This is a genomic window from Streptosporangium sp. LJ11, from assembly GCF_051918945.1.
GTDB lineage: Bacteria > Actinomycetota > Actinomycetes > Streptosporangiales > Streptosporangiaceae > Streptosporangium.
Window position 1 is genome coordinate 1 of record NZ_JBPXMB010000026.1, and the last position, 163,151, is coordinate 163,151.

Annotated in this window: 147 protein-coding genes, 1 pseudogene and 2 riboswitches; of the genes and pseudogenes, 70 read left to right on the plus strand and 78 right to left on the minus strand. The window is 71.7% G+C overall.

The genetic code is table 11. The features are described from left to right. Nucleotides 1–145: 145 nt before the first annotated feature. The gene (locus ACTOQ3_RS32600) at nucleotides 146–778 is read right to left on the minus strand and encodes a TetR/AcrR family transcriptional regulator (protein WP_440087287.1); all 633 of its coding nucleotides are present in this window, start codon (nucleotides 776–778) and stop codon (nucleotides 146–148) included. A gap of 84 nt (nucleotides 779–862) precedes the next feature. On the opposite strand from ACTOQ3_RS32600, the gene ACTOQ3_RS32605 reads away from it, so the two are divergent. Next, nucleotides 863–1,504 (plus strand): NAD(P)-dependent oxidoreductase, encoded by a 642-nt coding sequence (locus ACTOQ3_RS32605; protein ID WP_440087288.1) that lies wholly within the window; start codon nucleotides 863–865, stop codon nucleotides 1,502–1,504. 165 nt (nucleotides 1,505–1,669) lie between these two features. Here the strand turns inward: ACTOQ3_RS32605 and ACTOQ3_RS32610 are convergent, their stop codons facing one another. From ACTOQ3_RS32610 to ACTOQ3_RS32625, 4 genes are all read right to left on the minus strand, one after another. Next, nucleotides 1,670–2,545, minus strand: coding sequence for a TIGR02452 family protein (locus ACTOQ3_RS32610; protein WP_440087289.1), 876 nt, complete (start codon nucleotides 2,543–2,545; stop codon nucleotides 1,670–1,672). A gap of 859 nt (nucleotides 2,546–3,404) precedes the next feature. Continuing rightward, a complete protein-coding gene (locus ACTOQ3_RS32615) occupies nucleotides 3,405–4,232 on the minus strand; it encodes a class I SAM-dependent methyltransferase (RefSeq protein WP_440087290.1) in 828 nt (275 codons plus the stop codon). A 403-nt stretch (nucleotides 4,233–4,635) separates the two neighbouring features. Beyond that, the gene (locus ACTOQ3_RS32620; protein WP_440087291.1) at nucleotides 4,636–5,742 is read right to left on the minus strand and encodes an RNA-guided endonuclease InsQ/TnpB family protein; all 1,107 of its coding nucleotides are present in this window, start codon (nucleotides 5,740–5,742) and stop codon (nucleotides 4,636–4,638) included. Nucleotides 5,743–5,940: 198 nt separating this feature from the next. Continuing rightward, the gene (locus ACTOQ3_RS32625) at nucleotides 5,941–6,834 is read right to left on the minus strand and encodes a hypothetical protein (RefSeq protein WP_440087292.1); all 894 of its coding nucleotides are present in this window, start codon (nucleotides 6,832–6,834) and stop codon (nucleotides 5,941–5,943) included. Between the two features lie 90 nt (nucleotides 6,835–6,924). On the opposite strand from ACTOQ3_RS32625, the gene ACTOQ3_RS32630 reads away from it, so the two are divergent. After that, nucleotides 6,925–7,344, plus strand: a complete 420-nt coding sequence (locus tag ACTOQ3_RS32630) for a hypothetical protein (protein ID WP_440087293.1) — start codon at nucleotides 6,925–6,927, stop codon at nucleotides 7,342–7,344. A gap of 205 nt (nucleotides 7,345–7,549) precedes the next feature. Here ACTOQ3_RS32630 and ACTOQ3_RS32635 read toward each other — a convergent pair whose 3' ends face one another. Continuing rightward, a complete protein-coding gene (locus ACTOQ3_RS32635) occupies nucleotides 7,550–8,722 on the minus strand; it encodes a UDP-N-acetylglucosamine--N-acetylmuramyl-(pentapeptide) pyrophosphoryl-undecaprenol N-acetylglucosamine transferase (protein ID WP_440087294.1) in 1,173 nt (390 codons plus the stop codon). A 225-nt stretch (nucleotides 8,723–8,947) separates the two neighbouring features. Here ACTOQ3_RS32635 and ACTOQ3_RS32640 point away from each other — a divergent pair, with 225 nt between their 5' ends. Continuing rightward, complete coding sequence (locus ACTOQ3_RS32640; protein WP_440087296.1) at nucleotides 8,948–10,174, plus strand: leucine-rich repeat domain-containing protein; 1,227 nt, start codon at nucleotides 8,948–8,950, stop codon at nucleotides 10,172–10,174. 57 nt (nucleotides 10,175–10,231) lie between these two features. Here ACTOQ3_RS32640 and ACTOQ3_RS32645 read toward each other — a convergent pair whose 3' ends face one another. Beyond that, a complete protein-coding gene (locus ACTOQ3_RS32645; RefSeq protein ID WP_440087297.1) occupies nucleotides 10,232–11,233 on the minus strand; it encodes a carbohydrate-binding protein in 1,002 nt (333 codons plus the stop codon). Between the two features lie 220 nt (nucleotides 11,234–11,453). Between ACTOQ3_RS32645 and ACTOQ3_RS32650 the strand changes: the two are divergent. From ACTOQ3_RS32650 to ACTOQ3_RS32670, 5 genes and pseudogenes are all read left to right on the plus strand, one after another. After that, a pseudogene (locus tag ACTOQ3_RS32650) lies at nucleotides 11,454–11,819 on the plus strand (cellulose binding domain-containing protein); the annotation flags it as partial. A gap of 51 nt (nucleotides 11,820–11,870) precedes the next feature. After that, complete coding sequence (locus tag ACTOQ3_RS32655) at nucleotides 11,871–13,073, plus strand: cellulase family glycosylhydrolase (protein ID WP_440087424.1); 1,203 nt, start codon at nucleotides 11,871–11,873, stop codon at nucleotides 13,071–13,073. 307 nt (nucleotides 13,074–13,380) lie between these two features. Further along, the gene (locus ACTOQ3_RS32660; RefSeq protein ID WP_440087298.1) at nucleotides 13,381–16,398 is read left to right on the plus strand and encodes a CHAT domain-containing protein; all 3,018 of its coding nucleotides are present in this window, start codon (nucleotides 13,381–13,383) and stop codon (nucleotides 16,396–16,398) included. Nucleotides 16,399–16,661: 263 nt separating this feature from the next. Further along, complete coding sequence (locus ACTOQ3_RS32665; protein WP_440087299.1) at nucleotides 16,662–17,072, plus strand: hypothetical protein; 411 nt, start codon at nucleotides 16,662–16,664, stop codon at nucleotides 17,070–17,072. Then, nucleotides 17,072–17,971, plus strand: a complete 900-nt coding sequence (locus ACTOQ3_RS32670) for a hypothetical protein (protein WP_440087300.1) — start codon at nucleotides 17,072–17,074, stop codon at nucleotides 17,969–17,971. The genes ACTOQ3_RS32665 and ACTOQ3_RS32670 overlap by 1 nt, the downstream gene beginning before the upstream one ends. Before the next feature lie 81 nt (nucleotides 17,972–18,052). On the opposite strand, the gene ACTOQ3_RS32675 is transcribed toward ACTOQ3_RS32670, so the two are convergent. Continuing rightward, nucleotides 18,053–19,768, minus strand: coding sequence for an FAD-dependent monooxygenase (locus ACTOQ3_RS32675; protein WP_440087301.1), 1,716 nt, complete (start codon nucleotides 19,766–19,768; stop codon nucleotides 18,053–18,055). Nucleotides 19,769–20,071: 303 nt separating this feature from the next. Here ACTOQ3_RS32675 and ACTOQ3_RS32680 point away from each other — a divergent pair, with 303 nt between their 5' ends. Together ACTOQ3_RS32680 and ACTOQ3_RS32685 are read left to right on the plus strand one after the other, a co-directional pair. Next, on the plus strand, nucleotides 20,072–20,443 hold the full coding sequence (locus ACTOQ3_RS32680; protein ID WP_440087302.1) for a VOC family protein: 372 nt from the start codon (nucleotides 20,072–20,074) through the stop codon (nucleotides 20,441–20,443). A gap of 36 nt (nucleotides 20,444–20,479) precedes the next feature. Further along, on the plus strand, nucleotides 20,480–21,070 hold the full coding sequence (locus ACTOQ3_RS32685; protein WP_440087303.1) for a DUF4865 family protein: 591 nt from the start codon (nucleotides 20,480–20,482) through the stop codon (nucleotides 21,068–21,070). Between the two features lie 15 nt (nucleotides 21,071–21,085). On the opposite strand, the gene ACTOQ3_RS32690 is transcribed toward ACTOQ3_RS32685, so the two are convergent. The 4 genes from ACTOQ3_RS32690 to ACTOQ3_RS32705 all read right to left on the minus strand — a co-directional run bounded on the left by ACTOQ3_RS32690 (nucleotide 21,086) and on the right by ACTOQ3_RS32705 (nucleotide 24,205). Further along, nucleotides 21,086–21,730, minus strand: coding sequence for a LysE family translocator (locus ACTOQ3_RS32690; RefSeq protein ID WP_440087304.1), 645 nt, complete (start codon nucleotides 21,728–21,730; stop codon nucleotides 21,086–21,088). A gap of 129 nt (nucleotides 21,731–21,859) precedes the next feature. Beyond that, nucleotides 21,860–22,003, minus strand: coding sequence for a hypothetical protein (locus tag ACTOQ3_RS32695; RefSeq protein ID WP_440087305.1), 144 nt, complete (start codon nucleotides 22,001–22,003; stop codon nucleotides 21,860–21,862). Between the two features lie 13 nt (nucleotides 22,004–22,016). Beyond that, the gene (locus tag ACTOQ3_RS32700; RefSeq protein WP_440087306.1) at nucleotides 22,017–23,243 is read right to left on the minus strand and encodes a macrolide family glycosyltransferase; all 1,227 of its coding nucleotides are present in this window, start codon (nucleotides 23,241–23,243) and stop codon (nucleotides 22,017–22,019) included. Next, entirely contained in the window at nucleotides 23,240–24,205 is a 966-nt protein-coding gene (locus tag ACTOQ3_RS32705; protein ID WP_440087307.1) for a patatin-like phospholipase family protein, read from the minus strand. Before ACTOQ3_RS32705 ends, ACTOQ3_RS32700 begins: the two co-directional genes overlap by 4 nt. A gap of 713 nt (nucleotides 24,206–24,918) precedes the next feature. Here ACTOQ3_RS32705 and ACTOQ3_RS32710 point away from each other — a divergent pair. Further along, on the plus strand, nucleotides 24,919–25,740 hold the full coding sequence (locus ACTOQ3_RS32710; RefSeq protein ID WP_440087308.1) for an alpha/beta fold hydrolase: 822 nt from the start codon (nucleotides 24,919–24,921) through the stop codon (nucleotides 25,738–25,740). Then, on the plus strand, nucleotides 25,733–26,299 hold the full coding sequence (locus ACTOQ3_RS32715; protein ID WP_440087309.1) for a TetR/AcrR family transcriptional regulator: 567 nt from the start codon (nucleotides 25,733–25,735) through the stop codon (nucleotides 26,297–26,299). The genes ACTOQ3_RS32710 and ACTOQ3_RS32715 overlap by 8 nt, the downstream gene beginning before the upstream one ends. A 52-nt stretch (nucleotides 26,300–26,351) precedes the next feature. Here the strand turns inward: ACTOQ3_RS32715 and ACTOQ3_RS32720 are convergent, their stop codons facing one another. Both ACTOQ3_RS32720 and ACTOQ3_RS32725 read right to left on the minus strand, forming a co-directional pair. Continuing rightward, complete coding sequence (locus ACTOQ3_RS32720) at nucleotides 26,352–27,464, minus strand: winged helix DNA-binding domain-containing protein (RefSeq protein ID WP_440087310.1); 1,113 nt, start codon at nucleotides 27,462–27,464, stop codon at nucleotides 26,352–26,354. 123 nt (nucleotides 27,465–27,587) lie between these two features. After that, on the minus strand, nucleotides 27,588–28,385 hold the full coding sequence (locus tag ACTOQ3_RS32725; protein ID WP_440087311.1) for a GNAT family N-acetyltransferase: 798 nt from the start codon (nucleotides 28,383–28,385) through the stop codon (nucleotides 27,588–27,590). A gap of 390 nt (nucleotides 28,386–28,775) precedes the next feature. Between ACTOQ3_RS32725 and ACTOQ3_RS32730 the strand changes: the two genes are divergently transcribed. The 3 genes from ACTOQ3_RS32730 to ACTOQ3_RS32740 all read left to right on the plus strand — a co-directional run bounded on the left by ACTOQ3_RS32730 (nucleotide 28,776) and on the right by ACTOQ3_RS32740 (nucleotide 31,458). Next, nucleotides 28,776–29,246, plus strand: coding sequence for a hypothetical protein (locus ACTOQ3_RS32730; protein WP_440087312.1), 471 nt, complete (start codon nucleotides 28,776–28,778; stop codon nucleotides 29,244–29,246). Between the two features lie 56 nt (nucleotides 29,247–29,302). After that, complete coding sequence (locus tag ACTOQ3_RS32735) at nucleotides 29,303–29,722, plus strand: GNAT family N-acetyltransferase (protein ID WP_440087313.1); 420 nt, start codon at nucleotides 29,303–29,305, stop codon at nucleotides 29,720–29,722. A 455-nt stretch (nucleotides 29,723–30,177) separates the two neighbouring features. Further along, the gene (locus ACTOQ3_RS32740) at nucleotides 30,178–31,458 is read left to right on the plus strand and encodes an Nramp family divalent metal transporter (RefSeq protein ID WP_440087314.1); all 1,281 of its coding nucleotides are present in this window, start codon (nucleotides 30,178–30,180) and stop codon (nucleotides 31,456–31,458) included. A gap of 65 nt (nucleotides 31,459–31,523) precedes the next feature. Here the strand turns inward: ACTOQ3_RS32740 and ACTOQ3_RS32745 are convergent, their stop codons facing one another. From ACTOQ3_RS32745 to ACTOQ3_RS32760, 4 genes are read right to left on the minus strand one after another with little or no spacing between them, the layout of a single operon-like run. Next, nucleotides 31,524–31,646, minus strand: a complete 123-nt coding sequence (locus ACTOQ3_RS32745) for a hypothetical protein (protein WP_440087315.1) — start codon at nucleotides 31,644–31,646, stop codon at nucleotides 31,524–31,526. Nucleotide 31,647: 1 nt separating this feature from the next. Beyond that, a complete protein-coding gene (locus tag ACTOQ3_RS32750; protein WP_440087316.1) occupies nucleotides 31,648–32,715 on the minus strand; it encodes an ABC transporter permease in 1,068 nt (355 codons plus the stop codon). Continuing rightward, nucleotides 32,705–33,727, minus strand: coding sequence for an ABC transporter permease (locus ACTOQ3_RS32755; RefSeq protein WP_440087317.1), 1,023 nt, complete (start codon nucleotides 33,725–33,727; stop codon nucleotides 32,705–32,707). The genes ACTOQ3_RS32750 and ACTOQ3_RS32755 overlap by 11 nt, the downstream gene beginning before the upstream one ends. A gap of 40 nt (nucleotides 33,728–33,767) precedes the next feature. Then, nucleotides 33,768–35,231, minus strand: coding sequence for a sugar ABC transporter ATP-binding protein (locus tag ACTOQ3_RS32760; RefSeq protein ID WP_440087425.1), 1,464 nt, complete (start codon nucleotides 35,229–35,231; stop codon nucleotides 33,768–33,770). A gap of 974 nt (nucleotides 35,232–36,205) precedes the next feature. On the opposite strand from ACTOQ3_RS32760, the gene ACTOQ3_RS32765 reads away from it, so the two are divergent. The 3 genes from ACTOQ3_RS32765 (at nucleotide 36,206) to ACTOQ3_RS32775 (ending at nucleotide 39,677) form a co-directional block, all read left to right on the plus strand. Beyond that, complete coding sequence (locus tag ACTOQ3_RS32765) at nucleotides 36,206–36,856, plus strand: lysophospholipid acyltransferase family protein (RefSeq protein ID WP_440087318.1); 651 nt, start codon at nucleotides 36,206–36,208, stop codon at nucleotides 36,854–36,856. Between the two features lie 50 nt (nucleotides 36,857–36,906). Further along, nucleotides 36,907–38,559, plus strand: a complete 1,653-nt coding sequence (locus ACTOQ3_RS32770; protein ID WP_440087319.1) for a penicillin-binding transpeptidase domain-containing protein — start codon at nucleotides 36,907–36,909, stop codon at nucleotides 38,557–38,559. A 296-nt stretch (nucleotides 38,560–38,855) separates the two neighbouring features. Then, nucleotides 38,856–39,677: a F0F1 ATP synthase subunit A gene (locus ACTOQ3_RS32775; protein WP_440087320.1), complete on the plus strand. Its 822-nt coding sequence runs from the start codon at nucleotides 38,856–38,858 to the stop codon at nucleotides 39,675–39,677. A 148-nt stretch (nucleotides 39,678–39,825) separates the two neighbouring features. Here the strand turns inward: ACTOQ3_RS32775 and ACTOQ3_RS32780 are convergent, their stop codons facing one another. The 4 genes from ACTOQ3_RS32780 to ACTOQ3_RS32795 all read right to left on the minus strand — a co-directional run bounded on the left by ACTOQ3_RS32780 (nucleotide 39,826) and on the right by ACTOQ3_RS32795 (nucleotide 42,528). Further along, nucleotides 39,826–40,113, minus strand: coding sequence for a DUF3040 domain-containing protein (locus ACTOQ3_RS32780; protein ID WP_440087321.1), 288 nt, complete (start codon nucleotides 40,111–40,113; stop codon nucleotides 39,826–39,828). Nucleotides 40,114–40,397: 284 nt separating this feature from the next. Continuing rightward, on the minus strand, nucleotides 40,398–41,849 hold the full coding sequence (locus ACTOQ3_RS32785; RefSeq protein WP_440087322.1) for an acyltransferase family protein: 1,452 nt from the start codon (nucleotides 41,847–41,849) through the stop codon (nucleotides 40,398–40,400). 69 nt (nucleotides 41,850–41,918) lie between these two features. Continuing rightward, nucleotides 41,919–42,287: a cytochrome P450 gene (locus ACTOQ3_RS32790; RefSeq protein WP_440087323.1), complete on the minus strand. Its 369-nt coding sequence runs from the start codon at nucleotides 42,285–42,287 to the stop codon at nucleotides 41,919–41,921. Continuing rightward, entirely contained in the window at nucleotides 42,217–42,528 is a 312-nt protein-coding gene (locus ACTOQ3_RS32795; protein ID WP_440087324.1) for a hypothetical protein, read from the minus strand. The genes ACTOQ3_RS32790 and ACTOQ3_RS32795 overlap by 71 nt, the downstream gene beginning before the upstream one ends. 167 nt (nucleotides 42,529–42,695) lie before the next feature. Between ACTOQ3_RS32795 and ACTOQ3_RS32800 the strand changes: the two genes are divergently transcribed. Together ACTOQ3_RS32800 and ACTOQ3_RS32805 are read left to right on the plus strand one after the other, a co-directional pair. After that, nucleotides 42,696–42,890 (plus strand): hypothetical protein, encoded by a 195-nt coding sequence (locus ACTOQ3_RS32800; protein WP_440087325.1) that lies wholly within the window; start codon nucleotides 42,696–42,698, stop codon nucleotides 42,888–42,890. A gap of 55 nt (nucleotides 42,891–42,945) precedes the next feature. Then, entirely contained in the window at nucleotides 42,946–46,209 is a 3,264-nt protein-coding gene (locus ACTOQ3_RS32805; RefSeq protein ID WP_440087326.1) for a S41 family peptidase, read from the plus strand. Between the two features lie 146 nt (nucleotides 46,210–46,355). Here ACTOQ3_RS32805 and ACTOQ3_RS32810 read toward each other — a convergent pair whose 3' ends face one another. Then, nucleotides 46,356–47,501, minus strand: a complete 1,146-nt coding sequence (locus ACTOQ3_RS32810) for a protein kinase family protein (protein ID WP_440087327.1) — start codon at nucleotides 47,499–47,501, stop codon at nucleotides 46,356–46,358. 295 nt (nucleotides 47,502–47,796) lie between these two features. On the opposite strand from ACTOQ3_RS32810, the gene ACTOQ3_RS32815 reads away from it, so the two are divergent. Next, on the plus strand, nucleotides 47,797–49,647 hold the full coding sequence (locus ACTOQ3_RS32815) for an ABC transporter ATP-binding protein (protein ID WP_440087328.1): 1,851 nt from the start codon (nucleotides 47,797–47,799) through the stop codon (nucleotides 49,645–49,647). Further along, nucleotides 49,644–51,518 carry an ABC transporter ATP-binding protein gene (locus tag ACTOQ3_RS32820; protein ID WP_440087329.1) on the plus strand — a complete coding sequence of 625 codons (1,875 nt, stop codon included), beginning with the start codon at nucleotides 49,644–49,646 and terminating at the stop codon, nucleotides 51,516–51,518. The genes ACTOQ3_RS32815 and ACTOQ3_RS32820 overlap by 4 nt, the downstream gene beginning before the upstream one ends. A 246-nt stretch (nucleotides 51,519–51,764) precedes the next feature. Here the strand turns inward: ACTOQ3_RS32820 and ACTOQ3_RS32825 are convergent, their stop codons facing one another. Further along, on the minus strand, nucleotides 51,765–52,511 hold the full coding sequence (locus tag ACTOQ3_RS32825) for a hypothetical protein (RefSeq protein ID WP_440087331.1): 747 nt from the start codon (nucleotides 52,509–52,511) through the stop codon (nucleotides 51,765–51,767). A gap of 119 nt (nucleotides 52,512–52,630) precedes the next feature. Here ACTOQ3_RS32825 and ACTOQ3_RS32830 point away from each other — a divergent pair, with 119 nt between their 5' ends. After that, nucleotides 52,631–52,921 carry a DUF1905 domain-containing protein gene (locus tag ACTOQ3_RS32830; RefSeq protein WP_440087332.1) on the plus strand — a complete coding sequence of 97 codons (291 nt, stop codon included), beginning with the start codon at nucleotides 52,631–52,633 and terminating at the stop codon, nucleotides 52,919–52,921. Between the two features lie 51 nt (nucleotides 52,922–52,972). Here the strand turns inward: ACTOQ3_RS32830 and ACTOQ3_RS32835 are convergent, their stop codons facing one another. Then, a complete protein-coding gene (locus tag ACTOQ3_RS32835) occupies nucleotides 52,973–54,175 on the minus strand; it encodes a sigma-70 family RNA polymerase sigma factor (protein WP_440087333.1) in 1,203 nt (400 codons plus the stop codon). 80 nt (nucleotides 54,176–54,255) lie between these two features. Between ACTOQ3_RS32835 and ACTOQ3_RS32840 the strand changes: the two genes are divergently transcribed. Further along, entirely contained in the window at nucleotides 54,256–55,113 is an 858-nt protein-coding gene (locus ACTOQ3_RS32840) for an alpha/beta fold hydrolase (protein WP_440087334.1), read from the plus strand. 125 nt (nucleotides 55,114–55,238) lie between these two features. On the opposite strand, the gene ACTOQ3_RS32845 is transcribed toward ACTOQ3_RS32840, so the two are convergent. Next, nucleotides 55,239–55,634 carry a VOC family protein gene (locus ACTOQ3_RS32845; RefSeq protein WP_440087335.1) on the minus strand — a complete coding sequence of 132 codons (396 nt, stop codon included), beginning with the start codon at nucleotides 55,632–55,634 and terminating at the stop codon, nucleotides 55,239–55,241. 168 nt (nucleotides 55,635–55,802) lie between these two features. On the opposite strand from ACTOQ3_RS32845, the gene ACTOQ3_RS32850 reads away from it, so the two are divergent. Continuing rightward, nucleotides 55,803–56,300, plus strand: coding sequence for a hypothetical protein (locus ACTOQ3_RS32850; protein ID WP_440087336.1), 498 nt, complete (start codon nucleotides 55,803–55,805; stop codon nucleotides 56,298–56,300). 171 nt (nucleotides 56,301–56,471) lie between these two features. Here the strand turns inward: ACTOQ3_RS32850 and ACTOQ3_RS32855 are convergent, their stop codons facing one another. Continuing rightward, the gene (locus ACTOQ3_RS32855; RefSeq protein WP_440087337.1) at nucleotides 56,472–56,708 is read right to left on the minus strand and encodes an inositol monophosphatase family protein; all 237 of its coding nucleotides are present in this window, start codon (nucleotides 56,706–56,708) and stop codon (nucleotides 56,472–56,474) included. Between the two features lie 193 nt (nucleotides 56,709–56,901). Beyond that, a complete protein-coding gene (locus ACTOQ3_RS32860) occupies nucleotides 56,902–57,861 on the minus strand; it encodes a helix-turn-helix transcriptional regulator (RefSeq protein ID WP_440087338.1) in 960 nt (319 codons plus the stop codon). A gap of 80 nt (nucleotides 57,862–57,941) precedes the next feature. Here ACTOQ3_RS32860 and ACTOQ3_RS32865 point away from each other — a divergent pair, with 80 nt between their 5' ends. The 5 genes from ACTOQ3_RS32865 to ACTOQ3_RS32885 all read left to right on the plus strand — a co-directional run bounded on the left by ACTOQ3_RS32865 (nucleotide 57,942) and on the right by ACTOQ3_RS32885 (nucleotide 62,351). Beyond that, nucleotides 57,942–58,688: an alpha/beta hydrolase gene (locus ACTOQ3_RS32865; protein WP_440087339.1), complete on the plus strand. Its 747-nt coding sequence runs from the start codon at nucleotides 57,942–57,944 to the stop codon at nucleotides 58,686–58,688. Nucleotides 58,689–58,788: 100 nt separating this feature from the next. Continuing rightward, entirely contained in the window at nucleotides 58,789–59,787 is a 999-nt protein-coding gene (locus ACTOQ3_RS32870; RefSeq protein WP_440087340.1) for an ABC transporter ATP-binding protein, read from the plus strand. Continuing rightward, entirely contained in the window at nucleotides 59,787–60,512 is a 726-nt protein-coding gene (locus ACTOQ3_RS32875) for an ABC transporter permease (RefSeq protein WP_440087341.1), read from the plus strand. The genes ACTOQ3_RS32870 and ACTOQ3_RS32875 overlap by 1 nt, the downstream gene beginning before the upstream one ends. Before the next feature lie 118 nt (nucleotides 60,513–60,630). Beyond that, entirely contained in the window at nucleotides 60,631–61,728 is a 1,098-nt protein-coding gene (locus tag ACTOQ3_RS32880; RefSeq protein WP_440087343.1) for a sensor histidine kinase, read from the plus strand. A 17-nt stretch (nucleotides 61,729–61,745) separates the two neighbouring features. Further along, nucleotides 61,746–62,351: a response regulator gene (locus ACTOQ3_RS32885; protein WP_440087426.1), complete on the plus strand. Its 606-nt coding sequence runs from the start codon at nucleotides 61,746–61,748 to the stop codon at nucleotides 62,349–62,351. 94 nt (nucleotides 62,352–62,445) lie between these two features. Here ACTOQ3_RS32885 and ACTOQ3_RS32890 read toward each other — a convergent pair whose 3' ends face one another. Next, nucleotides 62,446–62,694, minus strand: a complete 249-nt coding sequence (locus ACTOQ3_RS32890) for a hypothetical protein (protein WP_440087344.1) — start codon at nucleotides 62,692–62,694, stop codon at nucleotides 62,446–62,448. 389 nt (nucleotides 62,695–63,083) lie between these two features. Here ACTOQ3_RS32890 and ACTOQ3_RS32895 point away from each other — a divergent pair, with 389 nt between their 5' ends. The 3 genes from ACTOQ3_RS32895 (at nucleotide 63,084) to ACTOQ3_RS32905 (ending at nucleotide 65,617) form a co-directional block, all read left to right on the plus strand. Continuing rightward, nucleotides 63,084–63,734, plus strand: coding sequence for a hypothetical protein (locus ACTOQ3_RS32895; RefSeq protein ID WP_440087345.1), 651 nt, complete (start codon nucleotides 63,084–63,086; stop codon nucleotides 63,732–63,734). Between the two features lie 297 nt (nucleotides 63,735–64,031). After that, nucleotides 64,032–64,436, plus strand: coding sequence for a hypothetical protein (locus ACTOQ3_RS32900; protein WP_440087346.1), 405 nt, complete (start codon nucleotides 64,032–64,034; stop codon nucleotides 64,434–64,436). Continuing rightward, on the plus strand, nucleotides 64,433–65,617 hold the full coding sequence (locus tag ACTOQ3_RS32905; protein ID WP_440087347.1) for a zinc-dependent alcohol dehydrogenase: 1,185 nt from the start codon (nucleotides 64,433–64,435) through the stop codon (nucleotides 65,615–65,617). Before ACTOQ3_RS32900 ends, ACTOQ3_RS32905 begins: the two co-directional genes overlap by 4 nt. 154 nt (nucleotides 65,618–65,771) lie before the next feature. Here ACTOQ3_RS32905 and ACTOQ3_RS32910 read toward each other — a convergent pair whose 3' ends face one another. Beyond that, complete coding sequence (locus tag ACTOQ3_RS32910) at nucleotides 65,772–66,644, minus strand: SGNH/GDSL hydrolase family protein (protein ID WP_440087348.1); 873 nt, start codon at nucleotides 66,642–66,644, stop codon at nucleotides 65,772–65,774. A gap of 179 nt (nucleotides 66,645–66,823) precedes the next feature. On the opposite strand from ACTOQ3_RS32910, the gene ACTOQ3_RS32915 reads away from it, so the two are divergent. Together ACTOQ3_RS32915 and ACTOQ3_RS32920 are read left to right on the plus strand one after the other, a co-directional pair. After that, nucleotides 66,824–68,053 carry an isochorismate synthase gene (locus ACTOQ3_RS32915; protein WP_440087349.1) on the plus strand — a complete coding sequence of 410 codons (1,230 nt, stop codon included), beginning with the start codon at nucleotides 66,824–66,826 and terminating at the stop codon, nucleotides 68,051–68,053. Between the two features lie 181 nt (nucleotides 68,054–68,234). Beyond that, nucleotides 68,235–68,789 (plus strand): GNAT family N-acetyltransferase, encoded by a 555-nt coding sequence (locus ACTOQ3_RS32920; RefSeq protein WP_440087350.1) that lies wholly within the window; start codon nucleotides 68,235–68,237, stop codon nucleotides 68,787–68,789. Nucleotides 68,790–68,836: 47 nt separating this feature from the next. On the opposite strand, the gene ACTOQ3_RS32925 is transcribed toward ACTOQ3_RS32920, so the two are convergent. Further along, the gene (locus tag ACTOQ3_RS32925) at nucleotides 68,837–69,409 is read right to left on the minus strand and encodes an NUDIX domain-containing protein (protein ID WP_440087351.1); all 573 of its coding nucleotides are present in this window, start codon (nucleotides 69,407–69,409) and stop codon (nucleotides 68,837–68,839) included. A gap of 235 nt (nucleotides 69,410–69,644) precedes the next feature. Beyond that, a complete protein-coding gene (locus tag ACTOQ3_RS32930; RefSeq protein WP_440087352.1) occupies nucleotides 69,645–70,016 on the minus strand; it encodes a ClpX C4-type zinc finger protein in 372 nt (123 codons plus the stop codon). Nucleotides 70,017–70,482: 466 nt separating this feature from the next. Between ACTOQ3_RS32930 and ACTOQ3_RS32935 the strand changes: the two genes are divergently transcribed. After that, nucleotides 70,483–71,175 carry a M15 family metallopeptidase gene (locus tag ACTOQ3_RS32935; protein WP_440087353.1) on the plus strand — a complete coding sequence of 231 codons (693 nt, stop codon included), beginning with the start codon at nucleotides 70,483–70,485 and terminating at the stop codon, nucleotides 71,173–71,175. A 283-nt stretch (nucleotides 71,176–71,458) separates the two neighbouring features. Then, nucleotides 71,459–72,118, plus strand: a complete 660-nt coding sequence (locus ACTOQ3_RS32940) for a L,D-transpeptidase family protein (protein WP_440087355.1) — start codon at nucleotides 71,459–71,461, stop codon at nucleotides 72,116–72,118. Between the two features lie 220 nt (nucleotides 72,119–72,338). Here the strand turns inward: ACTOQ3_RS32940 and ACTOQ3_RS32945 are convergent, their stop codons facing one another. The 3 genes from ACTOQ3_RS32945 to ACTOQ3_RS32955 form a co-directional block, all read right to left on the minus strand. Further along, complete coding sequence (locus ACTOQ3_RS32945; protein WP_440087356.1) at nucleotides 72,339–72,983, minus strand: response regulator transcription factor; 645 nt, start codon at nucleotides 72,981–72,983, stop codon at nucleotides 72,339–72,341. Further along, nucleotides 72,974–74,206, minus strand: a complete 1,233-nt coding sequence (locus ACTOQ3_RS32950) for a sensor histidine kinase (RefSeq protein WP_440087357.1) — start codon at nucleotides 74,204–74,206, stop codon at nucleotides 72,974–72,976. The genes ACTOQ3_RS32945 and ACTOQ3_RS32950 overlap by 10 nt, the downstream gene beginning before the upstream one ends. A 112-nt stretch (nucleotides 74,207–74,318) precedes the next feature. Then, nucleotides 74,319–75,011, minus strand: a complete 693-nt coding sequence (locus ACTOQ3_RS32955) for a MerR family transcriptional regulator (RefSeq protein ID WP_440087358.1) — start codon at nucleotides 75,009–75,011, stop codon at nucleotides 74,319–74,321. Between the two features lie 87 nt (nucleotides 75,012–75,098). Between ACTOQ3_RS32955 and ACTOQ3_RS32960 the strand changes: the two genes are divergently transcribed. Then, the gene (locus ACTOQ3_RS32960; protein WP_440087359.1) at nucleotides 75,099–75,575 is read left to right on the plus strand and encodes a DUF6194 family protein; all 477 of its coding nucleotides are present in this window, start codon (nucleotides 75,099–75,101) and stop codon (nucleotides 75,573–75,575) included. 53 nt (nucleotides 75,576–75,628) lie between these two features. Here the strand turns inward: ACTOQ3_RS32960 and ACTOQ3_RS32965 are convergent, their stop codons facing one another. From ACTOQ3_RS32965 to ACTOQ3_RS32980, 4 genes are all read right to left on the minus strand, one after another. Then, nucleotides 75,629–76,750, minus strand: a complete 1,122-nt coding sequence (locus ACTOQ3_RS32965) for an SGNH/GDSL hydrolase family protein (protein WP_440087360.1) — start codon at nucleotides 76,748–76,750, stop codon at nucleotides 75,629–75,631. A gap of 273 nt (nucleotides 76,751–77,023) precedes the next feature. Then, the gene (locus ACTOQ3_RS32970; RefSeq protein WP_440087361.1) at nucleotides 77,024–77,587 is read right to left on the minus strand and encodes a TetR/AcrR family transcriptional regulator; all 564 of its coding nucleotides are present in this window, start codon (nucleotides 77,585–77,587) and stop codon (nucleotides 77,024–77,026) included. 321 nt (nucleotides 77,588–77,908) lie between these two features. Continuing rightward, nucleotides 77,909–79,267: an FAD-binding protein gene (locus ACTOQ3_RS32975; protein ID WP_440087362.1), complete on the minus strand. Its 1,359-nt coding sequence runs from the start codon at nucleotides 79,265–79,267 to the stop codon at nucleotides 77,909–77,911. 309 nt (nucleotides 79,268–79,576) lie between these two features. Further along, complete coding sequence (locus ACTOQ3_RS32980; protein ID WP_440087363.1) at nucleotides 79,577–80,029, minus strand: MarR family winged helix-turn-helix transcriptional regulator; 453 nt, start codon at nucleotides 80,027–80,029, stop codon at nucleotides 79,577–79,579. 62 nt (nucleotides 80,030–80,091) lie between these two features. On the opposite strand from ACTOQ3_RS32980, the gene ACTOQ3_RS32985 reads away from it, so the two are divergent. Next, a complete protein-coding gene (locus ACTOQ3_RS32985) occupies nucleotides 80,092–80,379 on the plus strand; it encodes an antibiotic biosynthesis monooxygenase family protein (protein WP_440087364.1) in 288 nt (95 codons plus the stop codon). After that, nucleotides 80,376–81,212, plus strand: coding sequence for an SDR family oxidoreductase (locus tag ACTOQ3_RS32990; RefSeq protein WP_440087365.1), 837 nt, complete (start codon nucleotides 80,376–80,378; stop codon nucleotides 81,210–81,212). Before ACTOQ3_RS32985 ends, ACTOQ3_RS32990 begins: the two co-directional genes overlap by 4 nt. A gap of 140 nt (nucleotides 81,213–81,352) precedes the next feature. On the opposite strand, the gene ACTOQ3_RS32995 is transcribed toward ACTOQ3_RS32990, so the two are convergent. From ACTOQ3_RS32995 to ACTOQ3_RS33005, 3 genes are all read right to left on the minus strand, one after another. Continuing rightward, nucleotides 81,353–81,988: a DedA family protein gene (locus tag ACTOQ3_RS32995; protein WP_440087366.1), complete on the minus strand. Its 636-nt coding sequence runs from the start codon at nucleotides 81,986–81,988 to the stop codon at nucleotides 81,353–81,355. 423 nt (nucleotides 81,989–82,411) lie between these two features. Further along, nucleotides 82,412–83,041: a YigZ family protein gene (locus ACTOQ3_RS33000; protein ID WP_440087367.1), complete on the minus strand. Its 630-nt coding sequence runs from the start codon at nucleotides 83,039–83,041 to the stop codon at nucleotides 82,412–82,414. 43 nt (nucleotides 83,042–83,084) lie between these two features. Further along, nucleotides 83,085–84,989, minus strand: coding sequence for a sigma-70 family RNA polymerase sigma factor (locus ACTOQ3_RS33005; RefSeq protein WP_440087368.1), 1,905 nt, complete (start codon nucleotides 84,987–84,989; stop codon nucleotides 83,085–83,087). A gap of 240 nt (nucleotides 84,990–85,229) precedes the next feature. On the opposite strand from ACTOQ3_RS33005, the gene ACTOQ3_RS33010 reads away from it, so the two are divergent. From ACTOQ3_RS33010 to ACTOQ3_RS33020, 3 genes are all read left to right on the plus strand, one after another. After that, entirely contained in the window at nucleotides 85,230–85,547 is a 318-nt protein-coding gene (locus ACTOQ3_RS33010) for a hypothetical protein (RefSeq protein WP_440087369.1), read from the plus strand. A gap of 109 nt (nucleotides 85,548–85,656) precedes the next feature. After that, nucleotides 85,657–86,256 carry a DUF305 domain-containing protein gene (locus tag ACTOQ3_RS33015; protein WP_440087370.1) on the plus strand — a complete coding sequence of 200 codons (600 nt, stop codon included), beginning with the start codon at nucleotides 85,657–85,659 and terminating at the stop codon, nucleotides 86,254–86,256. Further along, entirely contained in the window at nucleotides 86,253–87,650 is a 1,398-nt protein-coding gene (locus ACTOQ3_RS33020) for a ferredoxin reductase family protein (protein WP_440087371.1), read from the plus strand. The genes ACTOQ3_RS33015 and ACTOQ3_RS33020 overlap by 4 nt, the downstream gene beginning before the upstream one ends. 70 nt (nucleotides 87,651–87,720) lie before the next feature. Here the strand turns inward: ACTOQ3_RS33020 and ACTOQ3_RS33025 are convergent, their stop codons facing one another. From ACTOQ3_RS33025 to ACTOQ3_RS33035, 3 genes are all read right to left on the minus strand, one after another. Next, a complete protein-coding gene (locus ACTOQ3_RS33025) occupies nucleotides 87,721–88,569 on the minus strand; it encodes an ATP-binding cassette domain-containing protein (protein WP_440087427.1) in 849 nt (282 codons plus the stop codon). A gap of 68 nt (nucleotides 88,570–88,637) precedes the next feature. After that, nucleotides 88,638–89,666 carry an ABC transporter permease gene (locus ACTOQ3_RS33030; protein ID WP_440071463.1) on the minus strand — a complete coding sequence of 343 codons (1,029 nt, stop codon included), beginning with the start codon at nucleotides 89,664–89,666 and terminating at the stop codon, nucleotides 88,638–88,640. Further along, complete coding sequence (locus tag ACTOQ3_RS33035) at nucleotides 89,663–90,658, minus strand: sugar ABC transporter substrate-binding protein (RefSeq protein WP_440087372.1); 996 nt, start codon at nucleotides 90,656–90,658, stop codon at nucleotides 89,663–89,665. The genes ACTOQ3_RS33030 and ACTOQ3_RS33035 overlap by 4 nt, the downstream gene beginning before the upstream one ends. Before the next feature lie 666 nt (nucleotides 90,659–91,324). Between ACTOQ3_RS33035 and ACTOQ3_RS33040 the strand changes: the two genes are divergently transcribed. Further along, nucleotides 91,325–92,311, plus strand: coding sequence for a sulfotransferase family protein (locus ACTOQ3_RS33040; RefSeq protein WP_440087373.1), 987 nt, complete (start codon nucleotides 91,325–91,327; stop codon nucleotides 92,309–92,311). Nucleotides 92,312–92,453: 142 nt separating this feature from the next. Here the strand turns inward: ACTOQ3_RS33040 and ACTOQ3_RS33045 are convergent, their stop codons facing one another. The 3 genes from ACTOQ3_RS33045 to ACTOQ3_RS33055 all read right to left on the minus strand — a co-directional run bounded on the left by ACTOQ3_RS33045 (nucleotide 92,454) and on the right by ACTOQ3_RS33055 (nucleotide 95,906). Next, complete coding sequence (locus ACTOQ3_RS33045; protein WP_440087374.1) at nucleotides 92,454–93,344, minus strand: hypothetical protein; 891 nt, start codon at nucleotides 93,342–93,344, stop codon at nucleotides 92,454–92,456. A 291-nt stretch (nucleotides 93,345–93,635) separates the two neighbouring features. Continuing rightward, nucleotides 93,636–94,958 carry a lanthionine synthetase LanC family protein gene (locus tag ACTOQ3_RS33050; RefSeq protein WP_440087375.1) on the minus strand — a complete coding sequence of 441 codons (1,323 nt, stop codon included), beginning with the start codon at nucleotides 94,956–94,958 and terminating at the stop codon, nucleotides 93,636–93,638. Nucleotides 94,959–95,102: 144 nt separating this feature from the next. Continuing rightward, the gene (locus ACTOQ3_RS33055; protein ID WP_440087376.1) at nucleotides 95,103–95,906 is read right to left on the minus strand and encodes an inositol monophosphatase family protein; all 804 of its coding nucleotides are present in this window, start codon (nucleotides 95,904–95,906) and stop codon (nucleotides 95,103–95,105) included. 264 nt (nucleotides 95,907–96,170) lie between these two features. On the opposite strand from ACTOQ3_RS33055, the gene ACTOQ3_RS33060 reads away from it, so the two are divergent. Both ACTOQ3_RS33060 and ACTOQ3_RS33065 read left to right on the plus strand, forming a co-directional pair. Beyond that, nucleotides 96,171–96,911: a GntR family transcriptional regulator gene (locus tag ACTOQ3_RS33060; RefSeq protein ID WP_440087377.1), complete on the plus strand. Its 741-nt coding sequence runs from the start codon at nucleotides 96,171–96,173 to the stop codon at nucleotides 96,909–96,911. A gap of 212 nt (nucleotides 96,912–97,123) precedes the next feature. Then, nucleotides 97,124–99,436, plus strand: coding sequence for an AAA family ATPase (locus ACTOQ3_RS33065; RefSeq protein ID WP_440087378.1), 2,313 nt, complete (start codon nucleotides 97,124–97,126; stop codon nucleotides 99,434–99,436). A gap of 27 nt (nucleotides 99,437–99,463) precedes the next feature. Here ACTOQ3_RS33065 and ACTOQ3_RS33070 read toward each other — a convergent pair whose 3' ends face one another. Next, on the minus strand, nucleotides 99,464–99,784 hold the full coding sequence (locus ACTOQ3_RS33070) for a Crp/Fnr family transcriptional regulator (protein WP_440087379.1): 321 nt from the start codon (nucleotides 99,782–99,784) through the stop codon (nucleotides 99,464–99,466). A gap of 155 nt (nucleotides 99,785–99,939) precedes the next feature. Here ACTOQ3_RS33070 and tnpA point away from each other — a divergent pair, with 155 nt between their 5' ends. Both tnpA and ACTOQ3_RS33080 read left to right on the plus strand, forming a co-directional pair. Continuing rightward, nucleotides 99,940–100,362 (plus strand): IS200/IS605 family transposase, encoded by a 423-nt coding sequence (tnpA, locus tag ACTOQ3_RS33075; RefSeq protein WP_440087380.1) that lies wholly within the window; start codon nucleotides 99,940–99,942, stop codon nucleotides 100,360–100,362. Further along, nucleotides 100,355–101,539: an RNA-guided endonuclease InsQ/TnpB family protein gene (locus ACTOQ3_RS33080; RefSeq protein ID WP_440087381.1), complete on the plus strand. Its 1,185-nt coding sequence runs from the start codon at nucleotides 100,355–100,357 to the stop codon at nucleotides 101,537–101,539. The genes tnpA and ACTOQ3_RS33080 overlap by 8 nt, the downstream gene beginning before the upstream one ends. 169 nt (nucleotides 101,540–101,708) lie before the next feature. On the opposite strand, the gene clpB is transcribed toward ACTOQ3_RS33080, so the two are convergent. From clpB to ACTOQ3_RS33120, 8 genes are all read right to left on the minus strand, one after another. Continuing rightward, on the minus strand, nucleotides 101,709–104,309 hold the full coding sequence (gene clpB / locus ACTOQ3_RS33085) for an ATP-dependent chaperone ClpB (RefSeq protein WP_440087382.1): 2,601 nt from the start codon (nucleotides 104,307–104,309) through the stop codon (nucleotides 101,709–101,711). Next, nucleotides 104,306–104,803, minus strand: a complete 498-nt coding sequence (locus ACTOQ3_RS33090) for a chaperone modulator CbpM (protein WP_440087384.1) — start codon at nucleotides 104,801–104,803, stop codon at nucleotides 104,306–104,308. The genes clpB and ACTOQ3_RS33090 overlap by 4 nt, the downstream gene beginning before the upstream one ends. Next, complete coding sequence (locus tag ACTOQ3_RS33095) at nucleotides 104,800–105,747, minus strand: DnaJ C-terminal domain-containing protein (protein WP_440087385.1); 948 nt, start codon at nucleotides 105,745–105,747, stop codon at nucleotides 104,800–104,802. Before ACTOQ3_RS33095 ends, ACTOQ3_RS33090 begins: the two co-directional genes overlap by 4 nt. Then, entirely contained in the window at nucleotides 105,744–106,535 is a 792-nt protein-coding gene (gene grpE, locus ACTOQ3_RS33100; RefSeq protein WP_440087386.1) for a nucleotide exchange factor GrpE, read from the minus strand. The genes ACTOQ3_RS33095 and grpE overlap by 4 nt, the downstream gene beginning before the upstream one ends. After that, nucleotides 106,528–108,417: a molecular chaperone DnaK gene (dnaK, locus tag ACTOQ3_RS33105; protein ID WP_440087387.1), complete on the minus strand. Its 1,890-nt coding sequence runs from the start codon at nucleotides 108,415–108,417 to the stop codon at nucleotides 106,528–106,530. The genes grpE and dnaK overlap by 8 nt, the downstream gene beginning before the upstream one ends. A gap of 159 nt (nucleotides 108,418–108,576) precedes the next feature. Continuing rightward, nucleotides 108,577–109,059, minus strand: coding sequence for a general stress protein (locus tag ACTOQ3_RS33110; protein WP_440087388.1), 483 nt, complete (start codon nucleotides 109,057–109,059; stop codon nucleotides 108,577–108,579). Between the two features lie 141 nt (nucleotides 109,060–109,200). Continuing rightward, nucleotides 109,201–110,016: a response regulator gene (locus ACTOQ3_RS33115; protein WP_440087389.1), complete on the minus strand. Its 816-nt coding sequence runs from the start codon at nucleotides 110,014–110,016 to the stop codon at nucleotides 109,201–109,203. Next, on the minus strand, nucleotides 110,013–111,113 hold the full coding sequence (locus tag ACTOQ3_RS33120; RefSeq protein WP_440087390.1) for a sensor histidine kinase: 1,101 nt from the start codon (nucleotides 111,111–111,113) through the stop codon (nucleotides 110,013–110,015). Before ACTOQ3_RS33120 ends, ACTOQ3_RS33115 begins: the two co-directional genes overlap by 4 nt. A 156-nt stretch (nucleotides 111,114–111,269) precedes the next feature. Between ACTOQ3_RS33120 and ACTOQ3_RS33125 the strand changes: the two genes are divergently transcribed. Together ACTOQ3_RS33125 and ACTOQ3_RS33130 are read left to right on the plus strand one after the other, a co-directional pair. Further along, on the plus strand, nucleotides 111,270–111,956 hold the full coding sequence (locus ACTOQ3_RS33125) for an ABC transporter ATP-binding protein (RefSeq protein WP_440087391.1): 687 nt from the start codon (nucleotides 111,270–111,272) through the stop codon (nucleotides 111,954–111,956). Then, nucleotides 111,953–112,687 (plus strand): ABC transporter permease, encoded by a 735-nt coding sequence (locus ACTOQ3_RS33130; RefSeq protein WP_440087392.1) that lies wholly within the window; start codon nucleotides 111,953–111,955, stop codon nucleotides 112,685–112,687. The genes ACTOQ3_RS33125 and ACTOQ3_RS33130 overlap by 4 nt, the downstream gene beginning before the upstream one ends. A gap of 116 nt (nucleotides 112,688–112,803) precedes the next feature. Here the strand turns inward: ACTOQ3_RS33130 and menD are convergent, their stop codons facing one another. Together menD and menB are read right to left on the minus strand one after the other, a co-directional pair. Further along, on the minus strand, nucleotides 112,804–114,462 hold the full coding sequence (gene menD / locus ACTOQ3_RS33135) for a 2-succinyl-5-enolpyruvyl-6-hydroxy-3-cyclohexene-1-carboxylic-acid synthase (protein WP_440087393.1): 1,659 nt from the start codon (nucleotides 114,460–114,462) through the stop codon (nucleotides 112,804–112,806). 197 nt (nucleotides 114,463–114,659) lie between these two features. After that, on the minus strand, nucleotides 114,660–115,511 hold the full coding sequence (gene menB, locus ACTOQ3_RS33140; protein WP_440087428.1) for a 1,4-dihydroxy-2-naphthoyl-CoA synthase: 852 nt from the start codon (nucleotides 115,509–115,511) through the stop codon (nucleotides 114,660–114,662). 151 nt (nucleotides 115,512–115,662) lie between these two features. On the opposite strand from menB, the gene ACTOQ3_RS33145 reads away from it, so the two are divergent. The 3 genes from ACTOQ3_RS33145 to ACTOQ3_RS33155 all read left to right on the plus strand — a co-directional run bounded on the left by ACTOQ3_RS33145 (nucleotide 115,663) and on the right by ACTOQ3_RS33155 (nucleotide 118,856). Next, nucleotides 115,663–116,823, plus strand: coding sequence for an AMP-binding protein (locus ACTOQ3_RS33145; RefSeq protein WP_440087394.1), 1,161 nt, complete (start codon nucleotides 115,663–115,665; stop codon nucleotides 116,821–116,823). A gap of 50 nt (nucleotides 116,824–116,873) precedes the next feature. After that, nucleotides 116,874–117,248 (plus strand): hypothetical protein, encoded by a 375-nt coding sequence (locus tag ACTOQ3_RS33150; RefSeq protein WP_440087395.1) that lies wholly within the window; start codon nucleotides 116,874–116,876, stop codon nucleotides 117,246–117,248. A 195-nt stretch (nucleotides 117,249–117,443) separates the two neighbouring features. Beyond that, nucleotides 117,444–118,856: an RNA polymerase sigma factor gene (locus tag ACTOQ3_RS33155; RefSeq protein WP_440087396.1), complete on the plus strand. Its 1,413-nt coding sequence runs from the start codon at nucleotides 117,444–117,446 to the stop codon at nucleotides 118,854–118,856. Nucleotides 118,857–119,096: 240 nt separating this feature from the next. On the opposite strand, the gene ACTOQ3_RS33160 is transcribed toward ACTOQ3_RS33155, so the two are convergent. Further along, entirely contained in the window at nucleotides 119,097–119,306 is a 210-nt protein-coding gene (locus ACTOQ3_RS33160; RefSeq protein WP_440087397.1) for an MbtH family protein, read from the minus strand. A 568-nt stretch (nucleotides 119,307–119,874) separates the two neighbouring features. Then, nucleotides 119,875–120,276: a hypothetical protein gene (locus tag ACTOQ3_RS33165; RefSeq protein WP_362695838.1), complete on the minus strand. Its 402-nt coding sequence runs from the start codon at nucleotides 120,274–120,276 to the stop codon at nucleotides 119,875–119,877. A 216-nt stretch (nucleotides 120,277–120,492) separates the two neighbouring features. On the opposite strand from ACTOQ3_RS33165, the gene ACTOQ3_RS33170 reads away from it, so the two are divergent. Both ACTOQ3_RS33170 and ACTOQ3_RS33175 read left to right on the plus strand, forming a co-directional pair. Beyond that, nucleotides 120,493–121,080: a TetR/AcrR family transcriptional regulator C-terminal domain-containing protein gene (locus ACTOQ3_RS33170; RefSeq protein ID WP_440087398.1), complete on the plus strand. Its 588-nt coding sequence runs from the start codon at nucleotides 120,493–120,495 to the stop codon at nucleotides 121,078–121,080. A gap of 425 nt (nucleotides 121,081–121,505) precedes the next feature. After that, a complete protein-coding gene (locus ACTOQ3_RS33175) occupies nucleotides 121,506–121,697 on the plus strand; it encodes a DUF5999 family protein (protein ID WP_329094021.1) in 192 nt (63 codons plus the stop codon). A 6-nt stretch (nucleotides 121,698–121,703) separates the two neighbouring features. Here the strand turns inward: ACTOQ3_RS33175 and ACTOQ3_RS33180 are convergent, their stop codons facing one another. Next, nucleotides 121,704–122,336, minus strand: coding sequence for an alpha/beta hydrolase family protein (locus ACTOQ3_RS33180; RefSeq protein WP_440087429.1), 633 nt, complete (start codon nucleotides 122,334–122,336; stop codon nucleotides 121,704–121,706). 133 nt (nucleotides 122,337–122,469) lie between these two features. Between ACTOQ3_RS33180 and ACTOQ3_RS33185 the strand changes: the two genes are divergently transcribed. Next, nucleotides 122,470–122,820 carry a hypothetical protein gene (locus tag ACTOQ3_RS33185; protein ID WP_440071437.1) on the plus strand — a complete coding sequence of 117 codons (351 nt, stop codon included), beginning with the start codon at nucleotides 122,470–122,472 and terminating at the stop codon, nucleotides 122,818–122,820. A 177-nt stretch (nucleotides 122,821–122,997) separates the two neighbouring features. On the opposite strand, the gene ACTOQ3_RS33190 is transcribed toward ACTOQ3_RS33185, so the two are convergent. From ACTOQ3_RS33190 to ACTOQ3_RS33225, 8 genes are all read right to left on the minus strand, one after another. After that, the gene (locus ACTOQ3_RS33190; RefSeq protein WP_440087399.1) at nucleotides 122,998–123,780 is read right to left on the minus strand and encodes a hypothetical protein; all 783 of its coding nucleotides are present in this window, start codon (nucleotides 123,778–123,780) and stop codon (nucleotides 122,998–123,000) included. 126 nt (nucleotides 123,781–123,906) lie between these two features. After that, nucleotides 123,907–126,762, minus strand: coding sequence for an aminomethyl-transferring glycine dehydrogenase (gcvP, locus tag ACTOQ3_RS33195; protein ID WP_440087400.1), 2,856 nt, complete (start codon nucleotides 126,760–126,762; stop codon nucleotides 123,907–123,909). A gap of 182 nt (nucleotides 126,763–126,944) precedes the next feature. Continuing rightward, nucleotides 126,945–127,037, minus strand: a riboswitch (glycine riboswitch). Between the two features lie 15 nt (nucleotides 127,038–127,052). Continuing rightward, a complete protein-coding gene (locus tag ACTOQ3_RS33200; RefSeq protein ID WP_440087401.1) occupies nucleotides 127,053–127,673 on the minus strand; it encodes a MerR family transcriptional regulator in 621 nt (206 codons plus the stop codon). A 144-nt stretch (nucleotides 127,674–127,817) separates the two neighbouring features. Then, a complete protein-coding gene (locus ACTOQ3_RS33205) occupies nucleotides 127,818–128,288 on the minus strand; it encodes a bifunctional nuclease family protein (RefSeq protein ID WP_326639501.1) in 471 nt (156 codons plus the stop codon). A 79-nt stretch (nucleotides 128,289–128,367) separates the two neighbouring features. Continuing rightward, complete coding sequence (ftsR, locus tag ACTOQ3_RS33210; protein ID WP_440087402.1) at nucleotides 128,368–129,018, minus strand: transcriptional regulator FtsR; 651 nt, start codon at nucleotides 129,016–129,018, stop codon at nucleotides 128,368–128,370. A 26-nt stretch (nucleotides 129,019–129,044) separates the two neighbouring features. Then, entirely contained in the window at nucleotides 129,045–129,557 is a 513-nt protein-coding gene (locus ACTOQ3_RS33215; RefSeq protein WP_329079681.1) for an FHA domain-containing protein, read from the minus strand. 290 nt (nucleotides 129,558–129,847) lie between these two features. Then, nucleotides 129,848–132,349, minus strand: coding sequence for a sugar phosphate nucleotidyltransferase (locus ACTOQ3_RS33220; protein ID WP_440087403.1), 2,502 nt, complete (start codon nucleotides 132,347–132,349; stop codon nucleotides 129,848–129,850). Between the two features lie 3 nt (nucleotides 132,350–132,352). Beyond that, nucleotides 132,353–132,949: a CDP-alcohol phosphatidyltransferase family protein gene (locus tag ACTOQ3_RS33225; RefSeq protein WP_440071431.1), complete on the minus strand. Its 597-nt coding sequence runs from the start codon at nucleotides 132,947–132,949 to the stop codon at nucleotides 132,353–132,355. A gap of 94 nt (nucleotides 132,950–133,043) precedes the next feature. Continuing rightward, a riboswitch (TPP riboswitch) is annotated at nucleotides 133,044–133,156 on the plus strand. Here ACTOQ3_RS33225 and thiC point away from each other — a divergent pair. The 4 genes from thiC (at nucleotide 133,149) to ACTOQ3_RS33245 (ending at nucleotide 137,316) form a co-directional block, all read left to right on the plus strand. Continuing rightward, nucleotides 133,149–134,882: a phosphomethylpyrimidine synthase ThiC gene (gene thiC, locus ACTOQ3_RS33230; RefSeq protein WP_440087404.1), complete on the plus strand. Its 1,734-nt coding sequence runs from the start codon at nucleotides 133,149–133,151 to the stop codon at nucleotides 134,880–134,882. (Overlaps the previous riboswitch by 8 nt.) Before the next feature lie 61 nt (nucleotides 134,883–134,943). After that, nucleotides 134,944–135,552: a class I SAM-dependent methyltransferase gene (locus ACTOQ3_RS33235; RefSeq protein ID WP_440087405.1), complete on the plus strand. Its 609-nt coding sequence runs from the start codon at nucleotides 134,944–134,946 to the stop codon at nucleotides 135,550–135,552. 85 nt (nucleotides 135,553–135,637) lie between these two features. Continuing rightward, the gene (locus ACTOQ3_RS33240; RefSeq protein WP_440087406.1) at nucleotides 135,638–136,819 is read left to right on the plus strand and encodes an acyl-CoA dehydrogenase family protein; all 1,182 of its coding nucleotides are present in this window, start codon (nucleotides 135,638–135,640) and stop codon (nucleotides 136,817–136,819) included. An 80-nt stretch (nucleotides 136,820–136,899) separates the two neighbouring features. Then, nucleotides 136,900–137,316, plus strand: a complete 417-nt coding sequence (locus ACTOQ3_RS33245) for an SRPBCC family protein (RefSeq protein WP_440087407.1) — start codon at nucleotides 136,900–136,902, stop codon at nucleotides 137,314–137,316. Nucleotides 137,317–137,449: 133 nt separating this feature from the next. On the opposite strand, the gene ACTOQ3_RS33250 is transcribed toward ACTOQ3_RS33245, so the two are convergent. Beyond that, nucleotides 137,450–138,364 (minus strand): alpha/beta hydrolase, encoded by a 915-nt coding sequence (locus ACTOQ3_RS33250; protein ID WP_440087408.1) that lies wholly within the window; start codon nucleotides 138,362–138,364, stop codon nucleotides 137,450–137,452. 225 nt (nucleotides 138,365–138,589) lie between these two features. Continuing rightward, a complete protein-coding gene (locus tag ACTOQ3_RS33255) occupies nucleotides 138,590–139,276 on the minus strand; it encodes a gamma-glutamyl-gamma-aminobutyrate hydrolase family protein (RefSeq protein ID WP_440087409.1) in 687 nt (228 codons plus the stop codon). 489 nt (nucleotides 139,277–139,765) lie between these two features. On the opposite strand from ACTOQ3_RS33255, the gene ACTOQ3_RS33260 reads away from it, so the two are divergent. Both ACTOQ3_RS33260 and ACTOQ3_RS33265 read left to right on the plus strand, forming a co-directional pair. After that, nucleotides 139,766–140,881 (plus strand): globin domain-containing protein, encoded by a 1,116-nt coding sequence (locus ACTOQ3_RS33260; RefSeq protein ID WP_440087410.1) that lies wholly within the window; start codon nucleotides 139,766–139,768, stop codon nucleotides 140,879–140,881. Between the two features lie 347 nt (nucleotides 140,882–141,228). Beyond that, on the plus strand, nucleotides 141,229–141,558 hold the full coding sequence (locus tag ACTOQ3_RS33265) for a hypothetical protein (protein ID WP_350977370.1): 330 nt from the start codon (nucleotides 141,229–141,231) through the stop codon (nucleotides 141,556–141,558). A 104-nt stretch (nucleotides 141,559–141,662) separates the two neighbouring features. Here the strand turns inward: ACTOQ3_RS33265 and thyX are convergent, their stop codons facing one another. The 3 genes from thyX to ACTOQ3_RS33280 all read right to left on the minus strand — a co-directional run bounded on the left by thyX (nucleotide 141,663) and on the right by ACTOQ3_RS33280 (nucleotide 146,226). Next, entirely contained in the window at nucleotides 141,663–142,355 is a 693-nt protein-coding gene (gene thyX, locus ACTOQ3_RS33270; protein ID WP_440087411.1) for an FAD-dependent thymidylate synthase, read from the minus strand. A gap of 112 nt (nucleotides 142,356–142,467) precedes the next feature. Further along, entirely contained in the window at nucleotides 142,468–143,961 is a 1,494-nt protein-coding gene (locus tag ACTOQ3_RS33275) for an amidohydrolase (protein ID WP_440087412.1), read from the minus strand. 123 nt (nucleotides 143,962–144,084) lie between these two features. Beyond that, nucleotides 144,085–146,226, minus strand: coding sequence for an anthranilate synthase component I (locus ACTOQ3_RS33280; RefSeq protein WP_440087413.1), 2,142 nt, complete (start codon nucleotides 146,224–146,226; stop codon nucleotides 144,085–144,087). A 355-nt stretch (nucleotides 146,227–146,581) separates the two neighbouring features. Here ACTOQ3_RS33280 and ACTOQ3_RS33285 point away from each other — a divergent pair, with 355 nt between their 5' ends. Then, the gene (locus ACTOQ3_RS33285; RefSeq protein WP_440087414.1) at nucleotides 146,582–148,267 is read left to right on the plus strand and encodes a CocE/NonD family hydrolase; all 1,686 of its coding nucleotides are present in this window, start codon (nucleotides 146,582–146,584) and stop codon (nucleotides 148,265–148,267) included. Nucleotides 148,268–148,406: 139 nt separating this feature from the next. Continuing rightward, entirely contained in the window at nucleotides 148,407–149,594 is a 1,188-nt protein-coding gene (locus tag ACTOQ3_RS33290; protein WP_440087415.1) for a helix-turn-helix transcriptional regulator, read from the plus strand. A 76-nt stretch (nucleotides 149,595–149,670) separates the two neighbouring features. On the opposite strand, the gene ACTOQ3_RS33295 is transcribed toward ACTOQ3_RS33290, so the two are convergent. After that, nucleotides 149,671–150,585 (minus strand): SDR family oxidoreductase, encoded by a 915-nt coding sequence (locus ACTOQ3_RS33295; RefSeq protein ID WP_440087416.1) that lies wholly within the window; start codon nucleotides 150,583–150,585, stop codon nucleotides 149,671–149,673. A gap of 347 nt (nucleotides 150,586–150,932) precedes the next feature. Here ACTOQ3_RS33295 and ACTOQ3_RS33300 point away from each other — a divergent pair, with 347 nt between their 5' ends. The 5 genes from ACTOQ3_RS33300 (at nucleotide 150,933) to mctP (ending at nucleotide 156,097) form a co-directional block, all read left to right on the plus strand. Continuing rightward, nucleotides 150,933–152,123: a cytochrome P450 gene (locus ACTOQ3_RS33300; protein WP_440087417.1), complete on the plus strand. Its 1,191-nt coding sequence runs from the start codon at nucleotides 150,933–150,935 to the stop codon at nucleotides 152,121–152,123. A 156-nt stretch (nucleotides 152,124–152,279) separates the two neighbouring features. Then, nucleotides 152,280–153,101: an MBL fold metallo-hydrolase gene (locus tag ACTOQ3_RS33305; protein WP_440087418.1), complete on the plus strand. Its 822-nt coding sequence runs from the start codon at nucleotides 152,280–152,282 to the stop codon at nucleotides 153,099–153,101. Nucleotides 153,102–153,202: 101 nt separating this feature from the next. Beyond that, nucleotides 153,203–153,757: a VOC family protein gene (locus tag ACTOQ3_RS33310; RefSeq protein ID WP_440087419.1), complete on the plus strand. Its 555-nt coding sequence runs from the start codon at nucleotides 153,203–153,205 to the stop codon at nucleotides 153,755–153,757. A gap of 527 nt (nucleotides 153,758–154,284) precedes the next feature. Further along, nucleotides 154,285–154,497, plus strand: a complete 213-nt coding sequence (locus tag ACTOQ3_RS33315; RefSeq protein ID WP_440071415.1) for a DUF3311 domain-containing protein — start codon at nucleotides 154,285–154,287, stop codon at nucleotides 154,495–154,497. Nucleotides 154,498–154,501: 4 nt separating this feature from the next. After that, nucleotides 154,502–156,097, plus strand: coding sequence for a monocarboxylate uptake permease MctP (gene mctP, locus ACTOQ3_RS33320; protein ID WP_440087420.1), 1,596 nt, complete (start codon nucleotides 154,502–154,504; stop codon nucleotides 156,095–156,097). A 138-nt stretch (nucleotides 156,098–156,235) separates the two neighbouring features. Here mctP and ACTOQ3_RS33325 read toward each other — a convergent pair whose 3' ends face one another. After that, nucleotides 156,236–159,562, minus strand: coding sequence for a PQQ-dependent sugar dehydrogenase (locus ACTOQ3_RS33325; RefSeq protein WP_440087421.1), 3,327 nt, complete (start codon nucleotides 159,560–159,562; stop codon nucleotides 156,236–156,238). Between the two features lie 167 nt (nucleotides 159,563–159,729). After that, on the minus strand, nucleotides 159,730–160,917 hold the full coding sequence (locus ACTOQ3_RS33330) for a sugar phosphate isomerase/epimerase family protein (RefSeq protein ID WP_440087422.1): 1,188 nt from the start codon (nucleotides 160,915–160,917) through the stop codon (nucleotides 159,730–159,732). Nucleotides 160,918–161,726: 809 nt separating this feature from the next. Between ACTOQ3_RS33330 and ACTOQ3_RS33335 the strand changes: the two genes are divergently transcribed. Further along, nucleotides 161,727–162,890 carry a serine hydrolase domain-containing protein gene (locus tag ACTOQ3_RS33335; RefSeq protein ID WP_440087423.1) on the plus strand — a complete coding sequence of 388 codons (1,164 nt, stop codon included), beginning with the start codon at nucleotides 161,727–161,729 and terminating at the stop codon, nucleotides 162,888–162,890. Nucleotides 162,891–163,151: the final 261 nt, after the last annotated feature.

Sequence of the window (163,151 nt, forward strand, 5' to 3'; positions counted from 1 at the left end):
CGAGGCCGTCATCGCCGAGAAGCCCGAGAAGGCCGGAGCCGCCCCCGCCATGCCCGGCGGCGGCGACATGGACTTCTAGCCTCACCGCCCGGCCTGCGCGTCGCTCACCGCCGGCCCGTACGTCGCGAACGCGGGCCGGCGGCGATCACGGCCGGGCGGCGGGCGGCCCCGGCTCCCCGACGCCGTCCAGGAGGGTCCTGGCCAGCGCGGTGGCGAACTCGCCGATCGGCCGGGCGGCCGGGCCCGACGGCGGGCGCTCCCCGCTGAAGGCCTGCAGGAAGGCACGCTGGAAACAGGCCCCGAGGAACAGGGCCGCCGCCGCCTCGGGGTCGGCGTCGGCGCGGACGCGCCCGGCGGCACGCTGCTCGCGCAGGTAGGCGGCCAGGGAGTCGAGCGGCCTGTGCGGGCCCATGTCGAGCCTGTCCATCTCCTCGCCGTGCCGTCGCAGCAGTGCCGGATCGGAGAACAGGGAGGCGGCGATCGGGAAGGTCGACGCGTAGAACGCCACGGCGTGCCGGGCGATCTCGGCCAGGGTCTCCTCGACGTCGCGCCCGTCCGCCTCCCCGCTCTCCAACTCGGCGAGGAGCGGGGCGAACCGGGGCAGCCGTTCCTTCAGGACGAACGTGAACAGCTCCTCCTTGCTGTCGAAGTGCTTGTAGAGCGCGGCCTCCGAGCATCCCGCGGCGCGGGCGATCTCCTTGGTGGTGGTGCGGGCCAGCCCGATGGTCCGCATCAGCTGGTCGGCCGCGTCCAGGATCCGGACCCGCGTCGGCTTCATGCTGGGCGCTCCCCGCGGTTGACGAATGGGTGGGTGAGCACTCACTCTAGTGGTTAGTGAGCACTTACCCACCAGGAGGGCGCCATGAAGCTGACCGTTTGCGGAGCCACGGGCGGTACGGGCCGGGAGGTCGTACGACAGGCGCTGGAGGCGGGGCACGAGGTGACGGCGGTGGTGCGCGATCCCGCGCGGTTGCCCGGCGACCTCACCGGCGTGCGGGTGGTGACGGCCGACGTGACCGACCCGCGGTCGTTGCGTCCCGCGATGGAGGGACGGGACGCCGTGATCTCGGGTCTGGGCCCGCGCAGCAGGAAGCTCGCCCGGGACGGCGTCGTCGCGCCGGCGACGCGGGGGATCCTGTCCGCCATGGAGATCTGCGGGGTGCGCCGCTTCGTCGCGGTGAGCGCGGCCCCGGTCGGCCCGTCGCCGCAGGGCGACCCCTTCCTCGACCGCAGGATCATGACCCCGCTGATCCAGAGATTCCTGCGGGACGTCTACACCGATCTGAGGGCGATGGAGGAGGCCGTCCGCGCCGGCGACACCGACTGGACGGTCATGCGGCCGCCCCGCCTGCTGGACAAGCCTCTCACCGGGACCTACCGGCTGGCCGTCGGCGGCAACGTCCCCGGCGGACGCACGATCGCCCGCTCCGACCTGGCCCACGCGATCCTCGCCCTGCTGGACGACCCGGCGACCGTGAGGCAGGTGGTCGGCATCGCGTACTGAACTCCTCGAACCTCCGACGCCCCGTTCCTGCGCGACACGGGCACGGGGAGCGCCGCCGGCCCGGACGTTCCCGGCGGTCACCCGGATCCGACAGGCCTCGGCAGGACCCGGTGGAACTCCGCGGGACCCGGCACGGGGCATCCCGGGGACACCGGGACCGGCGCCTTACCCTGGCTCGCCGGTGAACGCCCGGGCGAACGCGTCGTGGACGGGCGTTCCGGGGGCGTCGTCGAGCACGGCGAAGACCACCCGCTCGAAGCGCCCGTGGAAGGCGCCCGAGGGGCCGAGGTGCGTGGCGAAGCAGGCCGCCACGAGCGCGGGCGAGTTGCGGAACACCCCGCACCCCCACGCGCCCAGCACGAGCCGGCGCAGCCCCGAGGTGGCGAAGAGGCTCAGCGCTCTCCCCGAGCGCTCGAACAGCACCTCCGGCAGGCGGGCGCGCCGCTCGTCGTTCTCGTCCATGGCCCCGGCGTTCGGCGCGGCCACGGTGAGGAACGAGACGGGGTACGGGCGGGCGAGGAGGCCGCCCCGGTCGTCCCTGAAGACCGGGACGGCGGGCGAGAAGATCGCGCGGTCACTGTAGAGCGGGTCGCCCCGTTTCCGGTGGAGGGCATAGAAGTCCGGCGCCTCGAGCAGGCAGCGGTAGAGCCCCGACGCGTACGCCAGGCTCTCCTCCTGCGCCTGGGTCCCCCGCAGGAAACCACCCCCGGGATTCTTCGCCGAGGCGAAGTTCAGGCAGCCGACGGCACCGTCACCGTCATCGTCGGTCCCGCCGGCCTCGACCATCCGGCGGGCGGCCGACAGGGAGGTCTCGTTGACGACCTCCACCGAGGTCGCGACGGCCGGGGACATCTCCGGGGACATCACCGGGGACACGGCGAGCGGCCCGACCGGCTCGTCGGGCTCCCACAGCCGGGTGCCCGCGACGGCACCGGCGAGCTCTTTCGCGATGGACACCCGCCCCCGCGAGGGGTGGTCGTACCAGCCGCGCTCCAGGATCGCCACGGTCTCCGCGGCGAGCGCCCGTCGTGCTTGCGTCATCATTCCTCCCGCTTCCTCCCGGGCACAAGTTATCCTCATACTGAGAAATTCTCAATAGGAGAAAAACGTGGGAGAGGGGCTTCCCGGCGCGGATGGCCGGGGAGAGCCGACCAGTGCGGAGTTCCGTGGCCGCCTGATTCGTCTCCAGCGCCTCCTCATCACCTGCGAGCGCGCTCGGTCACCACCGAAAGTGAGCAGAGCCGAAAACCGTACGGTCCCGCCGTCAATGCCGGAGCCACATCACATGCCAGGAGAGGTCGTGCCGTCCGAGCCGTCTCGTGACGATGACGCGGGCAGCGCCTCCACCAGGCCGTTGTCTGACGAGTCGGCGCACGGGGCGCTGACGAATTCTCCTTGCGGGTGTGCCGGTGAGTTCCATGTCCGCCCGTGAGCGGGGGGAGGCGATCGTAGAAGTGCAAGGCTCGGTGCGTCAGACGAAGGCAGGCCGTAGCGAGCTGGGCCACTCGTTCGGCAAAGTGATCACGGTGCTGCGGAAGTACCAGTTCACCCGAGGACGAAGGGCCAATGTAGACCGCCGCGGTGCGCCGCGACAGCACGGAGACCGGATGGCTTGAAATCTTTTGCGAACGAGCCTTTCAGCCACTCCGTGAGCCATTCGGCAAGGGTCATGTTCTGTTCCAACAGTGCCTGATGATCTATGTTTTCTCTTCCTCTGAACTTATCTGTTCTGGCTGGCGGTAAGGGCTCATTGGGTCCCATATCCACATCGGCCACGAAGGGTCACGGCAATCCACTAATGACCGGATCGCATTTCCCACGAAACAGAACGATCCCACCCGGCCGGAATGATCGGGTGGGATCGCGTTTCCTTGTTCGGATCCCCGAGGGCCACGAACTCTCAGCGGCGGACCGCGGTGAACAGGGCGTAGCTGATCTGCGGGATCTCCCCGAAGCGCCGGTATATCTCCGTGCAGACGGCGAGCTGCTCGCCGATCTCGCCGCCCAGCCGGATGGCGGAGGCAGGGAGGATGTCGCCCACGAGCTGGAAGGACCGGCTGATGTTTGGCCATATGTCGTGAAATATCTCGATCTTCAGTCCGGCGCGGTCCATCGCCTCGTAGAACTCCTCGACGGTGGGCAGGAAGTGCACGTTGAAACTCCGGGAGAAGTGCTCCAGGTCCGCGGCGTCGTCGGCGGCGAGAGGACCGAGCAGGTACCACTCCCCCACCACGAACCGCCCGCCGGGACGCAGCACCCGGGCGATCTCGGCGAGGACCGCCGCCGGGTTCTCCATGTGGACGAGTGACTCGATGGCGTACGCGGCGTCGAAGGAGGCGTCGTCGAAGGGGAGCCACATCGCGTCGGCGAGCTGGAAGTCGGCGTGCCCCTGGCCCTGGCCCGCCTCGGGGCGGCCCTCGGCCAGCCGCACCTGGTACTCGCTCAGGGTGACCCCGGTGACGTGGACGTCGCGCGCGGTGGCGATGCGTACGGCGGGCCTGCCGGTGCCCGAGCCGACGTCCAGGACGCGCTCCCCGGGAACGACCTCCAGGCGCTCGGCCACCAGGTCGGTGAGATGGTCCGTCGCCTGCGCGACGGGCGCCTCGTCGTAGTCGTCCGTCCAGTAGCCGACGTGGAGGTTGCCGCCGAACGCGTCGGCGCAGGAATCGGTGAGCTGGTTGTACATCTCGCCGATCACCTCGGGCGAGAGCTTTTCCTGACGGGCCATAACCAACCTGCCTCTCAGCGGCGGTCCGCGTGAAACCCCGTGGCGGGACGGCTCCATGAAAGACGCGCCTGCCAGGGAGCGTGCGGCCGTGTGAGACCGCACGCTCACCCACCCGCGGCATCTCCTGGAAATCCCGGGACGAACGCTCGCGGTGCGGCATTCTCGGCGTTCTCGGAGTTCTCGGCGTCACCGCACTTCACTTCGTGCGGTCGCCAGATTACTCAGGCCGCCCCCCGGCAGGTGCCGGGCCTGCGCCGCCTGTTCGGTAAACCTTCGTCCTTGACATCCTCCCCCTTGCAAACGAGGGGGATTCCCACGGTCACCCGTGAGGGTTCCTGTTTCATCACCAGTTGCCCGCCCGAGAGGACTCTCGTTGAGGTCTTACCCCGGCTCCACAGGCGTTTTACCTCTCCGCCAGCCCGGCGGCGAGGATGTTCTTCGCGGCGTTGACGTCTCGGTCATGGGCGGCGCCGCAGGCACACACCCACTCTCGGACGCCCAGCGGCATAGACTGCTGGATGGTTCCGCACGCCGAGCACAGCTTGGAGGAGGGGAACCAGCGGTCCACGACCAGCAACTCCCGCCCGTACCAAGCGGCCTTGTACTCCAGCATGGACCGCATTTCCCGCCACGAGGCGTCGGAGATGGCGCGGGCCAAGCTGTGGTTCTTCACCATGTTGCGGACGGTGAGGTCTTCGATCACGACCGTTTGGTTCTCACGGACGAGACGAGTGGCGACCTTGTGCAGGTGATCACGGCGACGGTCGGTGATGCGGGCATGAACCCGCGCCACCTTGAGCTTCGCCTTGGCCCGGTTCGCCGAACCCTTCTCCTTGCGGGCGAGGGTCCGCTGAGCCTTGGCGAGCTTCTTACGGTCAGCACGCTCGTGCTTGGGGTTGGCGATTTTCTCCCCGGTGGAGAGCGTCGCCAGTGCGGTGATGCCCGCGTCCACGCCGACCACGGTGGAGGTCGGGGGCAGTGGGGGGATGCGGTCCTCACACAAGAGGGACACGAACCAGCGACCCGCCGCATCCTTCGACACGGTTACCGTGGACGGCTGCGCACCCTCAGGCAGGGGACGCGACCACACGACGTTCAAAGGCGCGTTCATCTTCGCGAGGGTGAGGCTCCCGTCCTTCCACCGGAAGGCGCTGCGGGTATATTCAGCGCTCGCCCGCGACTTCTTACGGGACTTGAACGTCGGGTATTTTGCCCGCTTGGCGAAGAAGTTCGCGAACGCCGCCTGCAAGTGGCGCAGCGCCTGCTGGAGAGGGACGGACGACACCTCGTTCAGGAACGCGAGGTCGCCGGTTTTCTTCCACTCCGTCAGCACTGCCGACGACTCCACGTAGGAGACCTTCCGGCTTTCGATGGTGTAGGCGCGGCTGCGGTGTTCGAGGGCTTTGTTGTACACGAGGCGGGTGCAGCCGAACGTGCGAGACAGCTCCGCTGCCTGCTCGTTCGTCGGGTAGAAGCGGAACTTGTAGGCTCGCTTCACGATCTGCGCCATACCTCACATAGTATCACGCGATCAGTTAAGAATCGTGCGTGTGTTCGATACGGCGGTCCGCCTGGCGGCAAATCGCCTTCCCCTTCCCTGCTCCGCAGGATTCCGATTCCTCCCCCGCCTAAAGGCGGGGGTTTCCTCGGAGGTTTCCGATGAGACACCGCCCCCGCGCGGCCACCGGGAGGGCTTCCGCGGGGTGCCTCATCCGGTTCGCGTGCCCGGCAGCAGCTCCACCCGCCGGTCCTCACGCTCGACGATCACGAACGTGCGCCCGTTCCCCTTCCTCCAGTCCGCCACCGTGATCAAAGGGATCAGGTAGTAACGATCCCCGCGCGTCATCAGCAGGCGCAGACCCTCGTAGCGGAACGGGTAGGTCTTGTCCGCCAGCGTGACGCGGATGACTCCCGGAGCGTTGAGCGCGAGTGTCTTCCCGCTGTAGATGGCGACCGAGGTGTGGTGCGGCAGGGAGGCCACGAGCTGCTCCGCCGTGGCCTCTCCCTTGCGGTACGCGTGCAGGGACGCCGCCCACAACAGGCAGAAGACCGAGGTCACCACGGCGGCGGAGAACGCCGTGCGGCCGATCGCGAGCCCGCGCGTCGGCCAGGTGAGCAGCAGCGGGCCGATGACGCTCAGGGCCAGCACGACGAAGGTGTCGACCTGCCATCCGGCCAGCGCGGCGAACGCCAGAGCGGCCCCGCAGACCGTCACGACGGCTCCGCCGAATCTCGGGTCCGCCGCGATCCGTACCTGCCTCCTCGCGGCCAGCGCCGCGCCCGCCGCGCGGACCCGTTGCGGAAGCGCGGCGGTCAGCGACGACCGGTACGCCGTACCCGCCAGGAGAACGGCCGTACCGCCGACCATGAAGGGCAGGAAGGCCGGGGAGAAGATGTTCAGGCCCCGCAGGGCGTACTCGTCCACCCCGAAGCCCATGTCCGTCGCCTTCAGCTGGAACGACCCCAGATAGCCGTCCAGGTAGGCCCATCCCATGTAGATGAGCACCGCGCCGCTTACGGTCAGCAGAAGGGTGATCAGCCCTATCACGTCGATCGGCCTGGACTGTTCGGGGTGCTCCTGGCCGGCCTGTGGCACGCTCACCCCGTCTGGAGGGGAGAGGGCGGGTCCGGGGAGGGGATCGGGTCGGGAGAGGGCGACGATGCGGGCGGTTCGTGTGTCGGTTGCCGAGCGGTGAGACTGGGCGACGGCACCCTGCCGTCGATGCTCGGACAGGGACCCTCGACGGGATCCCCGCCACCGGTCGGGCACGCCTTCCCCGGCGGAGGGATCGGAGCGGTAGCGGGCCGCTTCCGCGACGGTTCCGGCTCCGGCGTGTTCGCAGGGCTCGTCGGCGCGAGGGTCGCCTCCGTCTCCGACGGCTCCGAGGAGCCCGAAGTCACCGTCACGGTGATCACCGGAGGTTCGGCACCGCCGCCGCAACCGGCGAGCACGAGCAGGCCGACGACCGCCAGGGCCGCCCGGCACAGGAGAGCCGCCGTCCCGGTGCCGTACGGCTCGGTCATGGTCGGCAGGCTCCTGGGGACGCGAGGGACATGGTCTCCTCATGTGCATCCCCCCGCCGTGGCCCGCCGTTACCCGACCGGCGTTTAGGTGCCTGGCTTTCCCTTTCAATGGGACGTCCGGAAAACGGGACCACGTGTCCCCAGGTCAGGTGACGAGCGGCCGGAGGCGACCTTCCCGCCGATCCGGGCGGCGAAGACGTCCGCGGACGACCGGAGAGGCGAAGAAGGCCCCGCCGGGAAGGTCACGCTCCCGTCCGATCGGCCTCCCGGGCACCGGACACCCGGCACCGGGCTCAGCCGGCCTTGCCGTTCACCCCCGCCGCCTCCAGGAGCACCAGGGCCAGGCTGTCGGCGGCGTCGACGCGGCCGAGGGCGCCGGCGGCGCCGGCCATGGCGGCACGGGCGTGCGGGTCCCGCAGGAGGGCGTCGAGCTCGGCCAGGAGATGGTCGGCGGTGGGGCCGTCCTCCAGGAGCGCGCGGGCCGCGCCCGCCTCGGCGAGGTAGCGGGCGTTCTGGCGCTGCTCGTCGGCGGCGGAGGGCACCAGGGGGATGAGGACGGACGGCTTGCCCACCGCGGTCAGCTCGGCGACCGTGCCCGCCCCGCTGCGGGAGACCACGACGTCCGCGGCGGCGAACACGTCGGCCAGCTCGGCGCCGACGTACGGCACCGGACGGTAGCGGTCGCGCACCGCCACGGGGAGCCCGGCGGCGGTACGGGTGAACTGGGCGATCCAGCCGGGACCGCACTGGTGGATCACCTGGGCCCGGGAGAGCAGCGCGGGCAGGATCGCCTCGACCATGGTGTTGATCTGGCGGCTCCCCTGGGCGCCGCCGGTCACGTAGACCAGGGGCAGGTCGGACGAGAGCCCGAAGTGGCGCCGTCCCGCGTCGACGTTGCCGCGCAGCAGGTGGGGACGCACCGGGTTGCCGGTGATGACGGCCCGGTCGCGCACCCCCGCGGGCAGGTGCTCGACCGAGGAGGGATGGGTCAGCGCGATCCGCCGGGCGAAGCGCGACAGGATGCGGTTGGCCAGCCCGAGAGAGGTGATCTGCTCGTGCATCACCAGCGGCCGGCCCAGCAACCGGGAGGCGACGCCCAGCGGCACGCACACGTACCCGCCGGTCGACAGCACCACGTCGGGCCGGTAGCGGGCGGCGATGCCGAAGGCCTGGAACACGCCGACCGGGATCCGGAACAGGTCCGCGAGGTTGGTGGCCAGCTCTCGTGGGTTGGGCGAGCGCCTGAGCTTCCCCGCAGTGATGGCGCGGAACGGGATGCCGTGCTCCGCCGCGACGCGGGCCTCCAGACCGGCCGCCGTACCGACCCAGAGCACGTCCAGGTCGAGCCCCCGCGCGGCGGCGTGGTCGCGCAGGGCCGCGACGGTGGTCAGCGCGGGGTAGGTGTGACCACCGGTCCCGCCTCCGGTGACGAGCAACCGCAGGGTCCGGCGATTTCCAGCCTCCATGTGTGTCCATCCTTCCAATGTCACCGTGGCCCGCGCCCGGTCCGCGTTCGCGGGCCGCGCCGGAGTGCTCAGGGGCCTCGGGCACGGTACCCGACGTCCCGGCGAAGATCCACTTTGCCCTTCGTCGCCGCGTGGTCGCATCCGGTGGTCCTCCGACACGCCCACCATCCGGGAGCGTCCTTCGAACGGCTTTCGGATTTCGCGGCGATGAGTACGGTATGTGACATGGATCTGACCGATGAGCATTTCTCCGGGGCGTCGGAGCGTCTCGATGACGCGTTGGCGGTGCTCCGGCGGCAGGCCGGGGCCGGCGCGGCGGCGCTGGACTATTTCGGCGACATCGCGGAGGAGTTGCACCCGATCGGATCCTGGCTGCGGCGACCGGCCCAGGCCGGCGAGTGGCCGCATCACATCATGCCTCCCGTCTACGGTCTGCTGTTCGCGCAGGCGTGGTCGCTGGCGTTTCCCGGCGAGACGCCCTCGGTCTTTCCCGACGGTGCGGAGCGGACGGAGTCGGGGTGGATCGTGCACCGGGCCACGATCTGGTTCGGCGACACGTACGTTCCCGGCTGGCTCGACGTGAAGGCGCCGCTGATCGTGATCGGCGGGCTGGTGGTGGAGGGGCTCCTCGACGACGGCGACGCCTCGGAGAGCTACCTCGCGGTCACCGGTGACCTGCGGGCCCGCGCGATCCACAGCGCGGCCGACCATCTCGTGCTCGGCAGCGTCGCCGCGGGGGTGATCTTCTGTTCGGGCAACGACGGGGTCCTCGTCGCGGGCGGGGACATCGTGGCGGACCTGTTCGTGCCCGCCGAGCACGCGTACGAGCACTACGGCCGGCTGCTGGCCGGGGTCGTCGGCGCCGGTGACCGCGACGACATCGTGGCCGAGCGGGTGGCGCCGTGGCTGCCGTCGGGCTACGTCCGGCTCGGCGGGTACGGGGCGCCGGTGGACAGGTGGCGCGTCCTGCAGGAGGCCGCCGCGGGACGGTCACCGGTGCTCGCTCAGCCCCGGCCGGTGATACTCCCGCCCCCGGCGCTCCTGCTCTCGGCCCTGGCCGCGCCCTCCGGGGTGGAGGAGCTCGACCTGTCCGGCAGCCGCCTGCACCGCATCCCGGAGGACATCTCGGCCCTCACCTCGCTGACCCGGCTGGATCTGGAGCAGACGCCGCTGACCGGCCTGGACGGCATCGAGGGCCTGCGCACCCTGGAGCACCTGTCGATCAGGAACACGCCCGTGCGGTCGCTGGCCCCGCTCCAGGTCCTGAAGGACCTCCGCCACCTCGACGTCTCCTACTGCGACGACGTCCAGGACTGGGCCGTCCTCCTCGACCTGCCCGCGCTCGACACGCTCGTCGCGCACGGCTGCGCCCTTCCGGCGCACGTACGCGCGCAGCTCGTCGCCAGGTTCGGAGACCGGATCATCGGGCAGGGCGCGGGCCCGGCCGGCTGACCGGCCGGGCCCGGGCGCACGGGCCCGGACGTACAGGCCGACCTCGGCGCGCACGGCTCAGAGGCGCTGCCAGAGGGCGGGGGTGGTGGACGGCTCCCAGCCGGCCTGGGCGGTGTGCGCCTGCAGGCAGCGGTAGCTCACGCCGGAGTAGGTGACCTGGGCGCCGACGGCGTAGGCGGTGCCGGCCCTCCAGGACGTGGTGCCCGTCTGGGTGGGCGTGGGGGTCGGCGTCCGGGTGGGGGTGGGCGTCGGGGTCGGCGTGGGGGTGGGCGGGGTGGTCCCGCCCTCCAGCTGGTAGCCGCGCATGTCGCGAAGAAGCAGGTAGGTGTTCTGCAGCGAACCCGAGGTGTCGCCGAGGGAGCGGTAGATGCCCCACTTGGGACGGACGCGGTCGGCCAGGAAGGTGTCGACGCCGGTCCTCGTGGCGTCGATCACCGTGGTCCCGCCGCTGCGCAGGACCCAGCGCACCGACCCGGCGGTGCCGTTCCCGATCTTGATCTCGTACTCGACGTCGACCCACTTGTCCTGCAGCGGTTCGAGGTCGGTCCGGCCCACCAGGACGTTCTCGGCGAAGATCTTGTGCTCGATGGTCTGCTTGCCGGCGACCCTGCGCAGCGAGGTCACGGTGATGGGAGAGGTGCCGTTGCCTGGCTGCTTGGTCTGCATGATGTGGGTGAAGGTGGTGGTGGCCTTCAGCGTGCTCGGGATGTACATCGAGTAGGTGACCCGCCAGGTCTCGCCGAGCCGCCACTGCAGGTACGACCCGCCGTTGCGCATCCCGGTGACCTCGTGGCGCTGCCGGTCCGTGGCGGTGTCGCGGTCGGCCGTGTGCATGTCGAAGCGGAAGGCGCCGCCCGACACCTTGATGTGCGGGGCGGCGGACGGGTGGGAGCCGGCCCGGTCGTCCTCGATGGTCTCGAAGGCGGACAGGCCCGTCTGCGCGGCGTCCGGCGACCAGCGGAGCTGCCAGGCGGCGGCTCCGGCCGCGGAGGCGGGCAGGGCGGAGGTCGGGAGCAGCAGGGTCGCGAGGACCAGCAGAGCCGTGCGTGAACGTTTCATGGCGGCCACCTCTGAGTCGCGGCGTATCGGGGGGTGAACGCCATCCTGCCCCGGCCTAAACCGTTAGGAAAGCTTCCTAACGATTAAATTTTCTTAAGCGGGCAAGGGGATCTGGGTCTTGCATGACAGGCCCGCGCCACCTAACGTCACGTGTCACGTTAGGAAAGTTTCCTAATAAAGCGCCATGACGTGTCCACCACCCCCCACGCAAGGAGCGATGATGCGGCGCACCACCCCAGCCCTGGTGCTGACCGGGCTGCTGACGTTACTGTTCACCCTGCTCGTCCCGTCCGCCGCCCACGCGGACACCGCGACGTTCACCAAGGCGCAGGATTGGGGCAGCGGCTACAGCGGCCAGTACACGGTCAAGAACACCGGGACCGCCACGCTGAACGGCTGGACGGTCTCCTTCGACCTCCCGTCGGGCACGAGCCTCGGAACGTACTGGGACTCCCTGATGACCAGCAGCGGCAGCCGGTACACCTTCAGGAACCGGGAGTACAACGGCACCCTGGCCCCCGGGGCGAGCACCACCTTCGGCTTCACCGCCTCCGGCTCGGGCTCGCCGGTCAACTGCACGCTCAACGGCGCTCCCTGCGGCGGCGGGCAGAACCCCGGCGACACCACGCCGCCGAGCGTGCCGTCCTCCCCGCGCAGCACCGGCACGACGTCCTCCTCCATCAGCCTGGCCTGGAACGCCTCGACCGACAACAGCGGCACGGTCAAGGACTACCGGGTCTACGAGGGCTCCGCCGTGGTCGCCACCGTGACCGGCACGACCGCCACGGTCTCGGGGCTGGCCGCCTCGACGACCCACACCTACACCGTCACCGCCCGCGACGCCGCGAACAACGAGTCCGCGAGGAGCGCGTCCGTCACGGCGACGACCCAGGCGGGCAGCGGCGGCGGCACGCCGGTCGCGGCCAACGGACAGCTGCGGGTCTGCGGCACCAAGCTGTGCAACCAGAACGGCAAGCAGATCCAGCTGCGCGGCATGAGCACCCACGGCCTGCAGTGGTACCGGCAGTGCGTCACGACCGGCTCGCTGAACGCGCTGGCGACCGACTGGAAGGCCGACGTGGTGCGCCTGTCCACGTACGTCCAGGAGGGCGGCTACGAGACGAACCCGCGGGCGTTCACCGACCTCGCGCACACGCTCATCGAGCAGGTCAGCGCGCAGGGCATGTACGTCATCGTGGACTGGCACATGCTCACCCCCGGCGACCCCAACTACAACCTCACCCGGGCCAGGACCTTCTTCACCGAGATCGCCCAGCGGCACGCCGCCAGGCCGAACATCCTCTACGAGGTCGCCAACGAGCCGAACGGCGTGAGCTGGAGCACCATCAAGGGCTACGCCGAACAGATCATCCCGGTGATCCGGGCGCAGGACCCCGACGGGATCGTCCTGGTCGGCACCCGCGCCTGGTCCTCGCTCGGGGTGTCGGACGGCGCCACGGAGACCGAGGTGACGGGCAACCCGGTCAACGCCTCGAACATCATGTACACCTTCCACTTCTACGCGGCCTCGCACGGCACCGAGTACCTCAACGCGCTGTCCCGCGCGGCCGACCGCATCCCGATGTTCGTCACCGAGTTCGGCACGCAGAACTACGCCGGGGAGGACGCCAACGACTTCGCCATGTCCCAGCGCTACCTCGACCTGATGGCGAGCAAGAAGATCAGCTGGGTGAACTGGAACTTCTCCGACGACCACCGCTCCGGCGCGGTCTTCAAGACCGGCACCTGCGACGCCGGCGGCCCCTGGACCGGCACCTCGTCGCTGAAGGAGGCCGGCGTCTGGATCCGTGACCGGATCCGCACCGCCGACGACTTCTGACCGGTTCCCACCGGCGAGCCGGAAAGAACCGTGACGACCAGGAGGGAGACCGGCGCGAAAGCCGGTCTCCCTCCTCCCGCGCGGAGCGGCCGGCTCCTCCCCCGGCGGAGCGGCCGAGGCGGGCGTCGGCACCGAGAGCCCGGAGCGGCGGGCCGGCCGGTCGCCTGGTCACCGTTCGAGTGGCTTCGTCGAGCCCGGCCCAGAAGATATCGGCCGGATCCTCGGCGGGCCATTACATGGAGAGTTAACCTCACCATTGGTAACGGAACGCGCCGAACAGGTGCACAAGCGGTGGTTGGATGAGCCGATGAGCGAACCGGACCAGGGGCCGACGGACGATGACGCCATGGTGACGCTGGCGCCCTTCCTCGCTCGAGCGCTCGACGAACTCGACCCAGATGCCCTGCACGCAGTACTGCTACTGGGCTGGCTGCACTGGAGCCGCTACCAGGGGCTGCCGGAAGAACAGTCCGAGCAGGAGTTGAACGCCGCGATCAGCATGCTCACCCCTTGCTTCGTCCTGGGCGTCGGCGAGCTGCCGGAACCGCTGCTTCCACTCCTGGCCGACGAGGCGGGCGCCACCGCCGTGGCATTGCTCAACGAGAGCATCAGCTCCTCCGACCAGAGGCTGCTGTCGGCGACGACACAGCTCTGTCACCGCATCCTTGCCGCCACACCAGCCGATCACCCCAACCGCTTCGGGCGCTTGTCGAACCTGGGGACCGCACTGCAGACCCGGTATTTACGCGGTGGGGTGCCGGATGACCTGGACAACGCCATCGACGCCCTCCGCGAGGCGGTAGACGCCGCCCCCGCCGACAACCACCACGCCCGCCCTGGCGTCCTGTCGAACCTGGGGGGCGCGCTGCAGACCCGGTTCCTGCGCAGCGGTGTGCTGGACGATCTGGATAGCGCCATCGAAGCCGGCCGCCAGGCGATCGCCGCCACCCCTGCCGACGATCCCGTTCGCGCGGGTTTCCTGTCGAACCTGGGGAGGGCACTGCGCTTCCGGTTCGAGCACAGGGGAGCACTGGCCGACCTGGATGCCGCCGTCAAGATCAGCCTGCAGGCGGTGGACGCCGCCCCCGCCGACCACCCCGAGCGCACCCTGTATCTGTCGAACCTGGGGAACGCGCTGGTGTCCCGATACCAGCGCAACGGGAACGTGGCCGATCTGGAGACCGCCGTCAACACTCTCCGTGAGGCGGCGGCCGCCACCCCCGCCGACCATCCAGATCACGCCAGTCGCCTGTCGGACCTGGCGATCGCGCTGCATGCCCGGTTTCGAGACAGCGGGGTGACGGCGGACCTGGACAGTGCCCTCGACGTCGGACGGGAGGCTTTGGACGCCACCCCCGCCGACCACCCCAACCGCCCCGCGATGCTGTCGAACCTGGGGAACGCGCTGATGTCCCGATACGAGCGCGACAGGAACATGGCCGATCTGGAGACCGCCGTCAACAGCTTTCGCGAGGCGGCCAACGCCGCACCCGCCGACGACCCCAACCTCATCAAGCACCTGTTCAATCTGGGGTCCGCGCTGATGGGCCGGTTCGAGCGCAGCACGGCGCAGGCGGACTGGGATGCCGCGTTGCAGGCGCACGCACAAGCTGCCTCCGTTACGACAGCGGCGCCGTCGGCCCGTATCTGGGCCGGCCGGGCGGCCGCTCCGCTCGCCGCGGGGGCGCAGCAGCTTGGCCTGGCGGCCGACCTGGCCGAGGAGGCGGTGAGGCTGCTTCCCGAAGTCGCTCCACGGCATCTGGAGCCAGGTGACCAGCGGTACGCGATCGGCACGTTCGCCGGATTGGCCAGTGAAGCCGCCTCGATAATCCTGGAGGACCAGGCCGCGTCTGCCGGGGAGCGAGCGGTCCGCGCATTGCGGCTGCTGGAGATCGGCAGGGGAGTGCTGCTGAGCCAGGCCCTGCACACTCGCAACGACCTCACAGATCTCCGCGAACGGCATCCGCACTTGGCCACTCGATTCGTGGACCTGCGTGACCTGCTGGACCAGCCACCGGAAGCCTTCACACCGGATCCGGCGAGCACACCGCTCGACGATCCCGCCGATGCGCTCCGCCGGACGATCCAGGACCGACGCCACCTGGCCGGAGCGTTCACCGACCTGCTGGCCGAGATCCGCGGCCTGGAAGGCTTCGGCTCCTTCGCTCTGCCACCCGCGACCGAGCAACTGCTCGCCCAGGCCGTCGACGGGCCGGTGGTGGTGTTCAACATCAGTGTCATCCGCAGCGATGCTCTGCTGCTGACCGTCGGCGGAGTCACCTCCCTGAGGCTGCCCGGCCTGGACGAGGACACCGTGATCGACATGATCGACGCCTTCCGGCAAGCCCTGCGCGCCACCGGCGCCCCCGGTCCGCGAGCGGCCCGGATCCTTGCCCAGACGACGATCCGGCAGATCCTTGAATGGCTCTGGGAAAATGCCACCGGACCAGTTCTGGACGCGCTCGGCTATCACCGGCCGCCTCCGCCGGGACGGCCGTGGCCGCGCGTGTGGTGGGTGCCCGGCGGGCTCCTGGGACAGCTCCCGATCCACGCCGCCGGCCACCACACCCGGCCGGCCGACCCACGGCACCGGACCGTAATGGACCGGGTCGTGTCCTCCTACACTCCCACCATCGGGGCCCTGGCACACGCCCGCGCCCAAGCCACCACTCCGCTCACCGCCGCCGCCCGGTCGTTGATCGTCGCGATGCCCACCACTCCCGGCCTGCCCGGTGACGGCCTGCTGCCCCAGGTGCCCGCCGAAGCCGCCATGCTGCGCACCCGGCTGCCCAACCCCATGCTGCTCACCGAACCAGCCACCCCCGGAGACGCGCCCGCCGACCTGCCGACAAAGAACAACGTCCTCGCCCACCTGCTCGACTGCGCCATCGTCCACTTCGCCTGCCACGGTTACACCGATCCCTCCGACCCCTCCGCCAGCCGCCTGCTGCTCCATGACCACCACAACGATCCTCTTACCGTCGCCGGACTCGCCCCCGTCGCGCTCGACCACGCGCACCTCGCCTACCTGTCGGCCTGTAGTACTGCCGTCACCGCCGCCGCCGATCTGCTGGATGAGGCCATCCATCTGTCCTCAGCCTTCCAGCTCGCCGGGTTCCCCCACGTCATCGGCACCCTCTGGCAGATTGACGACGAAGTCGCCGTCACCGTCGCCGACGCCTTCTACGCCACCCTCGCCACCGCACCCGGCGTCCTCGAGACCCGTCAGGCCGCCCACGCCCTGCACCACGCCATCCGGACCATCCGCGACCGCTACCCCATCACCCCCTCCCTGTGGGCCTCTCACATCCACGCCGGCGCCTGAGACATGAGCATCATGCGGCCCGCCTCTGGGATTTCCCTGTCCTGAAAGCCGAGGCGTACCACGAGGTGGGGTCATCGGCCTGCGAGAGCGCCTCACCGTACTGATCGGCCTTGAACCGAAGACGGTCCGCACTCCTTCGGCGCGCGCCCTGGCGAGGATTCGCCCCGGTGCGATCCCGGCCTCTTCGATGTCCGCGGCCGCCTTCGGGCTCTCCCGCTGGATGTCTCCTGCGGTGTAGGGTCGCGACCGTAGGGAGGTCACCGATGCCAGCCTTGGCCGGTCCGGGTGACGAAGCCGACCTGTGGCCGCGCATCGCGGCAGGGCTCGCCTACGTCTGCCACGAACTCGCCCTGTTACGTGCCGAACTCGGCGATAACCCGGCACTCCGGGCACTGCCGGCCGCGGCCCGCTCCGCCGAGACCACGCCGAAGGAACTCGTGCAGCTGCTGGACGTCGTGCACGAGGCCGTGATCCGAGCCACCGGCGACAGCTGGGGCATCTACGGCAACCTGAATCGTCACCCCGGCGAGCTGCCGGGCGTGGAGAGCCTGGAGATCGTCTACCGCTGCCCGCTGGGCCGCTGCGCCGGCCGGCTGCGCGAAGAGGTCCGGACCTTCCCGCCCACCTGCGACCTCGCCGACGGGCGACGGCTCGACCGGGAACGTCTGGCCTGATGAGTGACATGGTCACCGAGCTGACCAAGAAACTCGCAGAACGCTGGCTGTCTCTGTTGGTCCTGCCCGGCGCGCTCTATCTCGCCGTCGTGGCCGTCGCGGTCACACTGGGACACGGACACGGCCTCGACGTCGCCGAACTCACCCGCCACATCACCGAGGTCGCCAAGGACCTGACCGGCCTCGGCAGCCAGATCGTCCTCCTGGCCGCCATCCTCGGCGCCGCCGCGACCGCGGGCCTGCTCGCCCAGGGTCTCGGCTCCGTGATCGAGACCATGGTGCTGGCGGGCGACTGGCGAAGCTGGCCGCCTCTCGCCTGGCGTGCCGCCGCATGGTGGGTCGGGCGCCGCCAGACCCGTTGGGACACGGCGGATCGCGACCACCGGGCAGAACTCCGCAAGGCTCTGCATCCCGACCCCGCCCGGCGCCCGAACCCCGCCGCCCGTCACCGGGCCGCCCGGATCCGCGGCCGGATCAGCCTGCTTCGGCCGGAACGCCCCACGTGGAGTGGTGATCGCATCCACGCCATCGCCCTGCGGCTGGACGCCTTCCATCTCGACCTGGCACCCCTGTGGCCGCATCTGTGGACCGTGCTGCCCGAACCCGTCCGCGCCGACGTCACCACCGCCCGCGCCAACCTGTCGCGTGCCTTCGTTCTCGGGGCGTGGGCGGTGCTGTACGCGCCGCTGGCGTGGTGGTGGTGGCCGGCGGCGCCCATCGCCTTGGTGCTCGGCCTCACCGCGTGGCGCCGGGTGCGTGCGTCCGCCGATTCCTACGCGGGGCTGGTCGAGGCTGCGGCCCGCGTACACGCGGTGGCTCTGGCGGTCGCTTTGGGAATGGCGGAGCGGGGACCACTCGATCCCGAGCTCGGAGAGGCACTCACGCGTCATCTCGGATGAGAGCCGGGCCGTCGCCCACGGCTCGGTGGCGAACATTCGGAGCCGGCCTTCTTCCGAGCCGATGGGTTCGAAACCGACGGCTCACGCGGGGGCGCCGAACCAGGTGGACAGCGCCTCGCGGAGACCGTGGTCCGCCGGGACGCCCGTCCCCTCGTCCGGGGCCGTCCAGGCGACGTAGCCGTCAGGGCGGACCAGGAGCCCGGCGGGGACCCGCCGGTCGGGAACGGCGGTGACGGCGGTGACGAGGTCCACCCGGTCCTTCCAGCCCGCCGCCGTCTCGGCCAGCGCGTTCCCGCCACCGAGGTCGAGCAGGAGCGGGCGGGCGCCGTGGGTCAGGTCGGCGAGCCGCGTGGTGCCCGCGTCCGTGGCGAGGGACAGCTCCGGTGCCAGGCCTCCGAGAAGGGCGTGCGGCGCCGGACCGGTACCGGCCGCGCCAGGGCGAACGCCGCTGCCGGCCGTGCCGAGGCCGCCCGTGCCGAGGCCGCCCGTGCCGAGGCCGCCCGTGCCGGGGTGGCCCGTGTCAGGGCGGACGTCCCCGCCGGCCGTGCCGGAGGGCGTCCCGACGCCGGCCATGTCGTAGCGGATGTCGTAGCGGATGTCGGAGCCGGCGATGAGCTCGGCGACGCGCCGCCGGTTCTCGTCGTGGTCGAGCAGCTCGGCGAAGAGCGTGCGCAGCGCGGTGACCTCTCCCCCGGGCGCGAGCAGGGCGGACTGCGCCTGGGTGTGCATGACGACCCGCTCGCCGACGGGGTGCCGCTCGTCGTGGTAGGTGTCGAGCAGTCCCGGCGGCGCCCAGCCGTGAACCTCGGCGGCGAGTTTCCAGCCGAGGTTCACGACATCCTGCAGGCCGAGGTTGAGCCCGGGACCACCGGCCGCCGAGTGGACGTGCGCGGCGTCCCCGGCCACCAGCACGCGTCCGGCGCGGTAGCGGTCGGCCAGGCGGGTGTTGCCGCCGGTGAGACGGCGGAGCACGTGGGGGCCGCGCCCGCCGGGCGGGCTCATCGGCAGGTCGGCCCCGAGCACCCTGCGCACGCTGTCGCGCAGCTCTTCCAGGGTCATCGGCACCCGCTCGTCGACCTGCTCCCGCCCCCACTCCATGGTGGTGATGAGATGGACGCCGGGCTCGAACGACGCGAGGGCGAACACGCCGTGCGCGGTGCGATGGATCATGAACGGCCTCCAGCGTTCCCCGGCCAGCAGCAGCTCGCCGGTCGCGGGGTCGAGCAGGGAGGCGGGCAGGGCGGCGTGGGCGCTGCGGGACACGACGTCCTCGGTGGTGACCCCGGGGAAGCCGATGCCCGCCTTCTTGCGTACGAGGCTGTGGGCGCCGTCGCAGCCGACCAGGTAGCGGGCGCGCAGCTCGTAGTCGCCGTCGGGGGCGTGGACGTCGACGGTGACGCCGTCCTCGTCCTGCGACATGTCGACCAGCTCGTGACCGCGCCGGATCTCCACCCCGAGCTCGAGCGCCCGCTCCTGCAGCAGCTGCTCCAGGCGGCGCTGCGGGATCGGAAGGGTGTGCAACGGGCCGGGATCCAGCGCGCTCAGATCCAGGAGCATGCCGCCGAACATGAAGAACGGCACCGGCGCCGGGGGTTCCGAGGCGCCGGTGAAGCGCCGGTACAGGCCCCGGCCGTCGAGAACCCTGACCACCTCCCCGACCAGGCCGTTGGCCCTGGGCTCGTCACCCGGTTCCGGCAGCCGCTCCAGCAGCACCGGGCGGACACCGGCCAGGCTCAGCTCGCAGGCCAGCATCAGCCCGTTCGGGCCGCCACCGGCGATCACGACGTCAACGGACATCGGGCACCTCCTTGGTCGCACTTGGTCGCACTTGGTCGAATGAGGGAAACGGGCGCGGTGACACGTCGCCCGCCGGGAGCCGGGGCGGCCGGAAGCGGGTGCGAAGCCCGTATCCGACCAGCCGGCGGGGCCCGCTCCGGGCCCGCGCACCTCCCGCTGCTGTCAATATAAGTTGACGAAATGCTCGCGTCAACCACAGTTGACACAAAGTCGGGAGCCCCCCATGAGAAGGGCGTCCGGGCGCGGCCGTGACACCGGGATGCCGGATTTCCCCGGGGTGGGGGTTCCTGCCAGGATTGGGACATGGCGAGGATCGGGCAGGTGGTGCTGGGCGTCACCGACATGGGACGCGCCGTCGGGTTCTGGACGCGGGCACTGGACTACGCACCCCGCGAGGGGCAGGCCGGGGACGGCTGGACCGTGATCGGGCCCGTGGAGGGGAACGGCGTCCCGCTGGCGCTCGGCATGACGCGGACGCCGGTCCAGGAGCACCCCCGAATGCACCTCGACCTGTTCGCCTCCGACGCCGCGGAGCAGGCGGCCGAGGTCGAGCGGCTGGTGTCACTGGGCGCCGAACAGGTCGCCTGGGACCTCTACCCGGACGACCCCGACTTCGTGGTCCTCGCCGACCCCGAGGGCAACCTCTTCTGCGTCATCGACCTCAGCCACGGCTGAGGACCCGTTCCGGACCCCACCAGGAGGTCTCCTTCCATGCACGCCATGCAGTACGAGATCGGGCTGCCCGCCGACTACGACATGGGGATCATCCGTGAGCGGGTGGCGACCAGGGGGCACGCACTCGACGGCTACGCCGGGCTGGGACTCAAGGCGTACCTGATCAGGGAGCGGGGCGTGGACGGCTCCGCGGTCAACCAGTACGCGCCGTTCTACCTGTGGAGCTCGCCGGCCGGGATGAACGCCTTCCTGTGGGGCGGAGGCGGCTTCCAGAACATCGTGCGCGACTTCGGCAGGCCCGTGGTCCGGCACTGGACCGGCGCCGGCTACGAGCGGGGACCGTCGTCGGCGGCGGTCCCCCGCGCGGCCTCGCTCCGTACCGACCCGATCCCCGCCGACACCGACCCCGCGGCCGTGGTCGAGCGGGCCCTGTCCGGGCTGCGGCGGCACGCCGGCACGGCGGGCGTGCACTCCGCGGCCCTCGCCGTCGACCCCCGGCACTGGGAGCTGGTGCGCTTCACGCTGTGGGAGCACGAGGTTCCCGGGGAGGGGGACGGGACCGCCTACCGGGTGCTGCACCTGTCGACACCGCATCTGGACGACATCGCGACGGGCCGCCACTGGTGACCGGGACGAATGCCCCTACGCGGCCACGGCGGGCGAGCGGTCGGTGGCGATGCGGAGGGCGAGCCCGCCGAGCACGGCGCCCATCAGATAGCGCTGCACGCGCATCCAGGTGGGCCGCCCGCCGAGGAAGGCCGCGACCGAGCCCGCGGTCAGCACGATCAGCGCGTTGACCGACAGGGCGATGACGATCTGGGTGGCGCCCAGCAGCAGGCTCTGCGTGCCGACGTCACCACGTGCGGGATCGACGAACTGCGGCAGCAGCGACACGTACAGGATGGCGATCTTGGGGTTGAGCAGGTTGGTGACCAGCCCCATGGAGAACAGCCGCCGCGGGCGGTCCGCGGGAAGGACGCCCGGCGCGAAGACCGGCCGGGCGCCGGGCCGGATCGTCTGCCAGGCCAGCCACAGCAGGTACGCGGCGCCCGCGAGCTTGATCGCGACGTAGAGGGCGGGCACCATCGCGAAGATCACGGCGATTCCGGCCACCGCCGCCAGCAGGTAGACCAGGAAGCCCGCCGCGACGCCCGCCAGCGAGATCATGCCGGCCAGGCGTCCCTGCGTCACCGACCGCGACACCAGGTAGATCATGTTGGGACCGGGTGTGAGCACCAGGCCGAGGGCGACCGCGGCGATGCCCGCGAGGGCGCTGACTGAGATCATGAGCACATCATCGAGCAGCTCCCGCACCGAAAGAACGGCCAATTCCCGAGATTGGCCCGGAACCGGACCGCTGCCCCGGCGCCCGCCGTCCGCACCTCCCGCGCTCTGGCCGGCTCCCCTGGCGACGGATCATCTGTTGTGGTGGGCGTCGTAGTGGGCGCGGATGAGCGCGATCACGGTGTCGGCGGTGCGCTCGAGGTGGCTGCGGCCATCGGGTAACCGCGCCTCGCGGCTGATGTAGCTGCCCCGCCCCACGTGCGTGGCCGGATCCAACGGGTGACATCGCTCAACGCTCCTGCGGCGAATCCTCCGAAGCAGCCGATCGGCCGCCCCCTCCGCCCCGGTGCAGGTAGTCCTCGAGCTCGTCGGCGGCGCGCAGATAGCCGCCGGCCTCGCGCTGGGCGACCCGCAAGGTGGCCGCCGCGGCCCGGAAGCCCGGCTCTTCGAGCAGGCGCCGGGCGAGGGCGTTCACGGATTCCACGGCGACGTCCTGGGTACGGATCGACAGGCCGGCGCCGAGCTCGACCACCCGCCGGGCCACCAGCGGCTGATCCGCCCCCTGGGGGACCACCAGCATCGGAACCCCCGCGTACATGGCCTCGTTGACGCTGTTCATCCCGCCGTGGGTGACGAACAGCGCGGCGCGGGCCAGCACCTCCGGTTGCGGTACGAAGCGGCGGGCGAGCACGTTGGCCGGCAGCGGATCCAGCGCGGCCGGATCGGTCCCTCCGGTGGAGACGATCACGGTGCCGCCCAGCGGTGCGAGCGCGGTGGCGAAGTCGCGCAGCAGTCGCGGGCCGGCGTCGAACACCGTGCCCAGCGAGGCGTACAGCACCGGGTCCCGCAGGCCGTCGGCCGGGAACGACGGGTCGGGCGGACGGGCGCCGAGGCTTGGGCCGACGAACCGGTAGGACCGGTCGAAGGCGTCGACGCCGGGCTGGAACGCGCGCGAGGTGAAGACCAGGTTGAGCGGCTGGCGTATGTTCGCCAGGTCGAACAGGGGCAGCTCACGGGTGTCGTAGCGGCGGTGCAACTCCCACCGCGACCGCAGGTAGCCCTGGGCGTGGCGGGGCCACCTCGCCGCCGAGGCCAGCAACTCCCACGAGGCGCGGGTGGGGCTGGGCACATGCCGGTTGAACGCGAACGTGGTGAACAACGCCGCCGCCGGCACCTCGAGTTCGCGGGCGGCGACCGCGCCCCAGGGACAGGCCGCGCCGTGGACGACGAGGTCAGGACGGACGTCACGCAGGTCGGAGAGCACGGCGGGCAGCAGGGCGGCGGCGGCGCGCGCGAGCCCGTCCAGCAGCGTGAGCGGCATCGGCGGATCGGGGAGCGGTTGGTCACCCCCGGGGTAGAGGCACACGGCCGCACCGGTGGCCTCGATCTCCTTCGAGAACGCGGGCGAGGTGTGACAGATGACGGAGTGGCCACGGCGGACGAGCTCGGCGACGACCGGCAGCGTCGGGTTGACGTGCCCGTGCATGGCGATGTTGAGGAACGCGACGGTGCTCACCGGCCGGCCTCCCAGACGTCGGTCCATGTCCCGGCCGGGCCGGCCGATGTCGCCGCGGGACCGTCGACCCGGTACAGGCCGGGCCCGCTGATGCGCAGCCCGTCGAAGAAGCGGCCCGCCGCCAGGGAGGCGGTGCTGATCAGCCGCCGGGAATGGCCGAAGTCCCACGGGGCGGGCCAGGTCTCGATGCCGGTCGGCACCACGACGGTCGGAATCCGTTCGGACACCTCGCGCAGGTCGCGCTCGATCTGATGCTCCAGCAGCAGCTGCCCCGCCCTGGCCGCGACCGCGCCGGCCCGCCGGGGCGGGCCGTTCGGGGGCAGCGGCCGGCTCTTCTGCCCGGTCGACAGCACCACCACGCTGGCCGCCCCCGCCTGCAGGGCCACCCGTACCGGGACAAAGGCGATCACTCCGCCGTCGACGAGCGTCAGGCCTTCCCGATCCACCGGGGGCAGGATCCCCGGGATGGCCGTGCTGGCCAGTAGCGCGGACTCGAGATCTCCGTGGTCGAGCAGCGCCTGGGCGCCGGTGACCAGATCCATGGCCACCGCGGTGAAGGGGATTGCCAGCTGTTCGATCCGCCGCGGCAGTGCGGCTTGGGCGATCAACCTGCGCAGGCCGCGATCGGCGAAGACGCTGGCCCGCGAGGACAGGTAGCCGAACGGAAACACCTCACGGCGCCGCGCGCGGGTCCACACGAGATCCAGCCATGGTGCGGCATTGCCGGGGTGGGCGGCCGCGATCGCTCCGTTGAGGGCGCCCACCGAGGTTCCGACGATCAGATCAGGGACGAATCCCCGCTGCTCCAACGCGTACCCGACACCGACCTGCGCGGCCCCGAACACTCCCCCGCCCCCTACCACCGCCGCCACGGGGCGGGGAAGGGCACGCAGGCCCACCGGCTCCCGGCCCGCGTCCGGGCGGCTCGACGCCGAGGAGCGCGTCCCCTCGTCGCCCTTCATGGCCTGACGCTGCTCGTCGCCCCGCCGTGACCACCCGGCCGGTCGCCCTCGCTGACGCCGTGGAGAGCCGAGGAGGCCGATCTCCGGCGATATGCAACGTTCATGGTCCGTCCTCCCTCACCACGGCGCCTGATCGGATGCGTGCCCCGGCTGGGACCGGGCGGTCGCCACATCGCTGACTTCGTCGGCCGGCGTGTTCGCTCACGTCGTCACCATGATCGATGACGACGGTCTCCGGCCGGGTGGATGCCACAGGGCCCGGTGGCAGGCTGGTGGTTCCGTTTGGAAACCGATGTGCTCGAAACCCAGCGTACAGGGCCCTTTTTCATGGAAGGGCAACGATGCGGTCCGCAGGATGAAGCGAGGCCCGCGGCGTCGCCGGAGGTCCCGGCCCCGGGCCGGGGAACCACCGCGTACCGGACGTCGAAGCCGGCGTGTCCATCGTCGCCGCGTGAGAGGTTCGCGGTGGCGGCCGCTCCGGGTGGCCACGCCGGCTCGGGAACCGTTCCGTCCGGAAGGAGCCCGCCGTGCCGTCAGGTGAGGTCGGCGAGGCCTCCCCGGCGAGGGTGACCGACCGGGCGGCCGGGTTCTCCTCCGGGAGAACCACGGAACCGGCCCCCGGACGAATTCCAGCACGGTGACGGGGTCGACGCTTGACGACAGAAGCTACTGGCCTTAGCTTTAAAGCTATGAATAATAGCCAAGGAGTGCGCGTGACGGGTACGGAGTTCCTGGACGTGGCCGGCGGGCGGCTGGCGTACGAGGTCATCGGGCCGCAGGACGGACCCCTGATGGTGTGCGCGCACGGCATGGGCGACACCCGCAGGGTGTTCCGGTTCCTGGCGCCGCGACTGGCGGAGGCGGGCTACCGGGTCGCCACGGTCGACGTGCGCGGCCACGGGGAGTCCAGCACGGGCTGGCCCGACCACGGCCCCCGGTCGATCGGTGCCGACCTGCTGGCCCTGGTCCGCCACCTGGGCGGCCCCGCCGTCCTCGTCGGCAGCTCCTCCAGCGCCGGGGCGGTGGCGTGGACCACGGCGACCGCCACCGAGGGCGAGGTGCGCGCCGTGGTCATGCTGGCGCCCTTCGTCGGGCAGCCGCAGCTCAGCCTGATGCTGCGGCTGGTGAAGGACGTCGTCCTGGCCAGCCCGCTCCTGTGGGGGATGTACTACCGCTCGCTCTATCCCACGGCCAGGCCCGCCGACTTCCCCGGCTACCTGCGCGAGCTGAAGGCCACGCTGCGCGAGCCCGGCAGGATGGCCGCCGTCTCCGCGGTGGTCGCCCCCGCCGAGGGCCACTGGACCGACTGCGCCCCCCGGATGACCTGCCCCGCGCTGATCGTCATGGGGTCGAAGGACCCCGACTTCCCCGACCCCGCCGCGGAGGCCCGCCTGGCCGAGGAGGTGCTGAGGCCGTACGCCGCCACGGCCGAGGTCGCGATGATCGAGGGTGCCGGCCACTACCCGCACGCCGAGCTGCCCGGGGCCACCTTCGCCGCCATGGAGGGCTTCCTGGCCGGAGCGGTCCGTGCCTAGGGCGGGCCTGACCTCCGGCGCGGTGGTGGACGCGGCGCTGGCCCTGATCGACGAGGAGGGGCCGGGCGCGCTGACGCTGGCCGCGGTGGCCGCTCGCACCGGGGTGGCCGCCCCCTCGCTCTACAAGCACGTGCGCGGCCTGCCCGAACTGCGCAAGCTCGTCGGCCTGCGCGTGATGGACGACATGGCGGTGCGGCTCGGCACGGCGGCGATGGGAAAGAGCCGTGACGAGGCGACGGCGGCCCTGATGCGTGCCTGGCGGAGCTACGTGGTCGACTTCCCGCACCGCTACGCGGTCTTCCCCGACAACCCGCTGCTCGATCCCGACCTGGTCGGCACGGCGACCCGCCTGCTGGAGGTGATCCTCGCCGTGCTGCGCGGCTACGGGCTGGAGGGGGCTCAGGCGCTCCACGCCACCCGCTGCGTCCGCGCGGCCGTGCACGGTTTCGCCTCCCTGGAGGCGGCCGGCGGGTTCGGCCTGGACGAGGACCTGAACACCAGCTACGAGATGCTGATCGCCATGGTCGTCTCGGGCCTGCCCCGGGCGCCCGCGTTCTGAAGGGGCGGGCGGGAGGCCGGCCGGACGGCGCGCTCGGGCCTCCCGGAACCCCTCAGGCCTCCCGGAAGCGGATGTCGCGGGACGTCGCCGCCGGGGCGACGAAGTCGAGCATGCGCGCCCCCTCCACCTCCAGATCCGCCCGCTCCCCCTCGCTCACCGGCGCGAAGAGCTCGACCTCCAGGACCGCCTCGCCCCGTTTCACCGTCACCTTCCACATGCCCCGTACGAAGCCGTCGACCAGCACCGTCGCCTTGATGATGCCGTTGACGGTGAAGATCCGCCCCCGGTACTCCTCCTCCGCGATCCGGGTCCTGGTCCGCTGGGCGAACGACAGCAGCATGTTGTCGAACTCCGACAGGTAGCGCACCGGGGCGGGAGTCCCGGGGGCGGGGCGCGACGCCTCCGGCAGATCGAACAGCTCCGCGCCGTCCTCGGTCACGAAGACCCGCAGGCCCATCTCGCGGACGATCTCCCCCAGGCGGGTCATGCCCGACCACTGCTGGACGTCCATCACCGTGGCGGGACCGTAGGCGGCGAGGTAGCGGCGGATCGCCTCCTCGGCCAGGACGCTGCCGGGCCGCTGGTCCTGGGAACGGCCCAGCCATGCCTCCGCGGTGGTGTGGGCGGCCTGCCCGCCCACACCCCAGATCCCCCTCGGCGGGACCTGGACCAGCGCCAGCGTGTTGCGCACCCCGGCGACCAGGTCGGTGGCCGGAGCCTCCGGCCACCGCTCACGCAGCAGCGCGCCGAGCTCGCGGAAGGTCAGGGGGCGCTCCTCCACCAGCTTCCGCCCCACGGCGGCGAGCTCGTCCAGGTCCACGTCCGCCAGGCCCTTGCCGTGCGCCGTCCCCCGCAGGCCCCGTGCCAGCATCGGCCCCAGCAGCGGGCGCAGCGCCAGGCAGTCGTCGGCGGTGACCAGGTGGATGGTGGAGCGCATCAGCGACAGCCGCACCACCAGGCGCTCGTTGATCAGCCGGGCGAGATCGTCGGCGGCGAACCCGGACAGGCGGGTCCACAGCCCGATGTAGGGAGGGTTCGGCGCCTGGGCCTGCATGCCGTACAGGTGGCGGACCGCCTCCAGCGCCGGCAGGTCCGCACGGGCCAGCAGCAGCTGCCGTTCGAGGGTGGCCCGGTTGAGCGCGCGTCTGCTGAGCACCTCGGGCATGCGTGTCCTCTCGTGGGCGAGCCACGACGGCGCGGCATGGCCGCGCGACATGGCCTGGCCGGCGACACCGTGATGCCGCTTCCGGGTCCGCGCCAGAATAGCGGCGCCCCCGCGTGATCGGAATCAGAGAGTCGGCGGCACCCACACGTACGGCGTCGTCGTGGTGACCGCCTCCAGGCCCAGCCTGGCGAGGATCGGGCGGCTGGCGTCGGAGGCGTCCACCTGCACCAGGCGGAAACCCCTCGCCACCGCCAGCTCCGCCCGGTACGACACCATCGCCCGGTAGACGCCCCTGCCCCGCCACTCCTTCAGGGTCGAGCCGCCCCACAGCGAGGCGAAGTCGGTGCCCTCGTGGAAGCGCGCCCACGCCGCGCACACCACCTGCCCGTCCGCCTCGGCGATCACCACCGCGCACGGGTCCCCGGGACCGGCGAGGTCGCGCTCCAGCATGCCGGGCAGCCAGCCGTGGTCCGCGTCCCAGACCGTCTCCTCCAGCTCGCGGATGCGCTCCAGGTCGTCCCGCCCCGCCGCCTCGCGCAGCCGCACCCCGGCGGGCGCCGCCTTGGCACCGGCCAGCTCACCGGCCTCGCCGACGAACACCGTCTCCCGCTCCCGCGGCTCGAACCCGGCCGCCACGAGCCGCTCGGGCAGGTCGGCGGGCAGGTCGTAGCCGTGGTACTTCCACTCGACCTCGCGCCCGACCCGGGTGAAGAAGTCCCGCTGGCGCGCGATGAAGGCATCCAGCTCGGCGCCCTCCAGACCACCCAGGTCTCGATATGTCAGGAAACCCTGGCCGTGGCCGTTCGACACGGTCCTCAGCAGCGGCCCGATCCGCTCGGCCGTACGGCCCGGCATCGGCCTGGCCCGGAGCTGCTCGTCATATGCCGCGAGGTAGGCGGAAGCCCGCGATGAGATGTCCATTGCGAACAGCCAATCACACACTCATCGCCTCCGACATGGCGTTATGGACCTAGACACGCCTCGGAGCCTCTCATCCCGCCCCGTCTCCTTTACAACGTAGATTCACTGGCGGCCGGCGGGGTCCGCGCGGTGCGCGCGCCGGTCGTCCCCGCCTCACCCGCCTCACCCACCCTGGCCGGGTCCGCGGGAGACCCCACCGGCCCCGTCCCGGCCCCCGGCACGCCGTGGAGTCCCGCCGCTCCGGTAGGCGCCCGTCGCGCTCGTTCGTCCCGGGCGGCGGGTCCGCCCGGCACCATGACGGGGATCTGATTCCGACACGTTCCACCGGGCGCGCCGTAACTGTCGGTGGCGACCCCTACTATGAGCCACCTCGAGGAGGGATAGCCGCTCATGGTTGACGCGCTGAGGGTTTCGCTGCTGGTCACGACCGATCTGCCGCCCGACACCGACCTGAAGGAGTTCGGGCGGTTGCTGGTCGACTCCGTGCTCACGCTCCAGCGGGGCGAGGTGACGTATCCCGCGCTCCTGCGCGGCGGGGTGTTCTGGCTGGACCGGCCGCTGCCGCCGTCCGACGACGGGCTTCCCCGCGCGGCGGCCGAGGAGCTGCGGTTCGCGGCGCTGCTGGGCCACCTGTCGGCCGCTCGCCCGCCGGGCTCGGCGAAGGAGACGGTCGCCGACGCGGGCCGGGCGATCACCGCCGCCGTCGCCGCCCGGTACGGCGACCTGGGCAGCCCGCCCGCCGTGATGGCGATCCGCGGCGAGGACGTGCGGGAGCGCACCCCCCGGTCGGCCATCGCTGTGGGATCGGAGACGGCGGAGCCGCTGCCCGAGGCGGTGCCGCCCCTGGGCGCACCCGCCTGAACGCCCGGGACGGGGTCCTTCCCGCCCCACCCCGGCGGGCTGGTAGCTTCCCGTCCGTGGACGTGAACATCCGGTACGGGCGGATCGAGGATGTCGAGGCGCTGCTGGCCTTCTGGCTGGTGGCCGCCGAGGGAACCGACAGGCACGACGATCCGGCCAAGGTGGTCGCGCTGATCGAACGGGACCCCGAGGCCGTCCTCATCGCCGAGGTCGGCGGGAAGACGGCCGGCACGCTGCTCGCGGGCTGGGACGGCTGGCGAGCTCATCTCTACCGGCTGGCCGTGGATCCCGCTCTCCGGAGGCGGGGAGTGGCGACCGCGCTGATCCGGGCGGCCGAGGAGCGCTTCGCGGCGTTCGGCGCGTTCCGGGTCGACGCGATGGTGCTGCACGACAACGAGCAGGCCCATCACGCCTGGGGCGCCGCGGGCTACGCGCCGCAGCCCCAGTGGTCCCGCTGGGTCAAGCCGCTGGGGTGATTCCCGGGGGACGGGTCCGCGACCACGGGTTCGGCGGCCCGGCGAGCGAGCGGGACGGGCCCTCTGGACCGCTCCCGCCGGCCGGGCGCCCTCCTCCCGAACCACCGGCTCCGGCCGCTCCGGCCGCTCCAGGCGGAGGGTGACGCATCCCCTCTCGCAACCATCGCCATTTATGCGACTTGTCGCCTTTTGAGAATATAAGAGGCGGATTCTCGAGGCATGCTATTTGTTTGCCCCGGCCAGACCTCACCTGCTTGTCTTCATTCTTTCGCTGAGTGATCCTTGATTTGCGCCACCGAGGCTGCCATATATCGCCAATTCGTATTTTCCGGTGATTCATTCATGAGCACGGGAGGTCGCACGGTTTCGCACTGCCGAGGCGGAGCTCGATGCCCGGTCGCCGGTGAACGCCCGCCGGACAGGTGACGGCAGGCACGACGCGCCGGGAGGCACGGATGAACGACGACGACACCCTGACGCTGCCCCCGCCCACCTCGACGTCCCGGCCTCCCGCACGACCGCGCGGCTCACGGGCGGCTCCGATCCTGGGGCCGGCGTTCGTCGCGGCGATCGCCTACGTGGACCCCGGCAACGTGGCCACCAACCTGACCGCCGGGGCGACGTCGGGCTACCTGCTCGTGTGGGTCGTCGTGCTGGCCAGTCTCGTCGCGCTCCTCGTCCAGTTCCAGGCGGCGAAGCTCGGCATGGCGACCGGCAAGAGCCTGCCCCGGCTGTGCCGCGAGCGTTTCTCCCGCCGCGGCAGCCTCCTGCTGTGGCTGCAGGCCGAGGTGGTCGTGCTGGCCACGGACCTGGCCGAGTTCGTCGGCGCGGCCATCGGGATGCAGCTGCTCTTCGGGATGCCGCCCGCGATGTCGGCGGTGGTCACCGCCGTGGTGGCGCTGCTCATGCTCCAGCTGCGGCGGCACGGCCGCACGCGGCGGTTCGAGCTCGTCAGCGCCGCGAGCCTCCTGCTCGTCGGGGCGGGGGTCGTCTACGACGTCTTCGCGGTGGGCCGGCAGTCCGTCACCGAGCTGGCCGGCGGGCTGATACCCCGCCTGGACGGCGGCGGCTCGCTGATCCTCGCCATGGGAATCGTCGGCGCCACCGTCATGCCCCACGCCATCTACCTGCACTCCGCGCTGGTGCAGGGCCGCGGATGGCCGGCCGGCGCGGCGTGGCGGCAGCCAGGGCCCGTCCGGCGGGCCCTGCGGATCGACTGCCTGCTCGGGCTCGGCACCGCCACGATCGTCAACGTGTCGATGATCGCCCTCGGCGCCGGGCTCGGAGCGGCCGCGGGCGGGGCCTGGACCGGCGACCTGTTCGCCGCCCACGAGGAGTTGCTGAACCGGGTCGGCGGCGCCGCCGCCCTCGCGTTCGCCGTCATGCTCCTGTCGTCGGGGGTCTCCTCCTGCGGGGTCGGCACCCTGGCGGGAGACGTGGTGATGCGGGGCTTCCTGAACCTCCGGGTGCCGATCCAGCTGCGGCGCGTCGTGACGATGACACCGGCCGTCCTCGCCCTGGTGCTCGGCGTGCCGCTGACCAGCCTGCTGATCGTGAGCCAGGTGGTCATCTCGCTCGGCGTGCCCGTCGCGCTGTTCCTGCTCGTCCACTTCTGCCGTGACCGGTCGGTGATGGGCCCCCTGGTCAACGATCCGCTGACCACGCGGATCGCGGCCTGCGCGGGCGCCGCGGTCGCCCTGCTCGGGTGCTGCCTGCCGCTGACCTTCCTGTTCTGAAGTTCTCCTCCATGGCCCGCGCGCGGATCGAGAAGGGCGGCTGGACGCCCGTCCCCGCCCGCTCTTCACGTGTCGGTGGCGAACTCCTCCGCGTTCAGCCCCGCCGACACCGTGCCGCCGCCGGTACGGGCGAGAATCCCGACGGCCGCGAAGCCGGTGTCGGCGCTCGTCCTCTCGGTGCTCGTCATCTCACGAGGTGCCGGCCTGCTGGGGTGACGTCTCCCGGACGGCTCCGGCGTGCCGGCGCCGCGCCACCGCGGCGACGAGACGCGGGGTGATCACCGAGATGATCAGGAGCAGGCCGGTGACGATCGACTGGATCTCGGTCGCCACGTCGTTGAGCATGAGCAGGTTGCGCAGCAGGCCGATGAGCAGCACTCCGGCGATCACGCCTCCGAGGGTGCCCTTGCCCCCGTCGAAGTCGACGCCGCCGAGGAGCACCGCGGCGATGACGGCCAGCTCCAGCCCGATGCCGTTGTCGGCGCGGGCGCTGCCGTACCGCAGGGTGAAGATCACCCCGGCGAAGGCCGCGACGGTGCCCGAGAGCACGAACAGGATCAGCTTGATCCGCTTGACCCGGATGCCGGCGAACCGCGCCGCCTCCTCCTGCGCGCCGATCGCGAACAGCGAGCGGCCGAAGCCGGTGGCGTGCAGCACCACGGCGGTGACCACGGCCAGCAGGGCGAACAGCGCCACCGGGTACGGGATCGGCGTGCCCGGCACGTCGCCCACCGCCAGCTCCGTGTACTGCGCAGGGAACTCCGCGATCGCCCTGTCGCCCAGCACCACGTAGGCGAGGCCCCGGTAGAGCGCCAGCGTGCCGATGGTGACGGCGAGCGAGGGCAGCCCGAGCCGGGTCACCAGGAGGCCGTTGACCAGCCCGCACACCGCTCCCACCACGACCACCAGCGGGATGATCGTCTCGATCGCCCAGCCCGCGTCCCAGAGCGCGCCGACCAGCGCGCTGGACAGGCCCAGCACCGAGGCCACCGACAGGTCCACCTCGGCGGCCACCACCAGCATGGTCATCGCCAGCGCGATCAGCGCGATCTCCCCCAGGTCGCCGAGCGCGAACGACAGGTTGCCGACGCCGGCGAAACCGGGCGATCCGGCCGAGCCGCCGATGAAGACGAGGACCAGCAGCAGGCCGACGAACACGTCCCAGCGGAGCAGGCGGCCGAGCGAGCCGCGCTCCGGCCGGCCGGCCGGCGGCACGGCCCGCGCCTCGGGCTTCACGGTCGTCACGTCAGGAGCCATGTCGGGAGTTCCTCCTCCGCAGTACCCGCGCGACCCGCAGCGCGAGCAGCCGGTCGACGCTGATCGCCAGGAGCAGCAGCGCTCCGGTGATGGCCTGCTGCCAGAACGGGTTGACCTTGAGCACGACCAGCGCGCTGGTGATGGTGGTGAGCAGCAGCGCGCCGAGCGCCGCGCCGTACACGGTGCCGACGCCGCCGGTGATCGCCACCCCGCCGACCACGACGGCGCTGACCACCTGGAGCTCCCAGCCGTTGGCGGCGTCGGCGACCACGGTGCCGAACCGCGACAGCCACAGCACCCCGGCCAGGCCCGCGAGCGCGCCGCTGAAGAGGTAGGCCCCCATCACGCGGCGCCGCACCGGCACGCCCGCCAGGCTCGCGGCCTCCGGGCTGGACCCGATGGCGTAGAAGTCGCGGCCCGAGGCGTAGGAGCGCAGGTAGTGGCCGACGGCCAGCATCACCACGACGGCGATCACCGGCAGGTACGGCACCCCGAACACCGAGCCGTTGCCCAGGGACAGCAGCGCCGGGGGCAGGTCGACGGCGTTGATCTGCCGCCCGTGCGCGATGTAGTGGTCGACGCCCTGGATCACGTACAGCGTGCCGAGGGTCACCACCAGGGCCGGTACCCGGCCGAAGCTGACCAGCAGGCCGTTGATCATGCCGCAGAGCGCGCCGATCGCGACCCCCGTCACGACGGCGAAGACGACGCCCCTGCCGTGGTCGGCGGACAGCAGGTCGCCGACGGTGAAGGCCACCAGGCCGACGACCGAGCCGGCGGACAGGTCGATGTTGCGGGTGATGACGACGACGGACTGGCCGACGGCGAGCAGCACCAGGATGGAGGCGTTGAGGAAGATGTCGGTCAGGCCCTGCCCGGACAGGAAGTTGCCGTTGGTGCTCGCGGTCACCGCGACCAGCACGGCCAGCGCCGCCACGATGCTCAGCTCGCGGGCCCGGAACACCAGGTCCACCAGACCGCGGGCGCTCCGCCCGGCGGTGACGGCGCTCATGCGCCCTCCCCCGCCGCCCGCGCGATCTCGTTCCGCTCGATCACGAGGCCCTCCCGGTCGCCGCTGACATGACACTCTCCTCTGTGGCCCGCTCGCGCGGGATCTCGGCGACGAGCCGTCCCTCCTGCATGACCAGGACCCGGTCGGCCATGCCGAGCACCTCGGGCAGGTCGGAGGAGATCATCAGTACGGCGAGGCCGTCGGCGGCCAGCTGGGACAGGAGCCGGTGCACCTCGGCCTTGGTCCCCACGTCGATGCCCCGGGTGGGCTCGTCGATGATGAGCACGTCGGGGCCGGTGGCGAGCCACTTGCCCAGCACGACCTTCTGCTGGTTGCCGCCGGAGAGCACGTTGGCCGCGTCCGACAGCCGGTTGAACTTGAGCTGGAGCCGGATCGCCCAGTCGCGGGCGCGGTCGCGCTCGGCGGCGCGGGAGATCACCGGGCCGCGGCGCAGCGCCCTCAGGCCGGTGATCCCGATGTTGCGCTCGATGGAGTGGTCCATCACCAGGCCCTGCTGGCGCCGGTCCTCGGGGACCAGGGCCAGGCCCGCGGACATCGCGGCGGTCGGGGACGCGGCGGGCAGCCGCTCGCCGTTCACCTCGACGGTCCCGGCGTCCCAGCGGTCCACACCGAAGATCGCTCGGGCGACCTCGCTGCGTCCGGCCCCGACCAGCCCGGCGAGGGCCACGATCTCGCCCCGCCGCACCTCGAAGGAGACGTCGGTGAACACGCCCTCCCGGGTGAGCCGGTCGACCTTGAGCGCCACCTCACCGACCTCGGTCTCCTGCTTGGGGTAGAGGGTGTCGAGGTCGCGGCCGACCATCCGGCGGATCAGGTGCTCGTGCGTCAGGCCCGCCACCGGCTCGCCGGCGATCCAGGCGCCGTCGCGCAGCGTGGTGACCCGCTGGCAGAGCTCGAAGATCTCGTCCAGGCGGTGCGAGATGAACAGGACCGCGCACCCCTGCTCGCGCAGCGTCCTGACCACGTTGAACAGCCGGGCCACCTCGTTGCCCGACAGCGCCGCGGTGGGTTCGTCCATGACCAGCACCCGCGCGTCCCGCGACAGCGCCTTGGCGATCTCGACGAGTTGCTGGTCGGCGATGGACAAGCCGCGGGCCGGCTGTTCGGGATCGAGGGCCACGCCGAGCCCGGCGAACAGCTCCGCGGTGCGGGCGCGCATCGCCCCGCGGTCGATCCGGCCGAGCGTGCTCTTTGGCTGGCGGCCGATGAAGATGTTCTCGGCGACCGACAGGTCGGGGAACATCGTGGGCTCCTGGTAGATCACCGCCACACCCGCCCGCTGGGCGTCGGCGGGGTTGCCGAACTCCACCGGCTCGCCGTCCAGCAGGACCTGCCCGGTGTCCGGGCGGTGCACTCCCGCCAGGATCTTCACCAGGGTGGACTTGCCGGCGCCGTTCTCCCCGGCGAGCGCGTGCGCCTCTCCCGCGTACAGGTCGAGGGAGACGTCGCGCAACGCCCGCACGGCGCCGAACGCCTTGCTCACCCCGGCCAGCGCCAGGACCGGAGGGGGGTCGCCGGAGGGCGGCCGGAGTGGCGCCTCTCCCTCGTCCGGTACGGTCACCGCGCCACCCCTTCCATCCCCTAAAAACGTTTTAGTAGAATGAGCGGACGCTAATCCCGGCCGCCTCCCTTGTCAATGGGGAATGAAAGCCTCGTTTCCAATGCGTTACGCCATCCCGCAGGTGGGGCGGGACCGGGCCGGACGCCACCCTCGGAGACGGTCCCGCCTAGATCGAGTAACACGTTTTAATCAGCGCCGGAGCCGGGGCGGCCACGACGGCCTGAAGCTCGTGGGACGGTCCGCCCCGCTCTCCGGCCCGCCCGGCCGAACCCGTCCGACCGGCGGGACGGGCGGCCTCCGGCGGCCCTGCCTCCCGAGATACGTCGCCCCCTCCCCCGGACCCGGCCTCGCCCCTCCGCACGCCAGGTCCGGCCCCGCTCCCGTCACTCCCGTCGCTCCCGTCGCGCGCCGAGCCCGGCGGACCCGCCGGGCCGATGGCCACGGCCCGGGCCCACGGTTCTCCGAGACCGCTGCCAAGGGCTGTGACCTGCGAATCTCCGCGCCAGACGGCCCCACAGGACACGCCGGTGACCTCAAATCGGAATAACCAGCGGCAGACGTCCGTTAGAGTGATCGTGCCGATGTGGTTTGTGTCCCCCGGGCCGCAAATTACCGCCTTCACGGAATACCGTTCGGCTGGAGCCGTGTTGTGCCTCTCGCCGAGGAGGCGACCGCCACATCGGCACCAAACGTCACGCCCCGTGAGCCCTCCCGGCCCGCGGGGCGTTTCTTTTCCTCCGTGACCGGTGGTGGTTTTCACCGGATTCGCCCTGGAAAAGAGCGGTGGCGATGGAGGAGGGCTACAAACCTGGGCTCTCCGCTTGTGCGGGTGCGTACAACCGTCGGCCGCCGGGCCACCACCTAGTGTTGGGTAACCCGTCTCATGAGGAGAGCCCGTGCTCTATCGCCTGACCAAAATCGTCGGCGGCCCGGTCCTGCACCTGCTCTGGCCGACCTCGGTCACCGGGCACGAGCACGTTCCCGTCACGGGTCCGGCCATCATGGCCTCCAACCACCTGTCGATCCTCGACTCGACCTTCCTGCCCCTGGTGCTCAAGCGCCAGGTGCGCTTCGTCGCCAAGTCCGAGTACTTCACCGGCAATCCCGTCACCGCGATGTGGATGCGCGCCACCGGCCAGATCAGCATCGACCGGCAGAGCCCCACCTCCGCCCAGGACATGCTCGACGCGGCGGCGGAGGTGCTCAAGAAAGGTGAGCTGTTCGGCATCTACCCGGAAGGCACCCGCTCCCCCGACGGGCGCCTCTACCGGGGCAAGGTGGGCGTCGCCTGGCTGGCCCTGGCCACCGGCGCGCCGGTGCTCCCGGTGGCGATGGAGGGCACCGGCGAGGTGCTGCCGATCGGCGCCGCGAGGCCCAGGCTCGGCCGGGTGCACGTACGCATCGGCAAGCCGATGACCTTCACCGGCTCGGAGACGAGCGCGCGTGACCGGCGTAGGGTGACCGACGAGATCATGTTCGCGATCCAGGAGCTGTCCGGCCAGGAGTACGTGACGAGCTACGCACCCAGTCGCACACAGGCCAAGTAACCATTTGTCGGTATATGTCGCGTTGGTCACGCTAGGCTGCGGCCCTGGGGATGAGAGAACTGGGGGATCAGGTGGCACGGGGCAAGGCGATCGCGATCACATCGGCAGCCGTCGTGCTGGTGGCGGGGGCCGCCGGCGGCGGCGCCTGGTGGTACCTGCACACCAGGGGAACCCCCCAGGAGACCGCGGAGCGGTTCGTCGGCGCCTGGCAGAGCGGCAATCTGGCGGGCATGCGCGCCGAGCTCGGAACGCCGGACCCGGCGTTCGCCAAGGCGTACGACGGCATGCGCAAGGCCCTCGCGGTGGAGAGCACGACGGTACGCCTCGACGGGGTGCGCGAGACCGGGGACGGCACGGGGCAGGCCTCCTACACCGCCACGCTGAAGCTCAAGGACGTCGGCGAGTGGAGTTACTCCGGCAACGTCGACCTCGCGGTCGTCGACCGGCACTGGCGGGTCAAGTGGTCGCCCAGTGCCGTCCACCCCGACCTGACCGCGACCACCGCCTTCGCGCTGAGGACAAAGTGGCCCGAACGGGCCGCGATCACCTCGGCGGACGGCGACCGCATCGACGGCTCCGACGTGGGCGGCTCGGTGCAGCAGCTCGTCGGCTACCTGGAGAAGGCCACGGCGAAGAGCGTCGCGAAGCTGGGCGTCCCCTACAAGGTGGGTGACGCGGTCGGCGCGAGCGGACTGCAGCACACCTTCCAGGAGCGCCTGGCCGGCACCCCGGACACCGAGATCGAACTCGTCGGCCCGGACAAGAAGACGGTCAAGACGCTCGGCACGGTCGAGGGCAAGAGCGGCGAGCCCCTGGAGACCACCCTGGACATGCGGGTCCAGCGGGCCGCGGTCGAGGCCGTCCGCGACCTGAAGAAGACCGCCGCCCTGGTCGCGATCAGACCCTCGTCCGGCGAGATCCTCGCGGTGGTGAACAACCAGGGCGGCTTCAACCGGGCCCTGGACGGCAACTACCCTCCCGGCTCGACCTTCAAGGCGGTCACCGCCGTGGGGCTGCTCGCCGAGGGGATGAGCCCCGGCGATCGGGTCACCTGCCCCAAGGACGTCACGGTCGGCGGCCTGCCGATCCGCAACTCCAACCACGCCGCCTACGGCTCGGTGTCGCTGTCCGACTCGTTCGCCTACTCCTGCAACACCACCTTCGCCCCGCTGACCAAGGAACGGCTGAGCGCCGACAAGCTGCTGAGCACCGCGGAGCTGTTCGGTTTCAACAAGCCGCTCAACATCGGTGTCACGGCCGCCAAGGGCAGCTTCCCCAGGGCCGAGAGCGACGCGGAACTGGCCGCGGAGTCGTTCGGCCAGGGGCGGATCACCGCCAGCCCGCTGATGATGGCCTCGGTCGCCGCCGCGCTGGCCGACGGCACCTGGCGCCCGCCGACCCTGGTCCCCTCGATCAAGCAGGAGACGCAGCCGCAGGCCCTCCCCGAGGCCGTCATACCGCACATGCACCGGATGATGTCCGCGGTCGTCACCAAGGGCACCGCCGAGGACGCGGGCCTGCCGCAGGGAACCCGGGGCAAGACCGGGACCGCCGAGTACGGCGAGCAGGACGATCTGAAGACCCACGCCTGGTTCATCGGCTTCCGCGGCGAGGTGGCCTTCGCGGTGATCGTCGAGGAGGGCTCGGGCGGCGGCGCCGTCGCCGCCCCGGTGGCCGCCGACTTCCTGCGCGCTCTCGGCTGACGGCGCCCTCGGCTGAGAGCGCCCACGGCTGACGGCGCTCTCAGCCGGCGACGTCGCCGGCTGACGGCGCTCTCCTCGGGACGGCGTTCTTCCCCGGACGGCGTTCCCGGCCGGCGGCGCCCTTCCCGGGAGGGGGGCTCCTCCCCGGGTGACCCGCGGCGACGGGAGCCTGCGGGACCGGTGCCGGAGCCTTCTCCCCTCACTTCGAAGTCGATCATTACCTTCAAGGTATTGTCGCGCTCGCGGGGTCGTGTGAAAGCCTTCACAAAGTATTCCCCTGCCGTTGGGACCGCCTCATGACGATCCTGATCACCTCATCACTCGAGTCGTTCACATCACCCGCGTCGCCCGTGTCACCCGGGTTCCAGGCGCCCGGCCTGGAGCTGTTCGACTTCCCCCCGCTGTGGGCGGGCGCGCCGTACTGGCTGACCAAACCGATCCTGATGGCCGTCCTGGCCGCGGCCCTGGTCTGCGGCGTCTGCTGGGCCGCCTTCGCCAACCCCAAGGTGGTGCCGCGCGGCCTGCAGAACGTGGTCGAGCTGGGCTACGTGTTCGTCCGCGACCACGCGGCCCGCCCGTTTCTCGGCAAGGACACCGACCGGTGGATGGGCCTGCTGCTCAGCGTCTTCTTCCTGGTCTGGGTCTGGAACCTGATGGGGGTGGTCCCGCTCGTCCAGATCCCCGTCTCCTCGTTCCTGGCCTTCCCCGCGGTGATCGCCGTGAGCGTCTACGTCCTGAAGATCTATCTCGGCGTCACGCGGCACGGTGTCGTGGGCTACCTCCGCGGGCTCATCCCGCGCGGGCTGCCCGTTCTGGCGTACGTGCTGGTCATCCCGCTGGAGCTGCTCTACACCTTCGTGAACTCGCTGTTCGCGCACATGCTGCGGCTGGCCGCCAACATGTTCGCGGGCCATCTCATCCTGGCGTTCTTCAGCATGGTCGGCTTCTGGTTCCTGTTCGAGGAACCCACTCTGCCGGGCGTGCCGGTCGGCGTGGCCGGCGTGCTGATGGCGATCGTCATCACGGCCCTGGAGATGTTCGTCCAGTTCCTGCAGGCGTTCCTGTTCACGCTGCTGACCGCGATGTTCATCGGCAACGCGCTCAACCCCGAGCACTGACCGGCCCGCCGCCGCCCCGCACAACCGGCACCCGACACCCTCCGGCCGCTTCGGGCCTCCACGCGCCCCGCACCGCGCCACCCGCCGCCGTTCCCCGCATCCCGGCCGCGATCACGGTGGGCGTCGCGGGGTGACGTGGCGACCGCGATCACAGAGGGAGGGCCGCGACCGCGTCGTGACGCAGCACCATGATGAGCAGCGTGATGATCAGTGTCGCGATCAGCAACCAGCTGAACATGATGATGACCGTCGAGCGGCGGAGACGCCTGGAGGACCGGCTCCGCCCGTTCCTCACACCACGCCCGCGACCGCCGCCCTCCTTGCGCTGGACACGCTCGTTGAACGACTCCAGCCGCGCGGCGAGCCGTGGGTCCTCGTCGATGAGGTGGCGCTCGATCTGCAGCAGCATGCGCTCCTCGTCTTGTGACCAGGCCATGCATCACCTCCCCGGAACGCAAGCCGTGTGCGGACGTTCTGCCCAATCGTGAAGATCATTATCCTTTCCGAGGGCTTCGATTTACCTCTTCTTTTCACGGGCGCAATCCGAGCACGCGATCATGCCCTCGCGCGGGGTCCGGTGCGGCGCCGGCGGGGTCTCGGGCGATTCCCAGCCTTCTCCGCGATCTCGACATTCCACCGCCCCGGCCTCCCTTCATCGCGCCGTGCGAAGGCCGGGGCACTCTTCGTGGCGCCGTCTCCGCGCCCGGCGGCGGCGCACCGTCAAGCCCTCTTGACGTCAGGCTGGCTTGACGAAAAGCTGGGGGCATGTTCACACCGGACAGCCTCGAAGGCGACTTCACGCTCCTGACCGCCGCCGCCCGCTACGACGAGCTCCGCGTGCGCGACGCCCTGGCTCCGGCGGCGGGCGACGCCACCGGCGGAGAGCACCCCGACGACGTCAACGACCCCGCCGACCCCGAGGTGCCGTCCCTCACCCGCGACGAGGTGCTGGAGCTTCTCGCGCTCGGGGAGGTGGTCGCGCGCAAGGCGGGCTACGGGCGCCAGCTCGCCGTACGGTCCGCGCGGGCCGCGGGCGCGTCGTGGTCGCAGATCGGCGCGGCCCTGGGCACGAGCAAGCAGGCCGCGTGGGAGGCGCACGGCCGGTGGATCGACGACCAGGCCGAGCAGCACCGGAACAGTGGCTACGAGGGCATGAGCGAGCGCGACGCGGCGGCCGCGCGGGCCCTCGCGGGAGATCCCGACGGCGAGGGCGGGCATGAGTGAGAGCTCCGGACCGGGTCGTCGGCCACCTGCGCGAACGTGACGATGTTCGCGCCCGCGCCGTGGCCCGCGCCGTACGGCGGCTCGCCGAGCGGGGCAGGGACGGGCCCACGCGCGCATGGCGGGTTCCTCGACGAAGCGGTTCAGCGCCCACGCCACCGCCGTCGTGATCCCGAACAGGACCGTGATGACGCCGAGTGCGGCCGGTGTGTCCCATGTCCGGCCGACGCCCAGCGGGATCCACCGGCCCATCAGCACGATGCGGGCCATGACGATGCCCAGGACGAAGTCCAGCGTCCGGATCGGCGGGAAGGAGACCAGGAACCAGTTCTGCACGAACGACATGTCCTGGCCGGGCAGCCGAGGCGTCCCGGGCAGGGTGAGGAGGGCGACGGCGGGCAGCAGCGCGATCACGGCGGCGACGGCGCCGGCCGCCCACCACAGCCGCCGGGCGGGGATCCTGCGGACGAGCGCGTGCAGGAGGGGAAAGGCCAGGCAGAAAAGCAGGTCGCAGGCGAGGGACCAGGTGACGACGTTGATCGTGATGACCACGTCCATCCGGGGGTGCCAGGTGTGCACGAGCAGCAGGCTCGGCAGCAGCTTGGGCAGGTCCACGGCCTGGCCCGCCCACACGGCCAGGCCGAGCGCGGCCAGCCAGGTCACCATGTGGACCGGGTAGACCTTGACCAGGCGCCGGCGCCAGAAGCCCGTCCTGGATCGCCCCTCCCGCGCCGACCAGGTCAGGACGAACCCGCTCAGCACGAAGAAGAACTCCACGCCGAGCCAGCCCGAGGCGAAGGCGAAGGTCTGCGGGGAGGCGGCGGTCTCCTGGTGGAAGAAACCCAGGACGCAGGCGTGGCACGCGAACACCAGGAACGCCGCCACGAATCTCATCCCGGTCAGCGAGGGAAGCCGCACGGCCTCCCCCGACGGGTGCGTCGAGTGCGTCATTGTTCTCTGCTTTCTCCGGACGGCCCCGGTACGGGGCCGGTCCGGGGCCGGTCCGGACCTGTGGGAAGGTCAGTGGTGCAGGGCGACCTCCAGCTCGAGCCGGGCCAGGTTCTGGCCCAGGCACTGGTGGATGCCGAACCCGAAGGCGAGGTGATGGGTGTCCTCGCGCAGGACGTCGAACTCGTGGGCCCGCCGGTGCACCTGATCGTCCCGGTTGGCCAGCGTGCCCGAGACGAGCACGCCCTCCCCCTCCCGGATGAGGTGGCCCGCGATCTCGATGTCGCCCTTCGCGACCCGGGTCGCGACCAGGTCCGTGGTCGCGATGTAGCGCAGGAGTTCCTCGATCGCGCCGGGCAGGCGGGCCGGGTCAGGGCCGGGGCGCGCCCGCCCGAGACGAAGAGCGGATCCGGGGCGGCACCGCGGCGCCCGCGCCGTCACCGAACAGCAGGTAGTTGACCACCTCGTCGGGCGGCAACGCGGCCAGGTCGACCTTGACGTCGTAGTGCTTGGCGATGACGTCCCCGCCGATCACCAGCGCGGTCCGGTAGCGGCCGGTGGCCAGCAGCGCGGCCGCCACGTCGAAGGTCTGCACGGCTCCCGAGCAGCCGGACTGGAGCTGGAAGGTCGGCACGCCGTCGACGCGCAGCCGGTCGGCGATCACATTCACGGTGGCCGGCATCAGCGTGCCGGCCGTGTTCGGGAACAGGCCCTGACCCGCCCTGTCGACTGGCCACTCTCCGCATTCATCCCATCATCGAACGTGGATGATTGATGCTGGCAAAGGGTACTAAACCTCTTTGAATGCCTAATCAACGGCATCGTCCATCAAGCACAACGGGGGAAACGATGACGGACTCCAAGGACACCAAGGATTCCAAGAACAAGGCCGCGAAGGGCTCGGGGAAGAGCAAGAAGGCCACGATCAAGGCGACACGCTCGGCGAAGGAAGCGAAGAAACAGTCCGGGCAGCCCGAGGCCAGGGTGCCGGAGACGGGGCCCGCCCACCAGGGCGCACGGGCCGCCCAGCCGCCGAGGGCGTGAAATCATGATCGGGTGACCGGGGTGAAACCCGGTCACCCGATCATGGAGTGACACGATGCCCGCCTACCTTCGATTTCCCACGATCTTCGGTGACATGGTCGTCTTCGCCGCCGAGGACGACCTGTGGATGGTCACCGCCGGCGGCGGGCGGGCCTTCCGGCTGACCGCCGGGGTGGCCGAGGCCGGATATCCGCGTTTCTCCCCCGACGGCGACCTGCTCGCCTTCGTCGGCCGCGAGGAGGGGCCGGAGGAGGTGTACGTGATGCCCGCCGACGGCGGCGCGGCACAGCGGGTGACCTACCACGGGGCGCGTTCCAGCGTCACCGGCTGGGACCCCCGCGGCGGCGTCGTCTACGCCAGCGACCAGGGCCAGCCCTTCGACGGGCGCACCTGGCTGCACCGGGTGGAGCCGGGCGGGGTGCCCGAGCGCCTGCCGTACGGCCCGGCCAACACCATCTCGTACGGCCCGCGGATCGTGCTCGGCCGCAACACCGCCGACCCCGCCCGCTGGAAGCGCTACCGGGGCGGCACCATGGGCGACCTGTGGATCGAGACCGGCGAGGACGGGCGGTTCCGGCGGCTCACCGCGCTGCCCGGCAACCTCGCCTCGCCCTGCTGGACCGGGGACCGGGTCTACTTCATCTCCGACCACGAGGGGGTCGGCAACGTCTACTCCTGCGACGCGGACGGCGGCGGCCTGCGCAGGCACTCCGACCACGCCGACTACTACGCGCGCAACCTGTCGGGCGACGGCCGCAGGCTCGTCTACCACGCCGGGGCCGAGCTGTACCTGGTGGAGGACGGGGAGTCGCGCCCGATCGAGGTGCGGCTGCGCAGCTCGCGCACCCAGCGCAACCGCCGTTTCGCCTCGGCCGAGGACTTCCTGGACAGCGCGACCCTCAGCCCCGACGGCGCCGGCCTGGCCGTCACCACCCGCGGCAAGGCGTTCTCCTTCGCCGCCTGGGAGGGCCCGGTGCGCCAGCACGGGACGCTGTACGGGGTGCGGTACCGGCTGCTGAGCTGGCTCAACGACGGCGAGCGGCTGGTGGCGGCGGCCAGCGACGAGGGCGACCGCGAGGTGCTGACGGTGCTCACCGCCGACGGCACCACCGAGCCCGCCAGGCTCGACCACCTCGACACCGGCCGCGCCATCGAGCTGGAGGTCTCCCCCGTGGCCGACCTGGTCGCGGTGGCCAACCACCGCAACGAGCTGATCCTGGTCGACCTCGCGCCCGGCCCCGCGGCCGGCGGGGTCTCCGGCCGTACGGGCGAGGAGGATCGGGCGCGGGGCCGGGTGATCGACTCCAGCAGGTTCGGCGCGATCGAGGACCTGGCCTGGTCCCCCGACGGCCGCTGGCTGGCGTACGCCTGCCGCGACACCGCGCAGACGACGGCGGTGAAGCTGTGCCGGGTCGAGACGGGCGAGACGTTCCTCGCCACCCGGCCGGTGCTGTGGGACGCCCGACCGGCCTTCGACCCGGGCGGCGACTACCTGTACTTCATCGGCCGGCGCGTCTTCAACCCGGTCTACGACGAGCTCCACTTCGACCTGGGCTTCCCCTTGGGCTCCCGCCCCTACGCGATCGCGCTCCGCGCCGACGTCACCTCGCCCTTCGTCCCCGAGCCCCGGCCGCTCGGGGACGACGATGACGACGGTGACGGCGACGACGGCGAGAACGAGGGCGAGGGCGACGGGCCGCCCGAGGTGGTCATCGACCTGGACGGCATCGAGGACCGGGTCGTCGCCTTCCCCGTCCCCGAGGGACGCTACGACGCCATCGCCGGGATCAAGGGCAAGGCCGTCTACCTGACCTTCCCCGTCGAGGGCAGCCTGGGCGACGACTACGCCGACTCCTCCGACGGCACCCTGCACGTCTACGACTTCGCCAAGCAGAAGCAGGAGACCCTGGTCGGGGACGTGTCGGAGTTCGCGCTCGGCCGCGACGGGAGCACGCTGCTCTACCAGTCGGGCAAGCGGCTGCGGATGGTCAAGGCGGGCGAGGAGCCCGAGGACGACGACGCGCCCGGCCGCACGAGCGGGTGGGTGGACCTGTCCAGGGTGAAGGTCTCCATCCGGCCCGAGGCGGAGTGGCGGCAGATGTTCAGGGAGGCCTGGCGGCTGCAGCGGGAGAACTTCTGGACCGAGGACATGGCCGGGCTCGACTGGGACGACGTCTACCGGCGCTACCTGCCGCTGGTCGACCGGGTCACCACCCGGGGCGAGTTCTCCGACCTGCTGTGGGAACTGCTCGGCGAGCTGGGCACCTCCCACGCCTACGAGAGCGGCGGCGCCTACCGGTCCCGGCCGCACTACCGGCAGGGCAAGCTGGGCGTCGACTGGGCCTTCGCGGACGGCGTCTACCGGATCGCGAGGATCGTCGGCGGCGACCGGTGGGATCCCGAGGCGACCTCGCCGCTCAACCGCCTCGGGGTGGACGTACGCCCGGGTGACGCGGTGCTCGCCGTGAACGGCCAGCCCGTCGGCGCGGACACGAGCCCGGACGAGTTGCTGGTCAACCAGGCCGACCAGGAGGTCCAGCTGACGGTCCTGCGCGGGGACGAGCGGCGGACCGTCACCGTGCGGGCCATCGGCGACGAGCAGCCGGGCCGCTACCGCGACTGGGTGGAGGCCAACCGGGCCCGCTGCCACGAGCTCGGCGGCGGCCGGATCGGCTACCTGCACATCCCGGACATGGGCCCCGAGGGCTACGCCGAGTTCCACCGGGGCTTCCTCGCCGAGTACGACCGCGAGGCCCTCGTGGTGGACGTCCGCTTCAACGGCGGCGGCCACGTGTCGGCGCTGCTGCTGGAGAAGCTGGCCCGGCGCCGCCTGGGCTACGACTTCCCCCGCTGGGGCGTGCCCGAGCCCTACCCCGACGAGTCGCCGCGCGGCCCGATGGTGGCCATCACCAACGAGTGGGCCGGCTCCGACGGCGACATCTTCAGCCACACGTTCAAGCTGCTGGGCCTGGGTCCCCTGATCGGCAAGCGCACCTGGGGCGGGGTGATCGGCATCTGGCCCCGGCACCACCTGGCCGACGGCACGGTCACCACCCAGCCGGAGTTCTCCTTCGCCTTCGACGACGTGGGCTGGCGGGTGGAGAACTACGGCACCGACCCCGACATCGAGGTCGACATCACCCCGCAGGACTACGCGGCGGGGGTGGACACCCAGCTTGACCGGGCGATCGAGGCGGCCAAGGAACGCCTGGTCCTCCAGCCGCCCCACACGCCCAACGCGGCGGCCAGGCCCCGGCTCGTGGTGCCGCGCCTGCCGCCCCGCCAGTCTCCCCTCGGGTTCCCGCCCTCCTCCACGTGACCCTCCGGGGGCGCGGGACGCCTCCGTAAGGCGGGCGCACCGGGGGAGGGTGCCGGCGGGGGCGGGGCGTCATGGCCTTCTCGCGGCCCGCTCTCGGCCTTTCACGGCTTGGCGGTCCCAGGCTCCCGGGAACGGCCTCGCCACGGTCACCAACGGTCCGGGGCCTCCGGGCGGGAACCGGCGGCGCTCCCGCCCGGTGACGCCGTGGACGCCGTGTCCGTCCGCCGCGACCGCGCTCGGGCCCCGTCGGACAGGGCGTGACAGCGCGCGATCTCGGTCTCCGGATAGGGGGACTCCTTGCTCTCGTCGCACAGGCGCCGATGGAACTCGTCCATCACGACGGCCGTACGGGCGTGCCTGGTGAGGACCGAGACCGCGGCCGTGGGGACGCCCGAGGGCCTGTCGCCGTTGGCCCAGTCACGGACGAACCGGTCACGGTCCACGCCGCCGCGTACTCGCTCGGCCAGATGGTGGTTGACCAGGTGCGCCGCGGTGTAGGCGCGGTCGTAGTCGCGGTGCCGTGTGAGGAAGGCCGCCTCCCCCGCGGAGAGTTCGAACCGGGGGCTGAGGGCGAGGCCGAAGTCGGAGAAGTACAGGCGGTGGCCGTCCGTCAGGACGTTGTGGAAGTGGGCGTCGAAGTGGACGAGACGCCGGCTCCGCATGAAGGCGACCGTCTCCGCCAGTTCCGCGTCCACCCACGCGTACGCGGAAAGGTCCTGTCCGGGCAGCCACGCGGCGAGGGTCTGGGGAACGTGCTCCAGGAAGAGGACCACGCTCGCCGGGGAGCTGCGGATCGCCTCCAGCCGCTCTCGCACGGCCGGTGAGCCCTCCCAGTGGCCCACCGCGCCCTCCAGGTCGCCGAACTCGGCGAACACGGCGCTCTCGGAGGGGGGCGGGCCGGGCAGCACCCGCCAGTGGTACAGCAATGGGAAGCCCTGGTGCTCCTCCCCCAGCACCCAGTTGGTCGCCATGGTGTGGACGGCCAGCTCGCGCCAGGCCCCGAAACCGGCCGACCCCAGTCCGTACTGGTAGAAGGCAGGCAGGCCGAAGAGGTTCGCGGTGGACATGACGTTCTCGGGGCGCAGCTCGGGCTCGGTCAGGGGCACCTTCTTGACGAAGACCCGCACCCCCTCGACCTCCAGCGCCGCCGACGCGCCGCCGATCCCCGCCCCCAGCATGCTCGCCCCCTCCACGAGGTCCCCGAGCCGGCGGTCGCCGAGCAGGGCGAGGTGGGTGGACACCTTCGAGTACGCGGCCACGCGCGCGGCACGCGTCGGGTCCGGACGGGTCATCGGGGCTCCTCGGTGCGCTGGGCCGGGTATGGCGGCGTGCGTCCGGCGTGCATCTGATCGCGCCGGACTCTACACACCGGCACCTCCTCGCCACGACCTACCGTCCCGAGCCGGACCGGACGCGGGGACGGTCGAGGGGGGCGGGGCCGCCACGCTCCAACAAATCGGTTGCCCTCCCGGACGACCCTCTGCTGGACTTCTGACGACGGCCGATCGATCAAGGAGAAGGAAATGCGCGAAGCGTTCATGTTTTCCCGGAAAGGAAATCCCATCCATCCAGAGGACATGACGCTTGGTGAGAACACTCGACCCAACGACTTCGGCGCGGGCAGACGCCGGTAGGACAAGCCTGGCCGGGCGGCTGCTCCACGCCGTCAAGGCCGGCGACAAGACCGGCGCCGCGGCCCGGCGCGCCGTCCTGCGCCACCTTCGCCCGGGACGCCGCTCCGCCGTGGCCCTCGCCGCCGCCGTCGCCGCCGCGACGGCGCTGCCGCTGGCGGCGCCCCAGCTCACCCGTCGCTTCGTCGACGACGCGATCGGCGGCGCGAGCACCCGCCACCTCACGCTGGTCGCCCTCGGCTACCTCGCGCTCGCCGTCGCCGGGCAGGCCGCCCGCATGGCCACCGCCTGGCTCGCGAGCCGTCTCGCCTGGGACGGTACGAACCGGCTGCGGGAGAGGCTCGCCGAGCACGCGCTCGGCCTCGACATGGCCTACCACGGCCGGCGCACACCCGGCGAGATGATCGAGCGGGTGGACGGCGACGTGGTCGCCGTGGCCGAGTTCGTCGTCGCCTTCCTGCTGGACGTCGTGGTCGGCCTCCTGCTCCTGGCCGGGGTGCTCGTCGTCGTGTTCACCGTCGACGCGCGTATCGGCGGCGCGCTGCTGGCGTACTGCGCGCTGATCGGGTTCGGCATGGCCCGCGCGCAGCGGCTGGCCGTACCGTCGGCCACCCGCTCGCGGGCGGAGAGCGCGGCGCTCTTCGGCGGTCTCGAGGAACGGCTGGCCGGCGTGGAGGACATCCGGGCCAACGGCGCCGGGGAGCACGTCGTGAACCGGTTCCACCGGGCCTCCGCGACCCTGTACCACGCGGAGTTCCGGGACGCGCGGATCGGGACCGGCATCCTCGCGGGTACGGCGGTGGCGTTCGCGGCCGGTACGGCGATCGTGCTCGGCCTCGCCGTGTGGACCCGGGAGTCCGGGACGCTCACGGTCGGCACCGCCGTGCTGCTCTTCCAGTACACGCAGATGGTGCGCGTGCCGTTCGAGCGGCTGATCGACCAGCTGAGGCGGTACCAGGCGGCGCTGGCCGGCATCGCGCGCATCGGCGACCTGCTGGCCGAGCGGCGCACGCTCCCCGCGCCCGCCGACCCGCGGCCGCTGCCCGCGTCCGGGCCGCTCGCCCTGCGCCTCGAAAATGTGGGTTTCGCGTACGCCGACGACGACGAGCCGGTCCTGTCGGACGTCACGATCACGCTGGCGCCGGGCGAGACGCTCGGCCTGGTGGGCCGTACGGGCAGCGGCAAGACGACCGTCGCCCGGCTGGTGCTGCGCCTGTACGACCCGACCGAGGGCACCGTCCGGGTCGGCGGCCTGGACCTGCGGGACGTCGATCCCGCGTCGATACGCGGACGGATGTGCGTGGTCACCCAGGACGTGCAGCTCTTCGCCGCCAGCGTCAGGGACAACCTCACCCTCTTCAGGCCACTCGCCGGTGACGACCGGCTGCGCGCCGTCCTGGCCGGTGTCGGCCTCGGCGACTGGCTGGCCGCCCTGCCCGACGGGCTCGACACCGAGCTGGGCGGCGGTTCGCGAGGCGGCCGGGGAAGCGGCGTCTCGGCCGGGGAGGCACAGCTGCTCGCGTTCGCGCGGGCGTTCCTGGCCGACCCCGGGCTCGTCGTGCTCGACGAGGCGTCCAGCCGGCTCGATCCGGCCACCGAGCGGCGCGTCGAGGAGAGCGTCGACCGGCTGCTCGCCGGCCGGACCGGCGTGCTCATCGCGCACCGGCTCTCCTCCCTGTCCCGGGTGGACAAGATCGCCGTCATCGACCGGGGCAAGGTCGTCGAGTACGGCCACCGCGAGGACCTCGTCGCGGACCCGCGGAGCCGGTTCGCCCGGATGCTGGACGTCGCGGGGGTGGCCCGATGAGGCCCGTGACGCTGGTGGCCACCCGCCTCGCCCGCTTCGACCTGCGCCGCTACCTGGTCGGCGCCCTGCTGTGGATGCCGGTCAGCGTCATCCCGCTCGCCGGCGGGCTGGTGCTGCAGCGGCTCTTCGACCAGATCGGCGGGCAGCGCGCCGCGAGCCTGGAGCAGTCGCTGTGGCTGTGTGCGGCGTTCGTGGGCGTGGAGGTGGTCCGCGGCCTGGTGCTCGTCGTCGCGTGGTCCTACGGGGTCTACTGGTGGGCCGCCGCCGCGACCCTGCTGCGGGCCAACGCGTTGCGCTCGATCCTCACCGCGCGCGGGCCGGCGGCGACCCGGCTGCCGCACTCGCCGGGCGAGGCGGTCGCCCGCTTCCGCGACGACGTGAGCGACCTGGTCAACCTCACCGACGAGAGCGTCCCGCTGGCCGGTTCGGCTCTCTTCGGCGGCGCCGCCCTGGTCGTCATGGCCTCCGTCGATCCCGTCATCACCCTGGTGCTGGTGGTGCCGATGATCGCGGTCGGCGCGCTGAGCCGGCTGCTGAACGAGGTGATCCGGCGGCTGCACCACCGTGCCAGGGTGCTCGGCGCGGCCGTCACGGCCCACATCGGCGAGACCTTCGGCGGCGTGCTGGCGATCAAGACCGCCGGGGCCGAGGACGCGGTGCTGGAACGGCTGCGCGAGCACAACCGCGGGCGGCGCGACGCCGCCGTCAAGGACCGGCTGGCGACCGACATGCCGGCCGCCGCCACGGGCGCGGCCGTCGAGATCAGCACCGGTCTCGTACTGCTCCTGTGCGCGTCGGCGATGCGCCGCGGCGACTTCACGGTGGGCGACCTCGCGCTGTTCACCACCTATGTCGGCTGGCTGACGGCGCTGCCGCGCACCATCGGCGCGATCCTCCACCGCCTGCCCCAGGGCGCGGTCGCCGCCGAACGGCTCACCCGGCTGATGGCGCCGTACGAGGACGCCGGCGACCTGTCGCGCGGCCGCGACGTCTGGTTCCACCGGGAGCCGCCTCCGGCCCCGTCGCCGCCGGATCACGGCGACGCGCTCCGGGTCGTCGAGGCGCGCGGGCTGACCGTGCGCCACGGCGGGAGCGGCCGCGGCGTGCGGGCGGTCGACCTGCGGGTGGCGCGGGGGTCGTTCACGGTGATCACCGGCGCCGTCGGCTCGGGCAAGACGACCCTGGTACGCGCCCTGCTCGGCCTGGTACCGCTGGATGCCGGGACGATCACCTGGAACGGCCGGCCCGTCGACGACCCGGGGACGTTCCTGGTCCCCGGCCGCGCGGCGTACGCGAGTCAGGTCCCCCGGTTGTTCTCGGAGTCGCTGCGGGAGAACCTGCTCCTGGGCAGGTCCGTGGACGACGACCGGCTCGGCCTGGCGCTGGAGCTCGCGGCGTTCGAGGAGGACCTGGCCGGGATGCCCGAGGGCATGGACACGGTCGTCGGTCCCCGTGGCGTACGGCTGTCCGGTGGCCAGGCGCAGCGGGCGACCGCGGCACGGGCGCTGGTCCGGGCGCCGGACCTGCTCGTCGTCGACGACCTGTCGTCGGCCCTGGACGTGGAGACCGAGAGGCTGTTGTGGGACCGGATCGCCGATGCCGCCCGCGACGGGCGCGGCCCGGGAACGCTGCTGGTGGTCTCCCACCGGCAGGCGGCGCTGGAGCGGGCCGACCAGGTCGTCGTCCTCGACCGTGGCCGGGTCACCGGCCAGGGCCCGCTCGGCGAGCTGCTGGAGAGCTGCCCGGAGATGCGGCGGCTGTGGAGCGAGGAACGCGTCGCCGAGGCCGGGGAACGACCGGAGAGCGGGGAGCGACCGGAGGCCGGAGAACGCGGGAAACGCGGGAAACGCGGCACATCGGGCGCGACGTAGCGTGGCGGGCGGCCCGGCACGCGGCCCCCGGTCGCCGGTCGGGGCCCGCGGGGGCGTCGTCCGGCGCCGCCGCGGCCCTCCGCGGTTCACCGGCCGGGGGAAGGGACCGTCCGGCGCCGCGGCGACCATGGTCGCGGTTCACGGGCCGAGGGAAGGCGCCGCCCCGGCGCCGCCGCACCCGTTCGCGCCCGTTCGCACGCTCGCGCCCGTTCGCGCCCGTTCGCACGCTGACACCCGTTCGCGCGGTCAGGAAGGGGCGTCGGCCGATCCGGCCGCCGGGAACTCGCCGCCTCCCGCCACGTGCCCGATCAGTTCGAGCACGGCCTGCCGCCCGCCGTTCGCCTCGGCCCAGCGGCTCACCCGGCACGCGGCCTTGGCGTAGAGCCGCTGATCAGCGGCGGCGGCACGCAGCCAGTCCTCAAGAGTTTCGGGCAGCGCCTCCTTCGAGTCCACCAGGCACCGGTCTCGGGCCGTCTCGGGGGCCAGGTAGCGCGGATCGCCGGACACCAGGACGGCGAGTCCCTCGTCGAACCACTGCGGGACCCGCCGCGACCCGAGCCGGGCGTGCAGCTCGACATGCGACATCTCGTGCGAGGCGATCACCGGGTCGATGCCGCGCGGCGACAGCATCACCGTGCGGCTCAGCACCGCGATCCCCCGTTCCCCTCCCCCGCCGATCCTCCGGTAGCACGCGCTGGTCACGCAGGCCAGCACGCCGGGAGAGCTCTCGCGCCCGCCGTAGAAGTCCTCCACCCGCCGGGCGGCCGCGTCGACCGCCTCCGCCACCTGTCGTTGCCGCGCCGCGGGCAGGTCCGGCTCGACGTACAGGCCCGGCCTGATCCGCTCCATTCCATAACAGCCGGGACAGGTCGTGGCGGCGACCGACGGGAAGGCGACCGCGATCCCTGCCGTCGCGGCGACGATCAGCACGGCGAACAGGGCGAGCAGCCACCCCCCTCTCCTGCGGAGGGTTCGCCGACGGTGTCGATTCATCACGTCACTCCTGTCGCCGATGAGGTGAAGACTCCAGAGAATTCTCACCCACGAGCGACGATTCCCTGCCATTACGGGAGTCCCCCTTCGACAGGCCATCACCACTCCAGGAGACGACGATGCCCGCGCAGAAGCCCGCGCAGCCGCTCGACCACACCTTCACCGCGCCGATCGAGAAGGACGGGGCCTTCGCCACCTTCGTGACCGTGCCGGGCTCCGCCGAGATCCTCGGGACGAGGCGGGCCGTGAAGGTCGGCGGGACGATCGACGGCCACCCGTTCACCGCCACCCTCATGCCGTCGGGCAACGGTCCGCACTGGCTTCCCATCAGGGCGGCACTGTGCAAGCTCATCGGCAAGGACCAGGCCGGCACCGAGGTGACGTTCCACCTCGATCAGCGGTTCAGCTGAACCAGCCGAGCCGACCGCGCCACCGCACCCGGACCGTGGCGCGCGCCGGGCTCAGGGCAGCGAGGCGGGCAGCCCGAAGCGGACGAAGTGGTCGGAGCCGATGAACGAGGTGATCCCGGCGATCCGCTCGCCGCGCAGGGTGAACACGTTGATCGACCAGGCGAGGTGGGCGGCGGCGTCCTCGTCCCAGCGGTAGCAGCCCACCCCGGGCTGGCCGTTCGCGCCGGCCGGGAGGTGCCGCCAGCTTCCGCAATTGGTCAGCGGGACACGTACGGCGAAGTCGGTGACGGCCTCCAGGCCGCGGTACCAGTGCGCCATCGGCGGCATCGACCAGGTGACGTCCTCGGTCAGCAGCGCGACCAGGGCGTCGGCGTCTCCGCGTTCCAGCGCGGAGGAGTATCCGGCGACGATCTCCCGTACCCGGGCGTCGCCGATCTTTCGCAGCGTCGGCTGCTGGGTGCGGGGGAAGACCTTGTCCGCGACGACCTTGCGCGCTCGCGCCAGGGCGCTGTTCACCGACGTGGTGGTGGTGTCCATCATGGTGGCGATCTCGGCGGCGGAGAAGCCGAGGACCTCGAACAGCAGCAGCGCCGCCCGCTGGTTGCCCGGCAGGTGCTGCAGGGCCGCGACGAAGGCGAGCTCGACGGCCTCGCGCTGCTCGTAGCGTGCGCCCGGACCGGCCGGATCGTCGGTGAGACCCGCGTCGGGGTAGGGGCCCAGCCAGGCGACGTCGGTCAGCGGGGCGTCGCCGAGCACGGCGCGCTCGCTGGAGGGGCCGAGGTCGACGGGCATCGCCCGCCTGCCCCGGGTGGCGACGATGTCCAGGCAGGCGCGGGTGGCCACGGTGTAGAGCCACGAGCGCAACGAGCCGCGGCCCTCGAAGCGCGCGAGTCCCCGCCAGGCCCGTAGCAGGGCGTCCTGCAGGGCGTCGTCGGCGTCGTGGGCGGAGCCGAGCATGCGGTAGCAGTGGGCGTGCAGCTCGCGGCGCAACGGCTCCACGAGGCGGGTGAACGCGGCGTCGTCCCCGTCGCGCGCCCGGGTCAGATCATCCTCACCGTCACGCGCCCGCACCGGGTCCGTCTCCACGTCCGTCTCGGTGTCCGTCTCGGTGTCCGCGCCACGCGCCCGGGTCAGGTCGTCCTCACCGTCACGTGCCCGGATCACGTCCGTGTCCGCGCCACGCGCCCGGACCGGGCCGGCGTTCCCGGCGTCTTCCGCCGCCTCGCCCACGGACCACGAAGAAATCTTCCTCACGAACGACGATTCTGCCTCACGCCGGAAGTCTTCTCTTCTGAGCACCACAGCACTGGCCCAGACTGTTCCAGGAGATTGCCATGAACCCCGCGACGATCGTCACCGCCGATTACCTCAAGGTCCCCGGCGCCACGCTCTACTACGAGGTACGGGGCCAGGGGCCCCTCGTGGTGCTCGTCGGCGCCCCGATGCACGCCGCGCACTTCGCACCGCTGGCCGGCCTGCTCGCCGACGACCACACCGTGCTCACCACCGACCCCCGGGGCGTCAACCGCAGTTCCCTCGACGAACCCGGCCAGGACTCGACCCCGCAGATGCGCGCCGACGACCTCTCCCGGCTCCTGACCCGCCTCGACGCCGGTCCGGCCGCGGTCTTCGGTTCCAGCGGCGGCGCCGTCACCGCGCTCGCGCTCGCGCTCGCCCACCCCGAGCAGGTGCGCATCGTGATCGCGCACGAGCCCCCGCTGAACCGCCTGCTCGACGATCCCGAGGAGCGCGACGCCGCGGTCGAGGACATCATCGCCACCTACGTCTCCGGCGACGTCGCGGGCGCCTGGGCCAAGTTCATGATCAACGCCAACATCCCGATGCCCGAGTCCGAGGAGCCGGCGGGCGGTCCCGCGGAGGCGTCGGCCGAGCCCGATCCGCAGGAGGCCGCGGACGAGCGCTTCTGGTTCCTGCACGAGATGCGCGCGACCACCCGCTGGGAGCCCGACATCGCCGCCCTGCGTGCCGGGCCGGTCTCCATCGTGGTCGGTATCGGGGAGGAGTCGGCAGGCCAGCTCTGCGACCACGCGTCGACCGCACTCGCCGCGGCGCTCGGCACGAAGCCGACGTACTTCCCCGGCGGCCACATCGCCTTCGCCGACGACCCCGACGAATTCGCCCCCAGGCTGCGTGAGGTCCTGCGGGAGAACGAGGTCCCGAAGGAGAACTGAGCGACGACGCCGTGAGCACGTACGAGAACGCATGAGAACGCATGGCCACGTGCTCGCATGTGACGGATCCCCCCGGCGGGGGCGGGGATCCGTCCGGCGGGGGATCCGTCACCGCGGTGCGGGGATCAGGCGAGGTTCAGCTGCCAGGAGACGCCGAAGCGGTCGTTGGTCCAGCCGAAGCGCTTGCTGAAGCCGTAGGAGCCGAGCGGCATCAGCGGCTGGCCGTTCTCCGACAGCGCCGCGTACAGGCGCTCGATCTCCGCCTCCGACTCGCACTGCACGTACAGCGAGATCGACGGGGTGAAGCCGAAGGCATGCGGCACGTTGCTGTCGATGGCCATGTGCTCCCGGCCCGCCAGCGTGAACGTGGCGTGCTGCACGCTGCCCTCCGCGCCTGGCCCCTCGGGACCGTAGCGGGCGATGGCGAGGATCTCGGCGTCGTCGAACAACGAGGTGTAGAAGGTCACCGCCTCCTCGGCGGTGCCCTGGAACATCAGGAAAGTAGTGATCTTCTGCGACATCGGGTGAACTCCTGGCAGGGGTGTGAGAGAAGAGGATGCCCCCGGCGACGGGGACGACCTGCTCACCGGCGGCTCCGGCACCACACTCGCCGAAAACCTAGAACATGTGCTCGATAACTATTTCAGGACCAACTTATATAAGTCAAACACGATGCAGAGGACATTGCGATGACAGAGAGTGAAATCGAACCGGTTTCGGTGTCACGGCGAATCCCAGCGCCTGCGTCCCGGATCTTCGACATCCTGACGGACCCCGCCAAACACATCGATCTCGATGGCTCCGGCATGTTGCGCGGCGCTGTTTCCCCTCAGGTCGTCTCCGGCGTCGGAGACCTGTTCACGATGAAGATGCACTATCGGGAGCTCGGTGACTACGAGATGATCAACCACATAGTTGAGTACGAGACGAACCGACGCCTGGCCTGGGAACCGGAAGCGGGGCTCGGCCACCCCGACTCCCTTCCTGAAAGCTCGTCCGCACGCTGGGGCCATCGATGGGGGTTCACCCTGACTCCAGATGGAGCCAACGCCACAACCGTGACGCACACCTACGACTGCTCCCGTGTCCCCGAAAAGACCCGAAAGAACATGGACAACGGCAGGGCGTGGATCGTCAGCATGACAGCGACACTGGAACGACTCGACGCGCTCTCGACCGCTCGTTAGAGCATCACCGTGTGACGCAGAAGGTTCACCGCAGGCGACTTCGGCCGGTGCCGCTCGATGGAGCCGAGGCGATGGACATGATCTTCCCCATTGAGGTCAAGGCAGCGTGGTCGCCCGGAAGATCAAAAGGCCACTTCCCGGCCCGGGAAACGACCTCTGAGCTGGGTAGGACTACCAGGACTCGAACCTGGGACCTCTTCCTTCGCCCTCCTCGCCCGTCACGGCGTCGTCCGGCCGGGCCGCGCGAATGACGTCGACGATGGCGCTCTCCGCTTCGAGGTCAGCGGATGCGGCGAAGTCATCCGCGGATTTCTCGAAGCGCTTCAGCGACGCACCGTACATGGCTCCCAAGACAGCGGCTCCCGATCGCGCTGCCGCGACGGCCAGTTCCTCGTCCGTGATCGGCATGTGGACAGGATAGGCGCGGTTCTTCACCGTTCGATCGGCGGAATCGGCGGGCACGCGGCCCGCGTTCGGCTGTTCACGACTCGCCGTGACCGGGAGGCGCAGGACCCGCGCGTGGCTGTCGGCGGCCAGGCGCCCGCTTTGACCTTGCGGCCGAGATGACCGAGATGACCGAGATGACCGGCGAGGGCCGGGGTCAGGGCGGGGTGCCGTCGGCGGAGGCGACGAGGCGGGCGGCCAGTGCCCTGACCTCGTCGCGCAGCTCGGCGGGAGTGATCACGACGAACGGCCAGCCGAGCCCGGCGAGCATCTGCGCCATCCCGTCCAGCCGCTCGGCCCTGGTGTCCAGCGACACCCCGCCGGAGGTCTCGGACAGCGTCGCCGTGGAGGCCGGAATCCGCGCGGCGGCCTCCTCCAGGGTGGTCTCCAGCAGCACCCTGACCTCGTGCCTGTAGGGCACCGCCGACAGCGACCCGACCACGTGGGCCACCGGGTCGAAGCCGTCGGGCACCTGGAAGCCCCGCTCGGTGTGCACGGCGCCCGCCACCCGGTCCACCCGGAACGTCCTGATCTCCCCGCTGCCGTGGTCGAGCCCGGCGACGTACCAGCGGCCGGAGTGGAAGACGATGCCGTACGGGTCCAGGTCGCGCTCGGAGGCGTCGCCGCGCCAGGAGCGGTAGGCCAGCCGGACGGTGACCCGGCGCCGGGCGGCGTCGGCGAGGGTGAGCAGCGGTCCCGCCCTCGGGGTGCTCACCTTCGACACCGCCCTCCCGGTGTGGCCCAGCGTCTCCGACACCGCGTCGACGCGCTCGCGCAACGGGCGCGGAAGCACCCGCTGGATCTTGGCCAGCGCGCTCTCGGTCGCGGCCTCCCCCACCGCCAGCCCGGTCCGCCGCCCGGCCAGCAGCCCCAGCACCACGGCGGTGGCCTCGTCGTCGGTGAGCATGAGCGGCGGGAGCTTGTAGCCGGGCAGCAGCCGGTAACCGCCGTGGCGGCCCCGTTCGGCCTGGACCGGCACCCCGAGCTCCGACAGCCTCACCGCGTAGCGGCGGACCGTGCGCTCGTCCACCTCCAGCCTCGCGGCGAGATCCGGGCCGGTCAGGCCGGGGACGGCCTGCAGCAACTCCAGTAGCGCGAGCACCCGGGCGGCGGTCATCTGGATTCCCCTCAAAATCAGGACCGATACTGTCCGGATTCGATTCTAGGGTGAGGCCAGGCGAACAGAGGAGAGACACGATGAGCACGTACGTCCTGGTCCCCGGTTTCTGGCTCGGCGCGTGGGCCTGGGAGAAGGTCACCGGACCGCTGCGCGAGGCCGGGCACGACGTCCACCCGGTCACGCTCACCGGCCTCGGCGACAGGGTTCACCTGGCGGGCCCCGAGGTCGACCTGGAGACCCACATCCAGGACATCGTCAACACCGTCGTCTTCGCGGACCTGACCGAGGTGATCCTCGTCGCCCACAGCGGGGCCGGCGGCCCGGTCACCGGCGCGGCCGACCGGATCCCCGAGCGCGTCGCCCGGATCGTCTACGTCGAGAGCGGGCCGACGGCCGACGGAACGACCCATCTGGACCTCCACGAGCCCGGGTGGCGGGCGTTCATCGAGAGGCGGGTCGCCGAGCGGGGCGACGGGGTGCGCTACCCGTTGCCCTCCTGGGAGGAGCAGGAGGAGGCCGGGGCCGGCCTGGAGGGACTGGGCGAGGCCGAGCGTGAATGGCTCGCCTCCCGCGCGACCCCGCAGCCGTACGGGACGATGACCCAGCCGCTGGTGCTCAAGGGCGGCGCGTCCGCGCTGCCCAAGACGCTCGTCACCTGCTCGTTCCCGTTGGAGCGGGTGCACGCCATGATCGCCTCCGGTCACCCCTACTTCGCCGCGCTCGCCGGGCCCGAGTGGAGCTTCGCCGAGGTGCCGACCGGGCACTGGCCGATGGTCTCCAGGCCGGAGGAGACCGCCGCCGCGCTGGCCGCGCTAGGGGGCTGAGGGGCCGGGGCACCGCGGGGCTCCGGGAGGACATTTGTCACTGGTGGTTCCGGATCGATGGATCTGCCCCGGATAACGCGCTCTCCGTAGCGTCTTCACCATGACGAACGACGTGAACGACGCGGTGTCCCTCAGGGACGTGACCAAATGTTTCGGGGCGGTGCGCGCCGTGGACGGGCTCAGCCTCGACATCCCCGCCGGGCAGACCGTCGCCCTGCTCGGCCCCAACGGCGCGGGGAAATCGACCACGATCGGGCTGCTGCTCGGGCTGCTGGCCCCCGGCTCCGGGACGGTGCGCGTCTTCGGGGACTCCCCCGAGAACGCGGTCCGGAGCGGGCGGCTGGCGGCGATGCCCCAGGAGGGCGGCCTCGTTCCCCGGACCACGGTCCGCGAGCTGGTCGGTTTCGTCTCCGGGACCTACCGGTCGCCGCTCCCGCTGGAGGAGGTCCTGGCGACCGCCGGGCTGGAAGGGCTGGCCGGCCGCAGGATGGAGCGGCTGTCGGGCGGCCAGGCGCAACGGGTCCGCTTCGCGCTGGCGCTGGCCGGGGACCCCGACCTGATGTTGCTGGACGAGCCGACCTCGGCGCTGGACGTGCGGGCCAGGCGGGAGTTCTGGGAGAGCATGCGCGCCTTCGCCGCGCGCGGCAAGACGATCCTGTTCTCCACCCACTACCTGGAGGAGGCCGACGAGTACGCCGACCGGGTGGTGGTGATCGACCGGGGCCGGATCGCGGCCGACGGTACCAGCAGGGAGATCAAGCGCCTGGTCGCGCTGTCCACGGTCAGCGTCACCGCCACCGGGGAGGCCGCCTCGCTGGAACGCCTGCCCGGGGTCGTCTCGGCCGAGATCCGGGGTGGGCGGGCCCACCTGCGTACCCGCGACGCCGACGCCACCGTCGTGGCGCTGGCGGCGGCGGGAGCCGTACGAGACCTCGAGGTCGTCCCCGCCGCGCTCGAGGACGCCTTCATCGCGCTGACAGAGCTGATACCCGGACCGGCGCCGAGGCCGACACCGGGACCGACATCCGGACCGGCACCGGGACAGGCACCGGGACAGGCATCGCGGCGGGCACCGGGGATGACGGAGGTGGAGGCGTGATGCTCGGCTACATCCGCCTGGAGTTCACCAGGACCCTCCGCGACCCGGGATACGTGATCATGGGTTTCGCGATGCCCGTGACGATGTACCTCCTCTTCACCAACCTCGGCGTGACGGGCGACGACCGCGTCCTGGCCGCCCTCTACGTGATGGTCAACATGGCCGCCTTCGGCGCGATCGGCTCGGCTCTCAACAACGGCGGCGGCATCGCCGAGGACAGGTCGGCGGGCTGGCTGCGGCAGCTGCGGATCACTCCGCTGGCCCCGGCACGGGTGGTCGCGGGCAAGGCGGCCACCGGCATGCTCGTGGTACTGCCCGTGATCATCGGTGTGTCCCTGTCGGCGGCGCTGCTCAACGGGGTACGGATGGAGACCTGGCAGTGGATCTCGATCGTGCTCCTGCTCTGGGCCGGCTCGCTGCCCTTCACCCTGCTCGGCCTGGCCTTCGGCTACCTGTTCAGCGGCCAGACCGCCGCCGTGCTCAACATCGCGGCCAACATGTCGATGGCCGTCATCGGAGGGCTGTGGCTGCCCGCCGAGGCCTTCCCCTCCTGGTTGCGGGCCGTCGCGGAGTGGACGCCGAGCTTCGGCTACGCCGACCTGTCGCGGAAGGTCGCCTTCGGGGAGGCACCCGAGGTGGGCACGGCGCTGATGCTGACCGGCTGGCTGGTCGCCTTCGGGATCCTGGCGGTGCACGGCTACCGCCGGTCCGGGCGCGTGGGGTGAGCCGCGTGATAGGAGTGGCCGGGTGAGCGGGAAGCCGGAAGGACCGCGAGAGGCGCGACGGGTGAGGCAGAGGGGACCCGAGGCGCCGGAGGCGGCGGGCCGGGGAGGACCTGGAACGGTGAAACCGGGAGAGCCGGGGACGGCCGGGCGAGGAGGACCGGGGAGGGCCAGGCGGGGAGGGCCGGGAGAGCTCGCCTTCTACCCGTGGCTGCTGCTCGTCTACCCCCCGATCAGCGACCTCGTGGCGGGGCAGGTGCGGCCGGTGCCGCCCGCCGCGCTGGGGATCGCCGCCTTCGCCGTCCTGTACGTGCTGTGCATCCGGTTGTCCTTCCGCGACCGGCGGCGCGCGGCGGCCGTGGTGCTGGCCGGGCTGCTGGTGGTGGCCTTCCTGCTGCTGGCGGGGTTCGCGCACAACTGGTTCTACCTCGCGCCGCTGATGACCATCGCCTGCGGGGCCGTGCTGCGCGGGAGGTCCGTCTACCTCCTCCTCACGGCCCTGACGCTCGCGCTGGTCGTGGTGATGTGGCGCGCGGGGGCGAGCTGGGCGAGCATCTCCCTGGCCACCTGGGGGACGACCACCGGCGGCCTGGTGGTCAGCATCGTCCTGAAGCTGTTCTCCGTGATCGCCGAGCTCCAGGAGACCCGCGAGGAGCTGGCCCGCGCCGCGGTGGCCGAGGAGCGGCTGCGGTTCTCCCGCGACCTGCACGACCTGCTCGGGCACACCCTGTCGGTGATGGTGGTCAAGGCCGAGGCCGTACGGCGGCTGGCCCCCCGCGACGGCGAGGCGGCGGCGCGGCAGGCCGCCGACATCGAAGCCGTCGGCAGGAAGGCGCTGACCGAGGTGCGGGCCGCGGTCACCGGTTACCGTGGCCGGGGGCTGGCCGCCGAGCTGGCCTCGGCGCGTACGGTTCTGGCCGACGCGGGCATCGCCGCCACCGTCACCGTCACCGGGGAGCGGCCGGCCCCGGAGGCCGACGCCCTGCTGGGCTGGGCCGTGCGGGAGGGGGTGACCAACGTGGTCCGCCACAGCGCCGCCCGCACCTGCGAGATCACCCTGGAGGGAACGATGCTGGAGATCCGCGACGACGGGCGGGGGCGTGGCGGGAGCCCCTTCGGCAACGGCCTGCGCGGCCTGACCGAGCGGGTCGTCGCCCTCGGCGGGACCCTGGAGACCCGCGACCGCGACGGCTTCCTGCTGAGGGTGACGCTCCCATGACCGCTCCTGACGCTCCCATGATCAGAGTGCTGCTGGCGGAGGACCAGGGCATGATGCGCAGCGCGCTGGCCCTGCTCCTCGACCTGGAGGACGACCTCGAGGTCGTCGCCACGGTCACCCGGGGCGACGAGGTCGTGCCCGCCGCGCTCACCGCGCGCCCCGACGTCGCCCTGCTGGACATCGAGATGCCCGGGAGCAGCGGCCTGGACGCCGCGGCCGAGCTGCGGGACCGGCTGCCGGGTTGCCGGGTGCTGATCCTGACCACGTTCGGCAGGCCCGGCTACCTGCGGCGGGCGATGGAGGCGGGCGCCGCGGGGTTCCTGGTCAAGGACGGCCCCGTGGAGGAGCTCGCCGCGGCGATCCGCCGGGCCCTGGCGGGCGAGAAGGTGATCGACCCCGCGCTGGCCGCCGCCGCGCTGAGCGCCGGTGCCAGCCCGCTGACCGATCGCGAGCGGGACGTGCTGGCCGCGGCGGTCGACGGCGCGACGATCTCCGACATCTCCCGGCGGCTGCACCTGTCGGAGAGCACGGTGCGCAACTACCTGTCCGCCGCGATCGGCAAGACCGGCACCCGCAACCGCATCGAGGCCGCCCGCGCCGCCCGGCACAACGGCTGGCTCTGAACGACCGGCGCGGAACCGGCCGGACGGTGTCGCTGCTCATCCTCGGCGAGCCTCCGAGCGGTTTCCTCCTGAGGCCGCGTTCGCGGGGCGCCGGTCAGGCCCCGAGATCACGGACGACGGTGTCCAGCCGCTGGGCCAGCTGATCAAGCCGCTCCCCGCTCATCTCCCCGCTCATCTCCTCGCCGGCGAACTGGTCCTGCAGTTCGCGCCGGCTGATGACGGTCAGGCCCTCGACCTGGTCCGCGGGGACCACCCGGCACGTGCCATCAACGAGGATCAGCGTCGTGTCGGGTTCCGGCGACTCCAGCAGTTCGCGGACGTGATCTCGATCGACGAGTGCCATGGGTGCGTCCTTTCCCCGTTCGTCCGGCGTTCCGCCGGGAGCGGCCTTCGGAGGGGGTGGTTCGTGAGCAGTGCTCGGTCGTCCGGCCTGGGACGGGACGTGGCGCACCGGTCGGAGGAAACGTCGCCCGACCGTCCGCCAAGGGGAACGGGCGCCCGCGCGTGCCCTGCGCGTCCATGACGCCTCCCCCGAAGCCGATGACCCGGACTTGCCCGGTGTTACCCGGGAAATTCCGCCCTACACCGCTCCCCGTCCCGTGGCGAGCCACGATCCGCGCCTCCGGCGGCCTCTCGGCGCGTCAGGGTGCCGATGCCGGGAAGGGACCCGGCATGCCTTCACCGAATTCTGTTCTGATCTCTGGCGGGGTGGCGCGACGACTCTTCCGAGCGGTGGCCCGTGGGCGCGGCGGCAGGGCCCTGCACCCGGACGGCGCGGTCCTGCCCGGCGTCCTGACCGTCGACGCCCCTTCTCGCCGGCCGCTGGGGATCGGCGTGTTCGACGAACCAGGACGCACCGAGGTGACGACCCGGCTCTCCAGGGCCATGTCCCTTCCCTGGCCGCTGCCCGACGTCCTCGGGCTGGCGCTGCGGATTCCCGGTGGCGCGGGCGACGGGCGAAACCTGGACCTCCTGCTGTCCACCTGCGGCCGGTGGCCGGGAGCGGACCGGCTGCTGTGGCCGCGCACGAGCTTCACCGCCGGTCCGTACTCCACTCTCGCGGCCTACCGTCACCCGCGCGGGAGGGTGCGCCTGGTCGCCGCCCCGGCCGGTCCCGCCCTGCCCGCCGAGCCGCGGCGCCTGCGCCGGTCGCCGGCTCGCGGGCCGTTCACCTTCCATCTCCTTGCCGCCCCCGCCGGGAGACGGCCCTGGAGGTTGGCGACGCTGACCGTCCACGACGGCCCCGGGATGCCGGATGTGGCCTTCGACCCGGTCGTGAACGGCCATCCCGCGCTCCGCATGGCCGGCTGGTTGCGCCGCCTGCGGCAGGAGGCGTACGCGGGCTCCCGGCAGGGGCGTGACGCGCCGCCCGTGTCACATTGACCCTCCTCGGGGCGACTCCGGCGGATTCGTTGCCCCTTTCCCGAGTACTCGCCCCCATACCGGGTAACCGGCCATTTCCGTGGCGGCACCGTCACGGTGGTCGTGAGCGAGGGACTTTCGTGCGTGGAAGAACCTTCACCGGCCGGGATCTGTCCGGCGCGCCGAGCGGTCTCGCCAACCGGCCACTGACGACGTCTCCGCCGGACCCGCTCCGGCCGGACGCCTCCTCACCTCCCGCCCGCCGATGAGGGCCTCACCGGAAGATCCTTTTCCTTCCGGAGAAAGGAGTTCGCGGACATGAATCTCCTGTTCAAAGGGCTGGCGGTCACAGCCGCCGGCGTCGCCGCCGCCGCGGCCGGACGGGTGCTGACTCGCCCGCCGTCACCGAATCCCACCGAGTGGTACGCGCTCACGATCGACCGTCCCTCCGCCCTCCTGAGCGGGCCCGACCGTCCGGAGGAGCTGAAGCGCCTGGCCGAGGAGTGCGAGATGCGCCTGACCGCCGCTCCGGGCGGGCGCGGGACCGAGGCGGCCGTACGTTCCTCGCGAGCCGATCATCGGGAGCGGCTGCGCGCGGTCAAACAACGGATCGAGACCGGCGAGGTGTTGCGCGTCGAGGGCCAGACCGAGGGCCGCAGGACGGCGACGGGCCGGTTCGGGCTGCCCCTCGCCAAGCGACTGATGCGAGGGGGAATCCGGTGAAGGCCATCTGCTGGACGGGCGTCAACGAGGTGTCCGTCGAGGACGTCCCCGATCCCGGGCTGCTCAACCGCCGCGACGCGGTGGTCAAGGTGATCGCCAGCGCCACCTGCGGCTCCGACCTGCACCTGCTCGACGGCTACGTGCCGACGATGATGGCCGGCGACGTCCTCGGCCACGAGTTCGTCGGGGAGATCGTGGAGGTCGGGCCCGACGTGCGCGAGCGCCGGGTCGGCGAGCGGGTGGTGGTGTGCTCGATCATCGGGTGCGGCGGCTGCCACTACTGCCGCCAGGAGATGTACTCGCTGTGCGACAACAGCAACCCCAATCCCGGGTTCCTGGAGAACTTGATCGGTCACTCGGGCGCGGGCATCTTTGCCTACTCCCACGCCCTGGGCGGGTACGCCGGCAGCCACGCCGAGTACGTGCGAGTGCCCTTCGTCGACGTCAACGCCTTCGTGGTGCCGGAGGGGGTGAGCGACTCCAACGCGGTGTTCGCCTCCGACGCGGTGCCCACCGGCTGGATGGGGGCCGACATCGGCGGGGTCGGCCCCGGCGACGTGGTGGCCGTGTGGGGGTGCGGCGGCGTCGGCCAGATGGCCATGCGCGCCGCCGCGCTGATGGGTGCCGAGCGGGTCATCGGCATCGACCGCTTCCCCGAACGGCTGGTCATGGCCGAGCGCCACGCCGGCGCCGAGACGATCGACTACGAGCGCACCGATCTCCTCGGCACGCTCAAGGAACTCACCGGGGGCCGCGGTCCCGACGTGTGCATCGAGGCGGTCGGCATGGAAGGGCACGGCACCGGCGCCCAGTACGCCTACGACCGGGCCAAGCAGGCCCTGCGGTTGCAGACCGACCGCGGCATCCCGCTGCGGCAGGCGATCCACGCCTGCCGCAAGGGCGGCACGGTCGCGGTACTGGGCGTCTATCTCGGTTTCGTCGACAAGTTCCCCATGGGCGCCGTGATGAACAAGGCGCTCACCCTGCGCAGCGGGCAACAGCACGGTCAGCGCTACATCCCGATGCTGCTGGAGCGCATGGCCAAGGGCGAGATCGACGCGGCCCACCTGCAGACTCACCCGATGAGCCTCGACGAGGGGCCTCGCGGCTACCGGCTCTTCAAAGAGAAGCAGGACGGTTGCGTGCGGGCCGTCTTCCGGCCCCAGGGACCGGAGGCGTGACCTCCGCACCGCGCGGGCACGGCGTCCCGCCGGCCCCGCGCGGTGGCGACCGCGCGGGGCCGTCCCATCGGTGTCGCCGTACGCGGTGGCGAACAGCGAAGACAGTGGTCACAGAGAGTGAAAGGCCGGGCGCGAGGGCCAGGACCGGGTGAGGTCAGAGAACGGGCGCGGGAGCGGGGTCGGGAGCGGGGTCGGAGGCGTCCTCGGTGAGCCAGTCGTGCATCATCGCGTAGGTCTTCTCCGCGATCAGCTTCTGGCCCGCGGCGTTGGGGTGGAAGAAGTCCCACTTGCTGAGGTGGCCGACCGTGAACCGCTGCCTGAACACCTCGTTGCCGTCGAAACGGCAGGCGGGGCCGTACGCCGCGCAGACCCTGGCGAGCGCGACGTTGTAGGCGGCCACCCGGGCGCGCACGCGGTCGCGGCGCGCCCGGTCGGCCGCCGAGGTCGAGGTGGGCCGCGCCAGCATGGTGGGGCAGATCCGGCCCACCGCCCAGAACCCGCGCGCCACCGGGTTGCCCTTGCCGATCTGCCACAGCCGCTTGATGTCGGGAATGCTCGCCACGAACACCCGGCCGCCGGGCCGCCCGGCCCGGAACAGCGCCAGGGCCTCGGCCACCCGCCGCTCGTAGACGGCCACCGGGGTCATCCGCCGCTCCTCGGACACGCAGGCGTCCTGGGCGCCGATCAGCACCGTCACGTAGTCGGCGCGCTTGCCGACCGCGCGGGCCATCTGCCCTGCGAGGTCGGCGCTGGTGGAGCCGGGGACGGCGAGGTTCACGTTGTGCCCGGCGACGGCCGCGTCCAGGGCGCGCAGCCTCACGTACTGGCTCCGGACGCTCTGGTGGTCACCGGTGGACCAGGAGCGCGAGGTGCAGGTGAGGTACCAGCCGCAGGCGTTGAACCCGGCGCTGATGGAGTCGCCGAGCGCGGCCATGACCACCGGCCGCCAGGGTTGCGCCGCCTGGACGGCTCCGGCGGGGGCCAGCCAGGCGGTCGTGAGGGCGCTCAGCCCTGTGAGTGCTGTCACAGTCGTGCGAAGCATGACACCTCCGCTGAGAGATCGCGTCTGCTTCGGATGTATCACCGCAGGCCAGGACAGTACGGCCCGTTGACCGAGTACCTTGGTTTTCTTGACACGGCGTGGCGGGTGTGCTGCCGGGAGAACCGCCGTCGAACACGTTCAGTTTCACGCATAGAGTGGCGGGGGTGAGTGTAGCGCTCGGATCAACCCGTCCTCTCGTGGTGACGACCACCCCCGTCGACGACCCCGGTGACCTGTTCGCACGACTGCCGGAGACCGCCCCCTACGCCTGGGTCAGGCACGGGGAGGGCCTGGTCGCCTGGGGTGAGGCCATCCGTCTGGCCGTGCCGCCCGGCCCCCGGCGTTTCGACTGGGCCCGTGACCGGCTCTCGGATCTCTTCGGCGAGGCGCACGTCGACGACGACGTGGTGGCGCCCGGCTCGGGCCCCGTCGCCTTCGGCTCGTTCACCTTCGACCCGGAGGCCCGCGGCTCGGCCCTCGTCGTCCCCCAGACCATCCTCGCCCGCCGCGACGGCCGCGCCTGGCTGACCACCGTCGGCGAACGGCGGCTCGACGCGGTCACCCCGCTCCGCACCCCGGGCAGGATCCGGTACGGCGACGGCAGCCTGACCGCGCCCGAGTGGGAGCACGCCGTGGCCAGGGCCGTCCGGCGGATCAGGTCGGGCCACCTGGAGAAGACCGTGCTGGCCCGCGACCTGACCGCCGTCGCGGAGCGGCCGATCGACGTCCGGCTGCTGCTGGCCCGCCTGGCCGACCGCTATCCGGAGTGCTACACCTTCTCCTGCGCCGGACTGGTCGGCGCCACCCCCGAACTGCTGGTCCGGCGTACCGGGGAGACCGTCGAGTCCCTGGTGCTGGCCGGCACGATCGCGCGGGGCGCCGACCAGGCCGACGACGTGGCGCGCGGCACGGCCCTGTTCACCTCGGAGAAGAACCGCCACGAGCACGCCTGCGCGGTCGCGTCGGTGCGCGAGGCGCTCGACCCGCTCTGCGCCGAGCTGAAGATCCCCGAGGAGCCCGAGCTCCTGGTGCTCTCCAACGTCCAGCACCTGGCCAGCCCGGTGAGCGGGCGCCTGTCGGACGGGGCCTCGGTCCTGGACGTGGTGGCGGCCATGCACCCGACCGCCGCCGTCGGCGGCACCCCCACCGGGGCGGCACTCGGCGTCATCCGGGAGCTGGAGGGCATGGACCGGGCCGGGTACGCCGGGCCGGTCGGCTGGATCGACGCGCGTGGTGACGGAGAGTGGGGCATCGCGCTGCGCTGCGCCCAGATCGAGGGCTCCAGAGCCCGCCTGTTCGCCGGCTGCGGCATCATGGGCGACTCCGACCCCGCCTCCGAGCTCGCGGAGGCCCAGGCCAAGCTCCGCGTGATGCAGTACGCCCTGGAGGGCTGACCCTCCGGGCTGACGCGCCGTCGACCAGGCAGTTTCCGTGTGGTCTGGTGACCACCCGGCGAATGGGCGTACCCTCACAAGGGCAATACATCGGACATTTCCGGCAAGAAACAGATATTTTCTCAAGCTCGGCGTCCTCTCGTCGCCGCACGGCCGGCCAATTCGTCAGGGAGAGGAAAACATGGCACTACTGACCACCGCCCGCCTCACGGTGCGTGACTGGAGTCCCGACGACGCCGCTGAGGCCCTCGACATCTACGGCGTCCCGGAGGTCACCCGGTGGCTGTCCCCGACGATGACGCAGCTCGAAGGCGAGCAGGCGATGCGCGCCACGCTGGAGTCCTGGACCCGCAGCCGCAGCGCCCTCACGCCCCCGCTGGGCCGCTGGGCGATCGTCCGCAACTCCGACCAGCGGGTCGTCGGCGGCCTCTCCCTGCGATACCTGCCGCCCGACGAGGAGGACATCGAGATCGGCTGGCAGCTCGCCCCCGACGCCTGGGGGAAGGGCTACGCCACCGAGGCCGGCCGCGCCCTGGCCGCGTGGGCGTTCTCCATCGGCGCCCACGAGCTCGTCGCGGTCGTCCGGGTGAACAACGACCGCGGCGCGGGAACGGCCAAGCGCATCGGCATGCAGTGGGTCGGGGAGACGGACAAGTACTACGAGACGCGCCTCAACGTCTACCGGCTCTGGCCGAGCGACCTCTCCCCCGCCGACAAGGACCCGCTCCGGCCCTGAGGGGCACCGGCCGACGCGCCGTTTCGTACGCGACGGCGCCGTCGGCCTCACCCGTCCTGCTCGCCGGCCCGTTGGACGAGCTTCCGCACGCGCAGGCAGGTGCGATCGTCGAGGCCGGCCGCGCCCGGCGCCACCGCCTCGGCCGCCGGGTGATCGCCGCTCCGCGACGGGTCGGCGGCCGGGGAGCGGCGACGGCATGACGGCGCACCGTCATCCAGGACCGGTGCCGGCAGATATTCGGCGTGTCCGCTCCGGCGCGCCCGAAGAGCGGCTGTGAGCCGAGGTGCGGCGGCATGGTCCACCATCGTGAGGCCGTCCTCGACCGAGACGAACCTGTACTCGTCGAGCTCGTCGTGCTGCAGGCTGATTCGATCCTCGTCAAGGACTCCGCAGTCGAACAGGAAGTACATGAGCGGGCGGGGCCGATCGTCTCGGGCCGGGACCCAGTCGACGACCAGCAGCGAACCCACCTTGAGATTCACTCCCAGCTCTTCGCGGATCTCGCGGGCGCACCCTTCGTGGGGAAACTCGTCGGCGTCGAGCGCTCCACCGGGAAAGAGCCAGAACGGCCGGTAATTGGGCTTGACCAGAAGAATCCGGTCCGCCGCGTTGGTGATCAATCCTCCCGTGGCGGCATACGCCGTCGACAACGAGGCGTACCAAACCTCAGGTGAAACCCATTCCCTACCAGCCATGTCCTGCCCCTGCCCTCTGGGTCCCGCCGCATCGGGTGGCGGCGGGAGCGGGTGATCGACCGGAGATCGGGGATCTGTCCGGCGGCCGGGAACCGGAGGCGGAATCCGGCATCAGGTCCGGTGGAGGACCACGAGACGCAGGCGGTCGCCCAGGTCCGTGTCACTCCTCGCCGGAGAACCGCTCCCAGGCGGACTGGCGGGTGACCCCGAGCGCCTCACCGATCCTGACCCAGGTGACGCCGCGCCGCCGCAGTTCGTGCACCCACGAGCGCAGGTCGGCCTCGGCCTGGTCGATGTGCGCGGCGACGCGCGGAATGTGGCTCAGCATCTCCCCGTCCGTCAACGACTCCCAGGTGGGCACGCGCGGCCTTGCCGGGCTGCCGAGGCCCCTCTCGATGATCGACGCGGAGAGGGCCACGCATTCGTTGCAGATGTACACCCCGGCGCCGGCGACCAGCTTGTCCACCTCGGTGTCCGGCTTGCTGCAGAAGGAACACCGAGCGAGCTCGGCCAGGGTGTCGGACGGTGTCACAGCGCCTCCCCGTGTGTCAGGATATCCCTGACAGCTTAAGAGGGCGGGGAGTCCCTGACAAGTGGTACGCGCGTCGCACCTCTCCGAAGCGCCTCGCTGACAACACCCGGCGACCGTGGTCGGGGTCGACTCGGGGGATGGCGACGTCGCTGGGCTGGTCTTGAGATCCTGGGATGCGGAGATCGGGGACACCGGGGCATCTGCCCTTGACGGAACGGCGCCGGAGTCGGCCCGGAGCGTGCTCCCGGCCGAGCCCCCGCGAAGCGCGGGAGGTGCGCCGGGTGGCCCCCACCGGCCTGGGTGACCACCCCGTCCATCCCGCCCTGCGGCGGCGCATCGAGATCGGCCTGAGCGACCAGGCACCGTACGTGGAACAGCCGGTCGGCGCGTCCATGCGGGTTCCCGGCACCTCGTCAGGGCGGGGTATCGATGAGAGCAGGCAGATTGAGGGTTCTAATCTGGGGAGATGGCATTCATTCCACGCCACACGTCGGCCGCGACGGCACTCGCTCTACTCAGCGTGACCGGCGTCGCCGCGGTGACGGTCGCGGCGTCCCCGCCGGTGACTCCTGCCCCGGACACCTCACAGGCGTTCACCGCCACGGTGACGCCGGTGTCCCCGGACCAGCTCCGGTATTCCTGGCGTCGGGGATGCCCGGTGCAACCCGGCGACCTCAGGATGATCAGCATGACCTACTGGGGCTTCGACGGCAGACCCCACACGGGAAAGATGGTGATCAACAAATCGGTGGCCGACCAGGTCGTCTCGGTCTTCAGGAAGCTGTACGGTCAGCGCTTTCCCATTCGGCGGATGCAGCCGGTGGAGGTCTACAAGGGCAGCGACGACGCCTCCATGGCGGCGGACAACACCTCGGCCTTCAACTGCCGGCGCGTCGGGACCACCGGCAACTGGTCGCAACACGCCTACGGCCTGGCGATCGATGTCAACACCCGAGAGAACCCCTACATCCATCCTTATCCGGGCGGCACCGTCGATCCCCCGAACGCGAAGGGCTACGTCCGGCGTCCCCTGGATCGGCCAGGAGTCATCAACCCCGGTGACGACGTGGTTCGCGCGTTCGAGAAGATCGGCTGGGGCTGGGGCGGATCATGGTCGACCGCGAAGGACTACCAGCACTTCTCCCAGAACGGACGATGACGCCTTCGCGCTGAGATCTCCCGATGCCGTGCCACGGTGGGAGCCGCCGGCGGCCGGTTCGACGGCGCGGGACCGCCGGACGGTGAGCCCTGGCCGGATATGAGCCGGGGCCGACGTCACCGCGCGACGTGGCCGAGAACGTCCGACGCGAGCCAGGAATCTACCATGAGCAAGGCTGTGACCTGGCCCTTAGCCATACCGAGCACGCCTCTCACCTGGCTAACCTGCACGTATGGACAACGTTGACCGGCGAGCGCCCGCAAGCTTGAGAACGGCCTCCCTCGTGAGCGCCGCTCTGCTCGCACTCGTCATGGCCTTCGGCGGGTTTTTCGGTGCCCGTGCCGCCTCCGCCTCCACGGCCGCCGCCCTGCCGCCCCCGTCGCCGGGACGGCAGCTCATCACCGTGACGGCCGACGCCTACCAGAGGAGCACCGCCACGCTGGTCGCCTACACCGCGGAGAACGGCCGCTGGGTGAAGGCGTACGGGCCGTGGACGGCGAACGTCGGGGAGAGCGGCATCGCCCCGCCGGGCCAGAAGCGGGAGGGCGACGGGCGCACCCCGTCCGGCACGTACGGGTTCGACTTCATGTTCGGGGTCAACCCCGATCCCGGTGTGAGATTCCCTTACCGGCAGGCGCTCTCCCACGACAAGTGGAACGACGATTCCGCCAGTCCCCTCTACAACACATGGGTGGACGCCCGCCACGCCGATCCGGGGACCACTCCCGAGGACATGATGAACCCCCCGGCCTACGACTACGGCGCCGTGATCGCCTACAACACCGAGAACCGCACACCTCACCTGGGTAGCGCGATCTTCCTCCACGTCAGCAACGGCGGGCCCACCAGTGGCTGCGTCAGCCTGCCGGTCGACGAACTGCTGCGGCTGCTGCGCTGGATGGACCCGAAGCGCTCCCCGCAGATAGACATCAGGGTCGCCTGACCAAGGAGCGACGGCCCGTACGAGCGCCGCGTCGACGATGCCACCGATCTTCCAGGGGCACTCGCCGACGTCGCGGAGCGCCCTGAAACGCACCTTGGGCCGGGCGTTCGCACGTTCGGCGGGGGCCCGAGCGCACCGTGGACCTTGTCGTGGCGGTGGGGAACCCGAGGTCGCCGGGCCTCGCGGGCCGTGCCGCCCCGCCGGAGGTCGGAAGTCGAGCTCAGGAGCCGAGATAGCGCAGCACCGCCAGGACGCGGCGGCTGTAGCCGGTGACGTGCAGCAGGCCGAGCTTGTCGAAGATCGCGTTGACGTGTTTCTCGACAGCGCTCTGGGAGACGTGCAGCCGCTCGGCGGTGGAGGCGTTGGTCAGGCCCTGCGCCATGTGGTCGAGCATCTCGCGCTCGCGGGAGGTGAGGCGGCTCAGCGGGTCGGCGTGGGTGGTCCTGGCCAGCAGCTGCCGTACCACCTCCGGGTCGAAGGCCGCTCCCCCGGCGCCGACGCGGTCGAGCGCGTCGAGGAAGTCGGCGACCTGGGCCACCCGGTCCTTGAGCAGGTAACCCACCCCGTCCACGTCACCGGTCATCAGCTCGGTGGCGTAGCGCTTCTCGACGTACTGCGACAGGACCAGCACGCGCGTCCCCGGGTGGCGGCGCCGGATCTCCAGCACCGCCCGCAGCCCCTCGTCGGTGTGGGTCGGAGGCATCCGCACGTCGGCGACCACCACGTCGGGCCGGTGCTCGGCGACCGCGGCGACGAGCGCCTCGCCGTCGCCGACCGCGGCCGGCACCTCGTGGCCCTCCTCCAGCAACAGCCGGACCAGCCCCTCACGCAGCAGGGTCGAGTCCTCGGCCAGGATCACCCGCACGGAAGCTCCGCGGTGATCACGGTGGGCCCGCCGGGCGGGCTGTCGACGCCGAAGCGGCCGTCCAGCGCGGCCACCCGCCGCGCCAGCCCCGACAACCCGCCGCCCGCCGCGCTCGCCCCGCCCACGCCGTCGTCCTGTATCCGCACGACGACCATCGTGTCGCGTTCGCGAACCTCGACGGTGATCGTGGTGGCGCGGGCGTGCTTGGCCGCGTTGGTCACCGCCTCGCTGACGACGAAGTACGACGCCGTCTCCACCGCCGTCGGCGGCCGTGCGGACAGCTCGCAGACGACCTTGACCGGGACGCCGGAGCGCTCGGCCACCCCGGCCAGCGCGTTGGCGAGCCCGAAGGCGTCCAGTCCCGACGGGTAGACCCGCCAGGCCACCTCGCGGAGCTCGGCCAGCGCCTGCTGCGCCTCCTCGTGCGCCTGCGCGAGCAGTTCGGAGCGTCCTCTGCGCGCCCGCCCGACCAGCATGGACAGCGCCACCAGCCGTTGCTGCAGCCCGTCGTGAAGGTCCCGTTCGATCCTGCGCCGCTCGGAGTCGACGGCCGCCAGCGCGCCCGCGCGGCTCTCGGCCAGCTCGGCGATGCGGCGCCGCAGCGCCTCGGTGGGGTCGCGTCCGAGCATGCGTACGGCCAGCCGCCGCTCCAGCGCGTACACCCCCACCAGGCCCGACAGGTCCAGGAACAGCAGGACGAGACCGGCCAGGAAGGCGTAGGCGAGCAGTGGCACGCTCGGCGTCATGCCGTCGACCGGCAGGCCCCTCCCCCAGGACCAGGCGAGGACGACGGCCACCCCGGCCCCGATGACGAGCAGGGCGACGACCAGGCCGCCGAGCACGCCCACCGGCACCCTGGCCGCCAGGTAGCGCGACTCCCGCCCGTCCGGGCGATCCGCGTCGAGTCCGAGGGCGGCGGGATCGAGACGCAGGCGGCGGGCTTCGAGCACGGCCAGCCTCCGGGCCGCCCCCCGCACGGCCGGGCGACCGGCGAACGGCAGCGCGAGCGGCAGGAACACCACGCCGAGCAGGGCGGTGACCGCCCCGAGCACCACCGCGCACAGCAGCCGCAGCCCCTCAGCGACGGGACGCATGCCGCCCCCGTGCCGCTCGATCGGCCCGGCGCCCGCGAACACCGGGACGGCCGGGGGCACCGGCGCGATCACCGGCCCCGCCCCCGGCACCCCGCGGCCTTCCATCGGTCCAACCGGCCCATCTGACATGCCCCAGAGGCTACAAACGATCGGGACATGACCGGAATGGGGTACGTGGCCGTTTCGGGGCTGCGGAAAACCACACCCTGCCGGAAGCCGCGGGGACGCACGGGCACGGGTCTCAGCCCGCCGGCGGGAGCAGGGCACCGAGTGCGGCGGCACCGTCGAGGAGGGCTCTCGACCGGGCGTCGACGCTCGCGTCCCTGGCGGCCAGCGTGGCCATCACCTCGTCCCAGCGGCGGGCGCCTCGCAGCTCCGGCATCAGAGCCCGGAGCGAGGCGACGCGATGGCCGGCCAGGCGCAGCTGGTGGACGATCCGCGCGTCCCGGACATCGTCCGGGAAGTACCGTCGCGGTCCCCCCGGGGAGGTTCGCCGGGGCACGACGAGACCCTCCGCGTCCCAGTGCCGCAACGTCGAGGGGCGCACACCGAGCGCGCCGGCGAGCTCGGAGACGCTCATCACGTCCGAGGGGCGTACGTCGCCGATCGACTCCCCGGAGATCGTCGCGGCGGCCTCCCGGGCCAGCTCGAGTTCCCGCCGCTCGGTGTCGAGCCGGGCGTGTGCCGCGTCGAGCAGGGCGAGCAGGTCCGAGGCGGGATACGCGTGCGCCGCGCGCATGATCTTCTTGGCTTCGACCGGCCCCGCGCCGGCCGTGAGGGCCCGATAGGCCATCGCGGAACACAGATGCGCCTCGTCGTAGATCCGGTACCCCGTGCCGGTGCGCGTCGCCGGAGGCAGCACCCCGTCGCGCTCGAGATTGCGCACCTGCTGGACGGAGCACCCGGCATGCCGCGCGACATCGATCGTCCGCATATTTCCTGATTTGCGACTTCCCACCCGTCCACCTCGGCGTGTTCGGGGCAAAGTCTCCACAAGCACGTGAATGACACGCTACAACACATGAGTATCGACGAGATCATCGAATTCCTCGCCGGCCTCGACGGGATCCTGATCCTCCGGCCGGCCCGCGGCGACGGTTCACCCGAGATCAGCTGGGGCGACACGTTCTTCTACTACGCGCCCGACGGCGAGGTCCCGAAGGCGACCCAGCCCTTCGCGACGATCGTGACGAAGGACTACCCTGGCGACGAGCTGTCGCGGCTGAACCGTCCCGGCGTCTTCCGCCTGAACGTCTTCGCCGGAAAGGACGCCTTCGCCGGCTGGACGGGCCGGCAGCCGCGCGACGCGGTCACGGACGAGGCCGACCCGGGCGAGGCCGACTCCGTGATGGCGCACCCCGTGTACGGCACGCTGGGCTGGCTGGCCGTGGTGAACCCGGGGCCGCGGACGGAAACGGCGGTCCGGGAACTGCTCCGCACGGCCCACGACCTGGCCCGCTCTCGCTACCGGCGGCGCGCCGGATCGGCGTCACCCTGATCCGGGGGCGGCCGGAACACGCCGGTGGCGAAGGCGGGCGAAGGACGAGGTCTCTACAGGACGAGGGTTTCCAGGTCCACGGCGTCGGCCATGACCCGAGCGCCCTCGTCGTTGAGGTGCATGCCGTCGCCGCTGTCCAGGGCGGGGTGGATGTGGTCGGGGTCCTCGGGGTTCCCGACGGCTCGGGCCACGTCGAAGACGGCGTCGAAGGTGCCGGTGGTACGGATCCAGTCGTTCACCTCGCGTCGAGCGGCGAGGCCCGCGGGGGTGCTGATCCCAGGGTGGGCGCCCGCGAAGGGGCCGATGGTGGCGGCGAGGATCTTCAGGCCGGCCTGGTGAGCGCGGTGGGCCAGGGTCCTGAAACCCTCGATGAGCGCCTCGGAGGTGGCGGGAGGCTCGCCGGTCATGCCGGGGAGGACGAGGTCGTTGATGCCGAAGTGCACCAGGACGTGGGTCAGGCCGGGAACCGGGAGAACGTCGCGGTCGAAGCGCGCCAGCGCGTGCTCGCCGACCTCGTCCCTCAGAAGGCGGTTTCCGGCGATGCCGTGGTTGACGACCCATCCTCGCTTCAGGCGCCGGTTGAGGAAGTCCACGGAGCGGTTGTTCGCGCCGGTCGTGGAGCCGACGCCTTCGAACCATGAGTCTCCGAACGCCACGGCGATCGCGGTGTCGTCCGGGGTGAGCACGTCCACGCCCGAGACGTAGAACCTGGCTTCCGCCCGCTCGCCCTCGGGCGGCGCGGGAGACGTGACGTGGTCGCCGCCGGCTATGTGAGCGGTCTCCATGGGCATGTGGGAATAGGTGGCCGGACCCGTCTCCTCGGGGAGATAGAGGCTGAGGAACAGGTCGTCGCCGGAGGCGATGGACAGATCCACCGGATCGCTGACGATCTCCTCTCCCGGCGGGATGGTGAGCCTCGCGGCGCCGTCGACGGTGAGGCCGACCCGCCCGCGCTCGGTGGCGGCCGCCGCGGCGGCGATGGTCAGGGGGGCGCGGCCGTAGCGGTTCGTCAGGCGCACGCGGAGAAGCTCTCCTCCGCCGGCCATGTGCAGCACCTGACGCACCGTCTGGTCCGCGAAACCGCGTGGTTCGGTGAACCGGATCCGCCCGTAGGGACTGATCACCGCGGTGCGGAAGCCCGCCGTCCACTTCATGCTCGCTCGATTCGTTGCCATGGGCATATCGCCGATCAAATGAGGACGGGACGATACTGCGGGAATTCACAACTGTCGTGTCGGTGATTTCCGGCGAGCCGGTCACCGTCAATGACACGCCGGATCCACAGCGATGTCCGCCCGTACGAGAACAGTCATAACGGGATGAAGAACTTCCGGTCGTTCACGCGGGAACGTTAATTCCTTTCGTTCTCGCGTGAGCCGGTGATCCCGCCCCGGGCGCGTCGTCGCCCCTGCCCCCGCCGGGGGCGGCCGACGCCCGCGCGGCGTTTCTCACCGGCGAGCCGCGGGGCTCGCACCGTGGAGTCCCAGCATCAGGCGGAGCTGGGACAGCAGAACGCCACGGAAGTCGGCGGGAGCCGGCGGCGCGGGATGGCGCAGGACCCTGAAGACGATGACTCCGATCAGAGCGGAGATCAGGAAGTCCGTCACGTCGTCGGGTCCATGGACGAGAGTGAACTCGCCCTGCTCACCGCCTTCCCTCACGGCGGCCAGGAAGGGCGCCCGGTAGCGCTGCTGCACCTCCGTGCTGTAGGCGCGAAGTTCGTCGTCCCGCATGGCAGACCGCCAGAATTCGACGAGCATCCGCCGCGTGCGATCGGAATTGTTCAGGCTCCGATCGATCATGGCGACCAGTCGCTCCCACGGATCGCGTTCGGCGGCGGCCGCCGCTTCCAGGGCCGCCACCTCCCGATCGACGGAGAGCCCCATGGCCTCGATGACCATGTCCTCACGCGAACCGAAGTAATTCTGCAGCGTGCTGATCGCGACACCGCTGGCAGCCGACACGTCGGCGAAGCGGGTGTTTTCATAGCCGCGTTCGGCGAGCACATTCATTACCGCATCCAGGACGAGAGTTCGTTTCTCCCCGCCCGCACGCCTTTTCCGGTTCGCTATAGGCATGGCCGTACCATACGTTCATGCCTGGTGGTGGTCAAACCATGGAGAGGCGCGTCCGGACGGTTGCGAGTCATTCCCGCAATGCAAAAGGTGTGCACGTCCGGCATCGCCGCCCCGGAACTTCGCATCCGGGGCGGCGATGCCCTGGTGCCACCCCGCCCGTGCGGCCGGAGCCGGCGCGACCGGTCGATCGCGGCGGACGCCGCCGCGCGGCGGGGAAACAGCGGCGGGGAAACAAAGGCGCACGGTGTCCCGCGACTACGCCAGGGGCGGGATGTTGTGGTTGTGGCGGAACACGTTGCGCGGGTCGTACATGGTCTTCGCCGCCTGCAGCCGCTCGTAGGTCGGCTCGTCATACGCCAGCCGCACGCTCTCGACGGAGGCGTCGGCCGGCGAGAGGTAAACGGGGTGCTTCCGGCCGCCTCCGGACGCGACGAGCCTGTCGATCAGTTCCAGGCCCACGTTCTCGCTGTCCTTCACATCGCCGGGCGCGACCGCTGCCAACGTGAACGCGGCGAAAGCGGCGTCGCGCCGTCCCACCGCGTTGGCCCGCTCCGGAGCCTTCGCGAACGCGCCACCGAGATGGGTCAGGTTGACCATGGTGACAGGCGTGCCGGAATCCGTTCCGACGACCTCCAGGATCGCCTCCATGGCCGAGGGGGGCAGTGCGTCGAGCACGGTGAAGTGCTCCACGGCGGCGCCCGGTTCGGCCGGGTCATCGGTGATGGCGGCGATGTTCGCGGCGGGCATCACGGTCACGGTGTCGGCGAGTACCGGCGCGGCCGCCCGCAACGGGGCGACCAGTGTCTCACCGTCGTCCGCCGAGCCCAGGTAGGAGATCCGTACGGAGACGGTGAGCTTTCCGCGCATGAACTCGGGAATGAACGGCAGGTCGGGCGCACGCAGGAAGACGATCGACGAGGTCATGTCGTCGGGCGCCGCGGCGGTGAACCGCTGGTAGGCCTGCAGCACGGCGCGAGCGTTCTCACCCGGGAACTGCAGCGCTCCGGCGTACAGTTCCGTTACGGGGAACAGGCCGAACTCCATCGCGGTGACGACGCCGAAGTTGCCTTTCCCGCCGCGCAGGGCGAAGAACAACTCCGCGTCGGACTGCGGCGTGACATGACGGAGCAGGCCGTCCGCGGTCACGACGTCGATCGCCAGAACATGGTCGGCCGCGTAGCCGAAGGCCCGCCCCAACGCGACGCTCACCCCGCCGCCGAGCGTGTAACCGACGACACCGACCTGCGGCGAGGAACCGGCGAGGGGCGCGAGCCCGACCTTGGCGGCCTCCTGCACCACCTGACCCCAGCGGACGCCGGCTTCGACCCGGGCGGCCTTCGCCGCGCCGTCGATGCGCACCTCCGTCATGCGACGCGTGGTGATCATGACGGCTTCCCCGGGAACGGACACGGAGGGACCGTGCCCGGTGTTGAGGACCGCGACGGGGAGATCCTGCTCCGCGGCGAAGCGCACCGCCGCCTGGACGTCCGCGACGCCGGTGGCACCGATGATCACGCTCGGGCGATGGGCGACGGCCATGTTGAACACCGACGCCTCGTCGGCGAAACCGTCGTCCTCCGGGAAGAGGACGGGCCCTTCGACGGATGAGAGCAACGAGGGACGTGAACGGAGGGGCATGGGGATGTCTTTCCGATCTTGTTGTGCGCAGCCGGTGCGAACCGGGTGCCGATGGCCGCAGGCGCGTCGGAGGCGGTCGTCCGCCGCCCGGCACATATGTGGGGTTGCCCGGCATGCGATCCGTGATCCACGGTCGACCGCCCTGCGTTCTGTTCGAGCCGACCGTCATGCGATCGGCATGGCGATACGGTAGCACGATACCGATTTGTGTGCGTTTCCGAGGCTTCCCCCGCACCACCCGGTGACGCCCCCGTTAGACCCGGCCCGCCGCAGGGCCGGCCACGATCACTTCGCCCCGGCCTGACGCTCGGCGACCAACCGGAAGACGCGCTTGAACTCCGCGTACGCCTCCTCTCCGACCGCCCGCGCGTGCTCGGCCTCCATCTCCACGAGGACGGCGTCCGACTTCACCATGTGATCGAGGCCCAGCTCGGTGGGCACGACGAGCTTGGCCCTGCGGTCGGCGGGATCCGGCCGCCGCTCCACATACCCGAGCGCCACCAGCTCGTCCACCAGGTTGCCGATCACCTGCTTGTGCTGGCCCGACTGCGCGGCCAGGTCGGACGCCCGGCTGCCCTCCACGTCCAGGTAGGCCAGCACGGCCCCGTGCCGCGGCCTGACCTGCGCGTGCCCCATCTCCGCCAGCCGGGAGAACAGCTCCTTCTGCAGGCTGAACAGCGTCCGGCTGGACAGGATCCCCAGGTCGGGCAGCTCCCGCTTGCGCTCGCTCCTCGACACCGCACGCCTCCCATTTAGTCACTAATTTTGACTGTCACTGATTTTGACCATATTGTCGTGGTGTGACGACGACAGTGGAAATCACCAGGTTCCGCGTCTCCCCGGAGCACGCGAGGGACCTTCTGGCCGCCCGTGACGGGATGATCGCGGACTTCCAGGCCGACCGGGACGGGTTTCTGGGCGCCAGGCTCGTCCAACTGCCCGGCGGCGAATGGCTGGACATCGTGGAGTGGCGCTCGCCGGCCGACTTCGCGGCCTCCCGCGCCAAGGGCGGCAACCTGCCGGGAATCCAGGCCTTCTTCGCCCTGATCGACGAACTCGTTTCCACGGAAGAGGGGACATCACGATGACCATCCTGATCACCGGTGCCAACGGCACCGTCTCCACGGAGGTACTGCGCTCACTGCGGGGCACGGCGGACCTGCGGGTGCTGGTACGCGACAGGGCCAAGGCGCCGTCAGGCGCCGAGGTGGCGGTCGGCGACCTCCACCACCCGGACACGCTGGGCCAGGCCTTCGCGGGCGTGGACACGGTGTGGCTGCTGACCGCGATGGGCCCGGACTCCACGCACGCCAGCGGCAACGCGCTCTCGGCGGCAAAGAAGGCGGGCGTGCGGCACGTCGTCCGCATGTCGGCCATCGGCGCGGGGCACGACGCCCCGACCCGCAACGGCCGGCTGCACGTCCTGTCGGACATCGAGCTCTCGGCCTCCGGCCTCGGCTGGACCGTCATCCGCCCGGCGTACTTCATGCAGAACATTCTCGGCTCGGTCGACGGCGACACCTTCTACGGCGCTCCCGGGGAGGGCCGGATCGGCATGATCGACGTGCGGGACATCGCCGACTTCGCCGCCGCCGTGCTCCGTGACCCCGCACCCCACCACGGGGAAACCTACACGCTCACGGGACCGGAGACGATCAGGCTGCGGGACATGACGGCCACGCTGTCGGAGGTGTACGGCAGGCCGCTCACCTACCGGCCGCTGGACCCTGACGACGCCTATCCCGTGCTGCTGAAGGCCGGGATGAAGGAGTGGGACGCGGAGGTCACCCAGGAGTACCTGAAGGCCTACGACGCGGGCTGGGGCGACTACACCACGCCCACGTACACCGCCGTGACGGGCCGTCCGGGCAGGACGTTCACCCAGTTCGCCCGCGACTACGCCGACCAGATCGGCGGGTGAGGCCGCGCCGCCGGACCGGTCGCCCGGCGGGCGTGTCACGAACGGGAAAGGGCCCGCCGGGGCAGGAGGGGTAACGGCCGGGGAAGGAGACCCGGCGCGAACCCCGCCGCGACCCGGCAGGCCCTTCGGCGCGTCCACGGCTACGCGTGGTGCCTGCCCTTGCGCCGGTCGGACAACCTCACCACGATGAAGACCACCACGGCGAGGATCACGATGCCCAGCACCGCCTTCGACACCACCCCCATGTAGCGCTCGACCAGATCCCACTGCTCACCCAGCAGGAACCCCGCCATCACGAAGGCCGTGTTCCAGATGAGGCTGCCCAGGGTGGTGAGGAGGGTGAAGACCAGGATCGGCATGCGCTCGACCCCCGCGGGGATCGAGATGAGGCTGCGGAAGATGGGGATCATCCGGCCGAAGAAGACGGTCTTCCTGCCGTGCCTGGCGAACCACGCCTCGGTCTTCTCGATGTCGGAGACGCTGACCAGCGGCAGCTTGGAGGCGATGAACACCACGCGTTCCCTGCCCAGCAGGGCTCCGACCGCGTACAGCGCCAGCGCGCCGACCACCGATCCCAGGGTCGTCCAGAGCACGGCGTCGAACAGCCCCATGTTCCCCTTGCTCGCGGTGAACCCGGCCAACGGCAGGATCACCTCGCTGGGCAGGGGCGGGAACAGGTTCTCGAGTGCGATCGCCAGCCCCGCCCCGGGCGCACCCAGGGTTTCCATAAGGTTGATCGCCCATCCGGCGATCCCGTCGACATTCGGTGAACTCATAGGGACAAGGCTACGGAGAGCCGCGTACGGTGTGGATGCGGAACGCTCCCCGCCTCGCCTGGCACGCGCCGCAGAGCGCGGCTGCGGAAAACCACAGCCGCCCGCGGCGCGGCCGTGACGGCCGGGCGTTTTCCGAGATTCCCGCACGTCAGCGAGGTGTCGAGCGGTCGGGACGGGGATGGCGGTGCCGCCCGCCGGGCCCGTCACGGCCCGGGGACGGGCGGCCGTGGCCGCCGATCGGCGCCCTCGCCCCTCGCCGAGTGTGACCCATCCCACATTCGCCGCCCCCGGGGCCGGCGCGTATCCGGGATCCTCCCGGGGAAGGATCTCAGGTTCGCACCCGAACCCGGCGCGGGTCACGGCGCGGGCCGGGCACGGGTCAGGCAGGAACCCGGCGAGAGCCCGGCGCGGATCAGGCGCGGGTCAGGCGCCTCCGAGGTGGATCGCCTCGCCCGGCTCGATCCCGGCGCGTCCGGCGGTCAGCGTGGCGACCCAGCCGGGGAAGGCGGGCAGGTCCCGTTCGCGCACCGCGACACGGAAGCCGACCTCCTCGCCGTAGACGACCTCCCTGACCTCGTACGGCGAGGCGCGCAGGTCGTTCTCCAGCCGCCCGGCCCTGACGTGGTCCACGGTCACGGTCATCACCCTGGCGGGCACCATCTCGACCAGCGGCGTGAGGTCCAGCGTCTTGCCGACCGACGAGCCGTACGCCCGGACCAGGCCCCCGGCGCCGAGCTTCACCCCGCCGAAGTAGCGGGTGACCACCGCCACCGCGTCGGCGACGCCCCGGCGCAGCAGGGTCTCCAGCATCGGGGTCCCGGCGGTGCCGCCGGGCTCGCCGTCGTCGTCGGCCCGCTGGACCAGGCGGTCGCCGCCGATCACGTACGCCGAGCAGTTGTGCGTGGCGTCACCGTACAGCCGCCTGCGCGTGGCGACGAACTCCCTCGCCGCCTCCTCCGAGGAGGCCGGGCCGACCGCGCACAGGAACCGGGAGCGCTTGATCTCGATCTCGTGTTCCGTGGTGTCCTGCGGAGTCAGGTACGGGTCGGGCACCCGGCAAGGCTATCCACCCGCCGGCCGCCCCCGGACAGGGCGGTCAGCGGGCCGCCTGGAAGGCGCGGCCCGCGCGGGTGACGGTCCCGTCGTGGCGGAACAGCCCGCTGTTGGGCTCGGTGTCGGAGGAGGGCAGGCCGAACCAGGCGTAGCGCCGCACGTACGGCAGGGAGGCCAGCATCTTGGTGGAGGCGGTGACGAACGCGGCCTGCTGGGCGTCACTCGCGTAGCGGGTGCCGTTCGAGAAGTCGATGAGGGCGTACTCGGTGAGCCAGATCGGCTTGCGGTAGCGCTTGTACACGGCCTGGACGTACGACTTGAGCTGGCTCACCGCGGGCTGGGTGCGGAAGTCCGCCCCGTACCAGTGCAGCGCGATGAAGTCGACGCGGTAGTCCCGCTCCTTGGCGCCGGCCATGAAGCGGTCCAGCCAGCCGCCCGGGGTGTCGGCGCCGAACGCGACGGAGGGGCTGCTGAGCACGCGGCCCGCGGACATGAGTTTCGGCCAGAGCGACAGCGCCTCCTCCACGCTCATGTTGGCCTGCTGGGGCAGGTCGGGCTCGTTGAAGGCGAGCAGGTAGGGTCCGGCGCTCCTGGCCTGGGCGAGGTTCTCCGGGGTGACGCTGCCCTTTCCCCAGATCATCGGGACGAACCCGTCGGCCCTGGGGCCGGTGATCCCCTCGCGGCTCGTGGACCAGGTGTAGTACCAGCTCGCGCCGGACTTCGCGAAGGCCGTGCTGAGGCCGGGCATCTTCCACACGCCCACGCCCTTCCTGGGAGAGCTCGCGACGGAGGCGGGCGGCGTCCGGGCCGGCGTGGGGGTGGGCGTGCGGGAGGCCTGCCTGCGGCTGGGGGTGGGAGACGGCGAGGGCTTGGGCGTGGCGCGCGCCGAGGGCGTCCGCGACGGTGAAGGCGACGGCGAGGCCGTCTGCGCGGGCACGGCCAGCGGCGGGGCGGGCTCGGGCGCGGGGGCGGTGAGCTGCCCGAAGATCAGGACGCCCGTGACGACGACGGCCGCCGCGCCGCCGATCGTGATCGGGGCCGGGGGCAGCGAGGACAGCAGGCCCGGCCGCGTCGTCTCGAGGGCGTGCGCACCGTGGGACGCCCCCCAGGTCGTGGCGTGCGCCACCGCCTCGACGGCGGGGGGAACGGCCTGGAGATGGTGCAGGGCGAAGCCGACGGGCAGGGGCAGCAGCGGCAGCCCGCTGAGCAGGCGGTCGATGGGCAGCAGGCCCGCCGTGCGCCCCTGGCAGAGGGCGCAGTCACGGATGTGCCGGGCGAAGCGCTTGCGCCACAGCGGGCTGGGGGTGCCGTTCCAGTTCGCGGTGAGGGCCCGCAGCTCGGGGCATCCGGACTCGGCGCGCAGCGCCCGCACGATGGTGCGCGCCGTCTGGACCTGCTCCTTCATCCGCTGGACGCGTACGGCGGCGTGGCGCCCCGACAGGCCGAGGGCTCCGGCGAGGTCGGCGCGATCGAGCTCGCCGGTCTCCTCCAGCCACCACAGGGCGAGGAGCGCCTGGTCGTCGCCGTCCAGCCAGCGGGTGGCCTCGGCGACCTCGCGGCGCTGGTCGGTGAGGCCGAGCCGCAGGATGGTCACGGCGGCGAAGTCGGAGGCGGGGTCGGGCATCTCCTCGGCGGTGTCGAGGTCGGCCCTGCGGTGCTGGGTGGTCCTGCGGTCCTGCTCGTGGTCGCGCACCTGGCGAACGGCGATGGCCACCAGCCAGGACCGGTACGCCTGCGGATCGCGCAGGTCGGGCAGGGCGCGGACGACCCGGAGAAACGTCTCTTGGACCACGTCGTCGACGTCGGAGTGGCCGTTCAGCGCCCGGCCGACGATGTTGTAGACGAGCGGGAGGGAATCGGCCACCAGGGCGTCCAGCGCCTGCTGGTCTCCGTCGCGCGCGGCGGCCACCATCGCCGAGTCGGGTCCGCCCCTACCGGTTCCGAGCATCGCACTCCGCTTCCTGTCGCCGTCCACGGTTCGTCGTCCCCGCGCAACGCCGGGCGCGGGGCAGGGACGATTGTCTCCATAACTCCTCATAGCGGAAGACCGATGAGCCCCCGCCATGGAGACCGGCGGCAGGTCAGGCGGACAACGAAAATTTTTCTTCGCGTCTTTTTTCACGTTTGTGTTGTCGCCCGTCCCCCCGCCGGTCTCCTGTGCAGGAGCAGAACACGCCCGGCGCCGGGCGTGACGGCGAAGGAGGCTCGCGACGATGGCATCGGGGAGACGCGCGGTGACACCGCTTCAGGACTGTATGTCCTGCTCAGCGCGGGGCAGGCGCGCACGGCTGGAGCAGAGCGACCTGTCCGCCCCGGCGCGATCGACGGGCGCCAGGCGCTGCGCTACCCGGTCAGCGGCGACCCGGCCGGGTTCCGGCTCTCGTCGGGCCCCGGTTCCACCATGCACGCCGGCTTCTTCAACGCCTGGCCCGGGGCCGAGACGGAGCGGCGCGTGCGCGACCGCATCCGCCCGATCGTCGAGTGCGGCGCCGACGGCACCCCCTGAGACGGCAGGTGACCGTCTTCGGGCGGAAGCGTACCGTCTGACCTGAACGGGGCGAGGCCCGGCATACCGGGCCTCGCCTCACCACGGGAACGGCGAGCGAAGGAGCGGCATGAAGGCGTCCACGATCGGTGCGTCGGTACTCGTCGTGCTCACCGTCCTGCTGGTCTCGCGATGTGTCGCCGCCGAGCCCCAGACCCATTCGGCCGCGAACCACCCGCCGGCGCGAAGCGGACCCGCCGCGCTCCCCACACCGACCGGAAGCGCGTCGGGCTCCTTCAACCGCACGGACATCGCGTGGCTGCAGCTGATGATCCCGATGACCGAGCAGGCGGTACGCCTGCTGGAACTGGCTCCCGGCAAGACCTCCGATCCGAGGCTCGAGCGGTTCGCCGAGGAGCACGTCGCCGATCGCCGTACGACACTCCGGAAACTGCGCGACCTGCTGCGGCGGTCCGGGGTGCCGGAGAGCAACGAGCACGAGGGGCATGACATCCCGGGCATGGTGATTCCCGACGACTTCGCGGCCCTGAAGCGGGCCGACGGCGCCGCGTTCGACCGGCTCTTCACCAAGGACGCGCGCGAGTACCTCACGCAGTCCGTCCTGGTCGCGAAGAGCGAGCAGAAATCAGGCGCCGACCAGGAGACCAAGGCGCTCGCCGCCGCCCTGGAGAGAACCCACGGCGGCCAGCTCACCCGGCTGGAGCCGTGAGAGGCGCCGCCCCCGACTCCGGTACGCGCCCGCACGCCGGCACGCGTACCCGGCGGCGCAGGGTCCCCGCCCGCCCGCCCGCGCGCCGGGCGCGGCCGTCCCTGGTCCTCGCCCTGATCTACGCGGGAGCCGTCGCGGCGACCGCGACGTGCTGGTCCGACCTGACCTCGGTCTCCGGGCTCACCGGGGCACTGGCCTGGGCGGGCAGGCTCACCGGCCTGCTCGCTGGCTACGCCTGCGCCGTCCTGCTGGGGCTGATGGCCCGCGTTCCCGCGCTGGACCGCGGGGTCGGGACCGACCGGCTGGCCCGCTGGCACGCGACGGGCGGCCGTCACACCGTCGTCCTGTCGGTGGCCCACATGCTGTTCGCCGTCGCGGCCCACGTGGCACGGTCCGGCGCGGGCGCGCCGGAGGCGGTCGCGGGGCTGGTCCTGGACGGCCCGGCCATGCTGGAGGCGACGATCGCCCTCCTGCTGCTGGTCGGCGTCGCGGTCGTCTCGGTGCGCGAGATGCGGCGCCGGATGCGGTACGAGACCTGGCACTACCTGCACTTCGTCACCTACGGGGCCGTCTTCCTCGGGTTCGGTCACCAGCTCACCGGCCCGGACTTCGCCGGCGGCGTCGTCATGAGCCTGTTCTGGTACGCGCTGTACGTGTCCGTCGCCGCCCTGCTGGTCTGGTACCGCTTCCTCACCCCCGTCCACCGCGCCCTGCGCCACGGGCTCCGGGTCGCCGAGGTGCGCCGGGAGTCGTCCTCCGTGGTGTCGGTCTACCTGACCGGCGAACACCTGGACGAGCTGGGGGCGGAACCCGGCCAGTTCTTCCGGTGGCGGTTCCTCGCCCCCGGCATGTGGTGGACGGCCAACCCCTACTCGCTGTCGGCACCCGCCAACGCCCGATTCCTGCGGATCACCGTCAAGGGCGTCGGGGACCACAGCCGCGCGCTGGCCGGGCTGCGGCCCGGCACCCGGGTGTGGGCCGAAGGTCCCTACGGCGCTCTCACCGCCGCGCGGCGCCGCAGGCCCCAGGTGCTGCTGGTGGGCGGCGGCGTGGGCATCAGCCCGCTGCGCGCGCTCTTCGAGACGCTGCCCGGCGAGGTGACCCTGGTCTACATGGCGCGCCGCGACGAGGAGCTGATCCTCCGCCACGAGCTGGACGCCATCGCCGCCGCGCGCGGCGCCACGATCCACTACACCGTGGACGAGCTGACCGGATCGTCCGGCGGGCGGAGCGTGCCGCTGACCGGGCGCGCCCTGCGAACCCTCATCCCCGGCCTGGCCGTCCACGACGTCTACCTGTGCGGCCCCGCAGGGATGACGGTCGCGGCACGCCACGCCCTGCGCCGCGCGGGCGTCCCCGGCCGCCGCATCCACGTGGAGTCCTTCGACTTCTGAGCGGCTCGCCCGGCTCCACCGGCGCGCGGTTGGCCGGGGTGGCGGTGCGGTCCGCCCGGTCCGCCCCGGCTCACCGGGGCGGCGGTGCCGCCGGCCCGGCCGGAGGGTCGCCCCGGCTCAGCTCGTGGGCGAGCCGCTCCAGCTCGGCGCCCCCCGCCATCAGGGAGGTGAGCTCCTCGGGGGTGATGTCCGCCTTGGCGTACTCGCCGAGGCTCGCCCCCCGGTTCAGCAGCAGGAAGCGGTCGCCGATCGGGTAGGCGTGGTGCGGGTTGTGGGTGATGAAGACCACGCCCAGGCCCCGGTCGCGCGCCTGGGCGATGTAGCGCAGCACGACGCCGGCCTGCTTGACGCCCAGCGCGGAGGTGGGCTCGTCCAGGATGAGGACGCGGGCGCCGAAGTGGACCGCGCGGGCGATGGCCACGGACTGGCGCTCGCCACCGGACAGGGTGCCGACGGGCTGGTCGACGTCGCGGATGTCGATGCCCATGGAACGCAGTTCCTCGCGGACCGTCCGCTTCGCCCCCGCCACGTCGAAGCGGCGCAGCGGCCCCCGGCCGAGCACGGGCTCGGAGCCGAGGAAGAAGTTCCGCCAGACCGACATCAACGGGATCATCGCCAGGTCCTGGTAGACGGTGGCGATGCCCTTGTCGAGCGCGTCACGGGGACTGGCGAAGGCGGCGGGGGCGCCGTCCACCAGGTACGAGCCGGAGTCGGGGGCGTGCATGCCGGAGAGGATCTTGATCAGCGTGGACTTGCCCGCGCCGTTGTCGCCGAGGACGCAGCTCACCTCCCCGGCGCGCACCCGCATGGAGACGTCCCGCAGCGCGATCACGCCGCCGAACGTCTTGCCCACGTCGCGGACCTCCAGCAGAGGCGGGGCGTCCGTTCCGCCCTCCGTCACGGTCTCGTCTCCCGTCACGGTCCCGTCTCCCGTCGCCGCCGCACGGCCCGTCACCGCCTCACGATCCGTCACGGTCTCGTCTCCCGTCACCGCTTCACCTCCTCCGCGTACCGGCGGACGAACCGGTTGGCGAGCGTGGCCAGCAGCAGCATGGCGCCGAGGAAGAACGTGAACCAGTCGGCGTCCCAGCCGGCGAAGACGATGCCCTTGTCCGCCATACCGAAGATCACCGCGCCCACGGCGGCGCCGATCGCGGAGCCGTAGCCGCCGGTCAGCAGGCAGCCCCCGATGACCGCCGCGATGATGTAGACGAATTCCTGGCCGACGCCGGAGCCCGCCTGCACCGAGGTGAAGCGCAGCGCCATGATCGAGCCGACCAGCCAGGCGGCCGCGGCGGTGGTCATGAAGAGCGCGATCTTCGTCCGTTCCGCGGGGACCCCGACCGCGCGGGCGGCCCGCTCGTCACCGCCCACCGCGAAGATCCAGTTTCCGGCCCTGGTCCTGGTGAGCACCCAGGTGGCCAGGGCGGTGACGGCCAGCCACCACAGGATCGCCACCCGGAAATCGGTCCCGCCGACCGGGATCGTCCCGGCGAGCACCGCCCTCACCTCCTCGTATCCCTCGGCCCGGCGCAGGCCGCCGACCTGCACGGTCCCGGTGAGGGCCTTGGTGACGCCCAGGTTGACGCCCTGGAGCATCAGGAAGGTGGCGAGGGTGACGATGAAGCTGGGCAGCCCGGTGCGGACCACGACCAGGCCGTTGAGGAAGCCGACGAGCAGCGCCACCGCCAGGGCTGCGAGCATCGCCGCCCACACCGGCAGGTCGTAGCGGGTGGCGAGGATCACCGTGACCAGGCCGACGGTGCCGGTGAGCACGCCGGCCGACAGGTCGAACTCGCCGCCGATCATCAGCAGCGCGATCGCCACCGCCATGATCCCGAGGGTTGAGGCCGGGTCCAGCCAGTTGGCCATGCCCTCGACCGAGCGGAAGACCTCCGACTGCCCCGCGAAGAACGCGAAGACCACGAGGGCGCCGACGACCGCGCCGAGTTCCGGCCTGATCAGCAGCCTGCGGGCGACCCCGGTCCCGGCCAGCCGCTCGTCCGCCACCGTCACCGGGTGCCGCTCTCGGCCAGCTCGGCCACCTTCGCGGCGTTGTCCCTGGTGACGAAGCCGGGACCGGTGTTGACCGGGAGCCCTCCGCCGACGGTGTTGAGGTTCTCCTTGTTGAGGGTCAGGAACGTGATCGGCAGCCAGCCCTGCAGGTACTGCTGCTGGTCGACCGCGAACAGGATCTCGCCGTCCTCGATGGCGGCGACCACGTCGGCCGACAGGTCGAAGGTGCCGAGCTTCGCCTTCGAGCCGCCGTCGGCGATGGCGTCGCGGGCGGCGACGGCCACCGCGGGGTTCAGGGTGAGGACGCCGTTGAGGGAGGTGTCCGACTGGAGCCTCGCCTTGATCTTGGAGGTGGCGTCGGCGAGGTTGCCCACGTCCACCTGGAGCCGCTCGACGGTGCCGCCCAGTCCCTGGGTCGCGCCGTTGCAGCGCTGGTCCAGCCCGACGTTCCCGGCCTCGTGGATCACGCAGAGCAGCTTGGTGACCCCCTCGGCCTTGAGCTTCTCCCCCGCGCCCCGGCCCGCCACGTCCTCCGACTGGCCGACGTGGGTGATCGCGCCGAACTCGCGGGAGACGTCGCCGCCGGAGTTGATGGTGATCACCGGGATCCCGGCGGTCACGGCCTTGCCGACGGACTCCTTCAGGGCGTCCGGGTTGGCCATGGAGACCACCAGGCCGTCGACCTTCTGGCTGACGGCCTGGTCGATGAGCTGTGACTGCCTGGCCGGGTCGCCGTCGCCCTGGTAGGTCACGGTGACGCCGTACCGTTTCCCGGCCGCCTCGGCGCCGTTCTTGACCACGTCCCAGAAGGCGTCCCCGGCGCTCGCGTGGGTGACGACGGCGAAGGTGCCGCCGCCGGCCGCCGGGGCGGGGCCGCTCGCCGCGCCCGCCGTCTCTCCGGAGGGCTGTTCCCCGGCCTGCCCCGCCGAACAGCCGGTCAGGGCGGAGATGCCCAGCACGGCCACCGCGACCAGCCCTGTCGTCCACTTCATCGGTACCTCCGCGCGTCGCCTCGCCGGATCTCCCCCGCCCCTGGTTTGTAACCAACGCATTACCTACATGTCAATGATTTGTCGTGACATTAGGACTTATGAAATCGCGGCGACGGCGCGCACCCGCCGGGATTCCCCTTCGTACCATGACATTCGCGCCCGCCACGGCCGGGGCTTTCACCGCTCGTCGGCGCGGCGGGCCGGCACGGCCCGCCGCGCGGCCCGCCGGGGCGTCCGCGCCGCCCACCCCGGCACGGCACGGGCACGTCATGGCATGTCAACGGCGTGTCGCGGCATGTCACGGCATCGCGGGAGGCCGCCTGACGGCGGTACGGGCGGGAGACCGTGCCGTCACACCGCAGGGCGCGGGAGAGCGAGGGCGAAGGTACGCGGGAGGCTCGAATCTGAAATACGGCGCGAGTATCCTGTTTATTCATAACGCGACAAAACTCTTCCCCAGCGATGAAATAGCGGAAAAGAACTCAGCGTTCACTGAACGGGACAACACCCTTCGCATCCACGACCTGGAGATAGGCGCCGACGACTGGAATCCCCGCAACCGGGAAGCCCTTTTGGATCACGGCGATCACACGGCAGGGCGCTTGCCTTCGCCGGAGAAGGGGCTATATTTACCAATAATCATAGTAGGGATTAAGGGTAATAACGATGCCCCTGCCGAATTTCCTCACGATCGGTGCTCCCAAGTCCGGGACCACCGCCCTGCACGCCGCGCTGGCCAGGCACCCGGGATTGTTCATGTCCCCGGTGAAGGAACCCAAGTTCTTCCTCAGCGACGGCCCTCCACCGACCAAGGGAGGACCGGGCGACGCGCAGACCTACCGCGAACACGTCTGGAGACGCGAGGACTACGAGGCCCTGTTCGACGCGGCACCGCCGGGAACGCTCACCGGCGAGTCGACCCCGTTCTATCTCTACGATCTGGCGGCGCAGCGGCGCATCAGGGCCGCCATCCCCGACGCCAGGCTCATCGTGGTGCTGCGCGACCCGGTGGAGCGCGCCCACTCCAACTGGACGCACCTGTGGTCGGCCGGGCTGGAACCGATCGGCGACGTGGTGCGGGCCTGCGCCGAGGAGGAGCGGCGGATCAGGGCGGGCTGGGCCCCGTTCTGGCACTATCGCGGGCTCGGCAAGTACGGTGAACAGCTCGAACACCTGTTCACCCTCTTCCCTCGCGAGCAGGTGCTCGTCTACCGCTACCGCGACCTGGTCGACCGCCCCGCCGAAACCCTCGACCGGATCTTCCGTTTCCTCGGGGTGGAGACCGGCGTGGTCACCGAGGTCCCCCGGGAGAACGTGACCGCCCACCCGGAGCCGACCCGCGGACACCGGGTGCTGTCGCGGGCGCTGCGCGTGGGATCGTCCGTGGGGCAGTTCCTGCCGGCGCGGATGAGCGTGGCGCTGACCGACCCGCTGGAGCGCAGGCTGCAGGAGCGGGCCCGCTCCCGCCAGCCGCTGACCTGGGACCAGCGGGAGAAGCTGATCTCCTACTTCACCGAGGACGTGGCACTGCTGCAGCAGGTGACCGGAGAGGACTTCAGCGACTGGCTTCGTCCCCGCGAGCGCTCCGGCGGGCTGGTGGGCGTCCGCCCCAACGGCCAGCGTCAGGCGCGCAACGGCCGCCCCCAGAGCTAGCGGAGCGATTCCAGGCGCCACCGAACGATCTCCCGGGACCGACGAGCCGATCCCGGGCGCGGACGGGCCGGCCCCGGACACGGACGGGCCGGGCCGGGAGCGACCGTACCGTGGCCGGCGCCGGGGCGGCCACGTGACGTGATCAGCGCAGTTCGGTGCGGAGCTCGTGCGCCCCGTCCGCGCGGGTGTACTCGTAGTAGAGCCGCCGCCCGCCGCCCGGCAGGTCCACGATGTCCAGGTAACGCAGGCCGCCGCCCGCGTACGGCGAGACCGCGACGGGCTCGGTGCCGAGCGGGGTCAGCTCCGCCGGGTCGGTGCCGGCCGCGACACCGGTCTTCTCCTCGTAGTTCTCCGACGCGGTGGCCCTGCCGTCGTAGAAGGCCACCACCCTGTCGCCGAGGAAGCGGACCGCCGCCACCCGCGCGCCCCGGGAGTCCCAGGTGCCGGGACGGCCACTGAGCGCGGTGCCCTGCCAGGTCCACTCGAGGCCGTCGGCGCTGGTGGCGTAGTCGGTCACCATCTGGTCGGCCTCGTCGGCCTCGTCCAGCGGGTGGCAGGAGGCCCACAGGTGCCACACGTCGTCCCGCAGCACGATCACCGGGTCCTTGACGCCGGTCTTCGGGTCGCCGGGCAGCACGACCTGCCGCTGCGAGGCCCGGAAGCCGGACGGGTCGTCGGCCTCCAGCACCTCGACCCGCCAGTGCTTGGTGTCGTAGGTGGCGCAGCTGAGGTAGAGCCTCCAGCGCCCCTCGGGCGTGCGGATCAGGGTGGGCCGCTCCAGCGACTCGGTGTCCATCTCCTCCCTGCCGATCGTGAGCAGGGTCTCGAACCGCTCGCCGTCGGTGGAGCGGGCGACGGCGACGGCGTAGCCTCGGCCCTCGCCGAGGGGGCGGCGCAGCCGGTAGGCGAGATAGATCAGGCCGTCGCTCGCCACGGCGCTCGGGGCACCGGCCCAGTGGCCGGCACCCGGCTGCGCCGGTTCGATCGCGACGGTGGAACGGTCGGGGTCGGGAAGGAAATCCTCGATTGTCACGACACCGAGATTAGGCAAGCCTTGGGTAGCACTCACGGAGAATCACCAATCATCATCACGAGCTTTGACACCCCTTGACGGCCAAAGGGCGCATCGTCCTTCGTTCCTCCGGCGCGAGAGGCACCGGCGGCCGCCGCCCCTCCACGACCGGATCGGCACGATCGGGCGTATCGGGGGATGACACGGTCCGGAGTGCCGGGGCGGCGCCGGGAGACGTGTCCGTGGCGCCGGGCCCGATGGAGGCCTCGATGCCCGACCGTACAGGGTGCGGGGACGTGCCTTTCACGACCGTCAGGACCGGCGGAGCGTCGCGCTCGGCAGCGGGATGGCGGGGAACGGGTTGTCCGGGGGCAGGACGAGCCGCCGGGCCTCCTGCGGGCGGGCGGTGGCGTCCAGGTGCAGGAGGGCGGCCCCGATCCCCGCCGCGCCGACCATGTAGCCGGTGTCGGCGGTCACCTCCCAGGGGCGCAGCCGCCGGTAGGCCTGGTACCAGCGGGTGCCCCTGCCGTCGTGGCCGGTGGCCCGGCCGATCAGGTTCTCCCCCAGCGTGCGGGCGAACTCCAGGTGCCGGCGGTGGCCGGTCGCCGCCCAGAGCCCGACGAACAGCTCCACCAGACCGGCGGTGCCGCAGCACTGGCAGGCCGAGTTCCAGGATCCGCCGCTCTGGCTGGCGGGGGCGCCACTGCGGACGATCCCCCTGGCCAGCCGCTCGGCCCACTCGAGGTCTCCGGCGTCGCCCGACACCCGGTGCAGTTCGTAGAACATCCGGGCGACCCCGGCCGAGCCGGAGCAGAAGCCCAGGTAGTGCAGGTCGCGGCCCTGCGGGATGTGGTGCGGCACCAGCGCGCACCGCTCGGTGACGGCGCTGACCGCGCGGACGAAGTCGGCCCCCCTGCGGGAGGCGCCGAGGAAGTCGCTCTCGCCGGTCACGCCGTACAGGCGGGCCAGCAGGAAGGCTGTCCCTGCGGTGCCGGACAGGAAGCCCGGGGTGACCGCGTCCAGCGGCAGGTCCGCGCAGGCGCCCTCGCCGAAGCGGTGGCCGGGGACGACGAGCGTGGCGATGCGGGCGCCTGCCTCGACGGCGACCTCCTGGTAGGCGGGCACCCCCAGGATGCCCGCGGCGTGCAGCAGGCCGAGGATGATCCCGCCGTCGCCTCGCTGCGCGGGGTCGCCGGTCCAGCCCAGGCCGTCGTCGATGGGGCGGGCGCTGCGCACGATGCGGTCGGCGACGGCGGCGGCCTCGACCTCGAAGGCCCCGTCGCCGGTGGCCCATCCGGCCTCGGCCAGGGCGAACATCACTCCGGCCAGGCCGTGGTGGAGGGAGAGGTCCGCCTGCTCCCGCCAGGTGGCGGCGAGGTAGCGGGCCCCGGCCCTGGCGTCGTCCAGATAGCCGTCGTCGCCGGTGGCCGCGGCGAGCTCCAGGAAGAACAGGATGATCCCGGCCGCCCCCGAGTACAGCGACAGGGGGTGGTCGGGCATGGCGGCCCGGCCCCGGGGATCGGGGTTGGCCCGCCAGTGACGCCCCCGCTCGTCGTCCACCGCCGCCGAACGAATCCAGCGCGCGGCCCCGACCGCGGTGGCCAGCGGGCTCTCGGCCTCCGGCTCCAGGCTCATGGCGGCTCCTTCGTACGGCGAGACAATCATTTTACCTGTATTTCCTACAGGATCAATAGGTAATGTGGTGGCCGACACGCGGAACCCGCCCGCGCGAGAGTCTCCCGTGCCGGCACGTCCGTGCCCCCGCCCGCCCACCGGCGCTCAGGCCGGGCGGCCGCGGAGGAGCAGGTCGCTCATGACCGACCCCGCCAGGTCGAAGCCTCCGACATGGGCGAGGTAGCCGCCGGGCTCGAAGACCGATCCGTCCAGCGGGATGAAGACGCCACCCGCCTGGCGGATCAGCAGCGACCCCGCCGCCATGTCCCACGGACTGACCCTACTGCCGTAGGCGACGTCCGCCCACCCTCCCGCGACGTGCGCCAGCTTGAGCGCGGTGCTGCCGGGGCGGCGCGTGGAGGCGAACGCCTCCACCATCCTGCCGAACCTGCGCAGCGCCTCCTCCCCGACCTCGGCCAGCTCCGAGGGGGTGGGATAGCTGGTCAGCAGCACCCCCTCCCGGTCGCGCGTGGCACCGGAGCTGCGCAGCCGCACGCCGTTGCACCAGGCCCCGCCCAGGTCGGCCCGGAACTCGTCGTCGCGCACCGGGTCGTACACCACCCCGGCGACCACCTCGTCCCCGACGGCGGCGGCGATCGACACGCAGAAGAACGGCAGCCCGGCGGCGAAGTTCGCGGTCCCGTCGATCGGGTCGACGTACCAGCGGATCTCGCCGGAGCCCATGCTGCCGCCCTCCTCCCCGATGATCGTGCTTCCCGGGACGCGCCTCTCGATGACCTCCCGGATGGTCGCCTCCGCGGCGTGGTCGTGCTCGGTCACCGGATCGTGGAAGTCGCTCTTGGTCTCGACCGCGGGACGCGACCTGAACGCCTCGCGGAGCCGGTCGCCCACCGCGCGGGCGGCCTCGACCGCGACGGCGGAGAGATCTGCTGCGGTGCTCTGATCCATGCTTCCTCCATTGACGCGAATCCGGCGCGTGAACCCGGTGACGCGAGCCCGGTGGTACGAACCCGATGGTACGAACCCGGTGATACGAGCCCGGCGAGGCGAGCCCGGTGACACGAACCCGGTGCGCGGACCGCCTCCCATCCTGTACGAGGACACCGGCCCCGCACGCGTCCGCCGGGCACCTCGACGGACCCTGGCCGGTTTTTGTCAAGACATTCTGATGTCCGCTAGCCTGACGGCGCGGCGTGTCAACCGGGAGGGCGAATGACGGCGCAGCTCGCCATCGATCTCGACCGGTCCAGCCCGGTCCCGCTCTACTTCCAGGTGGCCGAGCAGATCTCCGAGGCCATCCGCCGCGGCGAACTGCCCCCGGGGTCGCGGCTCGACAACGAGATCCTGCTCGCCGACCGGCTGGGCCTGTCGCGTCCGACCGTCCGCCAGGCGATCCAGTATCTGGTCGACAAGGGCCTGCTGGTGCGTAAGCGGGGCGTCGGCACCCAGGTGGTGCACGGCCAGGTCAAGCGTTCCGTCGAGCTGACCAGCCTCTACGACGACCTGCGCAGGGCCGGCCAGGAGCCGGCCACCAGGGTGCTGGTCCTGGGGCCGGCCCCGGTGGAGGAGGAGGTCGCCGCCGTCCTCGGCGTCGCGCCCGGCACCGAGATGCTCCGCCTGGAGCGGATCCGCTACGCCGCAGGGGAGCCGCTGGCCCTGCTGTACAACTGGCTGCCCTCCGGGCTCGCGCCGCTGACCGCCGAGGGCCTCCAGGAGCGCGGGCTGTACGAGATGCTCCGCGCCGCGGGGGTGCGGATGCGCGTGGCGAACCAGCGTATGGGGGCGCGGGCGGCCACGGCGGCCGAGGCGAGGCTGCTCGGCGAGCGGCGCGGGGCCCCGCTGCTCACGATGGTCCGCACCACCTACGACGACCAGGGCAGGGCCGTCGAGCACGGCTCCCACGTCTACCGCGCCTCGCACTACTCCCTGGAGGTCACGCTCATCGAGCGCTGACCGGGCGAGGAGAGCACGCTCACCGAGCGCCGGCCGGGCGAGGAGAGCACGCCCGCGGGGTGGGTGACGGCGGGGATCACCGAGGTCAAATCTGTCCCAAACCACCGGCGCGCGACAGTGCCCGACGCGTGATGATTCGTCCCTTGGGGATGTCATATGCGTATTCACTGCTCAGGAAGCCCGCCGTATGACCCCAGATCCGAGACAAGACTATGCGCGGCCGGAAAGATGAGTGGGCGGCGGTCCTCGCCCTGCTGGGAGGCGTCACGTCCGCGACCGGGAGTGTCATGCTCGTCGAGGGCGAACCGGGGACGGGCAAGTCGCTGCTGCTCGCCGAGGCCACGAGCGTCGCGACCGCGCGGGGCACGGCGGTGGCGAGCGGGCGGGCCGACGAGCTGGGACGGCTGACCCCGCTGGGACCGCTGCTGGCCGCGCTCGAGGGGTCGCCGACGGCCTCGATGCCCGTGACCAGGAGCGCCTTCCCCGACGGGCCGGGGCTGCTGCTGTGGCTGGCCGAACAGGTCCGGACCTCGCTGGAGCGGAGGCTGGCCTCGGGGCCGTTGCTGGTGGTGCTGGACGATCTCCAGTGGGCCGATCCCGCCACGGTGATGGCCCTGCGGACGATGCCCTCGCGGCTGGCCTCGTACCCCGTGGCGTGGCTGCTGGCCTGCCGCGACACCCCGGGACGCGGCGAGGCGGGACGGCTGTTCGACCTGCTGGAGGAGGAGGGGGCCACCCGGATCGTCCTGTGTCCCCTCGACGAGGGGGCGGTGGCCGAGGTCTCCGCCGACATCCTGGGCGCGGCCCCCGGGGAGGGGCTGGCGGCGCTGGCCGCCCAGGCCGGCGGCAACCCGCTCCTGCTCGCCGAGCTTCTCACCGGGCTGCGCGAGGAGGACGCCATCCTGGTCGAGGACGGCGTCGCCCGGCTGGCCGGGATCACCCCCGCCGGGGCGGTGCTGCCCCGGCGCCTGCACACCGCCGTCCGGCGGCGCCTGGACGAGCTCGGCACCAGGACCCGGTACCTGCTGGAGGCCGTCGCGGTGCTCGGACGCTCGTTCACCCCGGCGTACGTGGCCGAGATGCTCGGTGAGACCCCGGCCGCGCTGCTTCCCCCGCTGGAGGAGGCGCTGGCGGCCGGGGTGCTCGTGGCCACCCGCGACGAGCTGACGTTCCGGCACGAGCTGGTGTGGCGGTCGATCGTCGACGAGGTGCCGGCGCCGGTACGGCGGGCCCTGCGGGAACAGGTCGAGCGCGCCGCCGTGGCCCGCGGGCCCCTCGCGCCCCGCGGCGGCGCCGGCGGGACGGGGAGGCTCGTGGACCTGGCCCTGCTCGCCTGGGACGAGGGCGCGCTCTCGCGGGGACTGGACCTGGCGCGCGAGGCCGTGGAGCGACCGGCCCGCGGCCGGCGCCGGCAGCCGAGGGCGGTGCTGGCCTCGATGCTGATCGACCTGTGGCTGCTGGACGAGGCGGAATCGGCGACGGAGAGCGCAGCCGAGGAGGCCGACGCCGAGGGCGAGCCCGCCTGGGCCGCCGAGATCCCCGTCCTGCGCGCCCGGCTGGCCCTGGCCGCGGGCCGGCTCGGCGGCGCGATCGAGCATGGGGAGGCCGGCCTGGCCGCCGCCGGGACCCTGGACGCCCCGCTCCTGGCCTCCTCGGCCCTGTCGGTGCTCGGCACCGCGTCGCTGCGGTCGGGCGACCTGCCGGGAGCCGTCAGGTACATGGAGAGGGACCTGGTCAGGTCGGCACCCGGCATACCGCCGTGCACCCGGCTGCGGTCGGAACTGGCGGCCGGGCGGATCAGCGAGGCGCGCGACGGCGCGGCGGGCGGTATGAGCTCGCTCGGCGGGATCTACGACGCGCTGCCCCGGCACATCGGGGCGCTGACCGGCGAGCCCACGTCGGCGGCGTGGCTGGTGCGGGTGGCGATGGCGGTGGACGACCGGCGCAGGGCCGACGCCGTGGTCGGCGCGGCCGAGGACATCGCCTGGCGCAACCCCGCCCTGCCCGGCCCGTCGGCGTCCGCCGACCACGCGCGAGGGCTGCGGGAAGGTGACTCCGAGGCGCTGGGCCGCGCGATGGCCGGGCACGCCGACCCCTGGGCCAGGGGGTCGGCCGCGGAGGATCTCGGCGTGCTGCTCGGCGCGGGCGACGGCTGCCGGGACCTGGCCGTGGAGAACCTGAAGACCGCGCTGGCCTGCTACGGGGCCGTGGAGGCCGCCCGGGACGCGGCGCGGGTACGTGGCAGGCTGCGGCTGCTGGGCGAGCGACGCCGCCACTGGGCCAGGACCGACCGTCCCGTGTCGGGGTGGGCCAGCCTGACCGGCACCGAGCAGGCCGTCTGCGACCTGGTCTCCCAGGGGCTGACGAACCGGCACGCCGCCGAGCAGATGTTCATCAGCGAGCACACCGTCGCCTTCCACCTGCGGCAGGTCTTCCGCAAGCTGGGCATCCGCTCGCGGGTCGAGCTGGCCAGGCTCGCGGCGGAGGAGAACGGCCACCGGCGCCCCCTCCGAGATCCTGCCTGAGGCCCGGCCGGGCGGGAACGGTCCTCTTCAGCCGCTCGACGGGGACCGCCAGACCTCGCCCGCCTCGCAGACCACCGACGTCAGGCACGCCCTCCGGCCGGTGATCACCCCGAGCTCGCCCAGGAAGCGGCCCGGCCCGTGGATCCACAGGACCCGCTCGTCCTCGACGACGGCCGCCTTGCCCGTGAGGATGACGACGAACTCCGGGTGCTCCTCACCCTCCTTGATCAGGAGCGCACCCGTCAGGACCGGCCTGCGGACACCGTGGGCCGCGAGCGTGGCGATCTGCACCTCGTCCAGGCGGGGAAACGCCCCCTGGTGGTCCGAAGTTTCGGTGAGCGCGTCCATCAGTTCCTCCCGAGGGGACCGTCGCCTTTAGGCGACGGGGGAATCGGGAGCGGGAGGGCCGCCAAGGCCCGAGCGTGCAGCGACCCGTCTGACTTGCGCATCAGAGTTCTCCGTTCGTCGCCACAGCAGATGTGCGGCACTGTTATAACAATCGTGTGACTCGTCAGGTGCGCACCTCCCCCGGCGCGGCGTACGACCTCGGATACCACGTCGTGTGGTGCCCGAAGTACCGCCGCCCGGTTCTGGACGGTCGGGTGAAGACCCGCCTGGAAGAGTTGATCCACGCCAAGGTCGACGAGCACGGCCGGCAGATCCTGGCGCTTGAGGTGATGCCCGACCACGTGCGCCTGTTCGTCAAGCCGCACCCGAAAAACTCTCCGTCGTACGTGGCCAACCAGTTCAAGGGCTTCACCTCCCACCACCTGCGCGCCGAGTTTGCGCACCTGCGCTCCCAACTGCCCACACTGTGGTCGCGGTCGTACTTCGTGATCACGGTTGGCGCGGTGTCCGCCGAGACGGTGCAGCGCTCCATCGAGACTCAGTACGAGCGCATACCCAAGGGACAGGGCCGTGCGTAGGTCCTACAAGTTCCTGCTCCGTCCCACCGTCAAGCAGACGGTGGCGCTCACCGCATGCCTTGAGGACCACCGGCAGTTGTACAACGCCGCGCTGGAGCACCGCCGCACCGCCTACCGCACGGCAGGCGTGAACATCCGGTACGGCGACCAGTCGGCCGACCTCAAGCACATCCGCGCCGAGGACCCCGAAGGCCAGGGCCAGTGGTCGTTCTCCTCCCAGCAGGCCACACTGCGCCGCCTGGACACGGCGTTCGCCGCGTTCTTCGCCCGCCTCAAGGCCGGGCGCACACCGGGCTTCCCGCGTTTCAAGGGGCGCGGCTGGTTCGACACGGTGACCTGGCCGAAGGACGGCGACGGCTGCCGGTGGGACTCCCAGCCCGAGCACCCCACCGTGACGTTCGTCCGCCTTCAAGGCATCGGCCACGTCCGCGTCCACCAGCACCGGCCGGTCAAGGGCCGGGCGAAGACGATCGGTGTCAAGCGGGAGGGCTCGCGTTGGTACCTCGTGCTGTCGTGCGACGACGTGCCCGCCCAGACCCTGCCTCCGGCGGGCGCGGTCGTCGGCCTGGACATGGGCGTCGCCTCGCTGGTCATCACCAGCGACGGCGAGCACCTGGCCAACCCGCGTCACCTGACCGCGTCCGCCGAGCTGCTGGCCGCCGCCCAGCAAGACCTGGCTCGCAAGAAGCGCGGCTCCAAGCGGCGACGTAAAGCGGTGGCGCGGCTCGCCGCCCTGCATGCCAAGGTCCGGCGGCAGCGCCTGGACGGCGCGCACAAAGCCACGCTCAGGCTGGTCCGCGACTACGACGTCATCGTGCACGAGGACCTGCGGATCGCGAACATGACCCGCTCGGCGTCCGGCACGCTCGAAGCGCCCGGCACCAACGTGGCACAGAAATCCGGCCTCAACCGGAGCATCCTGGACGCGGGTTGGGGAGTGTTCCTGCGAGTCCTCGCGGACAAGGCTGAAAGCGCCGGTCGAGAGCTGGTCGCGGTGAACCCCGCCAACACCTCCCGCACGTGCGCCCGATGTGGGCACTGCGCGCAGGAGAACCGCGTCACCCAAGCCGAGTTCGCCTGTACGGCGTGCGGGCACACCGCGCATGCCGACGTGAACGCGGCGATCAACATCTTGAGGGCAGGGCTTGCCCTTCGCGACGTCGCGCAAGCGGCCTAGCGAGAAGCCGCTCCCTTCAGGGAGCGGAGGAGTCACCTCAGCCGCTCCTCTCACCCACCGGCGTGATCGCGCCCTCCGCCCACGCGCGCGGCGCGGCACCCGCCGTCGTCCGCTCCTTCTTCCCACAGTCCCGGCATCGCACGATATTTGATGACATGACCGGCCCTTCTCATCCGTAGGTGACGGCGAGCTCGTCCCCGGCGAGGTCCACCCGGACCACGGCTCCCTCCTCCGCCTCTCCCGACAGGAGCGCGCGGCCGATGCGCGTCTCGACCTCCCTGGCGATGAACCGGCGCAGCGGGCGGGCGCCGTACACGGGGTCGTAGCCCCGCTCGGCGATGTGCCGCAGCGCCGCCTCGGTGACCTCCAGCCGGATGCCCCGCTGGTCGAGGCGGTTGCGCAGCTCGACGAACATCAGGCCGACGATGCGCTCGATCTCCTCGGGGGTGAGCGGCTTGAAGATCACGATGTCGTCGACGCGGTTGAGGAACTCGGGGCGGAAGTGGGCGCGCAGCTCGGCCATGACCTGCTGCTGCGCCTCGGGCTTGATCTCCCCGCTCGACGTGACGCCGTCGAGGAGGTACACGGAGCCGAGGTTGGAGGTCATGATCAGGACGGTGTTGCGGAAGTCGACGGTCCTGCCCTGCGCGTCGGTGAGCCTGCCGTCGTCGAGCACCTGCAGCAGCGTGTTGAAGACGTCGGCGTGCGCCTTCTCCACCTCGTCGAAGAGCACAACGGAGTACGGCTTGCGCCGCACGGCCTCGGTCAGCTGGCCGCCCTCCTCGTACCCGACGTAGCCGGGGGGCGCGCCGACGAGGCGGCTGACCGTGTGCCGCTCCTGGTACTCGCTCATGTCGATGCGGATCATGTTGTCCTCGGTGTCGAAGAGCGCCTCCGCGAGCGCCTTGGCCAGCTCCGTCTTGCCGACGCCCGTCGGTCCCAGGAAGACGAACGACCCGATCGGGCGACGCGGGTCCTTGATGCCGGAGCGCGCCCGGATGACGGCGTCGGCCACCAGCCGTACCGCCTCGTCCTGGCCGATCACCCGCTCGTGCAGGATCTGGTCGAGCCGCAGGAGCTTCTCGCGCTCGCCCTCGCGCAGCCGGCTCACCGGGATGCCCGTCCACCGGGAGACGATCATCGAGATCTCCTCGTCGGTGACGACCTCGCGCAGCAGGCGCGACGTGCCCTGCTTGGCGGACAGCCGCTCCTCCTCGGACTCCAGCCGCCGCAGCAGCTCGGGCAACCTGCCGTGCCGCAGCTCCGCGGCGCGGTTGAGGTCGTAGCCGCGCTCGGCCCGCTCGGCGTCCGCGCGTACCTGCTCCATCTCCGCGCGCAGGGCCTGGACGGCGCGCAGGGCGTGCCGCTCGGCCTCCCACTGCGCCCGCATGGCGTCGGTCTCGGCGTGCAGGTCGGCGAGCTCCCTGCGCAGTTCCTCCAGCCGGGTCCCGCTCGCGGAGTCCTCCTCCTTGGCGAGCGCGGCCTCCTCGATCTCCAGGCGCATCACCCTGCGGGTGAGCTCGTCGAGCTCGGCGGGCATCGAGTCGATCTCCGTACGGAGCATCGCGCACGCCTCGTCCACCAGGTCGATGGCCTTGTCCGGCAGGAAGCGGTCGGAGATGTAGCGGTGACTCAGCACGACGGCCGCCACCAGCGCGCTGTCCTGGATCTTCACCCCGTGGAAGATCTCCAGGCGCTCGCGCAGGCCGCGCAGGATGGACACGGCGTCCTCGACCGACGGCTCGTCGACCATCACCGGCTGGAACCGGCGCTCCAGGGCGGCGTCCTTCTCGACGTGCTTGCGGTACTCGACGAGGGTCGTCGCCCCGATCATGTGCAGCTCGCCGCGGGCCAGCATGGGCTTGAGCATGTTGCCCGCGTCCATGGCGCCCTCGGCGGCTCCGGCGCCCACCACGGTGTGCATCTCGTCGACGAAGAGCAGGATCCGCCCCTCGGCGGCCTTGACCTCGTTGAGCACCGCCTTGAGCCGCTCCTCGAACTCCCCCCGGTACTTGGCCCCGGCCACCAGCGAGCCCATGTCGAGGCTGAAGACCGTCTTGCCCCTGAGCCCCTCCGGCACGTCCCCGTGGCTGATCCGCAGGGCGAGGCCCTCCACGATGGCGGTCTTGCCCACCCCGGGGTCGCCGACGAGGACCGGGTTGTTCTTGGTCTTGCGGGACAGGATCTGGATGACGCGGCGGATCTCGGCGTCGCGCCCGACGACCGGGTCGAGCCTGCCCGAGAGGGCGTCCGCCACCAGGTCGCGCCCGTACTTCTCCAGCGCCTCGTACGCCACCTCGGGCATCGCGGACGTCACCCGCTGGTTGCCGCGGGTCGCGGTGAGCGCCTTGAGGAAGCCGTCCCTGGACAGCCCCTGCTCGTGCAGCAGCCGCCCGGCGGAGGCCGAGCTGCCCTCCTCGATCAGGGCGATGAGCAGGTGCTCCACCGACACGTACTCGTCCTTCAGCCGGTCGGCCTCCCGCTTGGCCGTCTCCAGCAGGCGCGAGAGCCGCTGCGTCACGTAGACCTGGCCGGGCGAGACGCCGGGGCCGCTCACCCGGGGGCGCCGGCCCAGCTCCGCCTCCAGCTCGGTCCTGAGCCGGTCGGTGTCGACGTTCGCGTACGAGAGCAGGCGGGGTGTCAGCCCCTCCGGCTGGTCGAGCAGCGCCAGCAGCAGGTGCTCGCCGTCCACCTCGGTGTGCCCGAAACGCAGGGCCTTGGTCTGCGCGTCGTGCAGCGCCTCCTGCGACTTCTGTGTCAGCCGGTTCATGTCCACGGCGAGCCTCCGATGGGTCGGGAACGACCGCGCTGGGCGGCCTCCAGGTCGGCGATGCGGTCCAGCAGGTCCAGTACGAGGCCGATCGCCGCGTAGTTGATCGAGAACCCGGCCCTCAGCCGCCGGACGCGCGCCATGGCGAGCACCTGGGAGGGCGGGAGCCACAGGTGCCCGGAGGCGTCGGTCCAGGCGTCGAGCACGCCCAGCACGACGAGGCGCCGCACCAGCTCGGGGTGGGTTCCCGTCGCCCTGGCGAACGTCTCCAGATCCAGGCGCTCGGGCCTGGCCAGCTGGTAGGCCCTGGCCGTCTCCCGCGAGGTCTCCTCCCGAACCTCCCGCCGGGTCTCTCCCCGGGCCTCCCGCCGGCGGGAGGCCGCGCCCTCGCCGGAGGCGGGCCCTGCGCGTTCTCCGTCCGCCGGGTCCGCCGGCGGGCGGGCGGGGCGCGGGTCCGGACGGGGCGTTCCGCGCTCCGGGAACGGGTGGGTCATCGCCGCCTCCTCGGGTCGAACGCGGAGACCGCGGCGAGCTGCTCGAACAGCCGCCGCTCCTCCTCCGACAGCCGGTCCGGGACCATGATCCGCACCTCGGCGTACAGGTCACCGGCCTTGTCGCCGCGGCCGGGCATCCCCCGGCCGCGCAGCCTCAGCCGCCTGCCGCCGGACGTCCCCGGCGGCACCTTGACCTTGGCCTCGCCCCCGGGGGTGTCGACCACGACGGGGGCGCCGAGCGCCGCCTCCCACGGGGTGACCGGGAGCAGGACGTGGAGGTCGCGTCCCTCGATCCGGTATCGGGGATGCGGGGCGATCCTGACGATCAGGTAGAGGTCGCCCGCGGGCGCCCCGTCGCCGCCCCGGCCGCCCTGCCCGGCCAGCCTGATGCGCTGCCCGTCGACGACGCCCGGCGGGATGTCGATCCGCAGCCCGCGCGAACCGACGGTGACGGAGCGAGGCCCGCCCCGGTAGGCCTCCTCCACGGTCAGGACGATCTCGGCCTCCTGGTCGGCGCCGGGTATCGGCCCCCAGTTCGCGCCGGACCGGCCTCTCCTGCCGGAGAACAGCCCTTCGAGGAGGTCGTCGAGGTCGACCCCCTCCTGGAAGCCGCCGAAACCCGCGCCCCCGCCCCGGGCACCGGCCCCGCCCCGGCCCGCGCCCGCCGCGCGTCTCCCGGCGCGTGCCCACGTCTCCGGGTCCACGTCGTCGGGCACCTGGCGGAACTCCGGCCCGAACGCGTCGTAGCGGCGCCGGGTCCCGGGGTCGGACAGCACGCTGTAGGCCTCGGAGACCTCCTTGAAACGGTCCTCGGCGGACGGGTCCTTGTTGACGTCGGGGTGGTTGGCCCGCGCCAGCTTGCGGTAGGCGCGCTGGATGTCCTCCTGGCTCGCCCCCCGCCGCACGCCGAGGATCTCGTAGAAGTCCCGGTCGGGGGGCATCATGCCCCCTTGGCCACCACGACCAGCGCGGGCCGCAGCAATTGTTCGCCGTCCCCGTAGCCGGGCCGCACCACCTGCAGGACCGTGCCGTCGGGAACGCCCTCCCGCGAGAGCACGCCCACCGCCTCGTGCCTGGCCGGGTCGAACACGGTCCCGGTGTCGTCGCGGCGCGCGTATCCCAGGCGGGACACCACCTCCTGCGCCTGGTCGCGGATCGCCCGCATCCCGGCGACGATGGAGCCGGGATCGGTCTCCGCGTGCTCCAGGGCGCGGTCCAGGTTGTCCAGGACGGGCAGCCACTCCCCGGCGGCCCGCGCCCGCTCGTCCGACCGCGTCCGCTCGGCGTCCCTGCCGACGCGCTTGCGCAGGTTGTCGAGGTCGGCGAGGGCGCGCCGCCAGCGATCCTCGAGATCGGCCACCATGGCCTGGAGCTCCAGAACGCGCTCCTGGAGGCCGTCCGAGACGTCCGGGGCATCCGGGGCGTACCCGCGCCCCTCCTGGACGTCCGGCCCCTGGTCACGCGCCTCCCGGTCACGCGCCTCCTGACCACCGCGCCGGGTCTCGGACCCCTGAGCGCCCTGAGGTCCCCGGGGTCCGTGCCGGTCGGGGGGCCGGTCGGGGGGCCGGTCGGGGGGCCGGTCGGGGGGCCCGTCGTGGGCTCGCGCCTCCCGGTCGTCCTCCCGGTCGTACGGCTCCCGGTCCCGCGGTTCCCGGCCGGGCGGGTCGTACCCGCCGCGCGGATCCCCGTCACGGCGCGGGACGTGCCGGCCACGCCCGGGTGTCTCACTCATCGGTCGTGAACTCCGCGTCGATGACGTCGTCGTCCCGGCCGCCCGGGGAACCGGACGCCCCCGCGGCCCCCGGGCCGCCCGGGGCGCCGGAGCCGGCCGCGCCGAGGCTGTGGTAGATCTGCTGGAGCTCGGCGGTGAGCGAGCGGACCCGGTCGAGCGGGGCCTCCTGCTTGATCGCGTCGCGGGCGTCGTGCGCCAGCATGTCGGCCCGCGCCCTCTCGTGGACGGGTACCGAGTCGCCCAGCTCCGTCAGGCGGCGCTCCACCTGGTAGGCGGCGCTGTCGAGCTCGTTGCGCGCGTCCACCACCTGCCGCATCCGCTGGTCCTCCTCGCGGTGCCGCTCGGAGTCGGCGACCATCCGCTCGACCTCGCTCGTGTCCAGGTTCGAGCTCTCGCTGATCGTGATGCGCTGCTCGGCGCCGGTGTCCTTGTCCTTGGCCGAGACGTTCAGGATCCCGTTGGCGTCGACGTCGAAGGTCACGTCGACCTGCGGCACGCCGCGCGGGGCGGGCCGGATGTTCTCCAGCCGGAACCGGCCCAGGGGACGGTTGTCGGCGGCGCGCTCGCGCTCGCCCTGCAGCACGACGACGTCCACGGCGCTCTGGTTGTCCTCGGCGGTGCTGAACGTCTCGGAACGGCGGGCCGGGATGGTCGTGTTCCGCTCGATGACCTTCGTCATCACCCCGCCGAGCGTCTCGATGCCGAGGGAGAGCGGTGTCACGTCGAGCAGGACGACGTCCCTCAGCTCGCCCTTGATGACGGCGGCCTGGACCGCGGCGCCCAGCGCCACGACCTCGTCCGGGTTGACCGTCATGTTCGGCTCCTTGCCGCCCGTCATCCGGCGTACCAGGTTCTGCACGGCGGGCATCCTGGTCGAGCCGCCCACCAGGATCACCTCGTCGATGTCGTCGGCGGTGAGCTTGGCGTCGGCCATGGCCTGCTGGACGGGCCCCTTGCACCGTTCGAGCAGGTCGGCGGTGATCTCCTCGAAGGTCGAGCGCCTGAGCGTGGTGTTCAGGTGCTTGGGGCCCGAGGCGTCCGCGGTGATGAAGGGCAGGCTGATCTGCGTCTGGGTGACCGCCGACAGCTCGACCTTGGCCTTCTCCGCGGCCTCGAACAGCCGCTGCAGGGCCTGCGGGTCCTGGCGCAGGTCGATGCCGTTGTCCCGCTGGAACTCGTCGGCGAGGTGGTCGACGATGCGCCGGTCGAAGTCGTCGCCGCCCAGGTGGGAGTCTCCCGCGGTCGCCCGCACCTCCACGACGCCGTCCCCGATGGCGAGGACGCTGACGTCGAAGGTGCCTCCGCCCAGGTCGAAGACGAGCACGGTCTCGCTCTCCTGGCGGTCGAGGCCGTAGGCGAGCGCCGCCGCGGTCGGCTCGTTGATGATCCGCAGGACCTCCAGGCCGGCGATCTTCCCCGCGTCCTTGGTGGCCTGGCGCTGGGAGTCGTTGAAGTACGCGGGCACCGTGATGACCGCCTCGGTGACCTTCTCCCCCAGGAACCTCGAGGCGTCGTCCACGAGCTTGCGCAGGACGGCCGCGGCGATCTCCTCGGGCGCGTGAAGCCTCTCCTTGATCTTGAAGCGGACGGCTCCGTCGGGCCCGGGGACGACGTCGAACGACACGGCGGTCAGCTCGCTGGCGACCTCGTCGTGACGGCGGCCGATGAAGCGCTTGGCCGAGTAGATCGTCCCCTTGGGGTTGAGGATCGCCTGGCGGCGGGCCAGTTGCCCGACCAGGCGCTCACCGCTGTCGGTGAACGCCACGACCGAGGGCGTCGTCCGCGCCCCCTCGGCGTTGGGGATCACCGTGGGCTTGTCGCCCTCCATCGTGGCGATCACCGAGTTGGTGGTGCCCAGATCGATTCCGACTGCTTTGGACATGCTGCCCTCCTGTGCGCTGTGGCCCCCGGCGCTCGCCGGGCGGCCCGGCGGCGGGCACGGGACGGCGGCGCGGGCAATGCCGTCCGCGCCGTCCGCGCCGTCCACGCCGTCCACACCGCCCGCGCCCCGTCCGTGCGGGCTCGGTTCGGGGGGCGCCGGTCAGATCTGCTGGTGCATCTGCTGGGACGTGCCCACGTCGAGCAGCCTGCGCGCCTCGGCGGCGTGCGGGGCCGCGACCAGCACCTCGTAGCGGTCGGCGACGATCGCGCTCGACGAGAGGAAGTCGCGCTTGCCCCCGGTGAGCGCGTGGCCGACCAGTCCGAAGATCGCTCCGGCGATGGCGCCCCAGATCAGGCCCCACAGGACCAGGATGAAGGGGAACCGCCCGGGAGTGAAGATCGCGAAGAACAGGCCGATCAGCAGTCCGAACCAGGCTCCGGTCGCCGCGCCCATCCCCGCGGCGCGAAGATAGGTCAGCCGCCCGAGCACCTGCTCGACGAGCCGGAGACCGACTCCGACGATCATCGTGTGCTCGACCGGGAACTTCTGGTCCGACAGCCTGTCCACGGCACGTTGTGCCTCGGCGTAGTTGCCGAAATCCGCCACCGTCTCGTGGCCGGTCAAACTGATGTCAGGTCGCATGGCACTTCCCTTCGACGGGCACCCGCGAGGTGAATCCGTACGCGATCCACCCTGACCCCGCGACGGCGCCCCCACATCCCCAGACCTGACAGTCATCACCTGACAGTCATCGCCGTCCCCGGCGCCGGTGTCCGGTCCCGGTCAGCCGGGGCCCAGGCCGTGCCGGAAGGCGTAGGTCACCGCCTGTGCCCGGTCACGCAGTCCCGCCTTGGCGAAGAGGTTGTTGATGTGCGTCTTGACCGTCGCCTCGGAGATGAACAGCTCCCCGGCGATCTCCGCGTTCGAGCGGCCCGCCGCTATCAGCCCCAGCACCTCGCTCTCCCGGCGGGTCAGCCCGTCCGGCAGGCCCGGCGCGCGGCGGCTCCCGGCCACCGCCTCGGCCAGCCGCCGCTGGACGGTGGGGTCGAACTGGGCCTCGCCCTCGACGACGGTGGCGATGGCCGAGGCCAGGGACTCGGCGTCGGTGTCCTTGGTCAGGTAGCCCCGCGCCCCCGCGCCCAGCGCGGCGAAGATCGACTCGTCGTCGGAGTACGTCGTCAGGACCACCACGTGGATGTCCGGGTGGGCCGCCCTGATCCTGCGGGTCGCCTCCACCCCGTCCATGCGGGGCATCCGCAGGTCCATCAGGACCACGTCGGGCCCGAGCGAGGCGGCCAGCTCGACCGCCTCCCGCCCGTCGGCCGCGGCCCCCACGACCTCGACGCCGGGCAGCAGTCCCAGCAGCAGCACCAGCCCCTCGCGCACCACCGTCTGGTCGTCGGCCACCAGCACCCGCACGACCACCTCGACCACCTCGTCCCTCGGACCCGCCCGCCTGTCCCCGCGCCGCTCCCTCGCCGGGACGGCCTCGCGGTCGCGCGGCACCGGCGCGTCGGGGCGTACCGTACCGGCACCGGCGTGAGCCGTCCACGGCGCGGCGCCCACCCCCGCGGCGGCGCCGCGCCGCGGGCGGCTCACGCCGGGACCCGCAGCAGGACCTCGAAGCCCTCCGCGCCCGGCCGCGCGGCCAGCGAACCGCCGATCAGCTCGGCCCGCTCGCGCATCCCCACCAGCCCGTACCCCCCTTCCCGCGACGCCGGCGGGTCCGGCGGACCGCCCGTGTCGCGCACCTCCAGCTCGCACCACGCGCCGGCGCGGCGCAGCGCCACCGACACCGCGGCGCCCGGCGCGTGCTTGCGCACGTTCGTCAGCGCCTCCTGCGCGGTCCTCGCCACCGCCAGCCTGGCCCCCGCCTCCAGCGAGCCGAGGTCCCCGGTGACCGAGACCGCGCAGGGCGCCCCGGTCACCGACCGGAACTCCACCGCCAGCCGCTCCAGCCGCTCGGCCAGCGGAAGCTCCTGCCCGCGCAGCGCGTCGAGCGCCCGGCGGGTCTCCTCCAGCCCGGCGCGCGCCAGCCGCACGGCGCGGTTGACCCGGTCGAGGGCCGCCGCGGGGTCCCCGCCCTGCTCCAGCAGCAGCCGCGCGCCCTCCAGGTGGACGATCTGGGCCGACTGCGAGTGCGCCAGGATGTCGTGGACCTCCCTGGCCAGCCGTGCCCGCTCGGCCAGCACGGCCTCACCCGCCCGCGCCTCGGCGAGCGCCGCCGCGTGCTCCCTGGTCGTCTTCACATACCGGATCAGGAAGACGAGAATGGCGCCGTAGGTGAGGCCCAGGACGTTGCCCATCAACTCCCAGCCCTGCAGCCCGGCCAGGAAGGACACGGCCGCCGTTCCGGCGATGTCTGCCGTGACCAGGAATATCCCCGGCCAGAAGCGGGTCCTGAACGGGGCTGCGTAGAGGACGAGGTACAGAAAGCCCATGCCGCCGAAGCGACTGATCGCCTGCAGGGCGAGCCCGCCGGTCAGGGTGGCCGCGAGCAGCCAGGCGCCGCGCCGCGCGTCCTGGCTCAGCAGTGCCCACACGCAGCAGCCGGAGGTGGCGGCGCAGACGAGGAGCACCGGGAGCAGGCCCGGCCAGCCCGCCTCGATCGCGGCGGCCACCGGCCAGTAGAGCACGTATCCCGCCAGCACGACGGCGAGGAGGCAGCGCACCGAGGGGCGGCGGAAGAACGTCACGACCACAAATTATCCGTGCCCCCGGCGGCGGACCATGGGCCCCGGGGTGGAGATCGTCTCCACCCCCGGCCACCGCGCCCTCCCCCGGGGGTGGACGTCGCCGGTTCCACCCCCGGGACCGTGCGTCCCCACCCGCCCCGGGCCCATCGTCGAGGCATGTCAGCAATCAGCGTCACCCACCTCGGCAAGTCGTTCGGCGGGGTACGAGCCGTCGACGACCTGTCGTTCACGGTGGAACGGGGAACACTCACGGCCTTCATCGGCCCCAACGGGGCGGGCAAGACCACCACCCTGCGCATGATCCTCGGCCTGGTCACGCCCACCGAGGGCACCGCGACCATCGGCGGCGGCCCCTACCGCGACCTGGAGCGTCCCGTCGCCACGGTCGGCGCGGTACTGGAGGCCGCGGCCTTCCACCCGGGACTGAGCGCCCGCACGCACCTGGAGGCGCTCCGCCTCGCTGCGGGGCTGGACGCGGAGCGCGTGGAGCACGTGCTGGAACAGGTCGACCTCACCGCCTCGGCCGGCCGCAAGGTGGGGGGCTTCTCCCTGGGCATGCGCCAGCGGCTCGCCCTGGCCTCCGCCCTGCTGGGGGACCCGGAGATCCTCATCCTCGACGAGCCCGCCAACGGCCTGGACCCGACGGGCATGCGCTGGCTGCGGGGCTTCCTGCGGGCCTACACCCACCAGGGGCGCACGGTCCTGGTCTCCACGCACGTGCTCGCCGAGATCCAGCAGATCGCCGACCACGTGATCGTCGTACGGGCGGGGCGTCTCGCCTGGCAGGGCCCGCTCACCCCGGAGACCGACCTGGAGGAGCTCTACATGGAGGTGACCGCATGAACGGCCTGGTCCGCGCCGAACTGCTCAAGGCGCGCGCGAACCGCACCACCTGGCTCCTGGCCGCCCTGGCGCCCCCGCTGTGCGTGGCCTGGGCGGGGCTGATGGTCTTCTTCATGGGGCAGGGCGGCGGGATGCCGCTCGACGCGCAGATCGAGAACGTCTACAGCATGGCCCACCAGGCCTACATCTTCACCCTGCTGCTCGGCGTCCTCGGCATGGCCGGGGAGAACCGCCACCAGACGATCACCTGGCAGTTCCTGGTCAGCCCCAGGCGGGACCGGGTGGTGACGGCCAAGCTGGCCGCGTACGGGATCGCCGGCCTGGTGATCGCCACGGTCTCGGCGCTGGTCACGCTGGCGGGGGGCCTGGTCATACTCGGCCTGGCCGGCTATCCCGCCTGGACCCCCGCGGTGCCCGCGGTCCTGCTCGGCTCGGTGCTCGCGGTCGTCCTGTACGGCCTGCTCGGGGTGGGCCTGGGAGCCCTGATCGGCAACCAGGTGGCGGCGGTGACGGTGGCGCTGCTCTGGTTCATGTACGCCGACTACGCGCTCGTCAGCTTCCTGCCCGATCTGGGCAGGTGGCTGCCGACCGGGGCGGCCCGCGCCCTGAGCGGCACGCCCCTGGGCGGCGAGCTGCTGCCCGTCTGGGCCGGCGGGCTGCTGTTCGCGGGCTACGTCGCGGTGACCGTGCTCGCCGCCCGCGCGCTGACGCTCCGCCGCGACGTCACGTGACCTCGCCGTACGACGGCACGGCCCCCGACACGGACGGCGGCACGGCGTGCCGGCACGGCCGGCCGTGCCGGGTGGTCCCGGGGGCACGCGTCACGGCGTGTCCCCGGGAACGCGCGTCACACCATGGCGTCGCGGACGGCGGCGTGGGCGGCGTCGCGCATCACGGCGTGCAGCCTCGCGTTGGACTCCCGGTCGCTGCGCACCTCGACCACGCGCAGCCCCTCGCCGCGCAGTGCCTTGACCAGCTGGCCCGGCTCGTCCACGAAGGTGTACGGCGTGCCGGTGGCGGCGGCCACGTAGCCCAGGTCCACCCCGTGCGAGGTGCCGAAGACCCGCTCGAAGGGGTCGCGCAGCGCGGCCTGGGGCAGCAGCGAGAAGATCCCGCCGCCGTCGTTGTTCACCACGACCAGGCAGAGGTCGGGGCGCGGCTCGCGGGAGCCGAGGAGCAACCCGTTCTGGTCGTGCAGGAAGGTCAGGTCGCCCATCAGGGCGTAGGAGGGGCCGTTGTGGGCGAGGGCGGCGCCCATCGCCGACGACACCACGCCGTCGATCCCGGCCGCCCCCCGGTTGGCCATGATCCGCAGGCCCCGCCGGGGACGCATCGCCTGGTCGAGGTCGCGGATCGGCATGGAGGAGCCGGAGAACAGCAGCGCCCCGTTGGGCAGCGCCTCCGCCAGGTCGCGGGCCAGGCGCGGCTCGCTGAGCCCCGACCCGTCCAGCACCTCGTCGATCGCGGCCCTGGCCGCCGTCTCGGCGCGGCGCCAGGAGTGCAGCCACGTGTCGTCGCCCGCGGCGACCGGGATCTCCACCACCTGTGCCACCTGGGTGGCCGAGCGGGTCGGGTCGGGCCAGCGGGTCATGTCGGCCGCGACCACGATGTGCTCGCCCGCGTGCCTCAGCCAGTTGAGCAGCGGCCGGGACAGGCCTGGGCGGCCCAGGGTGACCACGACGTCGGGGCGGTGCCGGTCGGCGAACTCCGGGGTGCCCAGGAGGAAGTGGTAGGCCGACATCGCGTGGTCGCCGTAGCGGGCGCCGCCGTTGGGCTCCGACAGGATCGGCCACCCGGCCATGCCCGCCGCCGCCACGTACCTGCGGGTGTTGGTCGCGCCGTCGCCGACGACCAGCACGCCCCGCCGGGTCGGCGGCAGGTGCAGCGCCACCGGCGGGGAGCCCACCCTGGCGCGCACCCACGGACCCGCGGCGTCGCCCTCCAGGGACTCGGACCAGGACGGGTCGCCGTCCGGGATCAGCGGCTCGCGGAAGGCCACGTTGAGGTGGACGGGCCCCGGGTCGTACGGGCCCATCGCGCGCTGGTAGGCGCGGCAGGCCGTCGACCGCCAGTAGGCGACCTGGCCGGGGCGGTCCTCGGGCACGCCGATCTCGCTGAACCAGCGGACGGCCGTGCCGTACAGCTTGATCTGGTCGACGGTCTGGCTGGCACCGGTGTCGCGCAGCTCGGGCGGGCGGTCGGCGGTGAGCACCAGCAGTGGCACCCCCGACTCGTGCGCCTCGATGACGGCCGGATGGAAGTTGGCCGCCGCGGTGCCGGAGGTGCAGATCAGGACGACCGGACGATCGCTGCGGCGGGCCAGGCCCACCGCCAGGTGGGAGGCCGAGCGCTCGTCCACCCGCACGTGCAGCCGGAGGCGGCTGTCGGCGTGCACGGCCAGGGCGAGCGGCGCCGAACGCGAACCCGGTGCGAGCACCACGTCCGTCAGACCGCAGCGGGCCAGCTCGTCGACCAGCACCGTCGCGAGCGCGGTCGCGGGATTCACCGCACCGCCTCCTTATCTCCGCACCCGGGGGTGAGTCCGTCCTGAGGCGCGCGAAAGCGCCCTCGCCTGCGCGGGGCGGCGCGCCCCGGGACCGAGTCCGTTCGGATCCCCGCTGCCCCCCGGGAGCGGCGGGGCACTGTGCCCTCGCCTGTGCCCTCGCCGCCCACGGCCGCGCCGGAACCTGTCGTCGGCCGCCCCTAGGGACGGCGCGGGAACCTGCCGAAGTCGGGAGAGCGCTTCTCCTTGAACGCGTTGCGCCCCTCCTGCGCCTCCTCGCTCATGTAGTAGAGCAGGGTGGCGTCGCCGGCGAACTGCTGCATCCCCGCGGCGCCGTCGGTGACCGCGTTCAGCGCGCCCTTGAGCATGCGCAGGGCCAGCGGCGACTTGTCCAGCATCTCCCTGGCCCACTTGACCGTCTCGGTCTCGAGCTCGGCGAGCGGCACGACCGCGTTGACCAGACCCCAGTCGAGGGCCTTCTGCGCGTCGTACTGGCGGCAGAGGTACCAGATCTCGCGGGCCCGCTTCAGACCGACGGTCTCGGCCAGCAGCCAGGAGCCGTAGCCGCCGTCGAAGGAGCCGACCTTGGGGCCGGTCTGGCCGAAGACCGCGTTGTCGGCGGCGATGGACAGGTCGCAGCACACGTGCAGCACGTGGCCGCCGCCGATGGCGTAGCCGGCGATCATGGCGATGACCGGCTTGGGACAGCGGCGGATCTGGACCTGCAGGTCGAGCACGTTGAGCCGGCCGACGTGCGGGGTGGACTTGTCGACGTAGCCGTCGTCGCCGCGGATCTTCTGGTCGCCCCCGGAGCAGAAGGCCCTGTCGCCCGCGCCGGTGAAGATGATCACACCGACCTCGGCGTCCTCCTGGGCGACGTTGAAGGCGTCCTTGAGCTCGAAGAGCGTCGTCGGGCGGAACGCGTTGTGCCGCTCCGGACGGTTGATCGTGATCTTGGCGATGCCCTCGCCGGTCTCGTAGATGATGTCCTCGTACTGCCCGGACCTCTTCCAGTCGACGGCACCGTCGCGCTCGGAGGCCGTCTCCGCCACCACCTGCTCGTCCACGCCCGGCTCGACCCGCTCCGTGCTCACGATGGCTTCACCCTCTCCGCTTTACCGGGACCACCCCGGCTGTTGTCCGGCATTCGGCACTAACCTTACGACTGTGATGACCATTCCTGTGCATGAGGAGTGGCTTTCCGTGCAACGGGAATTGCATGCCGTGGTGTCGGCGCCGGGCCCGGAGCTGTTCCGGGCCGTCGGCGCGGCACTGGACGGCCGCGGTCCCGCCGTGCTGCCCCTCTCCCCCGCCCTGCCCGCCCCCGCGTTGCGGGCGACGCTCGACGCGCTGCGCCCGACCCACGTCGACGGGGTTCGCCGCGAGGGCGGCGTCGGCGTGCCCGCCGAGGTCGCGGTGGTCATCGCCACCAGCGGCTCCACCGGCGCCCCCAAGGGCGCGCAGCTGTCCGCCGAGGCCCTGCTCGCCTCCGCGTCGGCCTCGCTGCGGCGCCTGGAGGCCGGGGCGGGCGAGCGCTGGCTGTGCTGCCTGCCCCCCTCCCACGTGTCCGGCCTGCAGGTCCTGGTGAGGTCGCTGCTGGGCGGGACCGAGCCGATCGTGCACGACGGGTTCTCCCCCGAGGCCGTGCTCTCCAGCGGCGCGGACCACGTCTCGCTGGTGCCGACCCAGCTGCGCCGGCTGCTCCAGGTGAGTTCGGCGCGTCTTCAGCGTCTGTCGGCGTTCAGGACGATCCTGCTCGGCGGCGCCGCCGCTCCCCCCGCCCTGCTCGCCGAGGCCCGCGCGGCCGGGGCCAGGGTGATCACCACGTACGGCATGAGCGAGACCTGCGGCGGGTGCGTCTACGACGGCGAGCCCCTCGACGGGGTGGGGGTCGACGTCGGCGACGACGGCCGGATCCGCCTGGGCGGGCCCGTGCTGTTCTCCGGCTACCGGCTGCGCCCCGACCTCACCGAGGCCGCGCGCGACGGCGAGTGGTTCCTCACCTCGGACCTGGGCGTCCTGGAGGGCGGGCGGCTGCGCGTGCTGGGGCGGGCCGACGACGTCATCAACACCGGGGGCGAGAAGGTCGTCGCCGCGGCGGTGGCCGCCGTGGTGGCCGAGCATCCCGCGATCGTCGACGCCGTCGTGGTCGGCCGTCCCGACCCCGAGTGGGGCGAGCGGGTGGTGGCCGTCGTCGTCTCGCCCTCCCCGCCGTCCCTGGCCGAGGTGCGCGCCTTCGCCAAGGAGCGGCTGCCCGCCTACGCGGCCCCCGCCGACCTGATCGTTGTGACCGAAATACCACTTTTGGCCAACGGCAAGCCGGATCTCGAAACTCTTCGTTATGGTCGTGATCGGGAACCGTGAAGGTGCCGTGACACGTCCAACAGGTAGCCGAAGCAGGAAGGACAAGCCCGATGAACGTCACCCGCAAGACATGGGTCTCGGCTGGAATCGTGAGCCTGGTCCTCGCCGGCGGCATTTCCGTGACGGCGGCCGCCGCGTCGGGCGGGATCGGGAAGGCGGAGAAACCGTCGGCCGAGCCGGTGCCGGTCGCCCCGAACGAGCCCGGAGCGCCCTCCCAGGAGCCGTCCCCGACCGCACCCGTCCCTCCCGCGGAGGACTTCGTGGTGTCCAGGGAGGTCAATCCCGACCCCGAGAAGGTCGTCGAGTACTGGAGCGAGAACCGTCTGGAGAAGGCGGAGCCCTTCCCGATGCCCATGGTCGACGGCCCCGTGCTCGAAGGCTCCGCTGACCCGGCGCAAGAGGGCCCCGTGGAAGTGATCGAATAGGCTCTCTCGGGCGCCCACGTGCGGGTGGATCGCCGGGAAGGCGGTCCGCCCTTCATATTTTCCGGGTCGAGTCGGGAACAGAAAGTTCTTGCCTGGGGTTATTGGTACTGGTGCGCTGAGCGGCCCCCAGACCGCCCCACCCCAAGACCAGCAGACCGTAAATTCAGACGACTCCGTGATGGAGGAGGTGTCCTCATGCCCCCAACCGCCGTGGCGACCTCATCTGAGGCCCCGACGACCCTCGACCAGCTCCTTGACCGAGGGCGAGTCCAGGGCCACCTTTCACTCGCGGAGCTGCGCCACGCCTTCGCCGAGGCGGGCATCAGCCCGACCGAGGGCAGGTCGATCCTGCGCGAGCTCACCGAGGCGGGCGTCAGCCTGGCGGCCGAGAACGAGCCCGCGCTGTCCGCGTCCGGCACCAAGAGCGCCCGCAAGACCCCCGCCCGCAAGGTCAAGGCCGCGCCCGCGAGGAAGGGGGCGGTGAAGACCGAGACCACGGCCGGTGCCCCGGACGCCGCCACGACCGGTGCGGAGCCCGCGGGCGACCTCAAGACCGCCAAGCCCGTCAGGAAGACCGGGGCCGCGAAGGACGCCAGGGACACCAAGGACACCGCGGCGGAGCTCGACGACGAGTGGAACCCGCCGGAGGAGGTCGAGGTCGAGGTCGAGCCGACCCTCGACCTCGACGACCAGTCCTCCGTCATGGGCGACTCGGTGCACACCTACCTGAAGTCGATCGGCCGTCGCACCCTGCTCACCGCCGCGCAGGAGGTCGAGCTGGCCAAGCGCATCGAGGCCGGGCTGTACGCCGAGTCCAAGCTGGAGGCCGAGCCGGGTCTGTCCGCGGCCGCGCGCGACGACCTGGAGTGGATCGCCGAGGACGGCCGCCGGGCCAAGGACCACATGCTGGAGGCCAACCTCCGCCTGGTCGTCTCCGTGGCGAAGAAGTACACCGACCGGGGCATGGCCCTGCTCGACGTGGTCCAGGAGGGCAACCTGGGCCTGATCCGCGCGGTGGAGAAGTTCGACTACACCAAGGGCTACAAGTTCTCCACCTACGCCATGTGGTGGATCCGCCAGGCCATCCAGCGCGGCTTCGCCGACTCTGCCCGCACCATCAGGCTTCCGGTGCACGTGCTGGAGATGCTCTCCAAGCTGTCGCGCGTCGAGCGTGACATGCACCAGCGTCTGGGCCGCGAGCCCACGCCGGAGGAGCTGGGCGTCGAGCTCGACAAGACCCCCGACCAGATCGAGGAGCTGCTGCGCACCAGCCGCCAGCCGATCAGCCTCAACGCCACCATCGGCGAGGACGGCGAGACCACCATCGGCGACCTCATCGAGGACGTCGACTCGCCCGAGGCGTCGGAGGTCGTCGACCGCCAGCTGCTGGGCGAGCAGCTGCGCGGCGTGCTCGGCAACCTCTCTCCCAGGGAGGCGAAGATCATGGCCCTGCGCTTCGGCCTCGTCGACGGCAAGCCCCACACCCTCGACGAGATCGGCAAGTATCTCGGCCTGACGCGCGAGCGCATCCGCCAGCTGGAGAAGGAGTCGCTCTCCAAGCTCCGCCACCCCAGCAACACCCGCCCGCTGCTCGACTGGGCCAGCTGACCGGCGGGCCTGCCGGCACGGCGCCGCCTGCCACCTGAGCCGTCCGGCCGTTCCGAAGTCCCGAAGGGCGCCACCGCGAGACCTCCCGGTCCGCGGTGGCGCCCTTCGGCGTGTTCCGGCCCCCGCGGGGAGTGCCCCCCGGAGGGACCGGCGGGAGCGCGAGGCGCCCCTCCCCGAGGGGCCCGGCGCGGGAACCGGGGCGACGGTCCCCGTACCGGCCCTCGAAGGTCTCGAAGGGGGTCAGCCGCCCATCTCGGCGACGAGGCTCCTGGGGCGCATGTCGGTCCAGGAGCCTTCGACGTAGGCCAGGCAGCCGGCGCGGGAATCCTCACCGTGGACGATCTCCCACCCCGGGGGGACGTCGGCGAACGCGGGCCACAGCGAGTGCTGCCCCTCGGCGTTCACCAGCACCAGGAAGGACGCGCTCTCGTCGTCGAAGGGGTTGGTCATCGGATACCTCCAGCATGGGTGTACCGGGTGGCGAACCCGGCTGTGTGGACTCGCCCGGCACCGGGATGCCCGGCCGGCGCCGGCCGCCCGCGCGGGCGGGCGGGCGGCCGGCGCGGGAGTTTCCCGCCGGCGCGCCCAGGGATCGGCGACCGTCGTCCCCCGCCGGATGCGAGGAGCCGTCCGGGCGCGAGGAGCCGTCCGGGCGCGAGAAAAGGCAGACGAAAATGACATAACTGCGTGCACCTCAGCGAAGTGCCTGGTCACGGCGTTGAGGGAGTGGCCGGAGAGGCCACCGAAGCGGAACACCTTATTAGGAAAGCCTAACCTAAAATCCGCCAAACCGGGAGGCCGGGCCCAGACGACCGGTCATCAGGGCCGGACCACCGTCACCTCCCCCGGACCCGTTCCGGAACGGCGAAACCGCCCGTCACGGGAACGCGTGACGGGCGGCGAGAGGCCGTTCGAACCGGGTCCGCGGATGGAGACCGGTGGGCGGATCAGATCCGCGCCCGGGCACCCGCGGTCGAAAGCCCCGGCGAGGGCCGGGGACGAGGGCCGGGAACGGAGATCAGCGGGCCGAGGCGGCGACCGGGCGCGGGACCCTGGGAATGCCGGTCAGCCGGTTCTGCTCGCGAAGGGTGCGCAGGCGGTTGACCTCGGCGGTCCACTCGGCGCCCTTCGGGGTGGCCCTGCCCTTGCGGCGGCGGATCCGGTCGTCGTACGACCTGATCCCGAACGTCGCGCGCTGGTTGGCCTCGGCCGCGCGCAGGGCCTCGGTGAGCGCCCTGTCGAAGGCCAGCCCGGCGGCTCGCAGCTCCTGCACGGGGGCCGCGGCGGCCTGCGCCCGGCGCACCTCGGCCTCGGCCTCGCGCGCCTTCTCCAGAAGCTCGGGGAAGCTCTTCCCGACCTCCTGGTCAGCGTGGTGACGAACCTCCGCCTCCCGGCTCACGCGCGGTCGGAAAAACGCCATCTTCTTCCCTCTCTCGCCGGTCGCCGGTCTCCTCCGGCAGATCACCGCTCGTAGCCTACGCGGTCCGCCCCCGCCCCACACACTCAGGGACCGGGCCCTCCCGCGAAGCGGTTCGCGCCGCCGGCCGCCTCGCCGTGCGGCGACGCCGAAGAACCTTCGTCCCGCCCGGCGCGCCGTCCTTTACGCAGTAAGGTAAGGGGTGGCAGGATGCCTCCCATGCCTGCCAAGCGACCTCCCGTCCCGCTCTCCAGGGAGCGCATCATCGACGCCGCCCTCCACATCGCCGACGGCCAGGGCCTCCGGCGCCTGACGATGCGGCGGCTGGGCGACGCGCTCCAGGTGGAGGCGATGGCCATCTACCACCACCTGCCGCGCGGCAAGGACGCCCTGATGGACGCGCTGGCCGAGCACGTCACCACCGTCCACGCCGAGCCCGGCGGGAGCTGGCAGGACAGCGCGAGGGCCTGGTGCCGGGCGAGCCGGGCCGCGCTGAGGGAGCATCCCGGGGTGCTGGCCCTGGCCCTGACCAAGCCGCCGAGGGGCAGGGCGGCGATCGCCATCAGGGAGCAGACCGACCAGCTGGCCGACGCGGGACTGGCCGACGCCGCGGGCGCGGTACGGGCCCTTCGGGCCTACGTCTTCGGCGCGGTGGCGGTGGAGGTGCAGCAGTCGGGCTGGGCCGAGCCCTCGGGCGACGAGGACGAGCCCTGGCGTCCCCCGTCCAGGGGAGGCGGCAGCCCGGGGGCGGACGCCGACTTCGAGCACGGGCTGGACGCGCTCCTGGCCGGCCTGGGCGCGCGGTGAGCACATCGGACCCGGTAAGGGACGGTCAGGGGTGGGAAAACCCGCGTCGGCGCACGTCAGCAACTTGTAACCGATCGTTTACCTGCCTGGCGGCGTGTCGCACTTGGTCGAATGTCCTTATATGAGGCATGCTGTGTTATAGGTCACATCCCCTGATAAAGCCCTGACGGACTGACCCCTTACCAGTTCTCAAACAGTCCTAACGGGCTATGTCGCCAAGGTGCGATCGATCGCACACTTGATCTGCTTGATGTGCGGCTCCCGTTCTGTTAGGGACCGCATGGCCATATATCAACATTCAGATGCTCGTCCCCGTCATACGTGGGAACGGAGACCCATCGGTGACGGTGCCGCCGGATGTCCGATGCCCACCCGTGCCCGGTGTGACCCGGGCGAGCCGACACGAGAGATCCGGAGGCACGCCGATGTGCCCGCACGAGCCGTCCTGTCCGTCCGCCGACGCGCTGGACCGCGAAGCCGCCCGCACCATGGCGGCCCACCCCGAGCAGGGCTGGAGCCTGCTCTGCAACGGTGTGGTGCTGTTCGACGACACCGGCGAGCTCCTCCCGGACGGTGCCGTCATCGAGCCGCACCGGCCACTGGCCGGCGTGGTCTGAGGCCCGTCACACCCGACCGGTCACGCTGAGCGGGTCCACCGAGTCCGGCCGCATCCTCGTGTCGAGCCACTCGGCGACCACCTCGCCCACCCCGGCGGGATTCCTCCCGAGGTCGTGACCCTCTCCCGGCAGCACCACCAGGCGCGCGACGTCCGCCGCCTCGGGCACGCCGAACGGGTCACGGTCTCCGTTCACCACCAGCACGTCCACACCCGCCGCGCGCAGCTCCCCGGCACGTGACCGCTCCGGCTTCCCCGGCGGGTGCAGCGGGAACGCCAGCGCGACGACCGCGCGGGCCCCGACCCTCCCGGCCGTACGGCACGCGACCCTGGCCCCGTTGCTCCGCCCGCCCTGCGCCAGCGGCAGCCCCGGATAGCGCCCGCGCAGCCCGGCCACCAGCGTCTCCCACGCCTCGTCCTGCTTGACCGCCGACCCCGGCGCGCGGGCTCCGCGCATCCGGAACGGCTGGAGCACCCGCGCGACCGTCCCGCCGATCGCCGTCGCGGCGTCCCGCACGGCCAGCAGGTCGGGGGCGTCCACTCCCCCGGCCGAGCCGTGGGTGAGCACCAGCAGGAAACGCGGGGCGGCCACCTCGTCGATCTCCACCAGCGCCGGGCCGTGCGGGGTCGCGATCTCCACGGGCGGGACCGCGCGCGCCGGGAACCCCGATCCCGGCGTGGACGCGCCGTCGGGAGGGGTGGACTCGGAGGTGGACACGGATCTCCTCCTATTGACTGATGCCCGGCGGCCGGCGTGAGGGAACAATCGAAGCGTGCAGGACTATCAAGATATCCGCCAGGACATGCGTGCCACCGTCGAGGCCCGGCGCGACCTCGGCCCCGAGTACGAGGCCGCCCTCATCGAGTCGTTCGTGTCACGCCTGGACGCGACCATCGCCCACCGGGTGCGCGCCGAGATGCACGCCTCCGGGGCGCCGAAGGCCAAGTCGCGCAAGAACTCGAACAGCTCGATCCCGATCGCCCTCGGTTCGATGGGCATCGGGATCCCGCTGACCGCCATCGCGGCGCAGACCTCCGGCACCGCCGGGCTGCTGCTGGCCTGGGGCGGAATCGTGGCGATCAACTTCGCTCACGCCCTGAGCCGCTGGCGGGAGCGCGACTGACACCCGCCGGAGTCCCACCCGGTCTCTCCTCTCCGGTTCCCCGCCCCGGTCCCCCGCTTCGGGCGGACCGGAATCCGCGAGGCCAGGCCGCCGGAAAGGCCGGTGCCCGTGCGAGGTCTCCCACGGGCACGACGAGCATCGCGCCCTCGCCCGGGAGGCGCGCCGCGCGCCCCGGGGTCAGAGGTCCCGGTCGAGGCGGAGGCGGACCTCACCGGCGAGATCCTCGTCGGCGCTGTCCAGGCCGTAGCGCCACACGCGCTCGGCGTCCTCGTCGCGGCCCCTGAGCGGGAGCGTGCGGGCCAGGAGCTCGATGGCCAGCGCACCGGTCTCGACGTCGCCGCCCTCCTCGATCGCGGCGGAGAACTCCGCGCACGCCAGCTCCAGGTGAGCGATGCCGAGCATCACCCGCAGCCTCGGCACCTCTGCCGCGTCGGGCACCGCGAGCGCCTCCAGGAGCACCTGGGCGGCCTCCCCCGGCTCGCCCTCCTCCAGGAGTGCCTCCGCCAGCCGCTGGGCGGCACGAGGAGCGATTTCCGGGTCGGCGGTGGCCAGCGCGTCACGCAGCGACCGCTCGGCCTCCTCCTCGCCCGTGGCGAGCCTGGCGAGGGCCATGTGCGCCAGCGGGACGTAGGCGGGATGGCCGACGCCCAGCGCGGCCTGCCAGGCGGCGCGGGCCTGGTCGGCCAGGTCCTCCCGCTCGAAGCTCCCCGCGAGCAGGCAGGCGGCCTGGGCGGCGAACTCCGGATGCCCGGTCGCCAGCGCGGTGCGCGCGGCCGCGCGGGAACCCGCCACGTCCCCGCTCTCCTCCAGCACCACCGCGAGACCCACCGCCGCCTGGGCCCGGTCGGGCTCGTCGGGATCGGCGACCAGCTCGGCGAAGATCGCGGCGGCGCCGTCGAGGTCGCCCGCCTCGGCCAGTCTTCGCGCGGTGTCCAAGGGACGGGTGTCCACCTCAGGCATGCAGGATCCTTCCGGATACGGAGACGCCCCGAGCCTAACGACTCGGGGCGCCCTCCGTCCTGTCGCATTCCCCGCGAATATCGCGGGTCGCACGGGCTTTCCGGTCCCGGCGGGGCCCTGCGGTGATCAGTCCTCGTACGCCTCCAGGGGAGGGCAGGAGCAGACCAGGTTGCGGTCGCCGTAGGCCTGGTCGATGCGGCGGACCGGCGACCAGTACTTGCCCTCGCGCACCGACGGCAGCGGGTAGGCCGCCTCGGTGCGGCTGTAGGGGTGGCCCCACTCGTCGGCGACGAGGCTGTCGGCCGTGTGCGGGGCGTTGCGCAGCGGGTTGTCGGTCCTGTCGTACGCCCCGGAGGCGACCTTCGCGATCTCCTCGCGGATCGCGATCATCGCCTCGCAGAACCGGTCGAGCTCGGCCAGGTCCTCGCTCTCGGTCGGCTCGATCATCAGCGTGCCGGCCACCGGGAAGGACATGGTCGGGGCGTGGAAGCCGTAGTCGATGAGGCGCTTGGCCACGTCGTCGACCGTCACCCCGGTCTCCTTGGTGATCTGGCGCAGGTCCACGATGCACTCGTGGGCGACGAGGCCGCCGCGGCCGGTGTAGAGGACCGGGTAGTGGGGGCTGAGCCTGCGGGCCAGGTAGTTGGCCGACAGGATGGCCTGCTCGGTGGCCGCCTTCAGCCCGTCGGCGCCCATCATCCGGATGTAGGCCCAGGAGATGGGCAGGATGCCCGCGGAGCCGTACGGGGCCGCCGAGACGGGACCCACGGCGGTGCCCTCGCGCAGCGGGTGGCCGGGCAGGTAGTCGGCCAGGTGGGCGCGGACCGCGACCGGGCCGACGCCGGGACCGCCGCCGCCGTGCGGGATGCAGAAGGTCTTGTGCAGGTTCAGGTGGGAGACGTCCGCCCCGAACTCCCCCGGCCTGGCCAGACCGACCAGCGCGTTGAGGTTGGCGCCGTCGACGTAGACCTGCCCGCCGGCCTCGTGCACCAGCTCGCAGATCCGGACGATCGTCTCCTCGTACACGCCGTGCGTGGACGGGTAGGTCACCATGATCGCGGCAAGCTGCTCGCGGTGCTTGTCGATCTTCGCGACGAGGTCGTCGACGTCCACGTTGCCCTGGTCGTCACAGGCGACCACGGCCACGCGCATGCCCGCCATCACCGCGCTCGCGGCGTTGGTGCCGTGCGCGGAGGAGGGGATCAGGCAGACGTCGCGGCCGGACTCGCCGCGGGCGGTGTGGTAGGCGCGGATCGCCAGGAGCCCGGCGAACTCGCCCTGGGAGCCGGCGTTCGGCTGGAGCGACACGGCGTCGTAGCCGGTGACCTCGGCCAGCCAGCGCTCCAGCTGCCCGATCAGCTCGACGTAACCCGCGGCCTGGTCCTCGGGCGCGTAGGGGTGCAGCCCGGCGAACTCCGGCCAGGTGATCGGCTCCATCTCGGTGGTCGCGTTGAGCTTCATGGTGCAGGAGCCCAGCGGGATCATCGACCGGTCGAGCGCGATGTCCTTGTCCTGGAGCCTGCGCAGGTAGCGCAGCATGGCCGTCTCGGAGCGGTGGCTGTGGAAGACCGGGTGGGTCAGGTAGTCGCTGACCCGGGCCAGCGCGGCGGGCAGCGCGTCGTGCGCGGCGGCGTCGAGGTCGGCCAGCACGGCGCCGCTGATCCCGAAGGCGGCCAGGACCTGCTCCAGGTGGAGGAGCTCGGTCCTCTCGTCGCAGGTGACGCCCACGTGGTCGGCGTCGACCAGGCGCAGGTTCACCCCGTTGTCGCGGGCCGCGGCGACGACCGCCTCGGCGCGGCCGGGCACCCTGGCGAGCACGGTGTCGAAGAAGGTGTCGTGCACGACCTCGACGCCGCCCTGGCGCAGGCCCTCGGCGAGCACGACGGCGTGCCGGTGGGTGCGACGGCCGATCCTGCGCAGGCCCTCGGGGCCGTGGTAGACGGCGTACATGCCGGCGATCACGGCGAGCAGCACCTGCGCGGTGCAGATGTTGCTGGTGGCCTTCTCGCGGCGGATGTGCTGCTCGCGGGTCTGGAGCGCGAGCCGGTACGCGGGGCGCTGGTCGGCGTCCTGGGAGACGCCCACCAGGCGGCCCGGCAGCTGGCGCTGCAGGCCGTCACGGACCGCCATGTAGGCGGCGTGCGGGCCGCCGAAGCCGAGGGGGACGCCGAAGCGCTGCGAGGAGCCGACCGCGATGTCGGCGCCGAGCTCGCCGGGCGCGGCCAGGAGGGTGAGGGCCAGCAGGTCGGCGGCGGCGACCACCTGGGCGCCGCGGGCGTGGGCGGCGTCGGCGATGGCGCGGAAGTCGCGGATCCTGCCGCTGGCGCCGGGATACTGCACGAGCACCCCGAAGCACTCGGGGAGTTCGGCGGTGAAGTCGCTCTCGACCAGCTCGATGCCGAGCGGCTCGGCGCGGGTGCGCAGCACCGCCTTGGTCTGCGGCAGCGCGTCGGCGTCCACCACGAACACCTTCGAGGGGCTGCGGCCCGCACGGCGGGCCAGGGTCATCGCCTCGGCGGCGGCGGTGGCCTCGTCCAGCAGGGAGGCCCCGGCGACGTCGAGGGCGGTCAGGTCGGAGACGACGGTCTGGAAGTTGATCAGGGCTTCCAGGCGGCCCTGGGAGATCTCCGGCTGGTAGGGCGTGTACGCGGTGTACCAGCCCGGGTTCTCCAGGAGGTTGCGGCGGATGACGCCCGGGGTGATCGTGTCGTGGTACCCCAGGCCGATCATCGAGGTGAGCACGGTGTTGCGCCCGGCGAGGACCCGCAGCTCGGCGAGAGCCTCGGACTCCCCGGCCGCCGGGGGCAGGCTCAGCCGCTCCGAGGAACGGATCGCCTCGGGCACGGCCACCGCGACCAGGTCGGCGACGGAGGCGAATCCGACCGCCTCCAGCATGCGGGTCTGGCCGGCGTCGTCCGGCCCTATGTGACGGGTCGCGAACGGAGGAGAGCCGAGTTCGCTGAGCGATGACAGGTCGGTCATTGGTGAAGCCTCCCGGGACGGGGTGGAGACCGGCGCTGGGCGCGGGCGTATGCCTGGTCTCCCCCTCTGTCATCACGACCGTCGTGCGGGGTCGTGACCTGAGAGCTTCACCTGCCCGTTGTCGGGAGGCTTGCACCGTCGGTGAGTCGCGCCTGGCGAGCGCGACTGCTTTCCAGAGTTGCCTCGTCCGTGCGGTACCGGGTGCCTGAGAGATTCCGGGGAGGTTGCTCCTTCGGCGCCCCGATCCTGGTCGGGGTCTCTCCCGCACAGGGTCAGTGGCAGGTCCGAGTTTACCCGGTTCGTCGTGCTCTGCGACGACGGGCCAGCTCATCGGCCTGATGATCTCCTAAAGGGCCCTCGCTCGACTCCGCGCGTTCGCCGGGCAGATCCGCGAGGGAGCCCTCCACCTCCTGCCACACCCGTCCCAGTGCTATGCCGAAGACTCCCTGGCCACCCTGGAGGAGGTCGATGACCTCGTCGGGCGAGGTGCACTCGTAGACGCTCACCCCGTCGCTCATCAGGGTGATCCCGGCCAGGTCGTTGACGCCCCTGTCGCGCAGGTGCTGCACGGCGATGCGAATCTGCTGGAGGGAGACACCGGTGTCGAGGAGCCGCTTGACGACCTTGAGGACCAGGATGTCGCGAAAGCCGTACAGCCGCTGGGAGCCGGAGCCGTGGGCGGCCCGCACGGTGGGCTCGACCAGGCCGGTGCGCGCCCAGTAGTCGAGTTGCCGGTAGGTGATGCCGGCCGCGGAACAGGCCGTGGGGCCCCGGTAGCCGATATCGGCGGGCACCTTCACCGGTTGCCCGTCGAACAGCAGACCCTCTTCACCCGCGCGCTGACGTGCCGACTGGCGCCGTTCCGGGTCATCCTGATCGGCGTTTCTACCCTCGCCGCTGCTGACCGCCACGCGGACCTCCGGCTTTCTCTCATCCCACGGCCTGATCTGGGGGTTTACGCACGACCGCGGGTTTCACTTGCACCGTAGGACTGGGGCCAAGTCCAGTCAACGACCCCACTCGGCGCGTCGTGAAGCGTAAATGCACCGAAATTCCTACCCCGCGCGGCCGAAGTCCTCGGGCGTGATCGTGTCAAGGAACTCCCTGAACTTCTCCACCTCGTCTTCCTGGTCGTCCGGGATGATCACCCCTGCCTCCCGGACCACGTCCTCACTCGCGAAGATACGTGCGCCGGTGCGAAGTGCCAAGGCGATCGAGTCCGAAGGACGCGCGCTCACCTCGACCCCGTTGGAGAACACGAGATCCGCGAAGAAGATGCCGTCGCGCAGGGCGACGATGTTGACCGTGCTCAGCCGGACGCCGAGCCCTTCGAGCACGTCACGGAACAGGTCATGCGTGAGCGGCCGGGGTGGTGGTTCCTCGGCCTGGGCCATGGCGATCGCCGTGGCCTCCGTCATGCCGATCCATATAGGTAGGTAACGCTCCCCATGCGTCTCTTTCAGCAAGACGATCGGCTGGTTGGAGGGCATCTCAACTCGAACGCCCACGACCTCCATCTGCAACACGGGCTGCTCCGTCTTCGCTGGATTCCGACCGGTTTGTTCAACGTAACACTCGTGGGGGTACGAGTGCCTGGTCAGGTTCTCACCGACCCAGGGCCCCACGAACGCCGGAACGCAGCAGAGAGGCGTGCAATTCCAGCAGCAGGCCGGAGATCTCCCTGGCCGTCTCGTCGGCCTGGTCGATGGCCCCGGGCCTGCGGCGGCGCAGGAGCGGGGCGACGGCCTGCTCCACCAGGCCGGCCTCGCGCTCCGCGGCGGCCTTGACGGCCCGCAGGTGGCGGGCCCGCAGGCCGAAGGCGGCCAGGGCTCCGACGCTGCGGGCCACGGCCAGCGCCTCGGCGTCGTAGTAGCGGGCCACGGCGGCCAGCAGGCCGTAGTCCTCCAGCTCGGCGAGGGTCTCCTCGTCGAGCTCGGCGGCGGCGAGCAGCTCCTCGCGGGTGAGCCGGATCTCGGAGGGCGCGTCGTCGGGGACCGCGCGCGGCCTGGCGGCCGGGCGCTCCTCGCGGTCGGCCGCCTCCAGATGATCCTTGATGACGCGCAGCGGCAGGTAGCGGTCACGCTGCTCGCTGAGGATGTAACGGAGCCGCTCGACGTCGGCGTAGGTGAACTTGCGGTAACCGGAGGGACTGCGCTCCGGCTCGATCAGCCCCTCGCCCTCCAGGAAACGAATCTTGGAGATGCTGACATCGGGGAACTCGCCCTGCAGGAGAGCGAGCACCTCCCCGATGCTCATGTGCGCACGAGCGGCCTGCGAGCTCATCATCCTCCAGCGGCGCCGCGGGTGAGGAAGACGAGGCGGAACTTGCCGATCTGCACCTCGTCACCGCCGTACAGCGGGACCTCCTCGATGCGCTCGCGGTTCACGTACGTGCCGTTCAGGCTGCCGACGTCGCGGACGGTGAAGACCCCGCCGCCGCGCCGGTAGAACTCCACGTGGCGGCGCGAGACCGTGATGTCGTCGAGGAAGATGTCGCTCTCGGGGTGACGGCCCACGGTGGTCAGGTCGCTGTCGAGCAGGAACCGGCTGCCGGCGTTGGGGCCGCGCATCGCGACCAGCAGCGCGGTGCCCGGGGGCAACTGCTCGACGGCCTGCCGTTCGGCGAGAAGCGTCTCACCTGTCTCCGCCTCGTAGGCCTCGATCCCGGAGAGGGAGATCGTCGATGTGCTGTCTCCGGGGGTCTCGGCTTTGGTAAGCGGCGACCCGCATCGTGAACAGAAACGGGCATCCTCAGGATTGGCATGACCGCACTGCGTGCAGTAGACGCTCGGCATCGATCGGCTCGGCCTCCTACCGCGAAGACGCGGCAACGGTGCTCAGTGATGCGCGCCTCGCTTCTTCGCTTCTCAAGTGTTTTCTCGGACTGCGAATGCCGCAACATACAGTGATGAGGCGCGAAGGTCAAGGTTGACGCTGAACCGCGGGTACGGTCGGTGACAAAGTTACAGGGGGGCACTGTCCCCGGTCCATGGCGCCGCGCTGTGTTTGTGGCAACCGCTCGGCCCGCGGCCCCCTTCCAGGCGCCTTCCCGCGCCTCCGGCGCGCCCGCCGGGGCCTGGTCCCGTCAGCCGCCCGCGGCCTCCTCGACCACCCGCGCCCAGTGCTCGATCAGGGTCTGCGCGGAGTCGACGTCGAACCCCTCGGCCCACAGGTGGGTGACCGCCTCCGTCGGGTCGGGCAGCACCAGGGTCCAGCTGCCGTCCTCGGCGACGACCCGCACCCCGTCGGTGGTGTCGATGCGGTAGTGCTCGGCGGCCTCGATGACCGAGCGCATCACCGCGCCCTTGGCGGCCCACGGGGTCGGCACGGTCCGGCGCAGCAGCTTGGCCTCGGGGATCCTGGCGTCGATCTGGCTGAGCGAGAGCCGGGTCCTGGCGACCAGGCCCAGCAGGCGCAGGAACACCGCCAGGCCGTCCACCGTGGGGCCGAACTCGGGCACGATGAAACCGCCGCGCCCGTCGGCCGCGAAGATCATCTCTGGTCCCCTGGCGGCGGCGGTGAGCGCGTCGATCGCGGTGGAGGTCCACTCGGCCTGGACGCCGTGGAACCTGCAGACCTGCTCGGCCACCCGGGTGGTGGTGACCGGCAGCGCCACCCTGCCGCCGCGCCGCTCGGCGGCGACCAGGTCGAGCACCACCAGCAGGGCGCGCTCCTCGCTGATCAGCTGGCCCTTCTCGTCCACCAGCGCGACCCGCTCCCCCACCGGGTCGAAGCGCACCCCGAAGGCCGCCCTGGAGGAGCTGACGAGCTCCGCCAGGCGCTGCAGGTCGCGGCGGCGCTCGGCGAGGGTCTCGGTGGGCGAGGCGTCGTCCAGTCGGTTGTTGACGGTCAGCACGTCCACCCCGACCCGGCCCAGCAGGCTGGGCAGCACCAGCGAGGAGGTGCCTCCGGCGCAGTCGACCACGACCTTCATGTCGGCGTCGCGCACCCCGCTGATGTCGACCAGGCGCAGCAGCTCGTGCGTGTAGTCCTCCACCGCCCGGGCGGGGAAGCTCAGCTCGGCGATCTCCCCGGGGAAGGCGCGGCGGAACTCCTGCCGGGAGAAGACCCGGTCCAGCTTGCGCTGGGCCGCCGGGGACAGGTCCGCGCCGTGCTCGTCCATGAAGACGATGTCGACGCTCTGCGGGTCGCCGGGGGTGGTGCGCAGCGCGATGCCGCCGACGGCGTTCTCCCTGGCGGTGTGGAAGCGGGCCACCGGGAGCGGGGACGCCTCCAGGTCGAGCACGTTGATCGCGCTGGCGTTCAGGGCGCTGATCACGGCCCGCTTCAGCGCCCGCGCGGCGCGGGAGGAGTCGCGGGAGGTGATGACCGAGGTGCCCTTCTTCAGGGTGGTGGCGTAGGCGCTGGCCAGCCGTACGCACAGCTCGGGGGTGATCTCGACGTTGACCAGCCCCGAGACCCCCCGGGGGCCGAACAGGTTGCGCTGGGCGCGCGGCTCCCAGATGACGCTGTTGTTGATCACCGCCCCGGCCTCGATGGTCTTGAACGGGTAGATCTTGACGCCCGAGGAGATGTACGCCTCGGCCTCGATGATGCACTCGTCGCCGACGACGGCGCCCTCCTCGACCCTGGCGCCGGTCATCAGGTCGGTGTTCTTGCCGATCACGCAGCCGCGCAGGTGGGCGCTGGGCCCGACGTAGACGTTGTCGTGGACGACCGCGCGGTGCAGGAAGGCCCCCTCCCTGACCACCGCGTTGCTGCCCAGCACGGTGTACTCGCGCAGCTCGGCGCCCGCCTCGATCTTGGCGTAGTCGCCGACGTAGAGGGGGCCCTTGAGGACGGCGTCGGCGTCGACCGAGGCCCCCTCGGCGACCCAGACGCCCGGCGAGACCTCGAAGGCGTCGATGTCGACCTTGACCCGGCCGGACAGGACGTCGGCCTGGGCCTTGAGGTAGCTCTCGTGGGTGCCGACGTCCTCCCAGTAGCCGTCGGCCACGTAGCCGTACAGCGGGGCGCCGCGCTCCAGCAGCCTGGGGAACACGTCGCCCGACCAGTCGACGGACTCCCCGGCCGCGATCTCGTCGAGGACCTCGGGCTCCATCACGTAGATGCCGGTGTTGGCGGTGTCGGAGAAGACCTGGCCCCAGGTCGGCTTCTCCAGGAAGCGCTCCACCCTGCCCTGGTCGTCGACGATGACGATGCCGAACTCCAGCGGGTTGGGGACGCGCTTGAGCCCGATCGTGACCATCGCGCCGTTCTCGCGGTGGAAGCGGATCATGTCGGTCAGGTCGATGTCGGTCAGCGCGTCGCCGGAGATGACCAGGAAGCGGTCGTCGCGGAGCCGGTCGGCGGCGTTCTTCACGCTGCCCGCGGTGCCGAGCGGCGTGTCCTCGGTGGCGTAGTACAGGCTCATGCCGAGCTCGTCGCCGTCGCCGAAGTAGTTGCGGACCAGGGCGGCCAGGAACTGCACGGTGACCACCGTCTCGGTGAAGCCGTGCCGTTTCAGCAGGCGAAGCACATGCTCCATGATCGGCCGGTTGATCACGGGTAGGAGAGGTTTGGGCTGGTTCGCGGTCATCGGCCGGAGCCGTGTCCCCTCCCCGCCCGCCATGACGACGGCCTTCACAGATCACCTCTTAAGGCGTTTGGCCTCGCTTGTCAGCTGACGCACCTGTACCCAATACAGCACCCCGGACCACCAGTACAGGCCGGTGCCCCAGATGGCCAGGGACCAGCCGACGATCCCCGCCACCTCGCCGTACCAGGAGGGATGGTGGGCCAGGAAGAGCAGTGGGAAGGCGTAGAGCAGGTTGGCCGTGGCGGCCTTGCCGAGGAAGTGCACGGGCAGCGCGGGACCGTACCCGAGGCGGCGCAGGATGATCGGGATGCCCAGCAGCATCACGTCGCGCAGCGGGATGGCCAGCGCCAGCCACCAGGGGATGATCTCGCGCATGGCGAGGCCGAACAGGGTGGCCAGGATGTAGAGCCGGTCGGCCAGCGGGTCGAGCAGGCGGCCGAGCCTGCTGGTCTGGTTCCAGGCACGGGCGATCTTGCCGTCGAGCCAGTCGGAGAACCCCGCCAGCATCAGCAGGGCGACGGCCCAGCCGTCGGCCTTCGGGCCCAGCACCAGCCACAGGAAAACCGGCACCCCCAGAAGCCTGGCCAGGCTCAACGCGTTGGGAACCGTCCAGATTCGGTCCTCGGCCCCCGATGCTTCCGGATTCACCGGCTGATCTCCCTCCCCGTACCTGATGGTGACACTACTGCGTCGGATGCGGCCGGGTGGATGGTGGGCGCGGGGGATACGCGTTATCGTTCCGTTCGACCAACGCGGGAGCCCGGAGAACCGGGCTGAGAGGACGGCCGAGACAGCCGCCGACCGCCAGAACCTGCTCCGGGTAATGCCGGCGAAGGGAGTTTGCGCGATGACCGACGCGCGTATTTCCAGCTCCAAGATCTACCAGGGCGACCTGCGCGTCCCCATGCGCGAGGTGCGCCTGACCGACGGGACCGCGGTCACGCTGTACGACACCTCGGGCCCCTACACGGACCCGTCCGTGACCACCGACGTCACCCGCGGCCTGCCGCGCCCGCGCGAGGAGTGGATCCTGGAGCGGGGCGACACGGTCCGGTACGGCGGCCGGCCCGGCGCCCCCGGCGACGACGGCTACCGCGACCGCGACGCCTGGGCCCGCGACCTGCGTTCCCTCGACGCGGTCTTCACCGGCGGCGGCGACCGGCCGCTGCGCGCGGCGGGGGCGCCGGTCACCCAGCTCGCCTACGCCCGCCGCGGCCTGGTCACCCGGGAGATGGAGTTCGTCGCGGTCCGCGAGGGCGTGACGCCGGAGTTCGTCCGCGCCGAGGTGGCCGCAGGGCGGGCGATCATCCCGGCCAACGTCAACCACCCCGAGAGCGAGCCGATGATCATCGGCCGCAACTTCCTCGTGAAGATCAACGCCAACATCGGCAACTCGGCCGTCGCCTCGACCATCGAGGAGGAGGTGGACAAGATGACGTGGGCGATCCGGTGGGGCGCCGACACGGTGATGGACCTGTCCACCGGGCGCAACATCCACACCACCCGCGAGTGGATCATCCGCAACTCCCCGGTGCCGATCGGGACCGTCCCGCTCTACCAGGCGCTGGAGAAGGCGGGCGGCGACGCGGCCCGCCTGTCGTGGGAGATCTACCGCGACACCCTGATCGAGCAGTGCGAGCAGGGCGTGGACTACTTCACCGTCCACGCGGGGGTGCGCCTGGCCCATGTGCCGCTGACCGCGCGGCGCAGGACCGGGATCGTCTCCCGGGGCGGCTCGATCATGGCGGCCTGGTGCCTGGCGCACCACCGCGAGAGCTTCCTCTACGAGCACTTCGCCGACATCTGCGAGATCCTGGCCCGCTACGACGTGGCGTTCTCGCTGGGCGACGGCCTGCGCCCCGGATCGATCTCCGACGCCAACGACGAGGCCCAGTTCGCCGAGCTCAGGACGCTGGGCGAGCTCACCGGGATCGCTCACGCGCACGACGTCCAGGTGATGGTCGAGGGGCCCGGCCACGTCCCCATGCACAAGATCAAGGAGAACGTCGACCTGCAGCGCGAGCTCTGCGCCGACGCCCCGTTCTACACCCTCGGCCCGCTGACGACCGACGTCGCGCCCGGCTACGACCACATCACCTCGGCCATCGGCGCGGCGATGATCGGCTGGTACGGCACGGCGATGCTCTGCTACGTCACGCCCAAGGAGCACCTGGGCCTGCCGGACAGGGACGACGTGAAGACCGGCGTGATCACCTACAAGATCGCGGCACATGCGGCCGACCTCGCCAAGGGCCACCCGGGCGCGCAGGCATGGGACGACGCGCTGTCCGACGCCCGGTTCGAGTTCCGCTGGGAGGACCAGTTCGCCCTCTCCCTGGACCCCGAGACCGCCCGGTCCTTCCACGACGAGACGCTGCCCGCCGCCCCGGCCAAGACCGCGCACTTCTGCTCGATGTGCGGTCCGAAGTTCTGCTCGATGAGGATCAGCCATGACGTGCGCAGGTTCGCCGAGGAGCGCGGCCTGACCGGCGCCGAGGCCCTGGAGGCGGGGATGCGCGAGAAGTCGGAGGAGTTCTCCCGCGAGGGCGGCCGGGTCTACCTGCCCGTGGAGGGTCTCTGAGCCGCCAAGATCGACCAGGTGGCGTACTGCCCGCGCTTCCGTACCCTCTACCCTTCAAACCATGACCAATGACACCACGCTCTTCCTGGGGCAGTGGATCCGCTCGCCGGGCACCGTCGGAGCGGTGGCGCCGAGCTCGCGGCGGCTCGCCGAGACGGTGGCCTCGCCGATCCCGCACCGGGGCGACCCGGTGATCGTCGAGCTCGGCCCCGGCACGGGCGCGTTCACGGCGGAGATCCAGCGCCGGCTGGGCGGCCGGGGGCACCACATCGCCGTCGAGATCAACCCGAAGCTGGCCGAGTTCCTCGCCGCCAGGAACCCGGGAGTGGACGTCGTGGTCGACGACGCGGTACGGCTGCCCCAGCTGCTCCAGGAGCGCGGCCTGCCCCAGGCCGACGCGATCGTGAGCGGGCTCCCCTGGGCCGCGTTCTCCGAGGAGATCCAGGCCCGCCTGCTGGGCGCGGTCACCGGGATCATGGGCCCGCACACGGCCTTCACCACCTTCGCCTACAGCTTCGCCAAGCGCCTTCCTCCGGCGCGGCGCTTCAGGAGGCGCCTGATCGACACCTTCGAGGAGGTCGTCACGGGCCGGACGGTGTGGGGCAACGTGCCGCCGGCCTTCGTCTACCACGCGCGCAGGCCGCGGCTGGACCCCGCCCGGGAGGCCTGATCCCGCGGGCCCGGGGCCGGGACGCCACGAAGATACCGAACTACGTTCTACGATTGCGCCCGCAGCCAGAATGGAGTTGATCATCGTGGACTTCACCCTCCCCGAGAGCGCCCTCGCCGTGCAACGCGGCATCGGCGACATCTGCGCCCGCTACGACCTGGACTACTGGCAGCGGTGCGAGAGCGAGAAACGCTGGCCCGAGGAGGTCTGGCAGGACCTGGCCAAGGGCGGCTGGCTCGGCCTGGCCGTGCCCGAGGAGTACGGCGGCGGCGGTCAGGGCCTGCTGGAGCTGGCCGTGGCCACCGAGACCCTGTCGGCCTCGGGCTCGGCCGGCGGCTCGGCTTTCACCTACGTGCTCACCCCCGGGTTCGGCGCGATGACCCTGTCCAGGCACGGCAGCCGGTGGCAGCGCGACGAGCTGCTGCCCAGGCTGGCCACCGGCGAGCTGGAGACCTGCTTCGCGCTGACCGAGCCCGACGCCGGGTCCAACGCCCTGGGCATCTCCACCTTCGCCCGCCGCGACGGCGCGGAGTTCGTCGTCAACGGCCAGAAGATCTGGATCACCGGCGTGCAGCGCGCCACCTGGATGCTCCTGGTCACCCGGACCATCCCGGCCGCCGAGGCCAAACCCCGCTCCAACGGCCTGACCGTCCTGCTGGTGAACGTCCCCGAGGCGGTCGCCGCCGGGCAGCTGTCCTTCCAGCCGATCCCGAAGCTGGGCGCCAACACCACCCCGTCCAACATGGTCTTCCTCGACGACCTCCGGGTCCCGGAGAGGAACGTGGTCGGCGAGGTCGACCAGGGCGCGCTGGTGCTGTGGGACATCCTCAACCCCGAGCGCGTCCTGCTGGCCGCCTCCGCGCTCGGCGGCGCCGAGGTGGCGCTGCGGGTGGCCGTGCAGTACGCCAAGGAGCGCGAGGTCTTCGGCCGCCCGATCGGCGCCAACCAGGCCATCGCCTTCCCCCTCGCCCAGGTCAAGGCGAAGATCGAGCTGGCCAGGCTGATGCTCTACAAGGCCGCCTGGCTGTTCGACAGGCAGCTGCCCTGCGGCACCGAGGCCAACATCGCCAAGCTGACCGCCTCGCAGGCCGCGTGGGAGGCGGCGGACCACGCCTTCCAGACGCACGGCGGCATGGCCTACTCGCTGGAGTACCCGGTGGCCCGCCTGCTGGCCGACGCCCGCATCGGCAAGGTCGCCCCGGTCACCGAGGAACTCCTGCTCAACTACCTGGCCACCCAGGTGCTCGGGCTGCCCAGGAGTTTCTGACCCGATCACCCGGTGGCCCTGATTACCCGGTGGCGCGCGCGGGCATGACCGTCGGCGACGGCCAGCACGAGGAGTGACCGATGTCCGCGTACGCCAGCACGGTGATCAACGCCTCCGCCGACGAGGTGTGGGAGTACCTGAGGGATTTCGGCAACCTGGCGGAGTGGCTGCCGGCGATCACCGGCTGCGAGATCGAGGACGGCGGGGACTCCCGGCCGGGCGCGGTGCGCAGGCTGGAGAGCCCCGGCGGAGTCTTCAGGGAGCGGCTGCTCACCCTCGACGACACCTCGCGCTCGGCGACGTACGAGATCCTGGAGAGCCCGCTGCCGGTCCGTGACTACCGGGCGCTCTACCGGGTCGCCCCCATCACCGACAGCGGGAGGGCGTTCGTCGAGTGGTCGGCCACCTTCGAGACCGGCGACGCCGCGAAGGTGCGGAGGTTCGTCGTCGACCAGGTCTTCGAGCCCGGCCTGGCCGCCCTGCACGGGCGCTTCTGACCGGGCGCCGCCGCTGCCGTGCGGTCCGGGCGGCGTCTCCGGCGGATGTCGCGGCGCGGCCCCTTCCCGCGGGAGACGCCCCGCGGGAAGACTCCGCTCGCCGGGCGGATATCGGCCGGCCGGAAAGAACCGGCTACCGGAAGGCCTCCGCGAGACGGGCCGCGGCGTACTCGCGTGCCTCGGTCGCCTGGTCGAAGAAGCCCGGCAGGCCGAAGAACCCGTGGATGGCCCCCTCGTATCTCCTGACCTCGACCGGCACCCCGGCCGCGGCGAGCTGGGCGGCGTACTGTTCGCCCTCGTCGCAGAGGGGGTCGCACTCGGCGACGATCACCGTCGCCGGAGCCAGGCCGGACTTGTCGGCCAGCCGGGCCGGAGCCAGCCGGGGGTCGGCCGGGTCACCGCCGTACTGCGCGACGAACCAGGCCATCTCCTCCGCGCCGAGCCCGAAACCGGTGGCGTAGGCACGGTAGCTCCCGGTGTCCATCGCCACGTCGGCCACCGGGTAGACGAGCAGCTGATGGGCCAGTTCGAGCCCGGCGTCCCTGGCCTGCCAGGCGGCCACGGCCGCGAGATTGCCCCCGGCGCTGTCACCGCAGACCGCGACGCGCCCCGGGTCGATCCCGTAGGCGCCGGGACGGGCGAAGACGTCCTGGACGACGCTCCACGCGTCGTCGGCCGCCGCGGGGAAGGGGTGGTGGGGCGCGAGCCGGTAGTCGACCGAGACCACGACCGCCCCGTTGCGCACCGCGAGGTCGCGGCCGAGGGCGTCGTTGCGCTCGACGCTCCCGAAGACCCAGCCTCCGCCGTGGAAGTAGACGATCGCGGGGAGGGGACCGTCGCCCTCCTCGGGCCGGTAGACCCGGACCGGTACGCCCCCGACGGCCTCGTCCCTGACCGTCGGGAGGGGAATGATCGGACCACGCTGCTCGGCGAAGGCGTCCAGGGTCCGCAGCTCGGCGATCATCTCGGGGGTGAGCGTGGAGAGAGGGGCACCGAGGTCCGTCTGGAAGAGTTTCAGGTAGGCCTCGGCCTGCGGGTGCAACGGCATGATCGGCACTTTACCCGCCGGATCCCCGCACGGCGTGACCCCGCGCGCGACGGCCCCTGAGCGTCGCGGAACACCGGACGCGCGTCACCGCCGGGCCTCGGCATCGCCACCGTCGGGCCTCGGCGTCACCGCCGGGCCTCGGCGCCGGGCCGCCTGGGCCATGCCACCGGGCCGCACCGTCGGACGTCACCGCCGGACGTCACCGCCGGACGTCACCGTCGGACGTCACCGCCGGGCCGCCTCGACCAGGGCCTCGATGAGCCGGTTGTCCCCTGCGCGCCCGGGATTCCACTGCACCCCGACGCAGAACCGGTGCCCCTGCAGCTCGACGCCCTCGACGATCTGGTCGTCGGCCCAGGCCACGGCGAGCAGGCCGGTGCCCAGCCGCTTGACGGCCTGGTGATGGGGCGCGGTCACCTCGGCCGTGTCGCCCACCGTCTTGCCGAGCTTGCTGGAGACGCTGATCTGGATGCGGTGCGCCTGGGCGGCGGCGTGGCGGTCGTGGTCGACCACCTCGGGGAGCCAGGGGATCAGGGTCCCGCCCTGGGCGACGTTCAGGACGTGCATGCCCCGCCCCGAGGCGAGCAGCGGCAGGTCGGCCTTGACGGCGGCGCGGGCCAGCGCCAGCTCGAAGCGGTCGCGGTGCGGCTGGGGGTCCCTGACGCGCTCCTCGTGGGCGGCCCCGTAGAGGGAGGGGTCGAGCTCACCCCCGCCGGCGAGGATCACGCCCGACAGGCCGCCGACGTAGTCGTCGATCCCGCCGAGGTTGAGCGGGGGCAGCAGCACCGGGGCGCCGCCCGCCTTCTCGACGGCCCGCGCGTAGGAGGGCGGCGACAGGACGGCCTCCCTGACCCAGTCGCCCCAGCGGGCGGCCTCGAGGTAGGTGGTGATACCGATCAAGGGTCGGGGCATGCGTTCTCCAGGGGGCGTGCGCGAGGTGGCGCCACCTGTTTCGGACAGCACCGATCCCACCTCCAACAGCTCCTCTATCATGGCGCACTCCATTTCGGTCATGTCACACATTCGAGGTATCAGTGTCGTCTCGCCAGGAGTCCTCAACTCTCACCGCGGGGACGGTTCACACCCCCGGCGATCTGGAACTCCGACATGACCACATGGTTTACGACCAGTGAACTCTCGGTTCAAATCGAACGTGATTATTATTCGCTTACATCGATCGCCAACAATTAGTTGGTCACGCAAAATAACTTTTCAATTACGGATAGTTAGATTTCCCACCATATTGCTGAGAAACGGTTGTGACGTCTACATGGTGATGGAAGACTCAAATTCGAGTGGCCAGGTGAGCCGGGGCTCCCGGTCGCTCGTCACCCGGAGCCGTCAGGGAGGTGGATCTGCATGATCGGACTTTGATCCGATCAATTAGGGTGGGTTCGTTAAATGTCGTTGAATCCGCATCTCGTCAAGGAAAGTTTCGCTCTCGTCGAACCCGTCGCGGACAAGGCCGCGGCGTACTTCTACGGGCGCCTGTTCGCCGAGAGCCCGCACCTGCGGGCGATGTTCCCCCCGGCGATGGACGTCCAGCGCGACCGCCTGTTCAGCGCGCTGACCAGGATCGTCTGGAGCCTGGACAGCCCCGGCAGCCTGGCGTCGTTCCTCGGCCAGCTCGGTCGCGACCACCGCAAGTACGGGGTCCTCGCCGAGCACTACACCGCGGTCGGCAACGCGCTCCTCGCCACGATCAGGCGCTTCGCCGCCGAGATCTGGAACAACGAGATAGAGGCGGCGTGGGTGGCCGCGTACACGGCCGCCGCCAATCTCATGATCGAATCAGCCGAGTCGGACGCGGGCGTGTCGCCCGCCTGGTGGCTGGCCGAGGTGATCGACCACGAGCTCCGCACGCCGGACATCGCGGTGATCACCCTGCGGCTCGACCAGGAACTGCCCTACACGCCCGGCCAGTACGTCAACGTGCAGACCGCACGCTGGCCGCGCGTCTGGCGAACGTTCTCCATCGCGAACGCGCCCAGGGACGACAACACCGTCCGCCTGCACGTCCGCGCGATCACCGGCGGCTGGGTCTCCACCACGCTGGTCCAGCACACCCGGATCGGCGACACCCTGATGCTGGGCCCTCCGATGGGCACCATGGTGCCCGCCGACTCCGGGCGCGACATCCTGTGCGTGGCGGGCGGCACCGGCCTGGCCCCCATCAAGGCGATCCTGGAGCACGTGATCGGCTCCGGACGCCGTCCCAACGTCCACCTGCTCTACGGGGCCCGCACCGCCGCCGAACTCTACGACCTGACCGACCTGGTACGGATGGAGTCGGCCTTCCCGTGGCTGCGGGTACTGCCCGTGGTCTCCGGCGAACCGGGGTACGACGGCATGCGGGGTCAGGTGGCCGAGGTGATGGAGCGGTTCCACTCGTGGGCCGGCCACGAGGCCTACGTCTGCGGCCCGACCGCCATGGTCAACGAGACGGTCCGCAGGCTCCAGCGGGGCGGAATGCCGCTGCCGCACATCCACCGGGACATCGTGCAGGGTGAGCTCTGAACGACAATCGGGACTAACACCCCGAACTGATCACGCAAATTTCATAGAGCACGGCGGGACACGGCGTGGCATGGCAGCATGAGGCCCAATCCGAAAGGAGATGGTCATGCACGACGGCCCCCCTCCCAGCCCGTGCCCACCTCTCGACCGCCACCCGCGCGGACCCGTCCGCCGCCATCGTCATCCGTCCGGCTCTCCGGCCGGAGTCGTCCGCCCGCACGCGCCCGTCCCCGGCCCCCTCCACCGGCGGCGGCTCCGCCGGGGTCAGGACGACACCCGTCCCCGGCCCCCGGCCGGTCCGGGCCCTGCGGCCGCGCCCTCCCCTCGCGACACGGTGCGCTGAGCCGATGGCCAGACCCGTCACGCTGGTGACCTTCATGCTTCCCGCCACGCTCCGGCACTGGGCGGGCGAGACCACCGAGATCCGCGTCTTCGCCATCGCCGACCACGACGACGGCCACCCCACGCTGGGCTCCGCCCTCGACATGCTCCGCCGCACCCACCCGTCCCTGGAGCAGCGGCTCCGCGACGACTACGGGTGCATCCGCCGCCACATCAGCATGTTCGTCTGCGGCGAGAACGCCCGGCACCTCGGCGGCCTCGACTGCGCGCTGCCCCCGGGCGCCGAGATCTTCGTCCTGCCCGCCCTCTCCCGCCGCCAGGAGACCACGAGCTGACCGCCCGCGAGAAACACCGGGCCGAGCGCGGCGGGCAGGAGACCGAGGAGAACCGAGGAGGCGGCGGGCGGGAAGCTCTCCGGCCCGCACGCCCGGCGGCTCCTCTAGGGGGCGACCCTGCCGGCGGCCACGAAGGCCGCGTGCGTGAGGGGCATCAGCTCCGCCCAGGCCGCCTCCATCTTCTCCGCCACCATCTCGATCTCGCGCTGCGGGAACGAGGGCACCCTGGCCTGCTCGTTCTTGGTGCGCAGGGAGAGGAAGTGCATGAGCGAGCGGGCGTTGCAGGTGGCGTACATCGAGGAGAAGAGACCGACGGGCAGCACCGCCCTGGCCACCTCCCTGGCGATCCCGGCCTCCAGCATCTCCTGGTAGGCGGCGTAGGACTGCCGGTACGACGACTCCATCGCCTCAGTGACGATCTTGTGCTGCTCGGCGCTGCCCTCGGCGAAGACGTACTTGCCCGGACGGCCCTCCTGGACCAGCTTCCGCTCCGGACCCGGAACGTAGAAATTAGGCTGAAGCTCCCGGTAACGCCCGCTTTCCTCGTTATATGACCATCCGACCCTGTGGCGATGGAATTCGCGAAACACGAAGATCGGCGCGGACACGAGGAACGTCATCGAGTTGTGCTCGAAGGGGCTGCCGTGCCGGTCGCGCATCAGGAAGTTGAGCAGCCCCCTGGAGCGCTCGGGGTCCTTGCCGATCTCCTCCAGGGACTGCTCCCCCGCGGTCGACACCCGCGCGGCCCAGAGCACGTCGGTGTCGGAGGCACTGTGCTTGACCAACTCCACGGTCACGTCGCCGAGAAAACGTGCCTCTGCCCCATCGCCCGTCAACTGGTCCCCCCTCGTCGCACCAACAGTCGCCACATTATTCCAGGGGCCCAGCCGTCCCGGAGGCGGGCACCCGTCACAACCGGTATATCCGGCGGGCGTTTCCCGAGCCGATCATCTGCGCCACCCGGGCGGCGTCCGCGGCGCTCCACTCGCCGTCGGCCAGTCGCGCGGCGAGTGCCCCGGCCAGGCCGCGCCGGTAGTGCAGGGCCCCGAGGTGGCAGGTCTCGGCCACACCGTGGCCGCCGGAACCGAACAGTTGCTTGTGGAACGGCACGAGTTCCAGCAGTTCCGCCATGACCGCGGCCGACCCCGTGGCGCTGCGGGCCAGGGCCGCTCCCACGTCGACGTAGACGTGCGGGAGGGCACCCGCCAGATAAGCCGCCTGGCGATGGAACGGATGGCAGTGCAACAGGACGACGGGGACGCCCATCGGCTGCGTCGCCGTGATGAAGCCGGCCAGCGGCGCCGGACCCGCGCCGTAAGGACCGGAGTCGGGACCCCAGCCCGAACCGGCGAGACCTCCGGCGGCGCCGAAGCCGCCGTGACCGCCGACCCGATGGGTCTCGTGGCCGCCGTACGCGCCGCGGCCGCCGGAGGTGGCACGGCCGGCGCGCCCCGGGTGGGCGCCGTGGCGCGTACCGCCGGCGTGGCGGGCGAGGCCGGTGTGGAACTGCAGCGGCCGCCCGTACTCCCTGGCCACGTCGATCGCCGTCCAGAGCAGGTGGCGCAGGAGCACCTGGTCGGTGAGCCTCTCCCCCGGGCAGGCCAGCCGCCGGGTGGCCGCCGCGATCACCGCTCCCCGGCTCGGCCTGGCCGGCTCGAGGGACCGGCCGGAGCGGTGGGCGGTGACCGACTTCAGCGCGACGGCGCGGACGGCCCGCTCGGCGAGTTCCTGGGCGAGGGCGGAGATGTAGGAGGCGCCCGAGACGGCGGTGCCGGCGACCTCCTCCTCGGCCCGCTCGATGTGGACGACCCGCGCGGTGTCCGCGCCGCCCGCGTGCCCCGTCCCGGCCGGTGGCGGCACCTCGTCGGCACCGCCGGGGCCGCCGTCGAAACGGTCCCGGCGGTCCGGACGCTCCAGGCGGTCCAGGACTCCGGGACCTTCGAACCCGCGGGAGCCGCCAAGGGCACCGAGGGCACCACGGGGTCCGACACCGCCGCGACCGCCGGGACCGTCGGAGCCCTCCCCGTCGGAGTCGCCGGAATCATCGGAGTCGTCGGACCCGTCGAACAGGAAGGTGGAGATCCCCGCGGCGCCCAGCAGCCGCCGGTTCACCTCCGTCGCGCCGAGCTCCGCCCTGCGGGCCAGGTAGACGGCGGGCGGCACGTGCGGGGCGAGGCCGAGAACGGGGGCGCACCAGCGGCGGACCGCGGCGCCGGCGGGGGTGTCGAAGTGGGTGGTGCCCGGCGGCGCGGGGGTCTCCGCGTCGGTGAGCAGCGTCTCGAACCGGGCCCGGGTCAGCTCGTCGCGGCGCACGCCGCGGCAGTTGTGGTCGACCAGCGGCGCCAGCAGCGCCTCCCGTACGGCGTCGGGCAACTCGACGGGCAGCACGCCGTCCGACCTCATGCCCGCTCCTCCCCCGCCGCCGGGCGTACCGGCCGGTCCTGGCCCGGTACGCCCGGCGGTCTCCACGACGGGGAGAACTCTAGGGTCACCCGGCGGGACCGCCGGGCGCGAAGTACGGGTTCTTTACCCGTTCTTGCGGCAGAGGCGGAGAACGTTGGCGATGATCTTCGCTCCCGAGCCCCCCTCGGCGGTGAGGATCGACTCGGGATGGAACTGCACCGCGAAACGGCGTCGCTCCACGTCCTCGATCGCCATTACCGCGCCGTCCGGGGTGAGCGCGGTGGCGGTGAACCCGGCGACGCCCGGCCGCTTGGCGTGGACCGAGTGGTAGCGCGCGGCGGTGAACTCCTCGGGGAGCCCGTCGAGCAGGGCGCTGGGACCCAGCCGCCGCACCTGGCCGCGCTTGCCGTGCTCGGGATAGGACAGCAGTTCGAGCGTGCCGCCCGCCTGCTCCACCATGCCCTGCAGGCCGAGACAGACGCCGAACACCGGCAGGTCGCGCTCGTAGAGGGCGCCGACCAGGGCGGGCAGCCCGAAGTCGGACGGCCAGCCGGGGCCGGGCGACAGGACCACCAGGGAGGGCGCGATCTCGTCGATCATCGTGACGGGGAAGCCGTGCCTGAGCGTGACGACCTCGGCGCCCTGCTGGCGGAAGTAGTCGGCGAGGGTGTTGACGAAGGAGTCCTCGTGGTCGACGAGCAGCACCTTCATCCCGCTGCCCGGCGGCGTGGCGGCCACCTCGGCCTCGGCCCGCTCCTGCGGGGCCGCGCCGACCGCGGCCAGGGCGCCCAGCAGGGCGCTGGCCTTGAGCTCGGTCTCCCGCTCCTCGGCCTCGGGGTCGGAGTCGAACAGCAGCGTGGCCCCGGCCCTGACGGTGGCGACCCCGCCGCGGATCTGCGCGGTGCGCAGGGTCAGGCCGGTGTTCATCGAGCCGTCGAAGCCGATGTAGCCGACCGCCCCGCCGTACCAGCGCCGCGTGGTGGCCTCGTGGTCCTCGATGAACTGCATCGCCCAGGTCTTGGGGGCGCCGGTGACGGTGACGGCCCACATGTGGGTGAGGAAGGCGTCGAGGGCGTCGAACTCCGGGCGCAGCCGGCCCTCGATGTGGTCGACGGTGTGGATGAGCCGGGAGTACATCTCGATCTGGCGGCGGCCGATCACCTGGACCGTCCCCGGCACGCAGATGCGGGACTTGTCGTTGCGGTCCACGTCGGTGCACATGGTCAGCTCCGACTCCTCCTTGACGCTGGACAGGAGGGTCCGGATCGCGTCGGCGTCCTCGATGGGGTTGCCGCCGCGGGCGATGGTGCCGGAGATGGGACAGGTCTCGACGCGGTCGCCGCTGACCCGGACGTACATCTCCGGGGAGGCGCCGACCAGGTGCTCGCCCTCGCCGAGGTTGAACAGGAACTCGTACGGCGCCGGATTGACCTTGCGCAGCCCCCGGTAGAAGGCGGCCGGGTCGGTGCAGGGCGCGTGGAAGACCTGGCCGGGAACGACCTCGAACAGGTCGCCGCGGACGAACTTCTCCTTGGCCGCCGCCACCACCTTGGCGTAGGAGCCCCTCTCGGGGTCGGCCGGGAGCTCGGACGGCGGCGGGGTCAGCGGCACGACCTCCCCCTCGCGGGCGAGCCCGTGGGTGGAGACGCCGTCCACGGTGAACTCGTAGCGGAACTCCTTGCTGGTCTCCCTCTTGCGGTCGATCACCATCACCCGGTCGGGCAGGTGCAGCACGAGGTCGCGCTGGTCCGCGGCCCGCGTCAAAACCTGCCTGATCGGCTCGAACTGGAAGGCCAGGTCGTAGCCGAAGGAGCCGTACAGGCCCAGGTGCTCGTTCTCGCCCTTGAACGCGGCGATGACCTCGCGGATCGCGGTGAAGACCGTGGGACGGCGGCTGCGCATCTCCTCGGGGAGGATGTCCTCCGACTCCGCCACGTAGACCTCGACGAGGTCGGCCGTCGGCTCCTCGACGGGCTTGCCCGCCGCCAGCAGGCAGGACACGACGGCGGGCAGGACCACCCTGCCCCGGGCGTTCAGCGCGCGGGCGGAGATCCTGCGCCCCCTGGCGACGATCTCCAGGCAGGGGTCGACGTAGGCGAGGTGCCATCGGCTGTAGCGGCCGGGATACTCCATCCCGGAGGAGAGCACTCCGCCACGGCGCTCGCCGAGCGTCGTGACGACGTCCTCAAGCACCGTCTCGGGCACGTCGGACGCGGTGACCTCGACCCCTATGCCGCCTGCGGTGGTATATCGGCTCGTCTCCACTGCGGTATCGCCCCTTTTGATGTCCCTGATGCCCAGAGGGAGCGGACGCAGAAAAGGCCGCCTCCCTGGGCGGCCGCCTGTCTGCTCGCGAATGCGAAACCTGCGCCGCCTAGAAGCGGCGCCACCACTGAAGGGTAATCGGGTCTCGCATGTGGCCAGAGTACCGGCGGTGACCGCGATCATGCAACGTGACACCGCGCCGGCCCCGTACCGGCGGGGAATCCAGGGAGGTGGGCAGGCGCCGGTACGGAGCCGGCGGGCCGGAGGATGACGAGCCTCACACCGGAGAGCCCTGGCCATCGCGAGCCCTGTTCTGTTACCAGTGGGTAATCACGGGGCTGCGCGAGGAGAGCACATGGGGACGATCACCTGGCCGCGGACGGCCGTCCACCGGGTCACGGTCGAGCGCGACCTGCCGGTACCGATGCCCGACGGGGTCACCCTGCTGGCCGACCGCTACGCGCCGGCCGGCGCCGTGCGCCCGCCCACGATCCTGATCCGCTCCCCGTACGGAAGGCGCGGCGTGTTCGGGCGGACCTTCGGGCGCGGGTTCGCCAGGCACGGGTTCCAGGTCGTGATACAGAGTTGCCGGGGCGGCTTCGGCTCGGGCGGCCTGCTCGACCCGCTCGGCGACGAGCACGACGACGGGCTGGCCACGCTGGCCTGGCTGCGCGCCCAGGACTGGTACGGCGGGAGTCTGGCCATGCACGGCCCCTCCTACCTGGGATACGCGCAGTGGGCGATCGCCCCGTTCGCCGGGCCTGACCTCAAGGCCATGTCCACCTCGGTGACCGCCTCCCAGTTCCGGGACGCCGCCTATGTGGGCGGGGCGTTCGCGCTGGAGTCGTCGCTGATGTGGACCACGCTGACCGCCTCCATGGAACGGCCGTTCGGCGGGGCGAGCGCTCTGTTCATCCCGCGCAGAACGCGTCGCGCGGCCCTTTCCGGGCGCCCCCTCGGGGAGCTTGACACGCTGTCGGCGGGCAGGGGCATGCCGTTCTTCCAGGACCTGCTGGCCCACCACGCCGAGCCCGCCGCCTACTGGGGCAGGCGCGACTTCTCCGCCTCCGTGGGCGAGGTGGAGGCCGCGGTCACCATGGTCGGCGGCTGGTACGACGTCTTCCTGCCCTGGCAGGTCAAGGACTACACGGCGATGCGGGCGGCGGGGCGGCGCCCGTACCTGACGATCGGCCCCTGGTACCACGCGGACGTGCGGCACGGCCGGGTGGCCAACGCCGAGGCGCTCGCCTGGTTCCGCGCGCACCTGCTCGGCGACCCGTCGGGGCTGCGCGAGCAGCCGGTCAGGCTGTACGTGACGGGCGCGGGCGAGTGGCGCGACTACTCCGACTGGCCGGTGCCCGGCGTGCGGGAGCAGCGCTGGCGCCTGCGTCCCGGCTTCGGCCTCGCCCCCGACGCCCCCGAGGCCCCTGACGCCCCTGACGTCCCTCATGCCCCTCATGCCGTCGAAGGCCCTGGCGGCACCGGCGGCCCGTACGGCGCCGAGCCCGACCGCTTCCGCTACGACCCCGCGCACCCGACGCCCGCGCTGGGCGGCCCGGTCCTGCTGGGCAACTCGGAACCGCGTGACAACCGCAGGCTGGAGGCCCGGCGCGACGTGCTCGTCTACACCGGCCCCGAGCTGCGGCGGGACACGGAGATGATCGGCCCGGTCTTCGCCGACCTGTACGTGCGCACGGGCACCGGGCACGCCGACGTGGTGGTCCGGGTCTGCGACGTGCACCCGGACGGCGCCTCCTACAACGTGTGCGAGGGCGTACGCCGCCTGGCTCCCGGTGACCCGCCCGCCGGGGACGACGGGATCCGCCAGGTCCGGGTGGATCTGTGGCCGATCGGGCACCGTTTCCGGCGCGGCCACCGGATCCGCGTGCACGTCGCCGGAGGCGCGTACCCCCGGATCGCCCGCAACCTCGGCACCGGTGAGCCGCTGGGCACGGGCAGCGCGATGGTCACGACCGACCACGAGATCTTCCACGACCCGTCCCACCCGTCCGCGGTCGTGCTGCCCCTCGTCCCCTCCTGACCGGGCCGGGTCTCCCTCCCGCGCGGTCCCGTTCCGCCCTCGCCCGGCCGCCTCCGGCCGGCACCGGCCGACCTCACCCAGGTCCCGCCCGTGCCCCACCCTGCCGCGGTCACGGGTGCGCCGGGGCTAGGGTCGGAGGGTGCGCGCGGCCAGGTTGATGTCGTTGGTCCTGCTGCTCCAGGCCCGGGGCGGGATGACCGCGGCGGAGCTCTCCAGGGAGCTGGAGGTCTCCGAGCGGACCGTCCACCGTGACGTGCTGGCCCTGTCGGAGGCCGGCGTGCCGGTGTACGCCGACCGCGGGCGAGGCGGGGGCTACCGGCTGCTGGACGGGTACCGCACCCGCCTCACCGGGCTGGACCGCGCCGAGGCGGAGGCGCTGTTCCTGTCGGGCGTGCCGGAGGCGCTGCGGGAGATGGGACTGAGCGAGGTGGCGGCCACGGCGCGGCTGAAGGCCTCCGCCGCGCTCTCCCCCGGCCTCCGCGACGCCCCCGCGACCGCGGCTCAGCGCTTCCACCTGGACGCCCCCGGCTGGTTCGCGAGCGAGCGTCCCCCACCGGCGGCGCTGGCGCCCCTGGCCAGGGCGGTGTGGGGCGACCACCCGGTCACCGCCCTCTACCGGCGTGCCACGCGCACCCGGCCGGGTGAACAGACCGACCGGCCCGGACAGCCCGATCAGCCCCGTCAGCCCGGCGAAACCCGGGAAACCGGGCGGACCGAAGGAACCGGACAGGCTGAACGCGGCGGCCGGACCGAGCGTGACGGACGGGCCGGGGAGAGCGGGCGGTCCGAGCAGGCCGGGGCCGCCCGGCGGCGCCTGGAGCCGTACGGGCTCGTGCTGAAGGCGGGAGTCTGGTACCTGGCGACCCGGTTCGCCATCTACCGGGTCGACCGCTTCGACGAGGTCGAGATCCACTCCGGCCTGCGCTTCGAGCGGGACGAGACCTTCGACCTGGCCGCGTTCTGGGGCGAGCGGGCGGCGCAGTTCGCCGGGTCCCTGCTCACCGCGCACGTCACCGTACGGCTCAGCCCCGCCGGGCGCCGCGCGCTCCCCGCCGTCGCCGACCCCGCCGCTCTCGGCTCCGCCCTGGCCTCCGCCGGCGAGCCCGACGGGCAGGGGTGGGTCACGTTCCGCCTGCCCGTCGAGTCACCGGAGATCGCCTACAGCCAGATCCTCCGCTTCGGCCCGGAGGCCGAGGTCGTCGACCCGCCCGGCCTCCGGGCCCGCCTCGCCGAAGCGGCCACCCGCCTGCGCGACCTGTACGCCTCTCCCCGCTCCCCCGCCGACCCCGCCCCCGACATCTCCGACACCGGCGCGCCAGGCCGCTGACCCCGGCCGGGGATCCCAGCCGAGGATCTCGGCCGGTGGTCCCGGCCCGGGGTCGCGGCGCCGGTCCCGATGGTGGTCAGCGGTAGCCGGTGGCGTCGGCGGGTTTGCCCTTGCTCTCGACCTCCTCGATGTAGCGCCAGGCGTCGGGCCTGCTGCCGTCGACGTCGGTGAAGCCGTACACCTGGGCGAGCTGCCCGCTGGACACCGACCGGCCCGACCAGCGCATCCGGTCCTCGTCGGCGGCGAGGGCGACGACCGCGCGGCCGGTGTAGGCGGGCGTCTCGGAGATCACGAAGTGCGGCTGCTTGGCGGTGGCGTCCCGCCAGTTCTCCTCGGTGACGCCGAAGGTCTCCAGCATGCTCTCCGACCTGAGCCAGCCGGGGGTCAGCGAGATCGCCGCGCAGCCGTGCGGGCGCAGCTCGTGGGCCTGGCTGAACGCGAGGCGGTTCACCGAGATCTTGGCCAGGTCGTAGAAGGCCGAGAGCCGGTAGTTGACGGTGTTGTACTCAAGGGTGCCGTCGGTCACCTCGATCACCATGCCCCCGGGATTCTCGATCAGCAGGGGCAGGGCGTGGTGACTGGTGATCAGGTGGGTGTCCACCGCCAGCCGGAGGATGCGCAGGCCGTCGTCGAGGGAGTGCTTCCAGACGGGGACGTGCCACTCGGTGAGCGGGTCGGCGCCCCAGACGTCGTTGACGAGGATGTCGAGCCTGCCCTGCTCGTTCCTGATCCGTTCCACCAGGGCGCGCACCTGCTCCGGGTCCAGGTGGTCCACCTGGACCGCGATGCCGTGACCGCCCCCGCGGGTCACCAGCTCGGCCGTCTCCTCGATGGTCTCCGGCCGGTCCATCTCCGAGCGCCGCTCCCGTGTGCTCCTCCCGGTGCAGTAGACCGTGGCACCGGCCGCGCCCAGCTCCACCGCGATTCCCCGGCCGGTCCCCCTCGTCGCCCCCGCGACCAGGGCGACCTTTCCTTCCAGCGTTCTTGTCATGAGGCCAGCGTGACGCGAAAACAGGACATCTACTGTCATGTTTTCGCGTCACACCGGCCGAGGGACCCGGACCGGGGCGGAAGGCCGTGGCGCGGCGCGGCGCGGAACGGCCGGTGGGAGGGGCGGGAAGGACACCGCGGCGTCCGGCGGCCCCGCCGGGAAACCGGCGGCGGGCGTCCCGGTTCCAGGTCGGGGACCTCACCGCGCACGACGCCGTCGAAGCAAGTAGTTGCTGGTCAGTGACACAACACAGACCTCGGACGGCCGTCGGGGTCCTTTGCGCGCAATCGATGGGTCGCTAGCGTTTTTTCGGAGTGGCCAGAACGGCGAGTCATCCAGGGGGTCCCATGAGCGAGTCTCCGACACCACCGCTGCACATGCGGCGAGCCGAATTCGGTCCCGACCCGGAGCTGGAGGCGATGCGGGACGGGGAGGGAGTCGGGCTCGTCAGGACACCGCCCGGCGTCGACGCCTGGCTGGTGACCCGCCACGAGGACGTGCGCGCGGTGCTGAGCGACGCGGAGCGGTTCAGCAACGCCCGGACGACCACGTTCCAGCTGCCCGGCGACCAGAGCAGCGAGGAGGAGCTCGCCGTGCTCCGCGCGGGCAACCTGCTCGCCTTCGATCCCCCCGAGCACACCCGGCTGCGCCGGATACTGACGCCGGAGTTCACGCTCCGCCGGATACGCCGGCTGGAGCCGCGGATCACGCGCATCGTCGAAGACCACCTGGACGCGATGGAGAGCGCGGGCTCCCCGGCCGACCTGGTGTCGTCGTTCGCGCTGCCGATCCCCTCCCTGGTGATCTGCGAGCTGCTGGGCGTGCCGTACACCGACCGGGCGGACTTCCAGCGCAGGACCGGCCTGTTGCTCGACGTGTCGGCGCCCATCGAGGAGCGCAGGGCGGCGCAGCTGGAATCGCGCGCCTACATGGCCGAGCTGGTCGCTCGCGCCCAGGCCGATCCCGGGGAGGAGCTGCTCGGCACGCTGGTGCGCGAGCACGACGACCTGACGACGGACGAGCTCGTCGGCATCGGCGGTCTGCTGCTGGTGGCCGGTCACGAGACCACCGCCAACATGCTCGGGCTGGGCACGCTGGCCCTGCTGCGCCACCCCGACCAGCTGGAACTGCTCAAGAAGGAACCCGAGCTCATCGACGCCGCGGTGGAGGAGCTGCTGCGCTGGCTCAGCATCGTCCACTCCAGCACCTTCAGGACGACCACCACGGAGGTCGAGATCGCCGGCCGCAGGATCGGGCCCGGCGAGCTGGTGATGTGCGCGCTGCTCGCCGCCAACCGCGACCCCGCGTTCCTGTCCGATCCGGAGGTGCTGGACATCACCCGGGGGGCGCCCGGCCACCTGGCCTTCGGCCACGGCGTGCACCACTGCCTGGGTGCGCCGCTGGCGAGGATGGAGATGCACATCGCCTTCCCCGCGCTGCTCAGGCGATTCCCCGAGCTGCGCGCGATCGAACCCGACGCGCACTTCCGCTCCTTCAGCTTCGTGTACGGCCTGTCGTCCTTGAAGGTCGCCTGGTGACGTCACGGTAAGACCGTACGCCGGCCCGCCGGACGGGGGTTCCGGCCACCGGCGGAGAACGCCGGTAGGCGTGGCGGTCCCGGGACGGCCGGATGCGCGGCCTGCCGGGTTCGAGCACGACGACCATTCGACCGATCCGACACGGGGGACCACGGCATGTCCGACCAGGAGGCGGCGAGTGTGCTGTTCATCGGGAACGCCACGACGCTCATCCGCTACAACGGGTTCACCATCCTCACCGACCCCAACTTCCTGCACCGTGGCCAGCACGCCTATCTGGGCTACGGGTTGTTCACCAGGCGACTGACCGAACCGGCGCTGAACGTCGACCGGCTCCCGCCCCTCGACGCCGTTCTCCTCTCGCACATGCACGGCGACCACTGGGACCGGGTGGCCCGCAAGGGGCTGGACCACAGCACACCGATCGTCACCACGCCGCACGCGGCGCGGAAGCTGAAGCGGCAGGGTTTCGGCGGGGCGGTCGGCGTGGCCACCTGGCATGACCACGAGCTCCGGAACCCGGCCGGCTCGGTGAAGATCACCTCGTTGCCCGCGCGCCACGGCCCCGGCCTGGTGGACCTCCTCCTGCCGCCCGTCATGGGAAGCATGCTGGAGTTCTCCGGCACGGACGGCCGTGTGCGCCTGCGCCTGCACATCAGCGGCGACACTCTCATGGCGAGGGAACTGGACGCCATCCCGCGGCGCTTCCCCGACGTCGACGTGGGCGTCGTCCACCTGGGCGGCACGAAGCTGCTGGGCCTCCTGCTGGTGACGATGGACGGCCGGCAGGGGGCCGAATGGGTGCGTCTGATCAAGCCGCGCCACGTGCTGCCGGTGCACTACGACGACTACGGCGCCTTCAGCTCACCGCTCTCCGACTTCCGCGACCACGTCGAGCGGAGTGGCCACGGAGACCGGGTCGTCTACCTGTCCAGGGGCGAGAGCCATCGGCTGCCCGAAGTGTTCGAGCGGCCGTGAGCGGTACGGGCGGGTCGCGCCGCCGCCTTCCCGGCGGCCGCCCGCTCGGCCTTCCCATCTCCTGTGATAAGCAGTTCATTACCCGAGGGAGCGAGGAGAACATGGCGGACAACACCGAGTTCGAGCTGCGCGGGATCAACCACCTCGCGCTGGTGTGCTCGGACATGAGGCAGACGGTCGACTTCTACTCCGGCGTTCTGGGCATGCCCCTGATCAAGACGATCGAGCTGCCGATGGGCTGGGGGCAGCACTTCTTCTTCGACTGCGGCGGCGGCAACGCGCTGGCGTTCTTCTGGTTCCCCGACGCGCCCGAGGGCGTTCCCGGCGTCTCGGCGCCCAAGAACCTGCCCGACCGGGGTGAGCTGCTCTCCGCGGTCGGCTCGATGAACCACATCGCCCTCGACGTCGCCCCGGACCGGATCGAGGAGTACCGCGACAAGCTCATCGCCAAGGGCGTGGACGTCGGGGTGATCCTCAACCATGACGACAGCGAGTTCGGCATAGCGCCCGCCATGGGAGAGGGCGTGTTCGTCCGGTCGATCTATTTCAAGGACCCCGACGGCATCCTGGTGGAGTTCGCCGCCTGGACCAGGGACCTCGGCCTGCCGGAGGACGTACGGCACGAGCCGAGGACCGCCGCCGACAGGACCGTCTGAGCCCGCGCTCCGGCGGACCACGTGAGGCCCGCCGGCGGGGCCTCCGGGCGCCGGCGGCGCCGAGTGAGACCGCGCACCGGCGGGATCGACGGCGGCGTGCGAGACCGCGCCGGCGGGGTCGGGACATCGCGCCGGATCTCGCAGGCGGGAATGACGGCATCGCGCGAGACCGCGACCGGCGGCTCCGGGTGCTGTGTGACGTGTCACGCCGTGGGACACATCGCGCGCCGTGTGACACGCCTTCACCTATCACGCCTTTACGAGGACTTGCTCGATCATGTCAAGGAAGCCGCGCCGGGAATTCGGTGACCGGTGGGATCCCGTCGGCGAAGTGGGCCCATCCGGGAGGCATGACCCCCGCGACCTCGCCGGCGACCTCGACGAAGGAGCCGGGCTACCGTTCGTCGCGCCACCGGTGCCGCTCGGCGCTCGGTGACCTGAATGAAACGGCCGTGTAATTACGCTGCCGGTCAGCCGAAGGGGACGGTCCTGCCCGGACACCCTTTCTCCAGCTCAAGGAGACCGCGTTGACCACTCCAAACGGGAACCGGAGCGATCACAGCCCATGGAACTGGCTGCTCATCGTGCCGATCATCCTACCTTTGCTCCCGTTTCTCTTCAATTCCGACGAGCCCCGGCTTTTCGGCTTTCCGATGTTCTACTGGCTCCAGCTCGCCTTCATCGCGGTCGGTGTCACATGCACCACGATCGTGTACCAGATGACGAAGCGGCGGCGGTGACCCGATGGAAGCTCACCTGACAGAAATCATCGTCTTCTCCGCACTGTTCCTGCTGGTCAGCGGCATGGGATTCGTGGCCGCGCGCTGGCGCCGCCCGGAGAACCTGGCAAGCCTCGACGAGTGGGGGCTCGGCGGCCGGAACTTCGGCTCGTGGGTCACCTGGTTCCTGGTCGGCGGCGACCTCTACACCGCCTACACGTTCGTGGCGGTGCCCGCCCTGCTCTGGAGCGCGGGCGCGATGGGCTTCTTCGCGGTGCCGTACACGATCGTGGTCTACCCGATCGTGTTCCTGGTGCTGATCCGCCTCTGGTCGGTCTCGCACGTGCACGGCTTCGTGACCCCCGCCGACTTCGTCCGGGCCCGCTTCGGCTCCCCCACGCTGGCGCTGCTGGTCGCGATCACCGGCATCGTCGCGACGATGCCCTACATCGCCCTCCAGCTCATCGGCATCGAGGCCGTGCTGAAGTCGATGGGCATCACCGGCCACCTGCCGATCATCATCGCGTTCGCGATCCTGGCCGCGTACACCTACCAGTCGGGCCTGCGCGCCCCGGCGCTGATCGCGTTCGTCAAGGACACGCTGATCTACGTCGTGATCCTGGTGGCGATCTTCGCGATCCCCGCCCAGATCGAGGGCGGCTGGTCGGGCATCTTCGACTCCGCCCAGGCGAAGTTCGCCGCCAGTGCCCCGCCCGGCGACGGCATCCTGCTCAACGCGAACAACCAGCTGCAGTACGTCACGCTGGCCCTGGGATCGGCGCTCGCGCTCTTCCTGTACCCGCACAGCATCACCGGCGTGCTCGCCTCCAAGAACCGCGACGTGATCAAGCGGAACATGTCGGCGCTGCCCGCCTACAGCCTGCTGCTCGGCCTGATCGCGCTGCTCGGCTTCATGGCCATCGCGGCCGGCATCCAGCCCATCGGCAAGGACAACAACACGATCGTGCCGCAGCTGTTCGACAAGATGTTCCCCGACTGGTTCACCGGCGTCGCGTACGCCGCGATCGGCATCGGCGCGCTGGTCCCCGCGGCCATCATGTCCATCGCCGCGGCGAACCTCTTCACCCGCAACATCTACAAGGAGTACCTCAAGCCGGACGCGAGCGACGCCGACGAGGCCCGTGTCTCGAAGATCACCTCGCTGCTCGTCAAGGTCGGCGCGGTGCTGTGCATCCTGTTCCTGGACACCGGCTTCTCCATCGACCTGCAGCTCATCGGCGGCGTCATCATCCTGCAGACGCTCCCGTCGGTGGCGCTCGGCCTCTACACCCGCTGGTTCCACCGCAGCGGCCTGATCGCCGGATGGGTCGCCGGCATGGGGGCCGGGATGCTCCTGCTCTACAACATCGGCAACCCGGCCACCGGCAAGCTGCACTTCGCCGGGTCGGCGTTCCCGCTGGAGAAACTGGGCCTGGACACCAAGATGACGATCTACGCGGGCATCCTCGCGCTCGCGGTCAACCTGGCCGTCGCCGCGCTCGGCACGGTCATCGCGCGCGCAATGAAGACGACCGACGGCGTCGACGCCACCCAGCCCGACCACTACTTCGCCGACGAGGGCGACCCCAGGATCAAGGATCTCGACCTCGCCCCCCACTGACCCACCGGACGCGCCGCCCGTTCCGGGCGGCCAGAACCTCAGGATCGAGGACCGGGACCCCGGAGGATCACCCACCGGCCCCCGGAACCGAGCGCGGGGGGAGAGCCTGTCCGGCTCTCCCCCCGCGCCGCGTCGTCGTTACCCGCTGGCCGGGGCGCGCAACTGCGCGATCAGCGCCTTCCCGTCCCGGACGAGCACGTCACGCGCCGCGGTGTCGGGCACCCAGAGCTTGAGGCGGGCGAGTGCCACGAAGGCCTCCAGCGAGGCGATCGCGAGCTGCTTCCTTCCCGCCTCCGCGTGCTTCCTGGCCTGGTCGAGCTGGACGCCGAGCAGGACGCCCCGCACCGAGCCCTCCGCCTTGAAGCGGTCGAGGAGATTCCGCACGTCGGCGAAGGAGGTCGTGACCTCGAACGCGACGGTCTGCTTCGTGACGTGACCCGCCTCGTCCTTCGCGGTGACGGTCAGCGTGTGCGCGCCGAGCGCCAGCTCGGACAGGGCGAGAGGCTTGCCGGAGACCACCTGCAGGTCGCCGATGGCCGCCGTCACGCTCGCCACCCCCGACGTCGCGTCGGCCGCCGAGAAGACGGGCGTGACGGACGCGGAGTCGCCGTACTTCCCGGGCTGCACCCCGCTCACGGACAGGACCGGGGCGGTCTTGTCGATCTTCGCCGTGACGGTGCCGACCTGCGAGACGTTGCCCGCGTTGTCGGTCGCCCGGTAGCGCGCGGTGGCCGTCCCGTCGGCGGTCAGGGTGACCGGGTTGTTGGCGTTCAGCCACGTCGTGCCGCCGTTGAGCGAGTACTGGCGGCTCGCCACCGTGCCGTTGTCGGTCGCGGTGACCGTCAGCGTGACGTTGCCGGTGTACCAGCCGTTCTCCCCGCCCGGCTCGGCCGGGGCGAGCGTGGCCGACACGGTCGGAGGCGTCTCGTCGGAGACCCCGTCGCCCTGGAAGGTGAACCCGTCGACCTCCACGCCGCCGGTCGAGGTGACGTAGAGCTTCCCGCTGCCCGTCGGGGCGCCGGTGAGCGAGGTGTCCACGCTCTGCCAGCCCGATCCGGCGGGCACGGTGACGGTGGCGAACGGCTCCGCCGTCTCCGAGCCCCAGCGCAGGGACAGCGTTCCCGCACCGGAGGCGCGGGTCTTCACACCGGTGACGCCGGCGAAGTTCACCGGGTCGTACGCGATCCAGTCCCCGGCGTCGAACGACGTGATCTTCGCCAGGCCGGACGCGCTCTCGTCCTCCACCCTGGTGACGCCGCTGCTCGCGTCCGCGTGCTCGGCCTGCAGTTCCTTGGGGTTGAGGATGAGCGTGGCGTCGCCGAGCGCCCCGGGGATGTCACCGGCGCCGTTGTCCCGGTAGCTCACGACGACGACGCCGAAGATGTTCTCGGTCTCGCCGTGCTCGGGGGCGTCGGCGGGCGTCGGCCAGGCGCCCGAGCAGCCCGAACCGAGGGTCTCGGGGTGGGCGTGCGCGTCGTGGCCGAGGCCGAAGGTCCACTGCACCCGGCCGCACACCGGGGTGTCGCCGTCCTCCTTGTCGGAGACCTTGATCTGGAACGGCACCGCGTCGCCCCAGTTGAAGAAGGAGCCGTTGCCCGGCGTCTGGATGGTCACCTCGGGCGCGGTGTTGCCCACGGTAATCTCGGTCGAGGTGAGCCCGAACTTGCCCTGCGCGTCGGTCACGCGGAGCCTGGCGGCATACTGCCCGAGCGCGGGGTAGGTGTGCGAGGCCGTCACGCCGGTGGCGTCGAAGGTCCCGTCGCCGTCGAAGTCCCACTCGTAGCGCAGCGCGCCCGGCTCGGCGTCGGTGGACGTCTCCGCGCTGAACGCGACGGTCAGCGGCGCGGCGCTGCTCGACGTCGGCTTGGCGACGATCTTCGCCTGCGGCGTCTTGTTCCCCTCGGCGTAGTCGATGCGGTAGAGGCCCGCGTCGGGGTTCGCGCGGAAGAAGCCGTCGCCGTAGTCGAGCACGTACAGCGACCCGTCGGGACCGAACTCGATGTCCATCGGGCTGTCGGTGATCGGCATCGCCGCCGTGGTCAGCGCGCTGTTGGGCAGGAAGTGTTCGAGCTTGGTCACCGGCCCGTCCGGCCCCGTCACGGTGAACGCCGCGAGGTAGTCCTGGGAGAACTCGCCGAAGAAGAACTTCTTGTCCCAGTACGCCGGGAACTTCGTCGTCGACGGGTTCGCCGCGTCGTAGTGGTAGACGGGGCCGCCCATCGGCCCCTGGCCGCCCGCCGGCTCGAAGTCGGTGAGCCCGGCCCACTCCGCGGGCTGGTGGGTGTTGTTGTCGCCGTAGTAGAGGTCCGCCGGGGTCGCGGCCGGCAGTTTGTCGACGCCGGTGTTCCAGCGGGAGGTGTTCGTCGGCCCTCCCGCGCAGTCGAACCACGCGCGCGGTGTCGAGGTCGCGAAGTTCCAGTCGTTGTAGTTGAAGTTGTTCCCGGTGCAGTAGGGCCAGCCGCTGTTCATCGGCTTGTCGATGGGGGTGACGTTCCACTCGACGTAGCCCAGGGGCCCGCGGGCGGGGTCTGCCGCCCCGGCGTCGGGGCCGTAGTCGCCCCAGGAGACCGTGCCGGTCACGTCGTCGACGTCCATCCGGAAGGCGTTCCGCACGCCCGTCACGAAGATCTCAGGACGCGTCTTGGCCGTCCCCGGCGGGAACAGGTTGCCGGCCGGGACGGTGTAGGAGCCGTCCTCCTTCACCGTGATCCGCAGGATCTTGCCGCGCAGGTCGTTGCTGTTGCCCGCGCCGCGCCGCGCGTCGAGGCCGGGGTTCATCCCGGGGGCGTCGTTGTTGGGCGCCATGCCGTTGGCCCCGGGCGTGCCCGCGGGGGTGTTGTCACCGGTGACGAGGTAGAGGTTGCCCGCGGCGTCCCAGTCCATGTCGCCCGCTACGTGGCAGCACTGCCCGCGCTGAGCCTCGACCTTGATGATGACCTGCTCGGTGGACAGGTCCAGCGCGTCACCGGTCCACTTGAACCGCGACAACTGGTTGTAGCCCTTCCACTGGTTCCAGTACGACTCGTCCGCGCCCGCGGGCAGCGAGTTGGGCGCCGAACCGGTGGGGGTCGTCTCCGGGTACGGCGCCGTCATCGTCTTCGGCGCGTAGTAGACGTAGACCCACTTGTTCTCGGCGAACTTCGGGTCGATCGCGATCGTCTGGAGACCGTCCTCGGAGTTCGCGTAGACGGGGATCGTGTTGATGACCTTGGTGAGGCCGGTGGCGCCGTCGGTCAGCCGGATGTCGCCGTTGCGGGCGGTGTGCAGGACCCGCTTGTCGGGCAGGACCGCCAGGTCGATCGGTTCGCCGACGTTCTTGGTCAGCGTGATCTTCTCGTAGTTCGACCAGTCCGTGGGCGCGGCCAGGACGTCGGTATGGGCCTGTACGGGGGCGGTGCCGGGCACCACCAGGGGGAACAGCAGGGCGACCAGTGCTCCACCGAGCATGGCGCGGGTACGCTTCAACTTCCTGAGCCTCTTCTTCAGGGGGGTGTCAGGACAGGGCGGGCCGCCACGCGTGCCGCGGCAACGGCTTCGATCACGTGGCGGTCCGCCGAACCCGTCTCCGGGTTCTTTTTCGAGGTGCCCTTCGGGGGGCCTCCAAGGAGTTCGCCCGGTCGTCCGCCGGACTCTCAGCGACGGCGGCGCAGGGCGGCCAGGTTCTTGTAGCTGAGCTCGGAGTACTGGAGCGAGCGGCCCGGCGCCTCGGCTCCTCCGGGCGCGTTGTCCTGCTCGTACATCGGGTTGTGGCGCCGCTCGATGTCCAGCTTGGAGAAGAAGGCGCGGTAGTCGATGTCACCGGTGCCGAACGGCACCATGTCGTAGCCGTTGCCGGTCGCCGTGTTGGCCTTCCCGTCCTTGGCGTGGAACAGCGGGAACCGCTTCTCGTTCTGTCGTACGAGCTTCAGCGGGTCGAAGATGTCGGCCCGGGTGGAGCCGTCGCCCGCGACGTACGAGCGGTGCTTGTACTGCGCCACGTGCGCCCAGAAGATGTCCATCTCGAGATAGACGTGCCTGCGGCTGGTGATCCGCAGGAAGTACTCCAGCTTCCTGATGCCCGACGAGCGGGTGGGCCGGCCGAGTTCGTCGAGCGGGCCCTCGTCGAGGAGGAAGCCGTACGCCGCGTCGTGGTTGTGCGTGTACAGCTTGAGCCCGGCGGCCGAGGCGATCGAGCCGAGACCGTTCCACTTCTGGGCGGCGAGGTCCCAGTCCGCCTTGTAGGCGCTGTTGGTCGGGTCTCCGCCGGTGCCCACATGCTCCATGCCGAGGATGTTGGCGATCTCCAGGGTCAGCTTGAAGCGGTCGAGGTCGGCCTGGGTGAGCGGCCAGGAGCCGGGGATGAAGCCGTGGTTGCCCTGGGCCTTGAGCCCGTTGTCGTCGAGCCACCGGCGCAGCAGCCTGGCACCCTCGACGGTCTCCAGGTCGGCCCCGCCCTCGGCGTTCGCGTGCTGGCGGTAGCCGGCGAACTCCACCTGCTTGTAGCCGATCCGCGAGAGTTCCTCGAACACACGCCGGAAGCCGGCCGGCAGGCTCGTGTTCGCCGCCGGGTCGCGGGAGATCACGTCACGGACCGTGTAGAGGATGATGCCCCGCTTGGCCTCGGGCACCAGGGCGTTCCGGTCGCCGTGACCGTGGCCCTGACCGCGCTCCTGGTCGCCGCCGGGGGAGGCGTACGCGGCCGACGCGAGCGGGCCCACCGCCGAGACGGCGGCCACCGCGGTGACTCCTGTCGTGGCCGCGAGGAACTGGCGGCGGTTCAGTCCGAGCCTGCGGCGCAGCGCGCCCGCGACCTCGTCGAACTCTTCTTCGTGTGCACTCATGGTTTCCTACCTCCGTGTGGGTGGATGGAGCCCCGTGATCCCCGATGCCTCAGCCGAGTGACCGCCGACTCCTTTCCGCCGCAGGCCGGGGCCCCGCCCGGCGGATCGCCTCTCCGAGGAGATCCGCCCGCGAACGCCGCCGGCCGACTCACTGCGCACTCTTGATGTTGTGCAGAGAACTTGGCGTGGAAGTTACGCGTCTTCTGACGTTTTTGGAAGAACTTTTGTCATGATCAATTTAACTTTCTACGAACCACAACCGAAGTCACCCCGGTGCGCGACCCCGTCCACCAGGCCCGACAGACCGGTGAACGGTGGATCTTCCCTGATGGATCGGGGTGTCCGCCTCCCAGGGCGCCGCAATAGACTTGGTTTGTAACGATATGAGCAGATAACACCCTCGGACGGCCCGCCTCGACCGGCCCTACGGGCTCGCCGATCAACGAGCGGTTCGCCTCGCCACAACGGTCACGGGACCTGTCCAGCGGGCACTTTGGTGGAGAAGGCTGAAAGTTTCGCTCACAATCGGCAGAAGTGTTGGTTCACCCATCGGGTGACAGTGACGTACCGGAAGACATCAGGCGGCACATCAGGTCGCACGGGCCGCCGGGCGTCTCGCCGACCGGCGACACCGAACCTCCATCCGACACCGGGCCTCATCAGGCGGGCTTTCCCATTCGCCTCGCCGCTTGTAGCGTCTTGACATCCTTCCCGCCCGGAGGCGGAGGTTTCCGCGCTCGAGGTTTCCGCGCTCAAGGAGAAGTCATGGTCCCGGCGAGGAACACGAGGAACGAGAAGGGAAACGCCGGATGCGCGCGGCCGGACTCGGAGCCATCTCACTGGTGATCGCACTGACCGCCTGCGTCCCGGCGCCCGGCGCCGCACCACCGGCCTCTCCCTCGGCGACGAGCCCCGCGCCCGCGCCCCCTTCGCCCTCCTCCGAGCGGCCGGATCCTCCCACGGAACCGGGCCCGGCCGGCTCGGCCTCCACCCTCCAGGCGATCGCGGACGACCTGGTGGCGGCGGCCGGTTCCCCGGGGGCCGTCGTGCACGTCCGTGACGACGGAAAGGTCCAGGAGGCCGCCGCGGGGTTCGCCGACCCGGCGACGCGCACCCCGATGCGGGTCGACCACCGCTTCCGGATCGCGAGCATCACCAAGACGTTCACCGCGACGATCACGCTCCAGCTGGTACGCGAGCGGCGGCTGGCCCTCCACGACACGCTCGGCGAGCTGCTTCCCGGGGTCCTTCCCGGCGCCGGCCGGGTGACCGTGGAACAACTGCTCAACCACACCAGCGGGATACCGGACTATCTCACCGACTCCCGCTTCATGGACGCCATCGTCGACGGCGGCATGTACACGCGCGACTGGCCGCCGCGGGAGCTGCTCGGTTACGGCGGAAGACCGGGCAGAAGCGGGGTGAACCGCTACTCCAACGGCAACTTCATCCTTCTCGGTCTCATCATCGAGAAGGTCACCGGCCAGAGTTACGCCGAGGCGCTCCGAGAGCGCGTCACAGGGCCCCTGAAACTGCGCGACACCGAACTGCCGCGAGATCTACGGCCGCCCGGGCTCGCCACGGGCAGGCAGGGCGACGGTCCCGGGGCGACGGTCGTGAACTCCTCGATCTTCTGGTCCGCGGGCGGGCTGGTGTCGACCGCGAGGGATGTGGGCGCATTCTACGAGGCACTGTTCGGCGGGAAACAGGCCGTGTCCGGTGGCGAATCCGCCGAAGGATCGGCGCCGAGGCGATTACTCGAGGGGGCCGCGCTGAAGCGCGCGGACGGTCTGGGCATCTTCGCCGACAGGCTGCCGTGCGGCATCCGGGTGTGGAACCACTCCGGGATGATCTACGGATACTCGGGGGTCGCCATGAGTAGCGAGGACGGCCGGCGCCAGGTGGTGGTGCAGCTCAACTCCCCGGCGGCCGGGCAGGCGATCGCGACGGCGGGAAGGCTCATGTGCCGATGAGCCGCCTGACGGCCGAACGCCCTATAGGGGACTTCCCCGGTCCGGGGAATGATGGGATCTCGGGAGTCTCCCGTTGGAGTTTCCCGTGGGGAAGGTGTCGCACAGGGCCCCGAGCAGACCCCGCAACAGTCCCGAACAGGCCCCCGAAAGCGGTGGCGGGCAGGCCTCGAAACGGGTCGCCGGTAGGTCCCGGAAAAGGAGCCCGGGAACAGGCCGGAAAAAGGGTCCGGACATGCCTGAGGGCCCCCACCAACGGTGGAG

Bases quoted from the DNA above. Each gene is read 5' to 3' on its own strand.
- ACTOQ3_RS33095 (WP_440087385.1), bottom strand. From the start codon at position 105,747: ATGATGCCCCCCGACCGGGACTTCTACGAGATCCTCGGCGTGCGGCGG.
- ACTOQ3_RS32725 (WP_440087311.1), bottom strand. From the start codon at position 28,385: ATGGACATCTCATCGCGGGCTTCCGCCTACCTCGCGGCATATGACGAG.
- ACTOQ3_RS32965 (WP_440087360.1), bottom strand. From the start codon at position 76,750: ATGGCAACGAATCGAGCGAGCATGAAGTGGACGGCGGGCTTCCGCACC.
- ACTOQ3_RS32845 (WP_440087335.1), bottom strand. From the start codon at position 55,634: ATGTCGCAGAAGATCACTACTTTCCTGATGTTCCAGGGCACCGCCGAG.
- ACTOQ3_RS33190 (WP_440087399.1), bottom strand. From the start codon at position 123,780: ATGCCTGAGGTGGACACCCGTCCCTTGGACACCGCGCGAAGACTGGCC.
- ACTOQ3_RS32640 (WP_440087296.1), top strand. From the start codon at position 8,948: ATGGATCTGACCGATGAGCATTTCTCCGGGGCGTCGGAGCGTCTCGAT.
- ACTOQ3_RS32615 (WP_440087290.1), bottom strand. From the start codon at position 4,232: ATGGCCCGTCAGGAAAAGCTCTCGCCCGAGGTGATCGGCGAGATGTAC.
- ACTOQ3_RS33130 (WP_440087392.1), top strand. From the start codon at position 111,953: ATGAACGGCCTGGTCCGCGCCGAACTGCTCAAGGCGCGCGCGAACCGC.
- ACTOQ3_RS32755 (WP_440087317.1), bottom strand. From the start codon at position 33,727: ATGAGCGCCGTCACCGCCGGGCGGAGCGCCCGCGGTCTGGTGGACCTG.
- ACTOQ3_RS33335 (WP_440087423.1), top strand. From the start codon at position 161,727: ATGCGCGCGGCCGGACTCGGAGCCATCTCACTGGTGATCGCACTGACC.
- ACTOQ3_RS32705 (WP_440087307.1), bottom strand. From the start codon at position 24,205: ATGAAGGGCGACGAGGGGACGCGCTCCTCGGCGTCGAGCCGCCCGGAC.
- ACTOQ3_RS33235 (WP_440087405.1), top strand. From the start codon at position 134,944: ATGACCAATGACACCACGCTCTTCCTGGGGCAGTGGATCCGCTCGCCG.
- ACTOQ3_RS33005 (WP_440087368.1), bottom strand. From the start codon at position 84,989: ATGCTCGGAACCGGTAGGGGCGGACCCGACTCGGCGATGGTGGCCGCC.
- ACTOQ3_RS32635 (WP_440087294.1), bottom strand. From the start codon at position 8,722: ATGGAGGCTGGAAATCGCCGGACCCTGCGGTTGCTCGTCACCGGAGGC.
- ACTOQ3_RS33055 (WP_440087376.1), bottom strand. From the start codon at position 95,906: ATGGATCAGAGCACCGCAGCAGATCTCTCCGCCGTCGCGGTCGAGGCC.
- ACTOQ3_RS32730 (WP_440087312.1), top strand. From the start codon at position 28,776: ATGGTTGACGCGCTGAGGGTTTCGCTGCTGGTCACGACCGATCTGCCG.
- ACTOQ3_RS32960 (WP_440087359.1), top strand. From the start codon at position 75,099: ATGAGTATCGACGAGATCATCGAATTCCTCGCCGGCCTCGACGGGATC.
- ACTOQ3_RS33090 (WP_440087384.1), bottom strand. From the start codon at position 104,803: ATGACCCACCCGTTCCCGGAGCGCGGAACGCCCCGTCCGGACCCGCGC.
- ACTOQ3_RS33060 (WP_440087377.1), top strand. From the start codon at position 96,171: ATGACGGCGCAGCTCGCCATCGATCTCGACCGGTCCAGCCCGGTCCCG.
- ACTOQ3_RS32675 (WP_440087301.1), bottom strand. From the start codon at position 19,768: ATGTCCGTTGACGTCGTGATCGCCGGTGGCGGCCCGAACGGGCTGATG.
- ACTOQ3_RS32600 (WP_440087287.1), bottom strand. From the start codon at position 778: ATGAAGCCGACGCGGGTCCGGATCCTGGACGCGGCCGACCAGCTGATG.
- ACTOQ3_RS32750 (WP_440087316.1), bottom strand. From the start codon at position 32,715: ATGGCTCCTGACGTGACGACCGTGAAGCCCGAGGCGCGGGCCGTGCCG.
- gcvP (WP_440087400.1), bottom strand. From the start codon at position 126,762: ATGACCGACCTGTCATCGCTCAGCGAACTCGGCTCTCCTCCGTTCGCG.
- ACTOQ3_RS33050 (WP_440087375.1), bottom strand. From the start codon at position 94,958: ATGAGCCTGGAGCCGGAGGCCGAGAGCCCGCTGGCCACCGCGGTCGGG.
- ACTOQ3_RS32605 (WP_440087288.1), top strand. From the start codon at position 863: ATGAAGCTGACCGTTTGCGGAGCCACGGGCGGTACGGGCCGGGAGGTC.
- ACTOQ3_RS32990 (WP_440087365.1), top strand. From the start codon at position 80,376: ATGACCATCCTGATCACCGGTGCCAACGGCACCGTCTCCACGGAGGTA.
- ACTOQ3_RS32805 (WP_440087326.1), top strand. From the start codon at position 42,946: ATGCCCGCCTACCTTCGATTTCCCACGATCTTCGGTGACATGGTCGTC.
- ACTOQ3_RS33275 (WP_440087412.1), bottom strand. From the start codon at position 143,961: ATGAGGTCGGACGGCGTGCTGCCCGTCGAGTTGCCCGACGCCGTACGG.
- ACTOQ3_RS33305 (WP_440087418.1), top strand. From the start codon at position 152,280: ATGTCCGACCAGGAGGCGGCGAGTGTGCTGTTCATCGGGAACGCCACG.
- ACTOQ3_RS32685 (WP_440087303.1), top strand. From the start codon at position 20,480: ATGCACGCCATGCAGTACGAGATCGGGCTGCCCGCCGACTACGACATG.
- ACTOQ3_RS33160 (WP_440087397.1), bottom strand. From the start codon at position 119,306: ATGACCAACCCCTTCGACGACGAGAGCGCGTCCTTCCTGGTGCTGGTG.
- ACTOQ3_RS32775 (WP_440087320.1), top strand. From the start codon at position 38,856: ATGACGATCCTGATCACCTCATCACTCGAGTCGTTCACATCACCCGCG.
- ACTOQ3_RS32810 (WP_440087327.1), bottom strand. From the start codon at position 47,501: ATGACCCGTCCGGACCCGACGCGTGCCGCGCGCGTGGCCGCGTACTCG.
- ACTOQ3_RS33330 (WP_440087422.1), bottom strand. From the start codon at position 160,917: ATGAGTGCACACGAAGAAGAGTTCGACGAGGTCGCGGGCGCGCTGCGC.
- dnaK (WP_440087387.1), bottom strand. From the start codon at position 108,417: ATGTCCAAAGCAGTCGGAATCGATCTGGGCACCACCAACTCGGTGATC.
- ACTOQ3_RS32740 (WP_440087314.1), top strand. From the start codon at position 30,178: ATGAACGACGACGACACCCTGACGCTGCCCCCGCCCACCTCGACGTCC.
- ACTOQ3_RS32720 (WP_440087310.1), bottom strand. From the start codon at position 27,464: ATGCCCGAGGTGCTCAGCAGACGCGCGCTCAACCGGGCCACCCTCGAA.
- ACTOQ3_RS32780 (WP_440087321.1), bottom strand. From the start codon at position 40,113: ATGGCCTGGTCACAAGACGAGGAGCGCATGCTGCTGCAGATCGAGCGC.
- ACTOQ3_RS32850 (WP_440087336.1), top strand. From the start codon at position 55,803: ATGACAGAGAGTGAAATCGAACCGGTTTCGGTGTCACGGCGAATCCCA.
- ACTOQ3_RS32935 (WP_440087353.1), top strand. From the start codon at position 70,483: ATGGCATTCATTCCACGCCACACGTCGGCCGCGACGGCACTCGCTCTA.
- ACTOQ3_RS33110 (WP_440087388.1), bottom strand. From the start codon at position 109,059: ATGCGACCTGACATCAGTTTGACCGGCCACGAGACGGTGGCGGATTTC.
- ACTOQ3_RS33215 (WP_329079681.1), bottom strand. From the start codon at position 129,557: ATGCCGAGCGTCTACTGCACGCAGTGCGGTCATGCCAATCCTGAGGAT.
- ACTOQ3_RS32840 (WP_440087334.1), top strand. From the start codon at position 54,256: ATGAACCCCGCGACGATCGTCACCGCCGATTACCTCAAGGTCCCCGGC.
- ACTOQ3_RS32610 (WP_440087289.1), bottom strand. From the start codon at position 2,545: ATGACGCAAGCACGACGGGCGCTCGCCGCGGAGACCGTGGCGATCCTG.
- ACTOQ3_RS33255 (WP_440087409.1), bottom strand. From the start codon at position 139,276: ATGCCCCGACCCTTGATCGGTATCACCACCTACCTCGAGGCCGCCCGC.
- ACTOQ3_RS32900 (WP_440087346.1), top strand. From the start codon at position 64,032: ATGAATCTCCTGTTCAAAGGGCTGGCGGTCACAGCCGCCGGCGTCGCC.
- ACTOQ3_RS33155 (WP_440087396.1), top strand. From the start codon at position 117,444: ATGCCCCCAACCGCCGTGGCGACCTCATCTGAGGCCCCGACGACCCTC.
- ACTOQ3_RS33040 (WP_440087373.1), top strand. From the start codon at position 91,325: ATGCCCCTGCCGAATTTCCTCACGATCGGTGCTCCCAAGTCCGGGACC.
- ACTOQ3_RS32690 (WP_440087304.1), bottom strand. From the start codon at position 21,730: ATGATCTCAGTCAGCGCCCTCGCGGGCATCGCCGCGGTCGCCCTCGGC.
- ACTOQ3_RS32770 (WP_440087319.1), top strand. From the start codon at position 36,907: ATGAGAGAACTGGGGGATCAGGTGGCACGGGGCAAGGCGATCGCGATC.
- ACTOQ3_RS32670 (WP_440087300.1), top strand. From the start codon at position 17,072: ATGAGTGACATGGTCACCGAGCTGACCAAGAAACTCGCAGAACGCTGG.
- ACTOQ3_RS33070 (WP_440087379.1), bottom strand. From the start codon at position 99,784: ATGGACGCGCTCACCGAAACTTCGGACCACCAGGGGGCGTTTCCCCGC.
- ACTOQ3_RS33250 (WP_440087408.1), bottom strand. From the start codon at position 138,364: ATGCCGTTGCACCCGCAGGCCGAGGCCTACCTGAAACTCTTCCAGACG.
- ACTOQ3_RS32885 (WP_440087426.1), top strand. From the start codon at position 61,746: ATGATCAGAGTGCTGCTGGCGGAGGACCAGGGCATGATGCGCAGCGCG.
- ftsR (WP_440087402.1), bottom strand. From the start codon at position 129,018: ATGAGCATCGGGGAGGTGCTCGCTCTCCTGCAGGGCGAGTTCCCCGAT.
- ACTOQ3_RS32860 (WP_440087338.1), bottom strand. From the start codon at position 57,861: ATGACCGCCGCCCGGGTGCTCGCGCTACTGGAGTTGCTGCAGGCCGTC.
- clpB (WP_440087382.1), bottom strand. From the start codon at position 104,309: ATGAACCGGCTGACACAGAAGTCGCAGGAGGCGCTGCACGACGCGCAG.
- ACTOQ3_RS32800 (WP_440087325.1), top strand. From the start codon at position 42,696: ATGACGGACTCCAAGGACACCAAGGATTCCAAGAACAAGGCCGCGAAG.
- ACTOQ3_RS32920 (WP_440087350.1), top strand. From the start codon at position 68,235: ATGGCACTACTGACCACCGCCCGCCTCACGGTGCGTGACTGGAGTCCC.
- ACTOQ3_RS32870 (WP_440087340.1), top strand. From the start codon at position 58,789: ATGACGAACGACGTGAACGACGCGGTGTCCCTCAGGGACGTGACCAAA.
- ACTOQ3_RS33035 (WP_440087372.1), bottom strand. From the start codon at position 90,658: ATGAAGTGGACGACAGGGCTGGTCGCGGTGGCCGTGCTGGGCATCTCC.
- ACTOQ3_RS33165 (WP_362695838.1), bottom strand. From the start codon at position 120,276: ATGGCGTTTTTCCGACCGCGCGTGAGCCGGGAGGCGGAGGTTCGTCAC.
- ACTOQ3_RS32855 (WP_440087337.1), bottom strand. From the start codon at position 56,708: ATGCCGATCACGGACGAGGAACTGGCCGTCGCGGCAGCGCGATCGGGA.
- ACTOQ3_RS32830 (WP_440087332.1), top strand. From the start codon at position 52,631: ATGCCCGCGCAGAAGCCCGCGCAGCCGCTCGACCACACCTTCACCGCG.
- ACTOQ3_RS33245 (WP_440087407.1), top strand. From the start codon at position 136,900: ATGTCCGCGTACGCCAGCACGGTGATCAACGCCTCCGCCGACGAGGTG.
- ACTOQ3_RS32795 (WP_440087324.1), bottom strand. From the start codon at position 42,528: ATGCCGGCCACCGTGAATGTGATCGCCGACCGGCTGCGCGTCGACGGC.
- ACTOQ3_RS32950 (WP_440087357.1), bottom strand. From the start codon at position 74,206: ATGTCAGATGGGCCGGTTGGACCGATGGAAGGCCGCGGGGTGCCGGGG.
- ACTOQ3_RS33015 (WP_440087370.1), top strand. From the start codon at position 85,657: ATGAAGGCGTCCACGATCGGTGCGTCGGTACTCGTCGTGCTCACCGTC.
- ACTOQ3_RS33260 (WP_440087410.1), top strand. From the start codon at position 139,766: ATGTCGTTGAATCCGCATCTCGTCAAGGAAAGTTTCGCTCTCGTCGAA.
- ACTOQ3_RS32825 (WP_440087331.1), bottom strand. From the start codon at position 52,511: ATGAATCGACACCGTCGGCGAACCCTCCGCAGGAGAGGGGGGTGGCTG.
- ACTOQ3_RS32665 (WP_440087299.1), top strand. From the start codon at position 16,662: ATGCCAGCCTTGGCCGGTCCGGGTGACGAAGCCGACCTGTGGCCGCGC.
- ACTOQ3_RS33310 (WP_440087419.1), top strand. From the start codon at position 153,203: ATGGCGGACAACACCGAGTTCGAGCTGCGCGGGATCAACCACCTCGCG.
- thiC (WP_440087404.1), top strand. From the start codon at position 133,149: ATGACCGACGCGCGTATTTCCAGCTCCAAGATCTACCAGGGCGACCTG.
- ACTOQ3_RS32890 (WP_440087344.1), bottom strand. From the start codon at position 62,694: ATGGCACTCGTCGATCGAGATCACGTCCGCGAACTGCTGGAGTCGCCG.
- ACTOQ3_RS33175 (WP_329094021.1), top strand. From the start codon at position 121,506: ATGTGCCCGCACGAGCCGTCCTGTCCGTCCGCCGACGCGCTGGACCGC.
- ACTOQ3_RS33150 (WP_440087395.1), top strand. From the start codon at position 116,874: ATGAACGTCACCCGCAAGACATGGGTCTCGGCTGGAATCGTGAGCCTG.
- ACTOQ3_RS32875 (WP_440087341.1), top strand. From the start codon at position 59,787: ATGCTCGGCTACATCCGCCTGGAGTTCACCAGGACCCTCCGCGACCCG.
- ACTOQ3_RS33285 (WP_440087414.1), top strand. From the start codon at position 146,582: ATGGGGACGATCACCTGGCCGCGGACGGCCGTCCACCGGGTCACGGTC.
- ACTOQ3_RS32660 (WP_440087298.1), top strand. From the start codon at position 13,381: ATGAGCGAACCGGACCAGGGGCCGACGGACGATGACGCCATGGTGACG.
- ACTOQ3_RS32820 (WP_440087329.1), top strand. From the start codon at position 49,644: ATGAGGCCCGTGACGCTGGTGGCCACCCGCCTCGCCCGCTTCGACCTG.
- ACTOQ3_RS33300 (WP_440087417.1), top strand. From the start codon at position 150,933: ATGAGCGAGTCTCCGACACCACCGCTGCACATGCGGCGAGCCGAATTC.
- ACTOQ3_RS33125 (WP_440087391.1), top strand. From the start codon at position 111,270: ATGTCAGCAATCAGCGTCACCCACCTCGGCAAGTCGTTCGGCGGGGTA.
- ACTOQ3_RS32745 (WP_440087315.1), bottom strand. From the start codon at position 31,646: ATGACGAGCACCGAGAGGACGAGCGCCGACACCGGCTTCGCGGCCGTC.
- ACTOQ3_RS32620 (WP_440087291.1), bottom strand. From the start codon at position 5,742: ATGGCGCAGATCGTGAAGCGAGCCTACAAGTTCCGCTTCTACCCGACG.
- ACTOQ3_RS32785 (WP_440087322.1), bottom strand. From the start codon at position 41,849: ATGACGCACTCGACGCACCCGTCGGGGGAGGCCGTGCGGCTTCCCTCG.
- grpE (WP_440087386.1), bottom strand. From the start codon at position 106,535: ATGAGTGAGACACCCGGGCGTGGCCGGCACGTCCCGCGCCGTGACGGG.
- ACTOQ3_RS32680 (WP_440087302.1), top strand. From the start codon at position 20,072: ATGGCGAGGATCGGGCAGGTGGTGCTGGGCGTCACCGACATGGGACGC.
- ACTOQ3_RS33170 (WP_440087398.1), top strand. From the start codon at position 120,493: ATGCCTGCCAAGCGACCTCCCGTCCCGCTCTCCAGGGAGCGCATCATC.
- mctP (WP_440087420.1), top strand. From the start codon at position 154,502: ATGGAAGCTCACCTGACAGAAATCATCGTCTTCTCCGCACTGTTCCTG.
- ACTOQ3_RS33295 (WP_440087416.1), bottom strand. From the start codon at position 150,585: ATGACAAGAACGCTGGAAGGAAAGGTCGCCCTGGTCGCGGGGGCGACG.
- ACTOQ3_RS32955 (WP_440087358.1), bottom strand. From the start codon at position 75,011: ATGCGGACGATCGATGTCGCGCGGCATGCCGGGTGCTCCGTCCAGCAG.
- ACTOQ3_RS33065 (WP_440087378.1), top strand. From the start codon at position 97,124: ATGCGCGGCCGGAAAGATGAGTGGGCGGCGGTCCTCGCCCTGCTGGGA.
- ACTOQ3_RS32645 (WP_440087297.1), bottom strand. From the start codon at position 11,233: ATGAAACGTTCACGCACGGCTCTGCTGGTCCTCGCGACCCTGCTGCTC.
- ACTOQ3_RS33265 (WP_350977370.1), top strand. From the start codon at position 141,229: ATGGCCAGACCCGTCACGCTGGTGACCTTCATGCTTCCCGCCACGCTC.
- ACTOQ3_RS32970 (WP_440087361.1), bottom strand. From the start codon at position 77,587: ATGAATGTGCTCGCCGAACGCGGCTATGAAAACACCCGCTTCGCCGAC.
- ACTOQ3_RS32995 (WP_440087366.1), bottom strand. From the start codon at position 81,988: ATGAGTTCACCGAATGTCGACGGGATCGCCGGATGGGCGATCAACCTT.
- ACTOQ3_RS32865 (WP_440087339.1), top strand. From the start codon at position 57,942: ATGAGCACGTACGTCCTGGTCCCCGGTTTCTGGCTCGGCGCGTGGGCC.